This is a genomic window from Billgrantia bachuensis (assembly GCF_011742165.1).
In the GTDB taxonomy this organism is placed as follows: Bacteria; Pseudomonadota; Gammaproteobacteria; order Pseudomonadales; family Halomonadaceae; genus Halomonas; species Halomonas bachuensis.
Genome location: NZ_JAAQTO010000018.1, coordinates 1 through 210,828 on the forward strand (window position 1 = coordinate 1; position 210,828 = coordinate 210,828).

Below are 210,828 nucleotides of genomic sequence, written 5' to 3' on the forward strand. Positions count from 1 at the left end.
CAGGGCTACATCACATCAAGTGACAGGCTCAGCAACGGCGAGCGTTACAACGCCAGAGCTATCGTTCTCAATCCTTGTAGGCGCGACTTATGATTACGAATACCTTGCCTCCGAAGGTACATCAGTTGATGAAAAGGCGCGGACCTCTAACGCATCTGTAGAGATTGTGTTTGGTTTTGGCGACAGCTCCAACCCTGCCCTTACCCTGAATTTCAGTTACGGGCCGGATTCAGATGAGACGCCTTATTTTGGCGGCGGTCGATCTATAAGCTATTTCGATATATTCGGTGAAACATTGCATCATGTGAAGCGTAAAGGAACTGAGCTTCTTATAGTCGAAATGATTATTAGACTCTTTTCTAGGGGAGAAGAGGCGGATAAAAGGAGATGTTGCACCTTCTCTCATATGGCTACAGGTGAGTGGGAGCAAGTCATGCTTGCAGATTATTCGAATCTTTACAGCCCTAATGAGCCTGAGTTCTCAAAGCTAACAGAGCTCCTAACAATTGCTCAGGTCCCTATTGGTGGGTACACCTGAGCCAGAATAGTCGTTAGACGATGTGAGTCTGAAACTTTGGTTGAAGCCCTTGATTTTCCAGCTGTTCGCTCGTCTTCAATCGTGGGGCCCATGCCCGCGCTTCTTGCCATGCCTGCGTCTCGTCGAGCGCCGGATCGAGCGGGGGCATCGTGTGAGTTTGCAGTTCATCCAGTTCGTTCTGCCACCGCGCCATGACAAGCCAATGCCTGCTGCTGCCATCTCGCAGCATAGTCAGCTCCATGTCTACGCCAGCTGCGGAGATAATTTCCTGCCTCATTAATGCTCTCCCGGTTGCTTTCTGCGTCCCAAAAGCTTACCTGGGTTCTGTGTGCGGTCCTGTAAGCCCAGGCCCATAGTTTATGTGAGAAATTGCTTACAAGTTTTGCAGCGATTCGCCATAGTTGGGGAGGTTGCCAGCTTGTACCCTGTTTCTGTGCAATCGCCCTTGCACCAAAGGATTTGCCCGTTGGCTATGGATGGCCACTCCTCCGAGGGCTCGCCTACACTGCATGCATGTGTGGACGATTCGCCCTTTACAGCCCTTACCCCAAGATAGCCGCCCGGCTCGGTTTGCCCGTACTCGAGGATCAGCTCGAGCCCCGCTACAACGTTCCTCCTGGTGTGTGGATCTCTGCCGCCCGACACCCAGGCGGCGACGAGCCGCTGGCGCTCGACTATGTGTGGTGGGGGTACAAGCCCAAATGGGCAGGTGAAAAGGCGCCGACGCCGATCAACGCCTCCGCCGAGAAGGTCGCCACCTCTGGATACTACAAGCAGGCGTTCTCTCGGGGCCGCTGCTTGATACCGGCGAATGGATGGTACGAGTGGGATAAGAGTGTCAAGCCGCGCCAACCGTATTTCATTTGTCGCCAGGATCGAGAGCTACTCTGGATGGCAGCGATCTGGGCGGAGCGGGCCGACGGCCGCCCGGGTTGCGCCATCATCACTGAGCCCTCCCGCGGTGCTACCCAAGCCATTCACGACCGCATGCCGCTGTTGCTCGACGACGCGAGCCTCGAGCCCTGGCTGGACCCGGATCTCACCGACCGCGAGACGATCCGCAACGTAGTCCGGCACATCGATGCCGAGCTGATTGAGCATTGGCCGGTGAGCCGAGCGGTCAACACGTCCAGTGAGGACTTAGGGGCCGAGCTGATCAATCCGGCTTGATCGCCCTACGTCTCTGCCTACGTCTCTTGTCACATCTCCCTACAAAATTCACCTTTTAAGGCGACCGCTTGAGGGACTACTGTACCTAGTAACGGTCCACGGAGAGGGCCTCAACGGAATGCCGAGCGACGGAATGCTGATCGCCAAGGATGCTTGGGCAGGATGCCCAAGGTTGGTCGATAGGGAAGCGTCCGATTTAGCCCGGCCCCAGCGGCCGGGCTTCTCGTATGTAGGTAACGGCTGCCCTAAGGACATTTCACCGCTTAGGCTTACGCTCGGCTTGGTTCCATGAAGCGTGAGATGCCAGGGAGTTTGCGTTCCTACGGGTTCGCCAGAATATCGCGTCTCGTCGCACCTGAGCCCCGGCCACGGCCGGGGCGCTTTCACTTTGTACGCGCCACGAGGAGCTCATCCCATCGGGTGGTATATCGCTGCGTGAGGTTAGCGCAGCGCAGGTGCCATGCCGCCCCAGGGCTCGGGGTGCCCAATTTAACAGTCCCGCGCCCCATTCGCTGGTTGAGTTCGTCCATCACGCTCATCACTGTCGCACTTCGCTGCCGTTCTGCGTCGGTCTGAGGTGTGTCGAGCAGAGAGAGCTGCTGCCGATCTGCGGCTATCAAATCGAGTAGCATCACGCCGCCTTTCTGGTAGAGATAGTGTGGCCGATAGATACGCTCGAGGGCATGGCCGGCGGCGCGCAGAACCTCCCTGCTATCGTCTGTCGGGCGGGACAGTTCGACCACGGCGCCAGGCGAGTACTGGGGCAGATCCTCCCTAAAAGGATTTGTCTTGAGAAATACGTACACAGCCCGCGCGAGACTGCCCTGGCTTCTGAGTTTCTCAGCGCCGCGCTGGCCGTGCTGGCGGAGCGCTTCGCGGATTTCGTCGAGGTTGTCAGTGAGCTTACCGAAGCTGCGGCTGGTCATGATGCGTTGCCGCGGCTCATGGAAATCGTTCATCTCGATGCATGGGATGCCTCGCAGCTCCAGTGCCGTGCGTTCGAGGGTGACAGAGAAGCGGCGCCGGATCTCCTTCGGGTTGGCCTGAGCCAGGTCCCAGGCGCTCTTGATCCCCATCACAGCCAGGCGCTCGACGAGCCGCCGGCCTACGCCCCAGACGTCTCCCAGCTCGATCTTCTTCAGCAGCACCTGGGTTTCCCTGCTGTCGGACTGAAGAACGCAGACGCCCTGGTAGGCGGCGATTTTCTTTGCTGCGCGGTTCGCCAGCTTGGCGAGGGTTCGGGTTGGCGCGACGCCCACGCAGACCGGAATGCCGGTGTACTGCCTCACCCGGTCATGCAGCTGCCGGGCATGCTCGAGCATCTGCGCCGACTCGAGACCGTCGAACCTCACGAACATCTCATCGATACTGTAGGGCTCAACGCCGGCGGAGAACTCCTGGAGCACATCCTGCACCCGGGCCGACATGTCGCCGTACAACTCATAGTTCGACGATAGCAGGTGAATCTGCCCGCGGCGTATCTGGTGCTGAAGCTCAAATGCTGGTGTGCCCATCTTGATGCCGAGAGCTTTGAGCTCCGTCGAAAGTGCGATTACACATCCATCGTTGTTCGACATCACCCCAACAGGGCGGCCCCTCAGCCGCGGCTGGAACACGCGCTCGCAGCTGACATAGAAGGAGTTGCAATCCACGAGACCGATCATGCTCACACCATGTACTCATGAATGACGGAGCGCACTACGCCCCAGACTTGGCACTCGAGGTCAACGAGAGGGATGGGGGCGTAGCGGGGGTTACCGGAGCAAAGGCACGGCACTCCATTGCGCATTTCGTATCGCTTGACTGTTATCTCGCCATCGACCATGGCCACGATAATGTGGCCGGGTCGAGGATCGAGCGAGCGATCGACCACTAGGGTATCGCCTTCGTGGATACCCAGCCGCTCCATGCTGTCGCCTGTCACTGCCAGGAAGAATGTGGCGCTGGGCCGCTTCACGAAACGCTCGTTGAGATCTAGCGTTCGCCCCTCGTAATCCTGAGCTGGGCTGGGAAACCCGCTGAGTCCGGCTCGGCCGAGAGCCAGCGGGTACGGTAGCGGCAAAGGAACAGCGGTCTCGTCGAATCGTCCGAGTATTTCGAGGCGTGATGTCATAGCGCCACCCCTGCCGGCCAACAGATCAGCGCGCTGCCGTCAGGCTGACGCGTTACCGTAGCCGCGCCGCCCTGGGCAATCGCCACCAGCGTGCTCTCCCACGCAGCTAGGGATTCGTCAGGCTGTCGTTCAAGGATAATTTGCCGGGACCGGGCAGGCGGTGCGGAAGGATGGGGTTTCTGTGCCATAGCGAAGGCCTCCCTGTTCACTGATGCTGATATTTATACAGTATCGTGATGGGATCTCGCCACGGTGTAAGCCATATCGTACAAACCGAATGGACGAATGCGCACAGAAACCCACCTGACGTGATTGGCGCAAGGTGCCACGCTGAGGGTTGTGTCAGGGAGCGATGCAACGGGATGGGCCCGGTCGGAGACGGCCGGGCCTTTTGCGTGCCTGGGGCACTGCTGGCGCGAGATACCCAACGGCTGGCGCTTCGCTACGTTAGACAATCGCCAATTTGTCAGACAGAGGCAGCGGTAGGTTGCTGATGTGGAAGGAAAAATGGCGTGGGTGCAGCTCTACCATTGAGCTGCACCCTCGCAGAGGGCTGCGCATCTTGGAGATGCATGAAAAAAACATAGAGAATGAAGGCTTACCCCCACTGGAAGCAAGGTTCCGATGAAATCATTCGAAGTCGTGCAGATGTTCAAGGACTCGATCGCTATCACCAAGGAGAAAGGCGTAGAGCATGTGCCGATAGAAAGCTTGGAGGCGTACGCTGACGAGCTGCAAGAACTTGTGGATAAAACTTCTGGGGACGTCCCAGCAGGAGAAGCGGCCATGGAAGAGTACCGAGCCAAGCTTTCTGCCTGGGTCGCCTCAAGCCAGCATCAGCATGATGAGCGGATGGAACTGCGACGGGAGGTAACCACTACGGGCCAAGCCGCTTTGAAAAGCGCTTTGCTTATCAACGGCGGCGCCGCAGTAGCTTTGCTCGCTTTTATTGGCAGAATTTGGGGCAGCGAGGAATCTCAGCATACGCTGGAAGTGCTCTCTGGCGCCCTCCTGAGCTTTGTCTTCGGTGTACTTTCCGCAGCAGTTGCTGCTGGAGCTACATACATTTCACAGGCGGGGTATGCAGATGCCTTTGGGAGCATTTCCTGGCGGGTAGGCGTTGTTGGGCAGGTTGCCGCTGTAATTTTTGTCATTGGTGCATATGTTCTTTTTACCAGAGGGTCTCTGGTAGCCTTCAAAGCTATAGGGCTTGGATAGTTGCGAATCGTATCCGTAAAACCTCGCCGTAGCGCCAGTAACCATGCGGAGCGTATCTGCTGTATGTGCTTCCAGTCGATGAGGGCCTTCCCCTTTTGTGGCAATAGGTTAGGCGTACAGCTATGCAACACTGGCAGTGTTGTTATTCCAGCTCGCCTTCTTTTCATGCAACTTGCATCCTATGCTTCAGGAAGTGGTTGTTGGCTCCCCGAATTAAACGAATGCGAGGGTCACTGATTATGACGACTAAGCAAATTCTTCGGTAGCAAGCCACGCCAATTACGCCCTCTCAGATCCCGCTTGGCAGTATGAGAAATCTCTGCCGCAGCTTCATTTGCTAGCCTCGTATGCTCGTTGAATGCCTCATGATCAAAAGCCATTTCATCGACGGATCCTTCTTGATCGCTATACCAAGACCCATAGTCTTCAGCTAAATTGAAATGATGCATTTTCGCATCACTCACATATTGCTTTATCACCTCACTAGCCCGAGGGTGGATGAAAAGCGAGGTGGCTGAAAGATTCCGTCCTAGCCAGCCAACATTTTTGCGTATGAGGTTATTAATTTCAGTTTCGGTGAGATCGCTCAAAGCTGCTCCAACAGGGTAGTTCATCATGGCCCCATCGTTGGCGTAGTGCTGGATTTCGTCCAGTTTAGCGAGAATGTCTCGGTAATGTTCATGCTTGATTTGCCAAGCCCTTTCATAACGGAACCGAGCTGTAGCAACCAACAACCCTATAAGGGCACTTGCTATAGCAATAAAAATGTTAAGCATTTTTCACTTAGCCTCAAAAACACCCTGCTTGTATGACTTCATTTCGACTTCAATGCGCTCCAGCGCATTCAGCAACCGCTGGCGTTGGCTGATGATGTAGCCCCCGGTGACGTCACTGCCCACGGTGTGCCCCACCAACCGCTTGATGGTGTAGGGGCTAATGTCGAGCCCTTCGGCCACGGTGATGAACGTCCGCCGCAGGTCGTGGCGCGTCACTCGCACCCCGCTGCGCTTGTCGATCCAGGCAATCCAGTCGGCGATGTGGCGCTCCGACAGTGGCGTGTCGCTGTCTCGCGGTCGAAACGGGTACGTCGAGCCTGGGGCATCCTTCAGCGCATCATCGAGCAGCCTCTGCGTCATTGGCCGCAGATGGATGAAAACCGGCTGACCGCCCTTCGGGTCAGGCAGTTCGATGATGCCAGCCCTCCGGTTATAGAAAGGCATTTCCTGCTCATCTTCATCGAGCACGCCCTTGATGGTCGTGACGCCTGACAGCTCGCCACTACGCATGCCGGTAAGCAGAAGCACCTGCAGGTAGCGAGCAATGTTGCGGACGTACGGACGGTGGTCCCGCTTCAGCTCATCGCTGGCGCTCCACCAGGCGGGGAAGTCGTAGGGCATGAGCACCGTCTGACGCCGGCGGTTCTTGTTCCAGGCCCGCTCATCGCTGAGCGCCTGCACCGGGTTGGTCGGGTATAGCGGGTGGCCACGCTCATCAAGGTATCGCACCCGGGCGAAGTTGTAGAGGGCGCGAAGCACGCGCATCACGCCGTTTGCCCTGGCCTCGCTCGCCTTGGAGATCTCGCCATGCTTGTCGATGACGTCCTGCCGGCTGATCGATGCCAGCCGCTGGCCCAGCCAGCCCTTGAGGTAGTGCCGCACGTCCTCGTCGTAGGCGCGCCGTGTCGTGGGCTTAAGCTGGCGCTTGGCCAAGTAATCGATCAGAGTGCTCTCGACGGTAGCGGTACGATGCCGATCGGCCAGGCGTGATGCGTCAGGGTCCACACCGGTGGCAATCTCGCCCAGCATCTCGGTGGCCTTCTTCCGGGCCTGCTCGACTGTCACGTCCGGGAACCGCCCGATGGTGTATCGCCGCGGCTTGCCGTTGACCCGCCGCCGGACGGCGAACGTCTTGGCGCCAGCCTGGGTCACCCGCAGCTCGAGCGCCGGCACCTTGTCGTCGCGGTAGGTATCTCTCCCCTCGGCTGGCGGCTGGATCTGCTCAAGGGCTCGCTTGGTGAAGTTCATGGGCCGGCTCCGGGGACACGCTGGGGACACGCTGGGGACACGCTCGGCGTATATATTCGTTAAACGAGCGAAACCCAGCATCGCGGTAAAGGCCTGATTTCAAGGCAATCGTAACGCCGGATGAACCCCAATAAAACTGGATAAAGCAACAGCATGCAGGACTTCAAATCTGGCAGGGGCTGCCAGCGGTCCCTGGTGGGTTCGACTCCCACGCTCTTCCGCCAGCGTCCCCGCCTATCTAACCGTTGATCACCACCCTGGTACCGATCCGCAGCCACGGATCCAGCGCGCGAATCTCCTCGTTGCTGACCGCCACGCAGCCTTCGGTCCAGTCGAAGCTGCGGTGGACGTCGGGGTCGCCGCGGCCCAGGCCGTGAATACCGATCAGCCCGCCCAGCGAGGTGGTATGCGGCGCCCGGCCATGGCGCGCGCGGTAACTCTCGATGTACCAGTACTCCTGCGGCGTGATCCTGCCGAGCCGCAGCGCTTCCTCGGCGACCTGGACGTTGGGATAGTCGAAGCCGAAGAACAGCCCGAAGCGCGAGGCGCGGTTGATGCGGTCGACGCGGAACTCGCCCAGCGGCGTCATCGAGCTGCCCTTGGCCCGTAGCGGCGCCGCGCCGCCGGCACCGAAGGCCAGATGCTCGATACGGGTGACCACGGTCTCGCCGCGCATCACCCTGACCTGGCGGCTGCGCAGGTCGATGCTGAGCCAGACCTCGTCGGCGGTCAGCCCTTCGGGCATGGCCACCGCGTCCAGCACCTGCCAGAGCGTCGGCTGGCCGGCCTGCATGCCATCGAGAGAAGCGGGAAGATTGGCCTGTGCCGTCGGCCCGAACGTCAAGAAGCCTGCCGTCAAGGCGGCAGCCTGGAAGAATGCCCTGTTCATGAGCCCCTGCCCCGTGCGTAATAGCGTTATATGCGTCGGCTTTGAGCCGATCGGTTATTCATGAGGCCTGCCGTGGCCCGCGCCACGATGATCGTGGCACGACTCCCTTCGACGGATGCTTCGCATGGCAAGGACATGAAAGAGCGCTCTGCGGCGCTCTTGGAGTTGGCCTTCGCTTCGGACCCATGGCCCGTCGGCGCGGCCGCCGGCCGGACCATGAGACGCATGAGTCGAATATAGCACAGGGCGATTAAGGTGGAAGGGGGAGCGCGCCTGGTATCGTTGAAAAACGTGATCCCAACGGCTCAGGCGCTCGCCGGACGAGCATCTGCCTGGCTCTGAGCCAGCTGCTCGATGGCCTGCCTGGCCAGAGGAGAAAGCTGGCTGCCGTCCTCGCGCAGGTAGTCGATGATCTGGTGCTTCATGCTGCGAGCCCAGAACTTCTTCAGGTGGGTATGGATGCGTTCGGCGGCGTCCGCGTAATGCGCATTGTTGATGGCGATCTGGTTCGCCATGTGGATCAGGGTGTCGAGCTGGCTGCGGCTCATGATGACATCAACCTCCGCTGGCATGGGCTGCCGGCGCTGTCTCGGCGGCCGGCTGATGATAGATGACGTGGCGCCCCGGGCGGGCGAAACCGACCAGCTTCAGGCCCGACTGGCGCGCCTGCTCGATGGCAAGCGAGGTAGACGCCGATACCGCGACCAGGCAGCCGATGCCGGCGCTGGCACTCTTCTGCACCATCTCGTAGCTGGCCCGACTGGAAACGAGTACGAAGCCATGGTGCGGGTCGAAACGACGCTTCAGCATGGCGCCGATCAACTTGTCCAGCGCGTTGTGGCGACCTACGTCCTCGCGCGCCAGCAGTATCTGTCCGTCGAGGTCGCACCAGGCCGCGCCGTGGGTGGCACCGGTCTCGCGCTGCAGCGGTTGATGCCACTTCAAGGCGTCCAATGCATGCTGGATGGCAGCATCTTCTACCCTCGGTGCCGTCACTGAAGCCACCGGGCGAATGGCCTGTTCCAGCGACTCGGTACCGCACAGGCCGCAGCCGGTGCGGCCCGCCAGGCTACGGCGGCGCTGCTTGAGCTCCATGAAGCGCTGGGCAGCGATATCGAGGTGCACGGCAATGCCGGCGGCTTCCTCCCGCACCTCGATACCGTAGAGCTCCTCGGGCGCCTCGAGGATCCCCTCGGTAAAGCTGAAGCCGAGGGCGAAATCCTCCAGGTCGGCGGGCGTGGCCATCATTACGGCATGCGAGATGCCGTTGTAGACCAGCGCCACCGGTGTCTCCACCGCGATGCTGTCCTCCAACCTCTCGGCACTGCCGTCCCGGCGCACATCCACCGGGGCTTGGCAGTGGCTGGGGTCGTCACTCATTCGCACGCTCCGCTGAGGGCTGCTTGCCCGCTGCGTCTTTGCCACCGCGCAGCAACTCGAGCTGCAGCCGGTCGAAACTCTGGAACTGGCGTTGCCAGGTAGACGGCTGGCTGACCTTCTCGACCTGCACGGCGGTCACCTTGTACTCCGGGCAGTTGGTCGCCCAGTCGGAGCTGTCTGTGGTAATCACGTTGGCCCCGCTGCCCGGGTGGTGGAAGGTAGTGTAGACCACCCCCGGCGGCATGCGGTCGCTGACCCGGGCGCGCAGTACCGTCTGGCCGGCACGGCTGGTGATGCCGACCCAGTCGCCGTCGCGCACGCCGCGCAGCTCGGCGTCGGTGGGATGCAGCTCGAGCACATCCTCGTCGTGCCAGGCCTGGTTGTCGGTGCGCCGAGTCTGGGCGCCGACGTTGTACTGGGAGAGGATGCGCCCGGTGGTCAGCAACAGCGGGAAGCGACGGTTGGAGCGCTCCTCGCTCGCCACGTAGTCGGTGATGGCGAACTGGCCGAGACCGATGGGAAAGTCTTCGATGTGCATGGTCGGCATGCCCTTCGGGTACGCCTCGTTGCATGGCCACTGGATGCTGCCCAGCTCGTCGAGCCGCGCGTAGCTGACGCCGGTGAAGCTCGGCGTGAGGGTGGCGATCTCGTCCATGATCTGCGCCGGATGGTCGTAGTGCATGGGGTAGCCCAGTGCATTGGCCAGATCCACGGTCACTTCCCAGTCCTGCTTGCCGGCCAGCGGTGGCATCACCTTGCGTACCCGGTTGATGCGCCGCTCGGCGTTGGTAAAGGTGCCGTCCTTCTCCAGGAAGGAGGAACCCGGCAGCAGCACGTGGGCGAACTTGGCCGTCTCGTTGAGGAAGATGTCCTGCACGATCAGGCACTCCAGCGAGCGCAGCGCCAGCTCGACGTGCTGGGTGTTGGGGTCGGACTGGGCGATGTCCTCGCCCTGTACGTAGAGCGCCTTGAATTCACCGGAGACGGCGGCATCGAACATGTTGGGGATGCGCAGCCCCGGCTCGTCGTCGATGGGAACTCCCCAGGCTGCCTCGAAGCGTTCGCGCACGGCGGGATCGCTGACGTGCTGATAGCCCGGCAGTTCGTGGGGGAAGGAGCCCATGTCGCAGGAGCCCTGGACGTTGTTCTGCCCGCGCAGCGGGTTGACACCCACCCCTTCGCGACCGATGTTGCCGGTGGCAAGCGCCAGATTGGCGATACCCATCACCATGCTCGAGCCCTGGCTGTGCTCGGTGACGCCGAGACCGTAGTAGATCGCGCCGTTGGCTGCGTTGGCGTAGGTACGCGCGGCACGGCGCACCTGCTCGGCGGGCACGCCGGTAATCGCCTCGACGTTCTCCGGCGAGTGGCGCTCCTCGAGGATGAATTCGCGCCAGGCCTGGTAGCCCGACTCGTCGCAGCGCTTGGCGATGAACTCACGATCCTCCAGCCCCTCGCTGATCACCACGTGGGCCAGGGCGTTGACCATCGCCACGTTGGTGCCGGGGCGTAGGGCGAGGTGCTGGGCACCGCGATGATGCGGCGTCTTGAGCAGGTCGATGCGCCGCGGGTCGACGACGATCAGCTCGGCGCCCTGGCGCAGACGTTTGCGCATCTGTGAGGCAAACACCGGGTGGGCGTCGGTGGGGTTGGCGCCGATGACGACGATGGCATCGGCCTTCATCACCGAGTCGAAGGTCTGGGTGCCGGCGGACTCGCCCAGCGTCGCCTTGAGGCCGAAGCCGGTGGGCGAATGGCACACCCGCGCGCAGGTATCGGTGTTGTTGTTGCGAAAGGCCGCGCGCACCAGCTTCTGCACCAGGTAGGTCTCCTCGTTGGTGCAGCGCGACGAGGTGATGCCGCCGATGCTCTCGCGGCCATATTTGGCCTGGATCGCCTTGAGCCGCTCGGCGGCGAAGGTGATCGCCTCTTCCCAGCCCACCTCGCGCCAGGGCTGGTCGATCGACTCGCGAATCATCGGCGTCTTCAGCCGATCCGGATGGGTGGCGTAGCCGAAGGCGAAGCGGCCCTTGACGCAGGAGTGGCCGTGGTTGGCGTCGCCGCCCTTGTACGGCACCATGCGCACCACCCGGTCGCCCTGCATCTCGGCCTTGAACGAGCAACCCACGCCGCAGTACGCGCAGGTGGTGATCACGCTGTGCTCCGGCTGGCCCTGTTCGATCACCGATTTCTCCATCAGCGTCGAGGTCGGGCAGGCCTGCACGCAGGCGCCGCAAGAGACGCACTCGGAGTCCATGAAGGCTTCGCTCTGCCCGGCGGCGACCTTGGAGTCGAAGCCGCGCCCCTCGATGGTGAGGGCGAAGGTGCCCTGTACCTCATTGCAGGCACGCACGCAGCGCGAGCAGACGATGCACTTGCTGGGGTCGAAGCTGAAGTAGGGATTGGAGTCGTCGGTCTCGGCCGCCAGATGGTTGTCGCCATCGAAGCCATAGCGAACCTCGCGCAGGCCCACCGCGCCGGCCATGTCCTGCAGCTCGCAGTCGCCGTTGGCCGGGCAGGTCAGGCAGTCCAGCGGGTGGTCGGAGATGTAGAGTTCCATCACGTTGCGCCGCAGCTTGGCGAGCCGCGAGTTCTGCGTGGTGACCTTCATTCCGTTCTCGACCGGCGTGGTGCAGGAGGCCGGCAGTCCGCGCTTGCCCTCGATCTGCACCGCGCACAGGCGACAGGAGCCGAACGCCTCGAGGTTGTCCGAGGCGCACAGCTTGGGAATATTGATATCGGCCAGGGCCGCGGCGCGCAGTACCGAGGTGCCCTCGGGCACTCTGATCTCGGTGCCGTCGATCTCGAGGCTGACGAGCGTCTCGGAGAGCCGCGCCGGGGTGCCGTAGTCGCGCTCCGGAGAGACGTGCTTGGGGTCGAAGTATTGCAACATGTCGTACCTCCTCCCGCTCAACGCTGCAGGTCGTCGGGAAAGTGTTTCATCACGCTCTGCACGGGGAAAGGCGTCATGCCCCCCATGGCGCAGAGGGAGCCGTCCACCATGGTCTCGCACAGGTCGCCCAGCAGCGCGAGGTTGGCCTCGCGGTTGTCGCCCGCGCGGATGCGGTCGATCACCTCGACGCCACGCACCGCGCCGATGCGGCAGGGAGTGCACTTGCCACAGGATTCCACGCTACAGAACTCCATGGCGAAGCGCGCCTGTTCGGCCATGTCCACCGTGTCGTCGAACATCACCACGCCGCCGTGGCCGACCCCCGCGCCGACTTCGGCGAAGGCTTCGTAGTCGAGCGGCAGGTCCCACTGGCTTTCGGGCAGGTAGGCGCACAGCGGGCCGCCCACCTGCACCGCGCGCAGCGGGCGTTCGCTTGCGGTGCCGCCACCGAAGTCCTCCATCAGCTCGCGCAGGGTGTTACCGAAGGCGAGCTCCACCAGCCCGCCGCGCTTGACGTTGCCGGCCAGCTGCAATGCCAGCGTGCCCCGCGAGCGGCCCATGCCGTAGTCGGCGTAGGCCTGCCCGCCTCGGCTAAGGATGAAGGGCACCGCGGCCAGCGACAGCACGTTGTTGACCACGGTGGGCTGGCCGAACAGCCCCTCGAGCGCCGGCAGCGGCGGCTTGAAGCGCACCATGCCGCGCTTGCCCTCGAGGCTCTCGAGCAGCGAGGTCTCCTCGCCGCAGATGTAGGCGCCGGCGCCGAGTCGCACCTCGAGGTCGAAGCGCCGGCCACTGCCCAGGATGTCGGCGCCGAGATAGCCGGCGGCCTCGGCGCGGGCGATCGCCTCATTGAAGATCTCGTGTGCCAGCGGGTATTCCGAACGCAGGTAGACATAGCCCTGGGTGGCGCCCACGGCCAGGCCGGCGATGGCCATGCCCTCGATCAGCAGGTAGGGGTCGCACTCCATCACCAGGCGATCGGCGAAGGTGCCGGAGTCGCCCTCGTCGGCGTTGCACACGATGTACTTCTGTTCGGCCGGGGCACCGAGCACGGTCTGCCACTTGATGCCGGTGGGAAACGCCGCCCCGCCACGGCCGCGCAGCCCGGAGGCCTTGACCTCGTCGACGATGGCCTGAGGCTCGAGCCCCAGGGCACGGCGCAGACCGCGGAAGCCGTCATGCGCACAGTAGTCGTCGATGGAGAGCGGGTCGGTGACGCCGATGCGCGAGAAGGTCAGGCGCTGCTGGGCCTGCAGGTAGGGAATCGACTCGGTCGGCCCCTGACAGAGGGCGGGCATGTTGCTGCCTTCGAGCAGCCCGGCGTCGAACAGGCCGGCCACGTCGCCGGGTTCGACCGGCCCGTAAGCGATGCGCCCCGCGGCGGTCTCGACCTCGACCAGCGGCTCCAGCCAGAACAGCCCGCGCGAGCCGTTACGCACCAACTCGATCTCGACACCGCGTGCGGCCGCCTCCGCCTCAATCTGTGCCGCGACCTCGTCGGCGCCGAGCGCGAGCGCCGTGGTCTCGCGAGGCACGAAGATCCTGACGCTCATCAGCTCACCTCCAGCACTTGTGTGGTCATCTCGTCGACCAGTAGGTCGAGCTTTTGGGGCGTTACGCGACCGTAGATACGGTCGCCGATGCGCAGCGACGGGCCGCAGGCACAGTTGCCCAGGCAGTAGACCGGCTCAAGGGTGATCTCGCGATCGGCGGTGGTCTGGTGGTAGTCGATGCCGAGCACTTCCCGCGCGTGCATCTCCAGCGCCCGCGAACCGCGTGCCTGGCACGCCTCGGCGCGGCAGATCTGCAGCACATGGCGCCCCGGTGGCGCGGTGCGAAAGTGATGATAGAAACTGATCACGCCGTGCACCTCGGCACGGGTCAGCTGCAGCGATTCGGCAATGATCGGTACCGCCTCGTGCGGGACGTGGCCGCAGCGGTCCTGGATCGCATGCAGGATGGGAAGCAGGGCCCCGGGCTTGTGTTTCAGGGCGTCGATCTCGTCCCGAACCAGTTGGGGAGTCCATGGTTGGAAGGTACTGTTGAACATGGCCTGGCCTCGAAGCGAACGTATGGGCGCGTATTCCTGCGTCGGTACGTTCGAAGCTGCTAGTTATGGTCTGGTTATGTACTACAGTGCATATATTGGTTAAGGTGCCTGCAGTATCACTTACTCGTGCATACCTGTACGTACTTGTGAAAGTAGCAGCACTGCTTCTGTTTCGAAATATGAAAAACACAGCATATGAAACGCATTCGAATCGAGCCGGCCTGGTCGTTCACCGACGAGGCGGGTAACCGCCTGGATCCACAGCTTTTCGGGCTGCTGCAGGGCATCCATCGCAGCGGCAAGCTGACCGAGGCCGCCGCCGAGGCCGGCATCTCTTATCGCCACGCCTGGAACCTCCTCAACAAATGGGCGGATTTCTTCGGCGCCGCTCTGGTGGAAATGCAGAAGGGACGCGGCGCACGGCTCTCGCCGCTGGGCGACAAACTGCTGTGGGCGCGCCAGCGGGTGGCCGCCCGGCTCGGCCCGCAGCTCGAGAGCCTGGGCTCGGAGCTCAACCTCGAACTGCAACAGTTGTTCGAAGGCGTCGAGCCGGTACTGCGCGTGCACGCCAGCCACGGCTACGCGGTGGCGCTGTTGCCCCGGTTCGCCAGCGATTTCCAGCTCGACCTGCAGTACTGCAGCCCTCAGGAGGCGCTGGCCGCGCTGAATCGCGGCGCCTGCGACGTGGCCGGTTACCACATGCCGACCTCGGCGACCCGCGGCCCGCTGATGCAGGGCTACCGCCGCCAGCTGCGCCCGCGCAGCCACTGCATCATCCGCTTCATCACGCGCTCCCAAGGGCTCATGGTGAGGCCGGGTAATCCCAAGGGTATCGCCGGCCTGGCCGATCTGCCACGTGGCGATGTGCGCTTCATCAACCGCCAGAAGGCATCGGGCACGCGGGCGCTGCTCGACATTCTGCTGCGCGACGCCGGGCTCTCGTCGCAGCGAATCCCCGGCTTCGAGCTGGAGGAGTACACTCACTCCGCAGTGGCCGCCTACATCGCCGCCGGCATGGCCGACGTCGGCTTCGGCGTCGAGGCCGCCGCGCATCAGTTCGGCCTGGCCTTCCTGCCCCTGGCCCAGGAGCACTACCTGCTGGTATGCCAGCGCCGGAGCCTTGCCGACCCCAGCGTCAAGCGCCTGCTGGAGATGATCCGCAGCGAGCCGTTCCTGCAAGCCGTCAGCGAGCTGCCCGGTTACTCGCCGAATCGCTGCGGCGAGGTATGCAGCGTCGACAAGTTGTTCGACGAGGCAGGGAACGCCTGAGCCTCGCCGGGCCGGGCCGGCGTCAGTAGTCGACCACCACGTTGCCCAGCGGCTTGCTGCAACAGGAGAGTATGTAACCCTCCTCGACATCCTCATCGGTAATCCCGCCGTTGTGCTCCATGTCCACCTGGCCGGACTTGAGCCCCACTCGGCACGTGCCGCAGATGCCCATACCGCAGGCCTTGGGAATGTGCAGGCCCAGCTTGGCGGCGGCGGCGTGCACCGTCTCGCCCGGCTGAATGCGCACGCTCTTGCCCGAGCCAGAGAACTCGACGCTGAGCATGTCGGCGACATCGATCTCCTCGGCCTCTGCCTCGGCCTGTTCGGCCAGCTCCAGCACATCCTCTCGCACATCCAGCGGTGTGGCGCCAAAGGACTCCTCATGGTAGTGGCTCATGTCGAAGCCGTTGTCCCGCAGGATGCGCTTGATCGCGTTCATGTAGGGTGTAGGGCCGCAGCAGAAGATCTCCCGATCTAGGAAATCGGGTGCCATTAGCTCCAGCATCGGCTGGGTCAGATATCCGCGATAGCCGGCCCAGGCCTCGCCAACATCGTCCTTTTTCTCGCAAACGATATGCAGCTTGAACTCTGGAATGCGCGAGAACATGTGCACCAGTTCGCGATGGTAGATGACGTCACGCGGAGCACGGGCGCTGTGGATGAACTCGACGTCGACGCTGGCGTTGGTGTCGAAGAACCAGCGGGTCATCGACATCAAAGGGGTGATGCCCACGCCGCCGGAGAGGAACAGCACCTTGTCGGCGGGAAAGTCGATCGAGTTGAAGTTGCCCACCGGACCGTGCACCGCCAGCTCGTCGCCGACGTTCATGTTGTCGTGTAACCAGTTGGATACCTTCCCGCCGGGCACCCGCTTAACGGTGATCGAGAAGCTGTAGGGGATCGATGGCGAACTGGAGATCGTGTAAGAGCGCATGATCGGTTCGCCATCGATCTCCAGCTCCAGGGTCACGAACTGCCCCGGCTTGAAGAAGAACAGCACCGGCTGCTCGGCCATGAAGCAGAAGGTGCGGACGTCCCAGGTTTCCTGGATCACCTTGACGCAGCGCACCAAGTGGCGGCCATTGGTCCAGGTCTGGGTCGTGACGGGGTTGAGAAAGTTCATGGTCATGTCGTGTCGCCTGGCATTGATCAGCTTGGAAGGCTCCGACTGCGGAACACCGCCTGCCGTTGAACGAATTTTGCGCCAGGCGGCAAGGCCACGACTTGCCTGACTGCGACATGGGCATGCCCATGACTCCCACCGAATGTGTCTTTTCTTCTCCTGCGCGTCGCGCCTGCATCCATGCTTGTCGTCGGCAGACAACTGGGCTTCCGGCGGCTGATCCACACTCGCCGTATTCGTACCCGGCACCCTGCACAATGACAACGCCGAACTCCTGACGACACCAACAATCCGACCGATGCCGCCGACGCGGCCAGCAATGAGGAAGCTTCCATGGACACACTCTCCCCAGCCCCCCTGGACGACCCCCTGGATCCGGCGCGGCAAGCCACCGCCGCGATGCTTGCCGAGCGCGCGCACAACTTCTCGCTACCCCAGCCCTTCTATAACGATGCCCGGTTGTTCGCCCTGGACATGCAGGAGATCTTCGGCAAGGAGTGGCTGTTCGCCGGCATGACCTGCGAGATTCCCGCCAAGGGCAACTACATGACCCTGCAGGTCGGCGACAACCCGGTGATCCTGGTGCGTGGCGACGGCGGTACGATCCATGCCTTCCATAACGTCTGCCGCCATCGCGGCTCGCGACTATGCGTCAGCGACAAGGGCAAGGTCGCCAAGCTGGTCTGCCCCTACCACCAGTGGACCTACGAACTCGACGGCCGCCTGTTGTTCGCCGGTAGCGACATGGGTACGGATTTCGATCTTTCGGCCTACGGCCTCAAGCCGGTCCACGTATGCACTGGCGGCGGCTTCATCTTCATCAGCCTGGCCGAACAGCCACCGGCCATCGACGACTTCCTGGCCACCCTGGAGCACTATCTCGAGCCCTACGAGATGGCCAACCTCAAGGTCGCCGTGGAATCGAATATCGTCGAGCAGGCCAACTGGAAGCTGGTGATCGAAAACAATCGCGAGTGCTACCACTGCAACGGCGCCCACCCGGAGCTGTTGAACTCGCTGCAGGAGTTCGACGACACCGACGATCCCCGCGCCACACCGGCCTACAAGGAGCTTGTAGCGAAGAAGCAGGCGGACTGGGACGAGCAGCAGGTACCCTGGCAGCTCAAGCGCTTCGGCAAGCGCAACCGCTTGACCCGCACACCGCTGCTGAATGGCGTGGTCTCCATGACCATGGACGGCAAGCCGGCAAGCCGCAAGCTGATGGGCCGCCTGACCAGTCCCGACATGGGCTCGCTGCGCATCCTGCACTTGCCCAACTCCTGGAACCACTTCATGGGCGACCACGCCATCGTGTTCCGCGTGCTGCCGCTGGGGCCGCAGGAAACCCTGGTGACCACCAAGTGGCTGGTGCACAAGGATGCCGTGGAAGGCGTCGACTACAACCCCGATGAGATGCGCCGGGTATGGGACGCCACCAACGCCCAGGACAAGCGCCTGGCCGAGGAGAACCAGCGCGGCATCAACTCCCAGGCCTACCAGCCGGGCCCCTACTCGGAAACCTACGAGTTCGGTGTGATCGACTTCATCGACTGGTACAGCGAGCGCATGCAGGAGAATCTGGGCCACAGCGCCCCCCACCTGCAGCTGGTGCGCGGCTAGATACCGCGACTTGTCCCTCTGGCATCATGAAATCGCCCCCGGCCTAGGCCGGGGGCGATTCGTTCATGCTCACCTTCGGAGTAGGTAACTCGAGCTTCGTGTCTAGCCGAGGGCAGGCCGCAAGTGGCGCTCCAGCGCCTCGCGTACTTCCGGCTGCATGACGCCGAGCTGGGTTTCCAGCTCGGCGACCAGCGCCGACAATCCGGGGACCGCACGGCATGCGTGCTGCTGCGCGGCCAGCCGGGCGCTTTCGTCGGGATCGGCATCGGCAGGCAGGTCGATGCCCAGCGCCACCAGGCGATCACGGAAATCCTCCGCATCGATCAAGTCGGCATACATCATCTCTTCCACCTCCCGCTAGCGTTGGCTATCGTCCCCTGGCTACATTACCCGGCCAGCCCTGACTCAGCTAGACCTGCCCAGCCAGCGCTCAAGTGGCCACGCTGCCTTGGGGGGTCGATATCCCGAAATGGCTCGCCGCGCCGCCTTCAGCGAACCGTCGAGGAGCTCGGGTTCTTCCTTATGCGGCCACGCTGCCGTGGGGGTCGATATCCCGAAATGGCTCGCCGCGCCGCCTTCAGCGAACCGTCGACGAGCTCGGGTTCTCCCTTATGCGGCCACGCTGCCGTGGGGGTCGATGACGAATTTCTTCGCCGCGCCACCGTCGAAGTCGGCGTAGCCCTGCGGGGCCTGGTCCAGAGTGATCATCTGCACGTTGACCGCATCGGCGATCTTGACCTTCTCGAACAGGATCGCCTGCATCAGCGGACGGTGGTATTTCATTACCGGACACTGGCCGGTATGGAAGGAGTGCGACTTGGCCCAGCCCAGGCCGAAGCGCATGCTCAATGCGCCCTGCTTGGCGGCATCGTCGGCGGCACCCGGGTCTTCGGTCACGTAGAGGCCCGGAATGCCGATCTGGCCGCCGGCACGGGTCAACTGCATTGCCGAGTTGAGTACGGTGGCGGGAGCTTCCTTGCCGTGGTTGCAACCGCAGGCATGGGCCTCGAAACCGACGCAATCGACGAAGGCATCGACTTCGCGTTCGCCGAGAATCACTTCGAGCTTGTCTGCCATGTCGCCGTCCTGGGTCAGGTCGATGGTTTCGCAGCCGAAGCTCCGCGCCTGAGCCAGACGCTCCTCGATCATGTCGCCGACGATCACGCAGGCCGCTCCCAGCAGCTGGGCCGAGACCGCGGCCGCCAGGCCCACCGGGCCGGCTCCGGCGATATAGACGGTGCTGCCCGGCCCGACGCCCGCCGTCACGCAGCCGTGGAAGCCGGTGGGGAAGATGTCCGAGAGCAGGGTCAGGTCACGGATCTTCTCCATGGCCTGGTCGGCGTCCGGAAACTTCAGCAGGTTGAAGTCGGCATAGGGCACCATGACGTATTCCGTCTGGCCACCGACCCAGCCACCCATGTCGACGTAGCCATAGGCCGCGCCCGGGCGCGCCGGGTTGACGTTGAGGCAGATCCCCGTGCGGCCTTCCTTGCAGTTGCGGCAGCGGCCGCAGGCGATGTTGAACGGCACCGAGACCAGATCGCCCGGCTGGATGAATTCGACGTCGCGCCCGCACTCGATTACCAGGCCGGTGATTTCATGACCCAGCACCAGGCCGGACGGCGCGGTGGTGCGCCCGCGCACCATGTGCTGGTCGCTGCCACAGATGTTGGTTGTGACCACCTTCAGGATCACGCCGTGGTCGCATTTGCGATTGCCGAGAGCGAGTTCCGGGTAGGGAATGGATTCGATGTCGACCTTACCCGGGCCTTTGTAGACGACTCCGCGATTAGCTTGGCTCATGGGTGACTCCTTACGTTGTTATGCGGCTGACCGGACCTGGACCCGGTTCCGAGTGATGGCGAGACGCCACCGAGCCAGCCTACGCCACACCTGTAACGTCTCGTATGCGCAGAGGCGACGTCGCCATGCGTGATATCGCCATGCTCAGGGCCGCTCAAGGTAACCACAGGTCGCTTTCACGACACCACCAACTTTCCAGGAAGCGAACAATGGCCGACCCGGGCGCGCAAACGCGCCCGGGTCCCGCGCAACACCAAAAATAATCACGAGGAATCCCCATGAAGCATGACGATGCACCGATCCTCAAACCGGGGCAGGACAATGCCCAGGTGCTGGGGATGGATTTCCATCATCCCGTCTTTCCTCTCTCGGCCCTGGCCATTCTGGCCTTCATCCTTTATGCCCTGATCTACCCCGACGCCGCCAGTACCCACCTCACCGCGGCCCGCGGTTGGTCGATCGAGTACTTCGACTGGCTGTTCATGATCGCCGGCAACCTGTTCGTGCTGCTGTGCCTGGCGCTGATCGCCATGCCCGTCGGTCGCATCCGCCTCGGCGGCAACCAGGCCCGGCCGGAATACTCGACGCTCTCCTGGTTCGCCATGCTGTTCGCCGCCGGCATGGGCATCGGCCTGATGTTCTGGAGCGTCGCCGAGCCGGTGGCCTACTACACCGACTGGTACGGCACGCCGCTGAATGCCGAAGCGCACACCCCGGCCGGGGCCAGCGCGGCGATGGGTGCCACCATGTTCCACTGGGGGCTCCATCCTTGGGCGATCTACGCCACGGTGGGGCTGTCGCTGGCCTTCTTCGCCTACAACCGCGGGCTGCCGCTGACCCTGCGCTCGGCCTTCACGCCGATCCTCGGTGAGCGAGTGCGCGGCTGGTTCGGCCACGTGATCGACATCGTCGCGGTGCTGGCGACGATCTTCGGCCTGGCCACCTCGCTGGGCTTCGGCGCCTCCCAGGCGGCGGGCGGCCTCAACTACCTGTTCGACGTGCCCAACACCATCGGCACCCAGCTGGCGATCATCGTCGTGGTCACCGCCGTGGCGCTGTTCTCGGTGTGGCGCGGTATCGACGGCGGCGTGAAAGTGTTTTCCAACATCAACATGGTGGTCGCGCTGGCGCTGCTCACCTTCGTGATCGTCACCGGCGGCGTGCTGCTGTTCGTCAACAATCTGTGGCAGGCCAGCCTGGCCTACGTCGGCCATATCGCGCCGCTGTCGAACTGGATCGGCCGCGACGACACCACCTGGTATCACGGCTGGACGGTGTTCTACTGGGCTTGGTGGATCTCCTGGTCGCCCTTCGTCGGCATGTTCATCGCGCGTGTCTCCCGCGGGCGCACGGTGCGCGAGTTCCTCACCGCCGTGCTGGTGGTGCCGACCCTGGTCACACTGGTATGGATGAGCGCCTTCGGCGGCACCGCGCTGGATCAGTCGGCCACGGGTGTCGGCGCCTTGGCCGACGGCATCAGCGACGTCTCGCTGGCGATGTTCCAGATGCTCGAGCACCTGCCGCTGACCACGGTAACTTCCAGCCTGGCAATCCTGCTGGTGCTGATCTTCTTCATCACTTCGTCGGATTCCGGCTCGCTGGTGATCGACAACATCACCGCCGGCGGCAAGACCGACGCACCCCGCGGCCAGCGTGTGTTCTGGGCCGTTCTGGAGGGCGTGATCGCGGGTATTCTGCTCTACGGCGGCGGCAGCACCGCGCTGGGTGCGCTGCAGGCAGGTGCCGTGGCTACCGGACTGCCCTTCACCCTGGTGCTGCTGGGCATGGCCTTCTGCCTGGTCAAAGGACTGAGGGAAGAACAGCGCAGTCAGGTGGCGGCCAAGCCGGCCTGATACGCAAGCTTCCCTGCCGCTAACGCAACAACCCCGGCCTTGGCCGGGGTTGTTGCGTTAGCGGCTTCTCGCCACGCCACTTCAGATCGGACTCGACCTCGAAGGAACGAACGGGCATGGTAGTAGTTTCCATCCCCCCTGTCGTGTGGTCACGACGCGACGAGAGCCCATGGTCACCCAAGTCGAAGGAGGTAACACTGATGTCGACCCGGTTCACCCGATGCCTGGGCCTGGCCGGCCTGTTGTCGCTGCTGACCCTGGCCCTCCCTGCCTTCGCCCAGCAAGCCTCGCCGGGGGCCGATGCCGCCGATGTCACCACCGAGCAAATCCGTGACTGGGAGGTCATCTGCCCAAGCGAGGGCGGGGGCAACTGCACGATGGGACAAGTGGTCAACGACTCGGACAGCGACCAGCCTCTGATGCAAGTGGTGATGGCATATCCGCCGCAACTCGACGGTCCGGCGATGTCTTTCCTGCTGCCGCTGGGGGTGCATCTCGCCTCGGGCCTGCAGCTCCAGGTAGGTGATGGAGAGCCGGTCCAGTTCCCCTACCAGACCTGCGTACAACAGGGCTGCCGTGCCGACCTTCCCGTTCAACCGTCCCTGCTGCAGGCATTGCGCAGCGGCAGTACGGCCACCCTGAGCCTGTTCGGCCCACGCGGCGATCGCATCGATCTGGATATCTCCCTGATGGGCTTCACCGACGCCAGCACCCGCATCTCGCCCTGAAGGCGGGGTCTCTCATACGAGAGCCCCGGCATTGCGCCGGGGCTCGTTGGGTCGCGTGTGACGCTTGCCGTTACCTCAGCACACCCTCCTCCTTCAATAGCTTGAAGATTGCCTCGGCGCCCTGCTCCGGCGTCACGTCGGTGAGCACCTGGCCACTGCCGCCTTCGGCCTTGGCCGCGGCAGCCTTGAAACGTTCCCGCGCCGATGTCGCCTTGATGATCTTGAGCCGCTTGGGGCGCTTGCGAGCCGGTGCAACGCTCCATTCCGACTGGGCTTCGTCCCACACCACGGCAGCGGTTTCGACCTCGACTTCACCGCGCCGCGCCGGGCCGAAGGCGCTCTGGCGGGCCGTCGCGGCGGCGGCGTCGACGGTGACGATCGCCGGTAGCCGCACTTGGAGCCGACGGCGCTGGCCGCGAGGCAGGGCCTGGAGCAGCGTAGCCACGCCATTCTCGACCTTTTCCACGCCGGCCAAACCACTGACCAGCGGCCAACCCAGACGTTCGGATAGCAGGTAGGGCAACAACCCGGAGCCTTCCCCCTCTTCGGCGCGCTCACCGGCGATCACCAGTTGCGGCCTTGCTTCGTCAAGCATATCGGCCAGGGCGGGAACCACATCGGCGCCAGGCGGCTGCTCGACCAGGGTCAACTGCGGCAGGCCCATGCCCAGGTAGCCGCGCAGAGCGCTCTCGCTCTGCTCGTCGAGCGTCCCCGCATGCAGCAGTGTGATACGCGCCTTGTCGAGCGACAAGGCCAGCTCCACGCCGCGGGCGTCCTGGTCGGCGCGACGGGCGCGGCCGGTCAACGGATGCCGGCCGACGGAGACCAGTACCGCCACCTCTAGCTGGGCATAAGGGACTTGAGCTTCAGGCTGCATCGCGCTTCTCCTCTCGTTGCCGCTCCACCATCTCGACCAGTGCTGCGAGAATGCTCGCCGAGTCACCGATCACCGCCAGGTCGGCACGCTTGATCATGTCGCATCCCGGGTCGACATTGATGGCGACCACTTTCTCGCAGCTCTGGATGCCCTGCAGGTGCTGGATGGCACCGCTGATGCCCACCGCCACGTAGACCCGAGCCGTGACCCAGGTGCCAGTGGCGCCCACCTGACGATCGCGCGGCATGAAGCCGTCGTCCACCGCCACCCGCGAGGCGCCCTCGGTCGCTCCCAGCACCTTGGCGGCATGGTGAAATCCTTCCCACTCCTTGACGCCGTTGCCGGCGGAGAGAATGAACTCGGCTTCGGCCAACGCCACACCGGCCGGATCGACGGCCACCGAGCCCAGATCCTCGATACGCGCCAGCAAGGAAGGCAACGGCTGTGCCAAGGCGAGCGGACGGGCCGCATGGCGGGTCTCGGAAACCGGCTCGGCACACTCGGCCAGCGCCAGTACGATACGCGGCAGAGCACGCTGGATATCGCTGGTGCCGGCGGCACCCCGCCCGGTACAGCGCCAGCCCAGCGGCGCCGTGGCGTCGGGCTCGATCTGCCAGACACCCGCGGCGGGCCGCTCCTGGAGGCGTGCCGCCAATCGCCGTCCCAGGTCGGCGCCGCCCAGCTTGGAATCGGGCAGCAGCCAATGAGACGGGGCGAGCTCACCCTCGACGACGGCAAGCGCCGCCAGGCGGGCTTCCGGTGCATGGCCATCGAACAGTATGTCATCGAAATGCAGCAGGCGGTCGACACCGGCCTCGTCGAAAGCCTCTTCCTTATGAGTGCCGAAGACCACCGCCAGCACCGCCCCGGGCCGCTCGCCATCGGCATCGGCCAGCTGCCGGGCCAGGCCAAGCAGGTCACGGTCATGGCTGGAGAGGCGCCCACCGGACATGTCCGGTACCACCGCGACCAGGAAGGCCGGATCATCGATCGTCACCTGGCGACGGCTGTCCTTCGTCTCCGCCATGCCAGTGGCGGCAGGGCCGCCCTGCTGGGCGCCGCTGCGGTCGATGCGCTTGATGCCGTTGGGCCCCATGAAGCCCACCGCGTGAGGATTTCTGCGAAGCACACCGTTGGGGCCCATCCACTCCGTCGCCGCGGATACGCCCTCACCAAACTCCGCCAGCACGCTCAGGTGCTCGGGATGCAGGCGATTTCTGGCGATCCACTCCTTGCGCGGATCGCGGCGCAGGATATCGCTCATGGTGTCACCTCCTCGACGGATGGCTGCGGGGCCCGAATGCTTCCTGAGGCAGCGGGCCGCTCCATCAGGGCATCGGCCACCAGTTCGGCTATGTCGCGCACCTCGGCCGGGCCGTCCACCACGCCTTCGAGCATGGCGGTACACTGCGGACAGCCGACCGCGACCAACTCGGCGCCGGTCTCCTTGACATCATTCATACGCATGTCGGGTATCCGCTGCTTGCCGGGAATATCGGTGATCGGTGCGCCACCGCCACCGCCACAGCAGCGCGAGCGATAGCCCGATCGCGCCATTTCGGCAACTTCGATGCCCAGCGCCTTGAGCACGTTGCGCGGTGCGTCGTATTCGCCATTGTAGCGGCCGAGATAACAGGGATCGTGATAGGTCACCTTGCCGCCCTTCCAGGGCGCGAAGTGCAGGCGCCCCGCCTCATACAGTTCGGCGATATAAGTGCTGTGGTGGCGCACCTCGTACACTCCTCCCAGCTCGCCGTACTCGTTGCCGAGCACGTGGAAGCTGTGGGGGTCGCAGGTGACGATGTGCTGGAAGCGGTACTGCGCCAGAGTGGCGATGTTGCGCTTGGCGAGAGCCTGGAAGGTCGCCTCGTCGCCCAGACGGCGTGCCACGTCGCCGCTGTCGCGCTCCTCGTTACCGAGCACGGCGAAGTCGACGTCGGCCGCACGCAGTACTTTCACCAAGGCCCTGAGCGTGCGCTGGTTGCGCATGTCGAAGACACCGTCGCCCAGCCACAGCAGCACGTCGACCTGTCCCACATCGCGCATCAGGGGCAGGTTCAGGTCCGCCGCCCAGTGCATGCGCGAACCGGGATCGAAGCCGCCGGGGTTGTCGGTGGCGATCAGGTTGTCGAGCACCTCGGCGCCCTTGTTGGGGGTATTGCCATGCTCCAGCGTCAGGAAGCGGCGCATGTCGACGATGGCATCGACGTGCTCGATCATCATCGGGCACTCTTCGACGCAGGCACGGCAGGTGGTGCACGACCACAGCGTCTCGGCATCGACCAGCGCCGTGCCCTCGCGCGCCACGATCGGGCCGTGGGGACTCCCGGCATGCTCACCTACCGGCTTGTCCGGATAGGGCGAGCCGGCATACCCGGCATCGCTGCCGCCGGCCATGCCGACGACCATGTCCTGGATCAGCTTCTTGGGGTTGAGCGGCTGGCCCGCGGCAAAGGCCGGACAGGCCGCTTCGCAGCGACCGCACTGCACGCAGGCATCGAAGCCGAGCAGCTGGTTCCAGGTGAAGTCGCTGGGCGTCTCGACGCCGAGCGGGGCCTTGGGGTTATCCAGGTCCAGCGCCTTGAGGCCGGTGGAGCGGTTGCCCTCACCGAAACGCTCGGGGCGGCGATGGAAGGCCAGATGCAGAGCGCCGGCGAAGGCGTGCTTCATCGGCCCGCCCCAGGTCATGCCGAAGAACATCTCGCCCAGGCCCCAGGCCAGCACAGCGGCCAGCACCAAGGCGAGAATCACGCTGCCCGTTCCCTGGGGAAGTACGCCTACCGTCGGCAGGGTGATCAGGAAGACGCTCAACGAGAACGCCATCAGGCTCTTCGGCAGCCGCATCCACGGCCCCTTGGAGAGCCGTGCCGGCGGATTGCGCCGCCGCTTGGCGACGAACAGGCTACCCACGAACATCAGTGCACTGGCGGCCAGCAGCAGCCCGCCGAGGACAGGGTTGGCGAGCCCCAGGCCATGCACCAGGATCATCAGCACGGCAGCCGCCACGAAACCACCGGCGGTAGCCACGTGAGTGTTGGACATCACCTTGTCGCGCGCCACCACGTGGTGCAGATCCACCAGGTAACGGCGCGGCATGGCCGCCAGGCCTTGAAGAATCGGCACCGGCGACGGCCGCCCTTGGCGCCACAGGCGAATTCGGCGGACGGCGCCGATCACGGCCAGCGCCAGGGCGGAGAAGATCAGTATCGGCAGGAGGGTGTCGAGCATGGTGCTCACCTCATCGAAGTGGTATGGCCATGATTAACGTCCGGCGAAACGGCCCGTCTGCGCCTTCGCATGCGCGACGTTGCCGTCCGAGGGCCATCCCCAAGCGCGCCACGCATTCGCTGTGCCGAGTCTCGACTGGCAACCTGCGGTCACGGTGTGGAAGGGCCATCCCTGGCCCCCACGCCTCTGCCGAATCCCTTCGGCAGAACCGCGTTGCGGCGTTTCGACTCGGGCGAATCGCTGAAGGCGCGGCTTGCGCATGCCCTCGGCCTACACCAGACCACTCGCGGCTATAAATCCTTGCACAATCGCAGGGCGTCGTAGATCGCCGCATGCGTATTGCGCGGCGCGGTGCAGTCGCCCAGGCGGAACAGCAGATAACCGTCGCCCTCCTCGGAGAGGCAGGGCTGTGCCTTGGCGGCATAGAGCGCCTCGAGATCCACCTGGCCGCGGTTGCGCGAACGCTCCTTGAGCGCAAGGTAGAGCGCCTCGTCGGGCCGCACGCCGTTCTCCACCACCACCTGGTCGACCACCCGCTCCTCCAGGGCGCCGGTGTACTCGTTTTCGAGCACCGCCACCAGGCCGTTGCCCTCGCGGTAGACCTTGTGCAGCATCAGGTCGGAGGTCATGATCACCTCCTTCTCGTAGAGGCTGCGGTAGTAGGTGGGGAAGGTGGTCCCGCCCACCGCCGCGCCGGGCTTGATATCGTCGGTAACGATCTCGACCTTGGCGCCCTTGTCGGCCAGATAGTCGGCCGCCGAAACGCCGGAGAACTCGCAGATGGCGTCGTAGATCAGTACGTTCTTGCCCGGCGCCGCCTTGCCCGAGAGGATGTCCCAGGTGCTGACCACCAGGCTCTCCTCGGGATTCTCCGAATAGCCCCACTCCGGGAACTGGCTGAGGAAAGGCTGACCACCGGTGGCGAGAATCACGACGTCGGGGCGCAGGTCCTCGAGAGTCGCCTCGTCGGCACGGGTGCCCAGGCGCAGGTCGACACCAAGGCGCGCCAGCTCCAACTGATACCAGCGAGTGATACCGGCGATCTGGTCGCGCTGCGGGGCCTGGGCGGCGATGGTGATCTGTCCGCCGAGGGCCTCTGCGGCCTCGAACAGGGTCACGTCGTGGCCGCGCTCGGCGGCGACGCGGGCCGCTTCCATGCCGCCGGGACCACCGCCGACCACCACGACCTTGCGCTTGGGTCCTTCGCTCTTCTCGATGATATGCGGCAGGCCCATGTACTCACGGGACGTCGCGGCATTCTGGATGCACAGCACGTCGAGCCCCTGGTACTGGCGGTCGATGCAGTAGTTGGCACCGACGCACTGCTTGATCTGGTCGATCTGACCCATCTTGATCTTGGCGATCAGGTGCGGGTCGGCGATATGCGCGCGGGTCATGCCCACCAGATCGACGTAGCCGCCTTCGAGGATACGCTGGGCCTGGTTGGGGTCCTTGATGTTCTGGGCGTGGATCACCGGCACGTTGACCACTTCCTTGATGCCCGCCGCCAGGTGCAGGAAAGGCTCCGGCGGGTAGGACATGTTGGGAATGACGTTGGCCAGAGTGTTGTGAGTGTCGCAGCCGGAGCCGATCACGCCGAAGAAGTCGACCTGGCCGGTGGCGTCGTAGTAGGCGGCGATCTGCTTCATGTCGTCGTGAGTCAGGCCGTCGGGATGGAACTCGTCGCCGCAGATACGCATGCCGACGACGAAGTCATCGCCCACTTCGGCGCGCACCGCCTTGAGCACCTCCATGCCGAAGCGCATGCGGTTCTCGAAGCTGCCGCCCCACTGGTCGGTACGCTTGTTGACCCGCGGGCTCCAGAACTGGTCGATCAGGTGCTGGTGCACGGCGGAGAGTTCGACGCCATCCAGGCCACCCTCTTTCGCGCGCCGCGCAGCCTGGGCGAAGTCGCCTATGATGCGCCAGATCTCCTCCTCCTCGATGGTCTTGCAGGTGGAGCGGTGCACCGGCTCGCGGATGCCCGAGGGCGATACCAGGGTCGGCCAGTCGAAGCCGTCCCAGCGCGAGCGGCGACCCATGTGCGTGATCTGGATCATGATCTTGCCGCCATGCTTGTGCACGGCATCGGCCAGATTCTGGAAGTGCGGAATGATCCGGTCGGTGGAGAGGTTCACCGAACTCCACCAGCCCTGGGGGCTGTCGATGGAAACCACCGAGGAGCCGCCGCAGATGCACAGGCCGCAGCCACCCTTGGCCTTCTCCTCGTAGTATTTGACGTAGCGCTCGGTGGTCATGCCGCCGTCGGTGGCGTGCACCTCGGCATGAGCGGTGCTGACCACACGGTTGCGGATGGTCAGCTTGCCGATCTGGATCGGCTCGAAAATCGCGTCGAATGCCATGGAAACCTCCTCAACCCCGGGCGTCGGGCAGCGGCTTGACGGTGAAGATGCCCACTTCGCAGCCGGGCTCGGCGGCGCTCTGGGTCTGCTCGGCAACGGTACGCAGCTGGCTGCCGCGTGCGGCGAGGATCTGGTCCATGGCGCCGGCGAACCAGCCGGTGAACATGTACTCCTCCTTGTGCCCCGTCTTGCCCAGTTGGTAGACGAAGGCGCTGTGCTCCAGGCGTACCCGGGCGGTGCCGGCGTCGAGGTCGATGTCCTCGGTCACGAACTTGCCCCAGCCGCGCTGGGAGAGCCGCAGCATGTAGTGCTCGAACACCTCCACGCCTGCCAGGCCGTGCAGTTCGGCCTCCTTCTCGCACCAGTGCCAGGCGCTCTTGTAGCCGGCGCGGTAGAGAATTTCGGCGTACTTGTCCACACCCAGCGCCTCGGCGACGGCGGTGTGGTTGTTGATAAAGAAGTGGCGCGGCACGTAGAGCATCGGCAGGGCGTCGGTGGTCCACACGCCGGTTTCGCTATCCACCTCGATGGGCAGTTCAGGGGCCATCTTGGTCACGGTCTTTTTCCTCAAAAATCGTTGTTCTTGGCGCTGGCGATTTGGTTCACGAATGAGTCCGGGCCGTCATGAGCGCAGCGAGAACAAGGCGCGAAGTCGAGAGAAAGCGGAGTGGACTGTTGTCCATGAGCATTTCGAACGACTTCGCAACGTAGTAATCGCAAGCGCAATAGGCCCGCGGACCGGTTAAGAACCCCATACCTCTTTCAAGATACGCACCCAGTTCTCGCCCATGATCTTGCGCACCTGAGTTTCACTGAACCCACGGCGCAGCAGGGCCTCGGTCAGGTTGGGGAACTCGCCGATGGTACGAATGCCCTCGGGATTGACGATCTTGCCGAAGTTGGTCAGGCGGCGGGCGTAACCCTTGTCGTGTGTCAGCCACTCGAAGAAGTCCTTGCCATGGCCCTGGGTGAAATCGGTACCGATACCGATGGCGTCCTCGCCGACGATGTTCATTACGTACTCGATGGCCTCGACGTAATCGTCCACGGTGGCGTCGATGCCGGCGCGCAGGAAGGGGGTGAACATGGTCACGCCGACAAAGCCGCCGTGTTCGGCGATGAAGCGCAGCTCCTCGTCGGACTTATTGCGCGGATGCTCCTTGAGGCCCGAGGGCAGGCAGTGGGAGTAGCAGACCGGCTTCTTGGACTCGAGGATTACCTCTTCGGAAGTCTTGGCGCCGACGTGCGACAGGTCGCACATGATGCCGACGCGGTTCATCTCGGCGACGATCTCGCGGCCGAAGCCTGAGAGCCCGCCGTCGCGCTCGTAGCAGCCGGTGCCCACCAGATTCTGGGTGTTGTAGCACATCTGCACGATGCCCACGCCGAGCTGCTTGAACACCTCGACGTAGCCGATCTGGTCCTCGAAGGCGTGAGCGTTCTGGAAACCGTAGATAATGCCGGTCTTGCCCTCCTCCTTGGCCCGGGTGATGTCGGCGGTGGTGCGCACCGGACGCACCAAGTCACTGCATTCGGCCATCAGCTGGTTGGAGGCGACGATATTGTTGACGGTGGCCTGGAAACCCTCCCACACCGAGACGGTACAATTGGCCGCGGTGAGCCTACCGCGACGCATGTCCTCGAACAGCTCGCGGTTCCACTTGGCGATGATCAGGCCGTCGATGACGATGGCGTCGTCGTGCAGGTCTTGGGGAGTCATGGGGTCGTGCTCCGGATCGGGGTTGACTGATGGCAGCATAGCGCCGGCCAGGCCTACCCCGACTTCTGGAAGCGACGGCGGTAATCCCAAAAACGTCATTTCTGTCGTGACTGCGACGAACGGCGCAGCATTGCCGCCCGGATACGCAGGGAAACGTGGGCGCGACAATGCCTGTCACCCGCGGCAACGGGGACGACGACAGCGAAGCGGGAGAGAAGCGACGACTCATGCCGCGATGGCTGCGGGCCGCCGCTTCAGTGGTTCAGGTCAATGATCCAGGCGCACGCTGGCGTAGGTCGGCTCGCCGCGGGCCTGGTCGAGCGCCACCAGCGCCGCCGAGATCGGCTGCTCCGGCACTGGCTGGAAGGCGACCGGTTGTAGCAGCAAGCTGCCGGCGGCCTGGCCCGGTAGCACGGGGGGCCGCAGCGGGCTCATGTTCAGGCGCTCTTCCCGCGGCGGCAGGCCGAAGAATTCCCGGTAGCACTTGGAAAAATGCGGTGTGGAGACGAAGCCGCAGGCCGAGGCGACCTCGATGATCGACATAGAGGTCTGCTTGAGCAACTGGCGCGCCCGGGTGAGACGCAGCTTGAGGTAGTAGCGCGACGGCGAGCAGTGCAGATATTTCTGGAACAGTCGCTCGAGCTGCCGGCGCGAGACATCGACGTATGCGGCCAGCTCCTCGAGCGCGATGGGTTCCTCCAGGTTGGCCTCCATCAGCGCGACGATCTCCAGCAGCTTGGGCTGGGTGGTACCCAGCACGTGCTTGAGCGGCACCCGCTGATGGTCGTTCTCGCCGCGCATGCGCTCGCAGATGAACATCTCGGAGATGCCCGCCGAGAGTTCACGGCCATGCTCGCGCCCGATCAGGGTCAGCATCATATCCAGCGGCGCGGTGCCGCCGGAAGCGGTAGCCCGGTCGCGGTCGATGGAGAACAGCCGTGTAGTCAGCACCGTGCGGGGAAACGACTCGCGCATCGCCGCCAGGCACTCCCAATGCACGCTGGTCTCGTAGCCGTCCAGCAGTCCCGCCTTGGCCAGCGCCCAGCTACCGGTGCAGATACCGCCCAACCGGCGCGACAGACGCGCCTGGGACTGAAGCCAGCTGACGTGCTCGCGCTGCACGGCGCGAGCCGGCCCCACACCGCCGCAGACGATGACCATGTCCAGTGCCAGTGGCATGGTGATGGCACCGTCAGGGGTGACCTGCAGCCCATCGCTGGCCGAGATCGGCCCGCCATCCACGCTCAGCGTGAACCAGCGATACAGCTCGCGCCCGGCCAGTTGGTTGGCCATGCGCAACGGCTCGATGGCCGAGGCCAGCGAGAACAGGGTGAAGTTCTCCAACAGCAGGAAACCCAACGTCTGGGGAGCCGGTTCCTTGCACGAGGTCTGGGTTGGGGACGAAGTCCAGTTGGACGTGGCCATAGTCATACTCCAATGCCGTGTATCGTTATGGTTATCGGCATGTTTTACCCGTCAGGGTGCTGTGTCAGGGTCATGGGTCGGGCTTGGATCCGTGCCTTTTAGGTGTCGCGATCAGGCAAGCCTGACCTCCAAGATATTCCAATATGTCGCTCTCGGATACGTTAAAAATCGGTCATTCGTCACGAAGCCGCCAGTCAGGCGGCCTTCCGGTGTCGCAGCCAGGTGCGATGAGCGTCGCTTGTGAGCAAGAATGGGTGAGAGGGGGTGAGGGCAAGCGTATCGGGCGGCTCCTTCAAGCCTTGGGTGGCGTGGCATAAGGGGTATCGGTGGGCATGCGTATTTCCAGCAGCGCCGATCCCGCATGAGCCTGGCAACGGGCCAAAGCCTCGGGCAACTGGTCGTTGCGCTCGATGGCCTCGCCATGCAGCCCGAACCCACGGGCCAGAGCCGCGAAGTCGGGGTTGGCCAGCTCGGTTCCCGAGATTCGCCCTGGGAAGCGACGCTCCTGATGCATGCGGATCGTCCCGTAACTGCCGTTATTGACGACCACGAACAGGATTTTCAGCCCCAGCATGTGAGCCGTCGCCAGCTCCTGGATGCTCATCAACGCACAGCCATCACCACCGTAGGCGACCACGCTGCGCTCAGGGTGGGCCAGCTTGGCGCCGATGGCCGCGGGGAAGCCATACCCCATGGCACCGCTGGTCGGCGCCAACTGCGAACGGAAGGTATGAAACGTCAGGTAGCGCTGCAGCCACAGGGTGTAATTGCCCGCGCCGTTGGCATGGATCGTGTCCTTGGGCAGGGCATCGGCGATCGTCGCCACCACGGTCTGCATGTCCAGCTCACCCTCGCCGGGTTCGACCTTGGCGTAAGCCTCGAAGGCCTGCCGCGCCTGGGCCAGGTAGGCTCGGCGCGCCATCTCGCCCCGCGGGGATAGCGTTGCCAGCGCTTCGGCGAACTCCGGCGAGGTCGCGTTGATCGACAAGCCGTGGTAGACCCGGCCCAGCTCGCCGATATCCGCATGCACGTGGATGAACCGCTGTCGCGGTCGTGGCGACGCCAGCAGGGTATAGCCCTGCGTAGTGGCCTCGCCCAGCCTGGCGCCCAGCGCGATGACCAGGTCGGCTCGCTCCACCAGCGCGTTGGCCTGTGCCGACGCGCCCAGGCCGAGGCGCCCGACATAGGCCGGTGAATCGTTGTCGACGAAATCCTGGCAGCGAAACGAGGCCAGGATCGGCACCTGATGCGCTTCGGCGAACTGGCGCAGGTGCTCCCCCGCCCGAGCGCTCCAGTCACCACCGCCGACGATCAGTACCGGACGCTGCGCTTCCTCAAGGGCTTCGGAGACACGCACCAGCGACTGCGGATCGGGAGCGATGGGGATGCGACTCGCCGCCGGAGCGTCTTCGACGCGGACCATGTCATCGAGCATGTCTTCGGGCAGCGAGACGACCACCGGGCCGGGGCGACCGGAAATCGCTGTCTGGAAGGCGCGCGCCAGTAGTTCCGGCAGACGCCTGGCATCGTCGACCTCGGTGACCCATTTGGCCACCGGGCCGAACATTTGGCGATAGTCGATCTCCTGAAAGGCCTCACGCTCGCGCATGTGACGCGCGACCTGGCCGATGAACAGGATCATCGGCGTCGAATCCTGGTGCGCGGTGTGTACGCCGATGCTGGCGTGGCACGCCCCCGGTCCGCGCGTGACGAAGCAAATGCCCGGCAGCCCCGTCATCTTGGCGTAGGCTTCGGCCATGTTGGACGCCCCCGACTCATGCCGACAAGTGGCCAGCTTCAGGCGCTCCCGATGATCGTAGAGCGCGTCCAGTACGCTGAGATAACTTTCGCCGGGCACGGCGAAGGCCTGTGTCACTCCGTTGTTCAGCAATGCATCGACCAGCACCTGCGCACCCGTGCGCGGGACCTGTTCCTCGTGCGAGCCAGCCATGAGGCACCTCGTTGTATTCACATGGGGGAGAAGCGGGTGGGGCGCAGCAGCTTGTTGCTCTGGTGCTGGACGTTGCCCGCCTCGGCGCTCTTCTTGCGGTAGGCGATCCAGTCGGGGTCCTTCTCCATGGCGGAGCGACGAGCATCTCGATCCGCAGCGCTCTCGTAGCCCCACAGGTGCACGACCTGATTCAACTCCCCCGTTTCGGTAACGAAATAGCCTAGTAGATTACCCAGATGGCGCTTTTGGATCGGCAGCCCTTCGCGCTCGTAGAGCTCGAGATAAGCGTTCAGACGGCCCGGGACCATCGTGTAGGTACGTAGATCGACGAACATGATAACGACCTCTTTCGGATTGACGTTTCGGGATCGGTGAACCGCGGTCCTAGTAATACATACTATGTATTACTATTTGCAACCCCTGTGTGTTTCTTCGATTCGAAAGGAAAACTCGATACAGGCTTTCTGCGACTAAAGGTCCATATCTCAGCTTGCACTTGGCCGCTACGTTATTTGTATGATGTATGACTTAATGGAAACAACACAATGACGGCGGTTCCCTTTTCCACACTGATGCATACCTTGGAACGCGTTCTGCAGCGCGTCGGACTGTCGAGTGCCGATGCACAACTCTGCGCCCGCATCCATACCGAGAGCACCTGGGATGGCGTCGCCTCGCATGGCGTCGGTCGCATCGCTCGCTTCGTCGATTACGTTCGCCGCGGCTGGGTCGATCCCAGCGCCACGCTGGAACGGGTACACGCCTTGGGCGCGCTGGAGGTCCACGATGGCCACTTCGGCATTGGAGTTCGCAACGCCATGCAGGCCACCGAACGCGCCATGGCGCTGGCCGACGAGCACGGCATGGGAGTCGTTGCCGTGCGTGACACCACCCACTGGATGCGCGGCGGTAGCTATGGCTGGCATGCCGTGGAGCGCGGCTATGCCGCGCTGATGTGGACCAATACGGAATCGTGCATGCCGGCCTGGGGCTCATCGCAGCAGAGCATCGGCAACAACCCGCTGGTGCTGGGCGTGCCGGGCGAGAGCCCGCTGGTGCTCGACATGGCCATGTCGCAGTTCTCCTACGGCAAGCTCCAGACGCTGCGTCAACAAGGCAAGCAGCTCCCCGTCGACGGCGGCTTCGACGCTCAGGGCGAGCTGACTCGGGAGCCCGCAGCGATCGAAGCCACGCGGCGTATTCTGCCCACCGGGTACTGGAAAGGCTCCGGCCTGGCCATCCTGCTCGATGCACTCGCGGCGTTGCTGGCCCAGGGCCGGCCCAGCCACGAGATCGACAAGCTGCAGCGGGGCAGCGGCACCGGCTGTTGCCAGGTCTTCATGCTCTTCGACCCCCGCCATATGGGCGGACACGAGTTCTGTCGCCACTTGGTGGAGGGCATCACCGCCCACCTGGCATCGGCCGCACCGGACGAGGGGGGCGCTCCCGTGCGCTGGCCGGGCAAGGCGACCGACGAGCAGAGGCGACGAGACAGGCATGCGCCTGATGCGGTCGTGGAGGTCGACGACGCGATCTGGAGCGAGATCCTCGCGCTCGAAGAGTGACGCCCCCTTCACGTAACAGGGATCACGCAACAGCAGTCATGCAGAGAGATGGATGGCGCCACATTGGACGCCGCCCCTGACGACAGCGAAACGACGACACCCTAGAACAAGAGGAGTATCACTATGCTCAAGAATGCCCTGGGTCTTGCCTGTGCCATGACGCTGGTGACCGCCACGGCCAACGCCGCGGAGGATTACCCGACCCGCGATATCCGCATGATCGTGCCATGGGGCGCCGGTGGCGGCACCGACGGCATCGTGCGCAAGATCACCGACCTGGCGGAAGAGCCGCTGTCCGGCACCGTCTACGTCGAGAACATCGAAGGCGGCATGAGCGGCAATGGTCTGATCCAGCTGATCAACGCCAAGGCCGATGGCTATACCCTCGGTGCACTGACCTACGACAGCGTCATCACCGTGCCGTGGCAGGACATGCTGCCGGGCTACAGCACCGAAGAGATGGACCTGATCGCGCGCATCACCAGCGAGCCCGACGCCATCATCGTGCCGGCCGACTCGGAGTACGACAGCTTCGAGGCGCTGATCGAGGCGGCCAAGGCCGAGCCTGGCAACATTCGCGCCGGCATCCAGAACATGGGGGCGCGCACCCACCTGACGCTGCTCCAGCTGATGGATGCGACCGACGCCGACTTCAAGATCATCTCCTATCCGGGTGGCGCCGCCCCGCAGAAGGAAGCGCTGCTGAACGGCGAGATCGACCTTGCACTCACCAGCCTGGGCGATTTCGCCTCGCTCATCGAGGGCGGCGATGCACGTGGCCTGATCGAATTCACCGACGTGCAGAGCCAGTCGTTCCCGGACGTGCCGCCCGCCTCCGAACACGACCTGGACATCCAGATGGGCAGTTTCATCATCCTTGCTGCGCCGGCCGGTACGCCGGAACCGATCCTGGACGAGCTGGAAGCGGCCTACCAGCAAGCCTACGAGAGCGACGAATTCCAGGACTGGCTGGTCGACGTCGGGGTAACACCGAACTGGCTGGGACGCGATGAAGTCACGCAGTGGGTCGGCACCACGCAGGAGGAGATCTTCGCCACCATGGAGGAGCTCCAGGAGCAGGGCATCCTCGACTAGGCCACTCCGACGCGTGCCTCGCGCTTCGCGCCAAACCAGGAATGTCGCCCCCGCCGTGCCTCCGCGCGGCGGGGCTATGCCCACAGCCAGGAGAGGTGAAACCTTGAAGCTCCCCCACGCGTTCAGCGGAAAGTGGATCGTGCCCGCTCTGCTGCTGGCGGTCACCACGATCTATCTCGTGGAAGCCCTGCAGATGATGCCGCCGATCAAGAGCGGCGACATTACGGCATCGTTCTTCCCGGTCGTGCTCGCCGTGATCATGTACCTCTCGATCGGCATCGTGATCTGGCAGGGACGCAGCGGAAGCGGCAAGACCGCAACGGTCGACACGCCCCTTCCCGCAGCGGCCGAGACGCAAGCCGAAGCCGGAGTGCCGGCCCTCAATCGCTTCGGCGCGCTGTGGGTCACCCTGGCGACCGGTGTGTACATCGGCGTCTTCTCGATCATCGGCTACAGCGTCTCCACGTTCCTCTACGTACTGCTGCTGACGTTCCTGTTCGGCAATCCCCGCCCCGGCAAGGGAGGTCGCGCCTGGATCGTGAAGATTAGCGCGGCCCTGCTCATCACCCTGCTCGGTTACGCCTTGTTCGAGCTTATTTTCCAGGTTCGCTTGCCCACGCTAGGGACGTAACGGTCATGGATTACTTCAGAGAACTACTCAACGGATTCGCCACCCTGCTACAGCCCGAGGTGTTCGCCTACATGGTGGGCGGCTACCTGATCGGTACCTTCTTCGGCGCCGTACCGGGGTTGACCTCGATGCTGGCCATCGCCCTGCTGTTGCCGCTGACCTACAGCCTCGATGTGACCTCGGCGCTCGTGGCCTGCGCCAGCATCTTCATGGCGGGCATGTGTAGCGGCAGCATCACCGCCACCACGATCAACATCCCCGGCGCCCCGGCCTCGATGATGACCGCGATCGAGGGCTATCCGATGCAGCAGCGCGGCGAGGGGGCCAAGGCGCTGGGGCATGCAGCGCTGGCCTCCATGATCGGCGGCGCCCTGGGCGCCGTCCTGCTGATGGTGGTCGCGCCCATGGCGGCCGAGGCCGCACTGCTGATCCGTACGCCGGGGAAATTTTCGTTGATCGCCTTCGCGCTGATCGTCATCGTCATTTCCCAACGCGACTCCATCCCCAAGGGGCTGGTCGCCACGACACTTGGCGTCATGGTCGCTACGGTGGGTATCGATGTGATGCAACCCGTGCCACGCTTCACCTTCGGCACCAGCACGCTGATGCAGGGCATCGACATCATGCCCCTGGTCATCGGCGGCTTCGCCATCAGCGAGCTATTGGTGCAGGCGCGCAAGGGCGGGCGGCGTACCGTCGATGCCGATACCGTCAAGGCCGAAAGGATTCGCCGCCGGGATTTCATCCCGCCGCTCAGCGAAGTGCGCGAGATCGGCGTCTACCGCTATATCAAGTCCGCCGTCATCGGCTACGCCATCGGCGTCCTGCCCGGTGCGGGCGGCTCGATGGCCGCTTTCGTCTCCTACGCCGAAGCCATGCGCAGCTCCAAACATCCCGAGCGCTACGGCAAGGGCTCATGCGAGGGCATCGCCGCGGCCGAAGGGGCCAACAACTCGATGTGCAGCGGCGCCTTCGTGCCGATGCTCTCGTTCGGCATCCCCGGCGACCCCACCACGGCCATCGTGCTCGGGGTGCTGGTGATCAACGGCCTGCAGCCGGGCCCCCAGTTCCTCGATACCCAGCTGCATCTGGTGGCACCGATGTTCGCGGCCCTGCTCGTCAGCGCCCTGGTGCTCGTGCCGCTGACGCTCTATCTGCTGGGCCCCTACTTCGTGCGCATCGTGTCGATTCGACGCGACGTGCTGTACTCCAGCATCGCCGTTATCGCACTGGTCGGCAGCTACGTGGCGACCTACTCCACCTTCCAGATGGCGTTGGCGCTGGTGTTCGGCGTGCTGGCCTACGTCCTGCGCCAGCACAAGTACCCCATCGCCTGCCTGCTGCTCGGTTTCGTGCTGGGACCCAGTCTCGAGGAGTACTGCCGCCGGGCCCTGTCCATCAACGACGGCAACCCCATGGTCTTCCTCACCAGCCCCGACAGCCTTTTCTTCCTCTTGCTGACCGCTGTGTTCTACTACTTCATGGTGGTTCGCAAGCCCAAGACACCGGTCATAAAAGGCGTCGCCAGCTGACTGCCCCCTCCTTCAGCGCCGGCCCCCGGCGCTGTCTTGTTTTCCGCCAGTGCTTTCTCCCGGCTCGGCCCGAGCGCTTCTAGCTCTCCAGGTAATTCCTGTAGAGATTCCACGAGCGGTTGAGATGCTGATACATGGTCTCCCTTGCCGCTTCCTCATCGCGGGACAGGATGGCTTCGAGGATATAGCCATGTTCCTCCTTGACCCGCCCGATGTAGCGCTCCGCAGCGGCCCGGTTGATGTCGACTGCCAGCAGCTTGGCACGCGGGATCATGCTCTGGCTGAGTTGAGCGTAGAGTTGCAGGAAAAAGGGATTCTTGGCGGCTTTGAAGATGGCGTAGTGGAACTCGTAATCCTCCACGCGTGCCTGGGATTTCTCGGCATGCGCCTTGATGAATGCGGCATGCTTGGCTTCCAGGTTGCGGCGGTCCTCCTCGTCGTACCGCAAGGCGGCCAGCTCCGCTGCCGCCGGCTCCAGCGACAGCCGGAGCTCGAGCACATGCAGGATGTCCTCGATCGTGGTGGGGCTGATCCTCTCGGCCGGGCGAGCTTCGATGGCGGTGGCCCGCAGTACCGTCGTGCCGACTCCCCTCCGCGTCTCCACCAGACCCAGGGACTTCAGGTGGGTTACCGCCTCGCGAATCACTGTGCGGCTGACACCGAACGAGTCGCATAGGCGAGCCTCGGTCGGCAGCTTGTCGCCGACCTTTATTTCCCCTTTCAGAATCAGTGCTTCCAGCTTATCGGCGACGTGAGTCGGGAGGCTTCCCTGCTTCGAGACCTTCTGAACGTTCAGATCCGAAATATCGATTGTCATATGGCTACCCTGAGCAATGGACTCCTCTTTTCTTCATCCCTTTTACTTCATACTACGCCAGCTTGAGCGCCAGCATGAGTCGAGCGTATCGTTCGCCGAATAATTAGTCATACATCATATTATTTTCTGCACCACCATGCCACGCCCCTCGAGGCGAACGGATAACATCTCACTCATCTTCTTGAAGGAGCCCCCATGTTCAGCCAGCGCGCCCTTGCCTATCTCAACGAAGTGATTCGGCAGGGCTCGCTGCGCCGAGCTGCCGCCCGGCTCGGCGTGGACGCTTCGGCCATCAGTCGTCAGCTCAAAGCACTGGAGGAAGACCTCGGCGTCAGGCTGTGCGAGCGCCACGGGGGCGGCATGCGCCCCACCGAGGCGGGACGCCTGCTGGTCAAGCATTTCCATGCCCAGCGCTCCGCCCAAGAAGCCGTGCTGTCGCAGTTGATGGCCATCCAGGGCCTGGCCCGCGGCGAGGTCCGCATTGCCGTGGGCGAAGGCTTCATCGCCGATCTGATTACGGCGCCGCTCGGGGCCTTCATGTCCGCCTTCGCCGGGATCGACGTGGAGATCCGTATGGCCGGCGTCAACGAGGCGATGTCGCTGCTCAAGGACATGGAGGTCGACCTGGCGCTGCTCTATGCGCCACCCGTCGACCCCCTGATCCTTGCTCATGTGGAAACCCGCCAGCCGCTGGACTTGATCGTGCCGCCGGGTCACGCCTTGGCCGAATTGACCCGGCCGGTTCGCCTGCGTGACCTGGAAGGGGCGCCGCTGGCACTGATGGACAACCCCTTCGGCATGCGCCAGATGGTCAACATGGTGGCCCATCAGGAGCGCGTGCATCTCGACGCCCGCCTGCACACCAATTCCGTGGCGGTGCTGAAGAATTTCGTGCGCTCCGGCATCGGCGTGACCTTTATGCCCGAGCTGACCGTAAGCGACGAGATCCAGCGCGGCGAGATTCTTGCCCTGCCCATGGCCTATCCGATCATGAACGGCGCCAGGGCACAGATCGTCAGCCTCGAGGGCCGCGAGCTCACCGTGGCGGCCAAGGCCTGCGTCGAACACCTGCACCAGGGCATGCGATTCTTTCGGGGCGATGCGCCGAGGCTGGCCCGGAACCAGCACGCGTTGCCTTAAAGGCAACACTTGCGGTATTGCATAGTCAACGCCTCAATTTCTAGTCTGCTAATGGAATGCCTCGCTTCAGGGCGAAGCAGTGGCCTTTGCCCCGAACAACAACACAAGGAGAACAACCATGAACCGCATCTTTCCCTCTGCGCTCAAGGGATTTGCCTCCGTCGGCCTTGTGGCTGGTGCCTTGGTGGCTGGCTCCACCCAGGCGGCCGCGGCCACCAGCATCAATCTCAGCTACAACGGCGCCCCCGACCCGGACAAAAATGCCGTTCACGTCTTCGCTACCAACCTCAAGGAGTTGGTCGAGGAAAAGACGGACGGCGAACTCGTGCTCGAACTCTATCCCAACAGCATGCTCGGCGAGGAAGAGGATCGCATGGAGCAGACCATGAACACGCCGACCCTCAACGTGGCCTCGTTCGCCGGCGTGTCGCCCCTGGTCGAAGAGATTTTCGTCAGCGCCATTCCCTTCCTGTTCGCGGATTTCGAGGCGGCACGCACCTTCTTCGACGAGGGCGAGTACTGGAACGAGGTCGAAGCCGCCCTGCGCGAGCGGGCCGGGGTCGAGATGCTGGCCGTGGTGGAGGAGGGTGGCTTCCTCGCCTTTACCAACAACCAGAAGCCGATCACCCATCCCGACGACTTCGAGGGCCTGCGCTTCCGCGCCATGGACCCGAGTCAGGTGGCGCTCTACGAGTCCTTCGGCGCCTCGGGCACGCCGATTCCCTGGACGGAAGTCTACATGGCCCTGCGCACCGGCGTCGCCGACGGCCAGATGAACCCGCCGATGTACATCATCCTGGGCAGCCTCTACGAGGTGCAGGACTATCTCACCCTGGCCAACATCCAGTATTCCAATCAGTTCCTGGTGGGCAACGCCGAGATGATGGAGGGTTGGGACGATGTCACCCGCGAGGCCTTCCTCGACGCCGTGGCCGAGGCCAACCGCAACGCCCGCGAGCACAACGAGGCGAAGGTGGAGGAGCGCATCGCCTTCCTCGAAGAGCAGGGCATGGAAGTGATTCGCCCCTCCGAGGACGATATCGCCGCCTTCCGTAACGTGGGCCAGCCGGCCTACCTGGAGTGGCTGCGCGAGCGTGGCATCGACCAGCGCTGGGTCGACCTGGCGCTGGAGGATGCCGGCATGACCGAGCTGCTCGACTGAACCCACCCTGCAATGTCGCGAGGGCCACCCGGCCCTCGCCGTGACGGCCGGAGTTTCCATGCCTTCGCTTCGCCAACGCGTGCTGGCCGTGAGCCGGACACTCACACTGACGCTTGCGGCCACGCTGCTGCTGATCAACCTGGCGGCCATTCTCTACGGCGTCTTCATGCGCTACCTGGCCGGTGGGGCGCCGATCTGGACCGATGAACTCGCACGCTTCCTGATCATCGCCACGGTGATGCTCGCCGCCGGTGCCGTGTGGATCGAGGGAGGGCATATGCGCGTGGCGCTGATCGAGAGTCTGCTGCCGCGCGGCCTGGCGCGCGCACTCAACGTCTATCAATGGCTGTTGACGCTGATCCTGGCCCTGGGCGGCGCCTGGTTCAGCCACCGCTATGCCCTGTCGGTGGGCATGTTCACCACCTCGGGGCTCGGCGTCAGCCGCACGGTACCGCTGATGTCGTTACCGCTGGGCTTCGCCCTGCTCGCCTGGCATGCCCTGTGGTACGGACCGGCACCGCTGCCGACGATCACCGAGGAGGCCGCATGATCCTCACCATGCTGGCGGTTTTCCTCGCCCATGTGCTGCTCGGCCTGCCGCTGTTCCTCGCCCTGCTCACCACCGCCGTGGTCGGCTTTCTGTTCGTCGACCCGGGAATGATCCCACGCATGCTGCCGCAGCAGTTCTTCGGCGGTATCAACGTCTTCTCGCTGATGGCCATTCCGCTGTTCATCATGGCAGGCAACCTGATGAACGCCAGCGGACTCACCGAGCGGCTGATGGGCCTGGCACGCCTGCTGGTCGGTCACCTGCGCGGCGGCCTGGGCCACGTCAACGTGGTTTCCAGCGTATTCTTCGCCGGGGTCAACGGTTCCGCCGTGGCCGATACCTCGGCGCTGGGCTCGCTGCTGGTGCCGGCCATGCAGAAGGAGGGCTACACGCGCGCCTTCGCCGCCGGGCTCACTGCCGGCAGCTCGCTGATCGGGCCAATCATCCCGCCCAGCATCTTCATGATCCTGTATGCCTCGCTGACCAACACCTCGGTAGGCGATCTGTTCCTCGCCGGCGTGATACCGGGGCTGCTGCTGGGCCTCGCCTTCATGGGCATGAACGCCTGGCATGCCTGGCGCCACGGGTTGCCCAAGCGCGGCGGCCTGCCGCGGCTCGGCGAGCTGGGCCTCGCGGCCCTGACCGCCCTTCCCGCCTTGATCGCCCCATTCATCATCGTCGCGGGCATCGTGCTCGGCTTCGTCACGCCGACCGAGTCCGGCGCGCTGACGGCGCTCTATGTCGCCCTGTGCGGTATTCTGCTCGGCGGGCTGCGCCTGCAAGATTTTTGGCGGGCACTGCTGGACACCGCCCGGCTCACCTCGGCGATCTTCTTGATCATGGCGGCCTCGGCCACCATCAGCTGGCTGCTCTCCTACGCCCAGGTGCCGGCCCAGTTCGTTTCGCTGCTCTCGCCCTACATCGACAACGCCGTGCTGATCCTGCTGCTGCTCAGCGCCATCACCTTCGTGACCGGCATGTTCATGGAGGAGGTGTCGGCGCTGATGCTGCTGACGCCGATCTTCGCCCCGGTGGCGATGATGGCGGGCATCGACCCGGTGCACCTGGGAGTCGTCATCACGCTCAACATCACCATCGCCCTGATCACGCCGCCCATGGGCGCCTGCGTGTTCGTCGCCGCCGCCGTCAGCCGCATCGAGATCACCGCGCTGTTCCGCACCATCTGGCCTTTCGTGCTGACGGCGATCGGCGTACTGCTCCTGCTGATTCTCTTTCCGCAGCTGACGCTCTGGCTGCCCGCTGCCATTGGATAGCTTTCATGCCCCGCCATAGCTTGCCTGAACCCGAGGCCGTACCCAGCCTGCCGTTTCCCGGCTGGGAGTCGGTCAGCCGACTGCCGATACGCGACAATGGTGAACGCCTGGTGCCCATGAGCCTGGCACCGCCGCCGCTCAAGGTGTTTCCCGCCTATGCCCGGCTGGGCATACCCGGTGCGGTGCCGGAGTGCTTCGTACGCGAGGGGGTCTACAAGGCGCTGCTCGCCGCGGCCCGGGCGCTGCCCAAGGGCCTCGGCCTGGTGGTGCTCGACGGTTGGCGCCCCTGGCGGGTGCAACAATACCTGTTCGACACGCTGCACGAGGCGATCCACTTGCACCACCCGGATCTTGGCGAGGAGCAATTGCTCGAGCGTACCCGCGAGTTCGTCTCGCTGCCGAGCCGCGACCCGACCGCGCCGAGTCCGCACCTCACCGGCGGCGCCGTGGACGTCACCCTGTGCGATGCCGACGGCCTGCCGCTGGACATGGGCACGCTGTTCGACGAGGCGCTGCCCGCCTCGCACAGCGACCACTTCGAACGACTGGCGTCGCTCAGCCTGACGCAGCGCAGCGCGCGGGACAATCGCCGGCTGCTGCATAGCGTGATGACCAGGCAGGGCTTCACCAACCTGCCCAGCGAGTGGTGGCACTACGACCTGGGCGATCAGCTGTGGGCCCACTACGGCGGCCACGCTGAGGCCTTCTATGGCCCCGCCGAGCTGGACACCATCGAGAATCGCTGGCGCAGACAGCTGGGCTGAGTGCGGCAACGAAAAAGCCCCACGGCATGAAAACCGTGGGGCTTCGAATGGGTGACACACCAGTTCAGATGCCTGCGCTAGCGTTCACAGCGTTACGGGTAGCTCATGCGCAGCAAGGTAAAAGGCGCTTCACAGGCGTGTCGCTCATCGCGTTCGTCAATGCTTCCCAACCCCAGGTGACGATCATTGTCGTAGGCGACCAACATGCGCTCGTGATCCAGAACCGCCAGGCCTTCCGCCTTATGCTCGAACTCCAGCGGCGAGCCATCCGCTGCAGTAACCAGTCTCGGGAGCCGGCCGGCGCGTAGATCGTCGAGACTCATCACCCAAAGGTAACCGCCGATACAAGGCTTGCCGTTCTGCTCCGTCTCGAAACTGGTCAGCAAGTAGAGCCGGGCATGGTAGGGATCGTACTCCAGGCTGGACAAGCCGCATTCGAACCTCACCCCCTCATGATGCCCGGGATCAAACGCATAGAACTCGCGCATCTCGTCGATGAAGACGAGGTTGCCCGTCTGGCTGATCTCGTAGTGCGCTCCCACCAGCCGGCTGACATAGCTGAAGTCGTCGTGCGTCTTACCCTGCTCACGCAGGCCGAAGAGCAACAGGCCATCTCCGCGCTCGCCCGGTATCGCCGCCAGCCCTTCGATCTTGTAGTACGGAAAGCCGATCGCCGCGTCGAGCTTGTTGCGCAGCTCCAGCGATCCCTCCACGCCGTCACGCGGATCCGGATCAACGGCCTGCACCTTATCCGGCTCGCCCAGCGGCCATATCAGCAGATGGTTGTAGGCATTGAGGTCGTGGCTGGCGTCATCGATGCGGTCGAACCCGGTGGTCGCCAGAACATGGCGGCTGTCGGCGGTGAGGGCAAAGTCTTCGTACTTGACTGCCTGCTTGATCAGCGGCGTTGTGAAGTATTCCAGCTGTGTATCGTCCGGCCCCTCCGGGGTCATGGGCAGGGCGAATACCGCTGAACGATCCTCGCCTGGGATCGGCTTGTCGCTGGCCAAGATCAGGCGCTTGCCGTCGTATACCACGGCGGAGACCTCGGCATTGACCGGTTTGCCCACATCATCGTGGAGGCCGACGGGAAAGCAGCGGATGGTGCCTTGTTGCAGAATGCTGGCGCTCGGCATGGCAGGCCTCTCCTCGGTGTGCTCGATCCAGCTTAGCCTGTCCCCGAGCCATGGGTCGAATCCGCAAGATGCCGTTGCCACTGCCGAGCGGACAGTGCCCACCACCTGCTAGACTGGGTTAGCCTTACGATCACTACGAAAGGAAGGAAATATATGCCAACCAAGGCAGAACGGGACGTTGAAAAGGGCTACTCAAAAGCCGAGTTCGTCGCGAAGCTACGCCGCCTGGCAGATACCATCGAGAGTGGCGGGCGCTTCGATATCCAGATAGCCGGTGAACGAATCTATGTGCCGGCACGTGCAGAGTTCACCATCGAACACGAGCGTTCGGATGACGAAGAGGAAATAGAGTTTCAGATCAAATGGAAGAGGGAATAAATTCTTGGCGCGCCCGGCAGGATTCGAACCTGCGACCTTTGGCTTCGGAGGCCAACACTCTATCCAACTGAGCTACGGGCGCTTATGCAAGATGGCGCAGGGAACCTTGTTGGTCCCGCACGCCGGCAGCGTGTTGCCACCGAGAAACGGCCAACATCGTAACCGTCAGCGCCCGCGCTGTCCAGCCTGGCAGCCTTCCCGCCAAGCTCAGCGGCCAGAGTCGAAGATACGGTACGCCTGCGGCACCTCACCGACCGTCTCGGCGTCGCGTGCAGCATCCGCCAGGTAGCGCTCGAGCGCCTCGGCCCGGCGGGTCGCATCGGCTTCGAGCGCATAGCGCACCTCGGCCCGTGCACGCGCCACCTCGCCGGCCAATTCGGCTTCCATGGCACCACGAAAGCGATGCTCTTCAGCCTTGAGCATTGCGTATTCCGTACCGGCGAAGCCGGCCAGGGCTACTGCCGTGGCGGTGGCACCAGCCAGCAGCGCTGCAGGGCCGGTCGGGGAGGTGGCCACGGAGGCCGCTGCTCCACTGCCGAGTGAGCGCGTCGCATGACCGCCCAGGCGCGCCACGATCCGCCCCGCCACGGCTTTCGACCCTTGCATCGCCGCACCCGCCATGAGGCGATGGGCAAGCGCCCGGCTGATAGTGAGGCCAAGAGCGCCCCCTGCGGCAGCCGTTCCCCAACGCATCTCGTCCCTGCGGTCCTGGAAGGCGTGCTGCAATGCCAGGTCGAGATCGATCTCGTGTATTTCCTGTGACCCAGTGGCGCTCGCCTGCCGCTCGCCGTAGCGAGCATGGAGCGTCAGGGCGATCCCCTGCCCCAACCGCCGCTGGGCCTGCTCGAGACGCGTGGCGTAATCGGCTTCGAGCTCTTCCAGTGCAGCCTCGAAACCGCTGCGCTCGATCAATCGCTCGGTCAGTTGCGCCTGCAGCCACTCGTCCAGCCCACCCGACAGCGCCATCGCCAGTCGCATGTAGCTGCCTCGCAGTGAGAAATGCCAATCGAGGTACTCCGGCACCGCAGCATCGAGCGGGGCGAAGGTAGTGTCCAAACGCGCATCGAGCCAGAGCTGCATCTCTTGGCGCAACCGCAGGTCCAGGCCGGCGGCGAGTTCGCCCAGTTCCCGCCCCAGGTCGGCATGGGTCTCGGCGTCTAGGGTAAGCGTTTCACCGTCGATCACGACCCGGAAAAGCGGTGCCTCGCTGCGCGACTGCAGCAGGTAATAGGCCAGGGCGAGGCCCAGCAGCAGCAGCGTCGCCAGCAACGGGCCCAGGATCCAGGCTATTACCGGCAAGCGCCATATGGTGCCGACGCGTGTCGTCATGCGGATCCCTCCCGTCCGTTCTCGGGCCACTGCGTCAGCCAATCGCGCAGGGCGTCGACGCCCACCAGCAGCCTGACACACGCCCAGGCGAAGGCGCTCTGGGACAGCAACAGTACCAGCCAGCCGATCAGCACCATCCATTCATCGATCCCGGTTCGGGTCGCGGCATTCTGCATCGCCCAGTACTGCGACAGTTCCAAGGCCTGGGCAAGGCGCTCGAAGAAGCCGAGCAACGAGCCTCCCGCTGCGGTGGAGACGTGCCGCACCAGGGCCTCCTCCCAGGCTAGTCCGATCAGATAGGGTTGTGGCAACCACAGCGCCAAAAGCATCAGCAGCAGCGCCAGCAGGCCACCGACGGGCCAGACCAACAGGCGGCGGGTGAGTGACGGGATGTAGGCGGCGACCACGTGCCGCGCCATGCGCCGGCGCAGGGAGGCCTGCAACCATCCCAGCGCCAGCGCTGCCAGCAGCAGTGCCGGCCAGGCAACCGGCGAGAGCAGGCGGAGCTGCACCAGCAACAGCAGCGCCAGCAGAAGGCCAAGCAGTTGATGGCTCAGAATCATGATCAGCCCGCCTCGTAACCGGCGGTGCCAGGGCGAAGACTCACGCAGGTACTGGCCCAACCAGGCACTGCGCCGCAGCCGCGAGGCCTCGAAGCTGCCGGCGAAGATCAACTGACCGGCGACCGACCAGGCCGGCAGCAACAGCATGCCGGCCAGCCCCGGCGTCAACCGAGACCACGCCAGCAGCCCGACGACTGCCAGCACGACGTGCCCATGCCGATACAAGATGCCGCGCCAGGCGGCGTAACGCCGCTCGCTCATGGCCCCCTCATGCGAGTGGCGGGTCAACGCTACGCCCGCCGCTGCCGCCCGCAGTATTCACGTCCCCTCGATCATCTCGCCAACCTTCTCCAGGATATGCCGGCCGATGGGCAGCGCAGAGGTGGCTGCCGGAGACGGAGCGTTACAGACGTTGACTGTGCGCCGGGTATTGACGAACAGGAAGTCGTCGATCAGCCGGCCGTCGCGGGAGACGGCCTGGGCGCGAACGCCGGCGGGCCACGGCTCGAGATCGTCCAGCGTCAGGCTGGGGCAGTACTTGCGCACCTCTTCCAGGTAGCCGCGACGCCACAGAGAATTCTTCATTTCTTGCAGACCGGGCCGCAGGTTGCGTCCCAGCACCTTGAGAATACCGGGATTGCTGAACATGCGTGCCATGTCGAGCAGTGAAGCGTCGCCCTTGCGATACCCCTCGCGCTTGAACGCCAGCACCGCGTTGGGCCCAACGGTCACCGAACCGTCGATCATGCGCGTCAGGTGCACCCCCAGGAACGGCATGGAAGGGTCGGGGATGGGATAGATGAGGTGCTTGACGATACTGCTGAGCCGGTCGGGCAAGCGGTAATACTCGCCACGGAACGGACAGATGGAGAAGCCGGGGTTTCGCCCCAGCAGGCGCACGACGCGATCCGCCATCAGCCCCGAACAGGTCACCAGGTAGCGACTGTGGAATTCGCCTTGGGACGTATCGACGAGGACCTCCCCGGTACGCTCGGCTATCCCGGTAACCATGTGGTCATAGCGGATCTGGCCACCACGACGCTGGAACTCCTCGGCCATCGCCTCGGCCACCCGGGCATAGCTGACGATACCGCTGGAGGGCACGAAGATGGCACCGAGACCGGTGATATGGGGTTCGCGCTCCTTCAGCTCCCCGGCAGAAAGCCACTCCCTCTCCAGCCCGTTGGCAGCGGTGCGCTCCCACAGCGCTTCCATTCGCTGCACCTCCTGCGGGTTGGTCGCCACCAGCAGCTTGCCGCAGACCTCGTAAGGAATGGCATGGCGATCGCAGAATTCCTTGGTAGCGCGATTGCCCTCGAGACAGAAGCGCGCCTTGAGGCTGCCCGGCGTATAGTAGACACCGGCATGAATCACGCCGCTGTTATGGCCGCTCTGGTGCTGCGCGGGGCCGCTCTCCTTCTCCAGCAGCAGCATTTTCTTGTCGGGATAGCGCTCGATGAGTTGCATCGCGGTGGAAAGGCCGAGAATGCCGCCACCAAGAATGATGAAATCGTACACGCAGGCCTCGCGTCGCCAGTGGGAACACATCGAAGTTGGCTACCACGATACTCGCCGACCGCTGCGCTGACCAGCCGCCTCGAGCCGCTACGCCGACTCATGTCAATGACGTGGGTAACGGCGTTTTCCAGCGGTTTGCTATATCGGTATACTAGCGCCCATTGTGTGTATCACGGCGCTCCGGCTGTCGCGTGCCGTCGTCGCCAAACAGATTACGATTACAGGACCGTCGAGAGGTGGTGAGAGTGAAATCCAGCAAGCTGATCATGGGGTGTCTGGCCACCCTGGGCCTGGTCGCGGGCACCGCGTCCGTTCAGGCCGAAGTGGACCGCGATGCCATTGCCGAGCGCCTGAAGCCGGTGGGCGAACTCTGCCTGCAGGGCGATGAGTGTGGCACGGCAGCAGCCGCAAGCGATTCGGGTGGCGGTGGCGAAGGCGCCGATGGCGAAGGCATCTACAGCCAGGTCTGCATGGCTTGCCATGAAACCGGCGCCGCCGGTGCGCCGGTACGCGGCCAGGAAGACGCCTGGGCCGACCGCGTCGACAAAGGCTGGGACACGCTGCTGGATCATGCCATCAACGGCTTCAACGCCATGCCGGCCCGCGGCGGCAACCCCAACCTCTCCGACGAGGAAGTCGCCGCCGCCACCGCGCACCTGGTGGATCCGGTAATGGACGTGCCGGAGCTGGGCGGCGATGAAGAAGCCGCCGGTGGCGACGAGGCCGCATCCGATGAACAGGCCGCCGGCGATGACGAAGCCGCTGCCGAAGAACAAGCGACCGGCGAAGAGGCCGACGCGACCGAGGCCGTGACCGAAGAAGGCGCCATCGAAGAAGGCGCCGAAGCCGCCGCCGTGGCGACCGAGGACGCCCCCGCAGACGAAGAGGCCGTCGAGGAAGCTTCCGCCGACGAGCAAGCGGCAGGCGACGAGCCGGCCCATGCCGGGATAGACGGCGAGGCGATCTACAACCAGGCCTGCATGGCCTGCCACATGACCGGTGCCGCCGGTGCCCCACGCCGCGGCGAAGCCGGCGAGTGGGAAGGGCGTATCGATCAGGACATCGAGACGTTGTACGACCATGCCATCAACGGCGTCGGTGCCATGCCGCCCAAGGGCGGCAACATGGGGCTCTCCGACGACGAGGTGCGTGCCGCCGTGGACTTCCTGGTCGAGCCCGTCAAGTAACCTGCAGCGCAGGTCTGGAACCAACGACGGGGCGCTTCTGGCGCCCCGTCGTCGTTCATGTCTTCCCCCGCCACCCGTCGGGATTCAACCCAGCAGCGAACGCAGCCCGGCAATGGCGTCCTGCCCCCGCGCCTGTTTCTTGTCCGGATCCTCCTTGTCGGCGCGGCCTTCCCACTCCAGGTCGTCCGGCGGCAACTCGTCGAGGAAGCGGCTCGGCGTGCAGTCCATCAGCTCGCCGAAGGCCTTGCGCTGGCGCGCCAAGGTCAGGGTCAGGGTCTGGCGTGCGCGGGTGATGCCGACATAGGCCAGGCGGCGCTCCTCCTCCACCGTCCCCGCCTCGATGGCGTTGCGGTGGGGCAGGAGTTCCTCCTCGAGGCCCATCAGGTAGACGTGGGGGAACTCCAGTCCCTTGGAGGCGTGCATGGTCAGCAACTGCACCTTGTCAGTGTCGTCCTCCTCGGCCTGCTGTTCGAGGATGTCGCGCAGCACCAGCCGCGAGATGGCCGCCTCCACGTCGTCGGTTTCGGCGGCGTCTTCCGCCTCGATCTCCTCGGGGTCGCGCCTCATCGACTTCTCGAGCTGATCGATCAGCGTCCACACGTTGGCCATGCGCCGCTCGGCGATGGTGGGCGCGCTGGCGTTCTGGTAGAGCCACGCCTCGTAGTCCATCTCGTGCAGCATACCGCGTATCGCCGCCAGCGAATCACCTTCGTCCATGCGCCGGCGCACGCCGTCGATGAAGTGAGTGAAACGCCCTAGCCGCTCCACCGCCCGCGCCGGCAGCTGCTGCTCCAGGCCCAGCTCATGGCAGGCGTCGAACAGCGAGGCACCGCGTTCGGTGGCGTAGTTGGCCAGCTTCTCCAGGGTTCCGGGGCCGATCTCGCGGCGCGGCACGTTGACGATGCGCAGGAAGGCGTTGTCGTCGGCCGGATTGATCAACAGGCGCAGGTAGGCCATGGCGTCCTTGATCTCGTTGCGCGAGAAGAACGACGTACCACCGGAGAGCTTGTAGGGAATCTGGTAGTGCTGCAGCTTGAGCTCCAGCAGGCGGGCCTGGAAGTTGCCGCGGTAGAGCACGGCGAAGTCGCGCCACTCGGCGCGCTCCTTGATGCGTCGGGTGAGGATCTCGCTGGCCACCCGCTCGGCCTCGGCCTCCTCATGGCGATTGACCACCACGCGGATCGGCGCGCCCTGCCCCATCTCCGACCACAGGGTCTTGTCGTAGACGTGCGGGTTGTTGGCGATCAGGGTGTTAGCGGCGCGCAGGATGGTGCCGGTGGAGCGGTAGTTCTGCTCCAGCTTGACCACGTTGAGGCGCGGGAAGTCCTCGCCCAGGGTCACCAGGTTCTCGGGCCGCGCCCCACGCCAGGCATAGATCGACTGGTCGTCGTCGCCCACCACGGTAAAGGTCTTGCGCTCCGCCATCAGCAGCTTGACCAGCAGGTACTGCGAGACGTTGGTGTCCTGGTACTCGTCGACCAGCATGTAGTGGATCTTGCGCCGCCAGCGTGCCAGCACCTCGGGGTTGTCCTTGAGCAGCACCACCGGCAGCAGGATCAGGTCGTCGAAGTCCACCGCGTTGTAGGCCTTGAGGTGGCGCACGTAGGCCTCGTAGACCCGCGCGGCATACTGTTCGTCTTCGTCAACGGCGTGGGACAGCGCCTGGCCCGGCAGCACCAGGTCGTTCTTCCACTCCGAGATCTGGTGCTGCACGGCGTTGATCTGCTCGGCGTCGACCTGGGCGTCCTTGTTCATCAGATCGCGCAGCAGCGCCTTGGCGTCCTCGGGGTCGAACAGCGAGAAACCCGGCTTGTAGCCCAGCGCCTTGAGCTCGCCGCGAATGATATTGAGTCCCAGGGTGTGAAAGGTCGAGACGGTCAGCCCGTGGCCCTCCTTGCCCTTGAGCATCTGCCCCACCCGCTCCTTCATCTCGCGGGCGGCCTTGTTGGTGAAGGTAACGGCGGCGATGCGGCGTGCGCTCATGCCGCAAACCTGCACCAGGTAGGCGATCTTGGTAGTGATCACGCTGGTCTTGCCCGAACCGGCGCCGGCCAGCACCAGGCAGGGGCCGTCGATGTAGCGCACGGCTTCCTGCTGGCGCGGATTGAGCTTGGCGAGGCGTTGCTGAATGCTCATGGGTTCACTCGGGCTGCGCCGCGCCGGCGAAGCCTAGCTGGCGCCAGGCCTCGAACACCAGGATGGCGCAGGCGTTGGAGAGATTGAGGCTGCGGCTGCCCGGCAGCATGGGGATGCGCAGGCGCTGCTCCGGCGGCAGGGCATCCAGCATGGCCTGTGGCAGGCCGCGGGTCTCGGGGCCGAACAGCAGGGCATCGCCGGAGCGATAGTTCGGCTCATGGTAGCCCGTTCGGCCTCGGGTCGATACGGCGAATACCCGCGAGGGTGAGACCGCATCGACGAAAGCCGGCCAATCGCGATGCACGCTGACGGCCGCCCACTCGTGATAGTCGAGCCCGGCGCGGCGCAGGCGCTTGTCGTCGAGCACGAAGCCCAGCGGCTCGATCAGGTGCAGGCGAAAACCGCTGTTGGCGCACAGACGAATCAGGTTGCCGGTATTGGGCGGGATCTCGGGTTCGAAGAGCACGACATCGAGCATGGCGGCCTGTCGGGTAAATGCGCGCGGGCCCCTGCCGGAACCCGCCGCTACAGCGTGGGGAGCGATCAGAAGCTCAGACGAACCCCGACCTGGGCACCACGGTCCAGCGTACGGCTGCCGTGGCGGTTGTCGAAGTCGGCCGCCGCCTGGCGCAGGCCGACGTAGCCGTCGACGTTGGGGGTGAAGGCGTAGCGCGCACGCACGCCGACTTCGTAGCCGTCGTCCAGGTCTCCGCTGGTTACCGCGCCGGGGGTGTAGAAACCGTAGCCGCCCAGCGAGACGGCCGGTGCCTGCGGCAGGTAGACATAGCCGTAGCCGCCCAGGCCCACACCGCCACCGTTGCCGTAGTCGGTATCGAACTGGGTCCAGCGCGCGCCGATGCCCACATCGCGATCCCGGTTGCGCTGAACGCCCAGCAACTGGGCATGGTAGATAGTGGCGTCCTCGCGATACTCGCTGTTGATGACACCCCCACCCAGGGCCACGCCCTGGGTGATCTCACCGGCGGCTTCGAACTGTACGGCATCGGCGCCGAGATTGAGATCCAGACTGCCCGCGGCGTGGGCGCCGCTAGCGGCGAGTACGATACCCGAGACCAGGGTGGCCCTGGCGAACTGTCCGAGCGTTTTCATCGACGACTCCTCACCAGATGCGCGTCTATTGCGCTTGACGACTTGTGCTGTTCATTCGACAGCGACGCCATAGCGCGCGCGATAGTCGCGAATGGCTGCCGCATGTCCTTGAAGTTCTTGGCTGGCCTGCTGCTCGAGATAGGCCAGGATCATGTCCAGCGTGACGATGCTGATCACCGGCATGCCGTAGCGTGACTCGACCTCCTGGATGGCACTCTGCGAGCCGTTGCCGCGCTCCTGGCGATCCAGCGCGATCACCACGCCTGCCGCCTCGGCCCCGGCGGCGTCGATTAGCGTCATCACCTCGCGAATCGCGGTGCCCGCGGTGATCACGTCATCGATGATCAGGATGCGTCCGGCAAGCTCGGCACCGACGATGTTGCCGCCTTCGCCGTGCGCCTTCGCCTCCTTGCGATTGAAGGCGAAAGGCAGGTCGCGACCGTGATGTTCGGCCAACGCAACGGCGGTGGTGGCCGCCAGCGGGATACCCTTGTAAGCGGGGCCGAACAGCACGTCGAACGAGAGCCCGCTGGCCTCGATGGCGGCGGCGTAGCAACGGCCGAGACGTGCCAGGGCGCCGCCGCTGCGAAACAGGCCGGCATTGAAGAAGTAGGGGCTGACACGACCCGACTTGAGGGTGAACTCGCCGAACTTCAGCACACCCTGCTCGATGGCGAACTCGATGAACTCACGCTGATAGGCGTGCATGCTGGCCGACACGGTGTTCCCCCTGCTATCCATAAGCCCGATGGCATGGTTTGCTGTGTCCTACCACGAATATCCATGCGGGCCATTTACCCAAACGTCGAAACGTCGGGTATCATACACGCGCGACGTCAAAGGGACCATGTATGAAAATTGCCACCATCAATGTCAACGGAATCCGTGAGGCCGTCGGGCGAGGCTTTCTCGACTGGTTGGCCGAACAGGACGCCGAAGTCATCTGTGTCCAGAATCTCAAGGCCAAGAGCTTCGAGCTGGATGACAGCATTCTCTACCCGGAAGGCTACGAAGGCTACTTTCTGGATGCCGAGGAAGACGGCTTCTCCGGCGTGGGTATTTACTGCCGCAAGATTCCCAAGGCGATCATGTACGGCCTCGGCTTTCCGCAGTGCGACCACGAGGCGCGCTTCCTGCAGGCCGACTACGACCGCTTCAGCATCGCCAGCTTCCTGATGCCCGACGGCAGCGATTACGCCGCCAAGCAGACGTTCATGGGCCAGTACCAGGAATACCTGAACAAGATGGCGCGCAAGCGTCGCGAGTACATCATTTGCGGTACCTGGCACATTGCGCACAAGACCGTCGACCTTGAGAATTGGGCCGACAACCAGGCCACACCCGGCTTCAAGCCGGAAGAGCGCGCCTGGATGGACCAGGTGTTCGGCCCCACCGGCTTCATCGACACTTTCCGCGAGATCAACCGCGACGCCGGCGAGTACACCTGGTGGCCCAAGCTCGACCAGGAAGTGCCGCGCTCGCGCCAGGAAGGCTGGCGCATCGACTACCAGATCGTGGGGCCCAACCTGCGTCGCCACGTGGTCGACGCCTGGATCGACTACGATGCCACCTTCAGCGAGTTCGCCCCGCTGTTCGTCGAGTACGACCTGACGCTCTGACGCTCTCCCTTACGTCGCGGCCCGACTCGGGGCTGCAGCGCGCCGGCATTCGTGCCGGCGTGCTGCGTTTGAAGCCTCAGGCGGTCTCAGCGGCGAATGCCCAGCGCCTCGCGCTGGTGCTCGAAGAGCTCGGCCCCGGCATTTTCGGCCAGCTCCAGCATGGCGTTGAGCTGATCGCGCGAGAACACGCCGGCCTCCGCGGTGCCTTGAACCTCGATCAGCCCGCCCGACTCGGCCATGACCACGTTCATGTCGGTGTCGGCGCCGCTGTCCTCGGGGTAGTCGAGGTCGACCACCGCCATGCCCTTGTAGAGCCCCACCGACACCGAGCTGACCAGTTGCACGAAGGGGTCGCCCTTGATCATCTTCTTGCGCTGCAGGTAGCGGATGGCATCCACCAATGCCACGCAGCCGCCGGTGATCGAAGCCGTGCGGGTACCACCGTCGGCCTGGATCACGTCGCAGTCCACGGTGACGGTGAACTCTCCCAGCTTCTTCAGGTTCACCGCGGCACGCAGCGAACGGCCGATCAGGCGCTGAATCTCCAGCGTGCGCCCGCCCTGCTTGCCGCGGGTCGCCTCGCGGCCGCCGCGAGTATGCGTGGCGCGCGGCAACATGCCGTACTCGGCGGTGACCCAGCCTTGGCCCTTGCCACGCAGCCAGCGCGGCACGCCGGCTTCGACGCTGGCGTTGCACAACACCTTGGTATCGCCGAACTCCACCAGCACCGAGCCTTCGGCATGACGGGTGTAATCGCGGGTCAGACGAATCTCGCGGGACTGGTCGGGGCGACGCCCGCTCGGGCGTGTGAGTTCGGAAGCCATGGTACCTCTCGAAAGCATAGGGGAACGGTCAGGGCGGCCTCGCTGCATCAGCGGGGCATCGAATGGCTGGTCATTCTACACGGTCGGGCCGGGAGATCGGTTACACTCCTTGTCCGAGATGTCGCCGGGCCGGTTCCGGCAGCGGCGCAACCGAACGAGGAGTCGCCATGGTTGACCACAGCAAGGTTCACAGCATGACCGCCTTTGCCCGCCAGAGCCGCGAAGGCGATTGGGGTAGTCTGCAACTGGAGCTGCGCTCGGTGAACCAGCGCTACCTGGAGCCCTTCTTCCGGCTACCCGAATCCCTGCGCGACCTCGAACCGGCCTTTCGCGAGGCGCTGCGTACGCGCCTGGCGCGGGGCAAGGTCGAGTGCCACCTGCGCTTCGAGCCCACCGACATCAGCGAGACCCTGGCCGTCAACCACAGCCGACTGACCGCCCTGGCCGAGGCGCTGGGCGAGATCCGCGAGGCGCTGCCACAGGTCGCCATGCCCGATGCGCTGTCGCTGCTCGACCACCCCGGCGTGCTCGACTCCCAGGGCGTCGACCTGGAAGAGGTGAAGGCGGAGGCCACGGCACTGTTCGAGGCCGCCCTCGACGAACTGATCGAGGCTCGCGCCCGCGAAGGCGACAAGCTTGCGGCGCTGATCCGCGATCGCCTGGCCGGCGTGCGCGAGCAGGTCGTCGAAGTGCGCCGCCTGATGCCGGAGATCCTCGAGCGCCAGCGCGCCCTGCTACTGGAGCGGCTCGAGGCGGTCAAGACCGAGCTCGACCCTCAGCGGCTGGAGGCCGAGCTGGTGCTGCTCGCACAGAAGGCCGACGTCGACGAGGAGCTCGACCGGCTCGAGACCCATGTCGGCGAGGTGGCACGCCAGCTCGACCAGAAGGGCCCCAAGGGGCGCCGCCTCGACTTCCTGATGCAGGAGCTCAACCGCGAGGCCAACACCCTCTCCTCCAAGTCGGCGGTGGCCAGCACCACCCGCTGCGCAGTGGAACTCAAGGTACTGATCGAGCAGATGCGCGAGCAGATCCAGAACATAGAGTAACGTCCACGCCCATCCACCAGCATCCGCAAACCATTATTTTTACAGTAAAATAAAGCATTCATTGTCTACGGATGTCTACGAAGATCTAGCTTAAGCCCGCGCCAAATGGGGAGTACAATGGGGAGTACACCGGCGTACTCCCCACCAAAAAGGCGAAAAACCCCCATGGGTACTCCCCACTCCAAACGCTCACCCCCGGGCATGGCCATCCTTTCCAGTGACAGCCCTCCCCTGCAAGCCAGGCACCAGAGGCTGTCAAACCATGTAGTTGATGAGCAACGCCCGGCCTTTGCCGCCAAGCAGTCAAACATTTGTTTCAAATTTTTGATGACACTTGCCAGGAGGGGATGATGGGGAGTTTTACAGCCAAGAAGGTCCAGTCCCTGCTCAAGGACGGTGCACCGGGCCGCTACAGCGATGGAAGCGGCCTGTACCTGATGATCCCCAAAAAGGGCGCTCCCTACTGGATGCATCGATACACGCTCGCAGGAAAGCGCCGTGAGCTGACGCTGGAAAAGTGCGCGAACCTATCCTTGGCTGAGGCCCGTGAGCAAGCTGTCGAAGCTCAGAGGGCCATACGGAGCGGCATCGACCCCGTCGAGGAGCGCAAGCGGGAAGAGCAGATCACCATCCACACCGTCAGGGAGCTGTTCGACGACTGGTACCACGATCTAGAGAAGCGCCTGAAGCACCCACGCATCCCGAAGCGCATCTTCGAGAAGGAGGTCGCCCCGTCCATCGGGCAGCAGACCTTAGAGAAGGTTACCCCCATGGACGTGCGAGCCATCATCCGCAAGGTTGCTGGCAGCGGGCGCCCGGCCATCGCCAACGACACCCTGATGTACCTGAAGCAGCTGTTCAACCACGCCATCAAGCTGGGGCTGCTCACCTACAACCCGGCGGCTGCCTTCAGCGTCAACGATGCCGGCGGCATCGAGAAAAGCCGTGATCGCGCCCTCACCATCGAGGAGATTCACCAGGTCTTTCAAATCTTCAGGGACAACCGGGAGAGCTTCACTCGAGACAACTACCTCGCCTGCGCGCTGCTGCTCGTCCTGGGGGTACGCAAGACCGAGCTGACCGAGGCCCAGTGGTCAGAATTCGACCTGAAGGGTAAGCGGTGGAATCTGTCCGGGGAGCGAAGCAAGACAGGCATAGGGATCGTCATCCCCCTGCCTCCGCAGGCCGTGGGCTGGCTGGAAGAGCTCAAGATCCGCGCCTGCGGCTCGCTCTACGTCTTTCCTAGCCGCCGCAGCGGTAAGCGGCCACACATGGGCAAGGACACCTTGAATCGCGCCATTTCCAAGCTGTTTGGCCGGGAGCCGGGCAGGAAACCGCAGCCAGAGAACAGAATGGGAGACATCGCCGAGTTCACAGTGCATGACCTACGCCGCACCTGCCGCAGCCTGATGGCCGCCGCTGGCGTCCCGGGACATGTCGCGGAGCGCTGCCTGAATCACAAGCTCAGAGGTATCGAGGGCGTCTACGATCGTCACGATTACTTCGATGAGCGGAAAGAGGCCTTGGCCAAGGTGGCAGCGTTGGTTGAGCCTGCAATCAACAAAGCTCCAAAAGCACATTTGGTGATCTAAGGACCGATTGCGGCGGCATAAACACCCCTCTAGGGGCAGTTTCCAAGATTGAAACCCGATCGGAGGTGACCTGAACCCTGCCGGCTTTCTCGAAAGCTCGACGGTTTGAGTCAGGCCGCCGCCCCATTGCGCATTACACTTCGCTTATCGCTCGGGCGACAACTTAGCTCAAGCCATCATACACCGCCTGCCTGGGCTCACATCCTCGGGCGGCGGCGAAACGATCCAGCAGCGCCTCCAAACCGAACTCGAAGGCGTCGTCCGCCCGGATGCCGGAAAAGGCCTTCAGGGCAAAGTCGAGGCCGGGCATCACTCCTTCGGGAAGGGCGTCCGCCTGCTTTTTCAGGAAACGCTCATGCTCCGCCGGCTCCAAATGCGCCACGTGGGAATTGGCGGCGGCCAGGCAATGCAGGGCAAGCACATGGTAGAACATCGCGCTCTGCTCGGCGTCGAAGCCCGCCTCTCGGAACAGGCCGAAGGCGTGATCCAGGTAGGCCGCACCGTAGTCGGTCTCTCCAGCGCGAACCTTCTGGAACACACGAAACTTGGCCTTGGTCTGGATATACTCCGCCGCACCGCGGTGATCGCGCTCGCACTCCATGAGGATATGGGCGAACCGGCGGAGACGCTCCCGCCAGAGCAAGTCCTCGGGGATCTCTCTCAACCGCACCAGCAACTGCTTGTAGAAGCGGTTGAGAATCGCTGAGGTCAAATCATCCTTGGTGCCGATGTGGTAGTGGAGCGCACCGGGGACCACGCCCAGCACCTTGGCTAGCCTAACGAAGGAGACGTCCTCAAGGGGCTCGCTCCGAGCCAGTTCGTAGGCCAGCTCGATCACTGCCTCCCGGCTGACGACTCCCTCACCATTGCCACCGTCCAACCGCGGCCGCCCGCGGCCACGCCGCTTCGTTTTTAATGTCTTTTCCATGCACTAAAATTGCCACAGTATCAAATTTCCTTGCAAGCCCCTTTTTATTGACATAGCCTCAATAAATGCCAGTATCCTACTGACACGAAGATTCGAAAGGAGCGACTGCAATGACCGAGAAGCTTGCAACGCGCGACGACGCCTCCTCGGCGAAGAGCTTCAACGAGGCGATGGGCATCGGCACGGGCGACCTCGCTGGTGTGAGGCACGCCGTGGATGATGGCATCCAGCTGGCCCTGCACGGCGTCGATCACACCGCCCGTCCGACCTGGAAACTGAACGAGACGGTGGAGTTCTACCGCGATGTGCTCGGCCTACCGCTGGTACATGCGATCACGGCGCGCGGCTGGGGCCCCCCAGGACACCACGACTTCCTGCACTTCTTTTTCGATGCGGGAAAAGGCGCCACCATCGCCTTCTTCTACTACATCGGCAGCGAGCGCCCCGAGAAGTACACCCCCGAGGGACACCACTTCTACTTCGCCACCCACACCGCCTGGGCCGTAGACAGCGAGGAAGAATTGGTCTCATGGAAGGAAACGCTGGAGAAGCGTGGCGTCCAAGTCTCGCCCTACACTCGGCACGAGATCCTGGAGTCGATCTATTTCACCGACCCGAACGGCTACCCGGTGGAAATCACCCGGCGTCTTCGCGAGACCCAAGAGATCGACGAGGTGGACGCCCGCCTGACGATGCAGGCCGCGATGGAAGTAGAATCCGAAGCACGCGCCGCGAGTCGACTAATGGAAGACATCGATGCCGTATGGCGCCGCAAAGCCAAACTGGTCGACACCTACAAGAAGGAGGACGCCAAATGATCGAGGTCCATGTCATCGATGTCCCCGAATTCCAGGCGATGGTCGACACCATGCGTGAAAAAACAGCTGTGACGATTACCGGTCCCGTGAAGGGCTATTGGACGATATCCGCACCGGACGAACTGACCTTCGACCGCAAGGCGATGAAGATGAAGCCCGCGGTCTGGTACGGCATTTTCACCGGCGGCCTCAACGGCGAGATCGCACACTGGGGGCGCGACGAGGTGCGTGTCGTCGGAACCAACAGGGCACTCTGACCCGTTCATACAGCCAGTTTACAACCATCTAATGCGTAGACACATCACTCATTCCTTACCCATTTATTGATACATTATCAATAAATGGGTAGTCTCTTAAGACAACAACAAGGAGGCCACGATGTCTTCTGTAGACTTCAAGCCACTGGCCGGGCTTCGGGGCGCGCAGTGGGACCCAGCGCGGCTGCCAACCGACATGATCGCCTCGGTCCACACCCTTACGACCGTCGATGGCGCCAACATCACCGGCTATCTCTATCGTCGCGGTGGCGAGCGAGCCGTCTGCTGCCTGATGCACCCGCGCGAGATCCTAGCCACCCACTACCTTGTCCCTGAGCTACTCGACGCTGGCGCCGCGGTATGGGTCCAGGGGTCCCGCAACCCAGGCAACGACCTGAGGCTTGAGCACGAACTAGCATTGTTGGACGTCGATGCCGGGACGTCCTTTCTGAAGGACCGGGGCTACGAGCAGCTTATACTCATCGGCAACTCGGGCGGCGGCGGGCTCTATGCGTTCTACACCGAGCAGGCCAACTTGCCCCCATCAAATCGCGAGACACATACGCCCGCCGGACGACCGGTGAAGCTCTTTAAGGCTCCGATGGCCAGGCCCGACCTGCTGGTGCTGGTAGCACCGCACCCTGGTCAGGGCCTGCTGCTCATGAACTCGCTGGATCCCTCCGTCACCGATGAACGTGACCCGCTCTCCCTGGATCCTGCCCTCTTTCCCTTCTCCACCGAGAACGGCTTCACGCCGAATGGAGCGACCTACGCTCCCGACTTCATCGATCGCTACCGGGCAGCCCAGAGAGCCCGTGTCGACCGGATCGACCAAACTGCTCGGGACATGGTCAGCGCACGTATGGAGGCACGCGCCCGGGTGAAAGCCGGCGAGGCTTCCGACCATGAGCAATTGATGGCGGGCTGGCAGCATATTTTCGAGGTGCCGCGTACGGATGCCGATCTGCGCAACTGGGATCTTTCCCTCGATCCGACCGACCGCACGCTCGGCTCACTCTGGGGACGCGACCCGTTCAAGACCAATATGAACGGGGTCGGCTTCGGCAAGGTCTGCACGCCGGAGAGCTGGCTGTCGACCTGGTCGGGGCTCTCCTCGAAGGCTGGGGTACTGCGCTGTGCCCCGGTTATCGATCAGCCGACCTTCGTCGTGCGCTACACCGCGGATGCCTGTGTCTTTCCCGAGGAGATCACCGCGATCTTCGACGCTCTGGGCACCTCTGACAAGGACCAGGCGACGGTCCGCGGCACTCATCACGGTCAGCCCCTCGCGGCTGGCGAGCCCAGTGGGCAAGCCCTGGCCGGCGAGGCGATCCGCGGCTGGTTGCAGGACCGGCTCGCCACCTGAGTTACACCGAAGGAAGAGATCATGACCTACCAACCACAACACCCCATGGCCGGTGTCGTCTATCCGACAGCCGCCGACCTCGAGCGCTGGCACGCGTCCGGCACCATTACTGCTGAGACGCTAGCCGACGGTTTTCGCGCAGCGGCCCGGCAGCATGCCGAGCGCCCCGCCATCCTCTGGCTTGACGGCCAGATAAGCTATTCTGAGCTGGATGCGACGACCGACAGGGTCGCCCAGGGGCTCCTTCAGCAGGGGTTAAAGCCACTCGATCGAGTTATCTTTCAGCTCTCCAACAAGCCGGAGACGCTCATTGCCTTTCTCGCCTGCTGGAAGGCTGGAATCATCCCGATCTGTACCCTGTCCGCTCACCGCGAGGCGGAGATCGGCTTTCTCGCCGCGTTCGGTGGCGCCAAGGCCCACTTCATCGAGAGCGACGAGACAAAATTCGACTTCCATGCCTTCGCCAAGAAGATGCAGAAAGAGGTAGAAGGACTTGAGCTGATCGTCTCTACCCGAGGCATCCCTGGTGAGGGTGCTATCGACCTGGCGACGCTAATGTCGGAAGACCTGGACGAGGCACTCGCCGGGCTCGAGGCCGTGCCCCAAGACCCCTGGCAGGTTGCCGCCTTCCAGCTCTCGGGTGGCACGACCGGGGTGCCCAAGATCATCCCGCGGATGCACTCAGAATACCTCTACAACATGCGCCAAGTCTGGACCTTCAAGGGCTGGTATACACAAGACCGCCTCTTCGTCCCCATGCCCTTTGCCCACAACCTCAACATGGGCTGCGGTTGGGGCCCCTTCCTCATGAACGGCGGCACGGTCATTGCCACGCCGCGGGTCGACCAAGAGGCGATGCGCGAGGTACACAACACCCTGCGGCCCACGATCATGGGCGCCGCCAAGCCAATCATCATGCGCATGAAGACAGAGATATCCCAAGGACATATACCCACGGAGTCACTGCGTGAAATCTTCTCAACCGACGCCGCTGAAGATGTAACCCGCACGATGGGCGTGGAAGGTCATCACATCTTCGGGATGACCGAGGGCACCATTATGTTCACCCGCCATGGTGACAGCGAGGCTATCCGCTTCGGGACCTGCGGTCGCCCCATATCGGAGCATGACGAGGTTAGGTTGCTAGAGCCCGGGACCGAGAACGAAGTCGCCGAGGGCCAGATTGGTGAACTCGCCGTGCGCGGCCCCTACACCATCCGTGGCTATTACAATGCCCCGGAGCGCAACGCGGAAACCTTCACCAGCGACGGCTTGTACCGCTCCGGCGATCTGATGCTGCGGCATCGGATAGATGGTCAGGAATATTACTCCTTCGAGGGCCGCATAAAGGACGTTGTAGACCGTGCCGGCGAAAAAGTGAATTGCGAGGAGGTCGAACGTGCCGTTATGGCCCATCCCGCTTTCATAGATGTTGCAGTGGTGGGTATGCCCTCGCCCACCCATGGTGAACGCATCTGCCTTTACGCAGTAGTGGAGCCCGGCACGACCCCGCCCAGTGTCGAGGAGCTCGGTGCCTTCCTCAAGGAAGCGGGGCTTGCGATCTTCAAATGGCCCGAACGCATTGAAATTATCGATGCGCTCCCTTTAACAAAGGTTGGCAAGCTCAACAAGGCCATCCTGCGGCAGCGTATCGAGGCGACACTAGGGGGCGAGGCTTCTGGGATTTCCGAAAGCACTTGACCCGATTACATAAAAGCATAAATATCGCCAATAATTGACTGGGTATCAAAATGAAGATCAATGTTCTCGGTGGTGGCCCCTCAGGCCTCTACTTCGCCTATCTCGCCCGTAAGCGCCTCGGCAAGGTGGAAGTCCATGTACATGAGCGGAATGCGCCCGACGCCACCTTCGGCTTCGGCGTCGTCCTCGCCGGAGCAGGCCTTGCTCGTCTGGAAAAGGCGGATGCCGAGAGTTTCGCACGGCTCTGCGGCATCACCAAGCGGCTTGGCAATCAGGAAATTATCCTGAACGGACAGGCCGTCTCAATCGGTGGTAAGGCGTACGGCGGCGCCGTCGAAAGGCTGCAATTACTCAAGGTGCTGCAAGAACTCTGCGCAGAAGTCGGCGTGCATGTCAGTCACCATGACGACATTAAAGATGTCGAAGCCTTAGAGAATGCCGACCTGCTGGTGGGTGCCGACGGCGCAAATTCCACCTTGCGACGTACCTATTCCCACTCCTTCGGCACCCATGACAGCCAGCTTTCCAACTCCTTCGCTTGGTACGGCGCCGAGCGTGTGCACGACCGCCCGACGCTAAGCTTCCGCAACGCTGGAGGAGGCGCTTTCTGTGCACATTACTACCCCTATACGAATCGTATGTGTACCTACGTCATGGAGTGTGATCGCGCCGCCTGGGAGGGCTGTAGCTTCGGCGAGATGACCGAGGATGAGCGGCAGGCCTTTGTGGAAGAGCTTTACGCCGAAGAGCTGCAGGGTGTCCCGCTCATCTCCAACAAATCCGAATGGCGGAACTTCCAGCCGGTCTGGAATGATCACTGGACGTACGGTCACCGGGTACTGATCGGAGACGCTGTACGGCGGGCGCATTTCTCTATTGGCTCGGGCACAAGAATAGCAATGGAGGACTCCATTGCCTTGGTCCAGGCCTTGGAGACGAAGGGTAATATCCAGGCGGCACTTGCCACCTACGTGGCCACCCGCAAGCCGGCCGCCGACAAGCTGATCGGCGCGGCCCAGGAGAGCTACACCTGGTACGAAGAGATGAGTCGGCACATGCAACAAGCCGACACCCTCCACGCTTTCGCCTTGGACTACTTGACGCGCACCAGCCGAGTAGATACGGCGCGCGTCGCGTCCGAGTACCCCGCTTTCATGAAGGCCCTCGAGGCCGAACGCGTGAGATTAACCGAATGACGACCTACTCCTTTTTCCCCTCGACGGAAACAGTCATTGGTGATGCACCGCTGATCATTCGGCGCGTGGTGCGCTGGGGTGACTGCGATCCTGCCGGCATCGTCTACACGCCGCGCTTCCTCGACTACACGATCTCGGCCTACGAAGCCTTCATCGGTCTGATGCTGGGCGGGCCACTCCACAGTACCAAGGCGAACCTCGGGGTGAACTTCCCGGTGCGGGGCGTCGAGCTCGACTTTCACTCACCGCTGCCGGTCGACACCCAGTTCGACATGGAGGTTCGGGTGGGAGAGATCCGCTCACGCACCTTCGACCTCCACGTAACGGCCACAAGGGTCGCCGCCGAGCATCCGGGTCCGGTCGCCTTCCTCGCCCGCATCAGCCCGGTCACCGTGGATGCCGCCAACTGGTCCGCCGTGCCCCTACCTGACGTGCTGAGATCCCGAATCACGGCCTATGCCGACGCCTACCCACAGCACGCGGAGATAACGCTATGAGAACCTATCGGATCGGGCAGATCGTGCCCTCTTCCAATATCACCATGGAAACCGAGATTCCCGCCATGCTCCGGCAGCGGGAGGCCATCCGCCCGGAGCGCTTCACCTTTCATTCCAGCCGGATGCGCATGAAGAAGGTAACCCCGGAGGAACTGGCCGCGATGGACCATGACTCCCTGCGCTGCGCGCGTGAACTGGCGGATGCCAACGTCGACGTGATGGGCTACGCCTGCCTCGTGGCAATCATGAGTCAGGGACTCGGCTATCACCGGACCTCCAAGGCCAGGCTGGAGGGGGCGGTTGCCGAAGAGGGGAAATCGATTCCCGTCATCTCCTCCGCCGGCGCGCTAGTAGAGGGACTCAAGGCGCTCGGCGTCAAGCGGGTCAGCCTCCTCATGCCCTACATGAAGCCGCTGGCCGCCAAGGTCACCGAATACATCGAGAGCGAAGGTTTTGAAATCCAGGACAGCCTGGCACTGGAGATCGAGGATAACTTAGCCGTTGCCGCGCGCAACCCGATGGCACTCACTGAAGACGTCAAACGCTTGAACACCAAGGGGGTCGACGCCGTGGTGCTCTCGGCCTGTGTGCAGATGCCATCACTGGCGGCACTGGCACAGGTCGAGGCACGCCTGGGCATACCAGTGACCTCAGCCGCCGCCTGCACGGTCCGTTCGATGCTCAAGTCCATGCGCCTGGAGCCGGTGGCCCCAAATGCGGGTGCCATCCTGTCCGAAGGGTTGGCGTCGGTCGAGTAGCCTCTTGAACGAATCATCCGTGCACCCAAACAGCCGGTCGTCCGGCAACAAAAACAGAGGTAAGGCAGTCATGAAAACAATCACAACCCTTCTCGCCGCCACAGTGCTGACTGTGACCACCGCCACGGCCCAAGCCACTACGCAAGTCCGAATGCTCAAGACTTGGGATGATCGCTATCCCGGTTCCACCGTGATCTGCGATCGCTACGCCGAATTGCTTGAGGAGGCCTCTAATGGTGAGATCCAGGTCCAGATGATGGGCCCCGAAACTATTCCGCCATTAGAGCAGTTGGAACCCACCCGCCAAGGCATTTTCCAGGTCCTTTGCACCTATCCTGGGTTCCACACTGGATCCGCCACCCTGCTGACTGGCCTGGAGAGCATCCGCCCCGACGCCAAGGCCTTTCGTGCAAGTGGGGCAATGGATGTGATCCAAGAAACCTATGCCAACCTCGGCGTGCACGCCGTCTCGGTGCCGCTGGCCCATGGATACTGGATATACCTCAATCGCGACCTGTCGAGCCACGGCGACCTGAGGGGCCTACAAATCCGCGCCCTTCCCCCGCAGCACCCCTACATCACCTCTATCGGTGGTACGCCGGTGGTAATGTCCCCAGCCGAAATGTTCAGTGCTTTGGAGCGTGGTGTGGTGGATGGTGCACTTTTCCCGGCGGCGGGAGCGGCAGGCTACGGCTTCGCTGAGGTCACTGACAAGTACTTCGATGCTGGTGCCACCGCCCCTCATATCATCGTAGCCAATACTGCCTTCTGGGATGGGTTGTCCGAGGAAGTTCGGACAATCTTCGAAGCCCAGGCGGAAGTGCTCGAGCACGAGGTGCCTGTCACCTATGAGCGCCTGAATGCAGAGGAGCACGATAAGATGGCCGCTGCCGGCATGGAGCTTGTGACTCTCGAGGGCGAGGTCGCCGATACCCTGTCCGAGGCCATCGTCAACGGCGCCTGGAGTTACGCGGCGACACGCAACCCGAATGCCACCGAAGCGCTGCACGCCATCGTCGAAGCGGCCGGGCTGCTCAACGACTGAAGCGATGATGTGCCGGGATCGTGCCCGAGAAGCACGGCCCGGCACGTCAATGAGAGGTTAACCACATGCTACCCCTGCTCACGAAAACCCACGACGCCATCAGCGAAATCGGGCTCTATACCGGGCTACTCGCCTTGGCCCTGATTGCCCTGCTCATCTTCATGGGTACGATGTCGCGCTATTTCCTCGGAGCTCCAATCGGCTGGGTATCGGATTGGTCCAACTATCTGCTTGCAGTCTCCGTCTTCGTCACTGCCCCTGCGGTTACCAGGCGAGGGTTGCATGTCAGTATGGATATCCTGCCGTCTCTGTTGCCATCAGCCACACTGCGGAAGGCAGCGGCCGTCCTGGCTTCAGCTCTGACTTGCACGATTCTCGCTGTGCTGAGCTGGCTCTTGATACGCAGTCTCGCTGGCGCCTGGACTTCCGGCACGACCACTGCTGCCGCCTATCCGATTCCCAGATGGTGGCTATTTGCGTTCATCCTGTACGGCTTGGCCTCCTCAGGACTCCATGTCTTGCGGGCAGGCATCGCCGCCCTTTGCGTTGAACATTCCGCCTATACCCCCGAGCCTACCGAAGGAGCCTGACACATGGCGATCTATGCCGGACTCTTCACCTTAGCCGGGCTTTTTATCATCGGCGTTCCCGTCTTTGCGGCTTTTTTCGGTTTCAACATCATCGCAGCCATCCTGCTGATGGGCCCGCAAATGCTGTCGCTTTTCTCAGCGTCGATACTTGATACTGTCACCACAGGCGAGCTGGTCACGGTGCCGCTATTTATTCTCATGGGAGAGCTGCTCTTCCGTTCAGGCTGCATTGCCATACTTTTCGACGCGGTGGACGATATCATCGGCCGAATCCGCGGCCGGCAATACGTCATCGTTGTAGTGATTTCGGTGCTTCTTGGAGCCCTCTCTGGATCAGCTGTCGCGGTAGCCGCCATGCTCGGCCGCACCGTTATGGTCGAGGGTATGAAACGTGGTGGCGATCGTCGCCTGCTTGCGGGCCTCATCCTTGGCGGTTCTTGCCTAGCCCCGATCATACCCCCTAGCTTCCTCGTCGTGCTGATCGGCATGCTTTCGGGTACCTCAATTTCGGCTCTGCTCGCAGCCGGTGTGTTGCCGGGCCTCGTCGCAGGGCTACTCTTCTTTCTTTATGTTCAGGTGCAGCTTCACCTCGATCCTAGCCGGGACCTTGAGCGCAATGAGGGCCGCTTACGGCGCCCACTTTGGAAAGCCCTTGTCTCACTGTTGCCGTTTTCCCTCGTGATCTTCTCGGTCTTAGGATTGATTCTGCTCGGCATCGCCACACCCAGCGAATCTGCCGCCTGCGGCGTCGTGGGCGCCCTGATTGTCTCGGCGATCTACCGCAAGCTCACAGTAACGATGGTGGTAGAGGCCCTGAAGGGAGCTGTGCTGATGTCATCCATGATCTTACTGATCATGGCAGCCTCGAAGATCCTCACCCAATTATTGGCCTTCTCCGGCTTCACCCACGAACTGATAGCCTTCCTCACGGCTATGGATCTTTCGATGCTAGCGGCTCTAATACTGTTGATGCTGATTCCCTTCGTGCTGTGCATGTTCCTGGATCAGATAGCGCTAATGCTGATACTCATTCCGATCTACAACCCGCTGGTTGCCGTCTTCGGATTCGACCCGCTTGTGTTCTGGACACTGTTCCTTCTGAACCTCACCCTGGGAGCGATCACTCCACCCTTCGGCTATGCTCTGTTCACCCTCAGCGCTTCGAGTCCTAGCGAGGTTAGTTTGAAGGAAATTTACGCCGCGGCTTGGCCTTTTATCGGCTTGATTGTCCTTACGATGGTTCTAGCCTATACCTTCCCAGCCTTGGTCACCTGGCTTCCCTCTCGTCTGTAATGGCCCTCCCCTGACCTCGATACTGCGCAGCTGAAGCCAGGCGGGGTCAGGGGATATTCACCGAAGAATCAGCTTAGCTATTTCTCATTGTTACAGAGCGCAAGATGATCAAGTTACCTTAACCAGCGAGATGCCAGCATCGGCTTTTGAGCTCTCTACTGTTTCGATGCAGTTTTCTTCCACTCCCAACCAAGCCGAGCTAAAAATTTTACGCCTGGGATATTAATAAAATCGTCGCCGAGACCAACATTGTAAATAAACGCACATTTTTTCGGACAGTCGGTCCTCTATCGTGATGCAGAACTTATAGTTTGACAGCAGGCAATAGTTTATATTAACCATACAAACTTGACCTCAGTCATCCACCTTGGTTCTTTTTGTATTATACTCAACATGAGTAGTGGCTTGACACCTTCATGATCGTTACGGGAGAAAGATGATGAGCAGAATTTCTGACTACATTCAGGGGACGCGTACAGTGCGCGAGCTTCAACTCTCTGCCCCTGAGGTAATGAAGGATATGATCTATGATTTAGAGTATCCGATGAACCCGCCACTTGAGCGAGCCGTGGAGTGCATCTTGAATGAACGGCGTTGCCCCGACTTCCGGGCTGCTGAGGTACTATTGCCTGCAATGATGAAGACCTTCGTCTTTTCAACGCAGAAATTGGATAAATCGAGTCTGAAAGGGCTTGAATCTGTTTGCAATAACTGCAGGAGGGTCGGGCACTGCTGGCGAGCCATGCGTGACCATGCTGGGGCTGAGGTCTGTCGTGACTTCTGCCCAAACGTAAAGGCGTTCACGGTTATAGCTACCAATGAATGAGCTAGGCTTTTTGAGGGATTCAACGGTTCATGTGATATGGCTTGATTGAGAAGGAGGCCTTTCGCAGACCAGGTTTCGCATGATGAAAATGAAGTTGTAACTCTGGCAATCGCCGACTTTGACCTCCACCGAGCGCATGTGGCCTGCCTAGCTGCCTCAGCAATGGCGGAGTCATTGTGCTGAGGGGCACGTGAGCATCCACATTCTGTGTCGACAACCTGCTCGCATTATGACCTTGCATTCAATGAGGTGCGCAGCGACGAATGCAGGCCAATGAAAGGATTTTCAGATCTATATCACTCCTGTGAGACGAGCCCTCCCTGGGCTTGTGCCATCAACACAGGAGACCCGATATGCCCCCACCCTGCTCGCGCTGTGACTTGCAGCGCGTCATCAACCTCGAGACCGCCCGCAAGCTGGGGACCGCTACCGGTGCCCTGGTCGGCTCCCTGAAGGGGGCCTACACCTCGCTCTACGCCCCCAGCCGCCTGATGGCGGCGTCTTTCAGCTTCCCCATGACTCGCATCAGTACCGCCGTTGTGGCTGCGGCATCAGGCGGCATCGCCGGTGCGGCCGCCGGTCAGCAGATGGTGCAGTACCTCTTCCCGCCCGGTGAGGGCACGCCCTGGCTGTGCCTGGGCTGCGGCCACGCCTTCCGCGTTATCGACTGAACCGTTGCTCCCCTTCCCCCTACCCGCCAGCGATCTGCTGGCTTTTTTTCGTCTAGGAGTTTTTCCATGTCACATCTGATCGAGCAAATGGCCTATGTCGGCGACACCCCCTGGCATGGCCTGGGGCAGCAGCTCTCACGTCATCAACCGCTGGAGGTCTGGCGGCAGCAGGCCGGCATGGACTGGCATATCGAGGAATCACCGGTGCGCTTCATCGCCGATGGCGCCGCCCACCTGGGCAGCATCCACTCCTTCCCGGAGCAGAAAGTGCTCTACCGCTCGGATACCCGGGCACCGCTGTCGGTGGTCTCCCAACGCTACAAGGTCGTCCAGCCTGAGGAAGTGCTGGAGTTCTACCGCGACCTGACCGAATACGCCGGCTATGAGCTAGAGACCGCCGGAGTGCTCAAGGGCGGTCGCAAGTTTTGGGCGCTGGCCCGCAGCGGCCTGGGCACGGCAATCAAGGGCCAGGATCAGGTCAATGCCTACCTGCTGCTGGCCACGTCCTGTGATGGCTCCCTGGCGACGGTGGCGACGCCCACCTCGGTACGAGTCGTGTGCAACAACACCCTGACCATCGCCGTGGATGGCATGAGCCAAGGGGTGAAGGTGCCGCATAGCACCGAGTTTAATCCTCAGCGGGTCAAGCAGCAGTTGGGGATCTCGGTCTCCCAGTGGGACGACTTCATGTACCGCATGAAGACGCTGGCGGAGCGCAAGGTCAGCCAGGCAGAGATCAAGACCTACTTCCAGTCGGTGATCTGCAACGCCGAGGAACCGCTGGACGATCCTTCCAAGCTGCCCAACGTCCGGGCCCTCAACCGCGTCCAGAAGCTCTATCACGGCGAAGGGCGGGGCTCTCAGCTGTGCACCGCCCAAGGCACCGCCTGGGGCCTGCTCAACGCCATCACCGAGTACGTCGACCACGAGAAGCGCGCCCGCAGCAACGACTACCGCATGGATTCCGCCTGGTTCGGCCAGGGGGCGAGCCTCAAGGACAAGGCCCTGGAGTCCGCCATGGCGCTGGTGGCCTGATCCTGACCCGATGGCGTTCCCCTTGCGGTCCCGTCCACCAAGTTCACCTTTCCCTTTCACGGCATAGCGCCCGACCCCCACCAGGTCGGGCGTTTTTCGATTCTGGAGGTCCCATGCCACTGCCCCTCTCACTGGAGGCCTGTCGGGCGCTGACGCAGCTGACCCGCCAGCTGCTCAGCGCTGGTCAACAGCAAGCCCAGACCCACGTGATGGCCCAGGGCCGGGTGTTTCGCGTGGTCGTGTCGCTGGAGCCGGTGCCTGCCGATCAGCTCCAGGATGTCTTCAAGCATTATCAGTAAAAGGAGGTCACATGACCACACCCAGCCAATCCTCACGCAGCAAGACCAACGGCCGGGCTCCGGCTACCCGCCAGGCCGCAGTCACCGAGGCGGTACCGGTGCCGGCATCACCGCTGCAGGAGAGCACCGCGATCATCCAGGTGATCGAGCGTGCCGCCCTCAATCCCGAAGTCGACATCGACAAGATGGAACGCCTGCTGCAGATGCAGGAGCGCGTGCTCGATCGCCAGGCGCTGATGGCTTACAGCGCCGCCATGGCGGCCATGCAGACGGAGCTGCCGAGCATCGCCGAGCGTGGCCAGAGTAACAACGGGGCCTACGCCACTCTGGAGGATATCGTTGACACCGTCAGGCCGATCATGAAGCAGCACGGCTTCGCGGTGAGCTTCCGTATTCAGACCCAGGAGCGTGGCATCCAGGTCACCGGCGTGCTGATGCACAAGGACGGCCATCGCGAGGAGACCAGCATGTTGCTGCCGGCCGATACCAGCGGCAGCAAGAACGCCGTGCAGGCCTTCGGTTCATCGACCAGCTACGGCAAGCGCTATGTGCTGTGCGCACTGCTCAATATCACCACCCGGGGGCAGGACGATAACGGCCATGGCGCGGCGCCACCGATGAAGGTGATCACGCCGTTCCAGGCGAGTCAGCTGAAGCAGCTAATCAGTACCTGTCCCGTGACTACCCAGGAGTGGTTCGTCGGCAAGTACGGCGACGTGGCGCAGGTGCCACGCAGTGACTTTGACAAGCTGCGTGCTTCCTTGCAGAAACGCGCCGTGCCCCAGCGACAGCGCCACTGACTCACCACAAAACCTATCCATCCCAACCACCATCACCCAATCCATGACGCCTGCATATAGCGGCGAGGGCTTAACCTCGCCGCTATGCCGTCATGTCATCAGGAGATCGTCATGCAGATCCTGACATTGGAACAGGGCACGCCCGAATGGCATGCCGCACGCCTCGGTATCGTCACCATGTCCGAGCTGAAGACGCTGCTGGTCAAGGGCAAGGGGCCGGGAGGCTTCGGTACTGGTGCCATCAGCTATATGCATCAGCTGATCGGCGAGCGCATCACCGGTGAGCCCTCGGATGCCTTCCAGGGCAACGTCCACACCCAGCGTGGCCACGAGCTGGAACCGGTGGCCCGGGAGCTCTATCAGGAAGCGACTGGCCTGCCTCGCCTGGAGCAAGTCGGCATCATCCTCAACCACGGGGTGGGCTACTCACCGGACTGCCTGGTGGACAGCCACGGCCTGGTGGAGATCAAGACCAAGCTGCCCAAGTACCAGATCGAACTTCTGCTGGCCGATGAGCTGCCCCAGGAGCACGTGGCGCAGTGCCAGGGCGGCCTGTGGGTCAGCGAACGGGAGTGGATCGACTTCGTCAGCTACTGGCCGGGGATGCCGCTGTTTGTGAAGCGCGCGTATCGGGACGAGGCGCTGATTCGCACCATCACTGAGCGCTTGGAGGCGTTTTACGAAGAAATGGAGCGCCGCATGACGCAAGTGATGGCTGCCTGAGGAGACAGAGCATGAACCATCGTAAACTGAGTGCCGGCGAGACCGCCGGCACCTACCGAATCACCGACACGGTGACCGAAGCGGAGCTCCTGAGCATCGCCAAGGCATTTGCCCGGCGCCGCCTGGCCAGGGGTCGCAAGATTACCCAGCCAGCTATGGCGTTCGAGTACCTGCAGATTCTGCTGCAGGACTACGAGCATGAGGTGTTCAGTGCCGTGTTCCTCGACAGTCAGCACCGCGTGATCTCCTTCGAGGAACTGTTTCGCGGAACCATCGACTCGGCCAGCGTCTATCCCCGGGAGGTGGTGAAACGCGCCCTGGCGCACAACGCCGCCGCCGTAATTCTGGTCCACAATCATCCCTCGGGCGATCCCGAGCCCAGCGACGCTGACCGGCGCATCACCCAGCGGCTAAAGGAAGCGCTGGGACTGGTGGAGGTGCGGGTTATCGACCACATCGTGGTCGGTAGCGAACGATGCGAGTCATTTGCAGAGCGCGGGCAACTATAAGCTTAGTCTAGACAGAATCAGGTATCACGTCATACCTCCGGTGCTGCCCTTGTGGGTGGCACCGGTACCATCATCAACTTTTTTTGTATGGATTGGTCCGTTTCGGCTAGGTAGCTGGCAATTGACGCTGGACGATCTGCTGGCCAGCCTGGTTGATGGTCTCCTGCGCGCCGTCGCGGAGCTTTGAGTTGGGCGACTAGCACCACTCCCGCGATCGCCTTGTTGCCGCCATAGGGCCGCACCCGGTCGCCTGGGGCCCGCAGGCGACCGAGCAGCAATTCTGGAGGTGGCGTCGGGCCGTCCGCGGCGCGGAGCTCGGGCTCGTCGGTGAACAGGCTGCGGACGCGCCCTTCCCACTCGTCGAGATAGGCGACCCGCTGCTCGTGGCTGACATGCGCGACTGCCCAGGCGACGAACGGCGCCATCGCATCGAGCCCGACATAATTGAGCGCACCGCTCTGGATCGCTTCGAGCCGCTCGAAATGCCGGCTCGGCCCAGCGCCTTTTGGAGGCCGCGGCGCGCCAAATGTCACGCCGAGCATGGCCCGCTTGCCGGCCAGCCCGCCGCGACCATAGTCGCCGATCTCGGGATGGTCGTTGCTGTAGAAGAGGTCGTACGCGAGCACGCGGTCCGTCCACCCTTTCAGGATCGCGGGAAAGTGGAAGAAATAATACGGGAACAAAAAGATGACCGCGTCTGCCCATTCCAACTTGTCGACCTCGTCGAGGATATCCTGAGAATAGCCGCGGTTCTTCGACGCTATCCGCTGCCGGGTCTGATAGTCGGTGCCGGATCCTGGGCCGCCCTCGGGGCGCAGCGCGATGAAGTCGTGGTCGTCGGTCACTGCCTTGAACTTCATCGCGTTGAGGTCCGACACACAGGTCTCATGTCCCTGATCACTCAACGCGAGAAGCGCACGGTCAAGCATTGCTTTGGCGAATGAGTTCGGGTCGTGGTGTGCGTAAACTATAAAGACATTCATGGCCGGCTCCTGCTTCTATTGTTCGTGAGAAAATATGTATCGGGTCGTTCACGAGAAAGTATATTGGCCGCGTTTAACCCGCGAGAAGTGGGCCAAACGGCAATGCAGTCGAGCCAAAAATTCAGCAATCCACGGTTCGAGGCAGCACGCCCGAGCTCGACAGAAAGAAGAGTAACCTACTGATTAAAGTGATAATACATTTTCAAAAATTGGCACTACAAGCGTGATACAGCAGGAGTCGGCAGGCTAATCGTCTCGATGAGGTCACGTTGTTCAGGCTTCAATTTGGTCAGGCCGCTCGCCGTCTCAAAACGGTGAAGCAGGGCCTAGTGGAACTGGATCATGCGGGCTATCTAAAGTGCACGCGTCGGCGACAGCGGCTGAAGGCGTGCCATTAGACGGATCCTTAGCATCCGGTAAAGTACCAAGGCGAGGACGCAGATCAGGGCATGAGCACGGATGAGATCCGGTAGCCGATGGTAGACCGGACGATCACGATGTCGCTCTTTAGCACTCGGAAGCGCTCCTCGATCTGTTGTGGCTCATGATTAGCCATATTTATGACCAATAGCAGCTAGCCATCCGTCATCCTGGCGCGATCGAGCGCTCGCTGTTTCAGCATGTAGCTGAACGTCTCTGCCGGCAGGTCGACCTTCAGGATATAACCAGCGTGAGCGTCAGTGACGGTCTTGTAGAGCTTGTCCGTCACGCCGGCATCGGAGAGCTTTATGCCTCGATAGCGACGCCCGGCGTACTGGTTAACCAGTTTCTCGAACCACTGTCGAGCATCAGCTTGCTGTGCCTCAAGCTTTTGATCGCGCTCCGCCGTTTGAACTACAAGAATGTTGGCCACGATTCGATAACCCACTGAATTCTCGTACCACAGAGGTCGATTTCAGTTAAAAATCTAGCTAGTAGTGCCGAACACAGAGGAGCATTACTCAGCGTCTTAAGGAAGCCTTGGAGACCGTGGATATACGCGTGATCGATCATGTGATAGTCGGGAGTGAGGAGTGTTCGTCACTTGCCGAACTGGGACATATCTGAATGGACTCTAGGTATAATGCCGGTGCTACCCGTGAAGGGTAGCACCGGCATCTTGTATATAAATTTTTTTAAATCATCAAGCCTATTTCATGGAGCTCTACACCGCTGTTTTTGTACTTCCACCATGTTGTGTGATACGAGGTCTACATTTTATTTTGACAGCACCACGACTGAATGCATCATCAGAAGACTTACTTGACCACACGTAGGCTTCACCGGTGCCGAGATGGCTCATCTTGTCGGAGGTCAACTCACCTAGAGCTGCATTCGCCTTCTGAATATGCTTCAGCCAGGCTGGCGAGTTGAATTTATGCATGATGATCTGTGATGACAGCTCGATCAGAGATACAGGAACCGATGGCGGATCCTGAGAGGCCACCATGATACTAGTCCCTTTATGTCGCATCTCACGGACGACCTCTACCAAACCGGATACCAAGTCATCATTCTCGATGTACTTGTGGGCTTCATCAAAAACTACAAGTTTGTTAAAGGCGCTTCCCTGGTAGGTTGCTTCTGAGAAAATCTGAAGCATTACCACGAATAGACCGAGGGCCTCATCCTTTTCGATGTATTCATCACGCAAATCGACGATAACCAACCGGCCTGGGCGAATTAGATCCTGAAGCCGCTGGTTGTCATCGATATATTCGCTGGCGAAAAGCAGACGTGTCCGGGCCAACTCTTTCAGATGATCGGATAGACCAGAGTTATCGATGCCTGCTTGCAGGGCATCCAGGGTCAGGTTGTCCCGCAGCCCCCTCATGATGAGATTGATTTGCCGCATATACATGCTCTGACTGCCAATCGCTCCCATTAGGAACTTCCAGTGCGCCGCCTTGAGTTCGGAGGCAGAAAAAGCAATCGGCTTAACCTCAATATCCGGGTACTCGGCCCGGCGCTCATCCACCTTGTTTGCCGGAGTAAGTATCAGGACATCTTTCAGGGCTTCCGGGTTGGCTTTGTAACGCTCACGAAGGATGCGGATCTCTTCATCCACCGAGTTGGCATTGATCATCGAAGTAAACTCCGGCGCATAATCCTGCGTCGGGCTGTAATGAAAAATGACCGTGGCGAGCGGGCTTGGCAGCACATTGATGTGCTTCAGCGGCATGGAGGCCATCTCAATGACTGTTCCAAGGGTGTAGCTCTTGCCGCCGCCTTGAACCCCAAAGAGGCTGATCGTGTGGGTATGGTTGAGGTCCAGCGCGATTTTCCTGCCGGAAACCTCTCCAAGCAATCCGTACTGGGGCGAGTCACCATTAACGCCCAGCATGATGTCATAGCTGACATCGGCTTGAGGCGCGGGCTCGGGTGTCGGATGCTCCGGCGCTTCAAGCTCGGGTTGAACAGGTACTTCAGGTTCAACAGCAACGGTGGCGGGCTGTTCGCCTTCTTTTTCTTCTTCTGGTGCAATGGTGGAAGGTCGAGGTGCTTGCTCGACGGGTTCCGCCTGTTCTTCCTTTTCTTCTTGGTCGGGTGCAGGTGTTTCCTCTGCGGCAGGAGATGTTGACTGGATGATTGGTGCCTCCGGCTCTTCGTTCCAAAGCTCATCCACCGTCCAGGACGTTGAGCGGGCTCTCTTGGGTGCGATGAAAGCGGCTGTCTCGAGCTTCGGCACGTTCGGAATGAACTGCTCGCTCAGGAGATGGGCGGTCGGCTCCTCCTCAATCTCGACGGACACAGGCTTACGGCAATTTTCCAGCAAGGAGTGAATGAGATCCTTGCCGATGCGGTGGAATTCAATGCCCACTTCGTTATCCGGAGCCTCGGTTCCGGCCTTGTCAAAGTCGAAGATCAAGGCGCACCGTCTGAATTGAAGCGAGTAGCCCTGTTCAATGGATTCAAGTAGCCCTCGCGCTTCCTGTGCGGCAGTCCCATCAAAGATCCCGTAACGCAGTGAGCGTTCCAGATAGAACCGAAGGAGCTTAGCCAGCTCCCGGCTCTTGAGCAACCTATCCGGCCGGTCCGGCTTTTTCAGAGCCGGGTCGAAGTGGCGCTGGAGGATGCGCTCACTCTGATTGATTTGGGCGGAGATCCGCTCCTTCAGTTGGTTGAAGGCCGCAAAGTCGCCGACCTGCGCATAACACTTCACCTCGACCAGGTTGCAAGTGATCGTCCTGGCGTTCAAATCCAAATCGAACAAACCCAAGTCGGTGCGTTGGAGGCTGATGGCATCGTTGACGTCGTCTGACTCTCCGCTTGCGCGGTAGAGGTCCGTGTGAGCGTCCAACGGCACAATGACCTGATTGCTCAATGCGCCCTGATACTCGAGATAGAGCCGCGCCAGTGCCAGACCAAGAGCCTCCGCCTGTTGCGTGCGTGCGGAAATCAGTTTCAGGGCGAGCTGGCCCGAAAGTGACCTCAGGTTTGCCAGTATCTGAACCGACTGCTCACCGTCGGCGGCCAAGCCGTGCTCAAGCAGCACCGGCTTCAGCATGGCCTCCAGCTCATCGTTTGAGCGCGAGGAGATGATCAGATTGTGTGTCGCCTGGGAGCTGGCTCCCGGCACATAGTCAATCAGATAGTCCGGTCTATTCTTCCTGCCGCCATGGTCGAAAAACTCAATCCCCATATTTCGGTCGATGGTGAACACCCAATCGCTGATCTGGTGAACCTCGTAGATCAGCTCTCGTTGGGCTACATCGAGGCCAAGGGTCACGACGGGTACGGCCTTGAAGCTGGCACCAGAAGCAGCAACCGCTGAGGTGGCAAAACAGAGGTGACGGCTCAGCGACGACAACAGATCGAAACATGCTGCGTGGCTATCTGTTTGACTAAAAAGGGGGCCGAGTGAGCGCCCTACAATCGGCCGCTTATGCCAGAAGGTACCCGAATCGTCATCAACGAATTCGGTGTCGAAGTCCTGTATCAAACCATGCAGCGGAGTCACCCCCATCGCTTTCTCGGCAATGGAAAGTTCCTCGGCAGGAAACACATCCAGAAGAACACTGATGTGCGCAGGAAACTCCTTGGAATTTGCATGGAATTCATTCAGCGAGTGCTTGGCCAAGTTCAGTTTGGAAAACAGATGGCTGCCGGTTGAAGTCGCAAACGCATCGGCGGCCTCGTTCACCGTCGCTCCAGGACGGACCATGGATTCAAGCGCCTCACCTAAAACCGGCGAGTCGGGATCGGAGGTAAAGAGCCGGATGTCATAACGCAAATCGGCATGCTCACGCTTCTGCTGGAGCGATATCAAGGCCTCCGCAATCACCGAACCGGCACCGGGGTTGAAGATGTTCAGCGATAGCTCTCGCACATACGGATGCTGGGAGAGATAGCGCTCGATCTTGTCCGCAATGACCTTTCCGGAAATATCGGTCCCCGCCGCAGAGGGCTCGGCCAAGCCGAGGGCCGAACAGATCTCCGCCATCAGACCACGGGAATTCTCCTCGGTGGTCGGGGCATAGAGCGCCCAAAACGCATTCAGGTTGTCCACCGGCGTGAAGATGCGGCCATCCTCGACGGGAATACCGACCGGATAGGCAGAGGGCGCAAGGCCATCCAACAGCGCGGAACGGACGTGAGGAATGTGATCTTTCCCACCTGCCTTGATTCTCTCGATCCAGTCCTTGCCCAGGGCGACCCAACTGCTCAGCCACAAGGCACGGAGCGGATGGGTTGGGGAGACCAACACAGCCTCGCGATGCCTACCACGGAAGTCGGTCAAGATGACATGAATGGAGTCAACGGCCAGCACGTTTCTGAGCGCTTGCAAGTGTTGCTGACGCTCGGCACCGGGAGTCGTCTCGGCCTGACGGATGAGGTTCCTGACCAGGTCAAGGTAGCTTTCAGCATACGCGAGGCTTTCCTTTTCCGAGACCCGGAACGACAGCCCCTGCATGATTAGCTCGGCAGCATCTTTGCGCACCGCTGCAAAAAACTCTTCGCGGGCAGCCAGAAAGGAAGCCATCGCGGCGGAAGATGGCAGCGTGAGTCCAACCTCGGAGGGCGGCTCGGCGGTATCCAGGTTGATCTGCATTCGCCACCCTGACAGGTGCTTGGGCTCCGCCAAGATGCGCTGCTCGATGGTTTTGAGCATACGTGAAAGCGGGATCTGAACCGCTCCCTCACGACCGAATTTAGCGTGCAAGGTTTCCTGGCGGGAGGTCTTCTTGGAACGACCGCCCTCGGCCCAGGCGACACCACTGATCGCGATATCATCGGGATCGCGTTCATCGCCCAGGGCAGTCAGTTGCAGCCGGAAATGTGCATGCTCCAGGCTCTGCTCAATGGGTATGGCGCGTTGCGGTGGTTCTTCCTCAATGTTGCCACCGGGCAGGACGTAGAAAGGTTCGCTCTCGTAAGAGCGTTTAGCCCCCTCGGAGGCGGAATCCGCCTCCAACGGAATCGGGTCGCCATCGGCCGTCCAAGGCATTACACGGATGAAATGCCATCCTTCCTCAAATTCGATTTTATTGAGTTTGGCCAGGTTGGTCGTGCATTGCAGGCGGTTGGGCGACCAGGCTTTGACCTTTTTTGATTTTCCTACCGGGCCGTCATTCTGTGAAATGATTTGCACCGTAAAATGATCAAGCCCGCTGACCTTGCCGGGGTGAGGGTAAATCTCGAACACCACGTTCATTTTACGGCGGTCGTTCGGGACCAGAACCTGTTGCCCGATGAGGCCGGAGAGTTGATCGTCGGTCTCATCCTCCTCAACGACCGGCAAGTCGGTCTCCAGTACCGTCAGAAGAACCTTGTCCAGCGAAAGTTCTTCCTGGAAGGTCCATTTGTCGAAAGATATGCTCCACCAGCTCTTGTCGGTCGCGATGAGCGGCGTCCAGGGCTCGGGCTCCTGGACATCGTATTTTTCAAAGTAGGCGAATAGGCGCGACTCCAATGCCTTATCGCTGAGCCTCAGATCGACAATACGGCCACGCACCGACTTGTGCGAGGTCATCAGACTGCGGACACTGCCGAGGTTGCGGCGAATCTTGCTATTGACCATGCAGGGATCGGCAAAGAGCTTGAAGTCCGGAATCAACGTTAATTCATACAGGCTGGCCCCGAGGGTTTCTCCGTCAATCCCGTTTTCGAGCGCGGTGAGCAGATACCGCACGCGGGAAACATCGTCGGCAAACAGCCATTCTTCCTCAGTGAGGATGCCCAAAAGATCGCGGACATGGCCGACCAGCGTTGCCGGGAGCCGGTCAAGCAGCGAGTCGATCAGGTCCTCGTAGATGCCGGTGAAAGCCAGCTCCTCGAAGGTCGCTACGCCAAAAGAGTCCTCGGCGCTGGTACGGAGCGAGGTCGGTATGAATACCAGCAAAGGCTGACGCAGCTCGCCGTCCGCGTCAGGGTTACGCAGTTCCACCAGCTTGGTGGAGGTCACTCGGAAAGGCATGCCTTCTTGGTCATGGCTACCAAGGATAAAGATGTTTCCGTCGGGCCAGGTTCTCCGCAGTTCCTTGCAAACCGACTCCATGACATCGTCATCAAGATCGGTGACCCGCATGCAGTGGCCTGGGCCACGATCACCCAGGATCGCTTCGATACGAGGGCACAGCAGACCAGCTACCGCCGCGTTCAATTTATCCTGGGAAAGCTTGGTGAACGCGTTACTCATGCGTGCCTCCCGTTCTTATCAGTTCCGTCATTTCTCTCAATGGCATAGCGGGGTGATACCTTTTGGGTCACGTAGGCATCCGACATGTCCTCGTAGAACCCGATTTCACGCAGGCGGCGCTTGAAGGCTTCGAGGTTGAGGCGCAGGGCGCGTCTGTCGAGAATGCTGCTGTTGCCCTGAGCTCCTTCCGGAAGCCGGTCGATGTGAAGGCCGTAGCGGTTTCTCAAAAAAGCCAGCAATTCCTCGATGCGGACCTCGCGGGTCACGAAACGCCCGCCATCCTGGGTGAGCACAGCCACCTGGAGGAGAACTTCGAGCAGTTTACTTCCTAGCACAAATCGCCGAGGGCTTCCCTTGGTCCGGGATTGGGCCAGCAGGCCGTTCTCTTTGTTCTTCAGCAGCAGAGAGTCTAGGCACTCAGTGATGTACTGGCGATGATACTTGCCGCGATATGCCATCAGGATTTCGATGAAGGATTCGAACTCGCCCAGGCCCATGCCAGTGACTTCCCGGATCTCCGGATCGACGTCCTCGTTCCCGGAGGTCGATTCCTCGATCAGGCTCGCCAGACGGAATTTGAAGTAGGCTTGGCGCTCGGTATCGTGCTCGGGCTTCAGCAGGGATACCAGATCGCCAACGGTAAACACGCCGCCACCAGGGGTAGCCAGCTTGCCCGTCTTCTTGCTCAGGTATTCCGCCATTTCATCGAGCTTCTTGACGACGAAATTGGCCTGAACAAAGGCTGGTATCTGACGATAGAGCCGGTCAGTGGACTTGCGAGCCAACTCGGCCATGTGCGGATTGTTGACCTCGCCCATGTCCACGACCAGCGCCACGCGATAAGGACAGCCTTCCAATGCATTGTCGAGGCCCGGGTTGATCGGGCATTCCTGGGCGGTGCAGAGATCGTTGCCGGAGCGCTGTTTCACCAGCTTGGGCAGCATCTGCAGCAGCTTGAGGTGGTAAACCGCCAGATGGAATGCCATCAGAGTTTTGAGGTAATCCACCAGCACCGAACGCGGAATATAGGGCTCATAGGCCAGTAGCCGCAGAATATCGTCGGCCATAATATCGGCCTGGCCGATACACAGCGGCTGGAAGCGCGAGGGCTCCTTGGAGTCCTTCATGTCCTGGGTAACCTGATGATCCAGACGCAGGATGGCCTGCGTTTCCACGTCTACGGAGGCGTTGGGATCGTAGCGGTCCGTCACCAGGTCGATTCCCGGGAAAAAGAAGCGCTTCAAGGCATCTCGCGCCGCTTGGCCCTTGCCTTTGCGGGCATAGAAAAGCATCCAGTGGATCTGCTCGGCAGCGCCGTAATCACGGGTATGCTTGGCGTTGCGGAACTTGTAGGTGTTGCCGTGCAACGGCCTGGGCGCCGCAAGCGCCTGGTTGCTCTTGCCGCGATTGACCAAGTCCATGAGGTCGGTTTCAATCCATGCGCGAGTAATATCGGGGTGTTTGTCGAAGCCGGCAAACCACTCTGGATGCTCTAGAAAGTCTTCCAGAAACTCATCTACAGAAAGGTCTCCACCCCTGGGGGGCCTGCGACTGGCGTACCCCTCATACTTGAGGCGAGGAAAGAGCATCGTTAACACACGGTCCATCTCGATATATTTGAAATCGAGATAAGAGACCTTTGGGATTCTGAACTCCTTGTCGCGCCCCTTAATTGACATGGTATCCAGCCCCCTTCTCTGATACTTCCATCACCAGTCGGCCGTCATTCTCCCGGCGAATCTCGTAAAACTTGTGTCCTGCTTTTGTTAACAATACTTCCTTGTATGGAACTGAAGCTAGCAGGTTCTTGAATACCGCCAGACTCAGATAGAAACCTTCCTGCTCCTCGATGCTGGGACGATAGCCGTTGTTTAGCCGCATCAGCATTTCATAGATGTCTAGATTGATGCGCAGGCTGGCCTTGTGGCCGTCACCGGAGTCGTAAAGCAGCACCAGCGCCTGAGACAGGCACTCGAGGAATGGATGCGCTGCCGTTTCCTGTTCGGTACGAAGCGTGAAATGGTCGCCATCGAAGAGACGGTAGCTGAGGATGGTGCCCTTATCCACCTGGCGAACACGCAGCGCCAACTGGTTGCCCAGCCGCGCTGGATCGCTCAGACCTTCGCCTCGGTTGATGGCACGGAGAATAGTGGTTACCTCATCCTGACTCTTCGCACCAGATTCCTCGATGGCTTTTAAGAAGGGATCAATATGCCCATATGGAAGCATCTTTTCCCAAGGACGGTTTTCCTGACTATCCCGGCATTCGAAGAAATGGCGACGGCGCATGTGTGAGAGGTAATTCCGGTGCTTGGCGATCAATCGACCGCGGTTCTTCGACGAGTAATCGCGAGGGAGATTGCGGAACAGTGTCTCCACCAGCTCATTGTCATACCCAGCTCGCTCCGCGAACGTAAAGCGGCTCATGGCCTTGGTCTTGGGATTGAGGAAGCCAAGCTCGCGGTCCAGATCGGGGTTGCTGACTTCGGCAACATCGATCTCGCGCAGCAAAGCAATCAGCCGGTCATTGGAGCCTTCCGCCCCGCCAAGCCACGAGTTGAAATAGAAACCGTCAAGGATGCGATTCTGGGTCTCTTCACCGCCGTTCTGATAGAGCTGGTGAATGCCGTCGCAGTCCTGGGTGCCCACGAGCATGAAGGCTAGCGCCGAACGTAGGTCGCGCATGGTGATATGCAGTCGCCCGCGCAGGTGGGTAATGGTGTAGAGCATCTTCAGGCGCTCGATCACCTTGGGTCCGGCAACCGGGTCCTGGAAGGTCCGGGCGTTATGGTAGGCAAAGCACTTGCCCTTGAGGTCACACTTCTCGCAGGCCTGCCAGTATTCCTGCTGCGTCATGCGGGCAATCAGCCGCTCCAGAATCGACGGCTGACCTTCCTCGGGTTCGGCGACCACCGAGCGCAGGTTGAGGTTGATGACCGCGATACCGCTTTCAGGAGCGGCTCCGGCCAAGCCCTGCTGGATCTGCTTGGCGAGCAGCGGGAACTCCTCTTCATGCTCCAGGAAGAAATCGACCAGCCGCCCCTCGTTGATCGCGATCAGGCGGGTCTGGTTCTCGGGCCAGCCGGAGGCGTCCTTTCCCGCGAAGGGAGCAAAGAACTTCTGCAGCACGGCATCGTTACGCTCGTCGCCTTCATCCTGACTGCCATCATAGTTGCTCTGGTAGGTATGGCCCTTAAGCTGGAACACAGCCCCATTCGCGCCGCGCTGCATCTGTGCTCCCTTGCTCTCGGCAAAGGCCTCGAACTGCTGAATGAAGGCCGTCTTGCCGTCACCGGCGTTACCGCTGATGATGACTAAGCGGAACTCGCCCTTGAGTAGCGCGGGCTTGAGTTTTTCATCCAGATAGGTCGGCACGTAGGTGGCCTTACCAACTTCGTCGAGGCCACGGGTGCCCGCGTTGGACACCTGGCTCTGGCTGTAGAGGGTCAGCAGATGGGTAACAAAGGGGTTGGTGTTGGGCTTGGTCGGCTCGAAGCCCAGCTTGGACACCACCTTGGGTCCGGCACTAATCTCGCCGGTGGTCAGCACCGAGCGCAAGCGCTTGACCTTGGCCATGGCGGTCAAGAACTCATCGACTGAGGTGTAGCGCTCCTTGCGCTCCGGCGCGATCATCTTCACCAGCACATTGACCAGCGACGAGCTGAGGTCGGCGCAGCCTTTGAACTGCTTAGGGTCCTTGGGCTGAGTCTTGATCGGCGGCGTCGGGTCGTCGAAAGGATACTTACCGGTCAGGCACTCGTAGAAGGAGATGCCCAGGGCATAGAGGTCGCGGTCCATCCGATCCGAAGCATCCGGCTCGGAGGAGTAATTGTAGTCCGGCGGCAGGTAGCGACGCGTGCCGCCACCGCCTTGAACCTCGTCGTTTTCGGAGACCGCGACATTGAAATCAATGATGCGAACGCCCTTATCGGTCCACAGCAGGTTGGAGGGCTTAACGTCCTGATGGTAAACGCCGTGCTTGTGAAGATGGGCCAGTCCATCGGCGGCCTCGCGCACGATGCGCACGGCATCATCCAGTGACAGCGCCTCGGCATCGATCAGATCGGAGACATCCAGACCTTCCACATACTCAAAGACGATATACGGCGTCTGCTTGGTGTCGGCCATGCGGTCCGCCCAGATCACCTTCACCACATGCGGATGGTCGGGGAGATTAGTCAGGGTCTTGTATTCGCGGCGCAGCCGCTCGTACACGCTGCGGCGGTCCTTGGTTACCAGCTTGATAACCCGCACAACATCACCCAGAGAATCGAACACCTTGTAGGCCACACCGAAGCCGCCGCTGCCTAGCTTCTTCTGAATGCGAAAGCGATCCCCCAGGATGAAATCCTGCGGCAGGTTCATCAGGTTATCGGGAGGCTGCGGCTGGGCCACGGCCTGTCCGCTCACATCCGGGGCAGAGTCGTTCTTGGCCTCGGGCAGAATCAGGTCATCCAAGCCCTTGCGGGCGATGGCCGCGCTGGTGTGCCGTTCCTCGGGGTCGAACTCGCAGAATTTCTGCAGCCACTCGTCGACTCCCTTGGGCAGGTCCGGCTTGTACTCCGAGGGCTTCATGGGGAATTTGCCGTCGGCCTCCATCATCTGGTCGACGCTCTCAAAGGGCAGTTCGCCAGTCAGCAGCTCGTAAAAGATCAGCCCGGCGGCGTAGAGGTCGGAGGCGATGCTGGCCTGGGCCGGGTCCTTGAAGCACTCCGGAGCCTGGTAGGCAACTTCCAGGTCATCCACCACCTGATCGGCGATGGTGGAGGTGCGGTTCTTGCCCACCCGGGCGAAATCGAAACCTGTTACCCGGGCCTGGCCGCCCTTGGTCACCAGAACGGCATCCGGGGTGAGGTTGCGGTGGATCACCTCATGCCGGTGCGCATGATCCAGGGCCGAAAGCACGTCGCGCATCAGCTGGAGCTTCTGGTCAAAGGTCAGCGCCAGGGAGGCCTTGTTGATGTGCAGGCGCAGGGCCTGGCCGGGCAGGTCCTCGGTGACTAGCACCACCTTATCTTCATCGTCGGAGACGAACAGATCCTTCACCGCAAGCACGTTGGCGTGGGTCGGCATGTGCGCCACGGCGCGATAGGCATTGCTGATCTTCTTGAACTCTTCCTTGCGGGCGGCTTCGTCCTGATAAGGATCGGCTTGGTAGACCCTCAGACGGGCCATGCCGCCGCTCTTGCCCAACAGGTTGTGCTTGGCGCGGTACTCGGTGTAGCGGTCGGTGCCGCCCAGCTTCTCTTCCACCTGCCAGTCCCGGAACACCAGCGCCGCACTCTTGGGTTTGGCATTGCCGGTGATCGCCTTAGCAATCTGGGAGTGGAAGCGGGTGATGTTGTCCAGCCGGTTTTCGGGGATACGGCTCGCGTCGCGGAAGTATTTCAGGCAGTGCTTGAAGTCGGTCACGTCCGGGCTGTCGATGCCCGCCTGGTCGAACACGGCGGCGTCATCGGCGGTGAGCAGCACGGCGGCATGCACATGGGCCTTGCGCAGCTCGAGCTGTCCCTTGTGGCTCTCCTTGATGATGCTCGCCAGCACCTTGGCATGGTGCCGCAGCTTGGCCAAGGGAGAGTGAAACGGCTGCCGCCCTTCGGGATACCACTTGGAGCCATACACATCGATATTACCCCGCGTTCCTTTGACATCCACCAGGTACATCGCGTGAGGCGCGAGAATGGCGACGTCAATTTCGAACACCTCCTGGCCTTGGCGCATCTCGAAGTTGTGAAAGATCAGCCAGCCCTCGGGGAGATGATCCCGAAGGAAACCGATGGCCTGGCGCTCAGATTCGTTCGCGGGTTGCCCGATGGGTATGACCTTCGCCATTAGCGACCGCCCTCCTCGATAGCACGTTCGACGAGGGAGCGGGCCTCCTCCTCCAATTCGACGGCTCGCGCTCTGTTCTCCCAAGCTTTTTCTGCTATGGCGCTAATCTGATGTCGCTTCTTCGCGTCAGGCCAATAGATTTGAATCCTTCTAGCACCGTCTTCCTGAAGCACAGGAATTGACGTTCCCGAAGAATTTTTGAGCAAGAATCGAAGTCCGAAACCAGTCGCCAGATAGGTGAACACGTATCCAGCGTCTTTCAAATCATGTGGCGTGATTCGAATTTGATGCTCCGAGACCGCTTTTCCAATCAGATTGCGGTTTGCGAGTGTCGGCCGGCCAAAGATTCCATATCTTTGCCCTACGCACTGAAAAAGAACTTGGCCTTGCTTGACGATGAACTTGTCTATGTGCTTTGTCTTGGCAGAAATTCTGTCTTCGCTCTTCTGGCCCATCGTCATCACATCGGCGCCGCCAAGAAACTCGTAGCCACCTTCCTGAACATGAACTCTTTTGAAAATCGGGGGGCGCAGTGCCGCCGCGACATCTGCTATGTCAATCAGTGGAACGTTGGCTTTCTTCTCGGCTTCACCTACAAACCCAATGTGGTGAAAAGCATCTAAACGATTTGCGAAGCCACTGACTGTTCTTGCCTCGATGCTGAATGCCTGTGGCTTATTGTGCTCCCAAGCGATCGTGCCTCCTGCAATTTCCTCTTCTAAAGTCTTAACCTGCTCGGCAATTAGCTGGCTTGCCTCTGTCCTCAAGTCTGCCGCTTGTTGAATTAGTTCATGAGCTTCGTCTTCCACTGCGCCCAAGCGCGGGACAGGTAAATCAGCAATATGATGAGGTTCTAGGTGCGTAATTATCGAGCCATAGGTGCCTGAGGTTACGATGGGCAAGCCGAATTTAGTGCCAAGGTAGGCGTATATGTAGCCTGGCTTGACCTTGCTCTCGTCCGGGATGACTCTCAAAACATCCTCTGTACATGCCATTCCATTCATATCGGCACGTGAATAAGCCATTCGCCCAATTGATCCGGACCGTGTAATGAGTGTCCAGCGATCCTTGATCAGGAGCTGACTGTTCTGACGCGCAACCGATTTTGCAATATGACTGATGGTGCTGAGGTCAGCCTGAAGAATGTCTGTGCTCGATAGAAAAGGATATCCATGTTGATAATCGTCCACCCAGAGGCGGGTGATACGCCCTGCGTTTATGATCCCAGACATGCCACCCTTGGTTAGGTTTTGCAGATGGTCTTTTCTTGCTGGTAGCTGGCTCAGGATTTCTCTTGCCTCCATTGCGCCCGACATATATGGACCGCAATCGAGTCGATGCCCCTGTTTTTCAATCCAGCTACTTGGCACGGCTTTTATTTGGAACTGTCGGCTCATAACGGCACCTCGCCGGTTGCGCGGAATTCCTTGTATTTCTCTGCCACCAGCGGCAGCTCGTCATGAATGCGGCAGTTTCGGCGCATGGTCTGGCGAATTTCCACTTCGCCGCCTTCACGAACCCGCTCGATCACTTCCTCATTGAAAACCAGTTCCTCACCATCGGGGGCTCGCTGGAACAGGAGAGTGCCCCGGGCGTCGACACCGGCCCGATCCACCACGGCCATGAAGACCTTGTATTCCGGGTGTTCGGTATTGATCAGCTCTTCCTGGCTACGGCGGCGCAGCACCAGCAGGCTGGGCAAGGCGGGCGTTAGGCCATACTCCTTGACGGTGACCTTGAAAGGCTCCACCGGCAGGTCAACCGAGGCCATGACCTCGCAGTGGCGCAGAATCCACCAGCGCACGTACTCATCGCCGGGATTGCCCAGCAAGCCATCAGGCAGCAGGATACCCACTCGGCCGGTGCCGGGCTTCACCCATTGCAGGGCGCGTTCGATGAACAGCACCTCGGGCGGCACGCCGCCAGTGCTCAGGTTGCCGGTGTTGCGGAATCCATGTTCTTCGTCGCGCTCCCAGTTGTTGCCCAGGTCATAGCACTCCAGAATGGAGGTGTCGCTCACCGTGTCTTGGGTCGAGAACCAGGGGTTGAGCAGAACGATATCCATGCTGCCCAGCGGTATGGCCGGGCGGGCGGCTTCGATGCCATCCAGATCGCCATCCGGGAAGGTGCGGGCGTCGATGCGGAACACGCGGCCAGGATTGCCGGTGGTGAACAGCAGATTCATGCGGCTGGCCACGGCCAGGAAGGGATCGATGTCGCAGCCCAGGGCATTGCTGGCCGCCCAGGCGGCGGTTTCGTTTTGCGACTGGCGGATCTGTTCGTTGGTGGCTTCTTCAGGCGTAGTGCCCATGGCGGCCAGTTTTTTCATGAAGATGTGTGCGGCGGTCATGGCCAGGAAGGTGCCGGTGCCGCTGGAGCAGTCCATGATGCGTTCGCCGGGTTGCGGGTCGAGCATCTCCACCGCCATTTCGGCCACGTTGAGCGGCGTGGGGTAGCGGCCCTCACGGCCGTCCATCACGCTGCGGGCAACCGCACGGAAGGCCCCGGTACGGTAACGGGGCTGCGTTTCGCTTAAGTTATAGCGGGCCAGCTCCATGACCACGCGGGCGGTCTCGTGGGGTTCCAACGTCAGATCCCAACCACGGGTCAGCAGGTTCGGTTGCCAGGCCTTGGCGGCGGCAATGGATTCGCTGATGCGCTGGGCAATGGCCTGTTGGCCTGCGTCGGTGAAAGGCTCGTCGCCCCTGATCCAGAATCTGCGCTCGCCGTTGGGCAGGGTCTCATCGTGGATCTTGGCCAGCATCAGCACGGCCAACTGCTTGAAGGAATCCTTGTGGTCGAGCCCCAGGTTGCGGTTCAGATACTGGCGGCAGCGCAACAGGGCGTCTTCCAGGTCTTCCGCCTCGGCGCTGACCTGAATGACACCGCCGGTGCGGTCGAGATCGGTGGTGCGTTCGCCCGGAACCGGCCAGACGCCCAGGGGCTTGGCTCGGACCTCGAAGCGTGTGCGCTCGACCTGGAACAGGAACTCCTCCTGGCCGTTGGCCCACATGCCCAGTGTCGCGCCAGGGATCAGCTCCAGCAGCTCCTTGAGCTCGCGCAGGTCGGCGTCGGCCTCGGCAATAGAGCGGAGCTTGTCGCGCATTTTCTGATTCTTGCAGACGATGATCCGCTGCAGGTTGTCGTTGTTGTGCTCAGCATCGGGGTGGAAAATCGCTATGTCGATGCGCTTGCGCCCCTGGCCGGGGATCTGGGGGTTGTAGTTGACCTCCAGGTCGTTCCGATCAAAGCCGTAGCTCTCGATGAGCTGGCGCAAAACCTTCTGCACCAGCAGCTTCTTGGCCGAGGCGCTTTCCTTGTTGCCGGTCAGGATGTCAATGAAAAAGTTATCCAGGCCGCTCTCTTCGGCAGCATCCTGCGGGAGTACAATGATGTCGTCTAGACCGGTCATCCGTTCTGCTCCCTGAGAAATTCGCGGTACTTCTCAGCGATGACCGGCAGATCGTTGTCCTCGATCTTTTCACTGCGGGTCAGAACCCGTTCCACGAAGCGTCCGCCGATACGGATGCGTTCGATATGTTTCTTGGGCTCGACAATCTCTTCGCCGTCCGGGGTGCGTTTATAGAGCTTGTTGCCGCGGCGGTCGAAACCAACTTTATCGGCCACAGCCATGAAGACTGGGTATTCCTCGCCCCCGCCCAGCGCCTCACGATGCTTCTCTTGATTATCCTTGCGGCGCAGGAACAACAGGCTGGTAAGGATGTTGACATTGGCCTCGGCGATGAAAGCTTCCACCGGCAGATCGACGGAGGCAAGCACCTGGGTTTCACGCATGATCCACCAGCGAATATATTCCGCCGCCGGGTTGCCAAGAATGCCATCCGGAAGAACGATCCCCATGCGACCGGTTCCCGGTTTCAGCCATTTTATGCAGCGCTCGATGAATAGAATTTCAGGTGCAACACTGCCCTTGAGGACGCCGGTGTTACGGAAACCACCTTCGCCGTCCGGTTCCCAATTATGAGCCAGCTCGTACTGCTCCAGAATGTGCTTGTCGGTAATCGGGATGTCGGAGCCGAAGGGGGGATTGGTGGCAATGATATCCACCGAACCCAACGGGATCTCCTTCTTCGCAGCAGGCAAATCATCCAGGTACCCCAGCGGAAACTCCAGGGAGTTGATGTTGTATATATGACCCCGGCCGTCACCCGCTAGCACCATGTTCATCTGAGCGGCGCGGATAAGGAAGGGATCGAAGTCCGTTCCGAAGACGTTGGCAGCAGCATACTCTTTCAACCGCTCATGGACATTCAAGAATTCAGTAGTGCTTTCGTTCCCAGCCTGGGTATCCTGGTCGTCGCGAAATTTCTTCAGCATGTGCCCTAGCGAGGCGACCAGGAAGCCACCTGTCCCACAAGCCGGATCTAAAAGGCTCTCGTTCTCTTTGGGGTCGAGCATTTCAATGACGAGCTTCACGACGCCCCGGGGAGTGAAATACTGACCACGGTCGCCGCGGAGGTTGACGCCCACCAGTTCCTGATAGGCAACACCCTTGGCATCGACATCCGTGCGGGTGAAATCGTACTTGGCCAACTCAGAAACGATAAAAGCCAGCGCCCGGTTGGAGAGGGTGATCTCTTCGTTGCCTCGAAATATGTTCTTGTAATGCTTCTTAACCTCAGTGAACAGCGCCTCGATACGAATACGGATATCCTTGCGGCCTTGCTCCTCGAACTGCTCCTTGGGGCCAGCCCAGAATCGACGCTGCCAGGCCTGTCGCTGCTTGGCACGCAGGTTCTCATCGTGCATCTTGCAGAAAATCAGATAGAGGAACTGCCAGAAGGCGGCGTCCTTGGGCATCCCCTCGTTTCCGTGGATGAAGTTGTGGCAACGCCGAAAGGTAATCTTGAGCATCTCTTTGTCGGCGATGCGGGTGTGGGCATCGGAGACAACATCTTTAGTGCCAACTGACTCTTCCGCCATTGGCCAATCGCCAACAGGATTGCACTTCGTCTCAAAGCGACTCTGTTGCTTCTCTAAGAAAAAGAACTCGAAGCCGTTGGTCCAGAGGCCATACTGAACAGTCTCCATTTCAAGCATGATAGCCTCGATCTCTTCAAGGTCTTTTTTTGCTTGCTCAAAATCTCGAATCCTGGCCGCATTTTTACCCAAGACAGGTTCAGGTCGGCATACAACTGCTCGGCGCAGATTTTCTGGAATATGTTCTTTTTCATGGCCAAATATGGCTATATCTATTTTTTTTCTCCCCTTGGATTTGTAACCAATTTCCATATCTTCTGGAGAAAAGCCATACTCATGAATCAAAGCACGGGCGATTCGCTGGCGTACCAGCTCTTTCTTTGTCTCTTTTATTTTCCTTCCTGTGACATAGTCAAGCGTATACCCTGCTGGTATCGCGCTTTCGCCAACCTCATTGCTCATCATCCTGTTCATCAGTAGCTCCGCCGCACATCCAGGGCTTCAAAATCAATCAACCCTCAATGGTACCGCAAGGGTCGCCAAACGGCTATATTTTTTCGTGTTGCATAACACTAAACGCTGTGCTAAGATTTTTCAATGAGAAAATTTTGCGACACTGTGCGAGAGCTTCGCCAAGCACAGAATCTTAGCCTAAGAGAGACGGCTTCTATGTCCGGTATTTCCCCGGCATATTTAAGCCGGATAGAGCGTGGAAAAGAGCCACCTCCTAGCCCAGCGGTGATTAAGAGTATCGCCAAGGTGCTGGCTGCTGATCCGGATGTATTATTCCGCCTCTCCGAGTCCACGGATCCAGAAATATCCCATTATCTAGTCAACAATCCCTGTGCGGTTCGCTTGCTCCGCCTTATTAGCGATCAAAATTTCACCGACCAAGAAATTGGTAAAATTTTAAATTTCGCAGAGAAACTAAAGAAAAACTGAGTTATGCAACTGTCTCCAAGCCTGCTTTTGGGCAGTAGTGAAACCTCTTATCCCTCCAATACTCTCTTCCCTGATAGTCATGTTTTCAATCTCGGCTCAAGTCGGATTTGCAGATTTTCTAGGGCATCATGTGCAATATTGGAGTCCATGAGCTGCTGTAGATACTCGAGGAGGTCATCCTGCCGGGGTTGACCAAATGCAAGCCGGTAGACAGTCAGGCTGCGCTTGAGCCAGCCCAGCCGAGTAACCTCACGGCTGAAGGGAAGCATTGGTACGCGCCGCTCGACTTTCACCGGACCTTCGTAGATCCAGTAAGGTACCAGGTCAGTTTCTATATCTGATTCCGCTCGCGCGTGGTCGAACATAACCGCCCAAGGATCGAATGAAACGCGCCTGCTCCCCCGAATTGTATCCCCCTTCCGCTGGGCAAGATTCAGACGAACAGCGTGGCCCTTAAAGCGGTGGACCCGTCCCTCACGCTGCTCCAGGTCCACCGGATTGCCCGGGAGATTCCAGTGGTAGACACGATAGCAGTAGGGATGGAAATCTAGGCCTTCCTGGCCGACTGAGGTCGTGGCCAGCACAAAGGGCCGAAACGGGGAGTTGAAGGCTTCGCGCACGCCTCCGACCCGAGCAACCGCCCCTTCCTCGTCGCGGTAGTCGGCTAGGCGCATCGCAAAGCGTCCGCGCATTTGGAACTTGTCGATCTTGAAGCCCTCTGCTGTGCGCTGCAGGTCGTCTACATCAATCTGCGAAGGCCGAATGGACAGTGCTCTGACCATCGCATTCGCTACACCTTTAGCCCGCTCGGTTGACGGATGTGCACCCAGCCCTTCAGCATCAACGAGATAGTGTGTGTACTCATCCAGTACCGCCTGTAGGTTGTGCTCAGCGCAGTAGGTGAGCACCCGGTGCCAATAGCGATCGTCGGTGCCCCGGCGCAGGAGCGCCACAGCGTCTCGCTGATTCAGCAGCGTGCGAAAGCCCCAGCCGATCCGCGAGGCCGCCTCCAGCAGAGCCGGATCGTCCCAGTCGAGATCAGGCGCGATCCGATGAAGCGCTCGCAGCCCACAGATGGCGGGGCTGCCAAGGGCCACGTCCACAAGTAGGTCAACAAGCTCGTCCGATAGTGGTCCGATACTGGCCTGCGCGGATACCGTATCGAGTTCATCAACGTGCTCACGGAATGCGTCCTCGGCAGCCAATGCTGACAAACCCGTTGCACTGATCAGCCATGTCGTAGCGTGCGATCCTTTTAGTCGATCTAACAGGGCCGGCACCGCCCAGTTGATTTCGCGCCCTTCGTGATCCGTCGGCGCCGTTGTCTGGTGCGGTGTCAGGGCGCTCCGTACTTTCTCCGCAAGCCTGGCTCGCATGGCCTCCAGCGACAGCATCTCCTTGTGCCCTGCAAACAGCACCAGCGGATCAGTGATCCTGGCCAACTCCGGCGCCGGATACAGTAGCATCAGAGTGCGCAGGCCAGTGAGTCGGCCCTGCTCTTTGCGAAATCGCAATGGCATGCGCCGGTGACGGTCAAAGTAGCGCTGGCTAGCTTCGCCCGCGTTCATACGCCGCTCTGCCTCGTACGTGAGCAAAGCGGCGATGGCATCGGGTACCATCTGCCACTCTGAAAAGACCAGAGCCTTGGTCGGTCTCTCGGCCCGCTTGAGGCCGTAGTAGGGCAGTGCGGGTGGAATCCACAGATGCTCTTCAAGCCGTTGGTCGAACATGTCGTGCATAAGCGCCCGCATGCGGGCGTTTGCAGGCTCGAGCCGACGATAAGTGTTGAGCGCTCGGCGGTTTAGCAGCGCAGGCTCCACCTGCTTTATAGCGGCAGTAAGCGCGGCGGATGGGGAGTCGAGCGCTTCACGCAGTAAGCGCTTGAGACTGTACTCGCGCATGAAGTTGAGCAGATAAGGCGCCGACTTCCAGTACTCGACGATCTCGGGGGCATCAAGGGCCTGCGCGACACCGGACACTACGGCGGCCTGTTTCAGATCGGCCGGGTCTACCAAGACCTCAAGCGCAGGCTCTGTCACCATTGAATCGCGTTGCTGGGTGCTGCTGACCCGCTCGGTGCGTGCTATGACCTGGCGAAGCTTCTTCTCGACGCAGCTCCGCCTCTCGACGGCGGTGTCGTAGGATTCGGGCAGCGCATGCAGAGATTGCCTGAAGGCACGCAATTCTTCGTCCAATTCGGCAGCCAACTGCTCTCCTCGCTTCTGACCGAATAGGAAACCCAGGGTGTCGATAAAATCCTGATAGTGGTCGCCGTCTTCTGCAGCGTCATCGGCGAGGGTGAGCATTCGGTAGGGTGTGGCAGAGAGGAGCAGAGTTCGAGCTGCGTTTCCCCCCCGGTCAGTGTAGTCGAACAGCTCTCGCGCCAGCTGAGCGGCATCGCTCTTGCCGTGCAGAAGCTCACGGAACCTCTGAAACTCATCCATGATGATAAGATCGGGCTGTAACGCGTCGACACAAGCGTGGGAGAGCTTGACGCGCAAACGCGCCACCAGATTGTTGCGTGGCTGAGTCAATTCGGCCGGATAGTGCTTGCGTCGACGCGGGAATCGTTCACACATATACTTCAGATCCTCTAAAAGCGCCGGGTCCGCCTGTACCTCGCGGCGGAAGCGGTCGATGATTTGAGGATCGATGCCTGTAAGCGTCAAGTTTTCCACCTCCCGGTTCCAGCCATTCACGCCCGCAGTGACCTGCAGCAGATTGTGCAGACCGCGCCGACGCGAAACGAGCGGTTCCAGCAGATGGAAAAGCAGTGCCCGCTCTTGGACCACGCCTGTTGCAGAGCGTAGGTCGAAGGTGGTGCCTGGAGTGAGGCTGATGAAGTTGACCTTATTGGCCTCGAGCCCGCAGCCGTTACGCATCTGCAGCGGCACCAACGTCATGCGTGTCGGCAGCGCGAGCTCCTGGCGACCGAGGACGTTCAACCGGTTGATGTTCTGCGCCGCGATAGCCTGATTAGAGCAGATGTAGAGGATGTCGATCCGCTTCGTTCTGTCCCACAGGTGCTCGATCGCACGGGCTATGACCCCACGCGCGACCATGGTTTTGCCCAGGCCCACTTCGTCGGCTACTAGGAATTGCCGTGTTGGGTCAGATGCGCCGTAGAGCCGCTCGAAAACGTAGTTGACGGTCCTCCGTTGGAAGGCTTTCAGCGGCGCCAGGGCGGGCGCTGCGCAAAAGGGCTCAACTGGCATCAGTACTCTCCTTGGCCTTAAGCGCGACGCGGAAAGTCTCCCATAGGGTGCGAAAGTCGGGTGGAATTGGGTTCGGACCGCCCGCCTCCGCAGAGTCCAGCCGGGAGATAAGCCGCTCGATGGCCTGAAGCTGCTCTCCCCCACGACACAGGGCACGGACCATTTCCTCCAGCAGTGGCATGTCATCGGCCGCTGCGCGCCAGCCACCAGCGCCTTTATCGGTCTGGGCGGCGAGTGCTGCGGCGAAGGGCTCGCCCAGTTCAGCCAGCAGCAGCTGCAAGTAGCGTAGGAAGGTCTCCTTGCTGTCGATGACCCAGCGCATGATAGCGCCGTGTCGCTCGGCCGGCAGGCCCGCGAGGTCAAAACCGGTGCTGAAAAGGACCGACGAGTCGGTCGCCGCATCCATAAGACGGAAGGCCATGAACCGGGTCAGATCGATCAGTGGCATTGCCCCTAAGTCTACCGGTCGCCCGGCACACAGGGCTTCTAGGGCCTCACGCCTGTGCCCTTCGCCGCGGGTAATGGGCCAAACAGCTAGTGCGGACATGCTTTCTAGGGGCAGCGGTTCGGTGGGTACGAGCCGCACCGACCACAGGGAGTCAGCGGTGTCGCCGGTCTCGGCGGGCTGACAGTGCAGCGTGAGTTCGCTGCGGCAGAGACTGCGCCGTGCCTCTTCAAGGCGTGCTTCGACGGCCCGCCGCTCCGGGTCGGGGGCGGCGAGTTCGCCCGGCCTAAATTCACGCGTCAATCGGCCAAACCCCTGGGGGCCCATAATTTGCTCCACGCTTCCTACGCGGGAGCGTCTGCCCGTCAGCGTGGCGAAGAGCTCAACATTGCGTCCTGACAGTAGGGCCGGACGCGTCGCGTTGCCAGAACCTACGGTGATCGAGGTATCTCGGCCGGATTCGGCGATGAACGCCTTGGCATGCAGCCCTTGCAGTGTTTCTGTTTCTGCTTCCGCTTCTTCTCCGTCTTCCGTTGTGGCCATCTCATCGAGCACGGCCGCCTGTGCAAACTGCGCCAGGGTGTCCGGTGACAACGCTGCAAGTTGATCACTGCGGCTGATCAGTCTAGGTGGTTCCCGATGCGGAAGGCTGGCCAGCAGATCCAAGGCCGCATCGTCACAGAACGGTGAGATTACACCCAGGCGCGCACAACGGTCAGGCTGCCAAGGCTTGCCACCTAGACCGTTGACGGCGAATGAAACGCTGTCGAAGGGCTCAGGGATTGACCACTCCGCCCGGCGGATATCCTCACTCAGTTGCTCGATAAGAGCACGCGTGTCCTCGTCGACGGCGGCACAAGCCGAGTCAGGTAGTTGGCGGATGAACTGCGCGAGGGGTCGGTTTCCACGGCGCGGGCGTCGCGAGATCGCTCCATCAAGGGTCAAGGCAATATCCCACGAGCGGTCACAGGTGAGGTTGCGCGACAGAACCAGAACGCGTAGACGGGGGGGCTCGTTGGGTTGTACCGGTGTGAACCGTAGCGCCCACATCTTGGGATGGAAGGCTCCGCCCTGGGGGGCGGTGACTTCAATGATGGTACGTTCCAGCAGACTGCACAGACGTGAATGTGGAGCGCTGCTTGCCAGGATCCTTCCGGCGTCGGTAAAAATGGCAAGTCGTCCGGCAATACGCTCGGCACCTTCGAGCAAGGCCAGCGGGTGCCGTAGGATCTCATCACGGTTCTCAGCCGCGAAAAGCGCCAGGCTGACCGGAGCTGCGAGTGCAGTCTCGAAATCGAGCGAGAAGGTAGTCGCTACCGCAGCATCGAAAATGTAGCCGGGCGGAGCCTGTAGATTATCTCCATAAAGAACACGCTGCTCAGGGTCGAGGCTCGTTTTAGCCGGCATAGGCAAGGTCCCTTAGATGTGATTTTGCCTGAGACCACCGGAAAGACAACCGATCCGCCCCCGAGGCGCCTGTCCAGCGGTCCCGCACCGCACGGTTGGAAAAGCGCGACTGGCTCGATTTCAGTCGGCGTTCACGTTCTTTCACCAGTGACCGGGCGGAGGCCGATGCGCTGATTCTCCCGGCTCCCAAAGCCACTTGTTCAAGCCATTGCACCACGAACCGCCGTGTGGCCGGGCGAATGTTGTGAGCGGGGTGCTCTACTGTCTTCCAAAAATCGTCGGGTGCCCAATCCTGGATATTCTTGTGATTGATGCCATCAGCCCAGTCTGCAATTCTTTGTTGATAGAAGCTTACCCAGCCATCATGCTCGCGAAGCTCGCTGAGCTGGAGGTTATACAACAACGAGGCACCATGCATGACAGCGGAGAATCTATCGGCTTGCTTGACCAAGTTTTGAGCCTTGCCGGGAAAGTCACTCCGTTGAGGGTGCTCCCAGATGTAGTCACACTCGGCTTCAATCCGGTATTGAGCCAAGTGGGTCAGCAGCGAATTGGGCTGCTCCGATATAAGCCGATCAACGATGAACCCAGCTTCATCGTTGGTCAGGTGGAATGTCGTACTGTCCAGCAGCTTGGGAGGAGCCGGGGGCAGTGCCTTTGCCCATAGTCGTTGGCTGCTTATTGCCTCAGCGCTCGTTACAGCTTCATCTTGCGTATGACGGGTACGGCGACGCAGGAGGCCCGTGAAGTAGCTTTCAATCGAACCGGGAAACAGGCGTATCCCCCAAGCACCCAGTCCAGCCCAATATACAGAGCTGGGCAGACGTTGTAGCTTCACCCCGGCTTCGCGCCCGATGATCCCTCGTATTTCGCCGCCGTTTTTCAATGCCTCCACCAGGCGAACCTCAAGCGTCCTTGCCTCTGCCTTCAGTTGGCTTGGTGTGCCTCCGCGCTGCTCCAGGGATTGGTATAGCCAGGGCACGAATAGCATATAGCGCAGTCGGGTCTGGATCGTGCTGGTGCCAGGAAACAGGTGATCAGCGATAGAGTCGCGGATGCTGCCGAGTCCCAGCTCATCACGGCTTTCACGCTCTTGGAACAGCGCCATAATTCGTTGCGCACGCTGGCGCTCTGCCTCATCGAAGTCAATCCATGCTAACGATGACATCGGCCCTCCGATCTGTTGAATTCTTCTGTCCGGCCGTCATCGAAAGCCGGTAATTTGCCAGGTATGGCTGGACGATTACGGAAACTAGTTGATAGCTGTAAGACCTCATGATCTTTGATGGCTTGATCTGGCAGTCACCCACTTGGTCTTAACTAGGTCAGGCTACGCAGCCGTACACGCAGGGTCTCCGGCTGGCGTAGCCACTCATGCAGCGTTTCGGGGTGGTGGAAGGCAAACAGCCGACGAGAGCCCCGGGGACGAGACCTAATTCTGCAACCTGCGCGATCCCAAGCCGCGCTCTCGTAGTGAGAGACGAGCCGCTGCTCCCAGTGTGGCCAGTGCTCAGGCAGCTGAGCCACGTACTTGGCTGACTGCCCGGCGACGCCGCTAAGGGTCACCCCGGCCTTCTTGGCCTCGATGACCCCAGCCGCCTTGCCGTCTATGAACAACAGGTAATCGCAGTAGCCGGCGGGCAGGTGGAACTTCCGCACGGCCACCCCCAGCGCTGCCTGTCGGTCGAAGTCGCTTCTGTCCTGGATCAACCAGCCTGCATGGTGCAGCAGGTGGTCGATTCGGGCCCTGGCCTGCTCTTCCGGTTATTGCACAGCGTTCCCCTTCGCCCCTGTGTAGTGCATGGCCATGAGCCATAGTCGGTTTCTTGGTAGGCTGCCTTCCATGGCTGCCCCAGATCAGCCGGCGTGCTTTGCGCTTCACCTCGCACTCATCCTAACTATCATTACCCTAAGCGTACCAGCTTAAGTCAACAATACGTTACTCAACGAAAAAGGGTTGGCGCGCTGCGGCTCACGACCATTCATTCAGCTCCGGCTGGTCCCAAAAGCCCGCAGCCCCAGGCCGTACTGTTTCGTGTCGGCCTTACACAAATATGACGCTCGGTAGAATGCCGCTCGGAAGCTCTCCGCATCATCTCGGTCGATCCAGTACCACGGATTGTGTGGAACATGGATCCAAGGCTCCTGAGGGTTCCACGCTACCCCCAGCGCGCTGTACCAGGCTCGGGAGACTCGGTTAAAGAGATTTTCGTTGGGGGAGCCCACCCTGCCGGGCAGGTAATAAGCATCACGGTTGAGGACCAGGAAGAAGTGATAGTGCGGCTTGCCATTTTCTCCTACCTCACGGCACCAGACATAGCGGACCTTGGTATCCGGCGCCCAACCGGCCCGACGCTTCATTGCGCGGTCGTGCTTAATGATCGCCTTGAGCGTAGCGATGAACCGCCTTATCAGGCGCTGATGGTCTTGCAGCGTCATTCGGTCGCTAATCGCTTTAGGGATGACCGGTTCAATACGGAAAGCAAGCACTCGAGGATACTCGTCGAGGGCCCTCTGTAGCGTGTCCTGAAGCGACTGCAAGTATTCAAGCACCATCGGCACGGAATCTGGCTGGACCTCCATACCGTTGAAAGATGTGTCGTAGCTCAGGTGCAGGTTGGGGTTGGTGGGATGTCTCGTTGTCATTTCAAATCTCCAGTGGCAGGTAAACGCTCACGCCTAGTTGGTTATGGGCGCTGATAGCAGGCACGATGAATCATCCAGCTTGCTGCTGGATCCTGTGGTCTATGGATAGAATGTTCTCTGCTGTTTCTCTTGCTCTATTGGTACGGGGCTTGAGCCCCCTCCCCTTTCCTTGGATAGATTAATAATAATTAAACAAGGGTCGGAGGCACTGGTTCAGATACCAGCAATGCTGGTGGGCTGTGATGGACATGGGTAGCACAAGGTAGAATTCTGGTCTCCAATTAAATTATTCAGAAATGCTCCTATCCTCATACTGAAGCCATGTCCCGCGTTTTGATAAGATCTTGTATACAGGCATCAACTTCATCTTCCACCCAAGCCGATACCCTAGTCCCAAACTTGATCGGCTTGGGGAGCCATCCCTTGCCGATGTACTTGTAGACCGTAGACTTTGCAAGCCCTGTGCGGTCCATGACGTCATTTATGCGGATCAGTTTCTTGCTCATGTCGAACTCCTGTTTGTCCTTCATGAGATGAAGCTGTCGAGTATTTTTAATTTCATACTCTAGAATGCTCTCCATCTGATTCACGCTTATATACCCCAACCGCGAAGAGCAATCCTCCTTTCGGGATATTCCAATTCCCCCAGTGTCTCCTCACTACCGTGCAACATTCGCAGCCCAGTCAAAGCGATACCAAATTTTATAGGGGTCGAGACCTTACAGCCTGACAGCCATAAGCGACAGGGATGCTGAACCAGCACAACCTCTGGACATTCCTTTGCCAAGATGGATCATTTCAAAGCAACAGGAAAGACTGATGATCTCTCATTGTCGCCTCACTAATCGTCTACGCATCCCCAACACCTAGGGCATTTCTCTTGCATTTATATCGTCGTTGCGTTACGTTGTTGCGTATCGTGGTGACGAATCGTTGATTCACTTCGTTGTGATAGTTCGTTGTCACTGTGTTCAGCTTGGAAGACTTTTATTTAATATTTAAATTATGAGAATGAAGGAATGTCCGAACTTTCAAAATGGTTAAAACCCAGTAATATTGAGCAACACAGGTGGGCCGCCGATTACCTTTTCAGGAAAAATGTTTCACATAACCCCAACCCTCCGGACCCGCACTATTACCTAATAACGCTTGACAATAGCGCCAGCCACGACCCTGCCTATATCCTGGCCGTAAGATCCATGAAGGCTGCCTGGAGGCAGAAGAAGCTGAGAAAAACAAGAAATGGAAAAACCGAATTCAGCTTGACAATAAGCAATGGAAAAAAGAAAAAGCTGAACAACCTAGCAAAGAAAAAAGGTAAGACTCTAGGCGAAACGCTAGAGGAGCTGATAGACGACGAAGCCCAAAGAAATGAGGAATTGAGAAGTGAAATTAAAAGGCAGAAGGAGCTATCTTCTCAAAGTCTTGAATTAGCAAGAGGGGCCCATAAAACAAGAATTTACGAAATTGAAATGTACACCAATATTCTCTTATGTCTTCTAGAGGAAAATTTGAACAAAATGATCCAATACGAAATGGATGCCTTCAAGGCTAACCACTCTTCAATTCACGAACACATCGGGACAAAAGAATTTAAAGAAGAAAGATTTTTATCTGAAAGCGAAACCATAAACAAAGCCTTAAAAAAAGTCCAATCTTGGGCTCCGAAGACATTCCCACTGGATATAGTGACAAAATTAAATACAAAGCAACTAATTCACAATGGTAAATGAAAGGGCGCTGGAAATCGAAAGGACAAGACCATCCCCCTCGACATGCCTCCAGCGTGCTGCATACCTACGAGAGGGCGTCCGGGGACTGGTCAGAAACCGAAAGCAGCTATCTAACCTGACACTCAGGTGACATGCTGAGTGTCGCCATGACGTTCAGGCTAGACTGTGCTTGGCAGGGGCGGCGACTCAGGCCGCCGATAGCCACTGCGCTAGCGCTTGGGTAGAATGCCCATCACTCCACATCAAGCTACTTGCCTGACAAGGGCGGGATCACACAGCCTCAGCCAAACGGGGAGTACCCTGGGGAGTAAAGTCACGCCCGGCAGCTCAATTTTCCCACAAGCGTTTGATTGTATTATGAAAATTATTCACGCACTATTTTCAGATCCAGAACATCGAGTAGTGCAGCAATGACGGCAAGCCGGGCACTGCCCAATCGAAGGTCTGCTCCCCGCGCCATGGGGTGGATACGGTTTATGGCGCTGGCCGCCTGGCTAGCCGTACCCCTGCCGGGCTGGGGGCAGCCCTCACCCGCCGTTCCAGCCGACGGCGCGGGCGAGACGATCGTCGTCGGCGGCGATCACTACCACCCGCCCTATGAATTCCTCGACGAGGACGGCGAGCCGGCCGGCTACAACGTGGAGCTGACCCGGGCCATCGCCGAGGTGATGGGCATCGAGGTGCGCATCGAGCTGAAGCCGTGGAGCGAGGTGCGCCGCGGCCTGGAGCAGGGCGAGATCGATATCCTGCAGGGTATGTCGTACTCGGAGGCGCGTAGCGAACGTTTCGATTTCGCCCCGCCCCACGCCATCGTCCATCAGTCTATCTTCGCCCGCCGCGGCGACCCGGTGGTGGAGGTCGAGGAGCTACGCGGCAAGGAGGTGATCGTCCAGCGCGGCGACATCATGCACGACTACTTGGTCGAGAATGACATCGACGCCGTGGCGATCCCCGTGGATACCCACGCCGACGCGCTGCGAGCCCTGGCCGCCGGCCAGCACGACTACGCCCTGGTCGCCAACCTGCCGGCGCTCTACCTCAGCCGCGAATTGGGGCTGACCAACCTGGTGCCGGTGGCGCGGCCCTTCGCGCTGCGCTACGGCTATGCGGTGCGGCAGGGCGATGCGAACCTACTGGCCAAGTTCAGCGAGGGGCTGGCCATCCTCAAGAACACCGGCCGCCACCAGGCGATCTACGACAAGTGGCTGGGGCCGCTGGAGAGCCGCGAAGGCATCCCCTGGCAGAAGATCGGCCAGGTGGGCGCGGCGCTCTCCGCGCTGCTGTTGCTGATTCTGGGCGCCATCGTGATCTGGAACCGCATGCTCAAGCGTGAGGTGGCGGCACGCACCGCGGAGCTGCGCCAGCATCAGCAGCAGCTGATCCAGGCCGACAAGATGGCTTCGCTCGGCGTGCTCGTCTCGGGCGTGGCCCACGAAATCAACAATCCCAGCAGTCTGCTGCTGCTCAACCTGCCGGTGCTGCGCGACGCCTATGCCGACGCCGAGCCGATCCTCGAAGCGCACTACCGCGCCCATGGCGACTTCCCGTTCGGCGGACTGCCCTATTCGCGCATGCGCGAGGAGATTCCCGGCATGATCGACGACATGCACGAGGGCGCCCGGCGCATCAAGCGCATCGTCGGCGACCTCAAGGACTTTGCCCGCCAGGGCGGCGACGAACAGGCCGAGAGCTTCGATCTCAATGCGGTGGTGGCCACTGCCGTGCGCCTGGTCGACAACTCGATCCGCCAGGCGACCAGCCGCTTCGAGACGCAATATGCCAGCGATCTTCCGGCGCTCTCGGGCAACGCCCAGCGCATCGAGCAGGTGGTGATCAACCTGGTGCTCAACGCCTGCCAGGCCCTCGAGCAGCCCGCCCAGGGCATCCGCCTGACCACACGCCACGATCGCGCCCAGGGCAGGGTCGAGCTGGAAGTGTGCGACCAGGGCCGCGGCATCGCGCCCGACGCCATGCACCGGCTGACCGACCCCTTCTTCACCACCCGGCGCGAGTGCGGCGGCACCGGCCTGGGCCTGTCCGTTTCCGCCGGCATCGTCAGCGAACACCAGGGCAGCCTGACCTTCGACTCCCACCCCGGCCAGGGTACCCGCGTGACCCTGTCGCTGCCGGCAGCGACACCCACCGCGGCGCCGAGCGTTTCGGCCGGCCGACAGCAAGAGCCCGACACGCCATGACGCAGACCCTCTATCCGGCCTTCGGCGTCCTGCTCGTCGACGACGAGCCCTCTTTCCTGCGCAGCCTGAGCATCACCCTGGAGCGTAACGGGGGCATCAACCATATCCACCGCTGCCAGGACAGCCGCGAGGTGATGGAGACCCTGGCGCGGGAGGAGATCGGTCTGGTGACCCTCGACCTGACCATGCCCCATGTGTCGGGCGAGCAACTGCTGGCGCGCATCGTCGAAGAGTACCCCGACATCGGCATCATCGTGGTGAGCGGTTTGAACCAGGTGGAGACCGCGGTCAACTGCATCAAGCTCGGCGCCTTCGACTACTTCGTCAAGACCGACGAGGAGAGCCGGCTGGTCGAGGGCATTCGCCGCGCCATTCGCTTGCAGGAGCTGCGCCAGGAGAACCAGGCGCTGCGGCGGCGCGTGCTCGACGACACCCTGGAGCAGCCCGAGGCGTTCGCCCACATCGTTACTACTGACAAGGCCATGCGCGCGGTCTTCCAGTACCTGGAGTCGGTGGCGCTGACCCAGCAGCCGATCCTGATCTCCGGCGAGAGCGGCGTGGGCAAGGAGCTGATCGCCCGGGCGGCCCATACCCTGAGCGGCCGGCAGGGCCCGCTGGTCAGCGTCAACGTGGCGGGCCTGGACGACAACATCTTCGCCGACACGCTGTTCGGCCATCAACGCGGCGCCTTCACCGGGGCCGAGCAGCCGCGAGCGGGCATGATTGAGCAGGCCGCCGGCGGCACCCTGCTGCTTGACGAGATCGGCGACCTCAGCCTGGCGTCCCAGGTCAAGCTGCTGCGCCTGCTCCAGGAGGGCGAGTACTACCCGTTGGGCAGCGATCGGCCCAAGCGACTCCAGGCCCGCGTGGTGGTGGCAACGCACCACGACCTGGCCGAGAAGCAGCGGGCGGGAAGCTTTCGCAAGGATCTCTACTACCGCCTGCGCACGCATCAGGTCCACATTCCCCCGCTGCGCCAGCGCAAGCAGGACATCGCGCTGCTGTTGGACCACTTCCTCGCCGAGGCAGCCGAGGAGCTCGGCAGGAGCAAGCCGAGCTATCCCCCTGAACTGGCAGTGCTGCTGAGCAACTATGCCTTCCCCGGCAACGTTCGCGAACTGCGCGCCATGGCCTTCGATGCCATGAGCCAACATCGCAGCCGCATACTCTCCATGGACGCCTTCAAGCGCGCCATCGACCAGGCACCCGTGGAGGATGCTCCGGCGTCCCAGCGTCAGCGAGCCGTATTCGCCGCCGACGAACCGTTACCCACGCTGGACGAAGTCGCCGACCTGCTGGTGGAAGAGGCGCTGCAACGCGCCGCGGGCAATCAGTCCATGGCCTCGCGCTGGCTGGGCATATCGCAGCCGGCCCTGAGCAAGCGGCTGAAGAAACGCCGCAGCGAAGGGTCATAACCCTCGTTATAGTGATAACCTAGGTTATAGGAAAGTAACTCGCTGAAATTCAATGCTTTTTCCCTTTTCTACCGTATGGAGGCATGCAGGGGGTTATACCGCTTAATTCTTACTCGCCCGGCAAGTCCTGGCTTAAACAAATAAAAACAATAACTTGAGGCAAATCTCATGCTGGCATGAACCTTGCGTTAATAGCCCGGCCCGCTTCACGGAGGGCCATGTCGACAAACGCAAGCAAGAGGTTCGCCCCCATGCCAAGAACAATGACTCCCGCAGCCCCCGCACGGTCTGCAACCCCCGCCCCGCTCGCCATCGGTCGGGGGAACGCATGATGCTGGATCTGATCAACGACTTTCTCTGGAGCAAGGTGCTCATCGCTCTGCTGATCGCGGTCGGCATCGGCTTCACCGTGAGATCCCGCTTCGTCCAGTTCCGCTATTTCGCCCGCATGTTCCGCATCCTCGGCGCCAGCCAGGCGTTCAAGCGCGACAAGCACGGCCATCTGAGCTCCTTCCAGGCCCTGCTGCTCTCGGTAGCGGGGCGCGTCGGTGGCGGCAACATCGCCGGTGTCGCGGTGGCCATCACCCTAGGCGGCCCCGGGGCGATCTTCTGGATGTGGGTGGTCGGGCTGATGGGCATGGCCACCAGCTTCCTCGAGTGCACCCTCGCCCAGGCCTACAAGACGGCGCAGCCGGACGGGACCTATCGCGGCGGCCCGGCCTATTACATCGCCCATGGCCTCGGCAAGCGCTGGAAATGGCTTGCCGGCGTCTACTCGGTTCTGCTGCTGGTCACCTTCGGCTTCGGCTTCACGGCGCTGCAATCCTATGCCGTGGCCACCTCCTTCGACGATGCCTTCGGCGTACCGGTCGTCTACACCGGCCTGGGCATGGCCGTGATCGTCAGCCTGATCATCTTCGGCGGTATTAAGCGCATCGCCCGCGTCACCGAGGTTCTGGTACCGGTGATGGCCATCGGCTACCTGCTGATCGCCCTCGTGGTGCTGGGCATGAACCTGCCGCGCATTCCCGAAGTCATCATGCTGATCGTCAACAGCGCTTTCGGCCTCGAGCAAGCCGTGGGTGGCGGTATCGGCGCCGCCATCATGATGGGCGTCAAGCGCGGGCTATTCTCCAACGAGGCGGGGCTCGGCAGCGCACCCAACGTGGCCGCGGTGGCCTATGTGCCACACCCCGTGAACCAGGGCATCGTCCAGGCCTTCTCGGTGTTCATCGACACCCTGATCCTGTGTTCATGCACCGCCTTCATCATCCTGCTCAGCGGTGCCTATGACCCAGCGTCCGGCATCGAGATCGGCGGGGTGGCCCTGACCCAGGCTTCGCTGGCAGATCACGTGGGCGAATGGGGCCGCAGCTTCGTCAGCGTCGCGCTGCTGCTGTTCGGCTTCAGCACGATCCTCTACAACTACTACCTGGGCGAGAACAGCCTCAACTTCTTCAGCGAAAGCAACCTCACGCTGTTCAATGTCTTTCGCGTCGCCGTCATCGTCCTGTGCGGCTGGGGAGCCATGACCGACCTGGGCACGGTGTTCGCCTTCGCCGACGTGACCATGGGTTTCCTGGCCCTGGCCAACCTGATCGCCCTGCTCATGCTGTTCAAGCCGGGCCTGCGCATCATGCGCGACTTCGACGAGCAGATCCGGGCCGGCATTCGACATCCCGTGTTCGATGCCAGCAAGTTCTCCGACCTGGACGTCGACCCGGCCGCCTGGGAGATCGAACCCGAGGACCTCGAGCGTCTCAAGCGCCACGGAGAGGCGGCGTCACCCAGCCAGCCGGCTAAATAGCCACATGCAGCACTTCCTGTCGCAGCACTCGCCGGCCTCGTTGCATCGAGGCCGGCTCAGGCCATGCGAGCCCGGCCGGAGGGGACAGACATGCAAAGCTGGATAGAAGATATCCATGCACGCGCGCGTACACGGCTCGGCCAGGGTCGCGTTGCCAGCTATATCCCGGCGCTGGCCCAGCAGGATCCCGAACGGCTCGGCATCGCCGTGTCTACCAATGCCGGTGAGCTATATACCGCCGGTGACGCCGAGACCCCCTTCTCGATCCAGAGCATCGCCAAGGTGCTGCTGCTTACCCTCGCCCTGCGTACCCACGGTGAGACGCTGTGGCAGCGGGTGGGCCTGAATCCTTCGGGCATGCCGTTCAACTCGCTTGCCCAGCTCGAAGCCGAGCAGGGCAAACCGCGCAACCCCTTCATCAATGCCGGCGCCATCGTGGTGACGGATCGCCTGGTCAGCGCCTTCGCCACGCCGCCCAAGCACCTGCAGGACGTCGCCAGGCGGCTGTCGGGCAACGCCTCGATCCTGATCGACGACCGCGTACTGGCCTCGGAGTGGCAGCACCGCTCGCGCAATGCCGCCGCGGCCTATCTGATGAAGGCCTTCGGCAACCTCGACAATGAGGTCGACGAGGTGCTCCACACCTACTTTTCCTGCTGCGCGCTGGCCATGAGCTGCATAGATCTGGCCGTCGCCCTGAACTTCCTCGCCGCCGACGGCCACGCCCGGGCCATGGGCGAGCGCTTCGTCTCGCCAGGCCTGACGCGGCGGATCAATGCGATCATGACCACCTGCGGCATGTACGACGCGGCCGGCGATTTTGCCTACCGTGTCGGCCTGCCGGCCAAGAGCGGTGTCGGCGGCGGCATCGTCGCGGTGGTGCCGGGTAGAATGACGATTTGTGCCTGGTCGCCGGCGCTCGATGGGAACGGCAATTCGGTCGCCGCCCAGCATGCCCTGGAGCTGTTCGCCGAGGAGCTCGCTCCACTTGGGGTCAGCATGCCCCTGCGATGACCTCGAGCTGGTAGCCGGCAGCACGCAGATAACTTCTTTCCTGCTCAAGGGCGCCGAACAGCAGGGCACCGCCGGGCAGCGCGTCGGGCAGTGTGACGAGGAGAGCTTCGCCCTCGACGCCCAGGGTGACGTTATCGGGCGGGGTTTCCGGCCGGGAGTGGTTGAGTATCGCCGCCAGGCGCAGCAGCCGCGCCAGCCGCGCATAGCGCTGGCGTACCGCCGCCGGAAACTCTTTGAGCTCCTTGACGGGGAATTTGCGCCGGTGCGCACGCACCAGGAAGGCCAAGCCGCGTTGCTCGGTGCGCGAGAAGCCCGGCAGGTCGGAGTGCTCGAGCAGGTAGGCGCCATGGCGATGGAACTGGCTATGCGAGACGGCCAGTCCGATCTCGTGCAGCCTGGCCGCCCACTCCAACAGTTGGCGCTGCTCGTCGCCGAGCTGCCAGGCCTCGGCCACCTGGTCGAAGGCCGCCATGGCGCTTGCTGCCACGTTGGCGGCCTGGCGCCTGTCGGTGGCATAGCGAAGGCCAAGACTGTCCAGCGTCTTCAGTCGCGAGTCCTCGAGGGTATTACGGCCGATCAGATCATAGAGCATGCCCTCGCGCAAAGCGCCGTCCGAATAGCGCAGAAACGGCAGGTCGAAGGCTTCGAAAACCGCGCACAGCACCGCCACACCCGCCGGAAACACCCTGGCGCGATCGGGCTTGAGCCCGACCATGGCGAGGTTGTCGAGGTATCCATGGCTAATCAGCCGCTGGCGCAGCCGAAACAGCGCATCGCGGCGAATGATGCCCGCGGTGCTCCCCTCCTCAGCGGAAAGGATCGCCGCCACGTTGCGGATGGTTCCACTGGTGCCGACCGGATCCGTCCAGCCCAGCTGTAGAAACGGCTGGCGGATGCTCTCCACTTCATACAGCGCCGCCTTCTCGGCCTGGCGAAAGCGACTCTCATCGATCCTGCCCTCCGCAAAGAAGCGCTGGGTATAGGAGACGCAGCCCATTCCCAAACTCTCCAGAGCCTGGGGTTCGAACCGCTCGCCGATAATGAATTCAGTCGAGCCGCCACCGATATCGAGGATGAAGCGTCGACCATGCACGTCGGCCAGAGAATGGGCAACGCCCAGATAGATCAGGCGGGCCTCCTCGTGACCGGAAACGATTTCCACCTCATGGCCGAGCAGAGCTTCGGCGCGGGCAATCAGCGCCTGGCCGTTCCTGGCCATGCGCAGCGTATGGGTGCCGACGATGCGCAGATGCCTGGGGTCGATATCTGCAATGAACGGCGCGAACCGGGCCAGGCACTCCATGGCGCGCTGCATGGCTTCGTCGCTCAGCCTAAGGTCGGCGTCGAGCCCGGCGGCCAGCTGTACTTTCTCGCCGAGCTTGGCCGTCACCTGAAAGCGTTCGTGCTGATAGTTAGCGACCAGCAAGTGGAAGCTGTTGGAGCCCAGATCGATCGCCGCCAGGCGGCGCGGCTCGTCATGAGTCGATGGGGTCATCGGTCGCTGCATTCATCCTTCAGGGGCCTGCCAAGGCAGGCAAGAGAAACGGGGGTAGAGACGGCACTCCCGGGGGAACGGCGACAACCGCTCAGGCCTTCGCCGCATAGGCGTAGAGTAGCGTTTCCTGGGCGCTGATGGCCGGTACGCCCTCTTCGGGAACCTGCTTCACATAGCGGCCATCGGCGGTCAATACCCAGGCCTGACAGTTGTCGACCAGGTAGGTCTCCAGGTCCTTGCGTACTTGCTGTGCCAGCTTCTTGTCAAGGATGGGGAAGCAGGTTTCCACTCGCTGGAACATGTTGCGCTCCATAAAGTCGGCGCTCGAAGCCCACACTTCCGGCTTGCCATCGTTGTGGAAGGCGAAGACACGGGTATGCTCCAGGAAGCGCCCCACGATCGAGCGCACCTGAATGTTCTCCGAAACACCCGTCACACCGGGGCGCAGGCAACACATGCCGCGTATGATCAAGTCGCAGCGCACCCCGGCCTGCGAGGCGCGATAGAGCGCGCGGATGAGCTGGGGCTCGGTCAGCGAATTGCACTTGATGATCAAGTGGGCCTTCCTGCCTTTCTCGGCGTGCCTGGCCTCGCGCTCAATCATCTTCACCAGCCGGTCATGGAGTACGAAAGGCGCATGCAGCAGGGTTTCGATCACCCTAGGCTTGCCCATCCCCGACAGCTGCTGGAAAACAAGATGCACATCCTCGCACAGCCGCTCATTGGCGGTCAGCAGGCTGTAGTCGGTGTACAGCTTGGCCGTGCGCGAGTGGTAGTTGCCGGTGCCCAGATGAGCGTAGTAGCGCAGCCCCCCCTTCTCGCGGCGCACGATGTGCAGCATCTTGGCGTGGGTTTTGTAGGCCATCACGCCATAGATCACGATGGCCCCCGCCTCCTGGAGGCGGGCCGCCAGCAGCAGATTGTCCGCCTCGTCGAAGCGCGCGCGCAACTCGATTACCACCGTGACCTCCTTGCCGTTGCGCGCAGCATCGACCAGCGCACTGACGATGGCCGAATCGGCACCGGTGCGATACAGGGTCTGCTTGATGGCGAGCACGCCGGGGTCGTTGGCCGCCTCGGCCAGCAGGCTCTCGATCGGCGTGAACGACTGAAAGGGATGATGGAGCAGGATGTCGCCCTGGGCGATCAGGCTGAACAGACTTTCCTTGCGGTTGTTGAGCACCTTGGGCAGCCCAGGGATGAAGTGCTTGTAGAGAAGGTCGTGACGCTCGAAATCTCCCAGCAGCGTCATCAGCCGGCTCAGGTTAACCGGGCCATCCACCAGGTAGAGGTCGCGGGGCGCGAGGTTGAATTGGTTGAGGAGAAAGTCGGTGAGGTGGGCTGGACAATCATTGACCACCTCTAGGCGAACGCCGTCGCCGTAGCGTCGCGCCAGCAACTCGCCCTTGAGGGCAGAGGCAAGATCGGAGATCTCCTCCGTATCCACCGAAAAGTCGGCGTTGCGTGTCAGGCGGAACTGATAACAGCCGATGATCTTCATGCCGGGGAACAGCTCCTCGGCATGGGCATGAACCATGGACGAAAGAAAAACGAACTCGTCGCAGCCCGGGCGGCTCAGATGCGCGGGCAGGCGGATCAGGCGCGGCAGCGGTCGCGGTGCAGGCAGGATCGCCAGCCCGCCCTCGCGGCCGAAGGCATCCTGACCCTCTAGCTCGACGATGAAGTTCAAGCTCTTGTTGACCAGGCGCGGGAAAGGATGAGAAGGATCGAGCCCGATCGGGCTGATCACCGGCATGATCTCTTGATCGAAATATTCCCTTACCCACTCCCGCTGTGGTGCGGTCCAGTTCTCTCGGCGCAGGAAAAAGATGCTCTGCCGGGCAAGCTCGGGAATCAGCGTCTCGTTGAGAATCCGGTACTGACGTTCCACCTGCTCATGCACCACTCGCGAAATCTCGTCGAGCAGCTCCGTGGGGCGCATGCCGTCGCTCCCCACCTCGTCGGGATGCAGGGCGATATGGCGCTTGATACCGGCCACGCGTATCTCGAAGAATTCGTCCAGGTTGGAAGAGAAGATGAGCAGGAACATCAACCGATTGACCAACGGGTGCGACATGTCCAGCGCCTGTTCAAGCACGCGGATATGAAACTGCAGGGTCGACAGCTCACGATTGAAATAGAGACTGGGAGACTTCAGGTCGAGCTCGGAAGAGGCAGGCTTGGCCCGTACACCGGTACGGGTGTGATTGATCCGCAGGGGCGGTTCGTCATGCGTCTCGGCAGCGGACGCCACAGGCTCGGAGAGCGCTATCGGTGCCGCCTCCTGGCTTCGCTTCTCCTCCATGGTGATCTCTTCTTCGGACATGGCCCCTCTCCCCGCTGCAACTCCGCCACCCGTCGACATGACACGCCGGAGTTCTTGATCGACATTGTCGGCAGCATACGAGGCACTTGTGACATGCTGATGTCCGCCAGGCCGGGGGAGCGGTACTGAGAAGCGTGTTGGAAGAGTCTCGCTGGAACGTATTCGAAGAGTTTCACTGGGAGAAGGTGGGTAGCCCCTGCAGCGCGCCGGGGTTTCATGCGATACTTCGCGTTTCCTGCAGCTCCATCACTCGTCGCCAAATCAGGGACGCATGCCCATGTCTGAAGGTACCCTTTTCATCATTTCCGCGCCTTCCGGCGCCGGCAAGACCACCCTGGTGCGCGAACTGATCGAGAGCCTCGACGGCATTCAGGTCTCGGTGTCGCATACCACCCGGGCCCGGCGGCGTGGCGAGGTGGACGGCGTCAACTACCACTTCGTGGAGGTCGATGAGTTCGAGGCAATGATCGCGCGCGGCGAGTTCTTCGAGTATGCCCGCGTATTCGACAACTTCTACGGCACCTCGCGGCCGGCGGTGGAGGCCCTGCTCAATGCCGGCCAGGACGTGATCCTCGAGATCGATTGGCAGGGCGCACGCCAGGTCCGAGAGCAGATGCCCGATGCGGTATCGATCTTCATCCTGCCGCCTTCGCGCGACGAGCTGGAGCGGCGCCTGGCCAGCCGCGGCACCGACGAGCATGCCACCATCGCCCGGCGCATGCGTGACGCGGTCAGCGAGATGTCGCACTATGACGAGTATGACTACCTGGTAATTAACGACGACTTCACCACCGCCCTGCGCGAGCTGCAGTCGCTGGTGATCGGCCGGCGCCTGAGCCTGGCCCGGGTGCAGGAGACGCATGGTCCGCTGCTGGCGGCGCTATTGTCATAACCCAGCCGCAGGCGCTTGTCATGACCCCAGCCACAGGCGCTTGTCAGAGCCGCCGGGCGTCGAGTAATCTAGTCTGTCCTGTTCCATCCTGGATTGCCGTTGATTGGCTAATCCCCAAACGCTTTCGGAAGCCCCCATATGGCGCGTGTCACCGTCGAAGATTGTCTGGATAATGTCGAAAATCGCTTCAAGCTGGTGATGATCTCCACCCAGCGCGCTCGTCAGCTCTCGCGCGGTTCGCGCGACGCCCAGCTGCCGTGGGAAAACGACAAGCCCACCGTGATGGCGCTGCGCGAGATCGCCGCCGGGCTGGTCGATCATACCGTGCTGGACGAGCCGATCGAGGCGCCGGTCAGGATTCGCCGCGAAGGCGAACCGGGCATGTCCTTCGAGGAGTAAGGCTGTCACCAAGGCGCGCTAATGTTCACCATCGACGACCTGGCCGACAGACTCGGCGGCTACCTTCCTCCCGACGAGATCCAGCAGGTCAAGCGCGCCTTCTACTATGCCGAGCAGGCCCATGACGGCCAGCGCCGGCGTTCCGGCGAACCCTATGTGACCCACCCTCTCGCCGTGGCCAATATCCTCGCCAACATGCACATGGATCATCAGAGCCTGATGTCGGCCATGTTGCATGATGTGATCGAGGATACCGGCGTCTCCAAGGAGGCGCTCGCCGAGCAGTTCGGCAAGCCGGTGGCGGAGCTGGTCGATGGCGTCTCGAAGCTGACCCAGATCACCTTCGAGGACAAGGCCGTCGCCCAGGCCGAAAACTTCCAGAAGATGGTACTGGCGATGTCGCGCGACATCCGCGTGATCATCGTCAAGCTCGCCGACCGCCTGCACAACATGCGCACCCTGGGCGCCCTTCGCCCCGAGAAGAAGCGCCGTATCGCCCGCGAGACGCTGGAGATCTACGCCCGCATCGCCAGCCGCCTGGGCATCAACACCATTCGCGTGGAGCTCGAGGATCTCTCCTTCCAGGCGCTGCACCCGATGCGCGCCGAGCGCATCAAGCGCGCCGTCTCCAGCGCTCGTGGCCACCGCCGCTCGGCGATTCGCCAGATCCAGAATGCCCTGCAGAGGAGCCTCGACGACGAGGGCCTGCCGGGCACCGTGGTGGGCCGCCAGAAGCACCTGCTGTCGATCTACAAGAAGATGCGCGACCAGCGCAAGCCGTTCGCCGAGATCATGGACGTGTTCGGTTTTCGCATCATCACCGAGGACGTCGACAGCTGCTATCGCATCCTCGGCGTGGTGCATAACCTCTACAAGCCGGTACCGGGGCGCTTCAAGGACTACATCGCCATTCCCAAGGCCAATGGCTACCAGAGCCTGCATACCACCCTGTTCGGCAGCGGCGGCATGCCCATCGAGGTACAGATCCGAACCCGCGAGATGGAGGCCATGGCCAACAACGGCATCGCCGCCCACTGGCTCTACAAGGCTGGCCAGACCGACCATCCCATCGCCGAGGGCAGCCACGCCCGCGCCCGCGAGTGGGTCAAGGGGCTGCTCGAGATGCAGCGCCACGCCGGCGACTCGCTGGAGTTCATCGAGCACGTCAAGAACGACCTGTTCCCCGACGACATCTACGTGTTCACGCCGCGCGGCGACATCATGGAGCTGCCCCAAGGCGCCACGGTGATCGACTTCGCCTACGCCGTGCATACCGACATCGGTAACAGCTGCATCGCTTGTCGCATCGATCGCCATCTGGCGCCGCTCTCCACCCGCCTCGAGAGCGGGCAGACGCTGGAGATCATCACCGCACCCGGGGCGCGGCCCAACCTGGCCTGGCTCAACTTCGTAGTCACCGCCAAGGCACGCTCGGCGATCCGCCATGCGCTCAAGCACCAACAGCACACCGAAGCGGTGCAACTCGGCCGGCGCCTGCTCAACAAGGCCTTGGCCGATTTCGAGACCAGCCTGGAGGAGCTGCCGGAGAATGTGTTGCCGGAGCTGCTGGATGAGCTGTCGCTGAGGGGCGAGGAGAGCCTGCTGGAATCGATCGGCCTCGGCACGCGGGTGGCCCATGTGGTGGCACGCCGCCTGGTCGACCTGCTCCATGGCGACTCGGCCGAAGCCAGCGAACGTGTGCTCACGCCTCAGGGACCCATCGTAATCAGTGGCGCCGAGGGCATGGTGATCAAGTTCGCTCGCTGCTGCCACCCGCTGCCGGGCGACCCGGTGGTCGGCCATCTCTCGGTAGGCAAGGGCATCGTGGTGCACCGTACCGAGTGCCGTAACCTCGACGAGCTGAAGAACGATCCCGACAAGCTGTTCGCGCTGGAGTGGTCCGATCAGATCAGCGAGGACTTCCCGGTGGCGCTGCGTATCGAGATCGAGAGCCGCCGCGGATTGGTCGCCGAACTCGCCAGCCTGGTCACCGACGCCGACGCCAACATCGAGCGTATCGGCATCGAGGAGCGTGACGCCCGCCTCTCCATCGTGCATCTGACCCTGGCAGTACGCGATCGCGTGCATCTGGCGCGCCTCATCAAGCGCATCCGCAACCTGTCCCACGTCGGCAAGATCACCCGCGTAGGCAACTGAACCCGTTTCGACCCGTTCGCCGCCGCCCGCGGCGGACGGGTTTTTCATTGACCCTTGCGACACAACGCGAACATCACAAGGAGAGCGTCATGAGCAACAAGGCCGTCATCAATACCGAAAAGGCTCCCGCCGCCATCGGCCCTTACTCCCAGGCCATCAAGGCCGGCAACACCGTTTACCTTTCCGGCCAGATCCCGCTGGATCCGGCCACCATGGAACTGGTCTCCGATGACTTCGAGGCCCAGGCACGCCAGGTCTTCACCAACCTCAAGGCGGTATGCGAAGAGGCCGCCGGCTCGCTCGGCGAGATCGTCAAGATCAACCTCTACCTGGTCGACCTGGGCAACTTCGCCATCGTCAACCAGGTCATGGAGGAGTTTTTCGCCAAGCCTTATCCGGCCCGCGCCGCGGTGGGCGTGAAGGCGCTACCCAAAGGGGCGCAGTTCGAAGCGGAAGCGGTGATGGTGATAGGAGATTGAGGCAAGCGTGCGCCTCTTTCTGGCCCTGATGCCGCCGCCTGCGCTGCGAGAGCGGCTTGGCGAGCTGGCGGATACTGCCCATGCCCGCTGTGGCGGGCGCCGCATGCCCGATGAGAGCCTGCACCTGACGCTGGCCTTTCTCGGCGACGTGGAGGAAGCGAGCGCGGCCGAACTGGTCGAATGGGTACAAGGCCTCACCATCCCACCCGGCGAGTGGCACCTCGACTGCTGGGGCGGCTTTCGCCGCCCCGGCATCGTCTGGGTCGGCGCTCAGGCAGCCGACCCGGCCCTGGTGCGGCTGCAAGGGCAGTTATGGGGCACCCTCGAGCCGCTCGGTTTCGGCACGCGCCCCGCCAAGTTCGTTCCCCACGTCACTCTGCTGCGACGCGCTGCCACACTTCAGCTGGAAGACCTTCCCCCCATTGAGCTGCCATGGTCCTATAATCAGCTTGAGCTGATTGAATCGACTACGGATGAGCGAGGTGTCCGATACCGGAGCCTGGCCATATCGCAGGGCTGAGCCCAGAAGAAGAAGTGCGACCAATTGGCGACCCGTTATTGGCGAGCAAGAAAGTGGAGGGGGAGTGTTCCGGATGAAGCGCCAAGCTGCAAGCCTATGCGCCGGCCTGGCCATGGCCGCCAGCCAGGCCTGTCTGGCCGATCTTTACGTGGCAGGTGGCATTACCAGCGAAACGGCCGCCGCCGCTCGAGTCGAATTCGACACCATGATTGGCCTCGATCGCCTGCATCCGCAGCTCGACCTGCGCCTGGCCACCGGCCTGCTGCTGCTGGAAGGTGACGAGAGCGACGAGAACGCCGCCTGGCTGCTCACCCCCATGCTGCGCTATACCTTCGCCGGGGAGCGTAAAGTCTTCGTCGAGGGGGGTATCGGCGCTGCGATTTTTCTCGACGCGCGAATAGGCTCACGAGACCTTTCGACGGCTTTCCAGTTCCAGGATCGCCTGGCCCTTGGAGGCTCGATAGGGCCTGGCGAGCTTTCATTGAGCTTCACGCACTATTCCAATGGAGGCATCAAGGACCCCAACGAGGGCATCGAGGTACTGGCCCTGGGCTACCGCTTGGCGCTGTGAGCGTCGGGCACCGAACCGACGGGCGGTGCACTGCTGCCCGCACCGCCCGTCGCATCAAGACCTCATCAGACCGGCTCGGCCAGGAAGCCGCCCTCTTTCATTACCTGGGCATAGCCTTCGCGATAGCTGGGGTAGCGGAAGACGTAGCCCGTCTCGAGCAGGCGCGAGTTGTCGCAGCGCTTGCTGGCGCGCTTGCGCAAGGGTGCCTGGATCACTTCGGTGGGTTCCACCTTGAGCTGGCCGGCGAGCCATAGCATGACCTCGTGGAGCGGCTCCGCTGCGCAGTCGCTGGCCAGGTAGAGGTCGTCGAGCGGCTTGCCCGCCATATCGAGGCCGATCAGATGGGCCAGCACACCGGCACAGTCGTCGCGATGTATGCGGTTGGAGTACATGGGCGGAGCCTTCGGCGCGATGCGTCCTTCCTGCACCTGCCGGATCAGGCGATCCCGACCCGGACCGTAGATGCCGGAGAAGCGTACCGTGGTGCCGGCCAAGGCACTCTCGCGCAGGGCCTGCTCGGCCTCGCGCATCACCGTCCCGGAGAAACCGGCCGCTTCCGCCGGACTCTCCTCATCGACCCGCTCGCCCTCCTTCTGTGCGTAGACGCTGGTGGAAGAGACGAAGAACAGGCGCTTCGGCACCTCCTCACGACCCTCGTAGGTGCGCAGCACTGCCTTGAGGCCATCGCGGTAGGCGGTCCGATAGGCCGCCTCGTCGAAGCGGTCGGCGCTGAGGATGTAGACCACATAGTCGGCATCGGGCAGCGCTGACAGCGCGTCTTCGTCGACCAGGTCGAGCGCCAGCGGCTCGATGCCGGTGCCCTCCAGCGCTGCGGCACTGCGGCGAGCGCCGATCACGCGATGACCGGCCCCCAGCAGCTCCCTGCCGAGCACCATTCCAATGTCGCCGCAGCCTAAAATCAGTATTGTCTTCTTCAACTTTCTCTCGCCCCCTGATAAAAAGTCCCTATTGAAAGTCATCTATCGTCCGAGAGGATGCCCACAAGGGCACCAGACTATGACTCTAACAGAACTTCGGTACATCGTAACCTTGGCGCAGGAGCGCCACTTCGGCAGGGCGGCAGAGCGCTGCTTCGTTTCCCAGCCCACGCTGTCGGTCGCGGTCAAGAAACTCGAGGAAGAGCTCGGCGTGGCGCTGTTCGAACGCTCCAAGTCGACCGTGCAGGTCACCCCGCTGGGCGAGAAGATCGTCGAGCAGGCCCAGCGCGTGCTGGAGCAGAGCAGCGTGATCAAGGAGCTGGCCAATGCCGGCAAGGATCAGTTGGCAAGCCCGCTGCGCATCGGCGCCATCTACACCATCGGGCCCTATCTGTTTCCTTACCTGGTACCCGCGCTGACGCGCAGCGCCCCGCAGATGCCGCTCTACATCGAGGAAGGTTTTACCGCCAATCTGCGGCGCAAGCTGCGTAGCGGCGAACTCGATGCCATTATCATCGCACTGCCGTTCACCGAGACCGACGTAGTCACCAAGCCCCTCTACGAGGAGGAATTCGAGGTGCTGATACCGGCCGATCACGCCTGGGCCCAGCGCGAACGCATCGAGAAGGAGGACCTGCTCAAGGAGCGGCTGCTGCTGCTGGGTGAAGGCCACTGCTTCCGCGACCAGATCCTCGAGGCCTGCCCCGCCATCAGCCATCAACTCAACAGCCCCAGCAATACCCTGACCGCCGAAGGCGGCTCGCTGGAGACGATCCGCCACATGGTCGCCTCCAAGCTCGGCATCACCGTGCTACCGCGTTCGGCCATCGGCACCGGGCATTATGAAAGCGGGCTGCTCACCAGCCGGCCGTTCAAGTCGCCGGCGCCGTCGCGCACCGTGGCGATTGCCTGGCGCGCCAGCTTCCCGCGGCCCAAGGCGATCGATGCCATCACCGATGCCGTCCGGCAGTTTCACGAGGCGCTTCCCGAATCGGCATGAGCGACCTCGACGCGCCGATCACCTCCCTCAAGGGCGTCGGGGAAGCGCTGGCCGCGAAGCTGGCACGACTGCGCGTGGAGAGCGTTGCCGACTTGCTGTTCCACCTGCCGTTGCGCTATCAGGACCGCACCCGGATCACGCCGATCGGCACCCTGCGGGCCGGTCACGAGGCGGTGGTCGAAGGTGAGGTCTCGGCCAGCGAGGTGGTCAAGGGGCGCCGGCGCAGCCTGCTGGTCAGGCTGCGCGATGGCTCGGGCATCCTCAGCCTGCGTTTTTTCCACTTTTCCCCGGCCCAGCAGCAACAGTTCCGACCGGGTACCCGGGTGCGCTGCTTCGGCGAGGCCCGGGCCGGCGCCACCGGGCTCGAGATCTATCACCCCGAGTACCGTCTGCTCAGTGCCGATGCCCCGCCGGTGGAAGATCATCTGACGCCGATCTATCCCACCACCGAGGGGCTGCACCAGACGCGGCTCAGAGCGCTGATCGAGCAGGCCCTGGTTCGACTCGACGAGGCCCCCGAGGCATTGCCCGACTGGATCGGCGAGGAGCTGCGTGCACGCTTCGGCCTGCCGCAGCTGCACCACTGCCTGCAAGTCCTCCATCGGCCCCCTCCCGACGCCGACCCCGAGCGCCTGGCCAGCGGCAAGCACCCGGCAACCCGGCGCCTGGCACTGGAGGAGCTGCTGGCCCATCGCCTGAGCCTGCAGCAGGTACGCCAGCGGATCCAGCAGGACGGCGCCCCGGCGCTGCCCAGCGGGCGCGGCCTGCAGGCGCGCTTCCTCACCCAACTGCCGTTCTCGCTGACCGGCGCCCAGCGCCGCGTGCTCGACGAGATCGGTGCGGACCTGGCCCGCGAGGTGCCCATGCTGCGCCTGGTGCAGGGTGACGTGGGCTCGGGCAAGACAGTGGTCGCTGCCATGGCGGCGCTGTCGGCCATCGCCGGAGACTGCCAGGCGGCGATGATGGCGCCCACCGAGATACTGGCCGAGCAGCACTACCGCACGCTCAAGGCGTGGTTCGAGCCGCTCGATATCGAGGTGGCGTGGCTGGCCGGGAAGCTCAAGGGCAAAGCACGGCTCGATACCAAGGCCGCCATCCTGGACGGTCGCGCGCGCATGGTGGTCGGTACCCATGCGCTGTTCCAGGGCGACGTCCACTTCCAGCGCCTGGGGCTCGCCATCGTCGACGAGCAGCATCGTTTCGGCGTGCACCAGCGCCTGGCACTGCGCGAGAAGGGCGAGGCCGGCGGGCTGACGCCGCACCAACTGGTGATGACGGCCACGCCGATCCCGCGCACCCTGGCGATGAGCGCCTATGCCGACCTCGATGTCTCGATCATCGACGAACTGCCGCCCGGGCGCACCCCGGTGAAGACGGTAGTGGTACCCGACGAGCGTCGCCCCGAGGTGGTGGCACGCATTCGTCACGCCTGCGCCGAGGGCCGTCAGGCCTATTGGGTCTGCACCCTGATCGAGGAGTCCGACGCGCTGCAGTGCCAGGCCGCCGAGGCGACCCGCGACGAGCTCACCGAGGCGCTGCCGGAACTCGCCATCGGCCTGGTCCACGGGCGCATGAAGGCCACCGAGAAGGCGGCGGTGATGGATGCCTTCAAGGCCGGCGAACTCGACCTCTTGGTGGCCACCACGGTAATCGAGGTGGGTGTCGACGTGCCCAATGCCAGCCTGATGATCATCGAGAACCCCGAGCGGCTGGGGCTTTCGCAACTGCACCAGTTGCGCGGCCGTGTCGGCCGCGGCACCAGCGAGAGCTTCTGCGTGCTGCTCTACCATGGGCCGCTGTCGGCCCACTCCCGCGAGCGCCTGGCGGTGATGCGCGAGACCACCGACGGTTTTCGTATCGCCGAGAAGGACCTGGAGCTGCGCGGCCCCGGCGAGGTGCTCGGCACCCGCCAGACCGGCCTGGCGCAGATGAAGATCGCCGACCTGGAACGCGACACCGACCTGCTGGAGCGCATCGCCCCCCTGGCCGAGGCGCTGCTGGCCAGCCACCCCGAGGCCAGCCGGCCGCTGATCCGACGCTGGCTGGGCGAAGAAGCGGGCCGCTACGGGCAGGTGTAGCGGTAGCTCATTCGGCACCCACCGCGTCAGCGGTTTCGCCGCGTTCGTCGCGCACCAAGATCAGGCGCTCGGCGGCTTCGGTCAACGGCCCTAGCTGCTGGGCGATCAGCAGCAATTGCGTCTGCATGGGCCGATAGCCTTCCTCTTCCGACTCCGACGGCCTGCCTTCGAGCCGCGCCAGCAACGCCTCGCGCGCTTCCTCGAGCCCGGCGGTGGCTACGCGTCGGGCCAGATAGTCCGCCAACGATTGCAGATAATCGGCAATGCGTTGTCCCTCGATCAGCAGCCGGGCATCGTGCGCCTCCTCGCCGAGCCGCTGTCGATGGGCCCCGAGAGCCGAAAGATAGCCCAGCAGCGTATGCGACAGCACCAGGAAGCGGAAGCCGTCGTCGGCGACGCGCTTGCGATAGGGCTCGGGCTCCTGCAGCACGTTGGCCAGCAGCGTCGACAGTGCCGCATCGGCGTTGTGCGCATTGCGCCGAGCCAGGCGATAAGCGAGGTCATCCTGTTTGCCGCTCTCGTACTGGTGCAGGATCTCTTTCAGGTAACTGTGGCTGGCAATGATCGCATTGGCTGCCTCGCGATGGAGCCGGCGTCCCTGCCAATCAGGCAGGATGAAGAACACGGCGGCACCGGCAATCAGCGCGCCGAGAAGGGTGTCGAAGAGCCGCGGCAGGATCAGGTCGAAGCCGTCGCCGACCTGGTTGAAGCTGCACAGCACCAATAGCGTGATGGCGGCGGTGGCGATGATGTAGTGCTTCTCGCGGGTGGCGAAGAAGGTTACGCCGGCAATCACCGCAATCAGGATCTGCAGCAGCGCGGAGGGAAACAGCGTGATCGACGCCCAGCCGACCATCAACCCCAGCACGGTGCCGGCGATGCGCTGGGTCAGGAAGCGCCGGGTAGCGGCGAAATTGGGGCGACACACGAACAGCGTGGTGAGCAGAATCCAGAAGCCCTGGGTGGGATGGGTCGACTGTAGCAGCGCGTATCCCGCCAGCAGCGCGATGGGCAGGCGAATGGCATGCCGGAAGGTGGGTGAACCCACCGTGAGGTTGAGGCGTATGCGCTCCCAGGCCTCCTTCACGCTTTCGGGCGAGCGGTTGAACAGTGCCGCATCGCCCGGGTCATCGCCGGCATCCGGGTTGTGTCCCGTGGCTAGCCGCTCCTCGAGGGTGGCGAGATTGTCGGCCAGGGCGTTGAGCGAAGGTAACAGCTCCCGCCACGCTGGGTTGCGCATGGCGCGCAGGTGCTCGATGGAGGCGCGCAGGTCGGCGAGTGCCTGCTCGCTCTGGTCGTGCTCGAAGGGACGGTCGAGCAACAGCGCCTTGCCCAGCCGTTTGCACGCATGGCCCTGCTGGTCGAGCAAACGCTGGCAGCGAAACAGCACGTCGTGATGGAAGAACGCCTCGGTCAGCCGGGCATAGGGGTAGTGCGTGGAGCTGGCGCGCTCGTGAATCTCTTGGGCAATGAAGTAGATGCGCAGGTAGCGGTTGAGCTTGCCCTCACCGCGCTGCCCTTCGAGTCGGCGGAAGATCATCTCCTTGGCCTGGTTGAGCGCCGTCACTACCCTGCCGTTCTGCTGCGCCAGCGCCAGGCGGCGCGCCTCGATGTCGATGCCGCGCAGCGGCTCGAACAGCGTCGCCTTGAGCATCAAGTATCTGCCCAGCTCGCGATAGAGCTGAGCCATGCTCTGCTTGACCGGCTGGCGCGAGAAGAGCGCACACCAGATCACCGAGATCGCGCCGTACCAGGCCGCCCCCGAGAGAATCAGCAGCGTCTGATCCCAGTCACCCGCCTGCGGTACGCCACCGTGATGCTCGATGTTGATCATGGTGTAAATGGAGAGGATCAGCGTGCCGGAGGCGATGGTGGCATAGCGCTGCCCCACCGCCCCGAGCATGATCAGCACGAAGGTCGCCACCCCCAGCCCCAGGGCGAACAGCCACGGCCAGGGAAACAGCCAGCGCACGACGAGCGCCGCCGCGGCAAAGCAGACCAGCGTGACCGCGAGCGCCTGCAGGCGACCTTGCCAGCTGTCGTCGGTCTCCGACAGCGCGCTGGCGATGATGCCCAGAAACAGCGGGATCACCAAGCTGATGTCGGCCAACGACCAGCTCAGCAGCAGCGCCCCGCTGAAGGCAAGGAAGACCCTCAGGCTGTAGGCGAACTTGTCCAGCGTCCACAGACGCCGCAGTGAGAGCGATAGCGAGGTCGGCATGGGGCTCTTGGGTGTTATCGTTGATGGATCATTCTACCTCATTAGACTTTCGTATAAGTCAACGATGTCGTCAGGTGCGTATCGACTCTTCAGCACTGTCACCGCAGTGTGTAGCAATAAAGAGAACACGCAGCGTCTACCATTGGAACACGCTCCTTTTCGATACTCGAGAGTGTCCCATACCACGACAAGGACAAAACAATGGACATGAAACTGCTACTCGACTGGCGCCTGCACCTGACGGTGATCCTGGCGTCGCTGCTTGCCGAGTGGATCGGCATACAGCGCATTCCCCTGGGCCCCGGCACCTTATTGCTGCTACCGCTGTTCTACGCCTTCATCGTCGGCGTGCTGCTCAACCCGCACCTCTTCTCGGGCATGCAGCGGATCATTCCCAAACGGGTCAGCAACGCTGCCGGCCCGCTGATCATGATCTCCATCCTGCCCTTCATCGCCAAGTTCGGCTCCACCATCGGTCCGGCCATCGAGCAGATCATCGCCGCCGGCCCCGCGCTGATCCTGCAGGAACTCGGCAACCTCGGCACCATGCTGCTGGCACTGCCTTTCGCCGTGCTGGTGCTGCGCATGGGACGAGAGGCCATCGGTGCCACCTACTCCATCGCCCGCGAGCCCAACATCGCCATCATCTCGGACAAGTACGGCCTGAGAAGCCCGGAGGGCATCGGCATCATGGGCGTCTATGTGGTGGGCACCATGTTCGGCACCCTCTATTTCGCGCTGATGGCCGGCTACCTGGCCTCGCTGGACATCTTCGACATCCGTGCCCTGGCGATGGCCTGCGGCGTGGGCAGCGGCAGCATGGTGGCGGCCTGCTCGGGTGCCCTGGCCGAAGCCGCGCCCCATCTGCGCGACGACCTGCTGGCCTTCTCCGGCGCCAGCAACCTGCTGACCTACGCCACCGGTCTCTACGTTTCCTTGTTCATCGCCCTGCCCACGGCCGAATGGCTCTACAAGCGCCTCGGCGGCGCCAAGCTCAAGGAGGCTCGCAATGAAACCCTCTGATACCACTGCACCCGACACCGGTTTCGACGCTTCCGCCCTGCAGGAGCTGCGCCCCGAGCAGCAGCTCGGCAAGACCGCGCTGCTGCTGGCCGTGGTGTGCGTCGCCGCCTGGATCGCCAACATCGTCAACGGCGCCCCGCTGCACCAGGCGCTGCCCGGCATGGTCATCCTCTACGGCATGGTGATGATCGGCCTGCTCATCGGCCGCTTCGCGCCGTTCTACCTGCCCAGCGTGGCCTGGGTCTCGCTGGTCAGCATCGTCATGACGCTGCCCTTCTTCCCCGGCAGCGGCTGGATCGTCGGCCAGCTCGCCCACGTGAACTTTCTCGCCGTGGTGACCCCGGTGCTGGCCTATGCCGGCCTGGCGCTGACCGGCCGCGAGTTCACCATGTTCCGCCAGACCGGCTGGAAGCTGGTGATCGTCTCGCTGCTGGTGTTCACCGGCACCTTCGTCGCCTCGGCGTTCATTGCCCACCTGGTTATCTGAGGAGCCGCTCATGGATGACAGCCTGCTGCCGACACCGGAACGCCTCGCTGCCTGGCGCCACGACTTCCACCGCCACCCGGAAACCGCCTTCGAGGAGCATCGCACCGCCGGGCGCATCGCCGCTCTCCTGCGTCAGGCCGGCCTCGAGGTCGTCACCGGACTGGGTGGCGGCACCGGGGTGGTGGCGTTGCTCGACGGCAGGCGCGGCCCCGGACGCGCCATCGGGCTGCGCGCCGACATCGATGCGCTCGACGTCGAGGAGGCCAACCGCTTCGGCCACGCCTCCCAGGTGCCGGGCAAGATGCACGCCTGCGGCCACGACGGCCACACCACCATGCTGCTGGGGGCGGCCTTTGCGCTGGCCGCCGATCCGGACTTCGCCGGCAGGGTGGTCTTCATCTTCCAGCCGGCGGAGGAGAGCGAGGGCGGCGGTCGCGTGATGGTCGAGGAGGGGCTCTTCGAGCGCTTTCCCATGGAGGCCGTCTACGGCCTGCACAACTGGCCCGGACTCGCCGTGGGCGAGGCGGCGGTGCACGATGGCGCGGTGATGGCCGCCTTCGACGTCTTCACCCTGAGGCTCAGCGGACGCGGCTGCCATGCCGCCATGCCCCACCTGGGCAGCGACACCATCCTGGCCGCCTGTCAGCTGGCCAGCCAGCTGCAGGGGCTGATCAGCCGCGAAACGCCGCCCCACCAGAGCGCGGTACTCAGCATCACTCAGTTCCACGCCGGCGACGCCTTCAACGTGATTCCGGAGACGGTGGAGCTGCGCGGCACCCTGCGCTGCTTCGACGGCGAGCTGCGCGCCTATCTCGAGCGCCGCTTTCGTCAGGCCGTCGAGTCGCTGGCTGGCTTTCACGACCTCAGGGTCGAACTCGACTATCAGTCGCGCTACCCCGCCACGATCAACGCGCCCGAGCATGCGGCACGCTGCGCCGGGGTACTCGAAGCGCTGCCGGGCATCACCCGCGTGCATCGCGACCTGCCGCCGAGCATGGCCTCTGAAGATTTTGCCTTCATGCTCGAGGCCTGCCCCGGCGCCTATATCTGGCTCGGCAACGGCGTGGAGAGCGCCGCCCTGCACAATCCGCACTACGACTTCAACGACTTCATCGCCCCGCTCGGCGTGGCGTACTGGCAGGCGCTGGTCAAGACCCTGCTCGACGACTGACGGCGCCTTTCGCCACTGCTTCCATGGCCGCAGCATCGCTGCGGCCCGGATCGACGCGCCTGCCAGGCACGACATCCTGCATCTTCTTGAGGAACGACCATGAGAATCTGCGTTATCGGCCTCGGCCAGATGGGCGGCAACATGGCCCTGACCCTGCAATCCGCCGGCTTCGACGTCACCGGCAGCGACCTGTTCGACAGCGCCCGCCAGCGCCTGGCCGAGCAGGGGCTGCCGGTGGCCACCCCCGACGAACTGCCATCGTGCGACGTCTACCTGCTGTCGCTGCCCACCTCGGCCCAGGTGCGGGAGGTGATCGAGACCGCCCCCGGCCTGCTCGGCCTGGCGCCGAAGGGCAGCGTCATCGTCGATACCTCGACCTCGGATCCGGTGGTCAGCCGTGAGCTGGCCGCCAAGGTCGAGGCCGCCGGGCTGGCGTGGCTCGACGCCCCGGTCAGCGGCGGCCCCAAGGGGGCGGCGACGGGCAGGCTCGGCATGCTGCTTGGCGGCGAGACGGCCACCATCGAGCGCCTGGCGCCGATGCTCGAGGCGATGTCGGCCCGCTATACCCACGTCGGCGGGTCGGGCAGCGGCCATGTGGTCAAGCTGACCAACAACTACCTGTGCGCCGCCCACCTGCTGACCACCGCCGAGGCGGTGGCCATGGCCGCCCGCGCCGGGGTCGACCCGGCGGCTTGCCTGGCCGGAGTCAACAGCGGCTCGGGGCGCAGCGCGGTCAGCGAGGTCAACTTCCCCGAGTGGATCCTCTCCGGGCGCTTCGACTCCGGCTTCACCACCGGCCTGATGCGCAAGGACCTGCGCCTGGCCCGTGACGCCGCCGAGCGCCTCGACATGCCGCCGGGCCTGCTCCAAGCCGTGGTCGAGGCGTGGCACGCCGACCCCGAGCGTCCCGCCGACGGCGACGACTTCAACCGTATCGCCGGCGCGCTGCTGGCCGACGCCACCCCCGTCGAGGAGAGCGCATCATGAACCGTCTCAATCAGCACGCCCGGGAGCGTCTCTCGGCGCTGCTCGATGGCTTCGAGCTGCAGGGAGGGACACCGCTCTCCAACTGGATCGACGGTACCGCCTGCCCGGGCGAAGGCGAGACGATCACGCTGATCGATCCCGCCACCGGCGAGGCGCTGCTCGACTACCGCGATGCCGGCCCGGCCCTGGTCGAGCGCGCCGTCGCCGCCGCCAGCCGGGCGCAGCAGGCGTGGATGGCGCTCACCGCCAGCGAGCGCGGTCGACGCATGAACGCCGCCGTGCGCAGCCTCGAAGGCCACGAGGAGGCGCTGGCCCAGCTCGAGAGCGTGGTCGCCGGCAAGCCGATCCGCGACTGCCGCGGCGAAGTCGGCAAGGTGCGCGAGATGTTCGAGTACTACGCCGGCTGGTGCGACAAGCAGCACGGCGAGGTGATCCCGGTACCCACCAGCCATCTTAACTATGTGCGCCACGTGCCCTATGGCGTGGTCGGCCAGATCACTCCGTGGAACGCGCCGATGTTCACCTGTGCCTGGCAGCTCGCCCCGGCCATCGCCGCCGGCAACGGCGTGGTGCTCAAGCCCTCCGAGCTCACCCCCTTCACCTCGGTGGTGATCGCCCGGCTGCTGGAGCAAGGCGGCCTGCCCAAGGGGCTGGTCAACATCGTCAACGGCCTGGGGCCGAGCACCGGCGCGGCACTCACCGGCAACGAAGGCATCAGCAAGCTGGTGTTCGTCGGCTCGCCCCAGAGCGGTCGGTTGATCGCCGAGGCCGGTGCCCGGCGGCTGGTGCCGAGCGTACTGGAGCTGGGCGGCAAGTCGGCCAACATCGTATTCGCCGACGCCAGCCTCGATGCCGCCGTGGCCGGCGCCCAGGCGGCGATCTTCGCCGCGGCGGGACAGAGCTGCGTGGCCGGCTCGCGACTGCTGGTTCAGCGTGAGGTCTTCGCCGAAGTGACCGAGCGGCTGGCGCGCGCCGCGGCCGGGATCGAAGTCGGCCTACCCGGCGACGAAGCGACCCGCATGGGGCCGCTGCAGAACGCCCGCCAGTACGCTCACGTGACACGCATGATCGAGGACGCCGTGGCCGCCGGAGCGCGGGTGATCGTCGGCGGCAGCCGCCCGGCAGGCTTGCCCGAGGAGGCACGGGGCTACTTCCTGGCGCCGACGGTGCTGGTCGACGTGGCCCCGGAGATGGAGATCGCCCGCGAGGAGGTGTTCGGCCCGGTGCTGGTGGCGATGCCCTTCGACGACGAGGCGGACGCCGTGCGCCTGGCCAACACCACCCGCTTCGGCCTCGCCGGCGCGGTGTGGACCCAGGACCCGGCCCGCGCGCACCGCGTCGCCGCTCAGCTGCGCGCCGGCACGGTGTGGATCAACGGCTACAAGGCGATCAGCGTGATGTCGCCCTTCGGCGGCTTCGGCGACAGCGGCTTCGGCCGCTCCAGCGGCATCGACGGCCTGCGCGAGTACACCCTGCCGCAGAGCGTCTGGGTGGAGACCGCCAGCGAAGCCAGCGTGGCGATGGGGTACGGCAGCGGCGTGGGTTAACGGATAGAGGTCAAATCGACGTTCTGGAAGGCCTGCATCCAGTGTTGCAGGTGGCGCAGCAGCAGGATGCTGGCCTTGGGCTGCTGGCGACCGATGCGGGTCACCATGTGGGCCTGGGAGCGCTGGAACAGCGGGTCGTCCACGGGGCGTGCCACCAGACGCCCCTCGGCCAGGTCGTCCGCCACGGCAAAGGCCGGCAGTAGGGTGATGCCCATGCCGCTGCGCACGTACTGGGCAAGAATGGCCATGGAGTTGGTATTCATGGCCATGCGCGGCCGCAGCCGCGCCTGATGGAACGCCTCGTCCACCATGTGGCGCACCTGGTGGCTGGGGTCCCACATCGCCATGGGCGCCTCGCTCAGCTGCGCCAGGGTCAGGGGCTTCGTCTCTTCGGCCAGCGGGTGCTCGGGCGGCAGAATGGCCATCAGCGGCTGCGGGCTCGAGACCCAGAAGCGCAGCTGGTGGTGGGTGCGCTCATGAAACATCAGGCCGATATGCGCCTGCTCGTTGATCACCGCCTCGATGATGCCCGAGGTACCGGCCAGGTGGATATCGATCTGGATACCGGTATAGCGCTCGGTGAACTCGCGCAGCGGCTTGGCCACCAGGTCGCCGACGAAGCCTTCTCCCACCACCAGCGACACGGTGCCGGTCTCCAGCCGTTGGTAGGCCTCCAGCGAGGCGATGAAGCTCTCGTCGAGGGCGCCGCGCCGCTCGCAATATTCCAGCAGCATCTCACCGACCGGCGTGGGCCGGATGCCGCTGCGCTTGCGCTCCAGCAGCGTGGCCCCCAGCGCCTCTTCCAGTAGATTGAGCTGCCGGCTTACCGCCGACGGCGCAATATCGAGACGGGCGGCAGCCTGACGCACCGAACCCGATTCCAGGGTGACTCTAAAGTAGACCAGCCGCTGGTGGGGAATATCCACGTCATGTCACGCCATCAAGAAGGGCCTAGAAAAGAAGCCTCGCACGTAGAGAAACTCAAAGCTGCTTGAGCAGGTTCTGCAGTTTCTGAAGGTCACTCGAATCACCGACCAGGCGCACCTTGCCGGCCATCATGCCGTCGAGAAAGGCCTGCTGGGTCGGCTTGCGCAGTACGCGGACGGCGCTGGCTTCGTCATCGAAACGCAGCTCCAGGTCGAGATCCACCGGCAGCCCCGCGCCAGTCTGAATGCCTTCGGGCGACATACGGAAATGGCGTGCGATGGAGAGGTCCTCGGTGGCGATCCCCCAGTCGAGGCGGCGCACCTCGGAGAGTGCCTGGCGGAAATCCGGCTTGCTGCGCAAAGCACGCTTGAGCATCAAACCCAGTAGCCACAGCATCAGTCGCAGCTTCATGTCGAGTCCGATTCGAGCGAGGAGGAGAGGTATCGCGGCCTGACGGACAGGCCGCGCCACGAGAGGATTCGATGCTCCGAATCAGCCCTTGCCGACGGCGTCCTTGAGGCCCTTGCCCGGCTTGAAGGCAACGGTCTTGCTGGCCGGAATGGCCAGTGGTTGGCCGGTCTGGGGGTTCTTGCCAGTGCGCGCGGCGCGCTCACGCACGGTGAAGGTACCAAACCCGATCAGTGAAACATCCTGCCCTTGGGCCACGCTGCCGGTGATCTCGTCGAGGATGACGTTGAGCACCTGGCTGGCCTTGTCTTTCGAAAGTTCCGCACGCTCGGCAATTGCCGCAGCAAGATCTGGCTTACGCATACTACAGCCCTCCTGGTATTGGCTATGTCCCGGCAACGCTGCCGGTGAGTTGTTATTCATCAAAGGTAAAACTAGAGCCGCCTGTCGCTTCCCTGGGAGAGCCCGTTCCCTTGCGTGGGTTCGTCCCTTGCTCTTGAAGCGTCTAGCGCGGCGATCATCGGCGGTCCGTACTGCGAAGCCGGCCGAGGCGATGACGTGACTAGCCTAGCAACGGCGGCGCCGCTCGCGCCAGCTCAACTTTCCGCTTCACGCAGGCTCCTGTCAACGCAAAGCCGATCAAACGTTCGTCTTGATCCTCGGCGAAGGCGGCCAAGTCGGTGCCCTCACCCTCGACTCGCCAGCGGGCCGGCGCCGATAGCGGGGGTAGCGCAACTACCGGCAGCAGCGGCGTTTTCACCAGCACCGGCCAGGCACCGTAGCTCACCTCGGTGGGCGTACCGCTCAGTGTGCGTGCCAGTGCCTTGGCGCTGGCCTGCAGCGGCTGCACGTACATGGCGTTGACCCCGTCCACGCAGGCCACGTCGCCCAGGGCATGAATGCCCGGCGCCGACGTTTGCAGGTAGCGATCGACCTGGATGCCCGCCACCCCCACTTGCAGCCCGGCCGCCCGGGCCAGCTCGCTGCGCGGACGCAGCCCCGTGGCGACGAGCACCAGGTCGGCCTCGAGCCGTTCGCCGTCATCGAGCGTCACGCCGACATCGCTGCCGCTCGCCTCCAGCCGCGCAAGGCCGCGCCCCAGGTACAGCACCATACCCGCTTCGCTGAAGGCCTCACCCAGCGCACGGCCCAGCGGCTCCGGCAGCAGCCGTGGCAAGGGCGCGTGCTCCGGCGCCACCAGGCTTACCGCATGGCCGCCCGCTATCAGGTCATTGGCGAATTCACAGCCCACCAGGCCGGCGCCGACGATGGCCACGCGGGCACGCCGGCCGAGCGCTTCCAGGGCAGCATGGAAGGCACGATAGTCGTCGAGATCGTTGATGGTGAAGACGCGCCCGGCAAGCCCTTCGGGTATGTCGAAGGGCACGGCGGGCGCAGCGCCGGTGGCCAACACCAGCTCGCCCCATGCCAGGCGCTCCTCGCCGATGTGCAGGCAACGCCCGGTCGGGTCGACGGCATCGATCCGGGTTCGGGTGCGTACCACCGCGCCCAACTGGTCGGCCACCTCCAGTGCCGAGCGTGCCGCCAACCGCTCGGGTGGCAGGCGCTTGGCAAAGCCGGTGGAGAGCAGCGGCTTGGAGTAGTCGTCGCCGCTGTCGGCCGTGATCAGGGTAATGGCGCGTTCTGCATCCAGCGCACGCAGTTGCTTGAGCAGGCCAATGCCCGCCATGCCGGAACCGATGATGGTTAGAGGTGCGGTCATGGGGCTCCTCGCGATGGCAGGGCCGTGACCGAATGGCGCAGCCCTGCACGGGGAATCGTGTCAGAACCGCATGTTACACTATGCGCCCCTAGTTCGACCCGGAGAGTGCCGGTGACCCGGAGCCACACGGAGCGCCACGCCGATTCCCCGCTTGCCACCGCCTGGCGCCCCCTGGCCGCGGGCCGACCGGCGATGAGCCCGGCGTGGTGGGCCTGGGTGGCCACGCGGGACTCCCTCACCGCGCGATTGATCGAGGCCGGTGCCGGCCGCCCCTTCCGCGTGTGCCTGCTCGATCAGCGCCTGGGCAAGCCGCGCCGCGACGAAGCCCAGGCCTTGGGGCTGCCTCTCGATCGTCTCGCCTGGCTGCGGGAAGTGGCGCTGTGCCTCGACGAACGGCCCTGGGTGGTGGCCCGTTCGGTGGCACCGCTGGCCCATCTGCGCGGCCAGCGTCTCGAACGGCTCGGCGAGCGTTCACTGGGCAGTTGGCTGTTCCGCCAGCCTGACCTGGTGCGCAGCCCCATCGAGGTCACGGCCGCCCCGGCGCCCTTCCATCGCCTGACCGGCCCCTGGGGGCGGCGTTCGGTGTTCCGCCACGGCCGCTTCGCGGTGCTGGTGCAGGAGTTCTTCCTCGACGCGATGACGGATGAATTGGGCCTGCCATCACGCTAGGATGATCGCCATCGAATGAGGAGACACCGATGGATCGCTCTCTGATGCGCCCCAAGGGGCTTGCCCGCCTGCCCGACTTCCTGCATCTGATGCGGCTGGACCGCCCAATCGGCACCTGGCTCTTGATGTGGCCCACGCTATGGGCGCTGTGGGTGGCCGCGGCGGGACTCCCCGAACGGCACCTGTTGCTGATCTTCGTTGCCGGGGTCTACCTGATGCGCGCCGCCGGCTGCGTGATCAACGACTACGCCGACCGCCACTTCGACGGCCACGTGAAACGTACCAGGAACCGACCGCTGGCCACCGGGCGCATCGGCGAGCAAGAGGCCAAGGTCCTGTTCGCCAGCCTGGTCGCGGCGGCCTTCGTACTGGTGTTGTTCACCAATCCGTTCACCGTCATGCTCTCGCTGGTGGGCGTGGCGCTGGCCTTCATCTACCCGTTCATGAAGCGCTACACCCACCTGCCGCAAGCGTTCCTCGGCGCCGCCTTCTCATGGGCAATCCCCATGGCCTTCGGCGCCGTGCTCGGCCATGTGCCGCTGGAGGCCTGGCTGCTGTTCGCCGCCAACGTGGCCTGGACGGTGGCCTACGATACCCAATACGCCATGGTCGACCGCGACGACGACCTCAAGATCGGCATCAAGTCCACCGCGGTGCTGCTGGGCCACGCCGACCGCGCCGCCATCGGCCTGCTGCAGCTGGTCACGTTGGGCCTGCTGGGCTGGGTCGGGTGGCGCCTGGGGCTCGGCGTGTTCTTCTGGCTGGGCCTGACGGGCATGGCCGCCACTTTCGTCCACCAGCAGTTCCTGATACGGGAACGCGAGCGCGAGCGCTGCTTCCAGGCCTTCCTCAACAATCACTGGTCGGGACTGCTGGTGTTCGCCGGCATCGCGCTGAGCCTGTGGCCCGTTACCGGCGCCTGAAGCCACTGGCGACAGTGTCATCCAACTGTCATGATGTCGTGGTGAGATCGTCACCGACCCGTCACTGACCGCGAGGCTTCGGGATGACCGCCAAGACCGTACTGATCGTCGATGACGAAGCGCCGATCCGCGAGATGATCGCGGTGGCGCTGGAGATGGCCGATTATCGCGTGCTGGAGGCCGCCAACGCGCAGAGCGCCCACAGCATGATCGTCGACAACCAACCCGACCTGCTGCTGCTCGACTGGATGATGCCCGGTACCAGCGGCATCGAGCTGGCTCGCCGGCTCAAGCGCGAGGAGGCCACCCGCGAGCTGCCGATCATCATGCTCACCGCCAAGAGTGAGGAGGACAACAAGATTCAGGGCCTCGAGGCCGGCGCCGACGACTACATCACCAAACCCTTCTCACCGCGCGAGCTGGTGGCCCGTCTCAAGGCGGTACTGCGCCGCACCACGCCCAAGGGGGTCGAGGAGACGGTGGAAGTGGACGGTCTGCTGCTCGATCCGGTCAGCCACCGCGTCAGCGCCGATGGTCGTGCACTGGAGATGGGACCCACCGAGTACCGCCTGCTGCAGTTCTTCATGACCCATCAGGAGCGCGCCTACACCCGCAGCCAGCTGCTCGATCAGGTCTGGGGCGGCAACGTCTACGTTGAAGAGCGCACCGTGGACGTGCACATCCGCCGCCTGCGCAAGGCCCTGGGCGATGCCCACCAGCATCTGGTCCAGACCGTGCGCGGCACCGGCTACCGCTTCTCCAACAAGGGCTGACGTGCGTCCCTGGAGCCATGAACTCTGGCGCCTCGGCCTGCTTGCCGTTGCCGGCAGCCTGGCCGGCTGGCTGTTTTCCGCTCCTGGGCTCGGGCTCGCCGCAGGGCTCGCTCTACGCCTCGTCTACCACCTGCGCCAACTGCACGCTCTGCGCCGTTGGCTGACCCGCAACCCTCACAGCGAACCACCCGCAGCCACCGGCCTGTGGGGCGAGCTGTTCGACCGCCTGTACCGCTACCAGAAGGGCCAGCGCCATACCCAGCATCGCCTCCAGGCGACCCTCAAGCGCATCCAGGAATCCTCCGAAGCAATGCGCGACAGCGTGGTGATGCTCGACCAGCATGGCGACCTGGAGTGGTGGAACAGCGCTGCCGAGCGCATGCTGGGGCTCAAGGCCGCCCACGATCGCGGCCAGCACATCACTAACCTGGTGCGTGACCCTCGCTTCGTCGCCTATTTCAACGCTCGCGACTACCGCGAGCCGCTGACGTTGACCTCGCCGGTCAACGAACGCGTGGTGCTGCAGTTCCAGATCACGCTCTACGGCGACGACGAACGCTTGGTGATGGCGCGCGACATCACCCGCCTGCATCGCCTGGAAGAGATGCGCCGCGACTTCGTCGCCAACGTCTCGCATGAGCTGCGGACACCGCTGACCGTACTGGCGGGCTATCTCGAGACCTATGCCGACGCCGCCGACCGCCTGCCGCCTCGCCTGGCCCAGGGGCTTACCCGCATGCAGGAACAGACCACGCGCATGCAGAACCTGGTCAACGACCTGTTGCTGCTGTCGCGTCTGGAAATCGACCAGGGCGGCGAGGATCACCTGCCGCTGGCCGTGCCGGCGCTGCTCGAGGAGGTGCGCCAGGATGCCGAGGCGCTGTCGGCGGGGCGCCAGCAAGTCCGCGTCGAGATCGAGGAGGAACGGCAGCTGCTCGGCAGCGATCCGGAGATCCATAGCGCGCTTTCCAACCTCGCCTCCAACGCGGTGCGCTATACCCCCGAGGGCAGCCACGTCGTGCTGCGCTGGAAGCCGCACCCCAAGGGCGCCTGCCTGGAAGTAGAGGACAATGGCGAGGGCATCGATCCGGTCCACATTCCCCGGCTCACCGAGCGCTTCTATCGAGTCGACAAGGGGCGCAGCAGCGAAAGCGGTGGCACAGGCCTGGGGCTCGCCATCGTCAAGCACGTGCTGCTGCGCCACGACGCCTATCTCGAGATCGAATCCCCCCCCGGCAACGGCGCCCTGTTCCGCTGCGTCTTTCCCGACACTCGCCTGGTGGCGGCTGAGACGAGCCTTGACGCCGCTTCGGAGAGGCTTCCCTCGAAGCGCTCGGGATGAATCCTTGCTTCAGGTCTGAACGATGTCACGCTCGCCGCGATAGTGGCGGTCCCACATCAGCACGGCGCCGGCCACGGCGCCGGGCAGCAGGAACAGGTTGGCCAGCGGGATCCAGGTGATCAGCGTCACCCAGCCGCCGAAGGTGAGGGTCTGCCAGGCGTGCGAGGAGAGCCGGCGGCGCATGTCGGCGAAGCTCACCTTGTTGTTGTCCATGGGGTAATCGAGGTAGGTAATCGCCATGATCCAGGCCGAGAACAGCGCCCACAGGAAGGGGGCAACGACGTTGAGCGCCGGCACCCAGCTGATGACGAACAGCGCCAACGCCCGCGGCAGGATATAGCCGAGCTTGACCAGTTCGCGCCCCAGCGCGTCCACCGTGGTGCGTGCCAGGCCGCGATCGTCTAGCGGTGGCCGTCCGGTGGCCTGAACCTCCACCTTGGCCGCCAGAAAGCCGTAGAAGGGCGCGGCGATCAGGTGGGTGACCAAGGTGAAGGTGAAGAACACGATCAGCACCAGACTCGCCACGAACAGTGGCCAGATCAACCACTCTAGCCAACCGAGCCAGGCCGGTACCATGGCCATCCAGCTATCCAGCCAGCCACCGAAATGGCTGACCACGTAGTAGAGCATGGCCGAATAGACCGCCAGGTTGACGACGATCGGGGCATAGACGTAGCGGCGCAGGCCGCGGCCGTAGACCAGCCGCGTGCCGCGGTTGAGTGCCGTCAAGGCGTTCAGCATCGGGACCCTCTGTGTGGGTTATTCCTTGCGTGTCAGGGCGTCTTCATCGATCTGGGCCGGGTCCATGTGACGGATATCGAGCCCCTTGACCAGATAGATGACGTACTCGGCGAGATTGTCGGCATGATCGCCGACCCGCTCCAGCGCGCGCAAGATCCACATCACGTTGAGCACCGGGCCGATGGCGCGGCTGTCTTCCATCATGAAGGTCATCAGCGAACGCATGGCGCTGCCGTACTCGTCGTCCACCGAGTCGTCCTCGTGCACCACTTGCAGGGCCAGCTCGGTGTCGAAGCGGGCGAAGGCGGTCAGCGCGTCGCGCAGCATGCGCCGCACGTGCTCGCTGATATGGCGCACCTCGACCAGACCGCGTACGTTGTTGCCGGCGTCGATCAGAGTCAGGGCGTTGCGTGCTATCTTGCTCGCCTCGTCGCCGATGCGCTCCAGGTCGGCGGTGGCGCGGATCACCGCCAGCACCAGGCGCAGGTCGGAGGCCGCCGGCTGGCGCCGCGCCAGCACCCGCGTACACTCGTCATCGATCTTGAGCTGCATGGCGTTGACGTCGCGGTCGCGGTCGCGCACCTTCTCGGCCAGGCGGCTGTCGCCCTCGAGCAGCGCCTGGATCGCTTCCTGGACCTGCTGCTCGACCAACCCGCCCATGGTCATCAGCTGGGTCTTGAGCGCCTCCAGCTCCTGGTTGAACTGGCGGGAGATGTGCTGGCTGTGGGTATCGCTGGTAATGTCCATCGTTCTCTCCTCGGGTGGCCTCGATCAGGCCATGCGGCCGGTGATGTAGTTCTCGGTACGCCGCAGGCTGGGGTTGGTGAACAGGGTGTCGGTGGGGGCGTACTCCACCAGTTCGCCGTCCTGCAGGAAGGCGGTGTAATCGGAGACTCGCGCCGCCTGCTGCATATTGTGGGTCACGAGTATCAGCGTCAGCTGCGATTTCAGGCTGCGAATCAGTTCCTCGATTTTCAGCGTCGAGATCGGGTCCAGCGCCGAGGCCGGCTCGTCGAGCAGCAGCACTTCGGGGCGCACCGCCAGCGAGCGGGCAATCACCAGGCGCTGCTGCTGGCCGCCCGAGAGTGACCAGGCCGAGGCACGCAGCCGATCCTTCACCTCGTCCCACAGGGCTGCGGCATGCAGCGCCCACTCGACGATGTCGTCCATGCGCCGACGCGTCAGCCCGCCCTGCAGGCGCAGGCCGAATGCCACGTTCTCGTAGATCGACATGGGGAATGGATTGGGCACCTGGAACACCATGCCGACACGGCGACGCAGCTCGTCCACGGCGACGTCGGGCGCGTGGATGTCCTGGCCTTCGAGCAGCACCCAACCTTCGTGGCTCACCTCCTCATTGAGATCGTGCAGCCGGTTGAGCGCGCGCAGCAGCGTCGACTTGCCGCAGCCCGACGGCCCGATAAAGGCCGTGACCCGATGCCGGGGCACCCGCAGCGAGATCCCTCGCAGCGCCGGCTTGCCACCATAGGCCAGGCCCAGACCTTCGATCTGGAAACAGCTGGTCTCGGCTGGGAAGTCGATGATCGAATCCGAGGCGGGCCGGAAGCGGGACGGCAAGGTCATCGGTGGGTGTTACCTCTTCATGGACGCGGCTGCACACCGTGACGCGCGCGAAAATAATGACGCAGAAAGATGGCAGTCAGGTTAAGCATCAGGATGACCAGCACCAAGAGTAGCGCTGTGGCAAACACCAGCGGCATGGCCGCCTGCACGTCGCTGCCGTGAAACGCCGTATCGTAGATGTGATAGCCAAGATGCATGAACTTGCGCTCAAGATGGAGGAAAGGGAACTCGCCGTCCACCGGCACCTGTGGCGCCAGCTTGGCCACGCCGACCAGCAACAGCGGCGCCACCTCGCCGGCAGCCCGGGCCACCGCCAGTATCACCCCGGTGAGCATGGCCGGCACCGCCATTGGCAGCACCACCCGGGACAATGTCTCGAACCGTGTGGCGCCCAGCGCCAGCGCACCTTCGCGCTGCTCGGCGGGGATTCGTGCCAGCCCCTCCTCGGTGGCGACGACGACCACCGGCAGTGTCAGCAGCGCCAGGGTAAGCGACGCCCACAGCAGCCCCCCGGTGCCGAAAGTGGGCGAAGGCAGCGTGTCGCTGAAGAACCATTCATCGAGCGAGCCGCCGATGCCATAGACGAACACCCCGAGGCCGAACACGCCGTAAACGATCGACGGCACCCCCGCCAGGTTGCGTACCGCAATCCGCACCAGGTTCGTCCAGCGCCCCTGATGAGCCACCTCGTTGAGATAGACCGCCGCCAGCACGCCGAAGGGCGTGACCAGCAACGACATCAGCAGCACCATCAATACGGTACCGAATATCGCCGGCCATACGCCGCCTGCCGAGTTGCCGTCCCGCGGGCCCTCGGCGAGGAAGCGCCATACCCCATCCGCCCAGGCGGCCAGCTTTTGCGCCAGCGGCATGGCGTTGGGCTGCCAGGCGCGCAGCACCTCGTCGAGCGGTTGCAGCAGGCGACGCCCGTCGGCGCTCTCGAGCAGCGCCACTTCACCGCGCATCGCCTGCTGCAGGTCATGCACCCGGGCATTGGCTTCGGCCAGCGCCCGCTGGGCGTCGGCGGCGTCCGGGTCGGCGTCGAGCTGCCGAATCAGCGGCCTGAGCACCTCGCGATGCAGCCGCTCGCGCTCGCTGCGCAGCTTTTCCAGCGCCGCCAGACGGGCCTGGAGCCTGGCCCAACCGGCTCGCTGAGGTTGTTGGCCCGGTGTCGCTTCGACGTCTCCCACGGCGATCAGGCGGCCTATGAACATGCCGTGGTGTCGTCGCTCCAGCACCACCAGATCCCGTGGCCGCTCGCGCGCAACGATGGCATCGACCGGCAGCCAGTGCCACACCTGGCCGTCGAGGTCGCGGTTGCCGGTGAAATAGAGCCGTTCGCGCCCTTGTCCCCGTTCCAGCGGCAGCTCGCGCACCGCGTGACCGGCTACTACCCGGCCATCATCCATCTCTATCTGTTCGACCGATGCCGGCCAAAAGTGGGCCAGCCCGCGTGCACCGATGAGCAGCATCAGTCCTCCCAGCATCAGCAGCGACAGCGCCACGCTACCGGCAGCGAGCCAGGCCCAGGGACCTTCCGAGCGTGGCAGACGACGCTTGCCGAACTTCACGCGAATCCCCTCATGGCGAACCACCGAGCCAGCGGTAGCGGCCCCTCAATCGGCTCCTCACCACCTCGGCCAGGGTATTGACCAGGAAGGTGAACAGGAACAGCAGCAGTGCCGCCAGCAGCAGCAGCAGATAGGCCTCGCTGCCGGGCACCGCCTCGGGCAGCTCGACGGCGATGCCCGCCGCCATGGTCCGCATGCCCTCGAAGGGGCTGAGGCTCATCAGGGCGGTGTTGCCACTGGCCATCAGCACGATCATCGTCTCGCCTACGGCGCGCCCGGCGCCGATCATCACCGCGGCGAAGATGCCCGGCGCAGCGGCTGGAAGCACTACCCGCCACAGGGTCTGCCAGCGCGTCGCGCCCAGGGCGTGCGCTCCCTCGCCGAGCCTGCCCGGGACGCCCGAGAGCGCATCCTCGGCCAAGGCGTAGACGCTCGGCATCACGGCGAAACCCATCGCCAGCCCCACGATCATGGCATTGCGCGTGGCGTAATCGAGCCCCAGCTCGGCATCCAGCCAGCCGCGCAGGTCGCCGCCGAACAGCAGCGACTCGACCCAGGGTGAGAAGAGCAGGGTGAGCGATGCCAGCAGGGCCAGCCAAGGCACCAACCAGAGCCCGGCCCGGGCCAGCGACAGCCGGCGACGCCCTGCCGAAGGCAGACGCCGCCACACCGCGGCGGCCAGCAATATCCCCAGTGGCAACACCAGCAAAAGTGCCAGCGAGCCCGCCAGATGTCGCTCCACCCAAGGGGCCAGCACGAGGCCGGCAACGAAACCGATCACCACCCCGGGGAGAGCCTCCATCATCTCCAAGGTAGGCTTGATGCGACTGCGCAACCGCTGCGACATGAACAGCGACGAGTGGACAGCGGCACCCAGCGCCAGGGGTATGGCGAAGGCCATCGCCCAGAAGGCCGCCTTCAGCGTGCCCCAGGCCATTGGCGTCAGCGCCATGCGGATGCGCGACGAATCGAGGGCCCCCCCCAGCAGAGCCGGCATGACCTCCATCGCCAGGAATACTCCGATGGCCAAGACCGCGACTATCACTCCGATGCCTCCGGCCGTGATCAGGGCAGTAGCCAACCGATCGCGCTGCCGACGCCATAGGGGCCGGAAGGAAGAGGAATCGGGAGAGGGCTCTATCATGATCGGCAGCGTATAACGGCTTGATGACAGTTGGATGACAGCGTCACGGCCGTGGATCGTCCAGGCCCAACCGCTCACGCTGGGACGCCATAGCCGTATCCGATAGCGCCACGAAGCCCAGCTCCGCGACCGTCTGCTGGCCTTGCGGCGAGAGGATGAGCTCCAGCAGCGCCCGCTCCGGCCCTGAAAGCGCCTCGCCAGGCGGCAGGTTGGCATAGAGGTACAATGCCCGGCTCAGCGGATAGTCGCCCCGGCGAACCTGCTCGGCTTCGGGCAGCCGAAGCATGCCCTCATCATCCTCCAGGGCCAGAGGCTTGACCCCTGGCGTCAGATGGTTGAGGCCGACATAGCCGATTGCCTCGCGGCTCTCGGTCACTGCCGCCACCACGGCGGCTGAACCGGGGTGTTCGTTGAGGCGCCGGCGATACTCGCCACCGCACAGTGCAAGCTGGCGAAAGAGTCCATAGCTGCCCGATGCCGGGTTGCGCCCGTGCAGCTCGATACGCCCGTCCCGTCCCTCGATGGCAAGCTGCTCCCAGCGAGTGATATCTCGCTCGCCGCCGCAGCGACGGGTTTGCGAGAAGATCGCATCGACCTCGGTCAGGCGCAGCGATTCCAGCGCATGGTGGCGGTGGACGATGACCGCCAGTGCATCACGGGCCACCTCCACTTCCACCGGTGCGTAACCATGGCTCCGGGCAAAGGCCTGACGCTCTTCCTCGTCCATCGGGCGAGACATGGGACCGAGCCGAGTGGTACCGGCCGCCAGCGCCGGAGGGGCGCTGGCCGATCCGCTGGCCTGCAGTTGCAGGCGAATGCCGGGATGGCGCTCGCCAAGCTGCTCGCCCCAGCGCAACATCAGCCCGGCCATGGTGTCGGAGCCAACGACGCCCAGGGTACCGACTGGCGGCTCGCTCGCCTGGGCCACCGTCACCAGCATCGCCAGCAGCATGGCGAGATAGCCATGACGTAGCTTGTGCCAGCCGAGCGTCGCGCCGATGGGAATCATGCCGGCCTCCTTAATAGCGGTCGAAGATTGCTGCCGGGACAGCGAAGCGCCTATGGCGACTTGTCGCAGCGCTGGTGAGCACAGGCCTTGGCGTATAAGATGACCTACTGTGATCGCTGCAATGCAATATCACCACCCACAACAACAAGCCGAGCTTACGACATTCCATGATCGACCTCGACGACGTTCCCGCTCCGCAGGGGCAACTGACCCTCAAGTTACTGGCCAATCGGCAGGATACCAACCTCTACGGTGACATTCCCGGTGGCTGGCTGGTATGCCACATGGATCAGGCCGCCGAACTGACGGCGGGCCGTGAAGCGCATGGTCGCACCGCCACCGTAGCCATCGAGACCATGGACTTCCTGTGCCCGGTCCGCGTCGGCTCGATGGTCAATATCTACACTGCCGTGCGAGAGATCGGCCACAGCTCGATCAAGATCGATGTGGAGGTTTGGATCCGCCAGCCCCATGAGCGTGAGAACAGCGAACTGCACAAGGTGACCGAAGCCCGCTTCGTGATGGTGGCTCTCGATGACAAGGGTCGCATCCGCGCAGTGCATCAGGCGGGCTGAGCGCTCACTGGGTAACCTTCCCCTTCCTCAGGCTCAACGTGACGAGGGCGCCTTATGGCGCCCTCGCAGCTCGGCGTTGGCGAACCGATGGTCAGTCGACGATGCTGTCGCGGGCCTTGAGGTAGGCGAATTCACCGGCATCGTTGGAGGGACGAACCAACTGCTGGAAGGCCTGATAGGACTCGTAGACCTTGGCTGAGTCCGGGTCGCTTTCGATCTGCTCTTGAATGACCGTCTGAGAAGCCTCGTAGAGTGCTTCCATGACATCCTGGGGGAAAGTGCGCAGCTGCACCCCGTGCTCCTCCACCAGGGTCTCCAGCGCCTGAGCATTGCGATAGATGAATTCGCTGTACATCGCCAGGTTGGAGGCGCGTGCCGCCTCGGTCACCACCGCCTTGAGGTCGTCGGGTAGATCGTTCCAGGCGTCGAGGTTGACGGTACCTTCGAGCACAGCAGACGGCTCGTTCCAGGCCGAAGTGTAGTAATAGTCTGCTACCTGATGCAGGCCGAAGGCCAGATCGTTGTAGGGACTGACCCAGTCGGCAGCATCGAGCACGCCGGTCTGCATCGAGGTGAAGATCTCGCCACCCGGCATGTTCACCGTGGTCACGCCGATACGATTCATGGCTTCACCGGCCAGCCCCGGCAGACGCAGCTTGATGCCCTGAAGGTCCTCGAGCGAGTTGATCTCTTTCTTGAACCAACCGCCGGGCTGGGTGCCGGTGTTACCCACGGCGAACGGCTTGAGGTTGTGCTTGGCATAGATCTCGTCCCACAGCTCCTGACCGCCGCCGTGGTAGAGCCAAGCGTTGGTTTCGTTAGTGTTCATGCCGAACGGCACGGCAGTGAAGAACTGCGAAGCGGCAACCTTGCCACGCCAGTAGTAGGCCGCCGAGTGACCCATCTGGGCGGTACCGGCGGCGACGGCGTCGAAGACTTCCAATGGCGGTACCAACTCACCTGCACCGTGGACGCGAACGCGCATACGGCCATTGGAGAGCTGCTCGATGCGCTTGGCGAAATCGCTGGCCCCTGTACCCAGAGCCGGAAAGTTGGTCGGCCAGGAGGTGACCATGTCCCAGGTAATGGTTTCCTGCGCCTTGGCGGTGGAAACGAATGGCGCGGCGACGACACCGGCGGCGCCGAGTCCGGCGGTCTTGAGGAATTTGCGGCGTTGCATGGCGAGCATGACTCCAGTGGTTATTCTAAGTCGCGTCTAATCAAGCGCGATGTGTCCGCCTGTGAGTATGCTTAATGACAATTTGGGCAGCAAGGGCGTCTTTTGACGTAGACGTCAACGTACCCAGGGATATGCCGATTTACCTCGCCGTTTCACCTCTCATAGGGGGGTGAGCTTGGCAAACCCCAGCACCAGCCATTTATCGCCTTCGCCCTCGAAGCTGACCTGTACCCGGGCTCGCGCGCCCTCGCCCTCGGCATTGAGAATGACTCCCTCGCCGAAAACCGGATGCTGCACCCGTTGACCCAGACTCAGGCTGGGCAAGTCGCCGCCAGGGTCGACCGAAGTCTGCCGCGACAGCCCCAGCGCCGGTCGGGTGGCCGTTACGGGGCGCGAGATCTGGCCACGCAGGCGCACCTCTTCCAGGTACTCGGCAGGTATTTCGCGCAGGAAGCGCGATGGCCGCTGGAAGGTTTCCTTGCCGTGCAGGCGACGGATCTCCGAGTGGGTCAGGTAGAGCTTGCGCATGGCCCGGGTCAGGCCGACGTAGCACAGGCGGCGCTCCTCCTCGAGGCGGCCGGGCTCCTCCAGCGACATCTTGTGCGGGAACAACCCCTCCTCGACCCCGGCGATGAATACTACCGGGAACTCCAGCCCTTTCGCCGAATGCAGCGTCATCAGCTGCACGCTGTCCTCGAACTCGTCGGCTTCATGATCGCCGGCATTGAGCGCCGCCTCGGCCAGGAAAGCTTCCAGCGCCACGCCCCCCTCACCGGCCTCGGGCGGGTCGAAGGACTCACCCTGGGTGAAGGCGCGGGCGGCGTTGATCAGCTCTTCCAGGTTCTCGACCCGGGCCTGGCCCTTCTCGCCCTTCTCGTTCTGGTGATGCTCAAGGAGCCCCGATACCTCGTTCACATGAGCGATGATCTCGTGCAGTGCCATGCCGGCGGTGTCGTTGTCGAGCCGCTCGACGAGATCGGCGAAGGCCTGCAATGCAGCGCCGGCACGCCCTTTCAGCGAACCGTCGGCAAGGCCGTCATGCAGCGCCTGCCACAGCGATACGTCGGCCAGCCGGGCACGCTCGCGCAGTTGCTCCACGGTCCGTGTGCCGATACCGCGTGGCGGCACATTGACGATGCGCTCCAGCGAGGCATCGTCGTCACGGTTCAGCAGCAGCCGCAGGTAGGCCAGGGCATTCTTGATCTCGAGGCGCTCGTAGAAGCGCTGGCCGCCATAGATGCGATAGGGCATGCCCTGGCGGATCAATATCTCCTCGAGCACCCGCGACTGGGCGTTGGAGCGATAGAGGATGGCCACGTCTCGGCGCCGGAAGCCCTCGTCGACCTTCTCCTTGATGGTATCGGCGATGAAGCGCGCCTCGTCGAGGTCGTTGAAGCCGGCATACACCGAGATCGGCTCACCGCGCGCCCCGGCCGTCCACAGCTCCTTGCCCATGCGTTCGGCGTTGTGGCTGATCAGGGCGTTGGCGGCATCGAGAATGGCACTGGTGGAGCGGTAGTTCTGCTCCAGGCGCACGGTCTTCGTCTCGGAGAACTCCCGCTCGAAGCGGCGGATGTTCTCGATCCGCGCCCCGCGCCAGCCATAGATCGACTGGTCGTCGTCGCCGACCACGGTCATCGGCGTCTTCATGCCGGTGAGCAGCTTGAGCCAGGCGTACTGCAGGGTGTTGGTGTCCTGGAACTCGTCGACCAGCACGTGGGCGAAGCGCTCCTGATAGTGCGCCAGCAGCGCCGGGGTATCGCGCAACAGCTCCAGGCTTCTGAGCAGCAGCTCGCCGAAGTCGACCAGACCGCCGCGTTCACACGTCAACTGGTAGCGCTCATATAGCTCGACCATCTGGGCCATGTAGGCGTCGCCATGCACGTCGACCTGATGCGGGCGCAGCCCCTCCTCCTTGCAGCCGGAGATGAAATACTGGACCTGGCGCGGCGGGAAGCGCTCGTCGTCGACTTGATGCTCCTTGAGCAGGCGCTTGACCAGGCGCAGTTGGTCATCGGAGTCGATGATCTGGAAGTGCTGCGGCAGCCTCGCATCCTGCCAGTGAGTGCGCAGCAGGCGATGGGAGATGGAGTGGAAAGTACCGACCCAGACGTTACGCAGCGACAAGCCCAGCAGCGCCTCCAGGCGGGTACGCATCTCGCGCGCGGCCTTGTTGGTGAAGGTCACGGCCAGAACGGCGTAGGGCGACAGCCCCTCGGCCTGCATCAGCCAGGCGATGCGGTGAACCAGTACGCGGGTCTTGCCCGAGCCGGCCCCGGCCAGCACCAGCATGTTGCCCTGGGGCGCACTCACCGCCTCGCGCTGAGCCGGGTTCAACTGATCGAGAATCGCCGTGACGTCATCCATGGAAGGGGTCTGCCGCTGGAAAATTGATCGCCCAGCTTAGCATATTGAACCCTGTGAGGCCTGGCGTTGCCAGGCGCGGTACGATTCGCGACACGCTCGGACGAAACCCTGACGCGCCACTGGCCGCCTGCGCGTCGCGTCGGAACAAGGTCCCTCTTGCCGACGCTAAATCGACATCCCTGTCGATTTCCGCGCGCGGCTGCGTTGGCGTCAGCGTCCTCGCTAAGGTCGCGCCATCTGCACCGCGCCAGCCCCGTTCTCGTGTGAGCGGCGCCTGGGATAGCCGAGTGCTCTGGCCGCTAGGGCTTACCTTCCTGTTCCGGAAACCTCAGCGGCGTCAGGCTCTTCTTCACCGCCTTGAGCTGCTCTGCGAGCCTCGGCCCGCGGGTCTTGGCCACGCCCACGGCAAGCACGTCGACCAGCACCAGGTGGGCGATACGCGAGCTCATCGGCGTATATATCTCGGTGTCCTCGTGGACATCGATATACAGCGGCAGGGTCACCTCCTCGGCCAGCGGCGAGCCACTGGGGCACAGGCCGATCACAGTAGCCCCCGCCTCGCGGGCCAGGCGCACGCTGGCCACCAGGGCGCGGGTGCGGCCGGTCTGGGAGATCGCCACCACCACGTCACCCTCCTTGAGCGTCACCGCCGACATGTTCTGCATGTGCGGGTCGGCATAGGCGGCGGTGGAGATCTGCAGGCGGAAGAACTTGTGCTGGGCATCGAAGGCCACCGCGCCGGAAGCGCCGAAGCCGTAGAACTCGACCCGATTGGCCATGGCCAGCGCCTGGATCGCTCGGCTCATGGCATCGTTGTCGAGCCGATCGCGCACCGACAGCAAGGTACCCACGGTGGAGTCGAAGATGCTCTGCGAGAACTCGGCGACCGAGTCGTCGTCGTTCATCGTGAACTGGGCGAACTGACTGCCCGAGGCCAGCATTTGCGCCAGCTTGAGCTTGAAGTCCTGAAATCCGTTGCAGCCCAGCGCCCGACAGAAACGCACCACGGTCGGTTCGCTCACCTTGGCCTCGGTGGCCAGGTCGACGATGCGCATATGGATCACTTCGTCGGGGTTGCGAAGCACGAAGCGCGCCACTTTCTGCTCGGAGCGGCGGAAATGCTCCATGCGGCGTCTCATTTCATCGAACAGGGCGCGGCTCACGCGGAACTCCTTGGTAGACGAACGCAGAGGCTCAGTATGCCTGATCCGGCTCGCTTGGGGGAGTTTCCCTATGAAAGCGTGGAATGGCCCACTTCGTCACGAAACTGTCAAGTAGGGTATAGTAAAGATGCTGTGATTTGATCTTGTACCAGAGAAGATAAGGCACAGAAGAAGAAGGGAGAGTCGATCATGAGTAAGGTCGAACGGGTCACTTCCGTCAAGAACGAACTTCTCGACATCTTCATGAGCATCAATGTCGCCGAGCATGAGAAGCGCTCCCGCAGCGCCGCTCAGCGTAACCTGCGAGCCCGGCGCGGCATCGAGTTGCACCAGGAGTTCAAGCAGCTGGAGCGCGACATCGCCGATCTGGCCGACGAAGAGAAACACTGAAACGGCCGCCAAGAGGCGGCCGTGAAGGCAGACAACTCAAGCCCCGCCCGGCGGGGCTTAGGGGGGTCGTCACCCCGGTAGCGTCACCCCAGCAAAGAGTGAATGAACACCGCGACCACGCCCAGCGGCGCCACGTAACGCGCCACCACGAGCCACAGCGACTCGCTACCGCCGGAGAGATTGAGTTCGTCGGCCACGCTCTTACGATCCAGGCACCAGGCAACGAACAGGATCGCGCCGAGGCCTGTCAGGGGCAGCAGAATCTTGCTGGTGAAGGTATCCAGCAGGTCGAAGATGTTGAGCCCCATGATCAGAACATCCCCCAGCATGTTGAACGAGAGCAGAGCGAGGATACCCAGTATCCATACCGCCACCCCGCTGATCAGGGTCGCCACGACGCGCGAGAGCGGCGTGCGCTCCTCGACGAACTCCACCACCGGTTCCAGCAGCGAGATGGCCGAGGTCAACGCCGCGAAGGTCAGCAGCAAAAAGAACGCCAGGCCAAGCAGAGTGCCGCCGGCCATGTTGCCGAAGGCCAGCGGCAGCGTGACGAAGATCAGCCCTGGGCCCGAAGCGAGATCCAGTCCGTTGGCAAACACGATGGGGAAGATCGCCAGACCCGCCAGCAAGGCGATGCCGGTATCGAGGATGATCACGGTACGGGCGGTGCCCAGCAGGTTGACCTCTTCTCCCAGGTAGGAGCCGTAGGCCATCATGATGCCCATGCCCAGCGAGAGGGTGAAGAAAGCCTGCCCCATGGCAGCCAACACCACCTCGCCGTTGATGGCGCCCCAGTCGGGCCGGAACATGAAGGAGAGCGCCTCACCGAAGTGACCGGTCGTCATGCCGTAGCCCACCAGGACCAGCATCAGGATTACCAGCGCCGGCATCATGGTTCGAACAGCCCCTTCCAGTCCCTTGGTCACGCCGCGGGCCACGATGCCGATGACCAGCACCATGAAAAGGGTGTGCCATAGCAACAGCACACCGGGGCTGGCCAGCATACCGGCGAAGACGCCACCGACTTCCTCGGCATTCTGGCCGCTGAACGTACCGGTGATCGAACCCAGCGTGTAGGAGAGCGACCAGCCACCGATCACGCTGTAGAAGGAAAGGATCAGGAAGGCGCCCAGAACGCCGCTGACACCGACCAACACCCAGGCCGGCAAGTGTCCGCCCCGGCGCGCGAGTTCGGACATGGCATTGATCGGGTTCTTCTGACCACGCCGACCGATCAGCCACTCTGCCACCAGGATCGGCAGACCGATGACGGCGATGCAGAGCAGGTAGACCAGGACGAAAGCTGCCCCTCCGCTCTCGCCCACCATATAGGGAAACTTCCAGATATTGCCCAGCCCCACCGCCGAACCAGCGGCCGCGAGCACGAAGGTCATCTTCGATGACCATTGCGCATGTACGAGTTTAGACATGGTTCACCTATTGTTGTGTGTCTGGTCGTTGATCTTTCTCAAGCGCAAAAACACAGAAGATAGGAGGGTTTTTGGCTCGAATGCCGGCAAATTTATCCGATCATACGCTCGAACGCCAGTAACGATGTCAGTCAGAACAGGCTCGTTTGCCGCTCCCCGGCAAAAGCACCCAGAGGTGGCAGGTCGATGTCGCAGGCAAGCGCCTGGAAGAGCCGCCTGGCCAGTTGCGGAGCCTGACGGTTGTCAGCGGTATGCACAAACAAGAAAGGGGTTTTCCCCTGTTTTATCCACAGCTTGATCTGTCCAACCCACGGCTGGAAGTGATCCCTATTGATTGACTCTTCCAGATGCCCGATGAAGCGAATCAACGGCTGGTTTCCCGTGGAAAGCACGTGTAATGGGCATCTTGGCTTTTCACTCTGGGCGTGGGCCAGAGCCGGGCTGCCTTCCGCTGTTGTCGAAAACAACGCACGGACGTCGAGCATGGCGCGGTTGGCGCCATGAGTTATCAACAGGCGGTTCAAGGCAACTTCGGCCATCCCCTTGTGGAAAAACTCGGGATGACGAACCTCCACGGCGCAGGGAATGCCAGCCGGCCAGCGCAACAGCAACGCCTCTAGCCGGGGCAGTTCGGCGAAGCCGAAATCCCGCGGCAACTGAACGAGCAGCGGGCCCAGGCGATCATGCAGCGGCGCGAGCGCGTCGAGAAAGGCATCGAACTCGGCCTCGACGTCGTGTAGACGCTTCCCATGGGTGAGTGTCGCCGGCAACTTGAAGCAGAAACGGAAGGAGGGGGGAGCCAGGCGCGACCAGCCTGCCACCGTCTCCGCTCTGGGTGCACCGCTGTAGAAGGTCGTGTTGCCCTCCACCGCGGAGAAGACCTGAGCGTAGTCGGCCAGCCAACTCTCCTGGCCAGCGTAGGGCGGGTAAAGGGAGCCACACCACTCGGGATTGGCCCACATGGGCAAACCCAGATACAGTCCGGACAACCTTTTCATACTCCTGTAACAAAAATAATCGGAAACGACGCGGGCCGAGTGGCAGCATGAGCTTCCCGCCCAGGCTGCACAAGGAAGATGCGCCACTGCTGCGCCGAATGCCATGGAAACGACATTCAATCTCGCGCTATTTGCCCAACTGAACGCTGCGCCCGATAGCGACCCCCGCCTGCTGCTGTTGGCGGAAATTTTCGCCGTCTATCTGATCTGGCTGGTGCCGGCCCTGCTGGTCATCGGCTGGCTACGCGGCAGCGAACGCTTGAAGCGCCCCTTGCTCGAGGCTTTCGTGGCCACTCTGCTCGCCCTGGCGGCGAGCTGGCTGATCGGGCATCTCTGGCCCAGCCCGCGGCCTTTCATGATTCCCATCGGCCAGACATTCCTGGAACATGAGCCTACCCCGGCCTTTCCCAGCAACCATGCCACGATCATGCTGACCATGGCTTTCAGCCTGCTGCTGCATGCCGGTACCCGACGCATCGGGCGCTACCTGCTACTGCTGGCGATCCCGGTTGCCTGGGCGCGGATCTTCCTCGGCGTGCATTTTCCGCAGGACATGTTCGGCGCCCTGCTGCTGGCCGCGGGCTTGGCCACGCTGGTCGGTGCCAGCCGCGCCTGGCTTATCCTGCCGTTCTATTACCATGTCGCCATGCGGCTCTATCTTCTGCTGTTCGCTCCGCTGATTCGCCGTGGCTGGGTGGAGCGCTGAGCGCCCCACCCCATGCCAACGCGACAGAGTTGTCGCAGAATCAGAACTGGCTAAGCAGCCAATCGCCGGGTTCGTCGTTCATCAACAGCTGGCCGTCCTGAAGCAACAAATGCAGGGAGTAACGATCCTCTTTGTCGCGACGCACCACGCCAAGCTCCAGCATCGGCTGTAAACTTTCGGCGACCAACTCCTTGGCCATCGCGTCGAGTTCGTTGCCGGAAACCATCCCGCTGTACTGCTGACGCAGCGACTCGCGGGCGACCTTGTGCAGCAGCACCGCCGGAGCATTCACATTCAGGTCCAAGCGGTTTTCAGGGGCCAGCAACATGCGCTCGTCGAAGGTACCAAAATCGTGGAAGCCGAGGTCGGCTTCCAGCTCCAGGTCAGCCCTCGCATCACCGATGCTGAACGACACGGGCTTGAAGCTGAAAACAGAGCGGCCTGAAATCAACGTCTCTCCAACTTGCTCCATACGCTCGAAAACGGGAAGCACGACGTTGGGATCGTCGAGCTGGAAGACATCGATGGCTTCGTAAATCAGGCTCCATAGCGCGTCGTATTCCGTAAGCGGCAGTTGCCCGTAACTCGACTCGACATGAAACGCGATCGGCTCTTCCATGCCCTGAATCCGCAGGTCGTTGGCCGACCATAATTGAGCGACCTGGAAGTGCGACTCTGATTCCGGTGCTAGCCCCAGGCGGAAGTTGGCACTTTGCGCCGTCAGGCCCGGTGAATGCTGCTCGCGTAGCGTCAACCCATCGAGGCTGACCCCCAACTGGCCATACCAACTGTTGCCACCCTGGCGGGATGCGTCGATATCGGCATTGAAACCGTCCATGGCCAGGTAGAGATCCGGTTCCTCGGATTCGAAACCCTCTAGCTCCAAGTGCGTCGTGAAGTGCTCGAAACGCCCCTGCTCATCGAAGAGCAGCTTGACCTCGACGCTCTGCCCTTCGATTCTCGAGTCGCTCACCTGCTGCAGATCGCGGCTCTCCGTCAACATCGGCGCATCGTCCGCCCGGAACGCGACTTCACGCAGTACGCCCTGGGGAAAGGAGGCCACGAGATTCGAGGTGGAACCCTCGAAGGTGTGGATAGCGGTGGGTTCCTCCAGCCGGGCCTGACCCAGGCGATTGGAACTGCGATACTCTCCACTGGCCGGGTCGTAGCGGAAATCGCCGCCCTGGTAATCGGCGACGTAACGCAGGTCCAGCCCCGCATCGGCGAGCAGCGGACCGGCGACCAGCGCCATCTCCATGGGCGCCCATTCGCCCTGCACCACCCGGTCGAAGCCGACCCGGGCATCGTAACGGGAAAGAACTGCCTCTTCTTCCAGTTGGATCAGTTGCTCGAACAGCCAACCCGACGCTTCGGCTCGCCCTTCGAGGCTGGCCAGGGCGCCCATGAAGGGCCCATGGGTGATCAAATCCTCGACGGCGATCCTCAACGGCTCCCCTTCGAGATCCAGTGCCAGGTTGGATGCAAGAAGCTGTTGGTAAGTCTGGGCAAATTCCGGTTCGAGAATCAACTCATAACTGGCGCGTGCCTCGAACCAACTACGCTCATAAATCTGTTTCTCGACCTGAATATAATCAAATTTCTCTAGTTGCTGCAGATAGCCGGCGTACTGCTGCTCTATCTGACGTCCCATCCAGTAGGGGGCTCCCAGGCCTGCGATTAATGCTAACCCTACAATGGCCGCCACTGTTTTCTTCAGGGCACTTCCCCGTCGTTCCTGTCCTTTCCCCACGTCGATATCCTTTTCTCGTTCTTCGTTTAATTGAAATTAGGCTTTGTCTGAAAAGTCGGCGAGGGAAGGCCAGACAAGGCAAAAATCGGCGAAAAGACGGAGTTTGAGTACTTTGAGCCGATTTTTAACGCCGTATGGCCGAGCGCAGCCAATTTTCGGACATAGCCCAGGCAGCAATAAGCCATGCCTATTGCTGCCGGACTTCAAGCGAGAAGTTTAACGACAAGAAACGAGAAAAGTAAGATTACTTATGCTAGTTTCATTCAACCGTCACCGACTTGGCCAGGTTGCGCGGCTGATCGACATCGGTGCCCTTCAGTACCGCTACATGATAGCTCAACAACTGCAGCGGCACGGTATACAGGATCGGGGCCAGGGCCTCGTGCACATGGGGCAGCAGCAGCACCCTGACGCCCTCCTCCTCCATGATCTCGACCCGCTCGTCGGCGAAGACGAAGAGTTCACCGCCCCGTGCCTTCACTTCCTGCAGGTTCGACTTCAGCTTGTCGAGCAGCTCGTCGTTGGGGGCGACGGAAATGACCGGCATCTCGCTGTCCACCAGAGCCAGCGGTCCGTGCTTGAGTTCACCGGCAGGGTAAGCCTCGGCGTGGATGTAGGAAATCTCCTTGAGCTTGAGCGCTCCTTCGAGAGCGATGGGGAAATGCGCACCGCGCCCGAGGAACAAGGCATGGTGCTTCTCGGCGAAAGCCGTCGACAACGCCTCGATGGCGCCGTCCAGCTGCAGCACACGGCCCACCAGTTGCGGCAGGGCTCGCAGACCTGCGACCACTTCGGCCTGGGTCTCGGCGGCAAGCCCCTTGGCTCGCCCCATGGCCAGGGTCAGCAGCATCAGTGCCGTGAGCTGGGTGGTGAAAGCCTTGGTGGAAGCGACGCCGATCTCGGGTCCGGCCTGGGTCATCAGGGTCAGGTCCGATTCCCGCACCAAGGAACTGCCCGGCACATTGCAGATCGCCAGGCTGCCGAGATAGCCCTTTTCACGGGCAAAGCGCAGCGCCGCCAAGGTATCGGCGGTCTCGCCGGACTGCGACAAGGTGACGAACAGGGTACCTTCGGGCACCACCACGGTGCGGTAGCGATACTCCGAGGCCACCTCCACCTGCACGGGTATCCCGGCATAGCGCTCGAGCCAGTAGCGCGCCACCAGGCCGGCGTGATAACTGGTGCCACAGGCCACGATATGCACCTGCCTGACCCGCGTGAACAGCGCCTCGGCATCGGGGCCGAAGCACTCGGCAGGCACGCTGCGTTCACCCAAGCGTCCCTCGAGGGCCGCTGCGATCACCGCCGGCTGCTCGAAGATCTCCTTCTGCATAAAGTGGCGATACTCGCCCTTGCTGGCGGCACCGTCACCATGCTCGAAGGATTGAACCGGGCGCTGCACAGCCTGGCCATGGGCGTCGAAGATCTCGATGCGACCGCCAGCGGCAATCCGCACCACATCGCCTTCCTGAAGGTAGATGAAGCGGTCGGTGACCTGCAGCAGTGCCAGCGGATCAGAGCCGAGGAAAGCCTCATCGATACCCACTCCCACCACTAACGGGCTGCCCTTGCGCGCGCCGACGATGACATCGGGCTCGTCGGCATGTACTACCGCCAGCGCGTAGGCGCCCTCGAGGCGCGCCAGGCCCCGCTGCACGGCGGCCAGCAGGCCGTCACCGCGCTGGTATTCGTGCTCCAGCAGATGGGCCACCACCTCGGTATCGGTCTGCGAGGAGAAGGGGTACCCGCCTGCCTGCAATTCACGCCGCAGCGGCTCGTGATTCTCGATGATACCGTTGTGCACCAGCGCCAGCCGGTCGCCCGACTGATGCGGGTGGGCATTCTCCTCGCTGGGCTTGCCGTGGGTGGCCCAACGGGTGTGAGCGATACCGCAGCGGCCCGGCAGAGCAGCCTCTGCAAGCAAGGACTCGAGTGCGGCCACCTTGCCCAGCGCCCGGCGGCGATGCAGCTCGCCGGAACCGGTGAGCACGGCCATGCCGGCCGAATCGTAACCGCGATATTCCAGCCGTCTGAGCCCTTCGAGCAGGATGCCTTCCACGTTGCGCTCGGCAACGGCACCAACGATTCCACACATGACGATTCCTCGCGCTTGCCTCAGTCTCGGGTCTTCTTGGTCGGCCGCACCCAGTCGGCCTTGGCGATCTGGCGCCCACGGGAAACGGCCAGGGCGTTGTCGGGCACGTCCTTGCTGATGGTCGAACCCGCACCGATCGTGGCACCACGGCCGACACTGACCGGTGCCACCAGGGCGGTATTGGAGCCGATGAAGGTATCGTCGCCGATATCGGTGCGATGCTTGTTGGCTCCATCGTAGTTGCAAGTGATGGTACCGGCACCGACGTTGACGTCACGTCCCAGCCGCGCATCGCCCACATAGCTCAAATGGTTGATCTTGCTGCCCTCGCCCACCTCGGCGTTCTTGGTCTCGACGAAGTTGCCCACTTTGGCACCCACCGCCAGGCGAGTGCCGGGGCGCAGCCGGGCGAAGGGCCCGATGCGGTTGCGGCCGGCCGCCACGGCACCCTCGATCACGCTGTGAGGCTCAATGACACTCTCGGCACCGATGTGGCTGTCCCGTATGACACAGTGGGGCCCGATACGCACGCCCTCGCCCAACTCCACTTCGCCCTCGAACACGCAGCCGACGTCGATTTCGACGTCATGTCCGCAATTCAGCCGGCCGCGCACGTCGATGCGTGCCGGATCGAGCAGCGCCACGCCCTTGATCATGAGCTGCTCGGCGATGTGCAACTGGTGCGCGCGCTCGAGGCGAGCCATCTGCAAGCGGTTGTTGACCCCTTCCACTTCCAGCGGATCGGCAGGCTGGGCAGTGGCGATGGCGACACCCTCGGCAGCGGCCATGGCGATGACATCGGTCAGATAGTACTCGCCCTGGGCGTTGTCTGCGGAGAGACTCGGCAGCCAGCGTTTCAGCTGGGATGCGGTCATGGCCATGATGCCGGTGTTGCACTCATGGATTGCCAGCTCGTTCTCGCTGGCATCCTTCTGTTCGACGATGGCCACCGCCTCGCCGTTGGTATTGCGTACGATGCGACCATAGCCGCTCGGATCGTCCAGGGTCACGGTGAGCAGCCCCATGCGCGACTCGTTCACCACCTCCAGCAGGGCGGCCAGTGTCTCGCGCCGGATCAGCGGCACGTCGCCATACAATACCAGTACCCTGCCGTCTCCCAGGCCATCCAGCGCTTGAGCCACCGCATGGCCGGTCCCCTTCTGTTCGGCCTGCAGTGCATAGCGCACCGGATAGTCGCGGAGCGCTTCACGCACCCGCTCGGCACCGTGACCGACCACCACATGAAGGCGATCCGCCTCGAGTTCCTGCGCCGTGTCGAGTACATGACGCACCATCGGCTTACCGGCCAGGCGATGCAACACCTTGGGCAGGCTCGAACGCATCCGCGTGCCCTGTCCGGCAGCCAGAATCACCACATCCAGGGTCATCGAAGACTCCTTGTCCATTCGATTGGCTTCAGTTCATCGGGGGCTCGGCGGCTCACCCGTCTTGTCGTGATGGAGGGCTCGCGCACCGTTCTCAACGGCTCAACGAACCTCAAGGCCCATCTCATCGCTCAGTTCCTGGCCGAAGTAATCGGCGAAGGCAGGACTCGCCAGGCTGCTCCAGCCTTCTCCCTCGCGCACCAGCAGTAATACCCTGAGACCCTGCTCGCGTGCCAGCGCCAGCCCTTCCTCCTCGCCCAATACCATGACGGCGGTAGCCCAGGCGTCGGCCCAGGCATTGGAGGGGTGAGCCACCGTCACCGACGCTACACGATGCTCGATGGGTCGGCCGGTACGTGGATCGATGGTATGCGAGAAGCGCTTCCCACCCTCTTCGAAATAATTGCGGTAATCGCCGGAAGTGGCCACCGAGATGTCGTGCAGTGGCACGATATGAGTGGCTTCCTGACGATCGTCGAGCGGCGCTTCGATGCCGATGCGCCAGGGCTCGCCGTCGCCGTCTCGATAGCCGCGAGCGATCAGGTCACCGCCCAGGTTGACCAGGTAGTGCTCGATGCCCTCGGCGTCGAGGTAGGCAGCGACTCGATCGGTGGCGTGGCCCTTGGCCACACCACCGAGGTTGATGAACACGTCGCGCCGGCGACGCGCCTGCATGGCATTCTCGTCTATCTCGATGCTGTCGGGACCGACCTCGGCCAGGCGCGCCTGCAGGGTTTCGTCATCGGGCACCTCCCGCGGACGAGCCTCAGAGCCGAAACTCCAAAGATTGACCAGCCCGCCGAGAGTCACGTCGAAGGCACCATTGCTCGCCTCGGCGACCGATTGGCTGATCGCCAATACCTCGACCAGCTCGTTGGAGAGCGGCTGCCATTCATCGAGGGGCGCCTGGTTGAAGGCCATCAGCTCCGAGTCGTCGCGATAGATCGACATCGCGGCATCCACTTGCTCGAGCACCGCGAGCAATCCCTCCTCCAGCTCACGCGCCTGGCCCTGGGTCAGGCTGTCGGCGATGGTCACCTGGTAGAAGGAGCCGAAGATGCTTCCTTCCAGGCGCACCGGAGAATCCAGCGGACGCTCGCTCTCGGAGCAACCGGCGAGAAGCAAACCCAGGCACAACGCGAAGGCCACCATGGGACGCAGAACAGGGATCATGCTAACAGGACTCCTCGATAGAGTGTTGCTTGGCTACCAGAAGAACCACAGTAGCCATAGCCCTAATACGATGCGATAGACGACGAAGGGTTGCATGCCGATCCGCTTGATGAAGGCGATGAAGTAGTGGATGCAGAGATAGGCGCTGATGCCCGACAACACGACTCCCATCGCCATGGCCTGCCAGTCGATCTCCCGAGGCACCTGTACGAGGCCGACGATCTCCAGCCCGGCGGCTAGTGCGGTGACCGGAATCGACAGCAGAAACGAGAAACGCGCCGCGCCTTCGCGGCTCAGGCCCAGCAGCAACGCCGCGGTGATGGTGATACCGGAGCGCGAAGTGCCGGGAATCAGCGCCAGCACCTGGGCCAAGCCGATCAACATCGCATCAAGCAGCGTCAGCTGATACTCGCTGCGCCCCGATCGCTTGCGCCAGTCGGCATAGCCCAGCAACAGGCCGAAGACGATCAGGGAGTAGCCGATCAGGAGCGGCGAGCGCATGCTCACCTCGATGACGTCGTGCAGGGCGAAGCCGACCGCGCAGACCGGGATCGTTGCCAGCAGCACCCACCAGGCCAGCCGAGCGTCGGGATCATCGCTGCCCTCGCGCAGCGTGCTGCCACGCAGCGACTTGACCCAGCTCGCCCCCATGCGCCTCAGGTCGTGGCGGAAGTAGAACACCACTGCCAGCAGACTGCCCAGATGCATTGCCACGTCGAAGACCAGCCCCTGATCGTTCCAGTCGGTCAGAACGGGCACCAGAATCAAGTGGGCCGAACTCGAGATGGGCAGGAATTCGGTCAGGCCCTGGATCACTGACAGCACGACGACCTGAAGCCAATCCATATGGCGCTCTTCCTCCTGATGGCAAGGAGCCGGCAGCAAACGCACGGCAGGACGCGAAAGAGAATACACGTCCCCTTGCCGCTTGTCCGCCGTGTCTCGTTACAATTCTATTCGAGCCAGGACCGGCGGCGTAGCGTCTGGAACGTCGAGATGCGGTTCGTGCCGCTAGAGCCCCGCCAATACCGCCGTGGCGATGGAGAAGTAGATCAGCACCCCGCAAGCATCGATGACGGTGGTCACCAGAGGCGCCGAGGCGGTGGCCGGGTCCCAGCCGACCCGGTTGAGCACGAACGGAAGGCACATGCCGAGCAGGCTGCCGAACAGCACGATGGTCACCATGCTGGTGGCGACGATCATGGCCACGGCCTCGCCACCGCGCATCACCCCGATGGGTGCCACCGCCAGCGCCATGGTCAGTCCCAGGGAGCCGGCCACCAGCAGCTCGCGGCCGAGCAGCTTGCCCCAATCCTTGACCCCGACGTCGCCGGTGGCCATGCCGCGTACCATGAGTGTGGCAGCCTGGGCGCCGGCATTGCCGCCGCTGCCGATCAGCAGCGGCAGGAAGAACACTAGTGCTACCTGGGCGGCGATGGTGTCCTCGAAATAAGCGATACCGGCACCGGAGAAGAGGTTGGCGAACACCAGCAGCACCAGCCAGGTCACGCGCTTGCGGTAGAGACTCCACAACGGTACCCGGCTGACGCCATCCTCGAGCTGGCCGATGGACATGCCCTTGTGGAAATCCTCGGTAGCCTCTTCCTCGGCGACGTCCATGGCATCGTCGTGGGTGACGATGCCGACCAGGCGCTCGTCGTGATCGATGACCGGCACGGCCAGCATGTCATAGCGGGCCACCAGGCGCGCGACCTCCTCCTGCGCCTCGTCCACCGATACGCTGATCACGTCCTTGATCATCAGTTCGTCGACCTGGGCACCAGGGCGGGCCACCATCAGTTGACGCAGCGACAGGGTGCCGGCCAGCTTACCCTCCGGGTCGATGATGTAAAGCTGATAGACCGTTTCGGCATCCGGCGCGGTCTGACGCACTCGCATCATCGCCTGGGACACGGTCATGCCACTCGGGATGGCCACGTAGTCCGAGGTCATGATCGCACCGGCGGTGCCCTCCTCGTAGCTGGCCAGACGCTTGAGATCCTCGCGCTCCTGGCGCGCCATTCGCCTCAGCAGCACTTCCTGGCGATCCTCGCCAAGCAGATTGAACAGATCGGCACGCTCGTCCGAGCCCATCTCCTCCAGCACCGAGAGCAGCAGCTCGTCGGACATGGCCTCGGCAACTTCGACCTGGACCTCTCCCGCCAGGTACCCCAGTACGTTGGCGCGGCGCTCCAGTGGCAGACAGTCGAGCAGCTTCAGGACGGAAGGAAGATCGTCGTCCTCCTCGGCCATCTCCTCGAGGATCTCGGAGAGGTCCGCGGCGCGCAGTTCGGGAAGCCATTGGTCGAGGCGTTCGCTATCCTCCTGCTCGAGGGCAAGAATCAGGGTTGCCTTGTGTTCCTGCAGCTGTTCGCTCAACGACATGGCGTTCTCCTGGAGCCACGCGGGTGGGAGGGTCATCACCGCATGGTGGGATGAGTATGGGCTCGGTCATCGCCGATACCAGTTCGCTCATGATAACAGAGACGAAAACGCCCCCCGAACAGTGTTCGGGGGGCGTTTCATGGCAGACAGGCTGGAATCAGCCCTTGCCACCCTTCTTGCGCAATTGCTGGATCGTGCGCAGCTGGGCCACGGCTTCCGCGAGTTCGGCGGCGGCACGAGTGTAGTCCATTTCCGCCGACTTCTCGTTGAAAGCGCGCAGCGCATGCTGACGCGCCTCCTCGGCTGCAGCCTCGTCGAGGTCGCTTGCCCGCGCGGCCGAATCGGCCAGCACGGTCACCACGTCCGGCTGCACTTCGAGGAAGCCGCCTGACACGTAGTAGTTCTCTTCCTGCCCGCCATCGTGAATCACGCGAACGGGGCCCGGCTGCAGCTCGGTCAGCAGCGGGGCGTGCCCGGGCAGAATGCCCAGGTCGCCCATGATGCCCGAAGCCACGATCTGCTCAACCTCACCGGAGAAGATCGAGGCCTCGGCGCTGACGATGTTGCATGTGAAGCTTTTCGCCATAGCGAAGTCCCCCAGTGGACGGGATTACTTCATCTGGTTGGCTTTCTCGACGGCTTCGTCGATGCTGCCCACCATGTAGAAGGCCTGCTCGGGCAGGTTGTCGTACTCGCCGTCGAGGATGCCCTGGAAGCCACGAATGGTGTCCTTCAGCGACACGTACTTGCCGGGGGCACCAGTGAAGACTTCGGCAACGAAGAACGGCTGCGACAGGAAGCGCTGGATCTTACGCGCCCGCGACACGGCCAGCTTGTCCTCGTCGGACAGCTCGTCCATGCCCAGGATCGCGATGATGTCCTTGAGCTCCTTGTAACGCTGCAGCACGTTCTGCACACCGCGAGCGGTGTTGTAGTGCTCCTCGCCGACGACCAGCGGGTCGAGCTGGCGCGAGGTGGAGTCCAGCGGATCGATGGCCGGATAGATACCCAGCTCGGCGATCGAACGCGCCAGTACCACGGTGGCGTCCAGGTGCGAGAAGGTGGTAGCCGGCGACGGGTCGGTCAGGTCATCCGCAGGCACGTAGACGGCCTGCACGGAGGTGATCGAGCCGGTCTTGGTAGAGGTGATGCGCTCCTGCAGAACGCCCATCTCCTCGGCCAGGGTCGGCTGGTAACCCACCGCGGAGGGCATGCGGCCCAGCAGGGCGGAGACCTCGGTACCGGCCAGGGTGTAGCGGTAGATGTTGTCGACGAACAGCAGCACGTCGCGGCCTTCGTCGCGGAACTTCTCGGCGATGGTCAGGCCGGTCAGGGCCACACGCAGGCGGTTGCCCGGCGGCTCGTTCATCTGGCCGTAGACCAGCGATACCTTGTCGATGACGTTCGACTCGGTCATCTCGTGGTAAAAGTCGTTACCCTCACGGGTCCGCTCACCCACGCCGGCGAACACGGAGTAACCGCTGTGCTCGGTGGCGATGTTGCGGATCAGCTCCATCATGTTGACCGTCTTGCCCACGCCGGCGCCGCCGAACAGGCCGACCTTGCCGCCCTTGGCAAACGGGCAGACCAGGTCGATGACCTTGATGCCGGTCTCGAGCAGCTCGTTGGACGCTGCCTGCTCGGCATAGGTCGGGGGCTTGCGGTGGATCGGCATGCGCTCCTGCTCGCCGATGTCACCGGCCTCGTCGATCGGTTCGCCGAGCACGTTCATGATGCGACCCAGGGTCTCCTTGCCAACGGGCACGGAGATGGCGGCACCGGTGTTGGCGACCTCCATGCCACGCTTGAGCCCTTCGGTGGAGCCCATGGCAATGGTGCGCACCACGCCGTCGCCCAACTGCTGCTGGGTTTCCAGCACGGTCTCGGCATTCGAGACCTTCAGCGCGTCGTAGACCTTGGGAACATCGTCCCGCGGAAACTCTACGTCAATCACCGCGCCGATGATTTGTACGATACGTCCGCTCATCTTGGTTCCTCTCAAAAACCTGCAAATGAAACCTGTGTGCCGGGAGCGCTCGCGGCGCTCCCGAGGCGCTATACGGCAGCGGCGCCGCCGACGATCTCGGAAATCTCCTGGGTAATGGCGGCCTGACGGGCCTTGTTGTACACCATCTCCAGATCGTCGATCAGCCCGCCGGCGTTGTCGGTGGCGTTCTTCATGGCGATCATCCGGGCCGCCTGTTCGCAGGCCCCGTTCTCGACCACCGCCTGATACACCTGGGATTCGATGAAACGAATCAACAGGCTATCCAACAGCGCCTTGGCATCCGGCTCATACAGGTAGTCCCAGCTACCGGGACGCTTGTTGTCCTCGTCGTCCGCATCCGTTCCCATGTCGGGAGCGAGCGGCAGCAACTGGCGAACCACCGGTCTTTGCGTCATGGTGTTGACGAACTCGTTGTACACCACGTAGAGGCGATCCAGGCGGCCCTCGTCATAGGCATCCAGCATTACCTTGACGCTGCCGATCAGATCCTCCATTTCCGGCGATTCGCCCAAACCGCTCTTGGCCGCGACCAGATTGCCGCCATAGTTGCGGAAAAAGCCGCCGGCCTTGCTGCCCAGGGCGCAGAAGTCGAGCTCGGCGCCCTCGCTTCGCCACGCCACGGCACTCTTGATCACGGCCTTGAACAGGTTGACGTTCAGACCGCCGCACAGGCCGCGGTCGGTGGACACCACGATGTAACCGACCCGCTTCACCTCGTCGCGCTCGACCATGTAGTCGTGCTTGTACTCGGGGTTGGCGTCGGCAAGGTGGCTGGCCACGTTGCGGATCTGCCGGGCATAAGGCTGGCTGGCCCTCATCAGATCTTGTGCTTTACGCATCTTCGACGCAGCGACCATTTCCATGGCGCTGGTGATCTTCTGCGTATTCTTGATGCTCCCGATCTGGGTGCGTATCTCTTTTGCAGCTGCCATAGCGATCTACCTCGTTCGTGGCCCTCAGAAGATGTCCATGGCCCGCCCCGACGGGCGGGCCGGCGGATTTACCAGCTCTGAGTGGCCTTGAACTGCTCGAGACCCTGCTTCAGCCCTTGCTGGATCTCGTCGTTGTAGTCGCCGGTCTGGTTGATCTTGTCGAGCAGCTCGGCGTGCTCGGACCTCATGTAGTCGTGCAGGGCACGCTCGAAGTCCAGCACCTTGCTGACATCGATATCATCCAGGAAGCCTTCGTTGGCGGCATACAGCGTCACGCCCATCTCGGCTACCGACAGCGGCGAATACTGCTTCTGCTTCATCAGCTCGGTAACGCGCTGACCGTGCTCCAGCTGCTTGCGGGTGGCTTCGTCCAGATCGGAAGCGAACTGGGAGAAGGCCGCCAGCTCGCGGTACTGGGCGAGTGCCAGACGCACACCGCCGCCGAGCTTCTTGATGATCTTGGTCTGGGCTGCGCCACCGACGCGGGACACCGACAGACCGGCGTTGATGGCCGGACGCACACCCGCGTTGAACAGGTCGGTCTCGAGGAAGATCTGGCCGTCGGTGATCGAGATCACGTTGGTCGGAACGAACGCCGAAACGTCGCCGCCCTGGGTCTCGATGATCGGCAGTGCGGTCAGCGAGCCGGTCTTGCCGGTCACTTCGCCGTTGGTGAACTTCTCGACGTACTCGACGTTGACGCGAGCGGCACGCTCGAGCAGACGCGAGTGGAGATAGAAGACGTCACCCGGATAGGCTTCGCGGCCCGGCGGACGACGCAGCAACAGCGATACCTGACGGTAGGCCCAGGCCTGCTTGGTCAGATCGTCATAGACGATCAGGGCGTCCTGGCCGCGATCGCGGAAGTACTCGCCCATGGTGCAGCCGGCGTAGGGTGCCAGGAACTGCATCGGAGCCGGATCGGCGGCACCGGCGGCGACCACGATGGTGTGCTCCATGGCGCCGTGCTCTTCGAGCTTGCGCACCACGTTGGCGATGGTCGACTGCTTCTGACCGATGGCCACGTAGATACAGGTGACGCCCTTGCCCTTCTGGTTGATGATCGCATCGACGGCGATGGCGGATTTACCGATCTGGCGGTCGCCGATGATCAGCTCACGCTGACCGCGACCGATCGGCACCATGGCGTCGATCGACTTGAGACCGGTCTGGATCGGCTGATCCACTGACTGACGGGTGATGACGCCCGGGGCGACCTTTTCCACCGCGTCGGTCAACTTGGCGTCGATATCGCCCTTGCCGTCGATGGGGTTGCCCAGCGGGTCGACCACGCGGCCGATCAGCTCGGGCCCCACCGGCACCTCGAGGATGCGACCGGTACAGCTGGCGGTCATGCCCTCTTCGAGCTGGAGGTAGTCGCCCAGCACCACGGCGCCCACGGAGTCGCGCTCGAGGTTGAGCACCATGCCGTAGATGCTACCGGGGAATTCGATCATCTCACCGAACATCGCATCTTCGAGGCCGTGAATACGCACGATGCCGTCGGAAACGCTGACGATGGTGCCCTGGTTGCGGGCTTCGGATGCGACATCCAGCTTTTCGATACGCTGTTTGATGATGTCGCTGATCTCGGAAGGATTCAGTTGCTGCATGCCATGTCCCTCAGACTCAGGCGGTGAGAGCTTCGGAGAGGCGGTTCAATCGACCGCGCACCGATCCGTCGATGACGGTATCGCCGGCGCGCAGGACGACGCCTCCGATAAGCTTCGGATCCAACTGAGTGATAATGGAGATTTCGCGATTCAGCCGCTTCTTGAGCGCGCCGGCGAGCTTGTTCTGCTGCTTGTCATCGAGCTCGTAGGCCGAGACGACGGTGACCTCGATGCGTTTATCATGCTCGGCGCGCAGGTACGCGAACCGCTCCGCGATCGCGGGAAGCGCCGTCAACCGGCCCTTCTCACCCAGTATGTCGAGAAAGGCCTTGGCCGAGTCGTCGAGCTTGACCTCGGTCAGCTCGATCAGCATGGCCACCTTGCGCTCGGGCGAGAAACGCGGGCTGGACAGAAGCTTCTGCACGTCGCGTACGGCAACGGCCTGGCCCAGCTTGTCGAGCCATTCGGACCAGCCGTCCAGCGCCTGTTGATCGCGTGCGTGTTCGAATGCCGCTCTAGCGTAGGGTCGCGCGACGGTAGACAGTTCCGCCATGGATCACCTCCTCAAAGTTCGGCAGCAAGCTTGTCGAGCAGCTTGCGATGCGCCTTCTCGTCGACGGAGGCTTCCAGGACGCGCTCGGCACCGACCACGGCGAGACTGGAGACCTGGGCCCGCAGCTCGTCCTTGGCACGCTGGATTTCCTGATCGATCTCGGCACGTGCGCTGGCGATCAGACGCTCGCCTTCGGCACGAGCCTGCACGCGGGCTTCCTCGACCATCTGCGCCGAACGCTTGTTGGCCTGCTCGAGAATCTGCGAAGCCTGCTCCTTGCTCTCACGCAGCGTCTGGGACGCCTGCTCTTGAGCGAGCTCGAGGTCACGTGACGCCCGGCTGGCCGCATCGAGACCTTCGGCGATCCGCTTCTGGCGCTCGTGAAGCGCTGTGCTGATCGGCGGCCACACATACTTGATACAGAACCAGACAAAAATCGCGAAGGCGATCGTTTGTCCGATAAGCGTCATGTTGATATTCACGGGTATGTACCTCTGACGGGTTCGTGGCGACCGGAAACGAGCAAACCGAGCGCTTCAGCGCTCGGCAGCGGCGTTAACCGGCGACGACGAAGATCAGGTACATCGCGATACCCACGCCGATCATCGGCACGGCGTCGAGCAGACCGGCCATCAGGAAGGTCTTGGTCTGCAGCTGGTCGCCGAGCTCGGGCTGGCGAGCGGTGGACTCGAGCAGCTTGCCGCCGAGGATGGCGAAGCCGATGCCGGTACCCAGAGCGCCCAGACCGATCATGAGGGAAGCGGCGAGGTAAATGTAATCCATTGTGTGCTCCTAGTTTTCGAGTTGACTTTCAAGGGGTTGAGGGTTGAGAACTGCAAGTTGCTCGTTTCAGTGATGCTCGTGCGCGGCGCTGAGGTAAACCACGGTGAGCATGGTGAAGATGAAGGCCTGGAGAGTGACCACCAGGATATGGAAGATGGCCCACGGCACGTCGAGCAGCCAGATGGCCCAGAACGGCAGCAGGGCGATCAGGATGAAGATGACTTCACCGGCGAACATGTTGCCGAACAGTCGCATTGCCAGGCTGAAGGGTTTGACGACCAGGCTCACGATTTCGAGAACCAGGTTGAACGGGATCAGCAGCCAGTGGTTGAACGGCGTCAGCGAGAGCTCGCGGGCGAAGCCGCCGACTCCCTTGACCTTGAAGCTGTAGTAGAGGATCAGCAGGAACACGCCCAGTGCCATGCCCAGGGTGGCGTTGACGTCGGTCGTCGGCACGATCTTCATATAGTCGACGCCGAGACGTGCGAACAGCTCCGGAAAATAGTCCACCGGGATGATCTTCAGCGAGTTCATGAGCAGGATCCACACGAACAGCGTCAATGCCAACGGAGCGATGATCGGATTTCGGCCATGAAAGGCGGAGCGCACCAGGCCCTCGATGAACTCGATGACCATCTCGACGGCGTTCTGCAGCCCACCGGGCACCCCGGTGGTGGCGATCTTGCCGGCCTTGCGGAACAGCCAGATGAACAGCAGGCCCATGGCGACCGACCAGCCCATGGTATCCAGGTGGATGGCCCAGAAGCCCATCTCACGAGCCTCTTCTGCGGAGTGCGCGAATGACCAGCCGTTCTCGGGATGGCGCCCAAAGGTCAGGTTCTGAAGGTGATGCTGGATATAGGACGCTGCCGTAACTTCGTTACCTACTGCCATGCTGTCATTACCTCGATTCAGGAGCCGGCCTTTCACGCTTGAACCAGGGCGCAAGCCAATGCGTGAACAGAACCGCCACGTATGCGACGAAGAAGAAAATCGGGTTTGAGGGGGGCACTGCCGCGAATACCGCGGCCAGCAGTGTCACCGTCAAACCGAACTTTCCTGCCTCGGCCCGGTACAGATTCGAGACGAAGCGACCCGCTTGCCTGCCTCCGCGTACCGAACCGATGCGCCAGGCGAAGTAGAGGGAGGGAATCAGACCCACCAGCCCACCCTTCAGCGCAGACAGAGCGCCTTCGGTTCCTGCTATCAATGCCCCGATAGCCGTCACAGACGTCACCGCCGCGCCCTGCCACCCGAGCAAATGGGTGGTATTGATGCGCTCGCGTTGGCGACTCGGGTGTCTGTGCATCTGTCGACAGTCCTGCCCCGCCGGATCAGGGCATGAGGCCATCTGAACCTGGCGTGTCGCTCAGGCAAACAACGGCGGATTATAGGGAAGCCCCTTGGTCTGTTCAACCGGACCCGGTGCTTTTCGCCCACGAATGGTGCGGGTTTGCGACCAAAGAAGCAACAATTGTCAACACCGTTTGCGACGTCAGCGAATGTGCTCGAGGATGCCGTCGAGCTCGTCCAGGCTGGAGTAGCGTATCGTCAGCCTGCCCTTGCCGCCACGACTGTGCTGAATCTTCACCGGGGCGCCGAGCAGTTCGCCGAGCTTGGTCTCGAGGCGCATCACGTCGGGACTCTCGGCGGTGCTCGCGGTCTTCTTCACCTCGCCCTGGGCCAGGCGCTTCACCAGCGCCTCGGTATCGCGCACGGTGAGATCCTTGTTGACCACTTCATGCGCCGCACGACGCTGCTTGGCACCGGAAAGGGCAAGCAGTGCACGGGCATGGCCCATGTCGAGATCGCCGCGTTCGAGCAAGGTCTGTACTTCAGGGTCCAACGCCAGCAGGCGCAACAGGTTGGCCACCTGAGCTCGCGACTTGCCTACGGCATCCGCCACCTGCTGCTGGGTGAGTTCGAACTCTTCGAGCAGGCGCTTGAGCGCCATTGCCTCTTCCACCGGGTTGAGGTTTTCGCGCTGAATGTTCTCGATCAGCGCCAGCGCCAAGGCGACCTCGTCGCTGACCTCGCGGATCACCGCCGGGATGGTGTCGAGCTCGGCCAACTGGGCGGCACGCCAGCGACGCTCGCCGGCGATGATCTCGTAGCGTGCCTCGCCGATGGGCCGTACTACGATGGGCTGCATCACCCCCTGGGCACGGATCGAGTCGGCGAGCTCCTCCAGCGCCTCGGGCTGAATGTCGCGGCGCGGCTGGTACTTGCCGCGGCAGAGCTGGCCCAACGGCAGGCGCTCGAGTCGCTCCTCGGCGGCAGGAGCGGCTTCGGCCGGCTCGCTCGTCTCGCCGAGCTGGGCTTCCACCTCGGGCAGTTCGAGATTCTCGCGGCGACGGGCGCCGGCACCGATCAGGGCATCCAGGCCTCGGCCCAGGGCGCGTTTACGCGTCATCAGCATTCCCTCATCACGAAAATCGGTCACGACTGGCGGTTCCGCCCACCGTACTACAGCGACAGGCGACGAATCAGTTCCTTGGCCAGTACCCGGTGGGCCTGGCTGCCACGCGAGAAGCGCGCGTACTTGGTCACCGGAAGCCCATGGCTCGGCGCCTCGGCGACCCGCACGTTACGCGGGATCGTGGTCTTGAGCAGCGCTTCGCCGAAGTAGTCGCGCAGCTGCTTGGATATGTCCCGGGTCAGGCTGTTGCGGCTATCGAACATGGTGCGCAGGATGCCATAGATCGCCAGGTTCGGGTTCACGCTGTCCTTGATCTGCTCAACGGTATCGAGGAGCGCCGAGAGTCCCTCCAGGGCGTAAAACTCGCACTGCAACGGAATCAGTACGCCGTTGGCAGCGGTCAGGCCATTGACGGTGAGCATGTTGAGCGAGGGCGGACAGTCGATCAGCACCACGTCGTATTCGCCGGCGACACTGCCCAGGGCCTCGGTCAAGCTGCGTTCGCGACCTTCGGCCCGGTCCAGCAGCTCCACCTCGGCGGCGGTGAGGTCGCCATTGCCGGGCAGCAGAGAGTAGCCGGCGGCGGGGCAGTCGAGCATCACCTCGGGAGCGCTTTTCTCGCCCAGCAGCAGGTCGAGCACGCTGCCCTCGAGCGCATGCTTGTCGATGCCGCTGCCCATGGTGGCATGGCCCTGGGGGTCGAGATCGACCAGCAGCACGCGGCGATCCAGGGCGGCGAGGCTGGCGGCCAGGTTGACGGCGGTGGTGGTCTTGCCCACGCCGCCTTTCTGGTTGGTCAAGGCGATGATTTGGGTCACGGGCGACTTCCTTGCGTCGAAGGCACGCTCACAGGCGGCCTGGGTTGGAATCGGTTCGCTCGACGATCAACAGCTGACGCTCCCCCTTGGTGAACGGCACGGCGAGCGCATGACGCTCGCGTATGGTCAGCCCGGCATCCAGTTTGGCCATCTCCTCGGCGGCGGCCGGTCCCTTCATGGCCAACCAGTGCCCGCCTTCCGCCAGCAGATGATCGGTCAGCCGGACGAAGTCGGCCAGACTGGCGAAGGCCCGCGAAATCACCTGGACGTAGCCACCCGCCGGCGGCTCGAAGGCCTCGACCCGGGCCTGCACGGGCGTGACGTTATCGAGCCCGAGCTCCATCATCGCCTGGCGCTGGAAACGCACCTTCTTGCCGTTGCTGTCGAGCAGCGTAACCACCAGGCTCGGCTTCAAGATCGCCAGCACCAGCCCCGGCAGGCCCGGCCCAGCCCCCACGTCGAGCAGCGGCGCCTCGTCGACGAAGGGCAATACCACCGCGCTGTCGAGCAGGTGCCTGACCACCATTTCTTCCGGTAAGCGTATCGCGGTGAGGTTATAGGCGCGATTCCACTTGTGCAACAGCCCGACCAGACGCAGCAGCCGCTCGCGTTGTGCGCCATCGATGTCGATGCCTAGAGCGGCAAATCCTTCGTCGAGACGCGCTTCCACCTGTGACGTGACGGCGTCGCTCATCCGTTGGCCACTCGCGAGTCGTCGAGCAGACGGCGCTTCTTGAGATGAATCAGCAGTATCGACACCGCTGCCGGTGTCACGCCGGATATCCGCGACGCCTGAGCCAGCGTCTCGGGGCGCGCCTCGGCGAGCTTCTGGCGAATCTCATGGGAAAGCCCCTCGACCCGGGCGTAGTCGAGATCGGCCGGTAGCGGGGTGGACTCATGGCGCTTGAGCTTGTCGATCTCGTCCTGCTGGCGATCGATGTAGCCTTGGTACTTGGCCTGGATCTGCACCTGCTCGGCCACTGCCTCGTCGTCGACCGGCTCGCCTGAGAGGTGGGCTACGTCGGCGTAGTTCAGCTCGGGCCGCTTGAGCAGGTCGAGCAGGCTGTACTCGCGGGGCAGCGGCTTGCCGATCCTGGCCGCGATGGCCTCGGCGGCTGCCGTGCCGGGCTGGACCCAACTGGCCTTGAGCCGCGCGCTCTCGCGCTCGATCGCCTCACGCTTTTGACTGAACGCTGCCCAGCGCGTGTCGTCGACCAGGCCCAGTTCGCGACCGGCTTCGGTCAAACGAAGATCGGCATTGTCCTCGCGCAGCAGCAGCCGATACTCGGCGCGCGAAGTGAACATGCGATAGGGCTCCTTGGTACCCAGGGTGATCAGGTCGTCGACCAGCACGCCGAGGTAGGCCTCGTCACGCCGTGGCCACCAAGCCCCGAGCTCCTTGGCACGGCGTGCGGCGTTGAGGCCGGCGAGCAGCCCCTGGGCGCCGGCCTCCTCGTAGCCGGTGGTGCCATTGATCTGCCCGGCGAAGAACAGGTTGTGGATAAATTTCGTTTCCAGCGAGTGCTTGAGATCGCGCGGATCGAAGAAATCGTACTCGATGGCATAACCGGGCCGGGTGATATGAGCGTTTTCCAGCCCCTTGATCGAGCGCACCACCTGCAGTTGCACGTCGAAGGGCAGCGAGGTGGAAATCCCGTTGGGGTAGAGCTCATGGGTCTCCAGCCCCTCGGGCTCGATGAAGATCTGATGGCTCGCCTTGTCGGCGAAGCGGTGCACCTTGTCCTCGATCGACGGACAGTAGCGCGGCCCAACGCCTTCGATCACGCCGGAGTACATCGGTGAACGATCGAGGTTGGCGAAGATGATCTCGTGGGTACGCTCGTTGGTATGGGCGATATGACAGCTTACCTGGTGCGGATGCATGTCGCGCCGGCCAAGGTAGGACATGACGGGGGTCGGTGTATCGCCCGGTTGTTCCTCGAGCTGCGAGAAATCCACGCTTTTGGCGTCCAGCCGCGGTGGCGTACCGGTCTTCAGCCGGTCGACCCGGAACGGCAGCGCGCGCAGGCGCTCGGCCAGGGCATTGGAGGGCAGATCGCCGGCGCGACCGCCGCGGCTCTTGTCGAGCCCGATGTGGATCACGCCACCGAGGAAGGTGCCCGTGCACAGCACCACCGTCTCGGCCAGGAAGCGAATCCCGGTCTCGGTGACCACGCCACGCACGGTGTCGTCGTTCACCACCAGATCGCCAGCGGCCTGCTGAAAGATCGTCAGATTGGCCTGGTTCTCCAGCAAACCACGGATGGCTGCCTTGTAGCGCACGCGGTCGGCCTGGGCCCGGGTGGCACGAACTGCGGGCCCCTTGCGTGCGTTGAGCACACGGAACTGGATACCGCCGAGATCGGTGGCCAGGCCCATGGCGCCGCCCAGGGCATCGATTTCCTTGACCAGATGGCTCTTGCCGATCCCGCCAATGGCGGGATTGCAGGACATCTGTCCGAGAGTCTCGATGTTATGGGTCAGTAGCAGGGTCTGACAGCCCATGCGAGCGGAGGCCAGAGCGGCTTCGGTTCCCGCATGGCCGCCGCCGATGACGATGACGTCAAAGCGGTCGGGATACTCCAAGGTGCACCTCGTTGCGCTTGTGCGCAGATATTGCCTAAGGACGAAAATCAGCCTGGCAGTATAAACCTCCTGTGGGTAAGCGTCAGGGGTTTTCCACACCCGCTTTCACGGAGCCCCCTTTCCCCTCACCTGGTTAAACAAAACAGAATGATTAAAAGAGAGAAGTTCTATTGTGGTTGTAACTACTAGTGTGGATAAAAACCGTGGATAACCAAGAATATCATATACAAAACATGATCTTGAATTGTTGACTTATACGGTGAAAAAAGGATGACGAGCTGAGGGCGGCCGGTGACGAGCCTGTGGATGAAAGGCATGTTTGTCCACAGAGCGAACGCTGCACCTCTTTTCCACCGCCGCCTACCGTACTTGTCACCGCGACTGTGAACAACCGGCCTAGGACATGACGTAGGCACCAACCATGCGCTCTGGGAGCAAGGGAAGGGTGTTTTCGAGAAAATCTTATCCACAGGCAAAAAAAAGCCCTGACGATGACGTCAGGGCTTCGCAGGGGCGTGTCCGGGAAGCTGCTAGTGCTTGAGTACGCGAGAGAGAAAGCTCTGGGTGCGCTCGTGTCGAGGGGAGTCGAACAGCACGTCGGGAGCGGCCTGTTCGACGATCTCTCCCCGATGAATGAACACCACCCGATCGGCGACTTCACGGGCGAAGCCCATCTCGTGGGTAACGATGATCATGGTCATGCCCTCGCGAGCGAGCTCGCGCATGGCGTCGAGCACTTCACCGATCATTTCGGGATCGAGTGCCGAGGTGGGTTCGTCGAACAGCATCAGCCGCGGCTCCATGGCAAGCGCCCGGGCCAGGGCGACGCGCTGCTGTTGACCTCCGGAGAGCTGGGAAGGGTACTTGTCTGCCTGGTCGGCGATCCCGACACGTTCGAGTAGACGATTGGCGGTCTCGGTGGCATCGGCGAGGTTCCAGCCGCGCACTTTCATCGGTGCCAGTGTGACGTTGTCGCGCACGCTGAGATGGGGAAAAAGATTGAACTGCTGGAATACCATGCCGACCTCGGTGCGGATCGTCTGCAGCGCACGGCTGCTCTTGCCATTGGGTAGCAATTCGTTGCCGTCGACCTCGATATGGCCGGCTTGGAACTCCTCGAGGCCGTTGATGCAGCGAATCAGGGTCGATTTTCCGGAGCCGCTGGCGCCGATGACCACCACCACCTCACCAGGCCGGATCGTAAGGTCGATATCCTTGAGCACGTGCAACTCACCGAAGTGCTTGTTGACCTTCTCCATTTGCACGATGGGGGCGGCATCGGAGGGAGTATTGTCTCGGTTCATTTCGCGCTCCTTCATTGTCCAACCAGGCCCCTGCGCTCGAGCAGGCGCAGTGCGAATGACAGGCTCAGGGTTATCGCCAGATAGAGGAGGGCGACCATGAGATAGACTTCCAGGGCGTTGAAGGTAGTGGCGATATAGACTTGGCCCTGGCGCACCAGCTCGCCGACACCGATGACCGAGAACAGCGAAGTGTCCTTGATGCTGATGATCCCCTGGTTGCCGAGCGGAGGAATCATGCGGCGAAGCGCCTGGGGCCAGATGATGTAGCGGAACGACTGCGTTCGCGAGAGTCCCAGTGACAGGCTGGCCTCGCGTTGGCCACGTTCGATCGACTGGACACCGCCGCGTACGATCTCCGAAATATAGGCTCCCGAGTTCACCGCGATGGCGGCGATACCGGCCACCAGGGCATTGATCGGGCCGCCAAGCAGTTGGGGTAGGCCATAGAAGATGAATAGCACCTGGACCAGCACCGGGGTGCCACGGAAGATCTCGATGTAGGCGATGGCCGGCACACGTAGCCAGACGATGGGGCTGATGCGCAGCAGGCCGAAAAGGATACCGATGAAAAAGCCGATGGCCAGGCCGCCGAAAGAGATCAGCAGAGTATAGGGTATCCCCTTCAGTAGAAAGGGAATGGAGGCGAAGGCCGCCTCCCAGTCGAATTGGAAGGTGACGTCCACTTGGGTTCTCCGGTCAAGACGCGCCTCGGGGTTTAAAGGCGCGGGCAGGTGACAACGCCGCGGGGTCGAGTCCAACGACCCGACCCCGCGTCAGGATCGCTGGGCAATCACTCGTCGCTGGCGCTGCCGAACCACTTCTCGTGGATTTCGTCGTAGGTGCCGTCCTCGCGCATTTCGGCCAGTGCTTCATTGGCGGGTTCAACCCACTCGCTGCCCTTGACGAAGACGATGCCGTACTGCTGTCCCTCATAGAGCGGTCCGACCACCTTGGCCCGGCCTTCGCCGCGGGTCTGGGCGAAGTAAGCGACGTTGGGCGCATCATAGAACACGGCGTCGGCACTACCGCCGAGCAGGGCCATGTACATGTCGCTGCTGCCGGGATAGGGGGTGATCTCGGCGCTGTCGCCGAGGTTCTCCTGCAGGAAGTCGTAACTGGTGGAGCCGACCTTGGTGGCGATGGTCTTGCCTTCGAGATCCTCGATCTCCTCGACGCCGTCTTCGTCGGCACGCACCAGGATCTTCAGGCCGCTATCGTAATAGGGGTCCGAGAAGTCGACGATCTCGGCGCGCTCCTCGGTGATGGTGATACCAGCGATGGCAATATCTACATTGCCGGTCTGAACGGCGGGAATGATGCCGTTGAAATCCATGGTGTTGAGTTCGTAATCGAACCCGGCTCGCTCGGCAACCGCGGCAATGATGTCCATGTCGAAACCGACCATTTCGCCGCTTTCCTGATCCATCATCTCGAAAGGGACGAAGCTTGGGTCGGTGACCACGTCGAGCGTTTCGCTGCCAGTGGCCGAACCGGCAAGACCGAGTGCCAAGGCCATGCCCGAAACCAGGGTGGCCGTTTTCACTTGTCGTTTCATACGTTTCCCCATGGTGAATTGTTGTGGCGTTACGCCTTTAAACCATGGCGAGTCCACAGGGAAGCGTCAAGTCAAGGGGTTAGACCATGAAGGAGGCCCCACAACCGCAGGTGGTCGTGGCGTTGGGGTTCTGGACCAGAAAACGGGCACCGGCGAGCCCCTCCTCGTAGTCGACGGTGGAACCCACGAGGTACTGGTAGGAAAGCTCATCGACGACCAGGGCTACCTCACCGAATTGGATCAGGGTGTCGTCGTCACCGACCGAGTCGGCAAAGTCGAAGCCGTACTGGAAGCCCGAGCAGCCACCCCCCGTCACGTAGACGCGAAGCTTGAGGTCGGGTTTGCCCTCTTCCTTGAGGAGCGCTTGAAGCCGCTTCCTGGCAGCGTCGGAGAGCATCATGGGAGTGGGCACGAAGGATTCTGCGCCGCTCATGGGGTTCCTCCCTGAGCTGAAATGAATGGCTAACGGCGAATTATCCCCAATCCCCAGTAAAAAGGTCAACTATTACCGGGGACGGGACCGTGCCATCAGGGCATCAGGGCGGGGGCAGCGAGGCCGGCGTTTTCGGCGAAGCCGAACATCAGGTTGAGGTTCTGTACTGCCTGGCCCGAAGCGCCCTTGACCAGGTTGTCGATCACCGACAACACCACCACGGTATCGCTGCCGGAGGGACGATGTACCGCCAGACGGCAGACGTTGGCACCCTTGACGCTGCGCGTCTCGGGGTGGCTGCCGGCGGGCATCACGTCGACGAAGGGTTCGTTGGCGAAGCGCTGCTCGAACAGTGCCTGCAGATCGCCCGGCTCGGCGGTGAGGCGCCCGTAGAGGGTGGCATGGATACCGCGGATCATCGGCGTCAGGTGAGGAACGAAGGTCAGTCCCACCGGCCCGTCGGCGGCATCGCCGAGGCCTTGACTGATCTCCGGCAGATGGCGATGGCCAGAGGCACCGTAGGCCTTCATCGATTCGCTGGCCTCGGCCAGCAGCGAAGGGACCTTGGCACCGCGTCCGGCGCCGGTCACGCCCGACTTGCAGTCGGCGATGATATGGCCGACGTCGATCAGTCCGGCCTCGAGCAGTGGCAGCAGTCCCAGCTGTACTGCCGTGGGATAGCAGCCGGGCACAGCGACCAGGCGCGCCTGGCGAATGCGCTCGCGGTGCATCTCGGGTAGGCCGTAGACGGCTTCGTCGAGCAGCTCCGGTGCGCCGTGTGGCTGGCCGTACCACTCCGACCACACCTTGGCGTCGCGCAGGCGGAAGTCGGCCGAGAGGTCGATCACCCGGGTACCCTGGGCGAGCAGTTCGCCGGCCAGGGCGTGTGCAACGCCGTGTGGCGTAGCGAAGAATACCGCGTCGCAGGCGCCCAGACGCTGCGGGTCGGGCTCGCTGAATGCCAGGTCGTCGTAATGACCGCGCAGGTTGGGGTACATGTCGCAGACACGCATGCCAGCCTCGGAGCGCGAAGTGATGGCTTCGACCTCGACCTCCTGATGCTGGGCCAATAGCCTGAGCAACTCGACGCCGGTATAACCGGTGCCGCCGACGATTCCGACCTTGATCACAACGCGACTCCTTCGAAGTTAGCCTGGCTGGGAGCGGTCGCAGCGGGACCGTCCTGTCCGGATATGATACACAAGAGAGGGGGCGGCGACTCAACCGCCTTGACGATGCTTCCAAGGAACCGTTTGCACAGGAAACTTGCCGTGCCGCGCCTCTCGCTTCCCAACTTCAGCCTGGAAGGCTTTCGCCGCAAGCTGGCCAGTGTCGATGCGCTGCCCCAGCTGTGTGTACTGGGGGTCGTCTCGGGGCTCGTGACGGGGGCCGTGATGGTCGGCTTCCGGCTACTGCTCGGGCTGGGGGGGTTGCTGTTCATGCCGGAAGGCAACCACGAAGCCTTCGAAGGGCTGTCGCCGATGGTGCGCTCGAGCCTGCCGCTGATTGCCGTGGCATTGATCGGCATCTTCCTGTGGCGCCAGCCGTCGGCGGCACGCAAGCTGGGCGTCGCTCACGTCATCGAGCGTCTTACCTACCACCAGGGCCGCTTCCCCTTGCGTAACTGGATCAACCAGTGGTGGGTCGGGGTGGCAACGGTACTGGGTGGTCTGTCCGCCGGCCGCGAGGGGCCGGCGATCCATCTCGGTGCGGCCGCTGCCAGTGGTCTGGGCCAGCAGCTGCGCCTGCCGCACAACAGCCTGCGGGTGCTGGTGGCCTGTGGTACGGCGGCAGGCATTTCGGCATCTTTCAATACGCCAATTGCCGGCGTCATCTTCGCCATGGAGGTGGTGATGATGGAATACACCATCGCCGGCTTCATGCCGGTCATCCTGGCTTCTACCATGGGCGCCTTGATGGCCATCCTGGTGTACGGTTCGGAACCGGCCATCCAGGTACCCAGCGTCAGCCTGGGCTCGCTGATGAACCTGCCCTGGATCGTGATCACGGCACTGTTCATCGGGCTGCTGGCCGGGCTGTTCATCCATGTGGCGAGAAGCGAGCGCATCAGTAGCCTGCCGGTGGTGCTGCGCCTGGCGCTGGTGGCGCTGGTCACGGCGGCGGTGGCGTGGTGGTACCCCGACGTGCAGGGCATCGGTTACGACAGCCTGGATGCTTCGCTGGCGGGAAATCTGACCGTCGACGTACTGCTGGCGCTGGTCATAGCCAAACTGCTGCTGACGGCCATCACCGTGGCCAGCGGTATTCCCATCGGTATCATCGGCCCGGTGCTGGTGGTCGGGGCTGCGGCCGGAGCGTTGGCCGACCTGGTGGGAGCGTGGCTCTTTCCCCAACTGGGCGTGGAGCCCGGCTTCTACGCCATGCTCGGCATGGCGGCGATGATGGGAGCGGTCCTGCAGGCGCCGTTGGCCGCGCTGATGGCGCTGCTGGAATTGACTCACAACCCCAATATCATCCTGCCGGGCATGCTGGCAGTGGTGGTTTCTGGGCTGACGACCCGCCAGCTGTGCCGCTGCGACGGTTTTTTCATCAGCGTGACCCGCCATGGCCTGCACCCGCTGCAGCAGCCTCTGATGCAGGCGCTATCGCGGATATCGGTGCCGGCGGTGATGGAGCGAAGCTTCGTGACCACGCCACGCATGGTGACCCGCGACCAGGCTCGTGCGTTGCTGGTTGCCAAGCCGGCCTGGATTCTGATCCTTCGCTCCACCGGCGACAAACCGACCCTGGCCCTGAAGGCGGCCGATCTGGCCCGGGCGCTGATCGATGAGCAGGAGCTCGAGGAGATCACCTCCGAGGAGGCGCTGATCGACCTGCTCGAGGTACCAGGGCTGCGCCTGGAGATGGCCCCGATCCACTTGCAGGCGACTCTGTCGGAGGCCTTCGAGCGGCTCAACGACCAAGCGGTCGATGCGCTCTACGTGGAACAGGGCCGGCGTCCGAAGCACAAGCGAATTTCCGGTATCATCACCCGCGGTTCCATCGAGCGTTACTATTCGCTGAAATGAACTGACGAAAATGACCGTGTCGACGGCGTTCTCCGAGGAGACTGCATGTATCTCTGGATCAAGGCCCTGCATATCGTGGCCGTCGTGACCTGGTTCGCGGCACTGTTCTACCTGCCGCGCCTGTACGTCTACCATGCCATGGCGCGCGACAAGGGCGAGCAGCAGGCCATCGACTATTTCAGCGTGATGGAGCGCAAGCTCTACCGCGGCATCATGACGCCGTCGATGATTGCCGTGATCGTTCTGGGCGGTTGGCTGCTATATCTCAGGCCCCAATGGCTCGGCATGGGCTGGTTGCACGCCAAGTTGGCACTGGTGTTGCTGTTGGTGATCTACCACCATGCCTGTCTGGTCTATCTCAAGCAGTTCGCTGCGGGCCGCTGCCGGCGTACCCATGTCTTCTTCCGCTGGTTCAACGAATTGCCGGTGATTGCGTTGCTCGCCATCGTGATCCTGGTCGTACTCAAGCCGTTCTGACCATGCCGAGCCATATGAATCGACAACCCCCGGTCGTGCTGGTGCTGGCCGGCCACGACCCTACTGGCGGGGCGGGACTCATCGCCGACAGCGAAGCGATTGCCGCCTGTGGCGGCTGGGCCATGACGGTACCGACGGCGCTGACGGTGCAGGACTGCCACGATGTGCAGCGGGTGGAGCCGGTACCCGCGAACCTGATCCGTGAAATGGCGGATCAGCTTGCCACGTTTCGCCCGGCGGCGATCAAGATCGGTCTGTTGGCCAGCCACCAGGCGCTCGAGGCCGTGGTGGATATCGTCAAGGCGCACCCGCAGGTGCCGGTGGTGGCTGATCCGGTGCTCAGGGCCGGGGGAGGAAAAGAGTTATCCACAGCGACTTTGGTCGATGCCTTTCGTTCCCGCCTGCTTCCTCTCGTGGATATCCTGACTCCCAATCGTCTCGAGTTGGCTCGCCTTGCCGGGCCGCAGGCCCAGGATGACCAGGCGCGCGTCCAGCGGTTGCTGTCGCTCGGCTGCCGCGCTGTGCTGGTGACCGGTAGTGACGATCCAGAAACCGGCGTACCGGGAGAGCAAGTCGAACTGGCTCTCTACGACGGAAATGGCCGCTTCGCCTGGCGCTGGCCGCGGCTGGCGGGCAGCTTTCACGGCTCGGGCTGCACTCTGGCTGCCGCGCTGGCGGCGCGGCTTGCCGCAGATGAGTCGCTGCGCTCTGCCTGCGAGCAGGCCCAGCAATTTACCTGGCAGGCCTTGGTCAATGCCTGGCAGCCGGGCAGTGGTCAGGCGCTGCCGCGACGAACGATTTTCCACGATAGCCCGTGCAACCCATCGCAGGACGTGACCCAACCCGATGGCATGAGCGAAGATCAGCGTATCCATACCAGTGACTTCAATGTTATCCAGGAAGTTATCCACAGGCCGGGCAGCTCAAGCCCGGCATCTCCCATGACGGGGTCAAACCATTTTCGAGACAGCAATGAGGCTGACATGACCACTTCCGCAACGCTCTTCGAACAGGCCTGCCGCCACATTCCCGGCGGTGTCAATTCTCCCGTGCGTGCCTTCAAGGGGCTTCACCGGCCCCCGGTGTTCATCGAGCGAGCCCAGGGGGCCTACCTGTTCGACGTGGAAGGCAAGCGTTACGTCGACTATGTCGGTTCCTGGGGACCGATGATCACCGGTCACGCCGATCCGGACGTGCTCGGTGCCGTGCGCGATCGACTCGACAATGGGCTCTCCTTCGGCACGCCGACCGCCATCGAAACCACAATGGCCGATCTGATCTGCGAGATGATTCCCTCGATCGATATGGTGCGTATGGTCAACTCGGGTACCGAGGCCACCATGTCCGCGATTCGCCTGGCGCGGGGCTTCACCGGACGCGACAAGATCGTCAAGTTCGAGGGCAACTATCACGGCCACTCCGACTCGCTGCTGGTCAAGGCCGGTTCCGGTGCACTGACCCATGGCGAGCCCAGCTCACCTGGCGTCCCGGCCTCCCTGGCCGAGCACACCATCACGCTGGCCTACAACGATATCGATGCGGTGGAGGCCTGCTTCGAGGAGATCGGCAACGAGATCGCCTGCATCATCGTCGAGCCGGTCGCCGGCAACATGAACTGCATTCCGCCGCTGCCCGGCTTCCACGAGACCCTGCGCCGGGTTTGCACCGAGTACGGTAGTGTGCTGATCTTTGATGAAGTGATGACCGGTTTTCGCGTCGCTTTGGGCGGCGCCCAGGCCCACTTCGGCATCGAGCCCGATCTGACCTGCCTGGGCAAGATCGTCGGCGGTGGCATGCCGGTGGGCGCCTTCGGCGGCAAGCGCGAGATCATGGAAATGATCTCTCCGCTGGGGCCGGTCTATCAGGCGGGGACGCTCGCGGGTAACCCGCTGGCCATGGCGGCAGGCATCGCCTTGCTGACCAAGCTGCGCGAGCCCGGTTTCCACGATGCCCTGGCTCAGCGCGTGGAGACGCTATGTCACGGCTTGCAGGAGCGTGCCGATGCCGCTGGCGTCGACATGATCACCCAGCGAGTCGGCGGCATGTTCGGATTGTTCTTCACCGGGCAGTCCCGGGTCGACAACTTCGCCCAGGCCACGGCCTGCGATGCCGATGCCTTCCGCCGTTTTTTTGCGGCGATGCTGGACGAAGGTGTCTATCTGGCGCCATCGGCCTATGAGGCGGGCTTCATGTCCAGTGCCCATACGCCGGAAGACATTCAATTGACGCTGGATGCCGCCGAGAAGGCTTTCGCCCAGGTGCACCAGTCTTGACGAGGCGCCACTGCCACGAGGAATGAACATGGATGCCACCTCAGCGAATTGCCAGACGTCTCCTTCCACTGCTCTCGGCCTGGATGAATTGATCGATTCGCTGGTGGCATCCCATCGTACGATTGTCGATGACCTTCCCTATGTGGGTTCGTCTTGCTGCCTGGCAGCTACCCGTTCACTGGTTGAGGAGGAGGTGAAGGAGCTCGATGCCCGTCTGGCGGGCGAGGAGGATCGGCGACGCCTGTACGGCTTGAAAGTGTGGTTGGAGCAGGAACTGGTACGACTCGAGCCGTGGTTCCACGAGCGTGGCGAACCCCGCCCAAGCTGGATCGTCGGTCGTCAGGTCATGTCGCTGTACGATCGGCAGCGTCTGATCATGTCCAACGCCCTCGATCTGGAAGCATCGGATCCGCTGGCCAAGCGCTGCCTGGACTCGGGCTTCGATCTGGTCTCGCTACTGGTGGGGCTTTATATCCGCGATGAGACCCGGCTGGCGCACTACGCATTCGATCGCTATTTGCGGCTCTCGGGGGACTACTCGCTCACTCGCCTCATCTCGGTGTTTGCGGTTTGTCGCTCGATCGCGGGGGCCCGCCGAGCGCTGCAGCGCTGGGAATCAGGTCGCGGCACGGCGTTTCACCTGGCCGAGATCATGACGGAGTGTCGGCGTTACCTCGAACTGGCCGAGTGGGTTTCCAACTTCCGCTTTCCTCCGCTGATCATCGGTGTCGGTGTCTCGGGCAGCGGCAAGAGCCGCTTCATGGCTGAAATCGTCGAGCGGCTGGGTGCCGTGAGGCTGTGCTCGGATGCCGAGCGGCGGCGCCTCTTCGGTATTTCTCCACAGGCGGTCGATGCAACACCGGTTGTGGATATCTTCAGTCCGGAGACTACCGAGCGTACCTACCAGCGCCTGGCCAGCCTGGCCGGACTTCTGCTGAATGGTGGCATCCCTACCTGCATCGATGCGACCTGCCTGACGCGCGCCCAACGCCAATTGCTGCAACAGCAAGGCGAGGCACGCGGTTTGCCAGTACTTTTCGTCAGTTTCGAAGCTGATGACGAAACCCTCAGGGCACGCATTGCCAAGCGTGCCAGGCGTCAGGGGGGGGACCCGGCAACGAGCCTCGAGGTACTCAACCGGCAATTGGCCTTGTTCGAGGATTTCAGCGACGAAGAGCGTCAGCACCTGCTGCATCTCGATACCACCGCCGAGCATGTCGGTGATACCTTGGCGATGCTGGTAGAGAAACGGATAAGGCTGAGTTATAGCTGAGGCTGCAATGAGACAGTTGCTCATCACCTTGTTGATTACCTGTATCGGAACGGGCGACCTCGTAGCGGGCGACCGTTCCACGTCGCGGGGAGTCGTGACACCTATGGAGGATAGCGCCTCAAATGTCATTGACATCGTGTTTGATGGTGAGCCGGGTACACGTTTCGTGGCGACGCTGAAAATCCATCGAGAGGATGGGGTAGAGAAGCATGAGCTGGCGGAAACCGTTCCTAGCGAGCATCGGTATCGAGGCGAGGCGCTGGAAGCCAGCGTGCGACAGCTGACGGAGGGAAGCCTGACGGTAGAGGTTCGCAAAGGCGGAAACGTCAGTCGTTCGAGTTCGCGTGGCGAAAATAGCCAGCTAAGCTTGCAAGTCAGGTAAGACGCGCCTCTTTACCCCTCTCTTTAATCCAAAAGAAAGGGCCTGCCAAGGTGGCAGGCCCTTTTTCTGCAGGCTCAGTTCTGGTGAACGTAAGCCGTGTTGCCCCCGCCCACTTGTGTGGTAACGGCGGAGTTGTTGACGCCCATCTGTACATGCGTGGCACTGTTGCTGGCCAAGCTAGCCAGCCCACCGAAGAAGCCCGGCAACGCCGACTGACTGATGGACGAATCATGGCCCAGACCCGTCTGAGAGGAATAGGCCACATCGTTAAAGCCGCTCTGCATCACGTCGGATGTATTGTAACGGCCGTTTTGGGTGATGACGGCATCGTTGTTAAAGCTGCTTTGTTCCACCGTCGCCGTATTATATTTCCCATTCTGTTCGATGTCGGAATCGTTTTTCAACCCGCTCTGGCGCACCATTGCCTTGTTCAGTGTGCCGTCCTGATCAATGGAAGAGTCGTTGAAGCTTCCGCTTTGGTCAACATCGGCGTAATTGTAGTCGCCGGATTGAGTAATGTCGGAGGAAAGCTTGGTACCCTCCTGGTTCACCATCGCGAAATTCTTGTCTTCCCACTGAACGACGTCAGAGTCGTTGAAGCTGCCGCTCTGGTTGACCTCGGCAAAGTTTCTCCAGCCATTTTGGTACGAGGTGGCATTGTTCTTAACCCCTTCCTGGTCAACCTGTAGGGCGTTCCGGCTACCGTACTGCTGACTTTCAGAAGAGTTGTACGCTCCGGATTGAGCCAGACTAGCGCTGTTTTTTGTCCCGTGCTGCAGTGCGTTGGCGTGATTTCCCACACCCTCCTGATCGATGGCTGATTCGTTATAACCCTGCCACCCTTGCTGGAGTACGGTTGCGTCATTATAGGCGCCCGTTTGTGTGACATCAGAAACGTTGTTTCCCGCGCCCTGGGTTAGTTGTGTTACACTTGTATTATTGTTGATGCCTTCTTGGTCGATATACGACTCATTCTGGTTGGCCAGAGCCGTACCTGAGAAAGCGATAGCCGCTGCCATGATGGTCATCTTGAACTTCATCTTTATTCCCTCTCGTTGAAATCCCTGGGTGAGCCTCTGCTGCCAGGGTGGAGTTCGACAGCGATAGCTTGGCTATCGCTCTCGTTTGCCACTTCCGGTTTAAGCGCATTGTTTTTTACTTTTTACTGGTCATGCTTCCTGCAGCTTCTCCACGAACCTGGAACGGCAGCGTTAATATCGATAGACGTGAACGGCTGCCTGTCCTTGGGAGAATTGTGTAATGGTGATGGGGCTGGTACGCTGGGCTCCCAACTGGTGAATCTCGGCGCTGCCGTATGCGCCATGCTGATTGATGGTGGCCTCCTTGCCGTATCCGACCTGCACGATTTCAGCGCCGTGTCCGTGGCCCTTCTGCAGGATCGAAGCTTCCAGTTCAGCGCCCGACTGCACTATCCGAGCCTTATGAGCTGCCCCCATTTGCCTTGCACTGGCTGCATTAGCCGAGCCCAACTGCATGATCTGGGCATTGTTGCCATTACCGCTCTGAATAATGACGGAATCGTTACCGTAGCCAGCCTGGTATACAGTGGCATGTTGGCGATGTAAGTCTCCCGCCGGCTCAGGACCGAGCTCCGAACTCGGCATGAGATCGGCCGCCATGGTGGCGTTTGCCAGCAGAGCCATTCCTATCGCAAATATAACAAGCCCGTATTTTCTCATGGCGACGTACTCTGTTTCTTTTACGTTCTGTAACAGTGTCGTCTTGTGTGAAAGGACCTTCCATAATTCGTATGTCTTAATTTCAGTATTATTTTTTTAGCACCCTTAGGGTCGCTGCAAGAATGACTCTACTCGTTGCCAATTCAAAAATTACTGATCTCCAAGACGTAAAAAAGGCGCCAATGTTTTGGCGCCTTGTAATAGAAGGGTTTCATAGCATCGGTGGAGAGGATTCCCGGTAAGCCATGAGTATCTCATGATCACGATCTGCAGCATTGGCCAGATTCCAAAGTCCTCGGTCGACTCCTTGTGTAACGAGATGAATGACGGCGGATTCGATTGCCGACATTACGGCCATCTGGACCGGTTCATTGTGTGTATACCCTGCCTCGGCTTCCAGCAGACGGCGGAAGCTGACGAAACGATAGACACCAGCACGAACCTCGTATGAGTAGACCGTCTTGCTGGTGGTAACGTTAGCCAGAACTTCACCGGTGGCGATATCCACGGCGCGGAGGTTGACGGTAACCTGATCGACCTGATACTGACCGGACGATCCGATGCCGAAGTACTCTGCGCCCACGCCGCCCGTCTTCATGTTGGAGTCGTAGGCAATGATGCCCCCTTCCATCAGGATGCGGGCCGCGTTCAGCGAGCCCAGTTCGTGTTCGCGTCCGTTTCTCTCCAGGTTGGCCCGTATGATGCGGCGCTCGGTGAGCAGGTTCTGCAGCCCGACACGCTCCAGGGGTACGAACCAGCCCGAATCCGCCAGAGCGGAACTCAGCATGGCGGCGCCGCCTTGTGTCACTGCCGTCGAAAAGGTACTGGCGGGCTGAGGGCGGTACTGGCCAGTCTGATCCCTGAAATCGTAGACGGCCGTGAGTATCGGGGCTGCCGGGCGTGGCAGGCTGGTCAAGTCGTAATACGTACCGGCACGAGGAGCCAGGGTAGCCGGCGCTCCCTCCAGTCCTTCGGGTGAGGTGACCATACCGACGCATCCGCCAAGGAAGATCAGTCCTGACATGAAACCGATTCTTAGTGCTTTCATGTTCTGGCCCCTTAAAATGGCGTTCCGAAATCTATCCGCGTCACTTCGTTCGTCCTCTTGTCGGTGATGACCATCTGGAATGCACCGCCCCCCACGTTGACGAACCTGACGTTGAGCGAAGAGTTGTCGATGACGCTCTCGCTTCCTCCGGGGTTGTTGGGATCGAGCGCATCGTCGATGGCACGGTTGATGAGATCGGCACGCAGATCCTGGAGGAAAAAATCGACTTCTGAGAAGCCACCGAAATCCGGAGCGTTGGGATCCTTGTGCGTATCCTGCGCCTGGGCCTTGTTGAGCAGATGGTTGCCCAGCATGGGATCCCCTCCGAATGAAGGATTGATGGGGCGATAGATGAGTTCCCCCGCCTGGGCTCCCGCGGAGCAGGAGAAGAGCAGTCCGACAAGAGAGAACTTCAGTAGTAGTGAGCGTGCATGTTTCATGGTGTTCTCCTTCTAGTACATCCTTTCCACTAGATTTCTTCGTCGGCCAGATCCGGGTCGCTCTCCAGCGCTTGCATAATGCTGCGTTGCACCAGGAGCTGTTCCACCTGCTCGACGGCCACCTCGGCATATCGATCGATATCGCTAAGTCGGGGGGGAAGCGCGGCCTGGAAGAGGATGCGATTGTTCTCCGCGACCCAGACTTGGCTTCCCCAGCGGGCATCGGGGCGCTCGTGCACGGATAGTGTCGTGCTGGTCAGAATGTGGCTTTCCGAACTCAACTGGCTGAAACGCCTATAGAAAGTCTTTCCCATCATGGTAATGGTGCGGTCGACTATCACGCCCGACAGGCCTGGCTCGTCCAAGCGAAACTGACGAGACAGCTCTTCCGTTGCCTTTCCCTCTTCCAGCGCCTCCTCCCCTTCGATCGGGCTCTGAGGAACCGACGGCTCCCTTGGCACCGCAGGCAGTCCGGCTCCCGGCGTTTCCTCCTCGGCCAAGGCAAGGGAGCCAAACGCCAGCAACAAGATGGCCATTGACGATTTCGCGTGAAAGAAGGCCATTGACCTGTTCGCTCTCGAATCAGTGACTGGATGAGGCTCTATCGCACCGTCGTAGCGCCTGCGGGGGAGGGGGGCCCAAGTTCTGGCGGGCCCAGTTCACGGCCTGCATGCGGTTGTTGACCTTGATCTTGCGGAAAATGTTATAAAGATGCGATTTCACCGTATGCTCACTCACAAAGAGAAGCTCGGCGATCTCGGTATTGGAGGCGCCGGAGCCGAGCAGGCCAATGATTTCCAGCTCGCGCTGCGTGATGCCGCAGGCGGGGCGGTAGCAGTTGATCTGCTGGCGGCGGTAAAAGTCGATCAATCGCGTCATCAGCGAGCGCGACAGCCAGTAATCGCCTGCCAGCAGTCGATGGATCCCCTTGCAGATCATTTCGAGGTTATCATTGCGGTAAAAGACGCCTTTCAGCGGCATGAGGCTTAGCAACCGCGCGGCATGTTCTTCATCCTTCATATTGAAAGCCGTCAACACCCATTCTGGCTGATGTTGATATTGTGCCTGCCATGCCTGCATGACCGCTTCTTCGAGATGGTCGATATCCAGAAGCACAATGGTACGAGAACCGCCCTCTTCTTTCATGAGATCGACTGCGCCTTCAGGCACCTCTGGTGGTACTATGTACAAGTCGCGTTGTAGCTTCTCGTGTATGTAACTGACGAAAAGCTGAGTTTGTGGGTTGTTTTCGGTAGCTAGCAGGATGATCCCTCTTCCAAGTTCCATGCTCTTTAATCCCCTGATCGATATTCCTTTTTCTTGATGTGACCATGCCCGGATCTACGAAAAGGACTGTAAACATCTTGGTTCAAGCGGAGCAATCTTGTAAAGTTATGTTATAGAATGTATTGTTTGGTTAAGCAGTACTAGATTTCCCATGCCCAGTGCATGAAGTGCTTTAGCATCATATACTTACGCGCTTTAATGATATTCTTGTCTTCAATAATTCTCACATCGTTTCAAGTTCCACTGAATTTAATTCATTCACTCCTCGTTCGTTACGTTTGATAACGTTTTGTCCTGGAGTCGGCCCATGCGGTCACGGACGCTTCCACGGCCGGCTATAGGCGCGTGAGGAAGGGCCATCTCCGATATGGTTGGTGTCGGTCGTTGAAGACTGTATTCAGTTCGCGAAGGTTGCCGGCCTGTCGTGGTCTTAAGGAGCGTCATGGCTTGTGCGGTGAAGCCGCCAGGCCCGGCCCGGCCCGGCCTGGCCAGGCCGGGCAGGTCACCTTTCAATTCTCCGCTGCGGAACCGCCGGGAAGTGAACCGAACAGGGGAATTGCTGGCTTGCCATGGGCCGGTACAGCACCCATTCGAAGCCGTTGTCCAGAAGAGTGCCGCCAGTATCTTGAGGGAACGATCAAAGACCCGAACCAGCAGCGGCATTCGGGGGTCTCCTGGCAGGTATCCCGATGGGCGCGCTCCCGCGTGACCCCCTCTCCCTTACTGGTCTCAGTGCCTCGCTTCTCGCTTGCAGCTAGGAGGCACACTGAACAGGTTCCGTCTGGCCCAGTTCATCGCTTGCAGGCGGTTATGCACCTTGATTTTCCTAAAGATATTGTAGAGATGAGATTTCACGGTATGTTCGCTGACGAACAGCTTCTCGGCGATTTCCGAGTTGGTGGCTCCCGTACCGAGAAGCCCGATGATTTCCAGTTCGCGCTGTGTCAATCCACAGGCCGGGCGGTAGGAGTTCATCTGCTGGCGGCGCAGTAACTGGATCATGCGTGACATCAAGGTACGCGACATCCAGAGGCTGCCGCTGTGAAGCGCCTCGATTCCCTTGCAGATCAGCTCGACGCTGTCATTGCGATAAAAAATTCCCTGTAGATTGAGAGACGAGAGCAGCTCCACGGCGTGCCCCTCATCACGCACGTTGAAGGCAGCAAGACTGATGTTCTCCTTGCCATCCGCTGCGGCCTGCCAGCGCTGCATGGTCGCTTCGCTCAGATGATCCAGGTCGAGAATCACCAGGATGTCCTTTCCCTCACCCAGGGATGGCATGGTCTCGGTGTCGACAGCAATGACCTCATGCTCCACTTGGAGCTGAAGATGCTCGATGAACAGCTTAGATTGGGGATTGATGGCGGTGACCAGGAAAATCCGGAAGTCCATGCTTGTCATATTCCCTTCCCCCTTATTGATTCGCAATTCAACATGTAAAGAAATGTAATTTCCTGCATTTTTGGAGTCTCGGTCAAAAATAGCAAGGAGGTTAATACCTTTTTTTCATAAGAATACTTTGCTTATTACCTTTCTTTATTTAAACTCATACCTACGCCGTCCGTGGGGGTAACTGTGCAGACTAAAGTGCAGAGCTTCACTTTTTCATCCTAATTTTTTATTCCTTGAAAAACATGCCGTTAGGTTATTAGTGTGCAGAATCAACATGGCAACGTAACAAAAAGTTTGTACCTTGGTCAGTACTCGGAGTATTAGACCGTCGACTGCGCAGGGAGGCATCTATTTCATACCTATTGGCTGCGAGTAGGCCTTTTCTGCGTTTCCCTGTCGTTACACATCCTACCGTCTATTACTCAGCGTACCTTTGTTAAAAAACTTACATTTCTGGCCTGGGCCTTGCTTAGTACGAGTCAGTCACAAAAGGGAGGCGCTGTTAAGAAACAGTACATGTCCATCCGTGAACTAGCTGGCAGCAGTACACAGGATCAACCGCGTCAGCCCCCGCAAGCTAGGAAAACAAGGTGAGTGCTATGCCCGGCACAAGCCTGCTACGCATCAGATGCGTCAGCCGGACGAAGGCACCGACCTGCTTGGCGCTGAGTGGCATGGCTGTTGCTCCTCGAGTATGGTCCAGACACTTGCCTCGAATGCATTGTCCGTACCCAAGTCTTCAGCACGACCGACAGGGCGGCCTCCACGATCGGCGCTGGTGCGCTCAGCGGCATTAGCGGAGCCCATGAATATGGCCCTGGGCATGCTGGATGTTCACTGGCCATTGAGCATCTCAATCAGGCGCCTTCCGGTGGCAACGAGCAGGCTCCATCGATGTTAAAGCAAACATTGTTACCATTTTTTACTCTTGGGGAGGAGTTCAGACGGAACGGATAGGTAAATGTTTCGTCTTGTTCTTGCTGAATGACTTGTCGGGGCAATGTAAGATGGTACGTCTCTCGGAGCCCTAGCCGGCGGCGCCACCTGCATCAGGTTGTAAAGATAGGTTACGACATGGCGTGGACAAGTCTGGCGTGCTTGGCTGCAGCCTCGATTCGCGACGTGAATTGCGCATCTCAAATTCGTACCTGAGCTGTGTTGGCGGTTCAGCCCGTTGCCTACCTCGTGTAAAATGCTGACGATGGCAAGCATGCATTAGGAGCCGTTGTGATCCCCATTGATGAGTTGGTGCTCGCCAGTGCCAACACCGGCAAGATCCGGGAGTTCGGCCAGCTTTTCGCCGCCTTGGGTCTACGGGTCAGGCCCCAGTCCGAATTCGGTGTGGCAGACGTCGAGGAAACCGGGCTCACCTTCGTCGAGAATGCCTTGCTCAAGGCTCGTGCGGCCAGTCGCATCAGCGGTTTGCCGGCACTGGCCGACGACTCCGGTCTCGAGGTCGATGCGCTTTCGGGTCAGCCGGGCATCTACTCGGCCCGCTATGCGGGCGAGCCCAAGAGCGACGTGCGTAACAATGCCAAACTGCTGGAAGCCTTGAGCGGGGTATCCGGCATAGCTCGTAGCGCGCGCTACTGGTGTGCGCTGGTCTACTTGCGCAATGCCGACGACCCGGTGCCGCTGATCGTCCAGCGTTGCTGGGAGGGAGAAATCCTCGAGCAGCCTCGTGGAGAGGGCGGCTTCGGCTATGATCCGCTGTTCTGGCTTCCCTCGCTGGGCAAGAGTGTCGCCGAGCTGGGGGCGGAAGAAAAGAATAGGCTCAGTCATCGTGGGCGTGCCCTCGATGGCATGTTGGCGGCTCTGAGCGAGATGACCCAACGCTGATGGCCGACTTGCCTCGATCTGTATCGACGCTTCCTCCCCTGGCGCTCTATGTGCACGTGCCCTGGTGTGTACGCAAATGCCCTTACTGCGATTTCAACTCCCATGGTGTAGGCAGGGGGGCTGCGCTGCCCGAAGAGGAGTACCTGGCCGCGCTACTCGACGACCTCGATGCCGACTTGTCGCTGGCAGCCGGTCGACCGCTCGCCAGTATCTTCATCGGCGGCGGGACACCGAGCCTGATGTCGTCCGATTTTTATATGCGCTTCTTTGACGAACTGGCGCGGCGCCTGCCGCTCGACGAGAAAGTCGAAATCACCTTGGAGGCCAATCCCGGTACCTTGGAGCGTGGACGCTTCCGTGGCTACCGCGAGGCTGGGGTCAACCGGCTGTCGCTCGGCGTACAGAGCTTTCAGGCGGCGCAGCTTGCGGCCCTGGGGCGTATTCATAGCGGTGACGATGCCTTGGCCGCGGTTGAGGAGGCGCGAGCCGCAGGCTTCGATAACCTCAATCTCGACCTGATGCACGGGCTGCCGGACCAGACACCCGAGCTGGCGCTGGCTGATCTTGAGCAAGCTCTGGCACTGGAGCCCGAGCACCTCTCGTGGTACCAGCTCACTCTCGAGCCAAATACCGAGTTCCACACGCGGCCGCCCGTGCTGCCCGAGGAGGAAACCCTGTGGGACATTCAGGATCTGGGCCATGAGCGGATCGAGGCGGCAGGTCTTGCACGCTATGAGATTTCCGCCTATGCCCAACCTGGGCGGCGCTCACGGCATAATCTCAACTACTGGCGTTTTGGTGATTACCTGGGTATTGGCGCCGGCAGTCACGGCAAGCTGAGTGCTTTCGACGACTCGGGCCGGTTGTGCATCGAACGTCGCTGGAAGGCACGCCAGCCCGACGCCTACCTGCGTCGACGCCTCGATCCGCGTGGCTTCGTTGCCGGCAGCAACTGGGTCGGTGACGACGAGCTGCCGCTGGAGTTCGCCATGAATGCCCTGCGCCTCGTTGACGGCGTGTCCATGGCTGATTGGCCGGCCCACACCGGACGCTCGCTCCCAATGCTGAGCGAGCGCCTGGAAGCGGCGCGCAATAAAGGACTTCTTGTGGAAGACGCACAAAGGCTCCAGGCTTCACCTCGAGGTCTATTATTCTTGAACGAGTTACTGGCGCTCGTGAGCGACGCCGGTACAGAATGATCGCGTTATCCTCTGACTGGAGATTGCCAATGCTCAAAGCTACCCGATTCGTTGCTCCTCTTGCGGCTGCCTTGCTGCTCGTCGGCTGTGCCACTACCGATCCCTATTCGGGGCAGACCCAGCGCAACAAGACCCTATCCGGGGCCGGGATCGGCGCAGCAGTGGGTGCCGCCGCCGGCGCCCTGTCGGGCGATGGCAGCACCAGCCGGCGCGACCGGGCGGCGATCGGTGCCGTCGTGGGGGCCGCGGCGGGTGCCGGCATCGGCGCCTACATGGATCGTCAGGAGCAGCAGTTGCGCGAGAGCATGCAGGGTACCGGCGTCGACGTGGAGCGTCGCGGCGACGACATCGTGCTCAACATGCCCAGCAGTGTGACCTTTGGCTTCGATTCCAGTGAACTTACCGTTCAGGCGCGCAACGCGCTCAATGATGTAGCCAACGTACTGACCCAGTACACCGATACGCGGGTCAACATCGCTGGCCATACCGACAGCACTGGCAGCGTCAGCTACAACCAGCGCCTCTCCGAGCGCCGTGCCGAAGCGGTAGGCGGCTATCTGGCCCAGGCCGGGGTAGCTAGCAACCGTCTCAACATGATTGGCCATGGGCCGAGCCAACCGGTCGCCAGCAACGACACCGAGGAGGGTCGGGCCCAGAACCGTCGCGTCGAGATCACGCTGTCGCCGATCGAGTCGCAGTTCCAGCAACAGTAAGCGCCTCTCGCAACGCGTTGCCTTGCAGGCCCGCCAACAGCATAGTGGCGGGCCTGCTCGCTTATCTCCGTTCCGCATGAGGCTATCGTTCATGCTCTCCTATCAGCATGCCTATCACGCGGGCAATTTCGCCGACGTACACAAGCATCTCGCCCTGAATGCCGTCGTTGACCACTTGCTGCGCAAGCCCTCGCCGATCACCTTCGTCGACACTCATTCCGGGCGCGGAGTCTACCCGCTGGACGCGCCCGAGACCCAGCGTCTCGGCGAGTATCGCCATGGCGTGCTGCCGCTGTGGCAGGCGCGGGAACGCCTGGCCGACGAACCGCTGCTGTCGGCCTGGCTCGAAGACATCGACGCTCTTCAACAGGGCGGATCGCGGCTCGAGCGCTATCCCGGCTCGCCCTGGTGGCTGGCTCGGCGACTGCGCGGCAGCGATCGGTTGCGCCTCTTCGAGCTGCATCCGGGCGAGCACGACCACCTGTCGCAGCAGGCCCTGCCGGCGAATGCCCTGCGGATTCACGGTGATGGCCTGGCGGGACTGATCCAGGCGCTGCCGGTGCCGACCCCCCGACTCTGCGTACTGATCGATCCCAGCTACGAGCGCAAGGAGGAGTACTCCGAGGTTGCCGAGTGCGTGCTGGCCGCCATGCGCAAGGCGCGCCATGGCGTGGTGTTGGTGTGGTATCCCCTGCTGCCGGCCGGACGCCACCACGTGCTGCTGGAGCGGCTGCGTGAGGGCGGGCTACGCAAGGTCTGGCGCAGCGAACTGACGCTGCACGCACCGGGCGAGGAGCGCGGCATGTACGGCAGCGGCATGCTGGTCGCCAATCCTCCCTGGGGGATCGACGAGCGCCTGGCCGCGGCGATGGCGCGAGCGACGCCGCTGCTCGGCGAGGCGTGCCGATACAGTGCCGATTGGTGGGTAGGGGAATAGCAGCTACTTGCCGATACAGAAGCTGCCGAAGATCTCTCCCAACAGATCGTCGGCGCTGAACTCCCCGGTAATCTCACCCAGCGCCTGCTGGGCGTCGCGCAGGTCCTCCGCCAGCAATTCGCCTGCGCCGTAGCCTGACAGCTGGGCTTCTCCGTTTGAGAGTGCCTGCTGCGCGCGGTCGAGAGCGTCCAGATGACGGCGGCGAGCCGAAAAGCGGCCCTCCGTGGTCGCTGAATAACCCATCACGGTCTTCAGATGCTCCTTCAGATGCGTCACGCCCGCCCCGGTCAGGGCGGAAAGGCGAACGATCGGTGTAGCGGCGGTCATGTCGAGCCCCGGCGTCTCATGGCTGGCGTCGATCTTGTTGCGTACCAGCGTCAGCCGCCCGGGGTCGGGCAACCGAGCGACGAACTCCGGCCAGATGGCCATGGGATCGATGGCCTCGGTGGTGTCGGCATCCACCAGCAGTAGAACGCGATCGGCCTTCTCGATTTCGGCCCAGGCCCGGGCCACGCCAATCCGCTCGACGGCATCCGGCGTGTCGCGCAGACCTGCGGTATCGATCACGTGCAGTGGCATGCCGTCCAGATGGATATGCTCGCGCAGTACGTCGCGGGTGGTGCCGGCGATATCGGTGACGATGGCGGTCTCTTGCTCGGTGAGAGCATTGAGGAGGCTCGATTTGCCGGCGTTGGGGCGTCCGGCGATCACCACGCTCATGCCTTCTCGCATCAACGCGCCCTGGCCGGCGGCGGCGCGCACCTCGGCCAGCTCGATCTTTACGCCGGCGAGCATCTCGGCAACCTTGCCGTCAGCGAGAAAATCGATCTCCTCTTCGGGAAAGTCGATGGCCGCTTCCACGTACATGCGCAGCTCGATCAGGCGGGCAACGAGTGCTTCGACGCGGCGAGAGAACTCACCCTGCAGCGAGCGCACGGCGTTCTCGGCCGCCGTTCTCGAGCTGGCCTCGATCAGGTCGGCGATGGCCTCGGCCTGGGCCAGGTCGAGCTTGTCGTTGAGGAAGGCGCGCTCGGAGAACTCGCCGGGGCGGGCCAGCCGGGCGCCGAGCTGGACGCAGCGCTCAAGCAGCATGTCCATGATCACCGGGCCGCCGTGCCCCTGCAGCTCCAGTACGTCTTCACCGGTGAAGGAGTGCGGCCCGGCAAAGTAGAGGGCGATGCCTTCGTCGATGACCGTGCCATCACCGCAAAAGGGGCCGTAGTGGGCGCGCCGAGGAGCGGGACAGTGTCCCACCATGGCCTCGGCGATCGTCGCGCACAGCGGCCCCGAGACGCGGATGATGCCGACCCCGCCGCGACCCGGCGGGGTTGCCAGGGCGGCGATGGTGTCCTGGTGATAGAGTGGATCCGACATTGGCTGGCCCCGTTGGTTGCGACGGCACTCGCGGCATTGTCCCGTCGAGGGCCCTGAAACGCCAGACCCCCGCAAGAGCGGGGGTCCGGTGATTCCGTAGTGCGATCAGCGCTTGCTCTTGACCGTCTTGCCCACGCTGGGATCGTTCTCGATCTTGCGCGTGATCACGTACTGCTGGGCGATCGAGATGACGTTGTTGACCACCCAGTAGATGACCAGGCCGGCCGGGAACCACAGGAAGAAGAAAGTGAAGACGATCGGCAGCATCTTCATGATCTTCGCCTGCATGGGATCCGGCGGGGTGGGGTTGAGCATCTGCTGTACGAACATCGAGGCGCCCATCAGGATCGGCAGGATGAAGAACGGATCCTTCATCGACAGATCCTGGATCCAGAACATGAAGGGCGCATGACGCAGCTCGACGGATTCCAGGAGCATCCAGTAGAGCGCAATGAAGACCGGCATCTGTACCAGGATCGGCAGACAGCCGCCCAGAGGATTGATTTTCTCCTTCTGGTAGAACTTCATCATTTCCTGGGACATTTTCTGCCGATCGTCGCCGTACTGCTCCTTGAGGCGCTGCATTTCCGGACCCAGCTTGCGCATGCGGGCCATCGACTTGTAGGCCTTGGCGGAAAGCGGCCACATGGCCAGCTTGACCAGAACGGTCAACAGGACGATAGACCAACCCCAGTTGCCGATGATGTCCTGGATATGATCGAGCAGCCAGAACAGCGGATTGGCAATGAACCACAGCCAGCCGAAGTCGACGGTCAGGCGCAGGTTGGGTGCCACTTCCTCGAGATAACTCTGCACCTTGGGTCCCATGTAGAGCGTGGCGCCCAGGCGTGCCTCGCTGTCGGGAGAGACCGTGGTGACAGGGCCGGCAAATGCAGCCACGTTGCGGTTGCGCGAATCGGTGGTGGCGTATTGCAGGTTCTGCTGATTCTGGGGCGGTGCCCAGGCCGAGACGAAATAGTGCTGGATGATGGCCACCCAGCCGCCCTGAACGTCGCGGTTGTTGAACTTGCCGGACTGGATATCGTCGAAATCGACCTTCTGGTAGCGATCCTCGGGCGATGAGTAGGCCGCACCCAGGTAGGATTTCATGCCCATCGAGACGCCACTGGAGGGGTCGGGACTGTTATCCCGCGCCAGTTGGCCGATGAAGCGTGCGGTGACCGGCTCTTCGGCGTTGTTGGTCAGGAAATAATTGACATCGACCGCATAGCTTCCGCGCTCGAAGGAGAAGCGCTTGATCACCTCGACACCGTTGATCTCGCCATGGAGATCGACGTCGAGGCGGCTCTCGTCGTCGGTCAGGCGATAGCTGGTGTTCTCCGGCGTGAAGCTGACGCGACCGCCCTGGCCGTCCACCTGCAGCCCCGAACGCGCCACGTAGCTGCGCGTCTCGTTATCCGAGAGGAGCACGTAGGGACGCTCGGAGCCCAGCGTCAACCGATGCTGGGGCAGGGCGGCATAGACGATGTCCCCCCCCTGGGGATCGATGCGAACATCGAGCACATCGGTCACGACGGCAACCAGGTCGCGAGAACCGCTCGGCTGCTCCGTCTCGCCCGGCATTTCGCTGGCCATCTCCTGCTCAGCACGGGGCGCAGCGGGAACCGTCAGGCCATCGTCGTCGGGTGCCTGCTCTTCACCGGGGGGCGATGCGGTGATGGCCGGAGCGTCAGGCTCAGGAGCAACCTGGCCGTAGTCCTGATTCCACTGCACGACAAGCAGGTAGGCGAGCACGGCCAGTGGAATCAGCAATAGGAGTCGTTTTACGTCCATGAGGGTTCTGCCCGGTGGGTAGTGAACATGCCGCTGGAACGAGATCCGCTGTCATGTAGATGAAGACGATAGCCTGCTAGGCAGGCTATCGAGGCGGAGAAAGGCTCCGCATCCGGTCAGGAGGTCATCGTTTTTCGGGCGTCACGCTCCAGGCGGCGCCACATGCCGAATAACTGGCGATGCAGCGTAGCCTTGTCCAGCTCGTTCGCGCCGCGTCGAGCCAGCAAGACGATATCGACGGCGGGTAGCGAGCACTGCTGCAGGCGTATGGATTCACGAGCGAACCGCTTGAGACGGTTGCGATCCACGGCCTTGCGGACGTTCTTCTTGCTGATGACCAGGCCAAGGCGGGGGTGGTCCAGTCCATTGGGGCACGCCAGGGCCATCAGCCCCTTGCCATGTACCTTGAATGAAGCGTGATCGAAAACGTATCGATAATCCCCGGCAGTCAACAGACGCAACTGTTTGGGGAAACCATGACCGGACACGCGCAATCCGCTGTCAGGCGCTCAGACGCTTGCGGCCCTTGGCGCGGCGACGAGCCAGAACGGCGCGACCATTCTTGGTAGCCATGCGAGCACGGAAACCGTGGACACGCTTGCGCTTCAGAACGCTGGGTTGAAAGGTACGTTTCATAACACTTGATTCCCACGTGGATTATTGACGGAACGTCTTACAGGAATGCCCTGATTCCCGACAGGAACCAGGGACAGATTCGGTTCAAGACCGGAAATTGTAGAGACTTCGGCTGCCCGACGCAATTGTTCCGCATGCTGCAGCGAGTCGAGCCGTCGCCGCTGGTGGGCTGAACCGCAGTCTCGACCCCTTGGAGCCACGCTTCCCAACTGTGATTAACCTTGGGGACTCTCCCTGTTGATAAGTTTTTTATTTGATTAATAAACAATATAGTAGGTGGCACCATGCTTTGTGGAAAAGCGTTTGGTAAGTCCTGCTCATGAGGGGTCAATGGCGTAGCGAAGCCAAGGCACTCGCCAGGCTGTCGAGAGTCCAACCTCGAGCCGCTTTTCCACAGGCCTGTCGGGTGTCGAGCTGCATGTGGATAACCCGCCAGCCGAAGGATACAATGGCCGGTCATGCATCAACGGGTATGGTGAGGTCGAGTGTCTCTTGCTCTCTGGCAACAGTGTCTGGATTACCTGCAGGATGAGCTGAACGCACAGCAGTTCAATACCTGGATTCGCCCGCTTCAAGCCGAAGAGGGGGGAGCCAACGAGCTGCGCCTGCTGGCGCCCAACCGCTTCGTTCGCGATTGGGTTGGCGACAAGTATGCCAAGCGCATCAACGAACTGCTCCGGGACCTGGCGCCTGCCAAACCGCCACGGGTGGTACTGACAGTCGGTAGCCGCAGAGCGGCGGCGGTCAAGCCGCAGCCGCGAGACCTGGGTGCGCCGGTATCGGCCAACCCTCACTCTCCGTTGGCGCCGGCCGTGCAGGTGCCACCGCGAGGAGATATCGGCGACGAACGTGAAATCGACCAGCTACGCGAAGAAGGGGCCGGCTCGGGGCGCCGCTCCAGCGGTGATCGCGAAGTGCAGGTCGAAGGCAGCCTGAAGCACAACAGCGGCCTCAATCCCAGCTTCACCTTCGAAACCTTCGTCGAGGGCAAGTCCAACCAGCTGGCACGGGCCGCCTCGCGGCAGGTTTCCGAGAACCCCGGAGGCGCCTACAATCCTCTGTTCCTGTATGGCGGTGTCGGGTTGGGCAAGACCCACCTGATGCACGCCGTAGGCAACGCCTTGGCGTCGCGTCGCGAGAACGCGCGGGTCGTCTACCTCCACTCCGAGCGCTTCGTGGCCGACATGGTCAAGGCACTTCAGCTCAACGCCATCAACGACTTCAAGCGTTTCTACCGCAGCGTAGACGCGCTATTGATCGACGACATCCAGTTCTTTGCCGGCAAGGAGCGTTCCCAGGAGGAGTTCTTTCATACCTTCAATGCGCTACTCGAAGGTGGCCAGCAGATGATCCTCACCTCCGATCGCTATCCCAAGGAGATCAGCGGCGTCGAGGAGCGACTCAAGTCGCGCTTCGGCTGGGGATTGACGGTGGCCATCGAGCCGCCGGAGCTGGAAACCCGTGTGGCTATCCTGATGAAGAAGGCCGACCAGGCCAAGGTCGACCTGCCCCACGATGCTGCCTTCTTCATCGCCCAGAAGATCCGCTCCAACGTGCGCGAACTGGAGGGGGCTCTCAAGAAGGTCATCGCCGACTCCCACTTCATGGGCAAGCCGATCACCCAGGATTTCATTCGCGAGTCGTTGAAGGACCTGCTGGCACTGCAGGACAAGCAGGTGGGCGTGGACAATATTCAGCGCACCGTTGCCGAGTACTACAAGATCAAGCTGGCCGACCTGCTCTCCAAGCGGCGTTCGCGCTCGGTGGCGCGGCCGCGTCAGGTAGCCATGGCGTTGGCCAAGGAGCTGACCAACCACAGCCTGCCTGAAATCGGCGATGCCTTCGGCGGGCGTGACCACACCACGGTACTGCATGCCTGTCGCAAGGTGCAGGCTCTGCAGGAGGAGAGCGCGGATATCCGCGAGGATTACAAGAACTTGCTGCGACTGCTGACCAGCTGACGCATGCTCGCCGGGACGCCTGACCCAACGCCCGACACCCATCTACAGGACGAGACGTGGAGCCGACATGAGATTTTCCATTACCCGCGAAGCGCTGCTACGGCCGCTGGCACTGGTGGCTGGCGTGGTGGAGCGTCGCCAGACCCTGCCGGTGCTGTCCAACGTGCTGATCCAGGTCGATCAGGACGAGGTAGCCCTTACCGGCACCGATCTCGAGGTCGAACTGATCGGACGCACGGTGGCATCGCAGGTCGATGCACCGGGTGCCGTTACCGTGCCGGCCCGCAAGCTGATGGACATCTGCAAGTCGCTGCCCGACCAGGCCGAATTGCAGTTCAGCCTGGAGGAGGGGCGCGCCGTGCTGCGTAGCGGGCGTTCCCGCTTTACCCTTTCGACCCTGCCGGTTGCCGAATTCCCGAATATTGAAGATAGCGCTGGGGATGTCGAACTCAGCCTGCCACGCGGGACGCTCAAGCATCTCATCGATGCCACTTCCTTCGCCATGGCCCAGCAGGACGTGCGCTACTACCTGAACGGTATGCTGCTCGAGCTGCGTTCCAACCTGGTGCGTACCGTGGCGACCGACGGTCACCGGCTGGCCGTATGTTCGCGCCCGGCAGAGATCCAGGTGGAGCCCGCGCGTAAGCTGATCGTACCGCGCAAAGGTGTGCTCGAGCTGGTACGCCTGCTTGATGACGGCGACGAGCCGGTGACGCTGACCCTGAGTGCCAGTCACGTACGGGCGCATACCGGCGATTTCACGTTTACCTCCAAGCTGGTCGATGGCAAGTTCCCCGACTATGAGCGGGTAGTGCCGCGTGGAGGCGACAAGGTCTTCATTGCCGAACGTGCCGAGCTGCGTCAGGTGCTCTCACGCACATCCATCCTCTCGAATGAGAAGTATCGTGGTGTGCGCCTGCATCTTCAGGAGGGCAACCTGCAGGTAATGGCGAACAACCCCGAGCAGGAGGAGGCTGAGGAGAACGTAGCCGTAGAGTACGGTGGCGACTCTCTCGAGATCGGCTTTAATGTTGGCTATCTCATTGATGTTCTTAGTGTTATTGGCGAAGACAGAGTGCAGATGACTCTCGCCGATTCGAACAGCAGCGCCTTGTTGGAAGAGCCCGGCGGGGGCGATGCCCTGTATGTCGTCATGCCGATGCGCCTTTGAGACGGCCGCTCTGCTCGTACTCCATCACACCTGGCCGTGCCGCGACAGTGACGCGGCCGGGTGTCACCTGGCTGCGCGCTACCCAGTATGTTGATTGACCGTCTCGCTTTTACCGGCCTGCGGAACCTGGGGATGCTCGATTTCACGCCGAGCTCCGGCATCAACTTGATCGTGGGACGTAACGGCAGTGGCAAAACCAGCCTGCTCGAAGGGCTTCATATCCTTGGTATGGGGCGCTCCTTCCGCACACGGCAGCTAAAACACGCCATCGCCCATGACGCCGAGGAGATGACGCTGTTTGCTCGTCTGGCCGGCGAGCCCCCCCTGCCGATTGGGGTTCGTCGCGCACGCGCATTGGCGGAGCTGGAAATGCGAATGGGGGGAGAGCGGGTTTCGCGTTTGGCGCAGTTGATCGAAGCACTTCCCTTGCAGTTGGTCAACCCCGATGCCTTTCGTCTCCTCGAAGGCCCTCCGGCCGGCCGGAGGGAGTTTCTCGATTGGGGTGTGTTTCACGTGAAACACGGCTTCTACGATGCCTGGCGCCGCGCCAAGCGCGCGCTGAAGCATCGGAATGCGCTCCTTAGACATGGTAGAATGGATGCCAATAGCCTGGCTGCCTGGGAGCAGGAGCTGGCACTGTGGGGCGAGCGGGTCGATAACCTGAGACGTGAGTGGATGGCCAGCTTCGTTCCCGTATTCGAAGAGACGCTAGCTCGCTTGATCGAGCTGCCCGAGTTGAGACTGCGCTACTCTCGCGGCTGGGACAAGCAGCGCTCCTTGCAGGAGGTGCTCGAGCAGGGGCGGTCGGCAGACCAGCAAATGGGATTTACCCAGAATGGGCCCCAGCGCGCCGACTTGCGCATTCGGTTGGGGCGTCGCCCTGCTGTTGAGGTGCTGTCGCGAGGCCAACAGAAGCTGGTAGTAAGTGCGTTAAAGCTGGCCCAGGGTCGGCTGTTAGAGCTAACGACAGGGCGCAGCTGTCTTTACTTGGTAGACGATTTACCCGCAGAGCTGGATGCCGAGCATCGTCGCGTTTTTTGCCGGCTGCTGGAATCCATGCGCTGCCAGGCTTTTATCACTAGTGTCGAACACGATGCCCTAGTGGGACCATGGCAATCCCACACGCCACTGGCGATGTTTCACGTGAAACAAGCCTCTTCTGGAGCAGGGCAGCTAGTGCCACAGGCACAGATAGACTTCACGACGGAGTAGTCAATGAGCGAGCAAGCTTACGACTCATCGAGCATCAAAGTCCTCAAAGGGCTGGATGCCGTGCGCAAGCGTCCCGGCATGTACATCGGCGACACCGATGACGGGACAGGTCTTCACCACATGGTGTTCGAGCTGGTGGACAACTCCATCGATGAAGCCCTGGCCGGATACTGCAGCGAAGTCCGGGTGGTCATCCATCCGGACGAGTCGATCACCGTTAGCGACAACGGCCGCGGTGTACCCACCGATATCCACGAGGAGGAGGGAGTCTCTGCCGCGGAAGTCATCATGACGGTGCTCCACGCTGGTGGAAAATTCGACGACAACTCCTACAAGGTGTCGGGCGGCTTGCACGGCGTTGGTGTATCGGTCGTCAATGCCCTTTCCGAAGAGCTCAAGCTGACGATCTGGCGGGCTGGGCAAGTCCATGAACAGATCTATCGCCATGGCGTGCCCCAGGCACCGCTTGGTGTGGTGGGCAAAACCGAAAAGACCGGCACCCGGGTCCATTTCAAGCCGTCATCAAGCACCTTCGCCAATATCGAGTTTCACTACGACATCTTGGCCAAGCGTTTGCGTGAACTCTCGTTCCTCAACTCCGGCGTGGCGATTCGCCTGATGGACGAACGCAGCGGGAAGGAAGAGCTGTTCCACTATGAGGGCGGCCTCAGAGCATTCGTCGATCACCTCAACACCAACAAAACCGTGCTCAACCCCGTATTCCATTTCGAGGCCGAACGAGAGGACGGCGTTGTGGTTGAGGTGGCCATGCAGTGGAGTGACTCGTTCACCGAGAACATCTACTGCTATACCAATAACATTCCACAACGGGACGGCGGGACTCACCTGGCCGGTTTTCGTGCCGCTTTGACCCGCACGATGAACGGTTACATCGAAGCCGAGGGGCTGCTTAAGAAAACCAAAGTGGCCACATCGGGTGACGATGCCCGCGAAGGCCTGACAGCCATCATCTCGGTGAAGGTCCCGGATCCCAAGTTCTCCTCGCAGACCAAGGACAAATTGGTCTCTTCCGAGGTCAAGACTGCGGTCGAGCAGGAGATGGGGCGGCTTTTCTCTGAGTATCTGATCGAGAAGCCCAACGAAGCGAAGGCGATCGTCAACAAGATGCTCGACGCCGCACGCGCTCGCGAGGCGGCGCGCAAGGCGCGTGACATGACGCGGCGCAAGGGGGCCCTGGATATCGCCGGCCTCCCGGGCAAGCTCGCCGACTGCCAAGAGAAGGATCCCAGCCTCTCCGAGCTGTTCCTGGTCGAGGGTGACTCGGCCGGTGGTAGCGCCAAGCAGGGCAGGGACCGCCGCACCCAGGCGATTCTGCCGCTCAAAGGCAAGATTCTGAACGTCGAGAAGGCGCGCTTCGACAAGATGCTCTCTTCTGCTGAGGTGGGCACTCTCATTACTGCACTCGGCTGTGGTATCGGTCGCGAGGAGTTCAATCCTGACAAGCTGCGCTACCACTCGATCATTATCATGACCGATGCTGACGTCGACGGTTCGCATATTCGTACGCTGCTGCTGACTTTCTTCTTCCGTCAGATGTCGCAGCTGATCGAGCGTGGACACGTCTTCATTGCCCAGCCGCCACTGTACAAGATCAAGCGTGGCAAGCAGGAAACGTATCTCAAGGATGAGCAGGCACTGATCGATTACCTGACCACGACGGCCATGGACGGTGCCAGGCTTTACGTCAATCCGGATGCACCGCCGGTCACCGGGGCGCAGCTTGAGTCACTGGTTGGGCAATACCGCGACGTGATGAAGCGTATCGACCGTCTGTCGAGAGTGTATCCCAACGAGGTGCTGCGCAAGGTAGTGCATGCTGCGCATCTCGAAGGCGAAGCGAGCCTCAAGGATCGCGTTACCATGCAGAACTGGATCGCCTACCTGCAAGAGGAGATGGACGCGTTGGTAGCCTATGAGGGTGGCCCACGCTATACCTTCCGCCTCGAGGAAGACGCCGAGCGCGAACTCTTCCTGCCGGCAGTAACGTTGACAGCGCATGGAGTCAGTTCCGATTACGTCTGGGGTATCGACTTCTTCACCAGCGCTGACTATCGCGCCATGGCCGCGCTGGGAGAGACATTGGAAGGCCTGCTCGAAGATGGTGCTTACATCGCCCGTGGCGAGCGCAAGAAGACGGTAAGTACCTTCTACCAGGCGCTCGAGTGGCTGATGGCCGAAGCCCAGCGAGGTCTTTCGGTGCAACGCTACAAGGGGTTGGGAGAGATGAACCCGGACCAGCTGTGGGAGACGACCATGGATCCCGAGACACGGCGTCTGCTGCGAGTGTCGATCGAGGATGCCGTCGCTGCCGACATGATGTTCAATACCTTGATGGGCGATGAGGTTGAGCCGCGCCGAGCCTTTATCGAGAGCAATGCACTGGTGGCGAATCTGGACGTTTAAGGCGTGATCGAGCATAGCGTTTCACGTGAAACGCCATGCTGGGTAAGTTAAATCAATGTTCTACAAGGCAAAGCCGACCTATAGCGGGTCGGCTTTTTCTCTTCAAGCCTTGCTCTAAGGGTTTAGTAGCCAATCGACGAAAGCCGAAAGGTCATCGAAAATGAATGCCTTATCGAGGCCTACTCCTTTTGCCTCGGTCCTGCGTCCCTTTCCGGTGCGCACGAGAGCAACATGGCAGCCCATTGGCTCGCCTGCCTGCAAGTCGCGCAGGCTGTCGCCCACCATCCAGCTTCCCTCCAGGCTCGGCAGGTCTAGCGCGTCGCGAACTTCCGCTAGAAGTCCGGGTAATGGTTTGCGGCATGAGCAGCCATCATTGGGTCCGTGCGGGCAGTATGCGATATGTGCGATTGATCCGCCTGCCTCGTTGACCTGCCTTTCGAGCTCGGCGTGCATTAATGCCAGCGTGGCCTCGTCATAGTAGCCACGCGCGATGCCGGATTGGTTGGTGGCAATGGCAACGGCCCAGCCCGCTCGGGAGAGGCGTGCAATGGCTTCGATGGCGGTAGGGTAGGGGATCCATTCGTCAAGCGACCGGATATAGTCGTCTGAGTCCAGATTGATGACGCCATCCCTGTCGAGAATAACGAGTCGGGTTGCTTCGGCCATGACACACCATGAGCAGATTCGGAGATAAGAGAAGTGTTTCACGTGAAACAAGCGCTGCCAAGACGGGCCATCAGGGTGTGCCATGTTTCACGTGAAACGCCAGGAGAAATAAAAAAACCGGCCGGGGAGAGTCCCGGCCGGCTGTCGCGCAGGGGTGTAGCTTATTGCTGTAGCAGGGCGATGTCCGCCACCTCGAGGAACAGCGCCTGGAGAGCGGCCAGTAGCGCCAAGCGATTGCGCCGGATGGCATCTTCGTCAGCCATGACCATGACCTCATCGAAGAAAGTATCCACCGGGGCGCGCAGCCCTGCCAGAAAGTCCAGCGCTTCGCGATAGCGACCCTCGGCGAACAGCGGCATGACACGCTCGCGGCTGGATGAGACGGCATCGTTCAGCGCCTGCTCGGCGGGTTCCAGCAGCAACGTACGGTCGATCTGGCCACCGGCATCGTCGGCCTGCTTGGCTAGGATATTGGAGACCCGCTTGTTAGCCGCCGCCAAGGCAAGGGCCTCCTCGCGCTGAGTGAATGCGTGTACCGCACGCAAGCGACGGGCGAAGTCGAGAGGTTTGGTTACCGGCCGGGCGCGTACCGCGATATACACCTCGGCCGTGATGCCTTCTTCCTGACCCCAGGCGCGGAAGCGGTCGAGCATGTAGCCGAGGACTTCCTCGACCAAGCTCTCGGCGTAGGGCAGCTCCTGATGCTGTGCGGCGGCCAGTTCGAGCAGTTCGCGAAGGTCAAGGTCCAGCTCGCCCTTGATCATGATATTGAGCACGCCAATGGCGGCGCGACGCAGGGCGAAGGGGTCCCTGGTGCCGCTGGGCCGCTGGCCGATGCCGAAGATACCGGTGAGGGTATCGAGACGGTCGGCTAGCGCCAGGGCCTGGCCGGTGCGGCACGCAGGAATCTCATCGCCGGCGAAACGAGGCAGATACTGCTCTTCCAGTGCCTGCGCCACTTCAGTGGGTTCGCCGTCGTGGGTGGCGTAGTAGCGTCCCATGATGCCCTGTAGTTCGGGAAACTCGAGCACCATCTCGGTGACCAGATCGCACTTGGCCAGCTCGGCCGCACGACGTGCCTGGGCCACATCACAGCCGATGCGACCGGCAATGAACGCGGCCACAGCGGCACTGCGATGCGCCTTGTCGGCCAGGGTACCCAACTGCTGCTGGAACACCACGCTGGCGAGCCCGGGTATGCGCGCCGACAGTGGCTGCTTGCGGTCGGTGTCGTAAAAGAAAGCGGCGTCGGCGAGGCGTGGGCGAATGACCTTCTCATTACCCTCGATGACCCGTTGCGGATCCTGGCTGTCGATGTTCGCGATGGTAATGAACTGCGGCTTGAGTCGCCCCTGCGCATCGAGCAGATGGAAGTACTTCTGGTTGGCCTTCATCGATGAGATCAGGCATTCCGCCGGCACTTCGAGAAAACGTTCGTCGAAGCTGCCGGCCAATGCCACCGGCCACTCGACCAGGCCGCTGACTTCGATGAGCAACGCTTCGTCGATGACCGCCTGGGCTTCCTGCACCTCGGCCTCGGCCAGTACCTGTTCGCGGATTCGCTCGCGGCGGCGCTCACGATCGGCCAGTACCCAGGCCTGCTCAAGGGCGGAGAGATAGTCGTCGGCATGCACCAACTCGATGGGCTCTGGGGCATGGAAGCGGTGTCCGCGGGTGGTGCGACCAGAAGTCAGCCCCAGCGATTGGGCGTCGACCACCTCGTTGCCGTAGAGCATTACCAGCCAGTGAACGGGGCGCGAGAACTCGATTCGGGACGCGCCCCAACGCATGTTCTTGGGCACCGGCAAGGCTGCGATGGCACGGTCGACGATGTCCGGCAGCAACCGGGTCGTCGTCTCGCCTTGCTGTTGCTCGCGGTAGCCGAGCCATGTGCCCTTGTCGGTTTCCAGATGGATCAGGTCTGCCACGCTGACGCCACAGGAGCGCGCGAAGCCTTCGGCGGCCTTGGTCGGCTGACCGTCCTTGAAGGCGGCGGCGAGTGCCGGGCCGCGACGTTCCACCTCGCGGTCGGGCTGCTTATCGGCCAGTTCGGCCACTTGCACGGCCAGGCGGCGCGGCGTGGCATAGGCGCGAACGTCGCCGAAGCTGACCTCGGCCTCGGTGAGCCCCCGGCGAATGCCATCGGCGAGCGCATCCGAGAGCGAATCGATAGCGCCCGGCGGTAGCTCCTCGACGCCCAGCTCGATCAGAAAGGTATTGGCAGCCATCATGCGTCTCCCTGTTCGGCGTTCATGTCCTGGGCCAGCAGTTCCTGACGCAGCGCCTCGGGGGCCAGCGGGAAGCCGGCAGCCTTGCGCGAGGCATAGTAGGCGTGGGCCACGTCGCGAGCCATGGTGCGTACGCGCAGGATGAAGCGCTGACGCTCGGTCACCGAGATGGCATGGCGGGCATCCAGCAGATTGAAGGTATGCGAGGCCTTGAGCACCTGCTCATAGGCGGGCAGTGGCAGGTTGGCCTCGAGCAGCTTGGTGCACTCTCGCTCCTGATGATCAAAAGCCTTGAACAGGGCCGGCACATCGGCATGCTCGAAGTTGTAGGCCGACTGTTCACGCTCGTTCTGCAGGTAGACGTCGCCATAGGTGACCTTGGAGCCGTCCGGTGCGATGGTCCAGACCAGATCGTAGACGCTGTCGACGTTCTGCAGGTACATGGCGATACGCTCGAGGCCATAGGTCAGCTCGCCGGTGACCGGATAGCACTCCAGCCCACCGGCCTGCTGGAAATAGGTGAACTGGGTCACTTCCATGCCGTTGAGCCAGACTTCCCAGCCGAGCCCCCAGGCGCCGAGGGTCGGCGACTCCCAGTTGTCCTCGACGAAGCGAATGTCATGCACCAGCGGGTCGAGCCCGAGACGAGCGAGCGAGCCCAGGAAGCGCTCCTGCAGGTCGGCAGGGGAGGGCTTCATCACCACCTGGAACTGGTAATAGTGCTGCAGGCGGTTGGGGTTCTCGCCGTAGCGGCCGTCGGTGGGGCGCCGGGAAGGCTGCACGTAGGCGGCGTTCCAGGTTTCCGGGCCGATGGAGCGCAGGAAGGTGGCGGGGTGGAAGGTGCCGGCCCCGACCTCCATGTCCAGTGGCTGAAGCACCACGCAGCCTTGTTCGGCCCAGTACTGCTGCAGGGAGAGTATCAGGCCCTGGAAAGTGGTCGCGTCTGGCGTCGACCCTGGAGCCGAGGTCGACGAGGGTGTCGAGAGCGTCTGCGACGGGTTTGGCGAGGGAGTCATTGCGGAAGCACCGTTGGCCATGAATTCACAAGGCGTCAAGTATACAATCACAGGCACATCGGTTATAGGCGCAGCGGCTGCGCCCCAGTGAGGTTCACAATGATCGTAGTGACAGGTGGCGCCGGCTTCATCGGCTCGAATCTGGTCAAGGCCCTCAACGCGCGCGGGCACAATGACGTTCTGGTGGTCGACGACCTGCGCGACGGTACCAAGTTCGTCAACCTGGCGGACTGCACCCTGGGCGATTATCTCGACAAGGACGACTTCCGCGCGCGCATCGAAGCGGCACTGCGTGGCGAGTCCTCTCGCCTGCCGCCGATCGAGGCGATCTTCCATGAAGGCGCCTGCTCGGATACTACCGAGTGGGATGGGCGCTTCATGCTCGACAATAACTTCGAGTACTCCAAGGTGCTGCTGCACTTCTGCCAGCAGCAGGGCATTCCCTTCCTCTACGCTTCCTCGGCGGCCACCTACGGTGGTAGCCAGGTATTTCGCGAAGAGCCCGAATACGAGAAGCCGCTCAATGTCTACGGCTATTCCAAGCTGCTGTTCGACCAGTACGTGCGCCAGCACTGGAACGAACTGACCAGCCAGGTGGTGGGCTTTCGCTACTTCAACGTCTACGGACCGCGCGAACAGCACAAGGGCAAGATGGCAAGCGTGGCCTACCATAACCATACCCAGATCAGCGCAGGGCAGGACCTCCGGCTGTTCGGTGCCTGGGACGGCTATGAGGCCGGCATGCAGAGCCGCGATTTCGTCTACGTCGGCGACGTGGTGGACGTCAATCTGTGGTTCCTCGATAACCCCGGCAAGTCAGGCATCTTCAACCTCGGCTCGGGGCGTGCAGAGCCGTTCAAAGCCATCGGCGAGGCGGTGATTGCCCACCATGGCCGAGGGCGTATCGAGTACATCGATTTTCCCGACGAGCTCAAGGGGCGCTACCAGAGCTATACCCGGGCCGACATCACGCGGTTGCGCGAGGCTGGCTACGACCGCGAGTTCCGCACCGTGGCCGAGGGCGTAGAGGCCTACCTGGAGTGGCTGGACGGGGCCAAGGGATGAGCCAGGCGGCCACGCCGGAGTCTCGTATTCTAGTAGTCGGCCCGTCCTGGGTCGGCGACATGGTCATGGCCCAGAGCCTGTTCAAGACCCTCAAGCAGCGCCAGCCGGAGAGCCATCTCGGCGTGGTGGCGCCGGGCTGGTCGCAGCCAATTCTCGAGCGCATGCAGGAGGTCGACGAGGTGGCGACCCTGGACGTCGGCCACGGTGAGTTTGGCTGGGCGACCCGGCGCACCCTGGCGAAACAGCTGCGCGGTCGCTTCGACAGGGCTATCGTGCTGCCGCGCTCGTGGAAGTCGGCGCTGGTGCCGTTCCTGGCGCGCATTCCCCACCGAGTGGGTTTTACCGGCGAGCAGCGCTATGGGCTGCTCAACGAGCGGCGCGAGCTCGACAAGGCGCGGCTCGACCAGACCGTCAAGCGCTTTGTGGCGCTGGGGCTATCGGCCGAAGAGATCCGGCGCGGCGATTTCGCCATCCCTCGGCCACGGTTGCGTATCGACTCTGCCAACCTGGCCGCACTGCACGAAAGACTGGGATTGGGGAGGCAGCCAGCCGTTGGCATGATGCCCGGCGCGGAGTACGGCCCAGCCAAGCAGTGGCCGCTGGGACACTTTCGCGAGCTTGCCGGGCGCTTGACCGCCGAGGGCTTCGAGGTGCGCGTGCTGGGCGGCCCCAAGGACGCCGCTGCGGGGGAGGCGATCGCCGAGGGTCAGGCACAGGTGCACAACCTGTGTGGCCAGACCCGCCTGGCAGATGCAGTGGACCTGCTCGCCGATTGTCAGCAGGTGGTCACCAACGATTCGGGCCTTATGCATGTGGCCGCCGCGGTAGGGACTCGGGTGCAGGCCCTCTACGGTTCGTCGTCGCCGGCCTATACGCCGCCACTGACCGACAGCGCCGAGATTCACTACCTGGGTCTATCCTGCTCGCCCTGCTTCGAACGCAACTGCCCGTTGGGCCACACCAATTGCCTGGTGCAGCTTTCGCCCCAGCGCGTACTCGCCGCCTTGCTGGCGACGCCCACTGGGGTGATCGCACGCAACTGAGCAGCCGACGGCGGGTATCTACTGCACCGCGGCAGGTTCCTCGCCGGTGGCATCCTCGGGCGTTTCCACGACCTGCTCCTGGGGCTCCTCCGGCTCCAGCTCCTGGCTAGGCGGTGCCAGCCCCTCCCAGAGGCGTTCCTGCAGCGCGATCTCCTCGCGCATGCGGGCGTTGAAGAACTCCTCGCCATGCTCCTCGAGCAGGGTCGGCTCGTCCGAAAGCAGCGAAACCCCGAGACCGGCGCGATGCCAATCGATGGTGAAGCCCATTGCCTCGAGAATGGTGGGAAAGACATCCACCATGGAAGCTTCGCGCCTCTGTCGGCCCTGGGGGATACCGGGCCCCAACAGGATAAAGGTATTGTCGCGTTCGCCTTCGATCAGTTGCTCCCATGCTGACACGCGCATGGTCAAATGATCGCTGGCAACGATCACGACAGTGTTGTCGAGCAAGCCCTCGGCCTCGGCCTGGGCGAGGAAATCCCGGGCCAGCCAGGCCGAGCATTCCACAGAGAATAGGATGTCGTTGCCGTCGAACTCCCCCTGGCGGTCGAGGCAAGCCTGGGCGGGATAGCCATAAGGCGCATGGCCTGATAGGGATAGATTGACCAGGCCCCAGGGGCCCCCTTCAGCATTCAGGCGGCGAAGCTCCTCCAGGCTGAACTCGAAGAGCGAGTCGTCATAAAGCCCCCAATTGTTGACGTACTCGGGGTCGTCGAGCAGGGGCTGTAGCTCCTCACGACCCAGTACGGTGTCGAAGCCGTGCCCCTCGTAGAACAGCCCCTTGCCGGCGAAGTTGACGCTGGCGCCGCCCATATAGGTGAGCTGGTAGCCCTG

General features: G+C 62.4%; 185 protein-coding genes, 1 tRNA gene and 2 pseudogenes. 81 read left to right on the forward strand and 107 right to left on the reverse strand.

Features of this window, described 5'->3' with window-relative positions; all coding sequences use genetic code 11:
• Positions 1-538: hypothetical protein (locus HBJ55_RS07550; RefSeq protein ID WP_167112687.1), on the forward strand; the 538-nt coding region annotated here is incomplete at its 5' end.
• A gap of 13 nt (positions 539-551) precedes the next feature.
• Here the strand turns inward: HBJ55_RS07550 and HBJ55_RS07555 are convergent.
• On the reverse strand, positions 552-815 hold the full coding sequence (locus HBJ55_RS07555; protein ID WP_167112689.1) for a hypothetical protein: 264 nt from the start codon (positions 813-815) through the stop codon (positions 552-554).
• A gap of 236 nt (positions 816-1,051) precedes the next feature.
• Between HBJ55_RS07555 and HBJ55_RS07560 the strand changes: the two genes are divergently transcribed.
• Positions 1,052-1,708: an SOS response-associated peptidase gene (locus HBJ55_RS07560; RefSeq protein ID WP_167112690.1), complete on the forward strand. Its 657-nt coding sequence runs from the start codon at positions 1,052-1,054 to the stop codon at positions 1,706-1,708.
• Between the two features lie 383 nt (positions 1,709-2,091).
• On the opposite strand, the gene HBJ55_RS07565 is transcribed toward HBJ55_RS07560, so the two are convergent.
• Positions 2,092-3,372: a Y-family DNA polymerase gene (locus HBJ55_RS07565; RefSeq protein ID WP_167112692.1), complete on the reverse strand. Its 1,281-nt coding sequence runs from the start codon at positions 3,370-3,372 to the stop codon at positions 2,092-2,094.
• A 2-nt stretch (positions 3,373-3,374) separates the two neighbouring features.
• Positions 3,375-3,821, reverse strand: coding sequence for a LexA family protein (locus HBJ55_RS07570; protein ID WP_167112694.1), 447 nt, complete (start codon positions 3,819-3,821; stop codon positions 3,375-3,377).
• 624 nt (positions 3,822-4,445) lie between these two features.
• Here HBJ55_RS07570 and HBJ55_RS07580 point away from each other — a divergent pair.
• Entirely contained in the window at positions 4,446-5,039 is a 594-nt protein-coding gene (locus HBJ55_RS07580) for a hypothetical protein (protein ID WP_167112698.1), read from the forward strand.
• A gap of 230 nt (positions 5,040-5,269) precedes the next feature.
• On the opposite strand, the gene HBJ55_RS07585 is transcribed toward HBJ55_RS07580, so the two are convergent.
• The 8 genes from HBJ55_RS07585 to HBJ55_RS07620 all read right to left on the reverse strand — a co-directional run bounded on the left by HBJ55_RS07585 (position 5,270) and on the right by HBJ55_RS07620 (position 14,275).
• A complete protein-coding gene (locus HBJ55_RS07585) occupies positions 5,270-5,815 on the reverse strand; it encodes a hypothetical protein (protein ID WP_167112700.1) in 546 nt (181 codons plus the stop codon).
• Positions 5,816-5,818: 3 nt separating this feature from the next.
• Complete coding sequence (locus HBJ55_RS07590) at positions 5,819-7,063, reverse strand: tyrosine-type recombinase/integrase (RefSeq protein ID WP_167112702.1); 1,245 nt, start codon at positions 7,061-7,063, stop codon at positions 5,819-5,821.
• Between the two features lie 238 nt (positions 7,064-7,301).
• A complete protein-coding gene (locus HBJ55_RS07595) occupies positions 7,302-7,952 on the reverse strand; it encodes a L,D-transpeptidase (protein WP_167112704.1) in 651 nt (216 codons plus the stop codon).
• A 305-nt stretch (positions 7,953-8,257) separates the two neighbouring features.
• A complete protein-coding gene (locus HBJ55_RS07600) occupies positions 8,258-8,500 on the reverse strand; it encodes a formate dehydrogenase subunit delta (protein ID WP_167112706.1) in 243 nt (80 codons plus the stop codon).
• A gap of 7 nt (positions 8,501-8,507) precedes the next feature.
• Entirely contained in the window at positions 8,508-9,332 is an 825-nt protein-coding gene (fdhD, locus tag HBJ55_RS07605) for a formate dehydrogenase accessory sulfurtransferase FdhD (protein WP_167112708.1), read from the reverse strand.
• The gene (gene fdhF / locus HBJ55_RS07610) at positions 9,325-12,225 is read right to left on the reverse strand and encodes a formate dehydrogenase subunit alpha (RefSeq protein WP_167112710.1); all 2,901 of its coding nucleotides are present in this window, start codon (positions 12,223-12,225) and stop codon (positions 9,325-9,327) included. Before fdhF ends, fdhD begins: the two co-directional genes overlap by 8 nt.
• A 17-nt stretch (positions 12,226-12,242) precedes the next feature.
• Positions 12,243-13,778, reverse strand: coding sequence for a formate dehydrogenase beta subunit (locus tag HBJ55_RS07615; protein ID WP_167112712.1), 1,536 nt, complete (start codon positions 13,776-13,778; stop codon positions 12,243-12,245).
• A complete protein-coding gene (locus HBJ55_RS07620) occupies positions 13,778-14,275 on the reverse strand; it encodes a formate dehydrogenase subunit gamma (protein ID WP_167112714.1) in 498 nt (165 codons plus the stop codon). Before HBJ55_RS07620 ends, HBJ55_RS07615 begins: the two co-directional genes overlap by 1 nt.
• A gap of 195 nt (positions 14,276-14,470) precedes the next feature.
• Here HBJ55_RS07620 and HBJ55_RS07625 point away from each other — a divergent pair, with 195 nt between their 5' ends.
• Positions 14,471-15,544 (forward strand): substrate-binding domain-containing protein, encoded by a 1,074-nt coding sequence (locus HBJ55_RS07625; protein WP_167112716.1) that lies wholly within the window; start codon positions 14,471-14,473, stop codon positions 15,542-15,544.
• A 22-nt stretch (positions 15,545-15,566) separates the two neighbouring features.
• Here the strand turns inward: HBJ55_RS07625 and gbcB are convergent, their stop codons facing one another.
• Positions 15,567-16,673 (reverse strand): glycine betaine monooxygenase reductase subunit, encoded by a 1,107-nt coding sequence (gene gbcB, locus HBJ55_RS07630; RefSeq protein ID WP_167112718.1) that lies wholly within the window; start codon positions 16,671-16,673, stop codon positions 15,567-15,569.
• A 327-nt stretch (positions 16,674-17,000) separates the two neighbouring features.
• Here gbcB and gbca point away from each other — a divergent pair, with 327 nt between their 5' ends.
• Positions 17,001-18,287, forward strand: coding sequence for a glycine betaine monooxygenase oxygenase subunit (gene gbca / locus HBJ55_RS07635; RefSeq protein ID WP_167112720.1), 1,287 nt, complete (start codon positions 17,001-17,003; stop codon positions 18,285-18,287).
• Positions 18,288-18,389: 102 nt separating this feature from the next.
• Here gbca and HBJ55_RS07640 read toward each other — a convergent pair whose 3' ends face one another.
• Together HBJ55_RS07640 and fdhA are read right to left on the reverse strand one after the other, a co-directional pair.
• Positions 18,390-18,629 (reverse strand): hypothetical protein, encoded by a 240-nt coding sequence (locus HBJ55_RS07640; RefSeq protein ID WP_167112722.1) that lies wholly within the window; start codon positions 18,627-18,629, stop codon positions 18,390-18,392.
• A 267-nt stretch (positions 18,630-18,896) separates the two neighbouring features.
• A complete protein-coding gene (gene fdhA, locus HBJ55_RS07645; protein ID WP_167112725.1) occupies positions 18,897-20,090 on the reverse strand; it encodes a formaldehyde dehydrogenase, glutathione-independent in 1,194 nt (397 codons plus the stop codon).
• Between the two features lie 278 nt (positions 20,091-20,368).
• On the opposite strand from fdhA, the gene HBJ55_RS07650 reads away from it, so the two are divergent.
• Both HBJ55_RS07650 and HBJ55_RS07655 read left to right on the forward strand, forming a co-directional pair.
• The gene (locus HBJ55_RS07650; RefSeq protein WP_167112727.1) at positions 20,369-21,943 is read left to right on the forward strand and encodes a BCCT family transporter; all 1,575 of its coding nucleotides are present in this window, start codon (positions 20,369-20,371) and stop codon (positions 21,941-21,943) included.
• A 200-nt stretch (positions 21,944-22,143) separates the two neighbouring features.
• On the forward strand, positions 22,144-22,671 hold the full coding sequence (locus tag HBJ55_RS07655) for an invasion associated locus B family protein (RefSeq protein WP_167112729.1): 528 nt from the start codon (positions 22,144-22,146) through the stop codon (positions 22,669-22,671).
• Positions 22,672-22,741: 70 nt separating this feature from the next.
• Here the strand turns inward: HBJ55_RS07655 and etfB are convergent, their stop codons facing one another.
• The 9 genes from etfB to HBJ55_RS07700 form a co-directional block, all read right to left on the reverse strand.
• A complete protein-coding gene (gene etfB, locus HBJ55_RS07660) occupies positions 22,742-23,548 on the reverse strand; it encodes an electron transfer flavoprotein subunit beta (protein WP_167112731.1) in 807 nt (268 codons plus the stop codon).
• Complete coding sequence (gene etfA, locus HBJ55_RS07665; RefSeq protein WP_167112733.1) at positions 23,538-24,812, reverse strand: electron transfer flavoprotein subunit alpha; 1,275 nt, start codon at positions 24,810-24,812, stop codon at positions 23,538-23,540. The genes etfB and etfA overlap by 11 nt, the downstream gene beginning before the upstream one ends.
• Positions 24,809-26,776: a (Fe-S)-binding protein gene (locus HBJ55_RS07670; RefSeq protein WP_167112735.1), complete on the reverse strand. Its 1,968-nt coding sequence runs from the start codon at positions 26,774-26,776 to the stop codon at positions 24,809-24,811. Before HBJ55_RS07670 ends, etfA begins: the two co-directional genes overlap by 4 nt.
• A 290-nt stretch (positions 26,777-27,066) precedes the next feature.
• Positions 27,067-29,139 carry a dimethylglycine demethylation protein DgcA gene (dgcA, locus tag HBJ55_RS07675; RefSeq protein ID WP_167112737.1) on the reverse strand — a complete coding sequence of 691 codons (2,073 nt, stop codon included), beginning with the start codon at positions 29,137-29,139 and terminating at the stop codon, positions 27,067-27,069.
• Between the two features lie 10 nt (positions 29,140-29,149).
• Positions 29,150-29,695, reverse strand: coding sequence for a DUF5943 domain-containing protein (locus tag HBJ55_RS07680; RefSeq protein WP_167112739.1), 546 nt, complete (start codon positions 29,693-29,695; stop codon positions 29,150-29,152).
• A gap of 186 nt (positions 29,696-29,881) precedes the next feature.
• On the reverse strand, positions 29,882-30,859 hold the full coding sequence (locus HBJ55_RS07685; RefSeq protein WP_167112741.1) for a dipeptidase: 978 nt from the start codon (positions 30,857-30,859) through the stop codon (positions 29,882-29,884).
• Positions 30,860-31,126: 267 nt separating this feature from the next.
• Positions 31,127-32,284, reverse strand: coding sequence for a choline metabolism transcriptional regulator GbdR (gene gbdR / locus HBJ55_RS07690; RefSeq protein ID WP_167112743.1), 1,158 nt, complete (start codon positions 32,282-32,284; stop codon positions 31,127-31,129).
• 292 nt (positions 32,285-32,576) lie between these two features.
• Positions 32,577-34,235 (reverse strand): thiamine pyrophosphate-binding protein, encoded by a 1,659-nt coding sequence (locus HBJ55_RS07695; RefSeq protein WP_167112746.1) that lies wholly within the window; start codon positions 34,233-34,235, stop codon positions 32,577-32,579.
• Between the two features lie 17 nt (positions 34,236-34,252).
• Positions 34,253-34,570 (reverse strand): NIPSNAP family protein, encoded by a 318-nt coding sequence (locus HBJ55_RS07700; protein ID WP_167112748.1) that lies wholly within the window; start codon positions 34,568-34,570, stop codon positions 34,253-34,255.
• A gap of 210 nt (positions 34,571-34,780) precedes the next feature.
• On the opposite strand from HBJ55_RS07700, the gene yiaK reads away from it, so the two are divergent.
• The 4 genes from yiaK (at position 34,781) to HBJ55_RS07720 (ending at position 39,058) form a co-directional block, all read left to right on the forward strand.
• The gene (gene yiaK, locus HBJ55_RS07705) at positions 34,781-35,800 is read left to right on the forward strand and encodes a 3-dehydro-L-gulonate 2-dehydrogenase (RefSeq protein WP_167112750.1); all 1,020 of its coding nucleotides are present in this window, start codon (positions 34,781-34,783) and stop codon (positions 35,798-35,800) included.
• Positions 35,801-35,923: 123 nt separating this feature from the next.
• Positions 35,924-36,895, forward strand: a complete 972-nt coding sequence (locus tag HBJ55_RS07710) for a Bug family tripartite tricarboxylate transporter substrate binding protein (protein WP_167112752.1) — start codon at positions 35,924-35,926, stop codon at positions 36,893-36,895.
• A gap of 103 nt (positions 36,896-36,998) precedes the next feature.
• Positions 36,999-37,526 carry a tripartite tricarboxylate transporter TctB family protein gene (locus HBJ55_RS07715; protein WP_167112754.1) on the forward strand — a complete coding sequence of 176 codons (528 nt, stop codon included), beginning with the start codon at positions 36,999-37,001 and terminating at the stop codon, positions 37,524-37,526.
• Between the two features lie 5 nt (positions 37,527-37,531).
• Positions 37,532-39,058: a tripartite tricarboxylate transporter permease gene (locus HBJ55_RS07720; protein ID WP_167112756.1), complete on the forward strand. Its 1,527-nt coding sequence runs from the start codon at positions 37,532-37,534 to the stop codon at positions 39,056-39,058.
• Positions 39,059-39,137: 79 nt separating this feature from the next.
• On the opposite strand, the gene HBJ55_RS07725 is transcribed toward HBJ55_RS07720, so the two are convergent.
• Positions 39,138-39,875, reverse strand: a complete 738-nt coding sequence (locus HBJ55_RS07725) for a FadR/GntR family transcriptional regulator (protein ID WP_167112758.1) — start codon at positions 39,873-39,875, stop codon at positions 39,138-39,140.
• Between the two features lie 195 nt (positions 39,876-40,070).
• Here HBJ55_RS07725 and HBJ55_RS07730 point away from each other — a divergent pair, with 195 nt between their 5' ends.
• The 5 genes from HBJ55_RS07730 to HBJ55_RS07750 all read left to right on the forward strand — a co-directional run bounded on the left by HBJ55_RS07730 (position 40,071) and on the right by HBJ55_RS07750 (position 44,765).
• A complete protein-coding gene (locus HBJ55_RS07730; RefSeq protein ID WP_167112760.1) occupies positions 40,071-41,015 on the forward strand; it encodes a LysR family transcriptional regulator in 945 nt (314 codons plus the stop codon).
• A 118-nt stretch (positions 41,016-41,133) separates the two neighbouring features.
• Positions 41,134-42,177, forward strand: a complete 1,044-nt coding sequence (gene dctP / locus HBJ55_RS07735) for a TRAP transporter substrate-binding protein DctP (protein ID WP_167112762.1) — start codon at positions 41,134-41,136, stop codon at positions 42,175-42,177.
• A gap of 58 nt (positions 42,178-42,235) precedes the next feature.
• Complete coding sequence (locus HBJ55_RS07740) at positions 42,236-42,727, forward strand: TRAP transporter small permease (protein WP_167112764.1); 492 nt, start codon at positions 42,236-42,238, stop codon at positions 42,725-42,727.
• Entirely contained in the window at positions 42,724-44,001 is a 1,278-nt protein-coding gene (locus HBJ55_RS07745) for a TRAP transporter large permease (protein WP_167112766.1), read from the forward strand. Before HBJ55_RS07740 ends, HBJ55_RS07745 begins: the two co-directional genes overlap by 4 nt.
• A gap of 5 nt (positions 44,002-44,006) precedes the next feature.
• Positions 44,007-44,765, forward strand: a complete 759-nt coding sequence (locus HBJ55_RS07750; RefSeq protein ID WP_206022350.1) for a M15 family metallopeptidase — start codon at positions 44,007-44,009, stop codon at positions 44,763-44,765.
• Positions 44,766-44,857: 92 nt separating this feature from the next.
• Here HBJ55_RS07750 and HBJ55_RS07755 read toward each other — a convergent pair whose 3' ends face one another.
• On the reverse strand, positions 44,858-45,901 hold the full coding sequence (locus tag HBJ55_RS07755; protein ID WP_167112768.1) for a hypothetical protein: 1,044 nt from the start codon (positions 45,899-45,901) through the stop codon (positions 44,858-44,860).
• A gap of 153 nt (positions 45,902-46,054) precedes the next feature.
• On the opposite strand from HBJ55_RS07755, the gene HBJ55_RS07760 reads away from it, so the two are divergent.
• The gene (locus HBJ55_RS07760) at positions 46,055-46,279 is read left to right on the forward strand and encodes an amphi-Trp domain-containing protein (RefSeq protein ID WP_167112770.1); all 225 of its coding nucleotides are present in this window, start codon (positions 46,055-46,057) and stop codon (positions 46,277-46,279) included.
• Between the two features lie 5 nt (positions 46,280-46,284).
• Here HBJ55_RS07760 and HBJ55_RS07765 read toward each other — a convergent pair.
• From HBJ55_RS07765 to lhgO, 4 genes are all read right to left on the reverse strand, one after another.
• Positions 46,285-46,361: transfer RNA gene (locus HBJ55_RS07765), tRNA-Arg, on the reverse strand.
• Positions 46,362-46,486: 125 nt separating this feature from the next.
• Positions 46,487-47,608, reverse strand: coding sequence for a hypothetical protein (locus tag HBJ55_RS07770; protein WP_167112772.1), 1,122 nt, complete (start codon positions 47,606-47,608; stop codon positions 46,487-46,489).
• A complete protein-coding gene (locus HBJ55_RS07775) occupies positions 47,605-48,432 on the reverse strand; it encodes a hypothetical protein (protein WP_167112774.1) in 828 nt (275 codons plus the stop codon). The genes HBJ55_RS07770 and HBJ55_RS07775 overlap by 4 nt, the downstream gene beginning before the upstream one ends.
• A gap of 57 nt (positions 48,433-48,489) precedes the next feature.
• Positions 48,490-49,689: an L-2-hydroxyglutarate oxidase gene (gene lhgO, locus HBJ55_RS07780; RefSeq protein ID WP_167112776.1), complete on the reverse strand. Its 1,200-nt coding sequence runs from the start codon at positions 49,687-49,689 to the stop codon at positions 48,490-48,492.
• A gap of 245 nt (positions 49,690-49,934) precedes the next feature.
• Here lhgO and HBJ55_RS07785 point away from each other — a divergent pair, with 245 nt between their 5' ends.
• Positions 49,935-50,876 (forward strand): c-type cytochrome, encoded by a 942-nt coding sequence (locus HBJ55_RS07785; protein ID WP_338071979.1) that lies wholly within the window; start codon positions 49,935-49,937, stop codon positions 50,874-50,876.
• Positions 50,877-50,960: 84 nt separating this feature from the next.
• Here HBJ55_RS07785 and rep read toward each other — a convergent pair whose 3' ends face one another.
• The 4 genes from rep to pyrE form a co-directional block, all read right to left on the reverse strand.
• Complete coding sequence (rep, locus tag HBJ55_RS07790) at positions 50,961-53,012, reverse strand: DNA helicase Rep (RefSeq protein ID WP_167112778.1); 2,052 nt, start codon at positions 53,010-53,012, stop codon at positions 50,961-50,963.
• A gap of 4 nt (positions 53,013-53,016) precedes the next feature.
• Positions 53,017-53,490, reverse strand: coding sequence for a tRNA (uridine(34)/cytosine(34)/5-carboxymethylaminomethyluridine(34)-2'-O)-methyltransferase TrmL (gene trmL / locus HBJ55_RS07795; protein WP_167112780.1), 474 nt, complete (start codon positions 53,488-53,490; stop codon positions 53,017-53,019).
• Between the two features lie 65 nt (positions 53,491-53,555).
• Positions 53,556-54,122: a YfaZ family outer membrane protein gene (locus HBJ55_RS07800; RefSeq protein WP_167112782.1), complete on the reverse strand. Its 567-nt coding sequence runs from the start codon at positions 54,120-54,122 to the stop codon at positions 53,556-53,558.
• Between the two features lie 51 nt (positions 54,123-54,173).
• A complete protein-coding gene (gene pyrE, locus HBJ55_RS07805; protein WP_167113016.1) occupies positions 54,174-54,830 on the reverse strand; it encodes an orotate phosphoribosyltransferase in 657 nt (218 codons plus the stop codon).
• Between the two features lie 143 nt (positions 54,831-54,973).
• Between pyrE and HBJ55_RS07810 the strand changes: the two genes are divergently transcribed.
• Positions 54,974-55,741: an exodeoxyribonuclease III gene (locus tag HBJ55_RS07810; protein WP_167112784.1), complete on the forward strand. Its 768-nt coding sequence runs from the start codon at positions 54,974-54,976 to the stop codon at positions 55,739-55,741.
• An 86-nt stretch (positions 55,742-55,827) separates the two neighbouring features.
• On the opposite strand, the gene rph is transcribed toward HBJ55_RS07810, so the two are convergent.
• Positions 55,828-56,565 carry a ribonuclease PH gene (rph, locus tag HBJ55_RS07815; RefSeq protein ID WP_167112787.1) on the reverse strand — a complete coding sequence of 246 codons (738 nt, stop codon included), beginning with the start codon at positions 56,563-56,565 and terminating at the stop codon, positions 55,828-55,830.
• A gap of 167 nt (positions 56,566-56,732) precedes the next feature.
• Here rph and HBJ55_RS07820 point away from each other — a divergent pair, with 167 nt between their 5' ends.
• Together HBJ55_RS07820 and HBJ55_RS07825 are read left to right on the forward strand one after the other, a co-directional pair.
• The gene (locus HBJ55_RS07820) at positions 56,733-57,611 is read left to right on the forward strand and encodes a YicC/YloC family endoribonuclease (protein WP_167112789.1); all 879 of its coding nucleotides are present in this window, start codon (positions 56,733-56,735) and stop codon (positions 57,609-57,611) included.
• A gap of 350 nt (positions 57,612-57,961) precedes the next feature.
• Positions 57,962-59,203, forward strand: a complete 1,242-nt coding sequence (locus tag HBJ55_RS07825) for a tyrosine-type recombinase/integrase (RefSeq protein WP_167112792.1) — start codon at positions 57,962-57,964, stop codon at positions 59,201-59,203.
• A gap of 163 nt (positions 59,204-59,366) precedes the next feature.
• Here the strand turns inward: HBJ55_RS07825 and HBJ55_RS07830 are convergent, their stop codons facing one another.
• A complete protein-coding gene (locus tag HBJ55_RS07830; RefSeq protein ID WP_167112794.1) occupies positions 59,367-60,131 on the reverse strand; it encodes a TetR/AcrR family transcriptional regulator in 765 nt (254 codons plus the stop codon).
• Positions 60,132-60,241: 110 nt separating this feature from the next.
• Between HBJ55_RS07830 and HBJ55_RS07835 the strand changes: the two genes are divergently transcribed.
• From HBJ55_RS07835 to radC, 17 genes are all read left to right on the forward strand, one after another.
• Positions 60,242-60,949: a VOC family protein gene (locus HBJ55_RS07835; RefSeq protein ID WP_206022354.1), complete on the forward strand. Its 708-nt coding sequence runs from the start codon at positions 60,242-60,244 to the stop codon at positions 60,947-60,949.
• Positions 60,946-61,206 (forward strand): hypothetical protein, encoded by a 261-nt coding sequence (locus tag HBJ55_RS22255; RefSeq protein ID WP_206022356.1) that lies wholly within the window; start codon positions 60,946-60,948, stop codon positions 61,204-61,206. Before HBJ55_RS07835 ends, HBJ55_RS22255 begins: the two co-directional genes overlap by 4 nt.
• Positions 61,207-61,327: 121 nt before the next feature.
• Complete coding sequence (locus tag HBJ55_RS07840) at positions 61,328-62,572, forward strand: alpha/beta fold hydrolase (RefSeq protein ID WP_167112796.1); 1,245 nt, start codon at positions 61,328-61,330, stop codon at positions 62,570-62,572.
• A gap of 21 nt (positions 62,573-62,593) precedes the next feature.
• Positions 62,594-64,273 (forward strand): AMP-binding protein, encoded by a 1,680-nt coding sequence (locus HBJ55_RS07845; RefSeq protein ID WP_167112798.1) that lies wholly within the window; start codon positions 62,594-62,596, stop codon positions 64,271-64,273.
• Positions 64,274-64,323: 50 nt separating this feature from the next.
• A complete protein-coding gene (locus HBJ55_RS07850; protein WP_167112800.1) occupies positions 64,324-65,469 on the forward strand; it encodes an FAD-dependent monooxygenase in 1,146 nt (381 codons plus the stop codon).
• Positions 65,466-65,966 (forward strand): acyl-CoA thioesterase, encoded by a 501-nt coding sequence (locus tag HBJ55_RS07855; protein ID WP_167112802.1) that lies wholly within the window; start codon positions 65,466-65,468, stop codon positions 65,964-65,966. Before HBJ55_RS07850 ends, HBJ55_RS07855 begins: the two co-directional genes overlap by 4 nt.
• On the forward strand, positions 65,963-66,724 hold the full coding sequence (locus HBJ55_RS07860; protein ID WP_167112804.1) for a maleate cis-trans isomerase family protein: 762 nt from the start codon (positions 65,963-65,965) through the stop codon (positions 66,722-66,724). Before HBJ55_RS07855 ends, HBJ55_RS07860 begins: the two co-directional genes overlap by 4 nt.
• 70 nt (positions 66,725-66,794) lie before the next feature.
• The gene (gene dctP / locus HBJ55_RS07865) at positions 66,795-67,769 is read left to right on the forward strand and encodes a TRAP transporter substrate-binding protein DctP (protein WP_167112806.1); all 975 of its coding nucleotides are present in this window, start codon (positions 66,795-66,797) and stop codon (positions 67,767-67,769) included.
• Positions 67,770-67,834: 65 nt separating this feature from the next.
• On the forward strand, positions 67,835-68,359 hold the full coding sequence (locus tag HBJ55_RS07870; RefSeq protein WP_167112807.1) for a TRAP transporter small permease: 525 nt from the start codon (positions 67,835-67,837) through the stop codon (positions 68,357-68,359).
• A 3-nt stretch (positions 68,360-68,362) separates the two neighbouring features.
• A complete protein-coding gene (locus HBJ55_RS07875; protein ID WP_167112808.1) occupies positions 68,363-69,652 on the forward strand; it encodes a TRAP transporter large permease in 1,290 nt (429 codons plus the stop codon).
• Between the two features lie 439 nt (positions 69,653-70,091).
• Complete coding sequence (locus tag HBJ55_RS07880) at positions 70,092-70,478, forward strand: hypothetical protein (protein WP_167112810.1); 387 nt, start codon at positions 70,092-70,094, stop codon at positions 70,476-70,478.
• Between the two features lie 353 nt (positions 70,479-70,831).
• Entirely contained in the window at positions 70,832-71,149 is a 318-nt protein-coding gene (locus HBJ55_RS07885; RefSeq protein ID WP_167112812.1) for a hypothetical protein, read from the forward strand.
• 66 nt (positions 71,150-71,215) lie between these two features.
• Entirely contained in the window at positions 71,216-72,184 is a 969-nt protein-coding gene (locus tag HBJ55_RS07890; protein ID WP_167112815.1) for a DUF932 domain-containing protein, read from the forward strand.
• 113 nt (positions 72,185-72,297) lie between these two features.
• Positions 72,298-72,483 (forward strand): hypothetical protein, encoded by a 186-nt coding sequence (locus HBJ55_RS07895; RefSeq protein ID WP_167112817.1) that lies wholly within the window; start codon positions 72,298-72,300, stop codon positions 72,481-72,483.
• A gap of 11 nt (positions 72,484-72,494) precedes the next feature.
• Positions 72,495-73,283, forward strand: a complete 789-nt coding sequence (locus HBJ55_RS07900) for an ERF family protein (RefSeq protein ID WP_167112819.1) — start codon at positions 72,495-72,497, stop codon at positions 73,281-73,283.
• Positions 73,284-73,394: 111 nt separating this feature from the next.
• Positions 73,395-74,006 (forward strand): lambda exonuclease family protein, encoded by a 612-nt coding sequence (locus HBJ55_RS07905; RefSeq protein ID WP_167112821.1) that lies wholly within the window; start codon positions 73,395-73,397, stop codon positions 74,004-74,006.
• 11 nt (positions 74,007-74,017) lie between these two features.
• A complete protein-coding gene (gene radC, locus HBJ55_RS07910; RefSeq protein ID WP_167112823.1) occupies positions 74,018-74,515 on the forward strand; it encodes a RadC family protein in 498 nt (165 codons plus the stop codon).
• 29 nt (positions 74,516-74,544) lie between these two features.
• Here radC and HBJ55_RS07915 read toward each other — a convergent pair whose 3' ends face one another.
• Both HBJ55_RS07915 and HBJ55_RS22695 read right to left on the reverse strand, forming a co-directional pair.
• A complete protein-coding gene (locus HBJ55_RS07915; protein WP_167112825.1) occupies positions 74,545-75,498 on the reverse strand; it encodes an NAD(P)H-dependent oxidoreductase in 954 nt (317 codons plus the stop codon).
• 215 nt (positions 75,499-75,713) lie between these two features.
• Positions 75,714-76,333: pseudogene (locus HBJ55_RS22695) on the reverse strand (transposase); the annotation flags it as partial.
• A 101-nt stretch (positions 76,334-76,434) separates the two neighbouring features.
• Here HBJ55_RS22695 and HBJ55_RS07925 point away from each other — a divergent pair.
• A complete protein-coding gene (locus HBJ55_RS07925; protein WP_167113018.1) occupies positions 76,435-76,545 on the forward strand; it encodes a JAB domain-containing protein in 111 nt (36 codons plus the stop codon).
• Between the two features lie 97 nt (positions 76,546-76,642).
• Here the strand turns inward: HBJ55_RS07925 and mads8 are convergent, their stop codons facing one another.
• From mads8 to mads2 (HBJ55_RS07955), 6 genes are read right to left on the reverse strand one after another with little or no spacing between them, the layout of a single operon-like run.
• A complete protein-coding gene (gene mads8, locus HBJ55_RS07930) occupies positions 76,643-82,117 on the reverse strand; it encodes a methylation-associated defense system ATP-binding protein MAD8 (RefSeq protein ID WP_167112830.1) in 5,475 nt (1,824 codons plus the stop codon).
• A complete protein-coding gene (gene mads7 / locus HBJ55_RS07935) occupies positions 82,114-83,796 on the reverse strand; it encodes a methylation-associated defense system protein MAD7 (protein ID WP_167112832.1) in 1,683 nt (560 codons plus the stop codon). Before mads7 ends, mads8 begins: the two co-directional genes overlap by 4 nt.
• Positions 83,786-87,949 (reverse strand): methylation-associated defense system protein kinase MAD6, encoded by a 4,164-nt coding sequence (gene mads6, locus HBJ55_RS07940; protein ID WP_167112834.1) that lies wholly within the window; start codon positions 87,947-87,949, stop codon positions 83,786-83,788. Before mads6 ends, mads7 begins: the two co-directional genes overlap by 11 nt.
• Positions 87,949-89,346, reverse strand: coding sequence for a methylation-associated defense system restriction endonuclease subunit S MAD5 (gene mads5 / locus HBJ55_RS07945; protein ID WP_167112836.1), 1,398 nt, complete (start codon positions 89,344-89,346; stop codon positions 87,949-87,951). The genes mads6 and mads5 overlap by 1 nt, the downstream gene beginning before the upstream one ends.
• Positions 89,343-91,361, reverse strand: a complete 2,019-nt coding sequence (mads2, locus tag HBJ55_RS07950) for a methylation-associated defense system DNA methyltransferase MAD2 (RefSeq protein ID WP_167112838.1) — start codon at positions 91,359-91,361, stop codon at positions 89,343-89,345. The genes mads5 and mads2 (HBJ55_RS07950) overlap by 4 nt, the downstream gene beginning before the upstream one ends.
• Positions 91,358-93,364, reverse strand: a complete 2,007-nt coding sequence (gene mads2, locus HBJ55_RS07955) for a methylation-associated defense system DNA methyltransferase MAD2 (RefSeq protein WP_167112840.1) — start codon at positions 93,362-93,364, stop codon at positions 91,358-91,360. The genes mads2 (HBJ55_RS07950) and mads2 (HBJ55_RS07955) overlap by 4 nt, the downstream gene beginning before the upstream one ends.
• Positions 93,365-93,487: 123 nt before the next feature.
• On the opposite strand from mads2 (HBJ55_RS07955), the gene HBJ55_RS07960 reads away from it, so the two are divergent.
• On the forward strand, positions 93,488-93,832 hold the full coding sequence (locus tag HBJ55_RS07960; RefSeq protein WP_167112842.1) for a helix-turn-helix domain-containing protein: 345 nt from the start codon (positions 93,488-93,490) through the stop codon (positions 93,830-93,832).
• A 77-nt stretch (positions 93,833-93,909) separates the two neighbouring features.
• Here the strand turns inward: HBJ55_RS07960 and HBJ55_RS07965 are convergent, their stop codons facing one another.
• From HBJ55_RS07965 to HBJ55_RS07990, 6 genes are all read right to left on the reverse strand, one after another.
• On the reverse strand, positions 93,910-97,047 hold the full coding sequence (locus HBJ55_RS07965) for a helicase-related protein (RefSeq protein ID WP_167112844.1): 3,138 nt from the start codon (positions 97,045-97,047) through the stop codon (positions 93,910-93,912).
• Positions 97,037-98,899 (reverse strand): phospholipase D family protein, encoded by a 1,863-nt coding sequence (locus HBJ55_RS07970; protein ID WP_167112846.1) that lies wholly within the window; start codon positions 98,897-98,899, stop codon positions 97,037-97,039. The genes HBJ55_RS07965 and HBJ55_RS07970 overlap by 11 nt, the downstream gene beginning before the upstream one ends.
• Positions 98,889-100,067 carry a DUF6361 family protein gene (locus tag HBJ55_RS07975; protein WP_167112848.1) on the reverse strand — a complete coding sequence of 393 codons (1,179 nt, stop codon included), beginning with the start codon at positions 100,065-100,067 and terminating at the stop codon, positions 98,889-98,891. The genes HBJ55_RS07970 and HBJ55_RS07975 overlap by 11 nt, the downstream gene beginning before the upstream one ends.
• Positions 100,068-100,219: 152 nt before the next feature.
• On the reverse strand, positions 100,220-100,609 hold the full coding sequence (locus HBJ55_RS07980) for a hypothetical protein (RefSeq protein WP_206022358.1): 390 nt from the start codon (positions 100,607-100,609) through the stop codon (positions 100,220-100,222).
• A gap of 276 nt (positions 100,610-100,885) precedes the next feature.
• The gene (locus HBJ55_RS07985) at positions 100,886-101,545 is read right to left on the reverse strand and encodes an inovirus Gp2 family protein (RefSeq protein WP_167112850.1); all 660 of its coding nucleotides are present in this window, start codon (positions 101,543-101,545) and stop codon (positions 100,886-100,888) included.
• Between the two features lie 308 nt (positions 101,546-101,853).
• Positions 101,854-102,051 carry a helix-turn-helix transcriptional regulator gene (locus HBJ55_RS07990; RefSeq protein ID WP_167112852.1) on the reverse strand — a complete coding sequence of 66 codons (198 nt, stop codon included), beginning with the start codon at positions 102,049-102,051 and terminating at the stop codon, positions 101,854-101,856.
• Positions 102,052-102,564: 513 nt separating this feature from the next.
• On the opposite strand from HBJ55_RS07990, the gene HBJ55_RS07995 reads away from it, so the two are divergent.
• From HBJ55_RS07995 to glsB, 5 genes are all read left to right on the forward strand, one after another.
• Entirely contained in the window at positions 102,565-103,278 is a 714-nt protein-coding gene (locus tag HBJ55_RS07995) for a hypothetical protein (RefSeq protein WP_167112855.1), read from the forward strand.
• A 476-nt stretch (positions 103,279-103,754) separates the two neighbouring features.
• The gene (locus tag HBJ55_RS08000) at positions 103,755-105,473 is read left to right on the forward strand and encodes a transporter substrate-binding domain-containing protein (RefSeq protein ID WP_240936026.1); all 1,719 of its coding nucleotides are present in this window, start codon (positions 103,755-103,757) and stop codon (positions 105,471-105,473) included.
• The gene (locus HBJ55_RS08005; protein WP_167112859.1) at positions 105,470-106,888 is read left to right on the forward strand and encodes a sigma-54-dependent transcriptional regulator; all 1,419 of its coding nucleotides are present in this window, start codon (positions 105,470-105,472) and stop codon (positions 106,886-106,888) included. Before HBJ55_RS08000 ends, HBJ55_RS08005 begins: the two co-directional genes overlap by 4 nt.
• Positions 106,889-107,219: 331 nt before the next feature.
• The gene (locus HBJ55_RS08010) at positions 107,220-108,695 is read left to right on the forward strand and encodes an alanine/glycine:cation symporter family protein (RefSeq protein WP_167113020.1); all 1,476 of its coding nucleotides are present in this window, start codon (positions 107,220-107,222) and stop codon (positions 108,693-108,695) included.
• Positions 108,696-108,785: 90 nt separating this feature from the next.
• A complete protein-coding gene (glsB, locus tag HBJ55_RS08015) occupies positions 108,786-109,709 on the forward strand; it encodes a glutaminase B (protein WP_167112861.1) in 924 nt (307 codons plus the stop codon).
• Here glsB and HBJ55_RS08020 read toward each other — a convergent pair.
• Together HBJ55_RS08020 and ppk1 are read right to left on the reverse strand one after the other, a co-directional pair.
• A complete protein-coding gene (locus HBJ55_RS08020; protein ID WP_167112863.1) occupies positions 109,690-111,204 on the reverse strand; it encodes a Ppx/GppA phosphatase family protein in 1,515 nt (504 codons plus the stop codon). The two genes, glsB and HBJ55_RS08020, sit on opposite strands and share 20 nt — an antisense overlap.
• Positions 111,205-111,295: 91 nt before the next feature.
• On the reverse strand, positions 111,296-113,509 hold the full coding sequence (ppk1, locus tag HBJ55_RS08025) for a polyphosphate kinase 1 (protein WP_167113022.1): 2,214 nt from the start codon (positions 113,507-113,509) through the stop codon (positions 111,296-111,298).
• Between the two features lie 298 nt (positions 113,510-113,807).
• Here ppk1 and gmk point away from each other — a divergent pair, with 298 nt between their 5' ends.
• From gmk to HBJ55_RS08055, 6 genes are all read left to right on the forward strand, one after another.
• Positions 113,808-114,422 (forward strand): guanylate kinase, encoded by a 615-nt coding sequence (gene gmk, locus HBJ55_RS08030; RefSeq protein WP_167112866.1) that lies wholly within the window; start codon positions 113,808-113,810, stop codon positions 114,420-114,422.
• Positions 114,423-114,560: 138 nt separating this feature from the next.
• Positions 114,561-114,821, forward strand: a complete 261-nt coding sequence (gene rpoZ / locus HBJ55_RS08035) for a DNA-directed RNA polymerase subunit omega (RefSeq protein WP_167112868.1) — start codon at positions 114,561-114,563, stop codon at positions 114,819-114,821.
• 21 nt (positions 114,822-114,842) lie between these two features.
• A complete protein-coding gene (locus HBJ55_RS08040; RefSeq protein ID WP_167112870.1) occupies positions 114,843-116,978 on the forward strand; it encodes a RelA/SpoT family protein in 2,136 nt (711 codons plus the stop codon).
• Positions 116,979-117,067: 89 nt separating this feature from the next.
• Complete coding sequence (locus tag HBJ55_RS08045) at positions 117,068-117,457, forward strand: RidA family protein (protein WP_167112872.1); 390 nt, start codon at positions 117,068-117,070, stop codon at positions 117,455-117,457.
• A gap of 7 nt (positions 117,458-117,464) precedes the next feature.
• A complete protein-coding gene (thpR, locus tag HBJ55_RS08050; RefSeq protein ID WP_167112874.1) occupies positions 117,465-117,977 on the forward strand; it encodes an RNA 2',3'-cyclic phosphodiesterase in 513 nt (170 codons plus the stop codon).
• A 73-nt stretch (positions 117,978-118,050) separates the two neighbouring features.
• Entirely contained in the window at positions 118,051-118,548 is a 498-nt protein-coding gene (locus HBJ55_RS08055) for an acyloxyacyl hydrolase (RefSeq protein WP_167112876.1), read from the forward strand.
• A gap of 65 nt (positions 118,549-118,613) precedes the next feature.
• Here HBJ55_RS08055 and HBJ55_RS08060 read toward each other — a convergent pair whose 3' ends face one another.
• On the reverse strand, positions 118,614-119,486 hold the full coding sequence (locus HBJ55_RS08060) for an NAD(P)H-binding protein (RefSeq protein ID WP_167112878.1): 873 nt from the start codon (positions 119,484-119,486) through the stop codon (positions 118,614-118,616).
• A 79-nt stretch (positions 119,487-119,565) separates the two neighbouring features.
• Here HBJ55_RS08060 and HBJ55_RS08065 point away from each other — a divergent pair, with 79 nt between their 5' ends.
• Together HBJ55_RS08065 and recG are read left to right on the forward strand one after the other, a co-directional pair.
• Positions 119,566-120,486 carry a hydrogen peroxide-inducible genes activator gene (locus HBJ55_RS08065; protein WP_167112880.1) on the forward strand — a complete coding sequence of 307 codons (921 nt, stop codon included), beginning with the start codon at positions 119,566-119,568 and terminating at the stop codon, positions 120,484-120,486.
• A complete protein-coding gene (recG, locus tag HBJ55_RS08070) occupies positions 120,483-122,564 on the forward strand; it encodes an ATP-dependent DNA helicase RecG (RefSeq protein WP_167112883.1) in 2,082 nt (693 codons plus the stop codon). Before HBJ55_RS08065 ends, recG begins: the two co-directional genes overlap by 4 nt.
• Positions 122,565-122,571: 7 nt before the next feature.
• Here recG and yccS read toward each other — a convergent pair whose 3' ends face one another.
• Positions 122,572-124,785: a YccS family putative transporter gene (yccS, locus tag HBJ55_RS08075; protein ID WP_167112885.1), complete on the reverse strand. Its 2,214-nt coding sequence runs from the start codon at positions 124,783-124,785 to the stop codon at positions 122,572-122,574.
• Positions 124,786-124,986: 201 nt separating this feature from the next.
• Between yccS and HBJ55_RS08080 the strand changes: the two genes are divergently transcribed.
• From HBJ55_RS08080 to HBJ55_RS08100, 5 genes are all read left to right on the forward strand, one after another.
• Positions 124,987-125,808: a DUF3100 domain-containing protein gene (locus tag HBJ55_RS08080; RefSeq protein WP_167112887.1), complete on the forward strand. Its 822-nt coding sequence runs from the start codon at positions 124,987-124,989 to the stop codon at positions 125,806-125,808.
• Positions 125,795-126,295: a hypothetical protein gene (locus tag HBJ55_RS08085; RefSeq protein ID WP_206022359.1), complete on the forward strand. Its 501-nt coding sequence runs from the start codon at positions 125,795-125,797 to the stop codon at positions 126,293-126,295. The genes HBJ55_RS08080 and HBJ55_RS08085 overlap by 14 nt, the downstream gene beginning before the upstream one ends.
• A gap of 10 nt (positions 126,296-126,305) precedes the next feature.
• A complete protein-coding gene (locus HBJ55_RS08090; protein WP_167112890.1) occupies positions 126,306-127,466 on the forward strand; it encodes an amidohydrolase in 1,161 nt (386 codons plus the stop codon).
• Positions 127,467-127,565: 99 nt separating this feature from the next.
• Positions 127,566-128,453, forward strand: a complete 888-nt coding sequence (locus HBJ55_RS08095) for an NAD(P)-dependent oxidoreductase (protein ID WP_167112892.1) — start codon at positions 127,566-127,568, stop codon at positions 128,451-128,453.
• Complete coding sequence (locus tag HBJ55_RS08100; protein ID WP_167112894.1) at positions 128,450-130,000, forward strand: aldehyde dehydrogenase family protein; 1,551 nt, start codon at positions 128,450-128,452, stop codon at positions 129,998-130,000. Before HBJ55_RS08095 ends, HBJ55_RS08100 begins: the two co-directional genes overlap by 4 nt.
• On the opposite strand, the gene HBJ55_RS08105 is transcribed toward HBJ55_RS08100, so the two are convergent.
• From HBJ55_RS08105 to HBJ55_RS08120, 4 genes are all read right to left on the reverse strand, one after another.
• Complete coding sequence (locus tag HBJ55_RS08105; protein WP_167112896.1) at positions 129,997-130,926, reverse strand: LysR substrate-binding domain-containing protein; 930 nt, start codon at positions 130,924-130,926, stop codon at positions 129,997-129,999. The two genes, HBJ55_RS08100 and HBJ55_RS08105, sit on opposite strands and share 4 nt — an antisense overlap.
• A 55-nt stretch (positions 130,927-130,981) precedes the next feature.
• The gene (locus HBJ55_RS08110; RefSeq protein WP_167112898.1) at positions 130,982-131,338 is read right to left on the reverse strand and encodes a hypothetical protein; all 357 of its coding nucleotides are present in this window, start codon (positions 131,336-131,338) and stop codon (positions 130,982-130,984) included.
• 81 nt (positions 131,339-131,419) lie between these two features.
• Positions 131,420-131,698, reverse strand: coding sequence for an HU family DNA-binding protein (locus HBJ55_RS08115; protein WP_167112900.1), 279 nt, complete (start codon positions 131,696-131,698; stop codon positions 131,420-131,422).
• A 199-nt stretch (positions 131,699-131,897) separates the two neighbouring features.
• Positions 131,898-133,058, reverse strand: coding sequence for an FAD-dependent oxidoreductase (locus tag HBJ55_RS08120; RefSeq protein ID WP_167112902.1), 1,161 nt, complete (start codon positions 133,056-133,058; stop codon positions 131,898-131,900).
• A 111-nt stretch (positions 133,059-133,169) separates the two neighbouring features.
• Here HBJ55_RS08120 and HBJ55_RS08125 point away from each other — a divergent pair, with 111 nt between their 5' ends.
• The 4 genes from HBJ55_RS08125 to phoR all read left to right on the forward strand — a co-directional run bounded on the left by HBJ55_RS08125 (position 133,170) and on the right by phoR (position 136,765).
• Positions 133,170-133,727, forward strand: a complete 558-nt coding sequence (locus HBJ55_RS08125; RefSeq protein ID WP_338071981.1) for a chorismate--pyruvate lyase family protein — start codon at positions 133,170-133,172, stop codon at positions 133,725-133,727.
• Positions 133,728-133,756: 29 nt separating this feature from the next.
• Positions 133,757-134,650 carry a 4-hydroxybenzoate octaprenyltransferase gene (gene ubiA, locus HBJ55_RS08130; protein WP_167112904.1) on the forward strand — a complete coding sequence of 298 codons (894 nt, stop codon included), beginning with the start codon at positions 133,757-133,759 and terminating at the stop codon, positions 134,648-134,650.
• 83 nt (positions 134,651-134,733) lie between these two features.
• The gene (phoB, locus tag HBJ55_RS08135; protein WP_167112906.1) at positions 134,734-135,423 is read left to right on the forward strand and encodes a phosphate regulon transcriptional regulator PhoB; all 690 of its coding nucleotides are present in this window, start codon (positions 134,734-134,736) and stop codon (positions 135,421-135,423) included.
• 1 nt (position 135,424) lies between these two features.
• The gene (gene phoR / locus HBJ55_RS08140) at positions 135,425-136,765 is read left to right on the forward strand and encodes a phosphate regulon sensor histidine kinase PhoR (protein WP_167112908.1); all 1,341 of its coding nucleotides are present in this window, start codon (positions 135,425-135,427) and stop codon (positions 136,763-136,765) included.
• 9 nt (positions 136,766-136,774) lie between these two features.
• Here phoR and cysZ read toward each other — a convergent pair whose 3' ends face one another.
• The 6 genes from cysZ to HBJ55_RS08170 all read right to left on the reverse strand — a co-directional run bounded on the left by cysZ (position 136,775) and on the right by HBJ55_RS08170 (position 142,814).
• Positions 136,775-137,506, reverse strand: a complete 732-nt coding sequence (gene cysZ / locus HBJ55_RS08145; RefSeq protein WP_167112910.1) for a sulfate transporter CysZ — start codon at positions 137,504-137,506, stop codon at positions 136,775-136,777.
• 18 nt (positions 137,507-137,524) lie between these two features.
• Positions 137,525-138,253, reverse strand: coding sequence for a phosphate signaling complex protein PhoU (gene phoU, locus HBJ55_RS08150; protein WP_167112912.1), 729 nt, complete (start codon positions 138,251-138,253; stop codon positions 137,525-137,527).
• Between the two features lie 24 nt (positions 138,254-138,277).
• Positions 138,278-139,090, reverse strand: a complete 813-nt coding sequence (gene pstB, locus HBJ55_RS08155) for a phosphate ABC transporter ATP-binding protein PstB (RefSeq protein WP_167112915.1) — start codon at positions 139,088-139,090, stop codon at positions 138,278-138,280.
• 17 nt (positions 139,091-139,107) lie between these two features.
• Entirely contained in the window at positions 139,108-140,577 is a 1,470-nt protein-coding gene (pstA, locus tag HBJ55_RS08160) for a phosphate ABC transporter permease PstA (protein WP_240936034.1), read from the reverse strand.
• 94 nt (positions 140,578-140,671) lie between these two features.
• Complete coding sequence (locus HBJ55_RS08165) at positions 140,672-141,805, reverse strand: ABC transporter permease subunit (protein WP_167113031.1); 1,134 nt, start codon at positions 141,803-141,805, stop codon at positions 140,672-140,674.
• A 43-nt stretch (positions 141,806-141,848) separates the two neighbouring features.
• Complete coding sequence (locus tag HBJ55_RS08170; RefSeq protein ID WP_338071982.1) at positions 141,849-142,814, reverse strand: phosphate ABC transporter substrate-binding protein; 966 nt, start codon at positions 142,812-142,814, stop codon at positions 141,849-141,851.
• Between the two features lie 167 nt (positions 142,815-142,981).
• Between HBJ55_RS08170 and HBJ55_RS08175 the strand changes: the two genes are divergently transcribed.
• Positions 142,982-143,389, forward strand: a complete 408-nt coding sequence (locus HBJ55_RS08175) for an acyl-CoA thioesterase (protein WP_167112919.1) — start codon at positions 142,982-142,984, stop codon at positions 143,387-143,389.
• A gap of 91 nt (positions 143,390-143,480) precedes the next feature.
• On the opposite strand, the gene HBJ55_RS08180 is transcribed toward HBJ55_RS08175, so the two are convergent.
• From HBJ55_RS08180 to hexR, 3 genes are all read right to left on the reverse strand, one after another.
• Positions 143,481-144,569 (reverse strand): TRAP transporter substrate-binding protein, encoded by a 1,089-nt coding sequence (locus HBJ55_RS08180; RefSeq protein ID WP_167112920.1) that lies wholly within the window; start codon positions 144,567-144,569, stop codon positions 143,481-143,483.
• A gap of 159 nt (positions 144,570-144,728) precedes the next feature.
• Positions 144,729-146,936 (reverse strand): DNA helicase II, encoded by a 2,208-nt coding sequence (gene uvrD, locus HBJ55_RS08185; RefSeq protein ID WP_167112922.1) that lies wholly within the window; start codon positions 146,934-146,936, stop codon positions 144,729-144,731.
• A gap of 299 nt (positions 146,937-147,235) precedes the next feature.
• Positions 147,236-148,099 (reverse strand): transcriptional regulator HexR, encoded by an 864-nt coding sequence (gene hexR / locus HBJ55_RS08190; protein WP_167112924.1) that lies wholly within the window; start codon positions 148,097-148,099, stop codon positions 147,236-147,238.
• Between the two features lie 189 nt (positions 148,100-148,288).
• Between hexR and HBJ55_RS08195 the strand changes: the two genes are divergently transcribed.
• Complete coding sequence (locus HBJ55_RS08195; RefSeq protein ID WP_111415152.1) at positions 148,289-148,489, forward strand: PA3496 family putative envelope integrity protein; 201 nt, start codon at positions 148,289-148,291, stop codon at positions 148,487-148,489.
• 83 nt (positions 148,490-148,572) lie between these two features.
• Here HBJ55_RS08195 and HBJ55_RS08200 read toward each other — a convergent pair whose 3' ends face one another.
• Both HBJ55_RS08200 and HBJ55_RS08205 read right to left on the reverse strand, forming a co-directional pair.
• Positions 148,573-149,919, reverse strand: coding sequence for a sodium-dependent transporter (locus tag HBJ55_RS08200; RefSeq protein ID WP_167112926.1), 1,347 nt, complete (start codon positions 149,917-149,919; stop codon positions 148,573-148,575).
• Between the two features lie 131 nt (positions 149,920-150,050).
• Positions 150,051-150,917: a DUF72 domain-containing protein gene (locus HBJ55_RS08205; RefSeq protein WP_167113032.1), complete on the reverse strand. Its 867-nt coding sequence runs from the start codon at positions 150,915-150,917 to the stop codon at positions 150,051-150,053.
• 103 nt (positions 150,918-151,020) lie between these two features.
• Here HBJ55_RS08205 and HBJ55_RS08210 point away from each other — a divergent pair, with 103 nt between their 5' ends.
• On the forward strand, positions 151,021-151,623 hold the full coding sequence (locus tag HBJ55_RS08210; RefSeq protein ID WP_167112929.1) for a phosphatase PAP2 family protein: 603 nt from the start codon (positions 151,021-151,023) through the stop codon (positions 151,621-151,623).
• Positions 151,624-151,663: 40 nt separating this feature from the next.
• Here HBJ55_RS08210 and HBJ55_RS08215 read toward each other — a convergent pair whose 3' ends face one another.
• From HBJ55_RS08215 to argC, 24 genes are all read right to left on the reverse strand, one after another.
• Complete coding sequence (locus HBJ55_RS08215; RefSeq protein ID WP_167112931.1) at positions 151,664-153,373, reverse strand: DUF945 family protein; 1,710 nt, start codon at positions 153,371-153,373, stop codon at positions 151,664-151,666.
• 259 nt (positions 153,374-153,632) lie between these two features.
• Entirely contained in the window at positions 153,633-155,468 is a 1,836-nt protein-coding gene (gene glmS, locus HBJ55_RS08220) for a glutamine--fructose-6-phosphate transaminase (isomerizing) (protein ID WP_167112933.1), read from the reverse strand.
• Between the two features lie 20 nt (positions 155,469-155,488).
• A complete protein-coding gene (gene glmU, locus HBJ55_RS08225; protein WP_167112935.1) occupies positions 155,489-156,856 on the reverse strand; it encodes a bifunctional UDP-N-acetylglucosamine diphosphorylase/glucosamine-1-phosphate N-acetyltransferase GlmU in 1,368 nt (455 codons plus the stop codon).
• 99 nt (positions 156,857-156,955) lie between these two features.
• Positions 156,956-158,026 (reverse strand): FAD:protein FMN transferase, encoded by a 1,071-nt coding sequence (locus tag HBJ55_RS08230; RefSeq protein WP_167112937.1) that lies wholly within the window; start codon positions 158,024-158,026, stop codon positions 156,956-156,958.
• Positions 158,027-158,059: 33 nt separating this feature from the next.
• Positions 158,060-158,872, reverse strand: coding sequence for an undecaprenyl-diphosphate phosphatase (locus HBJ55_RS08235; RefSeq protein ID WP_167112939.1), 813 nt, complete (start codon positions 158,870-158,872; stop codon positions 158,060-158,062).
• A gap of 165 nt (positions 158,873-159,037) precedes the next feature.
• Positions 159,038-160,411, reverse strand: coding sequence for a magnesium transporter (gene mgtE / locus HBJ55_RS08240; protein WP_167112941.1), 1,374 nt, complete (start codon positions 160,409-160,411; stop codon positions 159,038-159,040).
• A 157-nt stretch (positions 160,412-160,568) separates the two neighbouring features.
• Positions 160,569-160,997 (reverse strand): F0F1 ATP synthase subunit epsilon, encoded by a 429-nt coding sequence (locus HBJ55_RS08245; RefSeq protein WP_167112943.1) that lies wholly within the window; start codon positions 160,995-160,997, stop codon positions 160,569-160,571.
• Between the two features lie 24 nt (positions 160,998-161,021).
• Positions 161,022-162,398 (reverse strand): F0F1 ATP synthase subunit beta, encoded by a 1,377-nt coding sequence (gene atpD / locus HBJ55_RS08250; RefSeq protein ID WP_167112945.1) that lies wholly within the window; start codon positions 162,396-162,398, stop codon positions 161,022-161,024.
• 68 nt (positions 162,399-162,466) lie between these two features.
• Positions 162,467-163,351, reverse strand: coding sequence for a F0F1 ATP synthase subunit gamma (gene atpG / locus HBJ55_RS08255; RefSeq protein WP_167112947.1), 885 nt, complete (start codon positions 163,349-163,351; stop codon positions 162,467-162,469).
• 68 nt (positions 163,352-163,419) lie between these two features.
• On the reverse strand, positions 163,420-164,964 hold the full coding sequence (atpA, locus tag HBJ55_RS08260) for a F0F1 ATP synthase subunit alpha (RefSeq protein ID WP_167112950.1): 1,545 nt from the start codon (positions 164,962-164,964) through the stop codon (positions 163,420-163,422).
• Positions 164,965-164,980: 16 nt separating this feature from the next.
• On the reverse strand, positions 164,981-165,517 hold the full coding sequence (locus HBJ55_RS08265) for a F0F1 ATP synthase subunit delta (protein WP_167112952.1): 537 nt from the start codon (positions 165,515-165,517) through the stop codon (positions 164,981-164,983).
• 11 nt (positions 165,518-165,528) lie between these two features.
• A complete protein-coding gene (locus HBJ55_RS08270) occupies positions 165,529-165,999 on the reverse strand; it encodes a F0F1 ATP synthase subunit B (protein WP_167112954.1) in 471 nt (156 codons plus the stop codon).
• 73 nt (positions 166,000-166,072) lie between these two features.
• Positions 166,073-166,300, reverse strand: a complete 228-nt coding sequence (atpE, locus tag HBJ55_RS08275) for a F0F1 ATP synthase subunit C (protein WP_111415139.1) — start codon at positions 166,298-166,300, stop codon at positions 166,073-166,075.
• Positions 166,301-166,366: 66 nt separating this feature from the next.
• Positions 166,367-167,194 (reverse strand): F0F1 ATP synthase subunit A, encoded by an 828-nt coding sequence (gene atpB / locus HBJ55_RS08280; RefSeq protein WP_167112955.1) that lies wholly within the window; start codon positions 167,192-167,194, stop codon positions 166,367-166,369.
• 7 nt (positions 167,195-167,201) lie between these two features.
• Positions 167,202-167,609 carry an ATP synthase subunit I gene (locus tag HBJ55_RS08285; RefSeq protein WP_167112956.1) on the reverse strand — a complete coding sequence of 136 codons (408 nt, stop codon included), beginning with the start codon at positions 167,607-167,609 and terminating at the stop codon, positions 167,202-167,204.
• Positions 167,610-167,795: 186 nt separating this feature from the next.
• Positions 167,796-168,713, reverse strand: a complete 918-nt coding sequence (locus tag HBJ55_RS08290) for a ParB/RepB/Spo0J family partition protein (protein ID WP_167112957.1) — start codon at positions 168,711-168,713, stop codon at positions 167,796-167,798.
• Between the two features lie 53 nt (positions 168,714-168,766).
• A complete protein-coding gene (locus HBJ55_RS08295; protein WP_167112958.1) occupies positions 168,767-169,537 on the reverse strand; it encodes an AAA family ATPase in 771 nt (256 codons plus the stop codon).
• A 28-nt stretch (positions 169,538-169,565) separates the two neighbouring features.
• Positions 169,566-170,231, reverse strand: a complete 666-nt coding sequence (rsmG, locus tag HBJ55_RS08300; protein WP_167112959.1) for a 16S rRNA (guanine(527)-N(7))-methyltransferase RsmG — start codon at positions 170,229-170,231, stop codon at positions 169,566-169,568.
• Positions 170,228-172,123, reverse strand: coding sequence for a tRNA uridine-5-carboxymethylaminomethyl(34) synthesis enzyme MnmG (gene mnmG / locus HBJ55_RS08305; RefSeq protein ID WP_167112960.1), 1,896 nt, complete (start codon positions 172,121-172,123; stop codon positions 170,228-170,230). The genes rsmG and mnmG overlap by 4 nt, the downstream gene beginning before the upstream one ends.
• Before the next feature lie 530 nt (positions 172,124-172,653).
• Complete coding sequence (locus HBJ55_RS08310) at positions 172,654-173,427, reverse strand: amino acid ABC transporter ATP-binding protein (RefSeq protein WP_167112961.1); 774 nt, start codon at positions 173,425-173,427, stop codon at positions 172,654-172,656.
• 11 nt (positions 173,428-173,438) lie between these two features.
• Positions 173,439-174,110 carry an ABC transporter permease subunit gene (locus HBJ55_RS08315; RefSeq protein ID WP_167112962.1) on the reverse strand — a complete coding sequence of 224 codons (672 nt, stop codon included), beginning with the start codon at positions 174,108-174,110 and terminating at the stop codon, positions 173,439-173,441.
• 107 nt (positions 174,111-174,217) lie between these two features.
• The gene (locus HBJ55_RS08320) at positions 174,218-174,982 is read right to left on the reverse strand and encodes a transporter substrate-binding domain-containing protein (protein WP_167112963.1); all 765 of its coding nucleotides are present in this window, start codon (positions 174,980-174,982) and stop codon (positions 174,218-174,220) included.
• A 79-nt stretch (positions 174,983-175,061) separates the two neighbouring features.
• Positions 175,062-175,415, reverse strand: coding sequence for an iron-sulfur cluster insertion protein ErpA (erpA, locus tag HBJ55_RS08325; protein WP_167112964.1), 354 nt, complete (start codon positions 175,413-175,415; stop codon positions 175,062-175,064).
• A 95-nt stretch (positions 175,416-175,510) separates the two neighbouring features.
• Complete coding sequence (gene argC, locus HBJ55_RS08330; RefSeq protein ID WP_167112965.1) at positions 175,511-176,545, reverse strand: N-acetyl-gamma-glutamyl-phosphate reductase; 1,035 nt, start codon at positions 176,543-176,545, stop codon at positions 175,511-175,513.
• 141 nt (positions 176,546-176,686) lie between these two features.
• Here argC and HBJ55_RS08335 point away from each other — a divergent pair, with 141 nt between their 5' ends.
• From HBJ55_RS08335 to HBJ55_RS08360, 6 genes and pseudogenes are all read left to right on the forward strand, one after another.
• Positions 176,687-178,444, forward strand: coding sequence for a chloride channel protein (locus HBJ55_RS08335; RefSeq protein ID WP_422674178.1), 1,758 nt, complete (start codon positions 176,687-176,689; stop codon positions 178,442-178,444).
• Between the two features lie 45 nt (positions 178,445-178,489).
• Positions 178,490-178,921, forward strand: a complete 432-nt coding sequence (hemJ, locus tag HBJ55_RS08340) for a protoporphyrinogen oxidase HemJ (RefSeq protein WP_167112966.1) — start codon at positions 178,490-178,492, stop codon at positions 178,919-178,921.
• A gap of 2 nt (positions 178,922-178,923) precedes the next feature.
• Positions 178,924-179,715: pseudogene (thiD, locus tag HBJ55_RS08345) on the forward strand (bifunctional hydroxymethylpyrimidine kinase/phosphomethylpyrimidine kinase); the annotation flags it as partial.
• Between the two features lie 189 nt (positions 179,716-179,904).
• Positions 179,905-181,194: a glutamate-1-semialdehyde 2,1-aminomutase gene (hemL, locus tag HBJ55_RS08350; protein ID WP_167113034.1), complete on the forward strand. Its 1,290-nt coding sequence runs from the start codon at positions 179,905-179,907 to the stop codon at positions 181,192-181,194.
• A 28-nt stretch (positions 181,195-181,222) separates the two neighbouring features.
• Positions 181,223-182,467 carry a P-loop nucleotide/nucleoside kinase family protein gene (locus HBJ55_RS08355; RefSeq protein WP_167112967.1) on the forward strand — a complete coding sequence of 415 codons (1,245 nt, stop codon included), beginning with the start codon at positions 181,223-181,225 and terminating at the stop codon, positions 182,465-182,467.
• A gap of 7 nt (positions 182,468-182,474) precedes the next feature.
• On the forward strand, positions 182,475-182,849 hold the full coding sequence (locus tag HBJ55_RS08360) for a hypothetical protein (RefSeq protein ID WP_167112968.1): 375 nt from the start codon (positions 182,475-182,477) through the stop codon (positions 182,847-182,849).
• 74 nt (positions 182,850-182,923) lie between these two features.
• Here the strand turns inward: HBJ55_RS08360 and HBJ55_RS08365 are convergent, their stop codons facing one another.
• The 7 genes from HBJ55_RS08365 to HBJ55_RS08395 all read right to left on the reverse strand — a co-directional run bounded on the left by HBJ55_RS08365 (position 182,924) and on the right by HBJ55_RS08395 (position 188,725).
• Entirely contained in the window at positions 182,924-183,889 is a 966-nt protein-coding gene (locus HBJ55_RS08365) for a hypothetical protein (protein WP_167112969.1), read from the reverse strand.
• Between the two features lie 171 nt (positions 183,890-184,060).
• On the reverse strand, positions 184,061-184,513 hold the full coding sequence (locus tag HBJ55_RS08370; protein WP_167112970.1) for a hypothetical protein: 453 nt from the start codon (positions 184,511-184,513) through the stop codon (positions 184,061-184,063).
• Positions 184,514-184,760: 247 nt separating this feature from the next.
• Positions 184,761-185,597, reverse strand: coding sequence for a CsgG/HfaB family protein (locus tag HBJ55_RS08375; RefSeq protein WP_167112971.1), 837 nt, complete (start codon positions 185,595-185,597; stop codon positions 184,761-184,763).
• 11 nt (positions 185,598-185,608) lie between these two features.
• A complete protein-coding gene (locus HBJ55_RS08380) occupies positions 185,609-186,037 on the reverse strand; it encodes a curli assembly protein CsgF (protein ID WP_167112972.1) in 429 nt (142 codons plus the stop codon).
• Positions 186,038-186,066: 29 nt separating this feature from the next.
• The gene (locus tag HBJ55_RS08385; protein WP_206022366.1) at positions 186,067-186,573 is read right to left on the reverse strand and encodes a CsgE family curli-type amyloid fiber assembly protein; all 507 of its coding nucleotides are present in this window, start codon (positions 186,571-186,573) and stop codon (positions 186,067-186,069) included.
• A gap of 46 nt (positions 186,574-186,619) precedes the next feature.
• Complete coding sequence (locus tag HBJ55_RS08390; RefSeq protein ID WP_167112975.1) at positions 186,620-187,324, reverse strand: LuxR C-terminal-related transcriptional regulator; 705 nt, start codon at positions 187,322-187,324, stop codon at positions 186,620-186,622.
• A gap of 729 nt (positions 187,325-188,053) precedes the next feature.
• A complete protein-coding gene (locus HBJ55_RS08395) occupies positions 188,054-188,725 on the reverse strand; it encodes a response regulator transcription factor (protein ID WP_167112977.1) in 672 nt (223 codons plus the stop codon).
• A 1,218-nt stretch (positions 188,726-189,943) separates the two neighbouring features.
• Here HBJ55_RS08395 and rdgB point away from each other — a divergent pair.
• The 4 genes from rdgB (at position 189,944) to HBJ55_RS08415 (ending at position 193,404) form a co-directional block, all read left to right on the forward strand.
• Positions 189,944-190,555 carry an RdgB/HAM1 family non-canonical purine NTP pyrophosphatase gene (rdgB, locus tag HBJ55_RS08400; protein ID WP_167112979.1) on the forward strand — a complete coding sequence of 204 codons (612 nt, stop codon included), beginning with the start codon at positions 189,944-189,946 and terminating at the stop codon, positions 190,553-190,555.
• An 8-nt stretch (positions 190,556-190,563) separates the two neighbouring features.
• Entirely contained in the window at positions 190,564-191,754 is a 1,191-nt protein-coding gene (gene hemW / locus HBJ55_RS08405) for a radical SAM family heme chaperone HemW (RefSeq protein ID WP_240936027.1), read from the forward strand.
• Positions 191,755-191,783: 29 nt separating this feature from the next.
• Positions 191,784-192,467 carry a YiaD family glycine zipper/OmpA-like lipoprotein gene (locus HBJ55_RS08410; protein WP_167112983.1) on the forward strand — a complete coding sequence of 228 codons (684 nt, stop codon included), beginning with the start codon at positions 191,784-191,786 and terminating at the stop codon, positions 192,465-192,467.
• A gap of 91 nt (positions 192,468-192,558) precedes the next feature.
• Positions 192,559-193,404 (forward strand): 23S rRNA (adenine(2030)-N(6))-methyltransferase RlmJ, encoded by an 846-nt coding sequence (locus HBJ55_RS08415; RefSeq protein WP_167112985.1) that lies wholly within the window; start codon positions 192,559-192,561, stop codon positions 193,402-193,404.
• Between the two features lie 3 nt (positions 193,405-193,407).
• On the opposite strand, the gene mnmE is transcribed toward HBJ55_RS08415, so the two are convergent.
• The 4 genes from mnmE to rpmH all read right to left on the reverse strand — a co-directional run bounded on the left by mnmE (position 193,408) and on the right by rpmH (position 197,208).
• Positions 193,408-194,778, reverse strand: a complete 1,371-nt coding sequence (gene mnmE, locus HBJ55_RS08420) for a tRNA uridine-5-carboxymethylaminomethyl(34) synthesis GTPase MnmE (protein WP_167112987.1) — start codon at positions 194,776-194,778, stop codon at positions 193,408-193,410.
• Positions 194,779-194,883: 105 nt separating this feature from the next.
• On the reverse strand, positions 194,884-196,572 hold the full coding sequence (yidC, locus tag HBJ55_RS08425) for a membrane protein insertase YidC (protein WP_167112989.1): 1,689 nt from the start codon (positions 196,570-196,572) through the stop codon (positions 194,884-194,886).
• 116 nt (positions 196,573-196,688) lie between these two features.
• A complete protein-coding gene (gene rnpA / locus HBJ55_RS08430) occupies positions 196,689-197,060 on the reverse strand; it encodes a ribonuclease P protein component (RefSeq protein ID WP_167112991.1) in 372 nt (123 codons plus the stop codon).
• A gap of 13 nt (positions 197,061-197,073) precedes the next feature.
• A complete protein-coding gene (gene rpmH, locus HBJ55_RS08435) occupies positions 197,074-197,208 on the reverse strand; it encodes a 50S ribosomal protein L34 (RefSeq protein ID WP_010626003.1) in 135 nt (44 codons plus the stop codon).
• A 485-nt stretch (positions 197,209-197,693) separates the two neighbouring features.
• Here rpmH and dnaA point away from each other — a divergent pair, with 485 nt between their 5' ends.
• The 4 genes from dnaA to gyrB all read left to right on the forward strand — a co-directional run bounded on the left by dnaA (position 197,694) and on the right by gyrB (position 203,976).
• Positions 197,694-199,169: a chromosomal replication initiator protein DnaA gene (gene dnaA, locus HBJ55_RS08440; RefSeq protein WP_167112993.1), complete on the forward strand. Its 1,476-nt coding sequence runs from the start codon at positions 197,694-197,696 to the stop codon at positions 199,167-199,169.
• 67 nt (positions 199,170-199,236) lie between these two features.
• Positions 199,237-200,340: a DNA polymerase III subunit beta gene (gene dnaN, locus HBJ55_RS08445; protein ID WP_167112996.1), complete on the forward strand. Its 1,104-nt coding sequence runs from the start codon at positions 199,237-199,239 to the stop codon at positions 200,338-200,340.
• Positions 200,341-200,427: 87 nt separating this feature from the next.
• Complete coding sequence (gene recF, locus HBJ55_RS08450) at positions 200,428-201,552, forward strand: DNA replication/repair protein RecF (RefSeq protein WP_167112998.1); 1,125 nt, start codon at positions 200,428-200,430, stop codon at positions 201,550-201,552.
• A gap of 3 nt (positions 201,553-201,555) precedes the next feature.
• A complete protein-coding gene (gene gyrB, locus HBJ55_RS08455; protein ID WP_167112999.1) occupies positions 201,556-203,976 on the forward strand; it encodes a DNA topoisomerase (ATP-hydrolyzing) subunit B in 2,421 nt (806 codons plus the stop codon).
• A 114-nt stretch (positions 203,977-204,090) separates the two neighbouring features.
• On the opposite strand, the gene gmhB is transcribed toward gyrB, so the two are convergent.
• The 3 genes from gmhB to glyQ form a co-directional block, all read right to left on the reverse strand.
• Complete coding sequence (gene gmhB, locus HBJ55_RS08460) at positions 204,091-204,642, reverse strand: D-glycero-beta-D-manno-heptose 1,7-bisphosphate 7-phosphatase (RefSeq protein ID WP_167113001.1); 552 nt, start codon at positions 204,640-204,642, stop codon at positions 204,091-204,093.
• A gap of 161 nt (positions 204,643-204,803) precedes the next feature.
• Entirely contained in the window at positions 204,804-206,870 is a 2,067-nt protein-coding gene (gene glyS, locus HBJ55_RS08465) for a glycine--tRNA ligase subunit beta (protein WP_167113003.1), read from the reverse strand.
• A complete protein-coding gene (gene glyQ, locus HBJ55_RS08470; protein ID WP_240936028.1) occupies positions 206,870-207,886 on the reverse strand; it encodes a glycine--tRNA ligase subunit alpha in 1,017 nt (338 codons plus the stop codon). Before glyQ ends, glyS begins: the two co-directional genes overlap by 1 nt.
• Positions 207,887-207,985: 99 nt before the next feature.
• Between glyQ and rfaD the strand changes: the two genes are divergently transcribed.
• Complete coding sequence (gene rfaD, locus HBJ55_RS08475) at positions 207,986-208,951, forward strand: ADP-glyceromanno-heptose 6-epimerase (RefSeq protein ID WP_167113005.1); 966 nt, start codon at positions 207,986-207,988, stop codon at positions 208,949-208,951.
• Positions 208,948-209,994 (forward strand): lipopolysaccharide heptosyltransferase II, encoded by a 1,047-nt coding sequence (gene waaF / locus HBJ55_RS08480; RefSeq protein WP_167113007.1) that lies wholly within the window; start codon positions 208,948-208,950, stop codon positions 209,992-209,994. The genes rfaD and waaF overlap by 4 nt, the downstream gene beginning before the upstream one ends.
• An 18-nt stretch (positions 209,995-210,012) precedes the next feature.
• Here the strand turns inward: waaF and HBJ55_RS08485 are convergent.
• On the reverse strand, positions 210,013-210,828 hold an 816-nt coding region (locus HBJ55_RS08485; protein ID WP_167113009.1), incomplete at its 5' end, for an LTA synthase family protein.

Coding starts and splice junctions, on each gene's coding strand:
- HBJ55_RS07555 (WP_167112689.1), bottom strand. CDS start 815: ATGAGGCAGGAAATTATCTCCGCAGCTGGCGTAGACATGGAGCTGACT.
- HBJ55_RS07560 (WP_167112690.1), top strand. CDS start 1,052: ATGTGTGGACGATTCGCCCTTTACAGCCCTTACCCCAAGATAGCCGCC.
- HBJ55_RS07565 (WP_167112692.1), bottom strand. CDS start 3,372: ATGATCGGTCTCGTGGATTGCAACTCCTTCTATGTCAGCTGCGAGCGC.
- HBJ55_RS07570 (WP_167112694.1), bottom strand. CDS start 3,821: ATGACATCACGCCTCGAAATACTCGGACGATTCGACGAGACCGCTGTT.
- HBJ55_RS07580 (WP_167112698.1), top strand. CDS start 4,446: ATGAAATCATTCGAAGTCGTGCAGATGTTCAAGGACTCGATCGCTATC.
- HBJ55_RS07585 (WP_167112700.1), bottom strand. CDS start 5,815: ATGCTTAACATTTTTATTGCTATAGCAAGTGCCCTTATAGGGTTGTTG.
- HBJ55_RS07590 (WP_167112702.1), bottom strand. CDS start 7,063: ATGAACTTCACCAAGCGAGCCCTTGAGCAGATCCAGCCGCCAGCCGAG.
- HBJ55_RS07595 (WP_167112704.1), bottom strand. CDS start 7,952: ATGAACAGGGCATTCTTCCAGGCTGCCGCCTTGACGGCAGGCTTCTTG.
- HBJ55_RS07600 (WP_167112706.1), bottom strand. CDS start 8,500: ATGAGCCGCAGCCAGCTCGACACCCTGATCCACATGGCGAACCAGATC.
- fdhD (WP_167112708.1), bottom strand. CDS start 9,332: ATGAGTGACGACCCCAGCCACTGCCAAGCCCCGGTGGATGTGCGCCGG.
- fdhF (WP_167112710.1), bottom strand. CDS start 12,225: ATGTTGCAATACTTCGACCCCAAGCACGTCTCTCCGGAGCGCGACTAC.
- HBJ55_RS07615 (WP_167112712.1), bottom strand. CDS start 13,778: ATGAGCGTCAGGATCTTCGTGCCTCGCGAGACCACGGCGCTCGCGCTC.
- HBJ55_RS07620 (WP_167112714.1), bottom strand. CDS start 14,275: ATGTTCAACAGTACCTTCCAACCATGGACTCCCCAACTGGTTCGGGAC.
- HBJ55_RS07625 (WP_167112716.1), top strand. CDS start 14,471: ATGAAACGCATTCGAATCGAGCCGGCCTGGTCGTTCACCGACGAGGCG.
- gbcB (WP_167112718.1), bottom strand. CDS start 16,673: ATGACCATGAACTTTCTCAACCCCGTCACGACCCAGACCTGGACCAAT.
- gbca (WP_167112720.1), top strand. CDS start 17,001: ATGGACACACTCTCCCCAGCCCCCCTGGACGACCCCCTGGATCCGGCG.
- HBJ55_RS07640 (WP_167112722.1), bottom strand. CDS start 18,629: ATGATGTATGCCGACTTGATCGATGCGGAGGATTTCCGTGATCGCCTG.
- fdhA (WP_167112725.1), bottom strand. CDS start 20,090: ATGAGCCAAGCTAATCGCGGAGTCGTCTACAAAGGCCCGGGTAAGGTC.
- HBJ55_RS07650 (WP_167112727.1), top strand. CDS start 20,369: ATGAAGCATGACGATGCACCGATCCTCAAACCGGGGCAGGACAATGCC.
- HBJ55_RS07655 (WP_167112729.1), top strand. CDS start 22,144: ATGTCGACCCGGTTCACCCGATGCCTGGGCCTGGCCGGCCTGTTGTCG.
- etfB (WP_167112731.1), bottom strand. CDS start 23,548: ATGCAGCCTGAAGCTCAAGTCCCTTATGCCCAGCTAGAGGTGGCGGTA.
- etfA (WP_167112733.1), bottom strand. CDS start 24,812: ATGAGCGATATCCTGCGCCGCGATCCGCGCAAGGAGTGGATCGCCAGA.
- HBJ55_RS07670 (WP_167112735.1), bottom strand. CDS start 26,776: ATGCTCGACACCCTCCTGCCGATACTGATCTTCTCCGCCCTGGCGCTG.
- dgcA (WP_167112737.1), bottom strand. CDS start 29,139: ATGGCATTCGACGCGATTTTCGAGCCGATCCAGATCGGCAAGCTGACC.
- HBJ55_RS07685 (WP_167112741.1), bottom strand. CDS start 30,859: ATGACTCCCCAAGACCTGCACGACGACGCCATCGTCATCGACGGCCTG.
- gbdR (WP_167112743.1), bottom strand. CDS start 32,284: ATGGCCACGTCCAACTGGACTTCGTCCCCAACCCAGACCTCGTGCAAG.
- HBJ55_RS07695 (WP_167112746.1), bottom strand. CDS start 34,235: ATGGCTGGCTCGCACGAGGAACAGGTCCCGCGCACGGGTGCGCAGGTG.
- HBJ55_RS07700 (WP_167112748.1), bottom strand. CDS start 34,570: ATGTTCGTCGATCTACGTACCTACACGATGGTCCCGGGCCGTCTGAAC.
- yiaK (WP_167112750.1), top strand. CDS start 34,781: ATGACGGCGGTTCCCTTTTCCACACTGATGCATACCTTGGAACGCGTT.
- HBJ55_RS07710 (WP_167112752.1), top strand. CDS start 35,924: ATGCTCAAGAATGCCCTGGGTCTTGCCTGTGCCATGACGCTGGTGACC.
- HBJ55_RS07720 (WP_167112756.1), top strand. CDS start 37,532: ATGGATTACTTCAGAGAACTACTCAACGGATTCGCCACCCTGCTACAG.
- HBJ55_RS07725 (WP_167112758.1), bottom strand. CDS start 39,875: ATGACAATCGATATTTCGGATCTGAACGTTCAGAAGGTCTCGAAGCAG.
- HBJ55_RS07730 (WP_167112760.1), top strand. CDS start 40,071: ATGTTCAGCCAGCGCGCCCTTGCCTATCTCAACGAAGTGATTCGGCAG.
- dctP (WP_167112762.1), top strand. CDS start 41,134: ATGAACCGCATCTTTCCCTCTGCGCTCAAGGGATTTGCCTCCGTCGGC.
- HBJ55_RS07740 (WP_167112764.1), top strand. CDS start 42,236: ATGCCTTCGCTTCGCCAACGCGTGCTGGCCGTGAGCCGGACACTCACA.
- HBJ55_RS07745 (WP_167112766.1), top strand. CDS start 42,724: ATGATCCTCACCATGCTGGCGGTTTTCCTCGCCCATGTGCTGCTCGGC.
- HBJ55_RS07750 (WP_206022350.1), top strand. CDS start 44,007: ATGCCCCGCCATAGCTTGCCTGAACCCGAGGCCGTACCCAGCCTGCCG.
- HBJ55_RS07755 (WP_167112768.1), bottom strand. CDS start 45,901: ATGCCGAGCGCCAGCATTCTGCAACAAGGCACCATCCGCTGCTTTCCC.
- HBJ55_RS07760 (WP_167112770.1), top strand. CDS start 46,055: ATGCCAACCAAGGCAGAACGGGACGTTGAAAAGGGCTACTCAAAAGCC.
- HBJ55_RS07770 (WP_167112772.1), bottom strand. CDS start 47,608: ATGACGACACGCGTCGGCACCATATGGCGCTTGCCGGTAATAGCCTGG.
- HBJ55_RS07775 (WP_167112774.1), bottom strand. CDS start 48,432: ATGAGCGAGCGGCGTTACGCCGCCTGGCGCGGCATCTTGTATCGGCAT.
- rep (WP_167112778.1), bottom strand. CDS start 53,012: ATGAGCATTCAGCAACGCCTCGCCAAGCTCAATCCGCGCCAGCAGGAA.
- trmL (WP_167112780.1), bottom strand. CDS start 53,490: ATGCTCGATGTCGTGCTCTTCGAACCCGAGATCCCGCCCAATACCGGC.
- HBJ55_RS07800 (WP_167112782.1), bottom strand. CDS start 54,122: ATGAAAACGCTCGGACAGTTCGCCAGGGCCACCCTGGTCTCGGGTATC.
- pyrE (WP_167113016.1), bottom strand. CDS start 54,830: ATGCACGCCTATCAGCGTGAGTTCATCGAGTTCGCCATCGAGCAGGGT.
- HBJ55_RS07810 (WP_167112784.1), top strand. CDS start 54,974: ATGAAAATTGCCACCATCAATGTCAACGGAATCCGTGAGGCCGTCGGG.
- rph (WP_167112787.1), bottom strand. CDS start 56,565: ATGGCTTCCGAACTCACACGCCCGAGCGGGCGTCGCCCCGACCAGTCC.
- HBJ55_RS07820 (WP_167112789.1), top strand. CDS start 56,733: ATGGTTGACCACAGCAAGGTTCACAGCATGACCGCCTTTGCCCGCCAG.
- HBJ55_RS07825 (WP_167112792.1), top strand. CDS start 57,962: ATGGGGAGTTTTACAGCCAAGAAGGTCCAGTCCCTGCTCAAGGACGGT.
- HBJ55_RS07830 (WP_167112794.1), bottom strand. CDS start 60,131: ATGGAAAAGACATTAAAAACGAAGCGGCGTGGCCGCGGGCGGCCGCGG.
- HBJ55_RS07835 (WP_206022354.1), top strand. CDS start 60,242: ATGACCGAGAAGCTTGCAACGCGCGACGACGCCTCCTCGGCGAAGAGC.
- HBJ55_RS22255 (WP_206022356.1), top strand. CDS start 60,946: ATGATCGAGGTCCATGTCATCGATGTCCCCGAATTCCAGGCGATGGTC.
- HBJ55_RS07840 (WP_167112796.1), top strand. CDS start 61,328: ATGTCTTCTGTAGACTTCAAGCCACTGGCCGGGCTTCGGGGCGCGCAG.
- HBJ55_RS07845 (WP_167112798.1), top strand. CDS start 62,594: ATGACCTACCAACCACAACACCCCATGGCCGGTGTCGTCTATCCGACA.
- HBJ55_RS07850 (WP_167112800.1), top strand. CDS start 64,324: ATGAAGATCAATGTTCTCGGTGGTGGCCCCTCAGGCCTCTACTTCGCC.
- HBJ55_RS07855 (WP_167112802.1), top strand. CDS start 65,466: ATGACGACCTACTCCTTTTTCCCCTCGACGGAAACAGTCATTGGTGAT.
- HBJ55_RS07860 (WP_167112804.1), top strand. CDS start 65,963: ATGAGAACCTATCGGATCGGGCAGATCGTGCCCTCTTCCAATATCACC.
- dctP (WP_167112806.1), top strand. CDS start 66,795: ATGAAAACAATCACAACCCTTCTCGCCGCCACAGTGCTGACTGTGACC.
- HBJ55_RS07870 (WP_167112807.1), top strand. CDS start 67,835: ATGCTACCCCTGCTCACGAAAACCCACGACGCCATCAGCGAAATCGGG.
- HBJ55_RS07875 (WP_167112808.1), top strand. CDS start 68,363: ATGGCGATCTATGCCGGACTCTTCACCTTAGCCGGGCTTTTTATCATC.
- HBJ55_RS07880 (WP_167112810.1), top strand. CDS start 70,092: ATGAGCAGAATTTCTGACTACATTCAGGGGACGCGTACAGTGCGCGAG.
- HBJ55_RS07885 (WP_167112812.1), top strand. CDS start 70,832: ATGCCCCCACCCTGCTCGCGCTGTGACTTGCAGCGCGTCATCAACCTC.
- HBJ55_RS07890 (WP_167112815.1), top strand. CDS start 71,216: ATGTCACATCTGATCGAGCAAATGGCCTATGTCGGCGACACCCCCTGG.
- HBJ55_RS07895 (WP_167112817.1), top strand. CDS start 72,298: ATGCCACTGCCCCTCTCACTGGAGGCCTGTCGGGCGCTGACGCAGCTG.
- HBJ55_RS07900 (WP_167112819.1), top strand. CDS start 72,495: ATGACCACACCCAGCCAATCCTCACGCAGCAAGACCAACGGCCGGGCT.
- HBJ55_RS07905 (WP_167112821.1), top strand. CDS start 73,395: ATGCAGATCCTGACATTGGAACAGGGCACGCCCGAATGGCATGCCGCA.
- radC (WP_167112823.1), top strand. CDS start 74,018: ATGAACCATCGTAAACTGAGTGCCGGCGAGACCGCCGGCACCTACCGA.
- HBJ55_RS07915 (WP_167112825.1), bottom strand. CDS start 75,498: ATGAATGTCTTTATAGTTTACGCACACCACGACCCGAACTCATTCGCC.
- mads8 (WP_167112830.1), bottom strand. CDS start 82,117: ATGAGTAACGCGTTCACCAAGCTTTCCCAGGATAAATTGAACGCGGCG.
- mads7 (WP_167112832.1), bottom strand. CDS start 83,796: ATGTCAATTAAGGGGCGCGACAAGGAGTTCAGAATCCCAAAGGTCTCT.
- mads6 (WP_167112834.1), bottom strand. CDS start 87,949: ATGGCGAAGGTCATACCCATCGGGCAACCCGCGAACGAATCTGAGCGC.
- mads5 (WP_167112836.1), bottom strand. CDS start 89,346: ATGAGCCGACAGTTCCAAATAAAAGCCGTGCCAAGTAGCTGGATTGAA.
- mads2 (WP_167112838.1), bottom strand. CDS start 91,361: ATGACCGGTCTAGACGACATCATTGTACTCCCGCAGGATGCTGCCGAA.
- mads2 (WP_167112840.1), bottom strand. CDS start 93,364: ATGAACAGGATGATGAGCAATGAGGTTGGCGAAAGCGCGATACCAGCA.
- HBJ55_RS07960 (WP_167112842.1), top strand. CDS start 93,488: ATGAGAAAATTTTGCGACACTGTGCGAGAGCTTCGCCAAGCACAGAAT.
- HBJ55_RS07965 (WP_167112844.1), bottom strand. CDS start 97,047: ATGCCAGTTGAGCCCTTTTGCGCAGCGCCCGCCCTGGCGCCGCTGAAA.
- HBJ55_RS07970 (WP_167112846.1), bottom strand. CDS start 98,899: ATGCCGGCTAAAACGAGCCTCGACCCTGAGCAGCGTGTTCTTTATGGA.
- HBJ55_RS07975 (WP_167112848.1), bottom strand. CDS start 100,067: ATGTCATCGTTAGCATGGATTGACTTCGATGAGGCAGAGCGCCAGCGT.
- HBJ55_RS07985 (WP_167112850.1), bottom strand. CDS start 101,545: ATGACAACGAGACATCCCACCAACCCCAACCTGCACCTGAGCTACGAC.
- HBJ55_RS07990 (WP_167112852.1), bottom strand. CDS start 102,051: ATGAGCAAGAAACTGATCCGCATAAATGACGTCATGGACCGCACAGGG.
- HBJ55_RS07995 (WP_167112855.1), top strand. CDS start 102,565: ATGTCCGAACTTTCAAAATGGTTAAAACCCAGTAATATTGAGCAACAC.
- HBJ55_RS08000 (WP_240936026.1), top strand. CDS start 103,755: ATGGCGCTGGCCGCCTGGCTAGCCGTACCCCTGCCGGGCTGGGGGCAG.
- HBJ55_RS08005 (WP_167112859.1), top strand. CDS start 105,470: ATGACGCAGACCCTCTATCCGGCCTTCGGCGTCCTGCTCGTCGACGAC.
- HBJ55_RS08010 (WP_167113020.1), top strand. CDS start 107,220: ATGCTGGATCTGATCAACGACTTTCTCTGGAGCAAGGTGCTCATCGCT.
- glsB (WP_167112861.1), top strand. CDS start 108,786: ATGCAAAGCTGGATAGAAGATATCCATGCACGCGCGCGTACACGGCTC.
- HBJ55_RS08020 (WP_167112863.1), bottom strand. CDS start 111,204: ATGACCCCATCGACTCATGACGAGCCGCGCCGCCTGGCGGCGATCGAT.
- ppk1 (WP_167113022.1), bottom strand. CDS start 113,509: ATGGAGGAGAAGCGAAGCCAGGAGGCGGCACCGATAGCGCTCTCCGAG.
- gmk (WP_167112866.1), top strand. CDS start 113,808: ATGTCTGAAGGTACCCTTTTCATCATTTCCGCGCCTTCCGGCGCCGGC.
- rpoZ (WP_167112868.1), top strand. CDS start 114,561: ATGGCGCGTGTCACCGTCGAAGATTGTCTGGATAATGTCGAAAATCGC.
- HBJ55_RS08040 (WP_167112870.1), top strand. CDS start 114,843: ATGTTCACCATCGACGACCTGGCCGACAGACTCGGCGGCTACCTTCCT.
- HBJ55_RS08045 (WP_167112872.1), top strand. CDS start 117,068: ATGAGCAACAAGGCCGTCATCAATACCGAAAAGGCTCCCGCCGCCATC.
- HBJ55_RS08055 (WP_167112876.1), top strand. CDS start 118,051: ATGAAGCGCCAAGCTGCAAGCCTATGCGCCGGCCTGGCCATGGCCGCC.
- HBJ55_RS08065 (WP_167112880.1), top strand. CDS start 119,566: ATGACTCTAACAGAACTTCGGTACATCGTAACCTTGGCGCAGGAGCGC.
- recG (WP_167112883.1), top strand. CDS start 120,483: ATGAGCGACCTCGACGCGCCGATCACCTCCCTCAAGGGCGTCGGGGAA.
- yccS (WP_167112885.1), bottom strand. CDS start 124,785: ATGCCGACCTCGCTATCGCTCTCACTGCGGCGTCTGTGGACGCTGGAC.
- HBJ55_RS08080 (WP_167112887.1), top strand. CDS start 124,987: ATGGACATGAAACTGCTACTCGACTGGCGCCTGCACCTGACGGTGATC.
- HBJ55_RS08085 (WP_206022359.1), top strand. CDS start 125,795: ATGAAACCCTCTGATACCACTGCACCCGACACCGGTTTCGACGCTTCC.
- HBJ55_RS08090 (WP_167112890.1), top strand. CDS start 126,306: ATGGATGACAGCCTGCTGCCGACACCGGAACGCCTCGCTGCCTGGCGC.
- HBJ55_RS08095 (WP_167112892.1), top strand. CDS start 127,566: ATGAGAATCTGCGTTATCGGCCTCGGCCAGATGGGCGGCAACATGGCC.
- HBJ55_RS08100 (WP_167112894.1), top strand. CDS start 128,450: ATGAACCGTCTCAATCAGCACGCCCGGGAGCGTCTCTCGGCGCTGCTC.
- HBJ55_RS08110 (WP_167112898.1), bottom strand. CDS start 131,338: ATGAAGCTGCGACTGATGCTGTGGCTACTGGGTTTGATGCTCAAGCGT.
- HBJ55_RS08115 (WP_167112900.1), bottom strand. CDS start 131,698: ATGCGTAAGCCAGATCTTGCTGCGGCAATTGCCGAGCGTGCGGAACTT.
- HBJ55_RS08120 (WP_167112902.1), bottom strand. CDS start 133,058: ATGACCGCACCTCTAACCATCATCGGTTCCGGCATGGCGGGCATTGGC.
- ubiA (WP_167112904.1), top strand. CDS start 133,757: ATGGATCGCTCTCTGATGCGCCCCAAGGGGCTTGCCCGCCTGCCCGAC.
- phoB (WP_167112906.1), top strand. CDS start 134,734: ATGACCGCCAAGACCGTACTGATCGTCGATGACGAAGCGCCGATCCGC.
- cysZ (WP_167112910.1), bottom strand. CDS start 137,506: ATGCTGAACGCCTTGACGGCACTCAACCGCGGCACGCGGCTGGTCTAC.
- phoU (WP_167112912.1), bottom strand. CDS start 138,253: ATGGACATTACCAGCGATACCCACAGCCAGCACATCTCCCGCCAGTTC.
- pstB (WP_167112915.1), bottom strand. CDS start 139,090: ATGACCTTGCCGTCCCGCTTCCGGCCCGCCTCGGATTCGATCATCGAC.
- pstA (WP_240936034.1), bottom strand. CDS start 140,577: ATGCTGGGAGGACTGATGCTGCTCATCGGTGCACGCGGGCTGGCCCAC.
- HBJ55_RS08165 (WP_167113031.1), bottom strand. CDS start 141,805: ATGATAGAGCCCTCTCCCGATTCCTCTTCCTTCCGGCCCCTATGGCGT.
- HBJ55_RS08170 (WP_338071982.1), bottom strand. CDS start 142,814: ATGATTCCCATCGGCGCGACGCTCGGCTGGCACAAGCTACGTCATGGC.
- HBJ55_RS08175 (WP_167112919.1), top strand. CDS start 142,982: ATGATCGACCTCGACGACGTTCCCGCTCCGCAGGGGCAACTGACCCTC.
- HBJ55_RS08180 (WP_167112920.1), bottom strand. CDS start 144,569: ATGCAACGCCGCAAATTCCTCAAGACCGCCGGACTCGGCGCCGCCGGT.
- uvrD (WP_167112922.1), bottom strand. CDS start 146,936: ATGGATGACGTCACGGCGATTCTCGATCAGTTGAACCCGGCTCAGCGC.
- HBJ55_RS08195 (WP_111415152.1), top strand. CDS start 148,289: ATGAGTAAGGTCGAACGGGTCACTTCCGTCAAGAACGAACTTCTCGAC.
- HBJ55_RS08200 (WP_167112926.1), bottom strand. CDS start 149,919: ATGTCTAAACTCGTACATGCGCAATGGTCATCGAAGATGACCTTCGTG.
- HBJ55_RS08205 (WP_167113032.1), bottom strand. CDS start 150,917: ATGAAAAGGTTGTCCGGACTGTATCTGGGTTTGCCCATGTGGGCCAAT.
- HBJ55_RS08210 (WP_167112929.1), top strand. CDS start 151,021: ATGGAAACGACATTCAATCTCGCGCTATTTGCCCAACTGAACGCTGCG.
- glmS (WP_167112933.1), bottom strand. CDS start 155,468: ATGTGTGGAATCGTTGGTGCCGTTGCCGAGCGCAACGTGGAAGGCATC.
- glmU (WP_167112935.1), bottom strand. CDS start 156,856: ATGACCCTGGATGTGGTGATTCTGGCTGCCGGACAGGGCACGCGGATG.
- HBJ55_RS08230 (WP_167112937.1), bottom strand. CDS start 158,026: ATGATCCCTGTTCTGCGTCCCATGGTGGCCTTCGCGTTGTGCCTGGGT.
- HBJ55_RS08235 (WP_167112939.1), bottom strand. CDS start 158,872: ATGGATTGGCTTCAGGTCGTCGTGCTGTCAGTGATCCAGGGCCTGACC.
- mgtE (WP_167112941.1), bottom strand. CDS start 160,411: ATGTCGTTGAGCGAACAGCTGCAGGAACACAAGGCAACCCTGATTCTT.
- HBJ55_RS08245 (WP_167112943.1), bottom strand. CDS start 160,997: ATGGCGAAAAGCTTCACATGCAACATCGTCAGCGCCGAGGCCTCGATC.
- atpD (WP_167112945.1), bottom strand. CDS start 162,398: ATGAGCGGACGTATCGTACAAATCATCGGCGCGGTGATTGACGTAGAG.
- atpG (WP_167112947.1), bottom strand. CDS start 163,351: ATGGCAGCTGCAAAAGAGATACGCACCCAGATCGGGAGCATCAAGAAT.
- atpA (WP_167112950.1), bottom strand. CDS start 164,964: ATGCAGCAACTGAATCCTTCCGAGATCAGCGACATCATCAAACAGCGT.
- HBJ55_RS08265 (WP_167112952.1), bottom strand. CDS start 165,517: ATGGCGGAACTGTCTACCGTCGCGCGACCCTACGCTAGAGCGGCATTC.
- atpE (WP_111415139.1), bottom strand. CDS start 166,300: ATGGATTACATTTACCTCGCCGCTTCCCTCATGATCGGTCTGGGCGCT.
- atpB (WP_167112955.1), bottom strand. CDS start 167,194: ATGGCAGTAGGTAACGAAGTTACGGCAGCGTCCTATATCCAGCATCAC.
- HBJ55_RS08285 (WP_167112956.1), bottom strand. CDS start 167,609: ATGCACAGACACCCGAGTCGCCAACGCGAGCGCATCAATACCACCCAT.
- HBJ55_RS08290 (WP_167112957.1), bottom strand. CDS start 168,713: ATGACGCGTAAACGCGCCCTGGGCCGAGGCCTGGATGCCCTGATCGGT.
- rsmG (WP_167112959.1), bottom strand. CDS start 170,231: ATGAGCGACGCCGTCACGTCACAGGTGGAAGCGCGTCTCGACGAAGGA.
- HBJ55_RS08310 (WP_167112961.1), bottom strand. CDS start 173,427: ATGAACCGAGACAATACTCCCTCCGATGCCGCCCCCATCGTGCAAATG.
- HBJ55_RS08320 (WP_167112963.1), bottom strand. CDS start 174,982: ATGAAACGACAAGTGAAAACGGCCACCCTGGTTTCGGGCATGGCCTTG.
- erpA (WP_167112964.1), bottom strand. CDS start 175,415: ATGAGCGGCGCAGAATCCTTCGTGCCCACTCCCATGATGCTCTCCGAC.
- hemJ (WP_167112966.1), top strand. CDS start 178,490: ATGTATCTCTGGATCAAGGCCCTGCATATCGTGGCCGTCGTGACCTGG.
- hemL (WP_167113034.1), top strand. CDS start 179,905: ATGACCACTTCCGCAACGCTCTTCGAACAGGCCTGCCGCCACATTCCC.
- HBJ55_RS08355 (WP_167112967.1), top strand. CDS start 181,223: ATGGATGCCACCTCAGCGAATTGCCAGACGTCTCCTTCCACTGCTCTC.
- HBJ55_RS08360 (WP_167112968.1), top strand. CDS start 182,475: ATGAGACAGTTGCTCATCACCTTGTTGATTACCTGTATCGGAACGGGC.
- HBJ55_RS08365 (WP_167112969.1), bottom strand. CDS start 183,889: ATGAAGTTCAAGATGACCATCATGGCAGCGGCTATCGCTTTCTCAGGT.
- HBJ55_RS08370 (WP_167112970.1), bottom strand. CDS start 184,513: ATGGCTCTGCTGGCAAACGCCACCATGGCGGCCGATCTCATGCCGAGT.
- HBJ55_RS08375 (WP_167112971.1), bottom strand. CDS start 185,597: ATGAAAGCACTAAGAATCGGTTTCATGTCAGGACTGATCTTCCTTGGC.
- HBJ55_RS08380 (WP_167112972.1), bottom strand. CDS start 186,037: ATGAAACATGCACGCTCACTACTACTGAAGTTCTCTCTTGTCGGACTG.
- HBJ55_RS08385 (WP_206022366.1), bottom strand. CDS start 186,573: ATGGCCATCTTGTTGCTGGCGTTTGGCTCCCTTGCCTTGGCCGAGGAG.
- HBJ55_RS08390 (WP_167112975.1), bottom strand. CDS start 187,324: ATGGAACTTGGAAGAGGGATCATCCTGCTAGCTACCGAAAACAACCCA.
- HBJ55_RS08395 (WP_167112977.1), bottom strand. CDS start 188,725: ATGACAAGCATGGACTTCCGGATTTTCCTGGTCACCGCCATCAATCCC.
- HBJ55_RS08410 (WP_167112983.1), top strand. CDS start 191,784: ATGCTCAAAGCTACCCGATTCGTTGCTCCTCTTGCGGCTGCCTTGCTG.
- HBJ55_RS08415 (WP_167112985.1), top strand. CDS start 192,559: ATGCTCTCCTATCAGCATGCCTATCACGCGGGCAATTTCGCCGACGTA.
- mnmE (WP_167112987.1), bottom strand. CDS start 194,778: ATGTCGGATCCACTCTATCACCAGGACACCATCGCCGCCCTGGCAACC.
- yidC (WP_167112989.1), bottom strand. CDS start 196,572: ATGGACGTAAAACGACTCCTATTGCTGATTCCACTGGCCGTGCTCGCC.
- rpmH (WP_010626003.1), bottom strand. CDS start 197,208: ATGAAACGTACCTTTCAACCCAGCGTTCTGAAGCGCAAGCGTGTCCAC.
- dnaN (WP_167112996.1), top strand. CDS start 199,237: ATGAGATTTTCCATTACCCGCGAAGCGCTGCTACGGCCGCTGGCACTG.
- recF (WP_167112998.1), top strand. CDS start 200,428: ATGTTGATTGACCGTCTCGCTTTTACCGGCCTGCGGAACCTGGGGATG.
- gyrB (WP_167112999.1), top strand. CDS start 201,556: ATGAGCGAGCAAGCTTACGACTCATCGAGCATCAAAGTCCTCAAAGGG.
- gmhB (WP_167113001.1), bottom strand. CDS start 204,642: ATGGCCGAAGCAACCCGACTCGTTATTCTCGACAGGGATGGCGTCATC.
- glyS (WP_167113003.1), bottom strand. CDS start 206,870: ATGGCTGCCAATACCTTTCTGATCGAGCTGGGCGTCGAGGAGCTACCG.
- glyQ (WP_240936028.1), bottom strand. CDS start 207,886: ATGACTCCCTCGCCAAACCCGTCGCAGACGCTCTCGACACCCTCGTCG.
- rfaD (WP_167113005.1), top strand. CDS start 207,986: ATGATCGTAGTGACAGGTGGCGCCGGCTTCATCGGCTCGAATCTGGTC.
- waaF (WP_167113007.1), top strand. CDS start 208,948: ATGAGCCAGGCGGCCACGCCGGAGTCTCGTATTCTAGTAGTCGGCCCG.